Annotated in this window: 187 protein-coding genes, 1 tRNA gene, 1 pseudogene and 1 riboswitch; of the genes and pseudogenes, 81 read left to right on the plus strand and 108 right to left on the minus strand. The window is 72.6% G+C overall.

Features of this window, described 5'->3' with window-relative positions:
- Positions 1-330: 330 nt before the first annotated feature.
- Positions 331-1,623 carry a helix-turn-helix transcriptional regulator gene (locus AB0K67_RS09460; RefSeq protein WP_364055538.1) on the minus strand — a complete coding sequence of 431 codons (1,293 nt, stop codon included), beginning with the start codon at positions 1,621-1,623 and terminating at the stop codon, positions 331-333.
- 510 nt (positions 1,624-2,133) lie between these two features.
- Here AB0K67_RS09460 and AB0K67_RS09465 point away from each other — a divergent pair.
- The gene (locus AB0K67_RS09465; RefSeq protein ID WP_364055541.1) at positions 2,134-5,115 is read left to right on the plus strand and encodes a BTAD domain-containing putative transcriptional regulator; all 2,982 of its coding nucleotides are present in this window, start codon (positions 2,134-2,136) and stop codon (positions 5,113-5,115) included.
- A 37-nt stretch (positions 5,116-5,152) separates the two neighbouring features.
- Here the strand turns inward: AB0K67_RS09465 and AB0K67_RS09470 are convergent, their stop codons facing one another.
- Positions 5,153-6,646: a helix-turn-helix domain-containing protein gene (locus tag AB0K67_RS09470; protein ID WP_364055544.1), complete on the minus strand. Its 1,494-nt coding sequence runs from the start codon at positions 6,644-6,646 to the stop codon at positions 5,153-5,155.
- Positions 6,647-6,741: 95 nt separating this feature from the next.
- On the opposite strand from AB0K67_RS09470, the gene AB0K67_RS09475 reads away from it, so the two are divergent.
- From AB0K67_RS09475 to AB0K67_RS09485, 3 genes are all read left to right on the plus strand, one after another.
- Positions 6,742-8,916, plus strand: coding sequence for a molybdopterin cofactor-binding domain-containing protein (locus AB0K67_RS09475; RefSeq protein ID WP_364055547.1), 2,175 nt, complete (start codon positions 6,742-6,744; stop codon positions 8,914-8,916).
- A gap of 22 nt (positions 8,917-8,938) precedes the next feature.
- On the plus strand, positions 8,939-9,172 hold the full coding sequence (locus AB0K67_RS09480) for an EF-hand domain-containing protein (protein WP_364055550.1): 234 nt from the start codon (positions 8,939-8,941) through the stop codon (positions 9,170-9,172).
- A gap of 72 nt (positions 9,173-9,244) precedes the next feature.
- Positions 9,245-10,624 (plus strand): NCS2 family permease, encoded by a 1,380-nt coding sequence (locus tag AB0K67_RS09485; RefSeq protein WP_364055553.1) that lies wholly within the window; start codon positions 9,245-9,247, stop codon positions 10,622-10,624.
- On the opposite strand, the gene AB0K67_RS09490 is transcribed toward AB0K67_RS09485, so the two are convergent.
- Positions 10,621-11,568 (minus strand): excalibur calcium-binding domain-containing protein, encoded by a 948-nt coding sequence (locus AB0K67_RS09490; RefSeq protein WP_364055556.1) that lies wholly within the window; start codon positions 11,566-11,568, stop codon positions 10,621-10,623. The two genes, AB0K67_RS09485 and AB0K67_RS09490, sit on opposite strands and share 4 nt — an antisense overlap.
- 163 nt (positions 11,569-11,731) lie before the next feature.
- Here AB0K67_RS09490 and ald point away from each other — a divergent pair, with 163 nt between their 5' ends.
- Positions 11,732-12,847 carry an alanine dehydrogenase gene (gene ald, locus AB0K67_RS09495; protein WP_364055559.1) on the plus strand — a complete coding sequence of 372 codons (1,116 nt, stop codon included), beginning with the start codon at positions 11,732-11,734 and terminating at the stop codon, positions 12,845-12,847.
- Positions 12,848-12,866: 19 nt separating this feature from the next.
- Here the strand turns inward: ald and AB0K67_RS09500 are convergent, their stop codons facing one another.
- Complete coding sequence (locus AB0K67_RS09500) at positions 12,867-13,577, minus strand: DUF3105 domain-containing protein (protein WP_364055562.1); 711 nt, start codon at positions 13,575-13,577, stop codon at positions 12,867-12,869.
- Positions 13,578-13,710: 133 nt separating this feature from the next.
- Between AB0K67_RS09500 and AB0K67_RS09505 the strand changes: the two genes are divergently transcribed.
- On the plus strand, positions 13,711-14,334 hold the full coding sequence (locus AB0K67_RS09505) for a DUF305 domain-containing protein (protein WP_364055565.1): 624 nt from the start codon (positions 13,711-13,713) through the stop codon (positions 14,332-14,334).
- A gap of 12 nt (positions 14,335-14,346) precedes the next feature.
- Positions 14,347-15,915, plus strand: a complete 1,569-nt coding sequence (locus AB0K67_RS09510) for an NAD(P)/FAD-dependent oxidoreductase (protein WP_364055568.1) — start codon at positions 14,347-14,349, stop codon at positions 15,913-15,915.
- 54 nt (positions 15,916-15,969) lie between these two features.
- Here AB0K67_RS09510 and AB0K67_RS09515 read toward each other — a convergent pair whose 3' ends face one another.
- From AB0K67_RS09515 to AB0K67_RS09540, 6 genes are all read right to left on the minus strand, one after another.
- On the minus strand, positions 15,970-17,025 hold the full coding sequence (locus tag AB0K67_RS09515) for a low specificity L-threonine aldolase (protein ID WP_364055571.1): 1,056 nt from the start codon (positions 17,023-17,025) through the stop codon (positions 15,970-15,972).
- Positions 17,022-17,651 carry an SDR family NAD(P)-dependent oxidoreductase gene (locus AB0K67_RS09520; RefSeq protein WP_364055574.1) on the minus strand — a complete coding sequence of 210 codons (630 nt, stop codon included), beginning with the start codon at positions 17,649-17,651 and terminating at the stop codon, positions 17,022-17,024. The genes AB0K67_RS09515 and AB0K67_RS09520 overlap by 4 nt, the downstream gene beginning before the upstream one ends.
- On the minus strand, positions 17,648-19,714 hold the full coding sequence (locus tag AB0K67_RS09525) for a DUF6421 family protein (protein ID WP_364055577.1): 2,067 nt from the start codon (positions 19,712-19,714) through the stop codon (positions 17,648-17,650). The genes AB0K67_RS09520 and AB0K67_RS09525 overlap by 4 nt, the downstream gene beginning before the upstream one ends.
- Positions 19,715-20,572: 858 nt before the next feature.
- On the minus strand, positions 20,573-22,258 hold the full coding sequence (locus AB0K67_RS09530) for a serine/threonine-protein kinase (protein ID WP_364055580.1): 1,686 nt from the start codon (positions 22,256-22,258) through the stop codon (positions 20,573-20,575).
- Complete coding sequence (locus AB0K67_RS09535; RefSeq protein ID WP_364055583.1) at positions 22,258-23,724, minus strand: hypothetical protein; 1,467 nt, start codon at positions 23,722-23,724, stop codon at positions 22,258-22,260. The genes AB0K67_RS09530 and AB0K67_RS09535 overlap by 1 nt, the downstream gene beginning before the upstream one ends.
- Before the next feature lie 53 nt (positions 23,725-23,777).
- The gene (locus tag AB0K67_RS09540; RefSeq protein WP_364055586.1) at positions 23,778-23,915 is read right to left on the minus strand and encodes a hypothetical protein; all 138 of its coding nucleotides are present in this window, start codon (positions 23,913-23,915) and stop codon (positions 23,778-23,780) included.
- Positions 23,916-24,008: 93 nt separating this feature from the next.
- Between AB0K67_RS09540 and AB0K67_RS09545 the strand changes: the two genes are divergently transcribed.
- Positions 24,009-24,404, plus strand: a complete 396-nt coding sequence (locus AB0K67_RS09545) for a hydantoinase B/oxoprolinase family protein (RefSeq protein WP_364055589.1) — start codon at positions 24,009-24,011, stop codon at positions 24,402-24,404.
- Here the strand turns inward: AB0K67_RS09545 and AB0K67_RS09550 are convergent, their stop codons facing one another.
- The 7 genes from AB0K67_RS09550 to AB0K67_RS09580 all read right to left on the minus strand — a co-directional run bounded on the left by AB0K67_RS09550 (position 24,405) and on the right by AB0K67_RS09580 (position 29,528).
- Positions 24,405-24,827: a Uma2 family endonuclease gene (locus AB0K67_RS09550; RefSeq protein ID WP_364055592.1), complete on the minus strand. Its 423-nt coding sequence runs from the start codon at positions 24,825-24,827 to the stop codon at positions 24,405-24,407.
- A complete protein-coding gene (locus AB0K67_RS09555; protein ID WP_364055595.1) occupies positions 24,824-24,988 on the minus strand; it encodes a hypothetical protein in 165 nt (54 codons plus the stop codon). Before AB0K67_RS09555 ends, AB0K67_RS09550 begins: the two co-directional genes overlap by 4 nt.
- 64 nt (positions 24,989-25,052) lie before the next feature.
- Complete coding sequence (locus AB0K67_RS09560; RefSeq protein ID WP_364055598.1) at positions 25,053-25,694, minus strand: adenosylcobinamide amidohydrolase; 642 nt, start codon at positions 25,692-25,694, stop codon at positions 25,053-25,055.
- Complete coding sequence (locus tag AB0K67_RS09565) at positions 25,691-26,464, minus strand: ABC transporter ATP-binding protein (protein WP_364055601.1); 774 nt, start codon at positions 26,462-26,464, stop codon at positions 25,691-25,693. Before AB0K67_RS09565 ends, AB0K67_RS09560 begins: the two co-directional genes overlap by 4 nt.
- A complete protein-coding gene (locus AB0K67_RS09570) occupies positions 26,461-27,489 on the minus strand; it encodes an iron ABC transporter permease (protein WP_364055604.1) in 1,029 nt (342 codons plus the stop codon). The genes AB0K67_RS09565 and AB0K67_RS09570 overlap by 4 nt, the downstream gene beginning before the upstream one ends.
- Before the next feature lies 1 nt (position 27,490).
- Positions 27,491-28,465: an ABC transporter substrate-binding protein gene (locus AB0K67_RS09575; RefSeq protein ID WP_364055607.1), complete on the minus strand. Its 975-nt coding sequence runs from the start codon at positions 28,463-28,465 to the stop codon at positions 27,491-27,493.
- 37 nt (positions 28,466-28,502) lie between these two features.
- Positions 28,503-28,623, minus strand: a riboswitch (adenosylcobalamin-variant (AdoCbl-variant) riboswitch).
- 41 nt (positions 28,624-28,664) lie between these two features.
- The gene (locus AB0K67_RS09580) at positions 28,665-29,528 is read right to left on the minus strand and encodes a Gfo/Idh/MocA family oxidoreductase (RefSeq protein ID WP_364055610.1); all 864 of its coding nucleotides are present in this window, start codon (positions 29,526-29,528) and stop codon (positions 28,665-28,667) included.
- A gap of 254 nt (positions 29,529-29,782) precedes the next feature.
- On the opposite strand from AB0K67_RS09580, the gene AB0K67_RS09585 reads away from it, so the two are divergent.
- On the plus strand, positions 29,783-30,364 hold the full coding sequence (locus AB0K67_RS09585; RefSeq protein ID WP_364055613.1) for a histidine phosphatase family protein: 582 nt from the start codon (positions 29,783-29,785) through the stop codon (positions 30,362-30,364).
- 105 nt (positions 30,365-30,469) lie between these two features.
- Here the strand turns inward: AB0K67_RS09585 and AB0K67_RS09590 are convergent, their stop codons facing one another.
- The 5 genes from AB0K67_RS09590 to AB0K67_RS09610 form a co-directional block, all read right to left on the minus strand.
- Positions 30,470-30,733: a sigma factor gene (locus tag AB0K67_RS09590; protein ID WP_364055616.1), complete on the minus strand. Its 264-nt coding sequence runs from the start codon at positions 30,731-30,733 to the stop codon at positions 30,470-30,472.
- Between the two features lie 31 nt (positions 30,734-30,764).
- On the minus strand, positions 30,765-31,820 hold the full coding sequence (locus AB0K67_RS09595; protein WP_364055619.1) for a hypothetical protein: 1,056 nt from the start codon (positions 31,818-31,820) through the stop codon (positions 30,765-30,767).
- 310 nt (positions 31,821-32,130) lie between these two features.
- Entirely contained in the window at positions 32,131-32,406 is a 276-nt protein-coding gene (locus AB0K67_RS09600) for a hypothetical protein (RefSeq protein WP_364055622.1), read from the minus strand.
- An 88-nt stretch (positions 32,407-32,494) separates the two neighbouring features.
- Positions 32,495-32,731, minus strand: coding sequence for a DUF397 domain-containing protein (locus AB0K67_RS09605; RefSeq protein ID WP_345400620.1), 237 nt, complete (start codon positions 32,729-32,731; stop codon positions 32,495-32,497).
- Complete coding sequence (locus AB0K67_RS09610) at positions 32,732-33,553, minus strand: helix-turn-helix transcriptional regulator (RefSeq protein WP_364057530.1); 822 nt, start codon at positions 33,551-33,553, stop codon at positions 32,732-32,734. It lies immediately after the preceding gene.
- A 230-nt stretch (positions 33,554-33,783) separates the two neighbouring features.
- On the opposite strand from AB0K67_RS09610, the gene AB0K67_RS09615 reads away from it, so the two are divergent.
- Entirely contained in the window at positions 33,784-34,281 is a 498-nt protein-coding gene (locus tag AB0K67_RS09615; RefSeq protein WP_364055625.1) for an ATP-binding protein, read from the plus strand.
- 78 nt (positions 34,282-34,359) lie between these two features.
- Positions 34,360-36,774 carry a helicase-associated domain-containing protein gene (locus tag AB0K67_RS09620; protein WP_364055628.1) on the plus strand — a complete coding sequence of 805 codons (2,415 nt, stop codon included), beginning with the start codon at positions 34,360-34,362 and terminating at the stop codon, positions 36,772-36,774.
- Between the two features lie 11 nt (positions 36,775-36,785).
- Here AB0K67_RS09620 and AB0K67_RS09625 read toward each other — a convergent pair whose 3' ends face one another.
- Complete coding sequence (locus AB0K67_RS09625; protein ID WP_364055631.1) at positions 36,786-37,805, minus strand: ABC transporter substrate-binding protein; 1,020 nt, start codon at positions 37,803-37,805, stop codon at positions 36,786-36,788.
- Positions 37,806-37,894: 89 nt separating this feature from the next.
- On the opposite strand from AB0K67_RS09625, the gene AB0K67_RS09630 reads away from it, so the two are divergent.
- From AB0K67_RS09630 to AB0K67_RS09640, 3 genes are read left to right on the plus strand one after another with little or no spacing between them, the layout of a single operon-like run.
- Positions 37,895-38,995, plus strand: a complete 1,101-nt coding sequence (locus tag AB0K67_RS09630) for an iron chelate uptake ABC transporter family permease subunit (protein ID WP_364055634.1) — start codon at positions 37,895-37,897, stop codon at positions 38,993-38,995.
- Positions 38,992-39,999, plus strand: a complete 1,008-nt coding sequence (locus AB0K67_RS09635; RefSeq protein WP_364055637.1) for an iron chelate uptake ABC transporter family permease subunit — start codon at positions 38,992-38,994, stop codon at positions 39,997-39,999. Before AB0K67_RS09630 ends, AB0K67_RS09635 begins: the two co-directional genes overlap by 4 nt.
- Complete coding sequence (locus AB0K67_RS09640) at positions 39,999-40,805, plus strand: ABC transporter ATP-binding protein (RefSeq protein ID WP_364055640.1); 807 nt, start codon at positions 39,999-40,001, stop codon at positions 40,803-40,805. The genes AB0K67_RS09635 and AB0K67_RS09640 overlap by 1 nt, the downstream gene beginning before the upstream one ends.
- 77 nt (positions 40,806-40,882) lie before the next feature.
- Here AB0K67_RS09640 and AB0K67_RS09645 read toward each other — a convergent pair whose 3' ends face one another.
- On the minus strand, positions 40,883-42,139 hold the full coding sequence (locus AB0K67_RS09645; protein WP_364055643.1) for an ArgE/DapE family deacylase: 1,257 nt from the start codon (positions 42,137-42,139) through the stop codon (positions 40,883-40,885).
- Between the two features lie 75 nt (positions 42,140-42,214).
- Here AB0K67_RS09645 and AB0K67_RS09650 point away from each other — a divergent pair, with 75 nt between their 5' ends.
- Entirely contained in the window at positions 42,215-42,535 is a 321-nt protein-coding gene (locus AB0K67_RS09650; protein ID WP_364055646.1) for a co-chaperone GroES, read from the plus strand.
- A gap of 45 nt (positions 42,536-42,580) precedes the next feature.
- On the opposite strand, the gene AB0K67_RS09655 is transcribed toward AB0K67_RS09650, so the two are convergent.
- On the minus strand, positions 42,581-43,549 hold the full coding sequence (locus AB0K67_RS09655; protein ID WP_364055649.1) for a hypothetical protein: 969 nt from the start codon (positions 43,547-43,549) through the stop codon (positions 42,581-42,583).
- A gap of 61 nt (positions 43,550-43,610) precedes the next feature.
- Positions 43,611-44,075, minus strand: coding sequence for a TIGR02611 family protein (locus tag AB0K67_RS09660; RefSeq protein ID WP_364055652.1), 465 nt, complete (start codon positions 44,073-44,075; stop codon positions 43,611-43,613).
- Between the two features lie 148 nt (positions 44,076-44,223).
- On the opposite strand from AB0K67_RS09660, the gene AB0K67_RS09665 reads away from it, so the two are divergent.
- The 3 genes from AB0K67_RS09665 to AB0K67_RS09675 are packed head-to-tail and all read left to right on the plus strand — an operon-like array spanning position 44,224 to position 46,188.
- Positions 44,224-45,135: an aryldialkylphosphatase gene (locus AB0K67_RS09665; RefSeq protein ID WP_364055655.1), complete on the plus strand. Its 912-nt coding sequence runs from the start codon at positions 44,224-44,226 to the stop codon at positions 45,133-45,135.
- 55 nt (positions 45,136-45,190) lie between these two features.
- Positions 45,191-45,580 carry a PPOX class F420-dependent oxidoreductase gene (locus tag AB0K67_RS09670; protein ID WP_364055658.1) on the plus strand — a complete coding sequence of 130 codons (390 nt, stop codon included), beginning with the start codon at positions 45,191-45,193 and terminating at the stop codon, positions 45,578-45,580.
- A 23-nt stretch (positions 45,581-45,603) separates the two neighbouring features.
- Positions 45,604-46,188, plus strand: coding sequence for an ATP-binding protein (locus AB0K67_RS09675; protein WP_364055661.1), 585 nt, complete (start codon positions 45,604-45,606; stop codon positions 46,186-46,188).
- Here AB0K67_RS09675 and AB0K67_RS09680 read toward each other — a convergent pair.
- On the minus strand, positions 46,142-46,753 hold the full coding sequence (locus AB0K67_RS09680; RefSeq protein ID WP_364055664.1) for a TetR/AcrR family transcriptional regulator: 612 nt from the start codon (positions 46,751-46,753) through the stop codon (positions 46,142-46,144). The two genes, AB0K67_RS09675 and AB0K67_RS09680, sit on opposite strands and share 47 nt — an antisense overlap.
- A gap of 52 nt (positions 46,754-46,805) precedes the next feature.
- Between AB0K67_RS09680 and AB0K67_RS09685 the strand changes: the two genes are divergently transcribed.
- The gene (locus tag AB0K67_RS09685) at positions 46,806-49,025 is read left to right on the plus strand and encodes an excinuclease ABC subunit UvrA (RefSeq protein ID WP_364055667.1); all 2,220 of its coding nucleotides are present in this window, start codon (positions 46,806-46,808) and stop codon (positions 49,023-49,025) included.
- Here the strand turns inward: AB0K67_RS09685 and AB0K67_RS09690 are convergent.
- Positions 48,988-49,806, minus strand: a complete 819-nt coding sequence (locus AB0K67_RS09690) for a putative hydro-lyase (RefSeq protein WP_364055670.1) — start codon at positions 49,804-49,806, stop codon at positions 48,988-48,990. The genes AB0K67_RS09685 and AB0K67_RS09690 overlap by 38 nt on opposite strands.
- Positions 49,807-49,954: 148 nt before the next feature.
- On the opposite strand from AB0K67_RS09690, the gene AB0K67_RS09695 reads away from it, so the two are divergent.
- Positions 49,955-50,656, plus strand: coding sequence for a hypothetical protein (locus tag AB0K67_RS09695; protein ID WP_364055673.1), 702 nt, complete (start codon positions 49,955-49,957; stop codon positions 50,654-50,656).
- 138 nt (positions 50,657-50,794) lie between these two features.
- Here AB0K67_RS09695 and AB0K67_RS09700 read toward each other — a convergent pair whose 3' ends face one another.
- A complete protein-coding gene (locus AB0K67_RS09700) occupies positions 50,795-51,031 on the minus strand; it encodes a hypothetical protein (RefSeq protein ID WP_364055676.1) in 237 nt (78 codons plus the stop codon).
- On the minus strand, positions 51,028-51,246 hold the full coding sequence (locus tag AB0K67_RS09705; RefSeq protein WP_364055679.1) for a DUF6158 family protein: 219 nt from the start codon (positions 51,244-51,246) through the stop codon (positions 51,028-51,030). Before AB0K67_RS09705 ends, AB0K67_RS09700 begins: the two co-directional genes overlap by 4 nt.
- A 104-nt stretch (positions 51,247-51,350) precedes the next feature.
- On the opposite strand from AB0K67_RS09705, the gene AB0K67_RS09710 reads away from it, so the two are divergent.
- The 7 genes from AB0K67_RS09710 (at position 51,351) to AB0K67_RS09740 (ending at position 56,119) form a co-directional block, all read left to right on the plus strand.
- On the plus strand, positions 51,351-52,283 hold the full coding sequence (locus AB0K67_RS09710) for a LysR family transcriptional regulator (protein WP_364055682.1): 933 nt from the start codon (positions 51,351-51,353) through the stop codon (positions 52,281-52,283).
- A 425-nt stretch (positions 52,284-52,708) separates the two neighbouring features.
- A tRNA-Ile gene (locus tag AB0K67_RS09715) sits at positions 52,709-52,785 on the plus strand.
- A gap of 757 nt (positions 52,786-53,542) precedes the next feature.
- Positions 53,543-53,809 carry a hypothetical protein gene (locus AB0K67_RS09720; protein WP_364055685.1) on the plus strand — a complete coding sequence of 89 codons (267 nt, stop codon included), beginning with the start codon at positions 53,543-53,545 and terminating at the stop codon, positions 53,807-53,809.
- Between the two features lies 1 nt (position 53,810).
- Positions 53,811-54,014 (plus strand): hypothetical protein, encoded by a 204-nt coding sequence (locus tag AB0K67_RS09725; protein ID WP_364055688.1) that lies wholly within the window; start codon positions 53,811-53,813, stop codon positions 54,012-54,014.
- A complete protein-coding gene (locus tag AB0K67_RS09730) occupies positions 54,011-54,922 on the plus strand; it encodes an NAD(P)-dependent oxidoreductase (protein WP_364055691.1) in 912 nt (303 codons plus the stop codon). The genes AB0K67_RS09725 and AB0K67_RS09730 overlap by 4 nt, the downstream gene beginning before the upstream one ends.
- 112 nt (positions 54,923-55,034) lie before the next feature.
- Positions 55,035-55,499 carry a hypothetical protein gene (locus tag AB0K67_RS09735; RefSeq protein WP_364055694.1) on the plus strand — a complete coding sequence of 155 codons (465 nt, stop codon included), beginning with the start codon at positions 55,035-55,037 and terminating at the stop codon, positions 55,497-55,499.
- Entirely contained in the window at positions 55,436-56,119 is a 684-nt protein-coding gene (locus AB0K67_RS09740) for a hypothetical protein (RefSeq protein WP_364055697.1), read from the plus strand. The genes AB0K67_RS09735 and AB0K67_RS09740 overlap by 64 nt, the downstream gene beginning before the upstream one ends.
- 15 nt (positions 56,120-56,134) lie before the next feature.
- Here AB0K67_RS09740 and AB0K67_RS09745 read toward each other — a convergent pair whose 3' ends face one another.
- The 7 genes and pseudogenes from AB0K67_RS09745 to AB0K67_RS09775 form a co-directional block, all read right to left on the minus strand.
- Positions 56,135-56,746 (minus strand): response regulator transcription factor, encoded by a 612-nt coding sequence (locus AB0K67_RS09745; protein ID WP_364055700.1) that lies wholly within the window; start codon positions 56,744-56,746, stop codon positions 56,135-56,137.
- A gap of 193 nt (positions 56,747-56,939) precedes the next feature.
- Positions 56,940-57,155, minus strand: a pseudogene (locus AB0K67_RS09750) (histidine kinase); the annotation flags it as partial.
- Positions 57,086-57,565: a hypothetical protein gene (locus AB0K67_RS09755; RefSeq protein ID WP_364055703.1), complete on the minus strand. Its 480-nt coding sequence runs from the start codon at positions 57,563-57,565 to the stop codon at positions 57,086-57,088. The gene AB0K67_RS09755 and the pseudogene AB0K67_RS09750, both read right to left, overlap by 70 nt.
- A gap of 202 nt (positions 57,566-57,767) precedes the next feature.
- Positions 57,768-58,211 carry an SRPBCC family protein gene (locus AB0K67_RS09760; protein ID WP_364055706.1) on the minus strand — a complete coding sequence of 148 codons (444 nt, stop codon included), beginning with the start codon at positions 58,209-58,211 and terminating at the stop codon, positions 57,768-57,770.
- Positions 58,212-58,278: 67 nt separating this feature from the next.
- A complete protein-coding gene (locus tag AB0K67_RS09765) occupies positions 58,279-59,229 on the minus strand; it encodes a pyridoxal-phosphate dependent enzyme (RefSeq protein WP_364055709.1) in 951 nt (316 codons plus the stop codon).
- Positions 59,226-67,397, minus strand: a complete 8,172-nt coding sequence (locus AB0K67_RS09770; protein WP_364055712.1) for an amino acid adenylation domain-containing protein — start codon at positions 67,395-67,397, stop codon at positions 59,226-59,228. The genes AB0K67_RS09765 and AB0K67_RS09770 overlap by 4 nt, the downstream gene beginning before the upstream one ends.
- Positions 67,394-72,109: an amino acid adenylation domain-containing protein gene (locus AB0K67_RS09775; RefSeq protein WP_364055715.1), complete on the minus strand. Its 4,716-nt coding sequence runs from the start codon at positions 72,107-72,109 to the stop codon at positions 67,394-67,396. Before AB0K67_RS09775 ends, AB0K67_RS09770 begins: the two co-directional genes overlap by 4 nt.
- Before the next feature lie 753 nt (positions 72,110-72,862).
- On the opposite strand from AB0K67_RS09775, the gene AB0K67_RS09780 reads away from it, so the two are divergent.
- Together AB0K67_RS09780 and AB0K67_RS09785 are read left to right on the plus strand one after the other, a co-directional pair.
- Entirely contained in the window at positions 72,863-73,717 is an 855-nt protein-coding gene (locus tag AB0K67_RS09780) for a hypothetical protein (RefSeq protein WP_364055718.1), read from the plus strand.
- Positions 73,711-76,428, plus strand: a complete 2,718-nt coding sequence (locus tag AB0K67_RS09785) for a PQQ-binding-like beta-propeller repeat protein (protein WP_364055721.1) — start codon at positions 73,711-73,713, stop codon at positions 76,426-76,428. The genes AB0K67_RS09780 and AB0K67_RS09785 overlap by 7 nt, the downstream gene beginning before the upstream one ends.
- A gap of 97 nt (positions 76,429-76,525) precedes the next feature.
- Here the strand turns inward: AB0K67_RS09785 and AB0K67_RS09790 are convergent, their stop codons facing one another.
- Complete coding sequence (locus AB0K67_RS09790; RefSeq protein ID WP_364055724.1) at positions 76,526-77,488, minus strand: alpha/beta fold hydrolase; 963 nt, start codon at positions 77,486-77,488, stop codon at positions 76,526-76,528.
- A gap of 212 nt (positions 77,489-77,700) precedes the next feature.
- Here AB0K67_RS09790 and AB0K67_RS09795 point away from each other — a divergent pair, with 212 nt between their 5' ends.
- Positions 77,701-78,165 carry an SAM-dependent methyltransferase gene (locus AB0K67_RS09795; RefSeq protein WP_364055727.1) on the plus strand — a complete coding sequence of 155 codons (465 nt, stop codon included), beginning with the start codon at positions 77,701-77,703 and terminating at the stop codon, positions 78,163-78,165.
- Between the two features lie 38 nt (positions 78,166-78,203).
- On the opposite strand, the gene AB0K67_RS09800 is transcribed toward AB0K67_RS09795, so the two are convergent.
- Positions 78,204-78,596, minus strand: a complete 393-nt coding sequence (locus AB0K67_RS09800; protein ID WP_364055730.1) for a helix-turn-helix domain-containing protein — start codon at positions 78,594-78,596, stop codon at positions 78,204-78,206.
- Positions 78,597-78,681: 85 nt separating this feature from the next.
- Between AB0K67_RS09800 and AB0K67_RS09805 the strand changes: the two genes are divergently transcribed.
- Complete coding sequence (locus AB0K67_RS09805) at positions 78,682-81,387, plus strand: AAA family ATPase (protein WP_364055733.1); 2,706 nt, start codon at positions 78,682-78,684, stop codon at positions 81,385-81,387.
- On the opposite strand, the gene AB0K67_RS09810 is transcribed toward AB0K67_RS09805, so the two are convergent.
- Positions 81,372-82,088: a hypothetical protein gene (locus AB0K67_RS09810; protein ID WP_364055736.1), complete on the minus strand. Its 717-nt coding sequence runs from the start codon at positions 82,086-82,088 to the stop codon at positions 81,372-81,374. The genes AB0K67_RS09805 and AB0K67_RS09810 overlap by 16 nt on opposite strands.
- A gap of 223 nt (positions 82,089-82,311) precedes the next feature.
- On the opposite strand from AB0K67_RS09810, the gene AB0K67_RS09815 reads away from it, so the two are divergent.
- Both AB0K67_RS09815 and AB0K67_RS09820 read left to right on the plus strand, forming a co-directional pair.
- Complete coding sequence (locus AB0K67_RS09815; protein WP_364055739.1) at positions 82,312-83,145, plus strand: SDR family oxidoreductase; 834 nt, start codon at positions 82,312-82,314, stop codon at positions 83,143-83,145.
- 23 nt (positions 83,146-83,168) lie between these two features.
- Positions 83,169-83,846, plus strand: coding sequence for a carboxymuconolactone decarboxylase family protein (locus tag AB0K67_RS09820; RefSeq protein ID WP_364055742.1), 678 nt, complete (start codon positions 83,169-83,171; stop codon positions 83,844-83,846).
- Here AB0K67_RS09820 and AB0K67_RS09825 read toward each other — a convergent pair.
- Positions 83,822-85,201: an amino acid adenylation domain-containing protein gene (locus AB0K67_RS09825; protein WP_364055745.1), complete on the minus strand. Its 1,380-nt coding sequence runs from the start codon at positions 85,199-85,201 to the stop codon at positions 83,822-83,824. The two genes, AB0K67_RS09820 and AB0K67_RS09825, sit on opposite strands and share 25 nt — an antisense overlap.
- Complete coding sequence (locus AB0K67_RS09830) at positions 85,194-86,300, minus strand: condensation domain-containing protein (RefSeq protein ID WP_364055748.1); 1,107 nt, start codon at positions 86,298-86,300, stop codon at positions 85,194-85,196. The genes AB0K67_RS09825 and AB0K67_RS09830 overlap by 8 nt, the downstream gene beginning before the upstream one ends.
- Positions 86,301-86,437: 137 nt before the next feature.
- On the opposite strand from AB0K67_RS09830, the gene AB0K67_RS09835 reads away from it, so the two are divergent.
- Positions 86,438-86,788: a hypothetical protein gene (locus AB0K67_RS09835; RefSeq protein ID WP_364055751.1), complete on the plus strand. Its 351-nt coding sequence runs from the start codon at positions 86,438-86,440 to the stop codon at positions 86,786-86,788.
- Positions 86,789-86,927: 139 nt separating this feature from the next.
- Here the strand turns inward: AB0K67_RS09835 and AB0K67_RS09840 are convergent, their stop codons facing one another.
- Genes AB0K67_RS09840 through AB0K67_RS09850 form a run of 3 tightly spaced genes read right to left on the minus strand, consistent with a single transcriptional unit; the run spans position 86,928 to position 90,630 of the window.
- Positions 86,928-88,223: an MFS transporter gene (locus tag AB0K67_RS09840; protein ID WP_364055754.1), complete on the minus strand. Its 1,296-nt coding sequence runs from the start codon at positions 88,221-88,223 to the stop codon at positions 86,928-86,930.
- Positions 88,220-89,437 carry a pyridoxal-phosphate dependent enzyme gene (locus AB0K67_RS09845; protein WP_364055757.1) on the minus strand — a complete coding sequence of 406 codons (1,218 nt, stop codon included), beginning with the start codon at positions 89,435-89,437 and terminating at the stop codon, positions 88,220-88,222. The genes AB0K67_RS09840 and AB0K67_RS09845 overlap by 4 nt, the downstream gene beginning before the upstream one ends.
- Positions 89,434-90,630, minus strand: coding sequence for a Xaa-Pro peptidase family protein (locus AB0K67_RS09850; RefSeq protein WP_364055760.1), 1,197 nt, complete (start codon positions 90,628-90,630; stop codon positions 89,434-89,436). Before AB0K67_RS09850 ends, AB0K67_RS09845 begins: the two co-directional genes overlap by 4 nt.
- A 107-nt stretch (positions 90,631-90,737) precedes the next feature.
- Between AB0K67_RS09850 and AB0K67_RS09855 the strand changes: the two genes are divergently transcribed.
- Positions 90,738-91,952 carry a helix-turn-helix domain-containing protein gene (locus AB0K67_RS09855; RefSeq protein ID WP_364055763.1) on the plus strand — a complete coding sequence of 405 codons (1,215 nt, stop codon included), beginning with the start codon at positions 90,738-90,740 and terminating at the stop codon, positions 91,950-91,952.
- A 308-nt stretch (positions 91,953-92,260) separates the two neighbouring features.
- On the opposite strand, the gene AB0K67_RS09860 is transcribed toward AB0K67_RS09855, so the two are convergent.
- Entirely contained in the window at positions 92,261-93,508 is a 1,248-nt protein-coding gene (locus AB0K67_RS09860) for an IS4 family transposase (protein WP_364055766.1), read from the minus strand.
- Between the two features lie 111 nt (positions 93,509-93,619).
- Entirely contained in the window at positions 93,620-94,006 is a 387-nt protein-coding gene (locus AB0K67_RS09865; protein ID WP_364055769.1) for a DUF6578 domain-containing protein, read from the minus strand.
- Positions 94,007-94,208: 202 nt separating this feature from the next.
- On the opposite strand from AB0K67_RS09865, the gene AB0K67_RS09870 reads away from it, so the two are divergent.
- Together AB0K67_RS09870 and AB0K67_RS09875 are read left to right on the plus strand one after the other, a co-directional pair.
- On the plus strand, positions 94,209-95,309 hold the full coding sequence (locus AB0K67_RS09870) for a hypothetical protein (RefSeq protein WP_364055772.1): 1,101 nt from the start codon (positions 94,209-94,211) through the stop codon (positions 95,307-95,309).
- Positions 95,310-95,344: 35 nt separating this feature from the next.
- Complete coding sequence (locus AB0K67_RS09875; protein ID WP_364055775.1) at positions 95,345-96,004, plus strand: helix-turn-helix domain-containing protein; 660 nt, start codon at positions 95,345-95,347, stop codon at positions 96,002-96,004.
- Positions 96,005-96,006: 2 nt separating this feature from the next.
- Here AB0K67_RS09875 and AB0K67_RS09880 read toward each other — a convergent pair whose 3' ends face one another.
- The 3 genes from AB0K67_RS09880 to AB0K67_RS09890 all read right to left on the minus strand — a co-directional run bounded on the left by AB0K67_RS09880 (position 96,007) and on the right by AB0K67_RS09890 (position 100,751).
- Positions 96,007-97,710 (minus strand): ABC transporter ATP-binding protein, encoded by a 1,704-nt coding sequence (locus tag AB0K67_RS09880; protein WP_364055778.1) that lies wholly within the window; start codon positions 97,708-97,710, stop codon positions 96,007-96,009.
- On the minus strand, positions 97,707-99,578 hold the full coding sequence (locus tag AB0K67_RS09885) for an ABC transporter ATP-binding protein (protein WP_364055781.1): 1,872 nt from the start codon (positions 99,576-99,578) through the stop codon (positions 97,707-97,709). Before AB0K67_RS09885 ends, AB0K67_RS09880 begins: the two co-directional genes overlap by 4 nt.
- A 219-nt stretch (positions 99,579-99,797) precedes the next feature.
- On the minus strand, positions 99,798-100,751 hold the full coding sequence (locus AB0K67_RS09890) for a helix-turn-helix domain-containing protein (protein ID WP_364055784.1): 954 nt from the start codon (positions 100,749-100,751) through the stop codon (positions 99,798-99,800).
- Positions 100,752-100,834: 83 nt separating this feature from the next.
- On the opposite strand from AB0K67_RS09890, the gene AB0K67_RS09895 reads away from it, so the two are divergent.
- Positions 100,835-101,845, plus strand: a complete 1,011-nt coding sequence (locus AB0K67_RS09895; RefSeq protein ID WP_364055787.1) for a hypothetical protein — start codon at positions 100,835-100,837, stop codon at positions 101,843-101,845.
- A 189-nt stretch (positions 101,846-102,034) separates the two neighbouring features.
- Here AB0K67_RS09895 and AB0K67_RS09900 read toward each other — a convergent pair whose 3' ends face one another.
- The 6 genes from AB0K67_RS09900 to AB0K67_RS09925 form a co-directional block, all read right to left on the minus strand.
- Complete coding sequence (locus AB0K67_RS09900; protein WP_364055790.1) at positions 102,035-102,382, minus strand: hypothetical protein; 348 nt, start codon at positions 102,380-102,382, stop codon at positions 102,035-102,037.
- Between the two features lie 162 nt (positions 102,383-102,544).
- Positions 102,545-103,006: a hypothetical protein gene (locus AB0K67_RS09905; protein ID WP_364055793.1), complete on the minus strand. Its 462-nt coding sequence runs from the start codon at positions 103,004-103,006 to the stop codon at positions 102,545-102,547.
- Between the two features lie 242 nt (positions 103,007-103,248).
- On the minus strand, positions 103,249-103,527 hold the full coding sequence (locus AB0K67_RS09910) for a hypothetical protein (RefSeq protein ID WP_364055796.1): 279 nt from the start codon (positions 103,525-103,527) through the stop codon (positions 103,249-103,251).
- 382 nt (positions 103,528-103,909) lie between these two features.
- On the minus strand, positions 103,910-104,320 hold the full coding sequence (locus AB0K67_RS09915; RefSeq protein WP_364055799.1) for a hypothetical protein: 411 nt from the start codon (positions 104,318-104,320) through the stop codon (positions 103,910-103,912).
- Positions 104,321-105,296: 976 nt separating this feature from the next.
- Complete coding sequence (locus tag AB0K67_RS09920; RefSeq protein ID WP_364055802.1) at positions 105,297-106,520, minus strand: site-2 protease family protein; 1,224 nt, start codon at positions 106,518-106,520, stop codon at positions 105,297-105,299.
- Between the two features lie 78 nt (positions 106,521-106,598).
- Positions 106,599-108,260, minus strand: a complete 1,662-nt coding sequence (locus AB0K67_RS09925) for a ubiquinol-cytochrome c reductase cytochrome b subunit (protein WP_364055805.1) — start codon at positions 108,258-108,260, stop codon at positions 106,599-106,601.
- A gap of 379 nt (positions 108,261-108,639) precedes the next feature.
- Here AB0K67_RS09925 and AB0K67_RS09930 point away from each other — a divergent pair, with 379 nt between their 5' ends.
- From AB0K67_RS09930 to corA, 4 genes are all read left to right on the plus strand, one after another.
- Positions 108,640-109,098, plus strand: coding sequence for a hypothetical protein (locus AB0K67_RS09930; RefSeq protein ID WP_364055808.1), 459 nt, complete (start codon positions 108,640-108,642; stop codon positions 109,096-109,098).
- Between the two features lie 31 nt (positions 109,099-109,129).
- On the plus strand, positions 109,130-110,296 hold the full coding sequence (locus tag AB0K67_RS09935) for a zinc-dependent alcohol dehydrogenase (RefSeq protein WP_364055811.1): 1,167 nt from the start codon (positions 109,130-109,132) through the stop codon (positions 110,294-110,296).
- Positions 110,297-110,359: 63 nt separating this feature from the next.
- Entirely contained in the window at positions 110,360-111,178 is an 819-nt protein-coding gene (locus AB0K67_RS09940) for a DUF817 domain-containing protein (RefSeq protein ID WP_364055814.1), read from the plus strand.
- A gap of 399 nt (positions 111,179-111,577) precedes the next feature.
- On the plus strand, positions 111,578-112,759 hold the full coding sequence (gene corA, locus AB0K67_RS09945) for a magnesium/cobalt transporter CorA (RefSeq protein WP_364055816.1): 1,182 nt from the start codon (positions 111,578-111,580) through the stop codon (positions 112,757-112,759).
- Positions 112,760-112,775: 16 nt separating this feature from the next.
- Here corA and AB0K67_RS09950 read toward each other — a convergent pair whose 3' ends face one another.
- Positions 112,776-114,254, minus strand: a complete 1,479-nt coding sequence (locus AB0K67_RS09950) for a serine/threonine-protein kinase (RefSeq protein ID WP_364055819.1) — start codon at positions 114,252-114,254, stop codon at positions 112,776-112,778.
- A gap of 196 nt (positions 114,255-114,450) precedes the next feature.
- On the opposite strand from AB0K67_RS09950, the gene AB0K67_RS09955 reads away from it, so the two are divergent.
- On the plus strand, positions 114,451-115,335 hold the full coding sequence (locus AB0K67_RS09955) for a hypothetical protein (RefSeq protein WP_364055822.1): 885 nt from the start codon (positions 114,451-114,453) through the stop codon (positions 115,333-115,335).
- A gap of 69 nt (positions 115,336-115,404) precedes the next feature.
- Positions 115,405-115,695, plus strand: a complete 291-nt coding sequence (locus AB0K67_RS09960; protein WP_364055825.1) for a DUF3817 domain-containing protein — start codon at positions 115,405-115,407, stop codon at positions 115,693-115,695.
- A 95-nt stretch (positions 115,696-115,790) separates the two neighbouring features.
- Here AB0K67_RS09960 and AB0K67_RS09965 read toward each other — a convergent pair whose 3' ends face one another.
- Positions 115,791-116,996 carry an SRPBCC family protein gene (locus AB0K67_RS09965; RefSeq protein WP_364055828.1) on the minus strand — a complete coding sequence of 402 codons (1,206 nt, stop codon included), beginning with the start codon at positions 116,994-116,996 and terminating at the stop codon, positions 115,791-115,793.
- A gap of 406 nt (positions 116,997-117,402) precedes the next feature.
- Here AB0K67_RS09965 and AB0K67_RS09970 point away from each other — a divergent pair, with 406 nt between their 5' ends.
- Positions 117,403-118,734 (plus strand): APC family permease, encoded by a 1,332-nt coding sequence (locus tag AB0K67_RS09970; protein WP_364057533.1) that lies wholly within the window; start codon positions 117,403-117,405, stop codon positions 118,732-118,734.
- A gap of 190 nt (positions 118,735-118,924) precedes the next feature.
- Here AB0K67_RS09970 and AB0K67_RS09975 read toward each other — a convergent pair whose 3' ends face one another.
- From AB0K67_RS09975 to AB0K67_RS10000, 6 genes are all read right to left on the minus strand, one after another.
- The gene (locus tag AB0K67_RS09975) at positions 118,925-120,679 is read right to left on the minus strand and encodes a hypothetical protein (protein ID WP_364055831.1); all 1,755 of its coding nucleotides are present in this window, start codon (positions 120,677-120,679) and stop codon (positions 118,925-118,927) included.
- Positions 120,676-121,146 carry a SigE family RNA polymerase sigma factor gene (locus AB0K67_RS09980; RefSeq protein WP_364055834.1) on the minus strand — a complete coding sequence of 157 codons (471 nt, stop codon included), beginning with the start codon at positions 121,144-121,146 and terminating at the stop codon, positions 120,676-120,678. The genes AB0K67_RS09975 and AB0K67_RS09980 overlap by 4 nt, the downstream gene beginning before the upstream one ends.
- A 51-nt stretch (positions 121,147-121,197) precedes the next feature.
- The gene (locus tag AB0K67_RS09985; protein ID WP_364055837.1) at positions 121,198-121,689 is read right to left on the minus strand and encodes a hypothetical protein; all 492 of its coding nucleotides are present in this window, start codon (positions 121,687-121,689) and stop codon (positions 121,198-121,200) included.
- 247 nt (positions 121,690-121,936) lie between these two features.
- Positions 121,937-122,146 carry a cold-shock protein gene (locus AB0K67_RS09990; RefSeq protein WP_364055840.1) on the minus strand — a complete coding sequence of 70 codons (210 nt, stop codon included), beginning with the start codon at positions 122,144-122,146 and terminating at the stop codon, positions 121,937-121,939.
- An 884-nt stretch (positions 122,147-123,030) separates the two neighbouring features.
- Positions 123,031-124,332, minus strand: coding sequence for a tetratricopeptide repeat protein (locus tag AB0K67_RS09995; protein WP_364055843.1), 1,302 nt, complete (start codon positions 124,330-124,332; stop codon positions 123,031-123,033).
- Positions 124,333-124,380: 48 nt separating this feature from the next.
- The gene (locus tag AB0K67_RS10000; protein ID WP_364055846.1) at positions 124,381-125,139 is read right to left on the minus strand and encodes a hypothetical protein; all 759 of its coding nucleotides are present in this window, start codon (positions 125,137-125,139) and stop codon (positions 124,381-124,383) included.
- 327 nt (positions 125,140-125,466) lie between these two features.
- Between AB0K67_RS10000 and AB0K67_RS10005 the strand changes: the two genes are divergently transcribed.
- Together AB0K67_RS10005 and AB0K67_RS10010 are read left to right on the plus strand one after the other, a co-directional pair.
- Positions 125,467-126,630, plus strand: a complete 1,164-nt coding sequence (locus AB0K67_RS10005) for a citrate synthase/methylcitrate synthase (RefSeq protein ID WP_364055849.1) — start codon at positions 125,467-125,469, stop codon at positions 126,628-126,630.
- A 125-nt stretch (positions 126,631-126,755) separates the two neighbouring features.
- On the plus strand, positions 126,756-127,172 hold the full coding sequence (locus tag AB0K67_RS10010) for a cold shock domain-containing protein (RefSeq protein ID WP_364055852.1): 417 nt from the start codon (positions 126,756-126,758) through the stop codon (positions 127,170-127,172).
- Positions 127,173-127,184: 12 nt separating this feature from the next.
- On the opposite strand, the gene AB0K67_RS10015 is transcribed toward AB0K67_RS10010, so the two are convergent.
- Together AB0K67_RS10015 and AB0K67_RS10020 are read right to left on the minus strand one after the other, a co-directional pair.
- Positions 127,185-127,661 (minus strand): hypothetical protein, encoded by a 477-nt coding sequence (locus AB0K67_RS10015; RefSeq protein WP_364055855.1) that lies wholly within the window; start codon positions 127,659-127,661, stop codon positions 127,185-127,187.
- 54 nt (positions 127,662-127,715) lie between these two features.
- Positions 127,716-128,516, minus strand: coding sequence for an alpha/beta fold hydrolase (locus tag AB0K67_RS10020; protein ID WP_364055858.1), 801 nt, complete (start codon positions 128,514-128,516; stop codon positions 127,716-127,718).
- Positions 128,517-128,590: 74 nt separating this feature from the next.
- On the opposite strand from AB0K67_RS10020, the gene AB0K67_RS10025 reads away from it, so the two are divergent.
- Positions 128,591-129,370 carry a 4'-phosphopantetheinyl transferase superfamily protein gene (locus AB0K67_RS10025; protein ID WP_364055861.1) on the plus strand — a complete coding sequence of 260 codons (780 nt, stop codon included), beginning with the start codon at positions 128,591-128,593 and terminating at the stop codon, positions 129,368-129,370.
- 136 nt (positions 129,371-129,506) lie between these two features.
- On the opposite strand, the gene AB0K67_RS10030 is transcribed toward AB0K67_RS10025, so the two are convergent.
- Positions 129,507-130,085 (minus strand): TetR family transcriptional regulator, encoded by a 579-nt coding sequence (locus AB0K67_RS10030; RefSeq protein ID WP_364055864.1) that lies wholly within the window; start codon positions 130,083-130,085, stop codon positions 129,507-129,509.
- Positions 130,086-130,235: 150 nt separating this feature from the next.
- Here AB0K67_RS10030 and AB0K67_RS10035 point away from each other — a divergent pair, with 150 nt between their 5' ends.
- Positions 130,236-131,786 carry an MDR family MFS transporter gene (locus AB0K67_RS10035; RefSeq protein WP_364055867.1) on the plus strand — a complete coding sequence of 517 codons (1,551 nt, stop codon included), beginning with the start codon at positions 130,236-130,238 and terminating at the stop codon, positions 131,784-131,786.
- A gap of 123 nt (positions 131,787-131,909) precedes the next feature.
- Here the strand turns inward: AB0K67_RS10035 and AB0K67_RS10040 are convergent, their stop codons facing one another.
- Positions 131,910-132,305, minus strand: coding sequence for an arsenate reductase family protein (locus tag AB0K67_RS10040; protein WP_364055870.1), 396 nt, complete (start codon positions 132,303-132,305; stop codon positions 131,910-131,912).
- Between the two features lie 95 nt (positions 132,306-132,400).
- Here AB0K67_RS10040 and AB0K67_RS10045 point away from each other — a divergent pair, with 95 nt between their 5' ends.
- From AB0K67_RS10045 to AB0K67_RS10080, 8 genes are all read left to right on the plus strand, one after another.
- Positions 132,401-134,077, plus strand: coding sequence for an aromatic amino acid ammonia-lyase (locus tag AB0K67_RS10045; RefSeq protein ID WP_364055873.1), 1,677 nt, complete (start codon positions 132,401-132,403; stop codon positions 134,075-134,077).
- Between the two features lie 309 nt (positions 134,078-134,386).
- Positions 134,387-136,198, plus strand: coding sequence for a glycosyltransferase (locus AB0K67_RS10050; protein ID WP_364055876.1), 1,812 nt, complete (start codon positions 134,387-134,389; stop codon positions 136,196-136,198).
- A gap of 142 nt (positions 136,199-136,340) precedes the next feature.
- A complete protein-coding gene (locus AB0K67_RS10055) occupies positions 136,341-136,964 on the plus strand; it encodes a YoaK family protein (RefSeq protein ID WP_364055879.1) in 624 nt (207 codons plus the stop codon).
- Positions 136,965-137,043: 79 nt separating this feature from the next.
- Positions 137,044-138,219 carry an acyl-CoA dehydrogenase family protein gene (locus AB0K67_RS10060; RefSeq protein ID WP_364055882.1) on the plus strand — a complete coding sequence of 392 codons (1,176 nt, stop codon included), beginning with the start codon at positions 137,044-137,046 and terminating at the stop codon, positions 138,217-138,219.
- A gap of 299 nt (positions 138,220-138,518) precedes the next feature.
- Positions 138,519-141,068: a nitrate- and nitrite sensing domain-containing protein gene (locus tag AB0K67_RS10065; protein WP_364055885.1), complete on the plus strand. Its 2,550-nt coding sequence runs from the start codon at positions 138,519-138,521 to the stop codon at positions 141,066-141,068.
- Positions 141,061-141,486: a roadblock/LC7 domain-containing protein gene (locus AB0K67_RS10070; protein ID WP_364055888.1), complete on the plus strand. Its 426-nt coding sequence runs from the start codon at positions 141,061-141,063 to the stop codon at positions 141,484-141,486. Before AB0K67_RS10065 ends, AB0K67_RS10070 begins: the two co-directional genes overlap by 8 nt.
- Positions 141,483-141,833 carry a DUF742 domain-containing protein gene (locus AB0K67_RS10075; RefSeq protein WP_364055891.1) on the plus strand — a complete coding sequence of 117 codons (351 nt, stop codon included), beginning with the start codon at positions 141,483-141,485 and terminating at the stop codon, positions 141,831-141,833. Before AB0K67_RS10070 ends, AB0K67_RS10075 begins: the two co-directional genes overlap by 4 nt.
- A complete protein-coding gene (locus AB0K67_RS10080) occupies positions 141,814-142,395 on the plus strand; it encodes an ATP/GTP-binding protein (RefSeq protein WP_364055894.1) in 582 nt (193 codons plus the stop codon). The genes AB0K67_RS10075 and AB0K67_RS10080 overlap by 20 nt, the downstream gene beginning before the upstream one ends.
- Positions 142,396-142,403: 8 nt before the next feature.
- Here AB0K67_RS10080 and AB0K67_RS10085 read toward each other — a convergent pair whose 3' ends face one another.
- The 5 genes from AB0K67_RS10085 to AB0K67_RS10105 all read right to left on the minus strand — a co-directional run bounded on the left by AB0K67_RS10085 (position 142,404) and on the right by AB0K67_RS10105 (position 148,437).
- A complete protein-coding gene (locus AB0K67_RS10085; RefSeq protein WP_364055896.1) occupies positions 142,404-142,886 on the minus strand; it encodes a proteasome activator in 483 nt (160 codons plus the stop codon).
- A gap of 99 nt (positions 142,887-142,985) precedes the next feature.
- A complete protein-coding gene (locus tag AB0K67_RS10090; RefSeq protein WP_364055898.1) occupies positions 142,986-144,587 on the minus strand; it encodes an ABC-F family ATP-binding cassette domain-containing protein in 1,602 nt (533 codons plus the stop codon).
- Positions 144,588-144,723: 136 nt separating this feature from the next.
- A complete protein-coding gene (locus AB0K67_RS10095; protein WP_364055900.1) occupies positions 144,724-145,560 on the minus strand; it encodes a hypothetical protein in 837 nt (278 codons plus the stop codon).
- Positions 145,561-145,785: 225 nt separating this feature from the next.
- Complete coding sequence (locus AB0K67_RS10100; protein ID WP_364055903.1) at positions 145,786-147,027, minus strand: serine hydrolase domain-containing protein; 1,242 nt, start codon at positions 147,025-147,027, stop codon at positions 145,786-145,788.
- 861 nt (positions 147,028-147,888) lie between these two features.
- Positions 147,889-148,437, minus strand: a complete 549-nt coding sequence (locus tag AB0K67_RS10105; protein WP_364055906.1) for a hypothetical protein — start codon at positions 148,435-148,437, stop codon at positions 147,889-147,891.
- A 146-nt stretch (positions 148,438-148,583) separates the two neighbouring features.
- Here AB0K67_RS10105 and AB0K67_RS10110 point away from each other — a divergent pair, with 146 nt between their 5' ends.
- Positions 148,584-149,702, plus strand: a complete 1,119-nt coding sequence (locus tag AB0K67_RS10110; RefSeq protein ID WP_364055909.1) for an acyltransferase — start codon at positions 148,584-148,586, stop codon at positions 149,700-149,702.
- Positions 149,703-149,724: 22 nt separating this feature from the next.
- Here AB0K67_RS10110 and AB0K67_RS10115 read toward each other — a convergent pair whose 3' ends face one another.
- Positions 149,725-152,373: a glycoside hydrolase family 78 protein gene (locus tag AB0K67_RS10115; protein WP_364055912.1), complete on the minus strand. Its 2,649-nt coding sequence runs from the start codon at positions 152,371-152,373 to the stop codon at positions 149,725-149,727.
- Between the two features lie 314 nt (positions 152,374-152,687).
- On the opposite strand from AB0K67_RS10115, the gene AB0K67_RS10120 reads away from it, so the two are divergent.
- On the plus strand, positions 152,688-153,734 hold the full coding sequence (locus tag AB0K67_RS10120; RefSeq protein WP_364055915.1) for a LacI family DNA-binding transcriptional regulator: 1,047 nt from the start codon (positions 152,688-152,690) through the stop codon (positions 153,732-153,734).
- A gap of 191 nt (positions 153,735-153,925) precedes the next feature.
- On the opposite strand, the gene AB0K67_RS10125 is transcribed toward AB0K67_RS10120, so the two are convergent.
- The 3 genes from AB0K67_RS10125 to AB0K67_RS10135 form a co-directional block, all read right to left on the minus strand.
- A complete protein-coding gene (locus AB0K67_RS10125; RefSeq protein WP_364055918.1) occupies positions 153,926-154,582 on the minus strand; it encodes a TetR/AcrR family transcriptional regulator in 657 nt (218 codons plus the stop codon).
- 81 nt (positions 154,583-154,663) lie between these two features.
- Positions 154,664-156,493, minus strand: coding sequence for a TIM barrel protein (locus AB0K67_RS10130; protein ID WP_364055921.1), 1,830 nt, complete (start codon positions 156,491-156,493; stop codon positions 154,664-154,666).
- Between the two features lie 109 nt (positions 156,494-156,602).
- Complete coding sequence (locus AB0K67_RS10135; RefSeq protein ID WP_364055924.1) at positions 156,603-157,445, minus strand: shikimate dehydrogenase; 843 nt, start codon at positions 157,443-157,445, stop codon at positions 156,603-156,605.
- 206 nt (positions 157,446-157,651) lie between these two features.
- On the opposite strand from AB0K67_RS10135, the gene AB0K67_RS10140 reads away from it, so the two are divergent.
- A complete protein-coding gene (locus AB0K67_RS10140) occupies positions 157,652-159,010 on the plus strand; it encodes an MFS transporter (RefSeq protein ID WP_364055927.1) in 1,359 nt (452 codons plus the stop codon).
- A gap of 107 nt (positions 159,011-159,117) precedes the next feature.
- On the opposite strand, the gene pcaC is transcribed toward AB0K67_RS10140, so the two are convergent.
- The 7 genes from pcaC to AB0K67_RS10175 all read right to left on the minus strand — a co-directional run bounded on the left by pcaC (position 159,118) and on the right by AB0K67_RS10175 (position 165,406).
- Entirely contained in the window at positions 159,118-160,206 is a 1,089-nt protein-coding gene (pcaC, locus tag AB0K67_RS10145) for a 4-carboxymuconolactone decarboxylase (RefSeq protein ID WP_364055930.1), read from the minus strand.
- A gap of 144 nt (positions 160,207-160,350) precedes the next feature.
- A complete protein-coding gene (pcaB, locus tag AB0K67_RS10150; protein ID WP_364055933.1) occupies positions 160,351-161,598 on the minus strand; it encodes a 3-carboxy-cis,cis-muconate cycloisomerase in 1,248 nt (415 codons plus the stop codon).
- On the minus strand, positions 161,585-162,109 hold the full coding sequence (gene pcaG / locus AB0K67_RS10155; protein ID WP_364055935.1) for a protocatechuate 3,4-dioxygenase subunit alpha: 525 nt from the start codon (positions 162,107-162,109) through the stop codon (positions 161,585-161,587). The genes pcaB and pcaG overlap by 14 nt, the downstream gene beginning before the upstream one ends.
- A complete protein-coding gene (gene pcaH / locus AB0K67_RS10160; protein WP_364055938.1) occupies positions 162,106-162,855 on the minus strand; it encodes a protocatechuate 3,4-dioxygenase subunit beta in 750 nt (249 codons plus the stop codon). The genes pcaG and pcaH overlap by 4 nt, the downstream gene beginning before the upstream one ends.
- Before the next feature lie 16 nt (positions 162,856-162,871).
- Positions 162,872-164,020 carry a thiolase family protein gene (locus AB0K67_RS10165; protein WP_364055941.1) on the minus strand — a complete coding sequence of 383 codons (1,149 nt, stop codon included), beginning with the start codon at positions 164,018-164,020 and terminating at the stop codon, positions 162,872-162,874.
- Positions 164,017-164,646: a CoA transferase subunit B gene (locus AB0K67_RS10170; RefSeq protein WP_364055944.1), complete on the minus strand. Its 630-nt coding sequence runs from the start codon at positions 164,644-164,646 to the stop codon at positions 164,017-164,019. The genes AB0K67_RS10165 and AB0K67_RS10170 overlap by 4 nt, the downstream gene beginning before the upstream one ends.
- A 4-nt stretch (positions 164,647-164,650) precedes the next feature.
- Positions 164,651-165,406: a CoA transferase subunit A gene (locus AB0K67_RS10175; protein WP_364055947.1), complete on the minus strand. Its 756-nt coding sequence runs from the start codon at positions 165,404-165,406 to the stop codon at positions 164,651-164,653.
- Positions 165,407-165,526: 120 nt separating this feature from the next.
- Between AB0K67_RS10175 and AB0K67_RS10180 the strand changes: the two genes are divergently transcribed.
- Complete coding sequence (locus AB0K67_RS10180) at positions 165,527-167,014, plus strand: IclR family transcriptional regulator C-terminal domain-containing protein (protein ID WP_364055950.1); 1,488 nt, start codon at positions 165,527-165,529, stop codon at positions 167,012-167,014.
- 28 nt (positions 167,015-167,042) lie between these two features.
- Here the strand turns inward: AB0K67_RS10180 and AB0K67_RS10185 are convergent, their stop codons facing one another.
- The 3 genes from AB0K67_RS10185 to AB0K67_RS10195 form a co-directional block, all read right to left on the minus strand.
- Entirely contained in the window at positions 167,043-167,831 is a 789-nt protein-coding gene (locus tag AB0K67_RS10185; protein ID WP_364055953.1) for a hypothetical protein, read from the minus strand.
- Positions 167,828-168,526, minus strand: a complete 699-nt coding sequence (locus tag AB0K67_RS10190) for a hypothetical protein (RefSeq protein ID WP_364055956.1) — start codon at positions 168,524-168,526, stop codon at positions 167,828-167,830. The genes AB0K67_RS10185 and AB0K67_RS10190 overlap by 4 nt, the downstream gene beginning before the upstream one ends.
- Before the next feature lie 432 nt (positions 168,527-168,958).
- Positions 168,959-170,632 carry a metallophosphoesterase family protein gene (locus tag AB0K67_RS10195; RefSeq protein ID WP_364055959.1) on the minus strand — a complete coding sequence of 558 codons (1,674 nt, stop codon included), beginning with the start codon at positions 170,630-170,632 and terminating at the stop codon, positions 168,959-168,961.
- 193 nt (positions 170,633-170,825) lie between these two features.
- On the opposite strand from AB0K67_RS10195, the gene AB0K67_RS10200 reads away from it, so the two are divergent.
- From AB0K67_RS10200 to AB0K67_RS10215, 4 genes are all read left to right on the plus strand, one after another.
- The gene (locus AB0K67_RS10200) at positions 170,826-171,308 is read left to right on the plus strand and encodes a hypothetical protein (RefSeq protein WP_364055962.1); all 483 of its coding nucleotides are present in this window, start codon (positions 170,826-170,828) and stop codon (positions 171,306-171,308) included.
- Between the two features lie 58 nt (positions 171,309-171,366).
- Complete coding sequence (locus AB0K67_RS10205) at positions 171,367-171,762, plus strand: hypothetical protein (protein WP_364055965.1); 396 nt, start codon at positions 171,367-171,369, stop codon at positions 171,760-171,762.
- Positions 171,747-172,439 carry a molybdopterin cofactor-binding domain-containing protein gene (locus AB0K67_RS10210; protein WP_364055968.1) on the plus strand — a complete coding sequence of 231 codons (693 nt, stop codon included), beginning with the start codon at positions 171,747-171,749 and terminating at the stop codon, positions 172,437-172,439. The genes AB0K67_RS10205 and AB0K67_RS10210 overlap by 16 nt, the downstream gene beginning before the upstream one ends.
- 76 nt (positions 172,440-172,515) lie before the next feature.
- The gene (locus AB0K67_RS10215; protein ID WP_364055971.1) at positions 172,516-173,142 is read left to right on the plus strand and encodes a hypothetical protein; all 627 of its coding nucleotides are present in this window, start codon (positions 172,516-172,518) and stop codon (positions 173,140-173,142) included.
- 7 nt (positions 173,143-173,149) lie between these two features.
- On the opposite strand, the gene AB0K67_RS10220 is transcribed toward AB0K67_RS10215, so the two are convergent.
- Positions 173,150-173,914: a phosphotransferase gene (locus AB0K67_RS10220; RefSeq protein WP_364055974.1), complete on the minus strand. Its 765-nt coding sequence runs from the start codon at positions 173,912-173,914 to the stop codon at positions 173,150-173,152.
- Between the two features lie 226 nt (positions 173,915-174,140).
- Here AB0K67_RS10220 and AB0K67_RS10225 point away from each other — a divergent pair, with 226 nt between their 5' ends.
- Positions 174,141-174,488, plus strand: a complete 348-nt coding sequence (locus tag AB0K67_RS10225) for an STAS domain-containing protein (RefSeq protein ID WP_364055977.1) — start codon at positions 174,141-174,143, stop codon at positions 174,486-174,488.
- A 7-nt stretch (positions 174,489-174,495) separates the two neighbouring features.
- On the opposite strand, the gene AB0K67_RS10230 is transcribed toward AB0K67_RS10225, so the two are convergent.
- Genes AB0K67_RS10230 through AB0K67_RS10240 form a run of 3 tightly spaced genes read right to left on the minus strand, consistent with a single transcriptional unit; the run spans position 174,496 to position 177,172 of the window.
- Positions 174,496-175,668: an FRG domain-containing protein gene (locus tag AB0K67_RS10230; RefSeq protein ID WP_364055980.1), complete on the minus strand. Its 1,173-nt coding sequence runs from the start codon at positions 175,666-175,668 to the stop codon at positions 174,496-174,498.
- Positions 175,669-175,676: 8 nt separating this feature from the next.
- Positions 175,677-175,841, minus strand: a complete 165-nt coding sequence (locus AB0K67_RS10235; protein WP_364055983.1) for a hypothetical protein — start codon at positions 175,839-175,841, stop codon at positions 175,677-175,679.
- Positions 175,838-177,172 (minus strand): OFA family MFS transporter, encoded by a 1,335-nt coding sequence (locus AB0K67_RS10240; RefSeq protein ID WP_364055985.1) that lies wholly within the window; start codon positions 177,170-177,172, stop codon positions 175,838-175,840. Before AB0K67_RS10240 ends, AB0K67_RS10235 begins: the two co-directional genes overlap by 4 nt.
- Before the next feature lie 173 nt (positions 177,173-177,345).
- Between AB0K67_RS10240 and AB0K67_RS10245 the strand changes: the two genes are divergently transcribed.
- Entirely contained in the window at positions 177,346-178,806 is a 1,461-nt protein-coding gene (locus AB0K67_RS10245) for a carboxylesterase family protein (protein ID WP_364055988.1), read from the plus strand.
- A 171-nt stretch (positions 178,807-178,977) separates the two neighbouring features.
- Here AB0K67_RS10245 and egtE read toward each other — a convergent pair whose 3' ends face one another.
- Genes egtE through egtA form a run of 5 tightly spaced genes read right to left on the minus strand, consistent with a single transcriptional unit; the run spans position 178,978 to position 184,412 of the window.
- On the minus strand, positions 178,978-180,177 hold the full coding sequence (egtE, locus tag AB0K67_RS10250; protein WP_364055991.1) for an ergothioneine biosynthesis PLP-dependent enzyme EgtE: 1,200 nt from the start codon (positions 180,175-180,177) through the stop codon (positions 178,978-178,980).
- Between the two features lie 52 nt (positions 180,178-180,229).
- On the minus strand, positions 180,230-181,210 hold the full coding sequence (gene egtD, locus AB0K67_RS10255; protein WP_364055993.1) for an L-histidine N(alpha)-methyltransferase: 981 nt from the start codon (positions 181,208-181,210) through the stop codon (positions 180,230-180,232).
- A gap of 19 nt (positions 181,211-181,229) precedes the next feature.
- A complete protein-coding gene (gene egtC / locus AB0K67_RS10260; RefSeq protein ID WP_364055996.1) occupies positions 181,230-181,937 on the minus strand; it encodes an ergothioneine biosynthesis protein EgtC in 708 nt (235 codons plus the stop codon).
- Position 181,938: 1 nt separating this feature from the next.
- Complete coding sequence (gene egtB, locus AB0K67_RS10265; protein ID WP_364055999.1) at positions 181,939-183,228, minus strand: ergothioneine biosynthesis protein EgtB; 1,290 nt, start codon at positions 183,226-183,228, stop codon at positions 181,939-181,941.
- The gene (gene egtA / locus AB0K67_RS10270) at positions 183,225-184,412 is read right to left on the minus strand and encodes an ergothioneine biosynthesis glutamate--cysteine ligase EgtA (protein WP_364056002.1); all 1,188 of its coding nucleotides are present in this window, start codon (positions 184,410-184,412) and stop codon (positions 183,225-183,227) included. The genes egtB and egtA overlap by 4 nt, the downstream gene beginning before the upstream one ends.
- Positions 184,413-184,556: 144 nt before the next feature.
- On the opposite strand from egtA, the gene AB0K67_RS10275 reads away from it, so the two are divergent.
- On the plus strand, positions 184,557-184,922 hold the full coding sequence (locus AB0K67_RS10275) for a zf-HC2 domain-containing protein (protein ID WP_364056005.1): 366 nt from the start codon (positions 184,557-184,559) through the stop codon (positions 184,920-184,922).
- A gap of 131 nt (positions 184,923-185,053) precedes the next feature.
- On the opposite strand, the gene AB0K67_RS10280 is transcribed toward AB0K67_RS10275, so the two are convergent.
- Both AB0K67_RS10280 and AB0K67_RS10285 read right to left on the minus strand, forming a co-directional pair.
- Positions 185,054-185,293 carry a zf-HC2 domain-containing protein gene (locus AB0K67_RS10280; protein WP_364056008.1) on the minus strand — a complete coding sequence of 80 codons (240 nt, stop codon included), beginning with the start codon at positions 185,291-185,293 and terminating at the stop codon, positions 185,054-185,056.
- A gap of 81 nt (positions 185,294-185,374) precedes the next feature.
- Complete coding sequence (locus AB0K67_RS10285) at positions 185,375-186,016, minus strand: sigma-70 family RNA polymerase sigma factor (RefSeq protein ID WP_364056011.1); 642 nt, start codon at positions 186,014-186,016, stop codon at positions 185,375-185,377.
- A 188-nt stretch (positions 186,017-186,204) separates the two neighbouring features.
- Here AB0K67_RS10285 and AB0K67_RS10290 point away from each other — a divergent pair, with 188 nt between their 5' ends.
- Entirely contained in the window at positions 186,205-186,780 is a 576-nt protein-coding gene (locus AB0K67_RS10290) for an NUDIX domain-containing protein (protein ID WP_364056014.1), read from the plus strand.
- A gap of 110 nt (positions 186,781-186,890) precedes the next feature.
- Here AB0K67_RS10290 and AB0K67_RS10295 read toward each other — a convergent pair whose 3' ends face one another.
- Positions 186,891-187,934: a TerC/Alx family metal homeostasis membrane protein gene (locus tag AB0K67_RS10295; protein WP_364056017.1), complete on the minus strand. Its 1,044-nt coding sequence runs from the start codon at positions 187,932-187,934 to the stop codon at positions 186,891-186,893.
- Between the two features lie 219 nt (positions 187,935-188,153).
- Here AB0K67_RS10295 and AB0K67_RS10300 point away from each other — a divergent pair, with 219 nt between their 5' ends.
- The 3 genes from AB0K67_RS10300 to AB0K67_RS10310 are packed head-to-tail and all read left to right on the plus strand — an operon-like array spanning position 188,154 to position 190,268.
- Positions 188,154-188,792 carry a TetR/AcrR family transcriptional regulator gene (locus AB0K67_RS10300; RefSeq protein ID WP_364056020.1) on the plus strand — a complete coding sequence of 213 codons (639 nt, stop codon included), beginning with the start codon at positions 188,154-188,156 and terminating at the stop codon, positions 188,790-188,792.
- A complete protein-coding gene (locus AB0K67_RS10305; protein ID WP_364056023.1) occupies positions 188,789-188,989 on the plus strand; it encodes a ferredoxin in 201 nt (66 codons plus the stop codon). The genes AB0K67_RS10300 and AB0K67_RS10305 overlap by 4 nt, the downstream gene beginning before the upstream one ends.
- A 1-nt stretch (position 188,990) precedes the next feature.
- Positions 188,991-190,268, plus strand: a complete 1,278-nt coding sequence (locus tag AB0K67_RS10310) for a cytochrome P450 (RefSeq protein WP_364056026.1) — start codon at positions 188,991-188,993, stop codon at positions 190,266-190,268.
- A 79-nt stretch (positions 190,269-190,347) separates the two neighbouring features.
- On the opposite strand, the gene AB0K67_RS10315 is transcribed toward AB0K67_RS10310, so the two are convergent.
- Complete coding sequence (locus tag AB0K67_RS10315; protein WP_364056029.1) at positions 190,348-191,364, minus strand: LacI family DNA-binding transcriptional regulator; 1,017 nt, start codon at positions 191,362-191,364, stop codon at positions 190,348-190,350.
- 226 nt (positions 191,365-191,590) lie between these two features.
- On the opposite strand from AB0K67_RS10315, the gene AB0K67_RS10320 reads away from it, so the two are divergent.
- From AB0K67_RS10320 to AB0K67_RS10330, 3 genes are all read left to right on the plus strand, one after another.
- The gene (locus AB0K67_RS10320) at positions 191,591-192,193 is read left to right on the plus strand and encodes a hypothetical protein (RefSeq protein WP_364056032.1); all 603 of its coding nucleotides are present in this window, start codon (positions 191,591-191,593) and stop codon (positions 192,191-192,193) included.
- Between the two features lie 96 nt (positions 192,194-192,289).
- Positions 192,290-193,471, plus strand: a complete 1,182-nt coding sequence (locus AB0K67_RS10325) for a beta-1,3-glucanase family protein (protein WP_364056035.1) — start codon at positions 192,290-192,292, stop codon at positions 193,469-193,471.
- 59 nt (positions 193,472-193,530) lie between these two features.
- Complete coding sequence (locus AB0K67_RS10330) at positions 193,531-195,564, plus strand: alpha-glucuronidase (protein ID WP_364056038.1); 2,034 nt, start codon at positions 193,531-193,533, stop codon at positions 195,562-195,564.
- Here the strand turns inward: AB0K67_RS10330 and AB0K67_RS10335 are convergent.
- The 6 genes from AB0K67_RS10335 to AB0K67_RS10360 all read right to left on the minus strand — a co-directional run bounded on the left by AB0K67_RS10335 (position 195,558) and on the right by AB0K67_RS10360 (position 206,108).
- Entirely contained in the window at positions 195,558-196,256 is a 699-nt protein-coding gene (locus AB0K67_RS10335) for a YesL family protein (RefSeq protein WP_364056041.1), read from the minus strand. The genes AB0K67_RS10330 and AB0K67_RS10335 overlap by 7 nt on opposite strands.
- A gap of 154 nt (positions 196,257-196,410) precedes the next feature.
- Positions 196,411-198,060 (minus strand): extracellular solute-binding protein, encoded by a 1,650-nt coding sequence (locus AB0K67_RS10340; protein WP_364056044.1) that lies wholly within the window; start codon positions 198,058-198,060, stop codon positions 196,411-196,413.
- 47 nt (positions 198,061-198,107) lie between these two features.
- On the minus strand, positions 198,108-198,986 hold the full coding sequence (locus tag AB0K67_RS10345; RefSeq protein ID WP_364056047.1) for a carbohydrate ABC transporter permease: 879 nt from the start codon (positions 198,984-198,986) through the stop codon (positions 198,108-198,110).
- Complete coding sequence (locus AB0K67_RS10350; RefSeq protein WP_364056050.1) at positions 198,983-199,969, minus strand: ABC transporter permease subunit; 987 nt, start codon at positions 199,967-199,969, stop codon at positions 198,983-198,985. Before AB0K67_RS10350 ends, AB0K67_RS10345 begins: the two co-directional genes overlap by 4 nt.
- A complete protein-coding gene (locus tag AB0K67_RS10355) occupies positions 199,966-202,332 on the minus strand; it encodes a glycoside hydrolase family 3 N-terminal domain-containing protein (RefSeq protein ID WP_364056053.1) in 2,367 nt (788 codons plus the stop codon). Before AB0K67_RS10355 ends, AB0K67_RS10350 begins: the two co-directional genes overlap by 4 nt.
- Before the next feature lie 404 nt (positions 202,333-202,736).
- Complete coding sequence (locus AB0K67_RS10360) at positions 202,737-206,108, minus strand: BTAD domain-containing putative transcriptional regulator (protein ID WP_364056056.1); 3,372 nt, start codon at positions 206,106-206,108, stop codon at positions 202,737-202,739.
- 330 nt (positions 206,109-206,438) lie between these two features.
- Between AB0K67_RS10360 and AB0K67_RS10365 the strand changes: the two genes are divergently transcribed.
- A complete protein-coding gene (locus tag AB0K67_RS10365) occupies positions 206,439-207,329 on the plus strand; it encodes an alpha/beta hydrolase (RefSeq protein WP_364056059.1) in 891 nt (296 codons plus the stop codon).
- A 6-nt stretch (positions 207,330-207,335) separates the two neighbouring features.
- Here the strand turns inward: AB0K67_RS10365 and AB0K67_RS10370 are convergent, their stop codons facing one another.
- Complete coding sequence (locus AB0K67_RS10370) at positions 207,336-208,664, minus strand: MFS transporter (RefSeq protein WP_364056062.1); 1,329 nt, start codon at positions 208,662-208,664, stop codon at positions 207,336-207,338.
- 185 nt (positions 208,665-208,849) lie between these two features.
- On the opposite strand from AB0K67_RS10370, the gene AB0K67_RS10375 reads away from it, so the two are divergent.
- Entirely contained in the window at positions 208,850-209,407 is a 558-nt protein-coding gene (locus AB0K67_RS10375; protein WP_364056065.1) for a hypothetical protein, read from the plus strand.
- A gap of 63 nt (positions 209,408-209,470) precedes the next feature.
- On the opposite strand, the gene AB0K67_RS10380 is transcribed toward AB0K67_RS10375, so the two are convergent.
- Positions 209,471-210,163, minus strand: coding sequence for an IclR family transcriptional regulator (locus AB0K67_RS10380; protein ID WP_364056068.1), 693 nt, complete (start codon positions 210,161-210,163; stop codon positions 209,471-209,473).
- 99 nt (positions 210,164-210,262) lie between these two features.
- Between AB0K67_RS10380 and AB0K67_RS10385 the strand changes: the two genes are divergently transcribed.
- The 4 genes from AB0K67_RS10385 to AB0K67_RS10400 form a co-directional block, all read left to right on the plus strand.
- Complete coding sequence (locus AB0K67_RS10385; protein WP_364056071.1) at positions 210,263-211,429, plus strand: aminotransferase class V-fold PLP-dependent enzyme; 1,167 nt, start codon at positions 210,263-210,265, stop codon at positions 211,427-211,429.
- A 101-nt stretch (positions 211,430-211,530) separates the two neighbouring features.
- Positions 211,531-214,308 (plus strand): FAD-linked oxidase C-terminal domain-containing protein, encoded by a 2,778-nt coding sequence (locus AB0K67_RS10390; RefSeq protein WP_364056074.1) that lies wholly within the window; start codon positions 211,531-211,533, stop codon positions 214,306-214,308.
- Positions 214,309-214,333: 25 nt separating this feature from the next.
- Complete coding sequence (locus AB0K67_RS10395; RefSeq protein WP_364056077.1) at positions 214,334-215,764, plus strand: SLC13 family permease; 1,431 nt, start codon at positions 214,334-214,336, stop codon at positions 215,762-215,764.
- A gap of 376 nt (positions 215,765-216,140) precedes the next feature.
- Positions 216,141-216,385, plus strand: a 245-nt coding sequence (locus AB0K67_RS10400; RefSeq protein ID WP_364056080.1) for a hypothetical protein, incomplete at its 3' end; no start/stop codon positions are given.

Consider the following 216,385-nt stretch of genomic DNA (forward strand, 5'->3'; position numbering starts at 1 on the left):
CACATTCGGGCAGTCCGCTTTCCGGCCCGCCGCCGCCCCACCTTCCAGCCCGGCCGCTGAGCCGCCGTTCGGGGTCCGCCCCCGAGCCGCCGTTCGGGTCGGCCCCGAGCCGCCGTTCGGGTCGGCCCCGAGCCGCCGTTCGGGTCGGCCCCGAGTCGCGTTTCCGGCCGAGTGATCGGCCTTTTCCGGGCGCGCCGCTGACCCGGCCGGGCTCCGGACGCGCCGAACGGGCCCAGCCGAGCTGCGCCGGATGCGCGGCGTGGAGATGGAGGCGAGAACGGTCGTGGCCGGGCGTGCTCACCCGGCCACGACATCAGGCGACGGCGGCGGTCACAGGCCCGCGCAGGCGAGCGCGCGCCGGTAGGCGTCGACCGCGCGGTCGGTATCGCCGAGCTGCTCCATGGTCTCGGCGGTGGCGTACCAGTGGGAGGCCGAACGGCGGGAGTCGGGCAGCGGCTGCAGCCACCGCTCGACGGCGGCGGCGTGCTCGCGGCCCTCGTCGACCCGGCCGGCGGCGCCGTAGATGCGGCCGAGCAGCAGGTTGGCCTCGGCGCCCAGCACATTGCCGTACTGCGGCAGCAGCTCGCGGCACTTGACGGCGTGCTGAGCGGCCTCGTCGAGATCGTTGTTCATGTATTCGGCGCAGGCCAGCTCGAGGTACAGGGTGGCCTGGTCGATGGTGCTCGTGGAGGTCTGCTCGAACTCCTTGATCGCCGCGCGCAGCACGTCGCGAGCGCTCGCCGGGTCCTGCGCGCCGGTCCTGAGCTTGGTACGCGCGGCCTGCAGCCGCATCCTCGCGGTGTTGCGCGGCTGCCCGTGCTCGAGCTGCACGGCCAGGGCCCGCTCGATGAACGTCACCGCCTCGTCGTAGTGACCGGTGGCGCGGGCGATGAAGGAGGCGTTCCAGTTGGCCGCCGCGATCGAGCGCGGGGTGCCGAGCGCGTCAGCGGCGTTGAGCAGCTCGGCCGCGAACTGCCGGGCGCGCAGCATGTCGCCACGCTCGTAGTAGGCGGACAGGAGGGTCGCGCCCAGCTCGACCCGCAGGTCGGTCCAGGGTTCGCGGTTGTTGCCGATGAGCAGCTGCTCGCCGACCTCGACCGCCTCGTGCAGCCGCTCGCTCTCGCGGTACGCCCGGCACAGCGCGATGGCCACTTCGAGAGCGCGCTCCTGAGGCAGTTCTTCCTCGCGCAGCCGCAGCATGATGGAGATCGCCTCGCCGAGATCGCCGGCCGCCTCTGTGGCGAGTGCCAGGCCGAACTCCGCTTCTTGACGAAGCGATGTCAAGCCTGACAAGTTACTGTTCTCCAGGAGTTCCGCGAAACGCGTGCGGGCCTCGGCGACCTCACCGTTTTCGAGTGCCAGCCGCGCATAGCCCAGGGCGAGCTCGATGTCCTCCATCTGCTCGGCGGTGACACCGTTGATCAGGTAGGACAGCGAGCAGTCCAGCTTCGCGGCCAGCAACTCCAATACCGCAGGAGTGGGAGTACGCTTACCGCTTTCGATCAGCGAAACGTAACTGTCCGACAACTCGGGGTGTGCCAACTGAGCCTGCGAAAGACCGCGCTGCCGGCGAACCGTCTTGATGCGGAGTCCGACGAGATCCGATGTGGTCACAACCGCCACTCCCTGAGAAGATGAAGTCCGAGCAACCCACCTAGGCGAGGGAGAACCCCCATGCGCAAGCGCATTGCCCTGTCAGTCCTGGCCGTCGCGATCGGCACCGCGGTAGCCCTTGCGGGTAATGGTACGGCCGCGAATGCCTCAGCGTCTCCCCTCTCGAGCGCACTCTCCGAGTCCTCTTGCTGCTGAGCGACGACCACCGTCCTGGTCGCCGTCCACGAGATGATCGAGGACGTCGTCCGGAATGAACGCCCAGGCGGCACACCGCTCAGGGAAGGCGCCGCACTCGCCTCGCCCGCCGCGGTGCGCGCACGCTCGTCCGCGCCGGTGGGGGGCCTTCGGGTCCCGGCACCTGCTGGTCGCGCGTCGTTCGCCTGAGTCGCTGATCAAGGGCCCACGTGACCCACTACACATCAGACACGGCCGGTTGACAAGCTACCGACCGCATCTACATTCCAGCTACACGCTCGCGTGGGCCCTCCCCTCTCCAGGGATCGCGATTAAGCTCCCTACGTGCATCCCGCCGATCCCCGACCTCCTTCAACGTCCGGCCTGGTCATCGGCCTCCTGGGCCCGGTGGTGGGAACGCGCGACGGCAAAGCGTTCGATCTCGGCCCGCCACTCCAACAGGCCGTCGCCGCGATGCTGGCGACGTGGCCGGGCAGGGTGGTGACCCTACCTCAGCTCATCGCCGGTCTTTGGGGTGAGACCGCTCCTAACAGCTCCCAGCAGAGCGTCTACACCTACATCGCCGGGCTGCGCCGCGCCTTCGAGCCCGGACGCGGCAGGCGGCAACCGCCCCGTACGGTGACCAAGGCCCCCGGCGGCTACCTCTTACGGCTCGACCCGCTCGCGATCGACGCGCACCTCTTCTCCGCCCGGCTGGAGTCGGCGTCGAAGGCACGTACGGCCGGCGACCTCTCCGCCGCGTTGCGCGCCCTCGACGAGGCGCTCGCCTTGTGGCGTGGCCCGGCGCTCAGCGGTGTCCCCGGGCCGTTCGCGGAGGGTGAGCGGGCCCGGCTCGACGAGCTCCACCTGACCGCCGTCGAGGCCAGGGCCGAGGTGCTGACCTTGCTCGGCCGCCCCGAGGACGCCCTCGCCCCGCTGCGCGAGCTGGCCCGCCGCCATCCGCTGCGCGAACGCCCCCACGAGCTGCTCATGCTCGCCCTGCACGCGTGCGGGCGGCAGGCCGAAGCGCTGCGGGCCTTCGAGAAGGCACGGCGCGTGCTGGCCGAGGAGCTGGGCGCCGACCCCGGCGACGGCCTGCGCCACGCCCACCGGCTCGTCCTGTCCGCCTCAGGCGACGACCCGCCCGCCGCCCCTGCCCGGCGCGAACCCGCTTCCGTCCGTTCCCGGGGCGAAGGCGGGCGATCGCCCTCCCACCGCGCCCCGGGCGAGGACGACGTGCAGCCGCCCTCCGGCCGCGCGGACCGTGCGGGCGGCGGGGTGGAGCCCGCCGGAAGGCACGTGCCGCGGCAGCTTCCCCGGGACCCGGCGGCGTTCGTCGGGCGGGCGCGGGAGATCGTCCGGCTGAAGTCCCTGCTCGACCCGTGGGGCGGGGAGCCGCCGCACCCGTTCGTGGTCATCTGCGGCCCGCCGGGCGTCGGCAAGTCCACTCTGGCCGTACACGTCGCCCACGCCGTGCGCGACCGGTTCCCCGACGGCCGGCTGTACGTCAATCTGCGCGGCGGCACGCCGAACGTGCCCAGACCGTCCGCGTACGAGGTGCTCTGCCGGCTGCTGCGCGGCCTCGGCACGCCCGGCGCGGCCATTCCGGCCGACGAGGACGAGGCCGCCGCCCTGCTGCGGAGCACGCTCCACGGCCGGCGGCTGCTCGTGCTCCTCGACGACGCCGCGGATCACGCGCAGGTGAGGCCGTTCGCCGCGCTGCCGCCCGGCACGGCGGTGCTGGTCACGAGCAGGGAGTCGCTGGCGGCAGGCGACGGCTGCGCTCAGGTGCGCCTGGGGCCGATGTCCGACGCCGAGGCCACCGCCATGCTGGCCAAGTACGCGGGCGCCGACCGGGTGTCCGCCGACCTGAAGCAGACCGGGCGGCTGGTCCGCCTGTGCGACGGGTTCCCGCTCGCGCTGCGCATCGCGGGGGCACGGCTGGCCGACCGCCCCGACTGGAGCGTTGCGGCGCTGACGGAGCGGCTCAGCGACGAGCGGCGGCGGCTGCGCGAACTGGAGGCGGGTGACCTGGCCGTACGGTCGAGCCTGGCGGCGAGCTGGAGCGCGCTCAGCGGCAGCACCCGCGAGACCGATGCGGCGGCGGCACGGCTGCTGGCCCTGCTCGGCCTGCTGCACGTGCCCGACGTCACGGTGGAGGCGGCCGCGGCGCTGTCCGGCGATCCGGAGCCCGAAGTGGAGCGGGCGCTGGAGCGTCTGTGCGACGCCCACCTCCTGGAGGCCGGGGAGCCCGGCCGCTACCACCCGCACGACCTGGTCCGGCTGTTCGCCGCCGAGCTGCCGCCCCCGGGCGGGCGGACCGCGCCGCTGCTGCGGGTGCTCGGTTTCTACGCCGAGTCGGCCAGGGCAGCCGCGCGCACCAGCGACCCGCACCGGGTCCACTGCCTGTATCCGCCGATCGACGCGACGGGCCGCACGTTCTGCGACGCGGCGGAGGCGGACGACTGGCTCGGCAGAGAGGAGGCGACGCTGCTGGCCGCCGCGTACCAGGCCATGGCGGACCCCGACGACGGCGTGGCGCGGGCGGGGGCGGCGATCGGCCTGGCCCTGTGGTGGTACCAGCAGAAGAACTACCGCGTGACCGACCTGGTGGCGACGGGCGAGCGGCTGGTCGCGACCGGCGAGCGCCTGCGTGACGAGGTCATCGAGATGCATGGGTACGCGCACATGGCGACCGGGCGCTACTTCCTGAACGATATCGCCTGCTTGGCGCACAACGAGCGGCACCTCGCGCTCGCCAGGCGGCTCGGCGACCGCTTCGAGGAGCAGCGGGCGCACGGCAACCTGGCCGCCACGCTGCTGCGCTGGGAGCGCTTCGAGGAGTCGCTGGACCATGCGCTAGGGCAGCGCGCGATCGCCCGCGAGATCGGCTCGGACGTCGGCGAGCGCTACGCGCTGCTGGCGGCGGCACGGGCGTACGTGGAGCTCGGCCGCGTCGAGGAGGCCGTGGGCGTGCTGGACGAGGGCGCGGCGATGGCCGAGCGGGCGGGCGACGTGCACAGCGCCACGGAGTTCGCGGTGTGGCGCGGCCGGGTCATGATCGCACTGGGCCGGTGCGAGGCGGCTCTCGGCCTGCTCACCGGGGTACTGGAGCGGGGCCGGATCCTGTCCAGGACGACCGAGATGGGCTGCCTGGTGTATCTGGCGCGGGCCCACCGCATGCTGGGGCAGATCGACGAGGCCGTGCGGCGCGGCGTCGAGGCGGTCGCGATGGCCGAGCGGGCCGGGAGCACGTACTGGCTCGAAGAGGCGAAGGCCGAGCGGGCGCTTGCCATCGCGGCGCGCGCGGCCATGACGACCCGATGAGCGGCCATGGCGAGCCGATGAACGGCGAGGCGGCGCGTCACGGCGGTGGGGCGGTGTCCCTCAGGGCGAGGAAGAAGTCGACGCGGTCGGCCATCGTGGACAGGTCGCGGCCGGTCAGCTCCTCGATCCTGCGCACGCGGTAGCGCACGGTGTTGACGTGCACGTGGAGCTGCTCGGCGCAGGAGTGCCAGGAGCCGGCCCGGTCGAGGAAGACGCCGAGCGTGCGCACCAGGTCGGACTGGTGCCTGCGGTCGTAGTCGAGCAGCGGCGACAGCAGCCGCCGGGAGAACGAGCGGCGCACGTCGGATGGCACGGTGGCGAGCAGCAGCGCGTGGGTGTAGATCTCGTCGCTGGTGACGACGCCGCCGTCGCGGTCCTCGGCCAGGCGGCGGGCGTGCCCGGCCTCCTCGACGCCGCCCTTGACGGCGGCGGCTCCGGTGAGCGCGCCGCTGAGCCCGACGCACAGGCGGGTGTCGGGCAGCGCGGCCAGCACCTCGGCGCCCGCGCGCAGCCGGGCGGCCAGCTCGCCGGCGCCGCCGTCGCGCAGCGGCACGACGGCCACCGCGCCGTCGGCGCCCGCGGCGGCCACGACCTCGCGGCCGAGCAGGTTCTCCACGATCCGGCCTCCGAGGGTGGCGGGGTCGGGGCCGCGGGTGGCGCCGGGCCTGACGGCGACGGCGTTGACCACCGCGTACGGCTCGTCCGCGCCGATCCCGCAGGTGCGCAGCCTGGCGTTGAGCTCGGCGGGGTCGGCCCCGGCCAGCGCGGCGACGATGAGCTGCTCGGCGAGGCGGCGTTCGACGCGGCGGCCCTCCTCGACGCGGCCGCGTTCGAGTCCCACGCAGGCGGCCAGCTCGTAGCCGACGTCGGCCCGGTCGAGCAGGTCTCCGTCGCAGGCCAGCGCCCAGCCGGCGGCCCGGTGCCCGCGCCCGACGGCGAAGATCGTGTGGCCTCCGGCGACCACGGGCAGGCTGGGCGCGGTCAGGTACGCCTTGGCCAGCCCCACCGGGTCGTCGGCCGCGCCCACCAGGATCTCGCCCGACGGCGTCAGGACGGCGCCGGTGACGCCCAGCTCGGCGGCGGTCAGCTCGAACAGCTCGGCCAGCCCGGCGCCCTCGGCGAGCGCCGCGACGAGCCTGCGGTGGCGGCCGAGCGCGTCGCGCGCGTCGCCGGCCAGCCGCGAGGCGACCAGCTCGGCGAGCGTGCGGAAGGAGACTTCGGTCGGCACCTCGACGAGCGGCAGCCCGGCCCGCTCGCAGGCGGAGACCAGGTCGCCGGGCACGCGGCCGAGCAGCGCCTGACCGGCGCCGAGCGCGGCGACGCCCGACTCGGCCAGCGCCGCCACGAACCTGTCGGAGTCGCCGGGCGCGTGCCACCACGTCAGCCCGGTCAGCACCAGCTCGCCTCCGGCCAGGTAGCGGCCGGGCTCGGGCAGGTCGGTGATGTGCACGCCGGCGAACTCGCGGGCGGGGTCGCCGGTGAGCAGGGTCAGGCGCAGGTCCTCGATGGCCAGCAGGTCGGAGAGGCGCACCTGTAGGAATGTACAAGGCGGGCAGGACAACCGCTGACCGACATTTCACGTCAGGCGCATAGGACGGACCGGGCGGCCGGTGCTCTACTCGGAAGATGACGCGAACGGCTGACGAGACGGCTGCCGCGATCCTGCACGGGATCGGCGAGAGCGCGCGGCGGCCCGACGCCACGCTGAAGGTGACCGGCGAGTTCGCCTACGCCTCCGACCTGTGGCTGGAGGGCATGGTGTGGGGCGCGACGCTGCGCAGCCCGCACCCGTCGGCGTGGATCCGCTCCATCGACGTGGGCCCGGCGCTGCGGATCCCCGGCGTACGTGCGGTGCTGACGCACGAGGACGTGCCCGGCGAGAAGTACTTCGGCCTTGAGCACAAGGACCAGCCGGTGCTGGCCATCGACGAGGTGCGCTACCAGGGCGAGCCGGTGGCGCTGGTGGCGGCCGACCATCCGGAGACGGCGCGCAGGGCCGCGGCGGCGATCGAGGTCGTCTACGAGCCCCGCCCCGCGGTGACCGATCCGCGTGAGTCGCAGCGGTTCGTCCGCTACCAGCCGGTACGCCGCGGCGACACCTTCGAGGCGGAGGTCGTGGTCCGCGGCGAGTACGAGGTCGGCATGCAGGACCAGGCGTTCCTGGGCCCGGAGGCGGGTCTCGCGGTGCCGGCCGAGGACGGCGGCGTCGACCTCTACATCGCCACCCAGTGGCTGCACGTGGACCGCGACCAGCTCGCGCCCTGCCTGGGCCTGCCGCCGGAGAAGGTGCGGCTGACGCTGGCGGGCGTCGGCGGCGCGTTCGGTGCGCGCGAGGACCTGTCGATGCAGATCCACGCGTGCCTGCTGGCCTTGCGGCTGAACCGCCCGGTCAAGATCTCCTACGGCCGCGAGGAGTCGTTCTTCGGTCACGTGCACCGCCATCCGGCACGGATGCGCTACGAGCACGGCGCCACCCGCGACGGCCGCCTCGTCTACGTCAAGGCGGACATCCTGCTGGACGGCGGGGCGTACTGCTCCTCGTCGCGGGCGGTGGTGGGCAACGCGGCGTCGCTGGGCGTGGGGCCGTACGAGGTGCCGAACGTGCACATCGACGCCACCGGCGTCTACACCAACAACCCGCCGTGCGGCGCGATGCGCGGGTTCGGGGCGGTGCAGGCGTGCTACGCCTACGAGTCGCAGATGGACCGGCTGGCGGAGGCGTGCGGGCTGTCGCCGGTCGAGATCCGGGTGCGCAACGCGGTCTCGCAGGGCTCGCGGCTGGCGACCGGGCAGGTGATCGACTCGCCGGCGCCGCTCGCCGACATGCTGAAGCGGCTGGCGTCGATGCCGCTGCCGCCCGAGCGTACGGACACCGATCTGCGCTCGCTGCCCGGCGGCGTCTCGCAGACCACGCACGGCGAGTCCGTGCGGCGCGGCGTCGGCTACGGCGTCGGCATCAAGAACATCTGCTTTTCTGAGGGCTTCGACGACTACTCGACCGCGCGGGTGCGGGCCGAGCTGGTCGGCGGGGAGCCGCACGTCACCGTGCACACGGCGGCGGCCGAGGTGGGTCAGGGCCTGGTGACCGTGCAGGCGCAGATCGCGCGGACCGAGCTCGGCATCCCGAACGTCACCGTGGCCACGGCCGACACCTCGGTCGGGTCGGCGGGCTCGTCGTCGGCGTCGCGGCAGTCGTACGTGACGGGCGGCGCGGTCAGGGCCGCCTGCCAGGCGGTGCGCGAGCGGTTCAAGGGGCTGCCCGCCAAGGAGGCGCTCGAACGGTTCGGCCCGATCGAGGAGACGCGCGAGTACCGGCACCGGCCGACGTACCCGATGGACCCGGTGACCGGGCAGGGCGACTCGCACACGCAGCTCGCGCTGTGCGTGCACCGCGCGGTCGTGGACGTGGACGTCGAGCTGGGCCTGGTCAAGGTGGTCGAGCTGGCGGCGGTGCAGGACGTCGGGCGGATACTGAACCCGCAGGCGCTTGAGGGCCAGATCCACGGCGGCTCGGCGCAGGGCCTCGGGCTGGCGCTGATGGAGGAGATCCAGGTGCGCGACGGGCGGGTGCTGAACCCGTCGTTCACCGACTATCTCATCCCCACCATCCTCGACATGCCGCCCATGAAGCTGGAGATCCTGGAATATCCGGACCCGGCGGCCCCCTATGGCCTGCGCGGCGCCGGCGAGCCGCCCACGCTCTCTTCAACGCCCGCCATCGCCGCCGCGGTCAGAGCGGCCACGGGACGTCGGTTGACTCGCGTTCCCGTCAGGCCGGAGGATATCGCCTTGTCCGAATGACGGCTCGACAAGGGGGCATCTCATGGCAAGCGCGCGCGAGGCGGCCGAGGCCGAGTTCCGGCGCTTCGACACCGACGGCGACGGCCTGCTGACCGCCGACGAGATCAGGAAGGCCAACGAGGCGCTGGGCGGGCAGGGGGTCACCGAGAGCGAGATCGAGGCGTTCATCGCCTCCGCCGACACCGACGGCGACGGCTCCATCAAGCTGGAGGAGTTCGTGGCGCTGGTCGGCCACGGCCGCCACGAGAAGGCGTGATCTCCCCCGCCGCTGGGTAGGCAACCGGGCACTCCCCCGTGATCGCGAGGGGACACGAGGGGAGTCGTGCCGGTGCTCGACAGGTTCTTCGAGCTGACCGGGCGGGGGAGCACCGTCGGCCGCGAGGTGCGTGGTGGGCTCACCACGTTCATGGCGATGGCCTACATCATCCTGCTCAACCCGATCATCCTGGCCGGCGCGACGGACGTCACCGGCGCCCGGCTGTCCATCGCGCAGCTCACCACCGCCACCGCCCTGGCCGCCGCGATCTCCACGCTGCTCATGGCGTTCGTCGGCAACGCGCCGTTCGGCCTGGCGGCCGGGCTCGGCCTGAACGCCGTGGTCGCCTATCAGGCCGCGCCGCGCATGACCTGGCCCGAGGCCATGGGCCTGGTGGTGCTCGAAGGCGTCGTCATCATCGTGCTGGCCGTCACCGGGCTGCGCACACTGATCATGAACGCGATCCCGCTGGCGCTCAAGCACGCGATCAGCGTGGGGATCGGGTTGTTCATCGCGCTCATCGGGCTCGTGGACGCGGGCTTCGTCGCGCGCGGCTCGGGCACGCCGGTGCAGCTCGGCGCGACGGGCCACCTCACCGGCTGGCCGGTCGCGGTCTTCAGCTTCGGCCTGCTGCTGATGATCCTGCTGTACGTCCGCAGGGTCCCTGCCGCCATCCTCATCAGCATCGCCATCACCGCGCTGCTCGCCATCGTCGTCAACGAGACGGCCACGGTCGAGGAGGGCACGTGGGGCGTGGTCACCCCGCGCCTGCCCGAGTCGCTGGTCGCCGCGCCGGACTTCGGGCTGGTCGGGCAGTTCGACCTGTTCGGCGGGTTCGCCAGGGCGGGGGCGCTGACGGCCACGGTCGTGCTGTTCACGCTGGTGCTGTCGGGGTTCTTCGACGCGATGGGCACGATCATCGGCGTCAGCGACGAGGCCGGCATGGTGGACGACAAGGGCCGGGTGCCCAGGCTGGGCCGCATCCTCACCGTGGACGGCGTGGCCGGCGTGGTGGGCGGCGCGGTCAGCTCCTCGGCCAACACCGTCTTCGTGGAGTCGGCGGCCGGTGTCGGCGAGGGGGCGCGTACCGGTCTGGCCAGCGTGGTGACGGGCGCGCTGATGGCGCTGACGCTGCTGTTCACGCCGCTCGCCGGGGTGGTGCCCGCCGCCGCGGCGGCGCCCGCGCTGGTGCTGGTGGGCGCGCTGATGATGACGCAGAGCAGGAACGTGCCCTGGGACGATCTCGACGTGGCCGTGCCGGCGTTCCTCACCATCGCGCTGATGCCGTTCACGTACTCGATCACCAACGGCGTGGGCGCCGGGGTGATCGTCTACACGCTGATCAAGGCGGTCAAGGGCCGGTTCTCGGAGATCCCGGTGCTGCTGTGGATCGTCTCGCTGGTGTTCTTCGCCTACTTCGCCATCGAAGGGCTGCAGGAGCTGTTCGCCTAGCGGATGTCGGCGCTGTTGCAGGCCACGCCGTTGTTGTCGACGTCGTCGTACCAGGCGTACTCCTCGTGGCGGCCCCTGTGGTACGGGCCGTAGCCAGCCGCCACGGCCTCCTTGCAGCTCGCGAAGCGCTTGTCGGGGACGCGGCCGCCGACGCCCGTCTGCGTGCCCGTCGTGCCCGTCTGCTGGGCGCCTGGCTGGGTCTGGCCCACGCCCGGCTGCGTCTGCCCCACGCCCGGCTGCGTCTGCCCCGTCTGACCTGTTTGGCCCGTTTGGCCCGTGCCGGGGGGCGACTGCACGGCCCCCGGCTGGGTCTGGCCGGGGGACGGCTGCCCGGTGGGGGTGCCGCCCTGCGCGTCGCCCAGCATGCGCGCCGCCAGCGCCTCGGCGTCCTCCTTGGTGAAGCCGGCGATGCTGACGCTGTCGCCCTCCATGGGCTGGGTGACGATGGGCGCGGCCAGCACGATCTTGGGCTGGTCGGCCTGCTCGGGCGCCAGCACGATCGCCACCTGCCGCTGGTCGAGCGCCATCTCGTCGATCAGATCCGTCAGCCGCTCCTTGTACGCCGGGGCGACCGCGATGCGGACCGAGTAGGAGCCGTCACGCTCGCGCAGCGGCTCGATGCGCTGCACCGACGGCACGGTGACCCCGTCTTCGAGCAGATAGCAGGTGCTCTGCTGCTCGTCGAGCACGGCCGGGTCGCCGGGGCAGGGCGCCTGCTTGGTCTCCGTGACCGGCGCGAAGTGGATCGGCACCGCGAGGTGGCGCGGCGGCGTGCCCCCTAACAGGGGCGTGTCAGGATTGCGGGTCATCAGGACGGCGACCGTGCCCAGCACGCCCGCGATGATCACGACGAGGACCAGCGAGACGATCAGCACGATGGTGGTGAATCTGCTGGCCTTAGGCTCCCCCGGATCCGCGATCTGCGGCTCTTCCGGCTTGTCCATCGATGACGTTCCCATCCTGACGGCCCATGTCGACGGTCGGGCTGCCGGTGAGCCTATCGAGATGAGGCCGCAGCGAGGTAATCAAGCGGAAGTTCCATGCTTGACCCGGAAATGGGAAGAAGAGTAGGGGCAGGATCGCACATTTCGGCGAAAGAGTTACGCCATGAAGGTCGCAGTGCCGCGAGAGGTCAAGAACAGCGAATACCGAGTGGCGCTGACCCCGGCGGGGGTGCACGAGCTCGTCCGCCATGGGCACCAGGTACTGGTGGAGCGCTACGCGGGGGTCGGATCGGCCATCCCCGACGAGCAGTACGCCGCGGCGGGCGCCGTCCTGGTGCCCGAGCCCGACGAGCTGTGGGGCGAGGCCGACCTGGTGATGAAGGTCAAGGAGCCGGAGCCTGAGGAGTACCACCGGCTGCGCAAGGGCCAGGTGCTCTTCACGTACCTGCATCTGGCCGCATCGCGCGGCTGCACGAAGGCCCTGCTGGAGTCGGGCTGCACGGCGATCGCGTACGAGACCGTGCAGACGCCCGACGGCGCGCTGCCGCTGCTCGCGCCCATGTCCGAGGTGGCGGGACGGCTGGCCGCGCAGGTCGGCGCCTACCACCTGATGCGCTCGGCGGGCGGCAGGGGCGTGCTGATGGGCGGCGTGCCCGGCGTGCACGCGGCGAACGTCGTGGTCATCGGCGCCGGGGTGTCCGGCATGAACGCCGCCGCCGTCGCCCTCGGCATGCAGGCCGAGGTGCTGCTGCTCGACAAGAACATCGACAAGCTGCGCCAGGCCGACCTCATCTACCAGGGCCACTGCCAGACCGTGGCGTCCAACACGCTGGAGATCGAGCGTGCCGTGCTGGAGGCGGATCTCGTCATCGGCGCGGTGCTCGTGCCCGGCGCGAAGGCGCCGAAGCTGGTGAGCAACGACCTGGTCTCCCGGATGAAGCCCGGCTCCGTGCTGGTGGACGTCTCGATCGACCAGGGCGGCTGCTTCGAGGACTCCCGGCCGACCACGCACGAGGAGCCCGTCTACCGGGTGCACGACTCGATCTTCTACTGCGTGGCCAACATGCCGGGGGCCGTGCCGCACACCTCGACGTTCGCGCTGACGAACGTCACGCTCCCGTACGCGCTGGCCATCGCCGACCTGGGCTGGCAGCAGGCCCTGCGCGCGGACCCCGCGCTCGCGCTCGGCCTGAACACGCACGAGGGCCGCCTCACCAGCGAACCGGTCGCGCAGGCGCACGGGCTGGAGTGGACGGCCCTCGAGGAAGTGCTCGGCTGAACCCTGTGCCGGTGCCGGCCTACTGCTTCGACTCGCTCGGCGACGGCTGCAGGTTCTCCATCGGCGCCTGCTGATCGCCGGTGGGCTCGGGCGGCAGCGGAGCCTGGTCGGCGGTCGTGGTGATCGCGTCGGGTCCGCCGCAGGTCGCGCCCGGCTCAGGCGTGTCGGGGCCGTTCTGGTAGCGCTTGATGAACGCCCCCAGCTTCGGGTCCTCCGGATCGGTCAGCTTGAGCTGGTGCCCCCACGAGGACACCACGATCGGCGAGGGCAGACCCGGGTACGGGCTCATCAGCAGGTAGTCCTGCTGGCCCACCGAGGTCGCCGCCTCCCTGAGCTTCTCGACCTTGTCCTTCGGCAGCTCCGGCTGGTAGGTGATCCAGACCGCGCCGTGCTCGAGCGAGTGGACCGCGTGCTCGTTGTGGATCGGCTTGTCGTAGATGTCACACTGCTGCCAGTAGTTGTTGTGCTCGCCGCCCATCGGCGGCGTCTCCTTGTAGTCGACCGCCGTCCACACGTGCTGGCCCGCGTCGTACTTGGTGCTGACCACGGCGTCGAGTGAGGTCTCCTGCGCCCGCTTGACGAGGTAGAAGCCGACCACGCCGACGAGCACCACGATGATGAGCCCGCCAGTGCCCCACATGAGGAGCGCCGCGCGACGCTCCTTGCGCCGCTGCTCGGCCCGCATCTTCTGCAGATGCTCGCGCCGCGCCTGCGCCTTCTCCTTCGTCATCGTTCCTCCATCGGCGTACCAACCTCGGGTCACCCTATGCCCTCCGGGCGTATGTGGAGAATAAGACCTGCATAAGCATGCGATCACGGCTTCGCACCGGGGTGGGTACGCTGGACGGGCCATGGAAAAGCCCGTGAGGAAACCGTTCCTGATCATCTGCGGCGTGCTGGTGCTCGCCGCGGCCGCGTTCCTGCTGTTCGGCCGTGCCGGCACCCCGGGCGACACCTCGCCCGAGGCCGGGTTCGCCCGTGACATGGCCGCGCATCACGCGCAGGCCGTCGACATGGCGTTCACGATCAGGGACAAGGGCCCCGCCAAAGAGATCTCCAGTCTGGCCTTCGACATCATCAACACCCAGGCCAACCAGCGGGGCATGTTCCTCGGCTGGCTGCAGCAGTGGGGGCTGAGCCAGGCCACCGACCAGCGGCCCATGGCCTGGATGAGCGGCCACGGCCACAGCGCCGCCTCTCCCGGCGTCCAGGGCCAGATGCCCGGCATGGCCACGCCGGAGGAGCTGACCAAGCTCAAGCAGGCAGAGGGGCGCGACGCCGAGGTGCTGTTCCTGCAGCTCATGATCCGCCACCACGAGGGCGGCGTGCAGATGGCCGAGGGGCTGCGGCAGCTGTCCACGCGCACCGAGGTCGTCGGCATGGCCCAGAAGATCATCGACGGGCAGTCCGCGGAGATCAAGCTGATGACCGATCTGCTCGCCAAGCGGGGCGCCGAGCCCCTCCCGTCGATACTCAAGCCCGAATAGGCCGCTGAGCCGATGAGCGCCGACGCGGTCGTCGTGGGATCGGGGCCCAACGGGCTGGTGGCCGCCGTCCTGCTGGCCCGCGCCGGGCTGCGGGTGACGCTGCTGGAGGCCGCCGACCGGTTCGGCGGCGGGCTGGGCTCGGCCGAGCTGACGCTGCCGGGGCGCGTCCACGACGTGGGGGCGACCGTGATGGCGATGGCGCTGGCCTCGCCGGCGTTCCGCGCGCTGGGGCTCAAAGGGGTCGAGTTCGCGCATCCCCCGGTGCCCGCCGCCCATCCCCTCGACGACCGGCCCGCCGTGCTGGTGCATCGCGACGTGCGGCGTACGGCGCGGGGGCTCGGGCGTGACGGTCCTGCCTGGCTGGCGAGCGCGGGCATGGTGGCGCGCGGCGGGCTTCCGCTGGCCGAGCTGCTGCTGAAGCCTCTGGGGCCGTGGCGGATCGCCCCGCCGCTGGGGCGCGGCTCGGGACGGGCGGCACCGGCCGATGAGGCCGCATCCGGGGCGGCGCCGATCGACGAGGCCGCATTCGGGGCCGCGCCGATCGACGGGGCCGCATTCGGAGCGGGAGCGCCATCCGGGGACGCCTTGGCGGTGGGGGCGTTGCCGGTGTCGGCGTTCGTGCGGGCGGCCGCGTTCGGGGCGATGGCGGCGCTGCCGGCGACGACGTTCGCGCGTACGGCGTTCCGCACGGTGGAGGCGCGCGCGCTGCTGGCGGGGATGGCCGCGCACTCGCTGCTCGACCTGCGCTCCCCGCTCACGGCCGGCTACGGGCTCATGCTGGCGTCGCTGGCCCATTCGGTGGGCTGGCCGCTGGTGCGCGGCGGCTCGCAGGTGCTGGCCGACGCCCTGGTGTCCGAGCTGCGCGCGCTCGGCGGCGAGGCGGTGACCGGCCACCGCGTACGCCGGCTGGCCGAGCTGCGCGCGCCCGTCGTCGTGCTCGACGTGACGCCCCGGCAGTTCCTCGCCATGGCCGGCGACCTCCTGCCCGCTCGCTACCGGCGGCGGCTCGCCCGCTACCGGCACGGGCCCGGCGTGTTCAAGATGGACTGGGCGCTCGACGAGCCGGTGCCGTGGCGCGATCCCGCCGTCGCGGGCGCGGGCACGGTGCACCTCGGCGGCACGCTGGAGGAGATCGCGCTGAGCGAGGCCGAGACGGCCGCCGGGCGGCACTCGCCCCGCCCGTACGTGCTGCTCGTCCAGCCGTACGCGGCCGACCCGGCGCGCGGCGGCCACACGCTGTGGGCCTACTGCCACGTTCCCAACGGCTCCGCGATGGACATGAGCGACGCCATCGAGACGCAGATCGAGCGTTACGCGCCGGGCTTTCGCGACCGGGTGCTGGCCCGCCACGCGATGGGCCCGGCCGAACTGGAGGCGGCCGACGCCAATCTGGTGGGCGGCGACATCGCGGGCGGGCTGGCGAGCCTCGGGCAGTTCGTACGGCGGCCGGTCTGGTCGCCCGCGCCGTGGCGGACGCCGCTGCCCGGGGTGTTCCTCTGCTCGTCGGCGACGCCGCCCGGGCCCGGGGTGCACGGGATGGGCGGCTGGCAGGCCGCCCGCCTCGCCCTGCGCCGCCGCTGACCGGCACGGGCCGGCGGCGGCACGGACCGCACGCCGAGGCGGCGGCACCAGCGGTCACGCCGAGGCGGCGGCCTCTTCGGCGAGGGCGGCGGCGAAGGCGTCCACGTCCTCCTCCGTGGTGTCGAACGCGCACATCCAGCGCACCTCGCCGGTGGACTCGTTCCAGGTGTAGAAGCGGAAGCGCTTGCGCAGCCGGTCGGCGACGTCGGCGGGCAGCACCGCGAAGACCGCGTTGGCCTCGACGGGCCTGCTCAGCCGCACGCCCGGGATGCCCTCGACGGCCGCGGCCAGCCGCCGCGCCATGGCGTTGGCGTGGCGGGCGTTGCGCAGCCACAGGTCGCCGGAGAGCAGCGCCTCGAACTGCACCGACACGAACCGCATCTTCGACGACAGCTGCATGTACGTCTTGCGCAGGTAGTCGACGCCGCGGGCCGCGTCGGGGTTGAGCACGACGACCGCCTCACCGTACAGCAGGCCGATCTTCGTGCCGCCGAAGGAGAGCACGTCCACGCCGACGTCGGTGGTCAGCGCCCGCAGCGGCACGTCGAGCGCGGCGGCGGCGTTGGCCAGGCGCGAGCCGTCGAGGTGGACGGTCAGGCCGAGGCCGTGGGCGTGGGCGCAGATCTCGGCGAGCTCGCCGGGCGTGTAGACGGTGCCGAGCTCGGTGACGTTGGAGACGGAGACCACCTTCGGCTGGGCGCGGTGCACGTCGCCGAAGCCCCACGCCTGCCGGTCGATCAGCTCGGGGGTGAGCTTGCCGTCGGGTGTGGGCACGGTCAGCAGTTTGATGCCCGCCGCCACCTCGGGCGCGCCGCCCTCGTCGGTGTTGATGTGGGCGGTCTCGGGGCAGATGACCGCCTCCCAGGGGGCGGTCATGGCGCGCAGGGAGACGACGTTGGCCGCGGTGCCGTTGAACACCGGCCATGCCTGCGCCGTCTCGCCGAAGTGCTGGCGGAAGACCTCCCGCGTCGCCTCGGTGTAGACATCGTCGCCATAGGCGACCTGGTGGCCGCCGTTGGCGGTGGCGATGGCCTGGAGGATCTCGGGGTGCACCCCTGCGTAGTTGTCGCTGCCGAACGCCTTCAGCAGGGGGTCGTGCCGGGGATTCAAGAGGTGAGGTCCAATCGCGTGCCGTTGATCTCTTCGGCCGGGCGGTCGTAGAGGCCGCCGATGGCCGCTGCCAGGTCGTCGACGTCGGTGAACCCCGCGAACTTCGCCTCCGGCTTGGCCGCCCTCATGGCGTCGTTGACCAGCGCCTTGACCACCAGGATGACGGCCGCGCCGCCGGTTCCCCTGAGCGCGTCGGCGAGGGAGAGCGTCCACGCCTCCGCCGCCGCCTTGGCGGCCGCGTACGCGGCGCCGCCCGCGGTGGGCGCCTGCGCGGCCTGGGCCGAGACGATCACGAACCGGCCGTTGTCGCTGCGCCGCAGCAGCGGCTCGAACGCCAGCGACACGTGCTGGAGCGTGCGGATGATGCGGTCGTGCAGGAAGTCCCAGTCGTCGAGGTTCGTCTCCGCGAACGAGGGCGCGCCGCGCCAGCCGCCCACCAGGTGGACGACGCCGTCGACGCGGCCGTGCTCGCGCTCGACGCGGGCGGCCAGCTCGTGCACGGCGGCGCGGTCGAGCAGGTCGGTGTCCTTCCTGCCGACCTCGATGACGGTGTGCCCGCCCTTACGGAAATATGCCGACACCGCCGCGCCGGTGGGGCCTCCTGCCCCGGTCACCACGATGATCATGCGCGGAGTCCCTTTGTCGATTCGACCACGTCCGCCAGCTTACGGCGCAGCGCCTCGTAGAACATGCTGAGGGGGAACTCGTCGGGCAGCACCGCGTCCACCTTGGCCTTCTGCTCCTCGGGCAGCGCCTCGACACCCTTGGCCCACACGGACGCGGGGTGCGGCGGCACGTACGCGCTGACCAGCTCGTACGCCGCCAGCCAGTGCGCCAGCTTGGACCGGTCGATGCTGTCGCGGTAGAGCTTCTCCACCTCGCCGCGCAGGTCGGCGACGCCGATCGCGACCCGTTCCCAGTCGATCGAGAGCCGGTTGTCGGTCCAGCGCACGATGTCGTTGCGGTGCAGGTAGGCGAAGAGCAGCTGACCGCCGAGCCCGTCGTAGTTGCGCACCCGCTCCCCCGTGATCGGGAAGCGGAACAGCCGGTCGAACAGGATCGCGATCTGGACGTAGCGGGCGTGCGGCACCCCGCGCTCCTCCAGCCTGACCGCCTCGCCGAACGCGGTGAGGTCGCAGCGCAGCTCCTCCAGCGAGTACAGCCAGTACGGCATCCGCTGCTTGATCATGAACGGGTCGAACGGCAGGTCGCCGTGGCTGTGGGTGCGGTCGTGGACGAGGTCCCACAGCACGTACGTGTCCTGGGCGAGCCGCTGCGAGGCGAGCAGCCGCTCGGCGTCCGGCGGCAGGTCCAGCCGCAGCGTCTCGGCGGCGGCCCCGGCGACCCTGCGGAACCTCGCGGCCTCGCGGTCGGCGAAGATGCCGCCCCAGGTGAAGCGGGCCGGGGTGGTGCGCACGGCGACCGTCTCGGGGAACAGCACGGCCGAGTGGGTGTCGTAGCCGGAGGTGAAGTCCTCGAACGCGATCGGCACGAACATCGGGTTGTCGTAGCCGCCCGCCTCCAGCTCGGCCAGCCAGCCGGGCCAGATCGTGCGGACCCAGACGGCCTCCAGGTTCCTGTTGGGGTTGCCGTTCTGGGTGTACATGGGGAAGACCACGACGTGCTCCAGCCCGTCCTCGCGCTGGGTGTCGGGGTGGAACAGGTCGAGCGAGTCGAGAAAGTCGGGCACGCCGAGCCCCTGGGCGGCCCACTTGCCCAGGTCCGCCCGGACGGCCTCCAGGTAGGCGGCGTCGTGCGGGAAGTGCGGGGCGATCTCGGCCACCCGTTCCGCGATCGTCGCGACCAGCTCGGCGGCGCGCTCCTTGTGCTCGTCCGGCACCGAGCCGTCCTTGACCTGCAGCGGGCGCAGCTCCTCCACGGCCTCCTTCAGGCGGGCGAAGCGGGCGGCCTTGATCTCATCGCGCGGCGCCCGGTCCGTCTCGTCGTCGGGTACGCGGGCGGTCCAGGTGATCACGTTGCCCCAGAGCCTGCGGTGGTCGTGGTCCTCGATCGAGTCGTCGCCGAACAGGTCGGAGTCGGCGAACACCACCACCCGGCCCTTGCCGTGCCGCAGCGCGACGGCCAGCGGGGCGTTCGCCGGCGCCGCCGCGGCCGAGGTGCGGAACAGGACCTCGGCGCCCTCGCCCGCGGCCAGCACGCCCGAGCGGTAGAAGCAGGCCGTACGCACGCCGGCCAGCAGCCCGGACTCCGTGGAGCGTTCCCCCAGCACCCAGGTGGCCACTCCGCGGTAGGAGTGGCCGGGGTCGCGCACGGTGGTGTGCTCGACGCGGACGCCGAAGCGGGCCAGCAGGTCGGCGAGGTTGTTGCCGTACTTGTCCTGCTCCTCCTCGGCCAGCACCACCAGGCCGCCGCCGTCGCGTACGTAGGACTCGATCGCGTCCAGCTCGGCCGGGGTGAAGACGGGGCTGCCCTGTCCGGTCGTGCGCTCCCAGCGCGCGTCCGAGGGGTGGGCGATGACCAGGACGTCCTGGGCTGCGAGCGTCTCCGCGTCGAGCGGGCCGCCCGTGTGAGCGTCGACCGTGTGCCCCAGGTGCCGCAGCAGCCCGGCCGCGCGGGCGTAGCTGGTGTCGTCGGGGTGGGCCGGGTTGACGGTCTCGGCCAGCTCGCGGCGGATGGTCCACGACTCGCTGTGCGCCTCGTCGAACAGCACCCGAGGGAACGATCGCATGAAATTTCTCCTGTTTCTACCGCCTTATGCCGGAAAATATACACACCCTTCCTGCATGCCCCGCCAATCCCTCCCGAATACCGAGACAGTCTTGGGGCCGGCTCGAGGCGCCGGCACCACGCGGGACCGGTGCCCGGGCCAGGCGCCGCCGCGCCAGTCGGCACCTGGCCCGGACGCGACAGCGAGCGAGGCGACACCCGACCCGGACGCTACGCCGAGCGAGGCGACACCCGACCCGGGTGCGAAGGCGCGCGAGGCGACACCCGGCCCGGACGCTACGCCGAGCGAGGCGGCACCCGCCCCGGGTGCGACGGCGCGCGGAAACCCCGCCCGGCGCTTGGCGCCGCGGCACGCCCACGGGTGATGGCTCAGGAGCGCGCGACGGCCGCCTCAGTGTGCAGCGGCATCGGCATGGCGAGCGGTGCGTTGCGCACCTGCGGAGTGGGCAGCGCCGCACGTCGCCGCCGCCGCGCTCCGTCCGCCGCCCGTCCGGCGGCGCAGTCGGGCCAGGCAGCGCGTCGCAGGGCGGACGCCGCAGCGCGGCCGCCGCCGGGCTGGGGCCCGCGCCCTGGCCGCCGCGCACAGCCTGCGGGCCGGACCCCGCCACACAGCCCCGCAAGCGGGGCCGCGCCTGGACGCGGCGCTCAAGCGACCGCCCCCTAATCAGCACACCAAGCACCCCGGCCCCACGCTGAGCACCCCGGCCCCACGCTGAGCACCCCAGCGGCACGCTGAGCACCCCAGCGGCACGCTGAGCATCCCGGCGGGCGGCCGGTGGCGGTTCAGCGCCGTGGGTCCGCTGGGTGTGGCCGGTCGTCGCCGGGCGCCCGATGGCGTCGGCGTGTTCGTGCGGGCGGGTCAGGGGATGTGGACGCTCTGGCGGATGCGGGCTTGGGTGGCGTCGTCGCAGGTGGTGCGGGGGCAGAAGTACATGACGAGCATGGTCTTGGGTTCGCGGTCGATCACGTAGCTGACGAAGCCCAGCCGGGTGCCGGTGGCGGGGTCGTGGAGTGAGCCGTCGAAGCGGGCTGCGGGGCTGTTGCCGGCCTGGTCGAGTACGGGCTTGCCGAGGTCGACGCGGCCGGGCAGCAGGGCCTCCATCTTGGGCTTCATCATCTCCGATGTCCCGCCGGCGTCGAGGGTGTCGGAGACCTGGACGTACACGCCGGTCAGGCTCTCCGGGTCGTCTTCGAAGATCTCGGCGATGCGCGACCAGTCGGCGCCGGGGCCGGCCACGAAGAGCTGCTCCATTTCCTGGGCGTGCGGGGAGGCGATGGCGAAGAGGTCCTGGTGGGTGCGCACGGTCCAGTCGCCCGGGTACTCGAACGTGAGCGGGGCGGCGGCGCTGGTCTTGTAGCGGGTCCAGGTCTCGGCGCGGTTGTTGACGATGACGACCGCTACGAGGGCGAGCGCGGCTAAGGCGGCGATCAGGGTCGCGATCACGACCGGCAGGCGGCCCGGCCGTTTCTGCCCTGTGGTGGTGGCGGCGGTGTGTGCACCAGGTCCCGTTCCCGGCCCGGTGCCGGGGTCCGTGCCGGTCCGGGGTGGCGTGGCGGAGCCCGGAGCGGGGGCGGCCAGGTGTGGTACGGCGTGCGGGCCCGAGTGCGGGCTGGGGCTCGGCCTGGGGATGAGGTTCGGGCCAGAGCCCGGCGCACGGTGCTGCCCGCCGTACAGCTCGCCCGGCACCCCGTACGGGTCGTACGGCGGGCCGCTGATCGCATCCCGCAGCGCGGCCACGAATTCGGTGCACGTGGCGAACCGCTGGTCCGGCGACTTGGCCAGAGCACGGCTCATCACGGCGTCCACCGAGGGCGGCAGCTCCGGCCTGATCTGCGACAGCGGCACGGGCTGCTCGGCCAGGTGGGCCCACAGCAGCGCGATGTCGTTCTCGCGCTGGAACGGCAGCCGCCCCGACAGGGCCTCGTAGACCACGCAGGCCAGCGCGTACTGGTCGCTGCGGCCGTCGATGTGCTCCTTGTTGATCTGCTCGGGCGACATGTACCGGGGCGTGCCGATGAACTGGTCGGTCTGGGTGAGCCCGGAGATGGACGAGCGGTGCTTGGTGATGCCGAAGTCGGTCAGGTAGACGTGGTCGCCGGCCAGCAGAATGTTGGCCGGTTTGACGTCGCGGTGGATGAGGTCGTGGGCGTGGGCCGCGTCGAGCGCGGCGGCCACCTGGGCGAAGATCTGGTTGGCGGGGCCGAGCGGCAGCGGGCCGCGGTCGTAGATGAGGCGGCGCAGGTCGAGCCCGTCGACGTAGCGCATGGCGATGTAGAGCACGCCGTCGGCGTCGGCGTTGGCCTCGTAGATGGGGATGATGTTGGGGTGCTCGATGCTGGCGACCGTTCTGGACTCCAGGATGAAGCGCTGCCTGAACCTGTCGTCGACGCTGAGCACCGGGTTGAGGATCTTCAGCGCCACGCGGCGGCTCAGCCTGGGGTCGAGCGCCAGGTAGACGACGGCCATGCCGCCTTTGCCGACGATGTCCTCGATGTAGTACCCGGCCACCTCCTGGCCGATGAGCGATCTTTCGTTCACTGGCATCACGTCTCGATGGGGTGGCCGCAGTAGCCGCAGAAGCGGTGCGCCGGCCCGAGTCTCATGCCGCACGACGTGCAGTACTTGATCGCCGGGTTGGGCGCGGTCATCACCTGCTGCTGCTGCGAGGCCACCTGGAACGGCTGGGACCGCCGTACGACCACGGTCTGGTCGGCGGGGTCGTCGAGCGGTGGGCCGGCCGCCAGGGGCTGTGGCGGTTCTGTCACTACTTCGGGAGTACGGCGGCGCCACAGCAGATACGCCCCGCCGCCGGCGGCCAGGAAAAGTATCCCGGCGGCCAGGATGAGCGGCCACAGGGGCGTTGAGCGCTCGTCCTGCCGCGCCGCTGCCTGCCTGGTGCCCTGGTCCTCGGGGCCGCCCCGCTTGGCCAGCGAGTCCTTCAGCAGCTCGGCGGCCACCACGTTGCCCGGATAGAGCTCGAGGACGCGCTGGAAGCCGGGCGCGGCCTCGGTGTAGTACTGCGTGTGGTAGCGGGTGAGCGCGGCCTCGAAGGCCGTGTCGATGGCGCCTCTGCGCGGCACGACCTTGGCCTCGCCCAGGAGGCCGGTGACCTCTCTGATGCCGATCATCCGGCCGTCCTTGCCGCCTCCGACCAGCAGGCCGATGACGTGGCCGTCCTTGTCGCCGATCACGGGCGCGCCGATCATCCCCTTGTCGGCCAGGCCGCCGAGCTTGACCGGCTCGTCCACCTTGTTCTCGGGGTCGGCGAACGGGCGCCCGCCGTCGCCCCCTGAGCCGCCCTTGCCGAGGTGGGCGATCTCGACGGTGTGCTTGACCTTGGCCCCGGGGCGGCCCGTGAAGCCGGCCACGCTGACGGGCGCGCCGACCTGGTCGGGCACCTTGTCGGCGAGCGGCGCGGTCGGCATGCCGACGCCGCCGGACATGGGGGTCACCGGCACCAGCACGGCCGGCGAGTCGGGTTTCGGACCGGCCTTGATGCACGTGACCTTGAAGCCGTCAGTGCTGGCCGGCGAGACGTTGGGGTAGGCGGTGATCTCGGTGGTGACGTCGATGATGCAGGTGGCGGTGTCGCTCTCGGGTTTGTAGCACTGCTGGAGGTGGCGGTCGAGGATGGGGTTCTTGAGGCGGTGCTTCTTGTCGTCGGCGGGGATCTTGACCTTGTGGTGCTCGGCGAAGATCTTGTTGGCGGCGTAGACGGCGACGTCGTCGGGATTGATGGCGAGCCGCCGCAGGGCGACGATCGTGCCGTCGGGGCTGATCACGGTGCCCGTTCCCTCGGCGAAGGGGAAGTCGTAGGAGCGCTCCACATGTCTGAGCTCTCCGACGTGGTCGAGCAGGGTGATCTCCACGTGGGAGACGGCCTCGAGCCGTACGACGGCCGGGGTCACCAGGTCGGTGATCCCGCTGGGGTGCTCGTGCGCCGAGGCCGGTAAGCCGATGAGCACCATGGCCACCGCGATGCCACCGGCAAGGGCTCTGCAGCGCGCCATCTCTCCGCTCCAAACGCACGACTAGGACCAGCGTCCCAAGCAGGTGCCGTAAGTCAATAGACCACGATGCAGACAAGCACTTGCTCGGGAACATCACGTACCCGGATGGGCATCACGATCGGCGTCGATGTCGGCGGCACCTTCACCGACGTGGTCGTTCGCAGCACGTCCGGCTCGATCTCCGTGGCCACATGTCTGAGCACCCACTACGACCCCATCGCGGGGATCGTCACCGGTGTTACGCGCGCGCTCGCAGGCCGCGACCCCCGCCCAGGTCGCGGGTGGTGCACGCGACCACGCCGGTGCCCGGCTCCGGCGGTCCCGGCCGGTATTGGGGCGGGCTCGGCTCGCGTACCGTCTTCCGCTTCCTCGCCGGCTGCCACGTCATCACCCGCGCCGACCGCCTCCGCCTGCCGCCGCCCGGCCGCGACGGCGGGCTGCCCGGCCGCACCGGCGGCTTCTGCCGGCGGCGGGCCGACGGGACCGTGGAACGGCTGCCGTCGAAAGTCGACAACGTGCGCTTCGCGGCCGGGGAGGCGTTCATCGTGGAGACGACGGGCGGCGGCGGCCTCGGCCCGCCCGCGGACCGCGATCCTGAGGCCGTCCGCGGCGGCCTCGCCACCGGCGCGATCACCCCCGCAGGCGCCCTGGAGGGCTACGGCTTCATCGCCGAGAACTGATCAGCCGAGGTCGCTCAGATCACCTGGGCCGAAGGTGACGCTGAACGGCTGCGACAGCACGGCCTGGGATCCGGCCTTGATCACAGTGGGCTCACCGTAGGAGTCGCCGTTGAGCTCATAGACGTGGGGCGCGGGTCCCTGGCCGGGGTCGAGGCGCCAGCAGCCGGGAATGCCGGCCGCCGCGTAGGCCGCGGTCTTCAAGGTCCTGTCCGCGGCCGCGGTGCCGGGACCGACGACCTCCACGGCCGGCAGGACGTCCTCCGGCCGGAACGCGAGTTTCACGGACCTCGCCGCGACCTTGGGCACGACCACGAGGTCGGGGATGGAGAAGCCGGTCTCGCTCGCCCGCACGTTGACCGTGGACAGGACCTTCAGATGGGCGGGTTCCGCGGCGTGCGGGATCATCTGCAGTGCGAAGATCATGTCCTGATGAAGGGGGTGGGGGCAGGGCTCACCAGCAGGCTCCCGGTGAAGAGCTCGTACCGGAACCCGTCATCCGGGATCTCAAGCAGGTCGTCGACGGTGAACGGCGCGCTGAGCGCCTCGGTCCGCGCGATGTGCTTGGCCGGTTCGATCGTCGCCATCGCGGTCGCCCACCCAGTATCGGGAAACACGGCCCCGTGCACACGCCGCTTTACCCCGAAGATCTCACCCGGAGTGATGGGAGCGCCACGCTTCGGCGCCGCGTAACACGGCGGTGTGGACGGCGCGGGCCACGCGGGCGCCCCAGTCCGAGCGGGGGCCGCCGAAAACCTCCTGCGGCCCCTCGACCGGTACGGCGACGCAGACGGCGTCGGAGGCGGTGCCGGTGCCTTCGAAGCCCGCCTCCAGCATGGCCTGGGTCTTGGCCTCGGTGACCGTCATCACGGTGTTGACCAGCGCCGCGTCCGTCATGGCGACGGGCAGTTCGACCACGATGTTGATGGTGCCGACGCGGATGGGGGCGAGCTCGGGGTCCTGGTGGCCCTCGGGGGCGGCGGCCCAGGTGGGGACGCGCAGCCCGACGGTGGCCCACGCCTCCACGCCGCCGTCGGTGGCGCGGACGTACCGGTCGACGGAGGCCGCGGTCATCATGCCGACCCCGGCCCCGTGCGAAGGCCCGAGCGAAATGAGGTGATCGACCGGGTCCATCCGCGCGTACCCGGCCACGACCTGGGCGTTCAGCACCCACTCGCGCTCGCCGATGCCGCCGCCGAGCAGCGCGGAGGAGATCATCCGCCAGCCTGGCCCGAACTCCCACAGCAGCGAGCCGAGCCTGGCGCCGTCCTCGACGCGGTAGGTGAGCTTCATGGGCCTCCCCTGACCAGGTGCACGACGGGCCGCCCGTCGGGGCCCGGCTCGATCTTCACATGCGCGTCGAAGTGCCGCCCGACCAGCTCCTCGGTCAGCACGGCGGCGGGCTCGCCGGTGGCGGCGGCACGGCCGCCGGCCAGCAGCATGAGGGAGTCGGCGTAGAGGCCGGCGACGGTGAGGTCGTGCAGGGTGGTCACGACGGTGAGCCCGTCGGCGCGGCGCAGGCGGTCGATCAGCTCCAGCACCTGCTGCTGGTGACCGAGGTCGAGCGCGGTGGTGGGCTCGTCGAGCAGCAGCACCGGCGCCTCCTGCGCGAGCGCCCTGGCCAGCACGGCGCGCTGCCGCTCGCCGCCGGACAGCTCGCCGACCGGCCGCATGGCGAGCTCCGTCAGGTCGAGCCGTTCCAGGACGGACTCGGCGACGGCCCGGTCCCGCGCGCTCTCCCTCCCCAGGTAGGGGATGTACGGCGTGCGCCCGAGCAGCGCGTAGTCGAAGACCGTCATGTCGGGCGGCAGGGCCGGGGTCTGGGGGGCGTACGCGACGAGCCTGGCCCGCTCGCGCGGCTTGAGCGCGGCGGCCGGCCGGCCGTCCAGCTCGACCCGGCCCTGGTGCGCGACGAGCCCCATGACGCTCTTGAGCAGGGTGGACTTGCCGGCCCCGTTGGGCCCGATGACGGCGGTCCACTCGCCGCGCCGCACGTCCAGGCTCACCTGGGAGAGCACCTCGCGCTCGCCGAGCCGTACGGTGAGATCGCGCGCCCTGATCACGTGACCACCCGCCTGGTCATGCGCAGGACGGCGACGAAGAACGGCGCGCCCACGAACATGGTGACCACGCCGATCGGCAGCTCGGCCGGGGCGAGCACGGTGCGGGCGACCAGGTCGGCGAGCACCAGGAACGCCGCACCGCCGATGAGCGACAGCGGCAGCACGATCCGGTACGAGCCGCCGGCCAGCCGCCGCACCACGTGCGGGACGACGATGCCGACGAACCCGATGAGCCCGCTGACCGCGACGGCCGCCGCGGTGGCCAGGGAGGCGGCGAGCAGCACGACGAACCGCACCCGCCCGGCCCGCACGCCGAGCCCGGCGGCCTCCTCGTCGCCGACGGACAGCACGTCGAGCATGCGCCCGTGCAGCAGGAGCAGCACGGCGGAGACGGCGGCGTACGGCAGCACGAGCAGGAGCTGATCCCACCCGCCGCCGAGGTCGCCGAGTATCCACGCGTAGATGCGCTGCAGCTTCTCCACCTCGAGCTGCTGCAGTACGGTCTGGATCGCGGTGAGGAACGAGGTGACCGCGACGCCCGCCAGCACGAGCGTGGCCGTGCCGCCGCTGCGCCCCGCCGTGTTGCCCAGCGTGTACGCGAGGAACACGCCACCCACCGCGCCCGCGAAGGCGGCCACGGGCACGCTGGCGGACGGCAGCAGCACGATCGCCGCCGTCGCCGCGAGCCCGGCCCCCGCCGCCGCGCCCAGCAGGTACGGGTCGGCGAGCGGATTGCGGAAGACGCCCTGGTACCCGGCTCCCGCGATGGCGAGCAGCCCGCCGACCACGGCCGCGACCAGCACCCTGGGCAGCCGCAGCTCGAACAGCAGCCCCTGCTCGACCGGCGCGAGGCCGGAGTCGACGTGGGTGAACGGCAGCCAGTCCGCGACCTGGAGCACCACCTGCCAGGGCGAGATGTCGGCGGCGCCGTCGAGCATGCCGGCGATCATGCAGGCGGCCAGCAGGACCAGGGCGCCGGCGAGCCACAGCGGCCGGGCCCGTGCGGGGCGGGCCTGAGTCGCCACGTCAGCTCGCGCCGTCGGTCTTCGCCCGCGCCGCGTCGGCCACGGCCGCGCCGATGCTCTTGGCCAGGTCGGCGACGCGCGGCCCCCAGCGGGACGCGATGTCGTCGTCCAGCTCGATCACCCGGTCGTTCTTGACGGCGGACAGGTTCTTCCAGCCGGGCCGGGCGGCCAGCGCCTCCTTGTTCTGCTGGCAGCACTTGACGTCGGCGAGGAAGATCAGGTCGGGGTCGGCCTGGGCGACGAACTCGGCCGACAGCTTGGGGTATCCGCCGGCCGCGTCGGGGGCCTTGTCGGCGATGTTGGTCAGGCCGAACATGCCGTAGATCTGGCCGATGAACGTCTTGGACGTCACGGCGTACGGCGTCTGGTCGAGCTCGTGGTAGTAGGTGAGCTCGGCGTCCTTGGGCGCCTTGGACACCACGTCGTCGATGGCGCTCTTCATGTCCGCGACGACCTTGCCGGCCTCGGCCTGGTGCCCGGTGGCCGCGCCCAGCTCGGAGATCTCCTCGTACGCCTCGTCCAGGTTCGTGGCGGCGGGCTGGTGGAGCACGGGCACGTTGACCTTGCCCAGCTCGGAGACGATGTCGTCGATGTCGTCCGATACCACGACGAGGTCGGGCTTCTGGGCGACGATGGCCTCGACGTTCGGTTTGAAACCGGACAGCTCCGTCGTGGGGGCCTCCGGCGGGTAGTTGGAGCGGTCGTCCACGGCGACGACCTGCGAGCCGGCGCCGATGGCGTACAGGGTCTCGGTGTGGGTGGCCGAGAGCGAGACGATGCGCTCGGGCCGCTTGGGGATGGTGACCTTGCCGTTGGCGGCCTCGACGGTGACGGGGAAGCCGCCGGCGGCGGGAGCGGTGGAGGAAGCGGCGGACGAGGGGGCGGCAGGGCCGGCTGTGGTGCCGGTCTGGCCGCAACCGGCCAGAGCGAGCGTTCCCAGCAGCGCGCCCGCGAGAACCGTGCGTACGGGCCTCACGAGAAGTCCTTTCACACTGTTGGAACCGAGAGACCCGCTTGTAGTGACGGATCACCCTTTTCCACGAGGGTTGATGTGCGTCGGCGCAGAGGCAGGCGACCTGGCTATGACAGTTGCGGGACAGCGCCGGAATCTCACCGGACTTCGCTGCGCACTGCGCGTCGGGCAAACGGTATCAATTCCCCGTCCGCCGGAGGAGTCAAGGGGTCAGTTGGGCCTCCGCCTCGGCGATGATCTTCTGGATGCGCAGCCCGTGCGCGGCGTCGAGCGGGTGGCCGCCGCCCTTGCGGACGGTCGCGGCGAACTCCTCGGCGACCGTGGCCAGGTAGTCGTCGTCCTTGTCATGCGGCGGCAGGGCGGCGCTGCCGTTGCGGCCGTACACGGCGATGCTGGACGGCGGCGTCTCGCCGCCCGCGGCCATGCTCAGCGACGCCTCGCTGACGGCGCCGCCCTCGTGTTCGAGCAGCAGGCCGACCCAGCGCAGCGGGTGGCCGTGCGCGCGCACACCCGTGACGGGGCCGAGCGCGGCGTCCAGCAGGTCGATCACGTGCGGTCCCACGTCGAGCAGGGCGCCGCGTTCGAGCCGCCAGGGCGTCGCGAACGGGTGGTCGCCGAGCAGCGCGCCGGAGATGTTGGCGGCGTGACCGCCGAACGGCTCGACCTCGGCGCAGCGGGCCAGGAAACCGCGGGCGGCGGCGGTGTAGCGCATGGAGAAGACCATCTGGGAGGCGACGCCCGCCTCGGCCACCGCGTCCGCCACGCGCCGAGCCGACTCCAGGGAGTCGCCGAGCGGCTTCTCCAGCAGCAGCGCCTTGCCGGCGCGGGCGGCGCGGACGGCGTACTCGGCCTGGACGGCGGGCGGCACGCAGAACGCGACCGCCTCGCAGTGCTCGAACAGCTCCTCGACGCGGGCGAACACCGGCGCGCCCAGCTCGGCGGCGGCCTCGGGACGGCGGGCCCAGACGCCGGCCAGCCTCGTGTGCGGGCTCTTGGCCAGCATGGGCGCGTGCGCCATCCGCGCCCAGGGCCCCGCGCCGATCAGTCCGACCGCCACCGGTTCCATGCACGTCCTCCTTCGCAAGTCATCTGATCTTTCACCTTAGATGACATATCGCCAAAGATCGCCCGCACCTCCACGAACGCACATCAGCCGCCCTGCTGCGTGGGCGGTCGGCGGACGCGGGCGTGCCGGCTCCTCCCGCTCCGCGCGAGCGACCCGCGCGCGGCCGTGCCGATCACCGACCGGCGCGCCGCGAGAAAGAGGCGGGCGGGCACCTGGCGGTGGGGCGCGATCGGGCGTGCCGGATGATGGGAGCCATGAACGAGATGCTGCTGCTTCGGCATGGAGAGACCGAGTGGAGTAAGGCGGGCAGGCACACGGGCCGTACGGACCTGCCCTTGACGGAGCACGGCGAGGAGCAGGCCAGAGCCTTGGCGCCGCTGATCAAGGAGCCTTTCGACCTGGTGCTCGTCTCCCCCGCGCAGCGGGCGAGGCGAACGGCGGAGCTGGCCGGTTTGACCGAGTATGAGGTGGATCCCGACCTGTGGGAGTGGGACTACGGCGGCTATGAGGGCATCACCACGGCGACGATCCGTGAGACGCGGCCCGGTTGGTACTTGTGGCGTGACGGCGTGATCCCCGGCGATGCCGAGCATCCGGGCGAGAGCGCCTCGGAGGTGGCGGTCCGGGCCGACCGGGTGATCGCGCGGGCCCGTGCTGTGCAGGGCCGGGTGGCGTTGGTGGCGCACGGGCACTTCCTGCGGGTGCTGGCCGCCCGCTGGCTGGGTTTGGCTCCCGAGGACGGCCGGTTGCTCAGGCTCGACACCGGTACGTACTCGCGCCTCGGGTACGAGCACGATGAGCCGGTGCTGCTGGCCTGGAACGCCCCCGTCACCTGACCGATCCCGGGCCGGTGGTCGCGCCGCACCGACTCGGACGAAAAGGCTCAGCCGGCCCGGACGCGTAGGGCCGTCCGGGCAGCGCGCGGCTCGGCCGGGGGGAGCTCAGCCGACGCGGGCCCGCAGGGCGGACTCGTGCAACGCCCGGCCGGCCAGCCAGCCGCGCAGCGAGCCGAGGGCCGGGTCGTACGACAGCGGCTCCTCCCACAACGCCACGAACACGCGCTGCGTGATCTCCTCCGCCTGCGCCTGGCTGCCGGTGACCTTGACGGCGACGCCGTAGACGTACGGGCCGTGCCGGTCGTAGGCGTCGGCCAGCGCGTCGAGGTCGCCGGCGGCCAATCGTGCACGCACATCCATGTCGCTCATCAGTCGCACCCCAGCGTCGCGGCGGCGGCGATCAGGTCACGGGCGAGCACGGGGTCGCCCTCGGCGGCGTACGGGAAGGCGCCGGGTGGCCACCGGTTGCCCAGCAGGCGGCAGAAGTCGGCGGCGTCCGCCGAGATGAGCACGGCCACGTGGTCGGAGGCGGGCGAGAGCGGGATGGTCCAGGTGCCGCCGCCGGGCCGGTGAGCACGATGGTGGCCGAGACGTCGCGGCGCGGCCCGCGCAGCGCGCGCGGCAGCAGCGCCAGGCCGAACTCGGCGATCATGTGCACGTGCTCGGGTCTCGGCTCGGCCTTGGCGCGGCCGGTGGCCGCCCTGATGTCGTCGGTGTGCGTCCAGGTCTCGAACGTGCGCTGGATCATGGCCTGGCGCAGCGGCGCGCGGGCCGGTCGCGCTCCGGCGAGCGCCACCTCCACGCCGAGCAGCACCTCGCTGCCCGCCGCCACCCGCGACAGCAGCAGGCCCGCCTGCTCCCGCCAGCGCCGGTGCTCGGGCACGGCGACGCCTTGCCCGGCGCCGGTCCCGGCGGAAAGGTCCGGACCGGTGCCGGTACCGGCCCGAGCGCCGGAAACGGTGCCGTTCCCAGCGCGAGCATCCGGACCGGTGCGAGTACCGGCCGGAGCGCCTGGAGCGGTGCCGTTGCCGCCGGAAACACCGGCCGAAACGCGGGTCACCGTGGCCGGGACGCCCATGAAGCGGGCCACGGTCGCGTCGTTGGCCGTCAGGTGCTCGACCAAGCTCCTGACGGTGCCGTGCTTGGGCACCGGCGCCGCCCACTGGACGGGGCTCAGCTCGGCGAGCACGTCGTCCATGCCCGCGACCAGTTCGGCGTACGGGACGGCGACGGTGGCCACGCCCACGGCGGCCGGGTTGCGGCGGCGGCGCGCCGCGGACAGCACGGCCTCGCGCAGCCTGGGCGGCGGCTCGGCGAGCGGCTCGAGTGGCGCTCCGCCAGGCGGCTCGGCGACGGTCTCCGGATGATCGAGCAGCGCGATCGCCGCGCCGCAGTCGATGCACGAGGCGACGTGCTCGTTCGGGCTCTGCCCGTCGAAGAGGTAGGAGTCCGCCATTGGCCACCTCCGCAGCCGACGCTGTCCCGGCCCGTTTCCGGGCGCGCCGGACGGCGGCCGGAGAACGGTGCCAGCAGCGTCTCACGCCAGGGGCTTTCCAGATAGACGCGAACGCGTTTTATCCGCAGTTGTCCCTGGCGTGACGACTCCCGCCCCCGCGGCCATCGGGGACACGGCAGGTTCCCGTGCTCGCGGGCCGTCTCGGACGCGGCGTGCTCCCGTCGCCGCGGCCGTCATGAAGACGGCGGCTCGCGTAAGAGGCCGTCCCGGGCACGGCGGGCCCTGCGGCCGGACACGCGCCCGGCCTCGGTCAGGCCAGCGCCTGGGCGGGCTGCGGCCCGCGTCCGGTCAGCCATTCGAGCACCTTGCGGTGGCCGGTGGCGGCGTCCTCGAAGTGGCCCCAGTGCCAGTAGCGGGGCTGGTCCCGGATGCCCGTCACCCAGGTGCGGTAGGAGACGGTGACCGGTTCCTTCCCGCTGGCCCCGCCGGTCGCGGGCGCGACACCGTATGTGCGGATCACGACCTTGCCGCCCGGCGCGAACAGCACGTCGTCGGCGATCGGATACAGGGTCATCTGGTCGAGCATGACCCTGATACTCGCCGCACGACGAGGCCGGGCGGTTACACCTCCGGCGCGCCGCCGTTAAGCAGGCGCGCCGGAGGTTAACACGTTGTTACACGAGCAGGCCGTCGAACTCTCCGTCCTTCACACCGAGCACCAGGGCCCGGATCTCGTCACGGGTATAGATGAGGGCAGGCCCGTCGGGGAAGCGCGAGTTGCGCACCGCGATGCCCCCGTCGGGGAGCTCCGCGAGTTCGACGCAGTTGCCCTGGGAGTTGCTGTAGCGGCTCTTGCGCCAGGCGACCTCCGTCAGGTCCGCCGCCGGCATGCCGTTGTAGGTCTGGTTCATCTACATCTTTCTGAGAAGACCGCCGATGAGCTCGACGGTGCCTCCTGGCGTGGTGCTCTCCACGCACAACTGCTCCATGGCCGTGAGGTACGGATCGATGTCCTCACGTTTGTCCAGGTACAGGGCACCCCAGAGCTGCTCGACGTAGACCACGTCCGACAAATCGGACTCGGGAAACCGCAAGATGCTGAACGCGCCTCCCTCAGCGGCGTGCTTGCCGAACTTGAAAGGCATCACCTGGATGGTGATGTTGGGAAGGGCGGCGACCTCCAGCAAATGCTCGAGCTGCTCGATCATGACCTCCCGCCCGCCGATGGTCCGCTTGAGCGCCGCCTCGTCGATGACGGCCCACAGCTTGGGCCCGTCCTTCCGGGTGAAGCGCTCCTGGCGCTGCATGCGCAGGTGCACGCGCCGTTCGATGTCCTCGGGAGTCGCATCGGGGTTGCCGAGCTGGTAGACCGAGCGCGCATATGCGGCCGTCTGCAGCAGGCCGGGCACGAACTGCACCTCGTAGGTCCTGATCACGCTCGCGGCCTCTTCCAGGCCGATGTACGTGGTGAACCAGTGCGGCAGCACGGCCGAGTACTTGTGCCACCACCCGGGGGTGTTGGCCTCGCGCACCATCTCCAGCAGGGCACGGCGTTCGGCATCGTCGACGACGCCGTACAGGGTGAGGAGGTCTTCCACGTCACGTGTCTTGAAACCCACGCGCCCGAGCTCCATGCGGCTGATCTTGGACTCGGATGCCCGGATGTGAAATCCGGCCTGTGCCCGGTCGAGCCCGCAGCGCTCGCGGAGACGCCTGAGGCTCGCCCCCAGCATGATGCGCCGAACGGTCGAACCGGTCCCTGGCGGATCAATGGACACGTGCTTGCTCCTTGGTCGTTTCCTTGCCACCAAGTGTGTCACTTCACGGCCGAAAGATCATGGCCGCGGACAAGATCCCCTTTCCCGCAAATTGACCTTTTGAAGAGAACCGTAGCGTGTGCACGCTCACTCTGCACGTGCATTCGCTCTTGCACCTGCACGAGAGTTTGACGCAGAATGATCACGTGCAATCCACCCCGGCGCACGGCCAGTGGACCACGTTCGATTGGTGGCCCCCGATCGGCTGGTGGCCCGAGGCGGCTCGCGACCTTCTGGTCCCGGGCCCGTCGGCCAGCGCCACGTTCGTCCTTCCGCCCACGGCGTCCTCCGTACACTCCGCTCGCAGCTTCAGCTCCGGCACGCTGGCCGGCTGGGGTCTCGATGACATGGCCGAGAACATGGAGCTGGTGGTCTCCGAGCTCGCCACCAACGCGCTGCGCCACGGCCTGTGCCTCGACGACCCCGACAGCGCGCGGCGCTCGGTGCAGTTCTCCCTGGTACGCCGCGGTCATCTCGTGACCAGCGCCTTCACCGATCCAGGCTCATCGGTGCCGGTGCTGCGATACCCTGGCCCCCTTGACACCGGCGGCCTCGGACTCCACATCGTCGAATCGCTCAGCCTCCGCTGGGGCTGGTCCGCACTCGCGCCCCGCGGAAAGATCGTCTGGGCAGTCCTCTCCTGACCGGGGGTGATCTGCATTACCGTGGATGGTCATGGCTCACGGTGAGTCCCGCGCGCGACCCCATGAGAGTGCTGACAGATGGAAGATCACCTGCTCGGCTGGCTACGAACACTAGACGAGGACAGGCTTGGGCGCATCCTGGCCAACAGGCCCGACGCCATCGCCGCGCCCTGGCCCCGCCGTCTCGACACACTCGCCCAGCGGCTCGGCAACGGTTTCGCCGTGATGGAGACCCTGCGCCGGCTGCCACTCCCCTGCCTGCAGCTCGCCGAGGCCGCACTGGCCATGAGCCGCCCCACCGCCGACTCCCTCGCCCGCTTCCTCGACAGCGACCTCGACCACGTCACCTCCTGGCTCGACCACCTCTACGACCACGCCCTCGCCTGGCCCGGCGACGACGGCGTCATCCACTTCGCCGAAGGCGTCGCCCGCCACTGGTCGGCCCCGCTCAGCCTGGGCGAGCCGCTTGAGCACTACCTCAACTCCTGGTCCATCAGCAACGACGCGCTGCACGCGCTCGCCCGCTCGCTCGGGCTGCCCGTCCAGGGCAACAAGCGCCGTACGATCACCCGCGTCATCGAGGCGCTGAGCGACGCCGGCCGCCTGCGCGCGCTCCTCGGCTCCGCCCCCCAGGGCACCGCCGAGCTGCTCGAACGCTTCGCCTGGAAAGGCCCCTCGCTCGACGTCGACGGCGGCAGGTTCGTCACCCCCGGCACGCCGGAGAAGTGGTGCGCCGACCACGGCCTGCTCTTCCGCCCGAGCTGGCACGTCGCCGAGATCCCCCGCGAGGTGGCGATCAGGCTGCGCGGCCCCGGCTACCACCCGCCCTTCCAGCCCGTGGCCCCCGAGATCGCCACGATCCCGATCGACCCGGAAGAGGTCGATCACCTCATGACGCTGGCCGCGCCGCACGTCGTCGAACGCTGCGCGGCGCTGCTCGACAACACCTCCAAGACCCCGCTGCCGCTGCTCAAGACCGGCGGCGTCGGCGTGCGCGAGGTGCGCAGGGTGGCCAAGGAGACCGGCTGCGACGAGGACGAGACCCGCCTGCTGCTGGAGATCTGCGCGGTGGCCAGGCTGCTGGCCTGGGACGAGCCGTCCGGCGGCATGATCCCCACCGAGCGGTTCGACCGGTGGCGGCTGGACGAGGGCTCGGCGCGGCTGCGGGTGCTGCTGGCCGCCTGGTGGCGCATGGAGCGCTCGTCCCTGCGCAAGGTCGACGGCAAGTACGGCACCGTGCTCGGCGACGACCCCGCGGGCGGCACGCTGGCCGAGATCCGCAGAGCCGTGCTGTCGGTGCTGGCCCACCTGCCCGCGGGCACCGCGTTCGCCGATCGCGACAGCCTCATCACCGCAGTCCACTGGCACGCGCCGCTGCTCGACGTGGCGCTGCTGCGCTCGTCGGCGCCGGCCGTGCTCGACGAGGCCAGGCTGCTCGGGCTGCTGGCCAACAACGCGCTGACCGATCTCGGCCGGGCGCTGGCCGGGCTCACCGCGAAGCCGGGCGGCGAGAACGACGACGCCGTCCCCATGGTGGAGCACGACCCGGTGCTGGCGGAGGCGGCCACCCGGGCGCTGGCCAGCGTCCGCAGGAGCGCGCTGTTCGGCCCCGACCTGACCGCCGTCGTCACCGGCCCGCCGTCGGCCGAGCTGGCGGCGCTGCTCGACCGCACCGCCGAGCGCGAGTCGCGCGGCGCGGCCTCGGTGTGGCGTTTCACCACCGAGAGCGTGCGCCGGGCGCTCGACCAGGGTTACGACGCCGACGAGCTGCTCGACGAGCTGGCGGCCGTGGGCACGATTCCGCAGCCGCTCGAATACCTGATCCGCGACACCGCCCGCCGCCACGGCGAGGTGACGGTGACCACGGTCGGCTGCGTCGTGCAGGCCGCCGACCCGGCGCTGCTCGCCGAGATCGCCGCGCACCGGCGGCTCGGCCGGCTCGGGCTGCGGCTGCTCGCGCCCACGGTGCTGGTGAGCAAGGCGCCCGCCGACCGCACGCTGGCCGCGCTGCGCGAGGTCGGCTACTCCCCCGTGCCGGTCTCCGACACCGGGGAGATCACCGTCCACCGGGCCAAGCCGGAGGAGCCCGCGGGCGGCAAGCTCATCCTGCTGCCCGGCGGCCAGGTGGCCGAGCTGTCCGACTTTCCCGGCATCACCGAGACGCCGCCGTACATGCTGGCCGAGCCCGCGCCCGACCCGTACGAGCACGCCCGCAGGCTGCTCGCCGCCGACCGCCCCGAGGACGACAAGAACGGCCGCACCTGGGCCATCATCGGCCGCATGGCCACCCGGCTGCCGACCGCGCAGCAGTCGCTGCTCGGGTTCGTGGTCGATCGCGGCGTGCGGGCCGGTATCACGCTGGCCGACGGGCTGACCGCGACGATCAGCCACGGGGAGCTGAAGGGCGCCGCGCTCGACGCCTGGTGCGAGGAGGCGGGCGACTACCTGGAGTTCCCGCTCGCCGAGATCGTCGAGGTGCGCGGCGCCTACTGACGCGGCGCGCGCTACTTCAGCGGCTTGGCCTTCGCCAGGTTCTCCACCAGGTCCTCGAGGAAGTCGGCGTACCCGTGGTAGCTGAAGGGCGCCTCGGCCGCCCACGGGTAGAGCTGGCCGGCCTTGACCGCGGGGAGCTTGGCGAAGGTGGGCTTCTTCATCATCTCCTCGGGCTTGAGCGCCTGCGTGCGGGTGTCGTAGAGGATCACGTCGGCGTCGTAGGTGTCGGCGTTCTCCCAGCTCAGCGTCTGGAAGAAGCCGCCCTCGTCGACCTTGTCAGGCTTGACGACGTTCAGGCCGGCGTTGGTCAGGTGCACGATGTCGGGGTACTCGGGCGGGTTGACCACCCAGAACGCGTCGGCACCGCCCGACACCATGAGCACCCTGAGGTCCTTGAAGTCGGCCAGCTTCTTGGTGGCCGCCTCCATGCGGGCCTTGGCCTCCGGCACGCCCGCCATGTCGGCGCCGAGCGACTGGGCGAGCCTCTCGTAGGTGCCGATGACCTCGGTGGCGCTCTTGCCGGTGAGCATGACGCCGACCGTGGGTGCGACCTGCTCGATGGTGTCCTTCGACTTCTCGGGCACGTACCACAGGGTGCCCTTGACGTACATGCTGCTGACGAGCAGGTCGGGCTGCAGGGCGATGTACTGCTCGACGTTGAACTCGTCCCAGACGTTGCCAAGGCCGGTGACCTTGGTGATGTCGACGTTGCCGACCTGCGGGTCCTTGCCGCCGTCGGCGAGCTTGTGCGGGCCGAACACGCCGACCGGGCGGACGCCGAAGTCCCACAGCGCGGCGGCGGCGCCGACCTGAGCGACGATCCTGGTGGGGACCTTCGGCAGGTCGATCTTCTTGCCGCGGTCGTCGGTGAACGTCCACCCCTGCGCGGACGGCGCGCCGGACGCGCCCGTGGACGAGGCGGGCGCCGCCTCCGTGCCGCCGCCCTCACCGCACGCCGCGAGTGTCAGGGCCGCGGCGATCCCCGCCGCGCCCGCGAGGAAACCCCTGCGCGGCAGTACCGGTCCCGACATGTGCATCTCCTCAGTTGCCTGGCCTTGTCTGCTTGCTGGACCATTAGATTAGCCTTGCCTAAGTTTGACTTACGACGAGAGGGGGTCGGGTGCGCCCGGCTGAGGAAACGGCCGACGCCGCAGAGGCGGCGGGCCTGGCCGTGAGCGAACCCGTCGCAGGCACCGGCGGCGTCCCCGACGCTAAAGCCGGGCGGCGGCCTCCGGTGCTGGTCGCGGGACTGGTGGTCACGTTCGGGGTGCTGGTGCTGGTCGCGCTGGCCAGCGTGGCGCTGGGCGCGCGGTCGGTGCCGTTCGGCACGGTGATCGACGCCTTCATCGCCCCGAACGGCTCAAGCGACCACACGGTCATCCGGGAACTGCGCGTCCCCCGCACGCTGCTCGGCCTCGGTGTCGGCGCGACGCTCGGGCTGGCCGGGGCGCTCATGCAGAGCCTGACCCGCAACCCGCTCGCCGACCCCGGCCTGCTGGGCATCAACCAGGGCGCGGCGCTCGGCGTCACGCTGGCGCTCGGCCTGTTCGGGCTCGGCGACCCCACCGTCTACTTCTGGTTCGCCTTCGGCGGCGCGGCGCTGGCCTCGTTCATCGTGTACACGCTGGCCTCGTCGGGCCGCTCGGGGTCGAGCCCGGTACGCCTGGCCCTGGCCGGCGTCGCCTTCGGCATGGTGTGCACCGCGATCTCGTCGGCGATCCTGCGCATGGACTCGGAGACGTTCGACCGCATGCGGTTCTGGCTGACCGGCTCGCTGGCCGGGCAGACGGCCGACACGCTGGTGCGGCTCGCGCCGTTCATGGCCGCCGGGCTGGTGCTGGGCCTGCTGCTGGCCAGGCCGCTCAACATGCTCGCGCTCGGCGACGACGCGGGCAAGGCGCTCGGCGTGGCGGTCAACCGCACGCGGATTCTCACCGGCGTGGCGGTCACGCTGCTGTGCGGGGCGGCCACCGCCGCCGCGGGGCCGCTGTGGTTCGTCGGGCTGATCGTGCCGCACGCGGTGCGCGCCGCCGTGGGGCCCGACCAGCGGTGGGTGCTGCCGTACTCGGCGCTGGCCGCGCCCGTGCTGCTGCTCGGCGCCGACGTGATCGGGCGGCTCATCGCCCGGCCGGGTGAGGTGCAGGTGGGCATCGTGTGGGCGGTGATCGGCGCGCCGATCTTCATCCTCATGGCCAGGAGGAAGCGGGTGGCGGCGCTGTGAACGTCCGCGTCGGATCCTGGTCCGTACGGCTCGCGCCCCGCGCGCTGCTCGTCACCGTCCTGCTCATCCTGATCGGCTGCGCGGTGAGCGTGGCCGCGCTGGCGACGGGCGAGTTCACCGTGCCGGTGCCCGACATCATCGACGCCCTGTTCGGCCAGGGCACGCCGGTCGCCGAGCTGATCGTCAGCAAGCTGCGCGCCCCGCGCGTGGTGACCGGGCTGCTGGTCGGGGCCGCGTTCGGGCTGAGCGGCGCGATCTTTCAGAGCCTGACCCGCAACCCGCTCGGCAGCCCCGACTTCATCGGCTTCACCGCGGGCGCCTCGACCGGCGGCATCCTCGCCGTGGTCGCGGGCGGCTCCGCCCTGGTGATCGCGGGCGGCGCGCTGCTCGGCTGCGTGGCGACGGCCGCGCTGGTGTACCTGCTCGCCTACCGCGGCGGCGTGGCGGGCTACCGGCTCGTCCTGGTCGGCATCGGGGCCAACGCGCTGCTGCTGGCCGTCAACTCGTACCTGCTGACCAGGGCGAACATCAACGACGCGGCCACCGCGGGCGCCTGGCTGACCGGCAGCCTCAGCGGGCGCGGCTGGGACCACGCGGTGCCCGTCGCGCTGGCGCTGGCCGTGCTGCTGCCGCTGTGCGCGGCGATCTCGCGGCCGATGCGCATGATCGAGATGGGCGACGACGCGGCCAGGGCCATGGGCATCAGGGTCGAGGTGGTCCGCGCGGCGGCCATCGCGGCCGGGGTGCTGCTGTCCGGCGTGGCCACGGCCGCGGCCGGCCCTGTCGCCTTCGTCGCGCTGGCCTCGCCCCAGCTCGCCCGGCGGCTCACCCGCTCACCCGGCGTCACCATGGCGTCATCCGCGCTGATGGGCGCCGTGCTGCTGACCGCCGCCGACCTGGCCGCGCAGCGACTGCTCGCCCCCACCCAGCTTCCCGTCGGCGTGCTGACCGCCGCGATCGGCGGCACGTACCTCGTCCTGCTTCTGCGAAAGGACCGCCACTGATGGTCTCCTCCCGCCTGTCCGGCACCGGCCTCACCCTCGCCTACGACCAGCGCGTCGTGGCCACCGACCTGAGCGTGACCATTCCCGACGCGTCCTTCACCGTGATCATCGGCCCCAACGCGTGCGGCAAGTCGACGCTGCTGCGCGCGCTGGCGCGGATGCTCAAGCCGAAGGCCGGGGCGGTGCACCTGGACGGCAGCGTGATCACCTCGCTGCCGTCGAAGGAGGTGGCGCGGCGGCTCGGCCTGCTGCCGCAGAGCTCGATCGTGCCGGACGGCATCACCGTGGCCGACCTGGTGGCGCGCGGCCGCTACCCGCACCAGAAGCTCATGCGGCAGTGGTCGAAGGCCGACGAGGCGGCGGTGGCCGAGGCCATGCGCGCCACCGACGTGGCGGGGCTGGCCGACCGGATCGTGGACGAGCTGTCGGGCGGGCAGCGGCAGCGGGTGTGGCTGGCCATGGCGCTGGCGCAGGAGACGCCGATCCTGCTACTGGACGAGCCGACCACGTACCTGGACATCTCCCACCAGATCGAGGTGCTCGACCTGTGCGCCGACCTGCACGAGGCGGGCCGGACCATGGTGGCGGTGCTGCACGACCTCAACCAGGCGTGCCGGTACGCCACCCACCTCATCGTGATGCGCGCAGGCGAGATCGTCGCGGCGGGCGACCCGACGGAGATCGTCACCCCGGAGCTGGTGGAGCAGGTGTTCGACCTGCGGTGCGAGATCATCCAGGATCCGCAGACCGGCACCCCGCTCATCGTCCCCGAGGCGCGCCGCCGGGTCGCCGCCGCCACCGCCTGACCGGTCGCGTCTACAGTGCCCTTCCTCAGTGCCCTTCCTCAGGGCCGTCCCTCAGGGCCGTCCCTCGGGGCCGCTCCTCAGCGGGCTGCGCAGCGGCGGACCGCGAGCAGCGCCATCGCGCGGGTCACCTCCAGCATCTCGCTCAGCCGCACCTGCTCCCTGGGGGCGTGCGCGAAGCGGACGTCGCCGGGGCCGTAGTGCAGGGTCGGGATGCCGCCCGCCGCGTACAGGCGCAGGTCGCTCCCGTACGGTGCGGCGGTCTCAGCCGGGGTCGTGCCCGTGACGGCGGCCACCGCGTCGCGCACCTGCCCGAGCAGCTCGTGCCCGGCAGGCAGCCGGCCGCTGGCGAACTGCCCGCCAGGCCAGGTGACCACCGGCGGGTTGGCCCGCAGCCAGGGGTCGGACACGTCGGCGATCGCCGACTCGAACGCCGCCCGCGCCTGCGCGGGGTCCTCGTCCAGCCGCACCCCGAGCCGCCCCTCGGCGACCAGCAGGTCGGGCACGGTGCTCGCCCAGTCGCCCGCGCGTACCGTGCCCACCTCGATCGGGTACGGCAGCCTGTTGTCGCCGAACAGCTCGGGCACGTCGCGGTTGCGCTCGGCCTCCAGCCGCCTGATCGCCGCGAACACCGGCCAGAACGCCTCGATCGCGTTGACGCCCTCGTTCCTGGTGGCGCCGTGCGCGGCCCTTCCCGCGATCTCGATGCGGAACGTCAGCGCGCCCGCGTTCGCGGTGATCACCGCGCCCGAGGTGGGCTCGGTGATGACCGCGGCGTCGGCGGTGTGCCCCCTGGCCAGGGTGGCGAACGCGCCGAGCCCGCCGTCCTCCTCACTGATCACGCAGTGCACGGCCAGCGGCCTGGCCAGCTTGACGCCGGCGCGGTGGATCGCGCGGGCCACCGCCAGGTTGGCCACCAGGCCGGCCTTCATGTCGCAGGCGCCCCTGCCGTGCAGTACGTCGCCGGTGATGCGGGCGGCGAACGGGTCGCTGCCCGCCCACTTGGCGAGGTCGCCGGTCGGCACCACGTCCACATGACCTTGGAGTGCCAGGGCGGGCGGTCCCTCGCCTCCGGGGGTGACGGCGACGACGCCGTACCCCTCGCTCCTCGGCGCCTCGGTGCCGGGGAAGCCGGGGCGGGCGGTCAGGTCGGGCAGATCGAGCTTCCAGACGTCCACGTCCATGCCCGCCTCGGTGAGCAGGCGGGCGACGCGGTGCTGCAGCTCGGACTCGGCGTCGGTGCCGGTCACGCTGGGGACCTTGACGGTCTCGGCCAGCAGGTTCACGGTCTCGGGCTCGTCGATGGCATCGAGGACCCGGGCTTCCACGTCGTGCATGGAGCACACCTTCTCACGGGTGCGCGGGCCACCGTCCTGGAGCCCGGTGCGTCCGCCTGCTCGTAAACTTGAGCCGTGGAAGAGCCCAAGTTCGAGATTCAGATGCTGCACGACCGCGTGATGATCAAGATGGAGCCGGAGGCCGAAGAGCGGCGCAGCGGCTCCGGGATCGTCATCCCCGCGACGGTCAAGATGGCCAACCGCCTGGCCTGGGGCGAGGTCTGCGGCGTCGGCACGAACGTGCGCTCGGTCAAGGTCGGCGACAAGGTGCTGTTCAACCCCGAAGACCAGTTCGAGGTGGAGATCCACGCGCAGGTCTACCTTGTGATGCGCGAGCGCGACCTGCACGCGGTGGCCACCCAGGAGACCGACCACGGCACCGGCCTCTACCTCTGATCAGCGCCCGTCCGACCCCTCACTCCCCCGTGACTCGCGGGCTCCCTATGATCCCTGCGGCTTCGTCCGCGTGAAGGAGAGCCACAGGTCCGAGTCCCACGTCTCGGCCGGCACTCCGGCCAGCACCCGCGTCACCTTCCCGCTGAAGTCGATCACCGCCAGCCGGTGGGCGTTCCCCTGCGCCATGACGGCGATGAGATGGCTCTCGTCCCACCAGCCGAACACCGCCTCCGGCCGTGCCGCCACCCTGCGCGCGATCGTGCCGGTGGCCGCGTCGACCAGGCAGATCGGCTCCTTGAAGCGGGCCGGGCACCAGGTGGCGAGCCGCCGGCCCGACGGCGAGTAGGCGTCCTCGGGGCCGGTGGGCAGGCCGGCGCCGGCGTACGTGCGCAGCACCGCCCCGTCCGACGGCCGGTGGACGCGCAGGCCGGTGCCGTGGCGCGCGACCAGGTTCCCGTCGGGGCTCCACCAGAAGCCCGCCTTGGGGCTGAGCCCGGAGATCCGCACGGTGCGCGCCTGCTTGGCGGCGACGTCCACCACCGTGAAGCCGAGCACCTGCCAGGCGCCGCGCACCTTCTGCTCGACGGTCAGCGCGACCCGCCTGCCGTCGCGTGACCAGGAGGCGTAAGAGGCGGTCAGCGGCTTCTTCACGGTGCGGATGGTGGTGCTGCGGCCGGTGGCGCGGTCGGTGACGACCAGGGAGTCGTAGCCGGACCGGTACGCGGCCGGCACTCCCGCCGTCAGCGTGCCGCCCGGCTCGACCGACACCTCCGACAGGTTCTTCTCCCAGGTGAAGGCGTTGCCCGCGGGCGTGCGCAGGTAGGTGCGCTTGGTGCCGAGACCGTAGGCCGACAGGCGGACGGGATCGCCCTGCTGCTCGCGGTAGGTCATGCCGTTCGTGCCCGGCAACCGCAGGTCGGCGGCGCTTTGGGCGGCGGCGGGCACGGCGGAGACGCTTGCAGAGACGGATGCAGAAACAGATAAGGTCAGTGCGGCGGCAAGGTGAGCGATCACGTCCCGCAGACTAGACAGGCCGATCGCCGGATTTCCGCAGCGATGCCTATCAGGTCTGGGCCTATCGGGTCTGGACGAAGCCGAGACCGAGCTTGATGATGTCGATGCCGAGCGTGCGCAGCCCGGCGTAGACGATGACCGCGGCGCAGGCCGCGGTGACGATCAGCACCAGGATGCGGACGATCCAGCCCTGCCGCTTGTACCACTCCGTCCAGGCGTGCAGCGTGCGCTTGCCGAACTCCAGCAGCTTGCGCGCCCAGTGGAACTCCGTGGACAGCACCGCGAGCCCCGCGAACACGACCAGCCAGCCGGGCCCGGGGAACGGCACCATGATCAGCCCGCCGACCACCATGACGGTCCCGACCAGGCCGACCACGATCTTCAGCGTGAGAGCGCCCGTGCGCGTGGCCCTGATGCCGTCCAGCCAGCCGTGCAGGCCCCTGCGGCGTGCGGGCATGCTGGAGCGGGCGGCCGCCTCGTCCTTCACCACGTCGGCGTCGCCGGTGTCGGAGTTCTGTACCTGCACACGTCCCCCTGCAGTCGGTGTGCACCCCAGGATACGGCCCGTCCTTCGCCGCCACTTGCAGATGACTAGCAAGGCATTGAAACGCCGTTTTCCGTAAAATTTCCTGCTCAAGCAGGCCATGCCAGGCAAACATCGGTTAATGTCTGCTATGCCCGATGTTCTGCTCCGTACCGTCACCGGCCCTGTACGCCTGGACGCCATCGACGGCGCCGTACTCCCCCACGAGCACCTGCGTAACGACATGCGCTGGGCGGTCGGCATCGACTCCGACCCGCACCGGTGGCTCGACGAGGAGCAGACCGTCGCCGCCGAGCTGCGCGAGCTCCGCCTGTCCGGACGGCTCGGCCTCGTCGTGGACCTCACCTGCATCGGCATGGGCCGCGACGCCGCCGCGCTCGCCCGCATCGCCGCGGCCAGCCGCGTCCCGGTCATCGCCTCCACCGGCCTGTACGCTCAGCCGTTCAGCGACACCCGCGACGCCGACGTGGACAAGCTCACCGCCCGCCTCATGGAGGAGATCCTCAGCGGCCTGGACGGCACCGGCGTCTTCCCCGGCGTGATCGGTGAGGTCGGCTGCTGGGGCGCCGAGCCCACCGCGTTCGAGGAGCGCGCCCTGATCGCCGCCGCCCGCGCGTCCCTGCGCACCCGGCTGCCGGTCGCCACGCACGGCAGGAACGCGTTCGCGCTGCTGGAGATCCTGCTCGGCCAGAACCTGCCCGCCTCCCGCGTCGCCGTCGGCTACACGGGCGGCGACCTCGGCACGGCCAGGAAGATCGCCGAGGCGGGGGCGTACGTCTCCCTCGGCTCGCTCGCCCGCGGCGCCGACGAGACGGCCAGGATCGCGCTCGGCCTCATCGAGGACGGCCACGCCGGCCGCCTGCTGCTCAGCACCGGTCTCAGCCGGGTCGCCCAGGTGCGCCGCTACGACGGCCCCGGCTACGCCGACCTGTTCGACGCGCTGCTGCCGCGCCTGCGCGAGGCGGGTGCCGGCGACGAGGTGATCCGCTCGATCACCCACGACAACCCGCTGCGCTGGCTCACCGAGGGCCTCGCCTCCTGACCCGTCGTCCCTCGCCCTTGACCTCAACCGAAGTCAAGGTTGCAGACTGAGCCGCATGATCTTCACAGCAGCCGAACTGGACTATCTCGCAGGTCAGCGGCTCGGCCGCCTGGCCACGGTCGCCCCCGACGGGCAGGTGCAGAACAACCCGGTCGGCTTCTTCGTCGACGCCGGGACCGGCACGATCACCATCGGCGGGCACGCGATGGGCAGGTCGAAGAAGTTCGCCAACGTGCGGCAGGGCAGCACGGTGGCGCTCGTGGTGGACGACCTGGCCTCGGTGGACCCGTGGGTGGTGCGCGGGATCGAGATCAGGGGCACCGCCCAGGCGCTGGCGGACGTGGACCCGCCGCTACCGTACTTCTCCCGCGAGGTCATCAGGATCACCCCGTCCAAGGTCATCTCCTGGGGCCTGGACGGCGACCGGCGGAGCCGCACCGTTTGACCGGACCCGCGTACGGTGATCGCATGACGACCGTATGGGTGATCAGCGGGCCGCCGGGCGCGGGCAAGTCGACGGTCGCGGCGGAACTGCTCGCCCGGCTCGACCCGGTGCCCGCGCTGCTCGACAAGGACACCGTGTACGGCGACTTCGCCGCCGCGGTGCTGCGCGCCCACGGCCGCCCCGACGGCGAGCGCGAGGGCCCCTGGTACGACGAGCACATCAAGCGGTACGAGTACGCGGGCCTGACCAGGATCGCCCGGCAGATCCGCGGCCACGGCTGCCCGGTCGCGCTGGACGGCCCGTTCACCGCGCAGGTGCACGACGCGGCCCGCTGGGAGCGGTGGGTGGCGGAGCTGGGCGGGCCGCCGGTGCGGCTGCTGTGGGTGCGCTCCGACGGGCCGACGCTGCGCGAGCGGCTGGTGGCCAGGGGGCTCTCGCGCGACGCGGGCAAGCTCGCCGCCTTCGACGACTACCTGCGCAACATCCGGGTGGACGAGCCGCCCGCCGTACCGCATCTGGAGATCGACAACCGGCCGGGCGCGCCGGCGATCGGCGAGCAGCTCACGGCGGCGGGTATACCGCCGCGAGCACGTCCGGCAGCCGGCTGACGAGCCGCGTGAAGCGGCCCTGCTCGTAGGTGACGCCGGGCTGGTTGGCGAGCTGCTGCGAGACGACCCCGGCGATGAGGGAGGAGGCGAGGTCGAGCCCTTCGGGCCCGGCGGCGTCGGGGTGCAGCTCGCCGCGCTCGACGGCCTGCTCGATCAGCGTGCGGAAGTGCTCGTGTACGGCCTGCGCGGGCGCGTACGCCTCGGGCGAGGGCGTGAAGCCGGGCACCGGCCGCCAGAACAGCAGCTGCGCCAGCACCTGGTTGTCCATGATCCACCGGGCGCCGGCCTCCAGCGCCGCGCCCACCCCCGCCAGCCCCTGCCCGCCCGGCCCGCGCACGGCGGCGAGATATCCCTCCTGGCCCTGGCGGAACAGCGCGTCGTAGACCGCGTGCCGCGACGGGAAGTACTTGTACAGCGAGGGCGGCCGGACCCCGAGCCGCCTGGCGACGGTGGCCAGGCTCAGCCCCGCCACGCCTTCCTCGGCCATGACGTCGAGCGCGATGCCGAGGATCTCCGCCTGCGTCTCGGCCCTGCGGCGGGCCCGCCGATCCGGAATGTCGGTCATACCCGTTAGCTTAGGCTAATACTGTTAGCCAAAGCTATGGGGGTGTGCCACCGTGTCGCGTGACATCGAGCTGATCGGCCTGCGGCAGAACAACCTGAAGGACGTCTCACTGCGGCTGCCGAAGGAGCGGCTGACGGTGTTCACCGGCGTGTCCGGCTCGGGCAAGTCGTCCATCGTGTTCGGGACGATCGCCGTGGAGTCGCAGCGGCAGCTCGGCGAGACGTTCAGCGCGTTCGTCCGCCACCGGCTGCCCAAGCACGAGCGGCCCAAGGCCGAGCGCATGGCCAATCTGACGGCCGCCGTCGTCGTGGACCAGAAGCCGGTGGGCGGCGGCGCGCGCTCGACGGTGGGCACGATGACCGAGGTCCACGCGCTGCTGCGGGTGCTGTTCTCGCGGCGCGGCGAGCCGTCGGCCGGCCCGGCGACGGCGTACTCGTTCAACGACCCGCAGGGCATGTGCCCCGAGTGCGACGGCCTGGGGCGCAAGGTGGAGCTCGACCTCGGCAAGCTCATCGACGAGGACCGCTCGCTCGACGAGGGCGCGCTCGCGCTGCTCCCGATCGGCTCGGCGGCCTGGCAGATCTACGCGCGGTCGGGGCTGTTCGACCCGGCCAAGCCGCTGCGCGAGTTCACGCCGCGCGAGCGCGAGCTGCTGCTGTACGGCAGCGGTTTCAAGGTCAAGCGCGGCAAGTACGACAACACGTACGAGGGCGTCGCGCTCCGCTTCCAGCGCCTCTACCTCAAGCGGGCCCGCGAGCAGGTGGACGAGGAGGCCCGCCCCTACGTGACCGAGCGCACCTGCCCCGCCTGCGGCGGCGCCCGGCTCAACGCCGCCGCGCTGGCCTCCACGATCGGCGGGCGCAACCTGGCCGACTACTGCGCGATGGAGGTCACCTCCCTGATCGAGGTGCTCGAAGGGCTCGACGACCCGGTGGCGGAGGCGGCCGTGGAGACGCTGCGCCGCATCGACGCCGTCGGGCTCGGCTACCTCAGCCTCGACAGGGAGACGCCCACGCTGTCGGGCGGCGAGGCGCAGCGCCTGAAGACCGTGCGCAACCTGGGCAGCAGCCTGACCGGCATGACGTACATCTTCGACGAGCCCAGCACCGGCCTGCACCCGCGCGACGTGCACCGGCTCGGTGATCTGCTGCTCGAGCTGCGCGACAAGGGCAACACGGTGCTGGTGGTCGAGCACGACCGCGACCTGATCGCGCTCGCCGACCACGTGGTGGACATGGGGCCCGGCGCGGGTACGGCGGGCGGCCGCGTGGTCTACGAGGGCCCGGTGTCCGGCCTCGCCGCGGGCGACACGCTGACCGGGCGCATGCTGCGGCGCGCACGCGGGCTCAAGGAGCGCGTCCGCCGGCCGTCCGGCAGGCTGACCGTCGCGGACGCAAGCGCCCACAACCTCAAGAACGTCACCGTGCGCCTGCCGCTCGGCGTGCTGACCGCCGTGACGGGGGTGGCCGGCTCGGGCAAGAGCACGCTCGTCCGCAAGGAGCTGGTCGAGCAGCACCCTGAGACGATCCTCATCGACCAGTCGCCCATCGCCGCCTCGTCCCGCTCCACGCCCGCCACCTACCTCGACGCCATGGACCCGCTGCGCCGGATGTTCGCCGAGGCCCACGGGGTGCCGGCCGGGCTGTTCAGCTTCAACTCGGCGGGCGCCTGCCCGGCGTGCAAGGGGCGCGGTGAGATCACCACGGACCTGGCGTTCATGGATCCGGTGACCCGGGTCTGCGACGCGTGCGGGGGCAGCCGTTACAACGCCGAGGCGCTGTCGTACCGGCTGGCCGGGCGGACGATCGCGGACGTGCTGGCGATGACGGCCGAGGAGGCGGCGGAGCTGTTCGGCCTGCCGGGCGTGGCCCGGCTGGTGGAGCTGGGGCTCGGCTATCTGACGCTGGGGCAGCCGCTCAGCACGCTGTCGGGCGGCGAGCGGCAGCGGCTCAAGCTGGCGCACCGGCTGCGGGAGCGGGGCCGGGTCTACGTGTTCGACGAGCCGACCACCGGGCTGCACCCGGCCGACGTGGACACGCTGCTGGCGCTGCTCGACCGGCTGGTGGACGCGGGCAACACGGTGATCGTGGTCGAGCACGACCTCGACGTGGTCAAGCACGCGGACTGGGTGATCGACATGGGGCCGGAGGCGGGGCGGCTCGGTGGCGAGGTGATGTTCGAGGGCACGCCGGCCGAGCTGTGCTCCGCCTCCACCTACACGGCGAAATATCTCGTCAGGTCACTCGATAGCGGTCGTCTCGGACGTCCATGATCGCCATGTGGCCGGGCAGGTGGCCGATCGCGTACTCGACGCCGCCGGCCAGCACCGCCTGCTGCGGCGTCACCCCGCACGCCCAGAACAGCGGCACCTCGCCGTCCCGCACCTCGACCGGCTCGCCGTAGTCGGGCGCGCCCAGGTCGCGGATGCCGATGGCGGCCGGGTCGCCGATGTGCACGGGCGCGCCGTGCACCCTCGGGTAGCGGCCGCTCACCTCGACGGCGGTCGCCACCAGCTTCTCGGGCACCGGCCGCATCGACACCACCAGCGGCCCCGACAGCCTGCCGGTCGGCTCGCAGGGGATGGACGTGACGTACATGGGCACGTTCGTCCCCGCCTCCAGGTGCCGCACCGGCACCCCGGCGGCCAGCAGCGCCCGCTCGAACGTGAAGCTGCACCCGATGAGGAACGGCACCAGATCCGCCCGCCACTCCTCCACCACCTCGTCCAGGTCGGCCACCGCCCTGCCGTCGCGGTAGAGACGGTAGCCGGGCAGGTCCGTGCGCAGGTCACCGGAGAACAGCTCGGTCGAGTACGCCCCCGGCTCGCCCACGTCGAGCACCGGGCACGCCTGCGGGTTGCGGTGGGCGAACAGCAGCAGGTCGTAGCGCAGCTCGCTGGGCACGGCGATGAGGTTGGCCTGCGTCCAGCCCCGGCACCAGCCGGCGGTCGGCCCCCGCTCGCCGGAACGGAACCGCTCCCGCGCCTGCGCGGGGCTCAGGTCGGCGACGTTCACCTCTCGACAGTAAGAGCGCGGGGTGCGCCGGTCCACCATCGCGGGCTTGACATCTTCGTGTCCGTCAACCTAAGTTGACGATGATATCTGCGTCAACTTCGGTGACCCGCTTCAGGGGGTTGTGCACCCTGGACGCGTTGTCCGTCGCCGTCACGGCGAGCCTGCCCCGCCCGCCGTGCAGGCCGCGATGCTGCGGGTCGTGCTCGAACGGGCCGTCGGCGACCTGACGCTGCCCGCCTCCGTACGCATCGTCGCCGCCGCCAACCCGCCCGAGCAGGCCGCCGACGGGTGGGACCTGCCGGCACCGCTGGCCAACCGGCTGATCCACCTCGACTGGACGGTCAGCGCCGCCTCGGTCGCCGACGGGTTCACCGGCGGCTTCTCCACTCCGTCCCTTGAGGGCTACGGCGTCTGCGCTGATGTGGACCGGACGCGGGCGCTGGTGGGCGCCTTCCTGCGGGTACGGCCCGAGCCGGTGCTCAACGTCCCCGACGGGCCCGCCCGCGCCTGGCCCAGCCCCCGCACCTGGGAGCCGGCCGCCATCGCACTCGCGCACACGATCAAGGCCCCCGACGAGGTACGGGCCGAGCTGGTCACCGGCGCGGTCGGCGAGGCGGCCGGGTACGAGCTGCTCTCCTGGCTGCGCGACCTCAATTTGCCCGACCCGGAGACCCTGCTCGCCGGCCCCGGGACGCCCCGCTGCCCTCCCGCGTGGACCGAGTGCACGCCGTGCTCGGCTCGGTCGTCGCACACGTCGCCGCCCGCAGGCACCTCGCCGGCGAGCGCCCGCACCGCGTCCCATGGCCGGTCCCGCCTGGCCACGCGGCTGACGGCGGAGCGCGCAGGCGTGCTCAGAGCACTGTCATCGTTCACCACCGACCCGCTCTGAAAGGGCGGCGGGGCCGGCCGGCAGGGGACCCGCGCATGGGCCGGCGGCATGACACCATCGCCGGCAGCGACCACAAGGTGAGCTGACGGCGGCGCCGGGACTGGTGGAGTTCAGTACTCGACTTCGAACGTGTGCGGTTCAGTACTCGACTTCGAAGGTGTGCGGCCCGAGCCCGTAGCCGTCGCCCTGCGGCACCACGTACCCGTGCCCGATCAACGTCGCGAGGCTCTCCCGCACCTCCTCCTCGCTCAGCCCTGACGCGTGCGTCAACCCGTCGAGCCACGCGCCGCCGGACTCGACGGTCTGGGCGGCGACGGCCTCGTAGACGTAGATGTCGACGTCCGACAGGGCCTGCACATCGTGCCTGTCAGTCATGATCGTTGTCTCGCTCCCTCTCTCAGCCTGGCCGGGTCGACCTCCCTGTCGGGGAAACGGCGCAGGTACTCGGCCTCGAGCTCGTTGGTCCGCGAGGTGTGGTGGACGAGGGCGTCGTCCGATCCGTGGAAGAAGGTGTCGCTCCTGGTGGCGTGCAGCTGGCGCAGCTCGCGCACGACGTCCTCGTCGCTGAGCTGAGCCGGATCAATTCCCATCGTCGTCATGCGAACCCCCTACCCAGGAACGTTCGGACAACATCTGTCACATTTCCTGACAATTAGGCATTGTCTGTAAGATGTCGTCGCTTTACCTTCCCGTTATGGACCTCGAGCTAAGGCACCTCAGGATCGTCCGCGCGGTCGCGGACGCGGGAAGTGTGAGTAAGGCCGCCTCCCTGCTCGGGCTGGCACAACCGGCCCTGACCGCGCAGCTCAAGCGCATCGAGAGGGCGCTCGGCGGCGCCCTCTTCGAGCGTGATCGCCACGGCGCCAGGCCCACCCGCCTCGGCGAACTCGTGCTCGCCCGCGCGCGCGTGCTTCTCCCCGCAGCCAAGGAACTGCAGGACGAAGCCGTACGTTTCGCTCAGGCCCCCTCCCCCAGCTTCCGCATAGGCGCCACCAACGGGCCGATCCTGGGCGGCCTGGTCGACCGCCTCGCCGCCGAGCGGAAGGTCAGCACGTACACGTCGTGGTCGACGTACGAGCTGAACAGCATGGTCGAGCTCGGCCGCCTCGACTACGTGCTCACGGGTGCCTGCGGCGACTCCGGCACCCCCACCGGAACGCTCCTCTGGGAGACCATCAGCATCGACCCGGTGTTCCTGCTGGTCTCCGAGGATCATCCGGCCGCGCGGGAGAAAGAGGTGTCGCTGGCCGACCTCGCCGACGAACAGTGGGCGGTGACGCCGGGCGACGGCTGCTTCGCCGACTGCTTCGCGATGGCGTGCGCGCGGGCGGGGTTCACGCCGGGGACGATCTACGAGACCGACGTGCCCACCTGCACCCACCTCGCCCAGGTCGGCCGGGCCGTCGTCCTGTGCCAGGCCACCCACCAGGCCGCCCCGGGCCTGGTCATGGTGCCGCTGGAGGGAGTGCCGCTGCGCTGGCGGCAACTGCTCGGCCGCCACCCCACCGCCCCCGAGGCCGAGTGGGTCATCTCGCAGGCCAAGCAGGCGCATCGGGACGCCGTACGCCGCAGCCCCGTGTACTCCGACTGGCTCGTACGCAACCCCGGCTACGGCACCACCCCCTAGCACCGCATCCGCGTCAGAGAGCCACGCCGCCTGACCGCACCGCCGACCCGCCGGCTCATAAGGCCGGACAGGCCCGCCGCGGTCTCACGAGGCCGCAGGCCGACCCCCGCTCCCATAAGGCCGGAGGCCGGCACCGACGAGAGGCCACGGCGACCGCCGTACCCGGCCTCGGTCCCGCTCTGACCGGCTCCTACCGCCCCCGTCCCCGCTCACCCCACCCCGACCAGCCACGCATGGCGCTACGCCGACGGAGAATATGATCGTCTGGCACTCCACCAAGCCCGGAAGACGTGGAATGATGTCGGCGGAGCCCGTTTCTCCCGCCCGGCCCGGCACCACGACCGGATCCGATGCTCTAGCCTTGGTTAGCGCCAGGCCACGGCAAGATCCTTCTCGCCGCGCCGCACGCGACACAACTTCATCCAGGGGCGGTAGCTCAGCCGGTCAGAGCATCGGACTCATAATCCGTGGGTCGTGGGTTCAAGTCCCACCCGCCCTACCACGCTGACCAGCGGATTCCTTGATCACGGATCGGGGGAGCCCCCGATCCGGGCGCAGGGAGACCGAGGGGATCAGTTCAGGACGGTCACCCTTCACGGACCGCCCGCGGCACCATCGCGCCGCTCGCCTCCGCAGGCTCTCGCGCCAACTCCGGCACGCACGGTCGTGTACAAGTCCGCCGTGATCGACGACGACGAATGCCGCGGCGTCTGGATGCGAGCCTTGGTGGTGGTGCGCGGAGAGCCGCCGCCGCAGAATCGGTCGGCACCGGCGCCTTCAGCGGCTAGGCCCTGACAGCAGATCCCTTCAGCGACACCGTCCTGAGCAGCAGGTGCCTTGAGCGGCACCGTCCTGAGCAGCAGAGGTGCCTTCGGCGGCGAGGTCTTGAGCGGCACAGGTCGTGTCGATCGGGCGGCCGGGCGTCGGAGGGGTCGCGTGCCGTCGGCCTCGTCAGGTCCGCCGCCGAGTTCCAGCCACAGCGAGCGCAGATGGTCCATGCGCATGAGGTCAACGCATATCTGGAACGCCTGGACGTCGCGTTCTGCCGGGCCCAGGCGCGTACGGCCGTCTCCAGGTTCCGGCTGCCCGCGTGGGCTTCCAAGCACCAGGTCGGGAAGGGTGTGCATCTTGTCGCCGCTCGCGCCGGTGGCTTGTCCGCACCGGCGATGAGGCGGCCGGTATGCTCGGCCCCGATGTGGGCGAGCGAGTCGGACTTATCGCCGCGGATGCCTTTGAAGTGCTGGTAGAAGGAGCCCTTCGTGAGTCCCCTGGCTGATCATCGCCCCCTGATGCACTTCGTGTGGGCGTTCGTCCAGCCGCACGCCTGGGCCGGCGTCGCGGGCGACGGCTTCGTCCGCGCCCTCGTCGGCATCGGGCTTGCGGACTGCTTCGCCCGCGCGGCGAGCGTCTGGGTTGCCGCCCCGCGTCTGTCTCCTTGCTTCGGGCACGCTGTCCCGGCGCATCATCCGTACGACGGGCCGGCCGCGCGCGGGCACGTCGAGGCCGGCGAGAGTGTGGAGGTCTGACATGAACGTCCTCATCAGGATCGTCCTTTTGCTGGTCGCGGGTGTGTCGGCGTGGCTGGATCCGGCCGGGTTCGCCGCCTGGGCCGGCCGGCCGAACCGCGTGCGCTTCCGGCGCGACGCCGGGGTGTTCCAAATCGGCATCGGGCTGGTGGCCGGGCTGTGCGTGCCGTCCGCCCGCCGGGCGGGTCAGGGGGCGGGCGCGTGAACGTGCTGATCGCCGGCGCGACCGGCACGCTCGGCTCGGTCCTGGTACGTCAGCTGCTCGCCGCCGGTCACCAGGTGTGCGGCATCACGAGATCCGCCGCGGGCGCCCGGAGGCTCGCCGATGCGGGTGCCACCGCCGTCGTCGCGGACGTGATGGACCGTGACGCGCTCCTGACCGCGCTCGACGGCCTGCGGGCGGACGCGGTCATCCATCAGGCCACCGCGATCACGGGGCTCCCGCTCTTCCACCGCGCCCTGTACGCCACCGACGCCCTGCGCGAGCGCGGCACCGCGCACCTCGTGGAGGCCGCCGGGCTCGTCGGCGCCCGCAGGTTCCTCACGCAGTCGTTCTTCCTCGGGTACGGCTACCGCGACCACGGCGACGAGCCGGTGACCGAGGATCGCCCCTTCGCCGAACCCGGCCAGGGAGCCTTCGACCCGCACATGCGCTCGATGCGCGCCAACGAGGAGCAGGTGTTCGCGATCGGCGGCATCTCCCTGCGCTACGGCATGTTCTACGGCCCGGAACCGACCACCTGGCGCCTGGTGAGGATGGCCAGGAGGCGGCTGCTTCCCGTCCCCCGCCCCGCGAGCACCGTCTCGCTCGTCCACATCGAGGACGCGGCCGCCGCCACGGTGGCGGCCCTGGAGCGCGGCAGGCCGTGCCGGGCCTACAACATCGCCGACGACCATCCGGTCCGGTTCGACGAGTACGTCAGGGAGCTGGCGAGGGCGGCCGGCGGTCCCGTCCCGCTGACGGTGCCAGGATGGCTGCTGCGCGCCACGCCGTACATGTACGCCCTCATGGTGGGCACGCGGTTGCGGCTGAGCACCGGCCTGGCCAAGGACGAGCTGGGGTGGACGCCCGCCTACCCGTCCTACCGGGAAGGGCTGGCCGGCCTGGCCTAGACGCCGTCCAGGATCACCGTGCCGGCGGGCGATGCGCCCGCGCAAGGCCGGTTCCGCGCCTTCCCCCAGATGGGGGAGGTGACGACGGCCGCGAGTTCCTAGCGTGACCAGCATGACCAGAAGCATCCGGATCTTGGGCGCACTCCTGTCGATCGCCGTGACCGCGGTGGGGATCATGTGGTGGACGACCCCCGCGAGTTACCCGTTCGGCGCGGCCGACCGGGTCACGGTGTCGCTCACGCACTTGCTCGAGCACGACGTGACCGGCCCGATGACCGTGGCCGCCGGGCTCGTGGGCCTGGCGGTGATCGTCGGGCCGGGGCCGCTGGTGCGCGCCGGAGCGGTCGCCGAGCTGCTGTTCTTCGGTGTGGTGCTCTCCGACGCCGGCATCATGTCGGTCGCGGCCTATGGTGTGGCGATCCTGGGGCCCGTGGCGCTGCTCGGTGTCGTGGTCGTGGCGGCCGTGCGCGGGAAGTGGTCGTGGCGGCCGTGCGCGGGAAGTGGTCCGGACTGGTGGGCGTCGCCACGCTGGCCGTCCTGGCGGTGGCGGACACGGTCACCGGGTTCGGTGCGCTGAGCCTGGTGGGACGCTATATGGGCAACATCACGAGGGACTTCGCCTCGTACGGCGGGCGGCTCGGCTGGACGCTGGCCAATGCCGTGGCCTGCGCGGTGTGGACGGTGATCGCGGCGAAGGCGTTCAGGACGGGCGAGCCGTCGCGCTGGATCAGGCCCGAGTCCGCCGTCAGGTGGGGACGCGTCGCCACGATCGGGGCGGCGATGTGCCCGCTTCCGTACGCGCTGTACCGGCTGACCTGGCTGACCCCGTGGCCCACCGATTCCGGCGTCACCGGGCCGCTCGCGGCCGACACCCGGCTCCAGGGGCTGCTTCTCGCCTTCGCCGCGCTGGGGGGCGCCGTGCTGACCCTCGGGCTGATCAGCAGGTGGGGCGAGGTGTTCCCGCGCTGGGTGCCGATCGTCCACGGCCGTACCGTCCCGGTGCGGCTGCCGGTCATCGCCGGAGGGACGGTCGCGGGCATCTGCTGCCTGGCCTCGCCGGGGCTCGTCATCGACTCCGTCGTGCGCGGTCAGCCTGTGGCGCTGCTGCTCTGGCCGTACCCGCTGTGGGGTGTGCTGCTCGCCGGAGCCGTCCTGGCCTACTGGCTGCGTCGCCGGGCGGACCATGTCCGGCCCTGATCGGGGTGGCCCGGGTCATTCTCGATGCCAGAGGCTCTCCGCCGTCTCCGCGACGCCGGTGCCGACGAGACCGAGCTCGTAGGCGAGCACGGCGGCCTGGGTGCGGTCGCGGGCGCCCAGCTTGTCCAGGAGGTTGCCGACGTGCGTCTTGACCGTCTCCCTGGTGACGTGCAGCGCCGAGGCGATCTCGGCGTTGTTCTGTCCGAGCGCGATGTGCCGCAGGACGTCCAGCTCGCGCGGCGTCAGCTCGACCGGTACGCGCTGCCGGGCCGAGCCGACGTGCGGCGAGGCGATGCGGCGCAGCGCGTCGGGGAAGAGCACCGCGTCGCGGCGGTGCACCAGGCGGATCGCCTCCACCAGGTCGCCGGCGGGCGAGCGTTTGAGCACGTACCCGGCGGCGCCCGCGCGCAGCGCGCCCCAGACGAGCTGGTCGCTCTCGAACGTGGTGACCACGATGACGCGCGTCCTCGGGGAGCGGCGGGCCAGCTCCCGCGTCGCGGTCAGGCCGTCCATCCCGGGCATGCGGATGTCCATCAGCACGACGTCCGCGCCGGCGCCGGCCGTGACCGCCGCGCGGCCGTCGGCGGCCTCGGCGGTCACCTCGATGTCGTCGTGGAGGGAGAGCATGGTGGCCCAGCCCGAGCGGATGAGCCGCGACAGGCACCCTGTCCAAGGGGTCGGCGCTGACCCTGACGTCGAGGCCGCGGGTGAGCGTGCCGAGCGCCTCCAGGGTGGGCGTCTTGCCCGTCGTGCCGTCGTCGAGCACGCTGAGCAGCACGTCGAGCTGCTGCTGGGCATCGCGGGCGGTGGCCGTCAGGTGTCCGAGCGACTGCGCGGCGAGCGCGGGGGCGGCTCGCTGCAGGGCCGCCTCGGCCGCCATGGCCTGCACGAGGACGACGCTGAGGGCGTGGCCGACGGAGTCGTGCAGTTCCAGAGCGAGCGACTGGCGGCGGCCGAGCTCGTCGATCAGCTGGGACGGCTCTGAGCGCAGCAGCCGGCGCGCGGCCCAGCGCTGGCCGAGACCCGCGGCGACCATCGCGGCCAGCACGACGGCGGCGAGCAGCAGCACCTCGGCCACCTCACCGGAGCCGTCCGCCACGCCCGCGGGAGCAGCCCGGGAGACAGGGCCAGCACGGCCGCGCTCAGCGTCGCGCCGACGTACAGGTGCAGGCTGGTCAGGGCCACCAGGTAGAGGCGGTCACCGCGCTCGGGCACGACGACGTCGAGCAGATCCGACAGCGCGGCCACCTCCAGGCGGCGCGTCAGCGGCAGCATCGCGAGCAGCACCGAGGCGGGCAGACATGCCGCCCACAGCACCAGTACGCGTCCCGGCGTCAGCGCGGTCAGGATCAGCAAGCCGAGCGCCGCGGCGACCGGGGACAACAGCGCAGCGCCCAGCAGCTGGTAGACCCCGGCCCGCACGGCCTGGGTGAGGTGGCGCTTCACGTGGCCCGACCCTAGCCGACGCCCCCGGAAGTGCCCTCCCCCGGCAGGGGGAGATGGCAGCGGAGCGGTCGCCGGGTCATCGTGTTCCCGGGCGCGCGGCCGGGAGCCTGCCGCCGTCCCGTGCCGGTAAGCCAGGCGGTCTCGGCCTGGTGGAACGCGTCGAGCCCGGCGGGCTCGACGCCTGGTCGGTCTCCGGTCAGGCTCAGGTCAGGGTCGCGGCGCGGGCGGCGAGGATGCCGGCGCGGGCGAGCTGGACCTGGCGGGCCTTGCGGGCGGCGTACCAGAGCACCGGGGCCAGCGTGGCGTGCACCGTCAGCACGTCCTCCACCTCGGTGCCCGCGCCGTCGGGGGTCAGCCGGAACCGGTAGACGAGCCGCACGCCGCCGGGGCTGTCCACCTCGCCTTCGACGCTGTCCTCGGTGGTGCGCAGCGTCACCTCGATCAGGTTGTCGTACGTGATGAAGCCGAGGAAGCGGAAGCGCTCCACCGACACGTACCGGGTCACGCCGGGCTCCTTGCGCACGTCGCGGACCGCCACCACGAGCGGTGACAGGCCGATGTAGCTCGACGGCTCGCTGAGATGCGCGAGCACCGCGGGCGGCGGGGCAGGGACGTGGAAGACGTTGCTGAACGTCGTACTGGGCATGGTTCTCCTCTGCTTGCAAGTATTCCGTACGCGCTGGCCCCGCCCGGCCGCCACTGGTTCGCCGCCGCTAGCTCGCCGCCGTGGCGGAGGCGACGTTGCCGCCGGAGAGGATCGCGACGACCGGTCCCGGCGGCAGGGAAGCCCGGTGGGCCAGGTAGGCGGCCGTGGCGACCGCGCCGCTGGGCTCGGCACGCTCCCCCAGCTCGCGCAGGAGCAGGGCGGCGGCGGTGTCGATGGCGTCCTCGGTCACGGTCACCATGTCGTCCACGTACCGGTGGATGTGCTCCCAGGCCAGGGCGCCGAGGACGGGGGCGCGCAGCCCGTCGGCGCGGGTGCGGTAGGTGAGCTCCACCGGCCAGGCCGTACGCGTGCCGGAGCGGAAGCTGGCCGCCCCGTCGGCGGCCAGCTCGGGTTCGACGCCGATCACCCGGATCGCCGGGCAGGTGGCCTTGACCGCCACCGCGATCCCGGCGAGCAGGCCGCCGTTGCAGACGGGCACCAGGACCGAGCCCGCGTCCGGCAGGTCCTGGACGATCTCGGCTCCGGCGCTGCCGTGCCCGGCGATGACGTCGAACGCGTCGGAGCGGATGATCGCCGCGCCGAACCGGTCGGACAGCGCCAGGCAGGCGTCCTCCCGCAGGGCGGGCGGCACGATCACCACCTCGGCGCCGAGCCGGCGCGCGGCGCTCACCTTCAGCTCGGGTGCGGTGTCCGGCAGGACGACGGTGGCCCGCACCCCCTGCTCGGCGGCGGCGTAGGCGATGGCCTGGGCGTGGTTGCCCGACGACTGCGCGATCACGTGCCGTACGCCGTGCCGGGCGAGCCGGACCACGGCGTTGACCGCGCCGCGGACCTTGAACGAGCGGGTCGGCTGCCGGTTCTCCGGCTTGACCCAGAGCCGCTCGCCGGGCAGCCGCAGCAGCGGGGTGCGCCGCACGTACGGCTCGATGCGGGCGCTCGCCGCCTGGACGTCGCCTGCGGTGACGAGCCCCGTGCGCACCGCGCTTTCCACGTTCACGCGCTCAGCACCCTCTCCTGGATGGCGTCCAGGTCGGCCGCGGCCTCCGCGGGCGGCGCGGCGTCGGGAACGCGGTCTTCCAGGTGGTGCAGCGGCCGGTACCACAGCCCCAGCAGTCCCCAGATCACCAGGAAGACGCCGCTGGCCAGCAGCACCGCCGCCGCGCCGCCGCCGGGCCCGCCGGCGAACCGCCCGGCCCACTCGGCCAGCGGGTCGGCGGCGAGGAAGCCGATCGGCTGCATCGCGGTGGCGATCATGATGTTCACCGCGAGCACCCGGCCCTGCAGCTCCTGGCCCACCTTGACCTGGATGATCGACAGCCAGTGGGCGTTGCCGATGCTCATGCACGCCAGCCGGATGAACAGCCCGGCCGCGACCAGCCACACGACCGGCCACGCGCCCATGAGGATGACGCCGACGCCGGACCCGGCGACGAAGCCGATCATGCCGGTGGCCCGCCGCCGGGTGCCGCCCCACACCATCACCACGCCGGTGCCGATGGCCGCGCCGACACCGCCCACGGCGGTCACCACGCCCAGGTCGGCCGAGGTGCCGATGGCCAGCACGATCGGGGTGACGAGCACCCACATGAGGGCGGTGCAGAAGTTGACCACCGCGAAGTAGAGCGCCATCACCAGCAGCGGCCGCCGCCTGCGCAGGAACCGCCAGCCACCGGTGAGCGCCGCCGTGAACGTCTCCTCGCGCCGGTGGAAGAGCCGGTCGGGGAAGCGCACCAGCAGCAGCGTGATCACGCCGACCGCGAACGTGGCCACGTCCACCGCGACCACCGCCGACAGCCCGAACAGGCCGATCAGCGCGCCGCCGGCGAGCGGCGCGACCACGTTGCCGATGCCGAAGCCCACGTTCGCGAGGGCGTTGGCCTGTGGCAGGTACGGTTTCGGCACGAGCTGCGCGACCGCCGCCATCCACGCGGGCTGCTGGAACGCCGACACGATCGAGGTGACGCCGACGATGAGGCAGACGTTCCAGAACTCCAGCCGCCCGGTGACGAGCAGCAGCACCAGCGCCACCATGGTGAGCCCGGACAGCGCGTCGCAGGCCAGCATGATCGTGCGCCGGTCGATCCGGTCGGCGAGCGCGCCGCCGAGCGGGGTGAGCAGCACGGCCGGGATCTGCGCCAGCATCGTGACCAGCGCCAGGTCCAGGATCTCGCCGCTGAGCTGGTACGCCCACACGCCGAGCGCGAACGAGCTGAGCGCCGTGCCCAGCGCCGAGACGATCTGCCCGGCGGCGACCGTGTAGAAGGGCCGCAGGTTGGTGCGCTCGGGCGGGCGCACCGGGTCGGGCAGGTCGCCGGCCGCCCAGCGGGTCAGGTGGCCGAGCACCAGGGCGGCCAGGGGTGCCGCCTGGTGGCGCAGGAAGTAGTGTCCGGCCCTGGGCAGCACGGCCCGCTCCACGCGGGGCGAGAACGCCGCCCACTCGGCGTAGCGCTCCTCGTGGAGCTGGGTGGCGCGGTCACGCTCCCCGACGAGGCTGAGTATCGGGGCGCGCAGCGGCGCCGCCTCGCCGGTCAGCTCGCGGGTGAACCACTCCTGCGCCTGGTCGGCGTCGTGCCGCATGGCGCGTACGGCGGTGCGCTTGGCGGCCTCGTCCATGTCGTCGAGCAGCCCGCCGGAGGCGCGCAGCGCGTCGCGGAACATCCGGTCCGACACCCAGCGGTCGCCGCCGAACAGCCGCCTGATCGGTCCGGGCAGCCGTGCGGCGGGGAAGCTCGCGGCGGCGATCACGCCCAGCACGTGCACGCCGTCCGCCTCCAGGCGGCGGGCGAGTGCGACGGCGAGCGCGGAGCCCACGCAGTGGCCGTAGATCGCGACCGGTCCTGACGCACTCCGCGCCACCTCGGCGGCCAGCCTGTCCGCGAGCTCTTCCAGCGGCAGCGGCCGTTCGTCGGGGCGGGCGGGGTCGTGGCCGGGCAGCTCGGCGGAGAGCACCTCCACCCGGTCGCCCAGCTCCTTGGCCAGCGGCTGGTAGACCGCCGCCGAGCCGCCGCCGTACGGCACGCACACCAGCGTGAACTCGCTGGCCCGCCCGCCGCCCAGGCGATGCAGCAGCCCGCCGCCGGTCTCGCCGCCGTCCTCGCGGCCGAGGAACGCGGCCAGCTCGGCGACGGACGGCCGGGTGAACAGGTCGATCACCCGCAGCCCGCGGCCGATCTCCTTGACCGCGCGGACCGCGGCGAACGAGTCACCGCCGAGGGCGAAGAAGTCGTCGTCGGTCCCCACCCGCTCCACGTCGAGCACGCGGGCGAAGACCCCGGCGACCAGCTCCTCCTCGGGGGTCGCGGGCGCGGCGTACGCGGCCCGCTCGGCCACCGGCTCGGGCAGCGCGGCCCTGTCGATCTTCCCGTTCGGGTTGAGCGGGAGCCGGTCGAGCGCCACGACGTGCGCGGGCACCATGTAGTCGGGCAGCCGCTCGCGCAGCGCCGAGCGCACGGCCGCGGCCTCCACGGTCGCGGGCGTGACCCACGCGGCGAGCTGCCTGGCCTTGCCCTCGCCGACGGGCAGCACCACGGCCTCGGCGACCTGGGGCAGCGCCCGCAGCGCGGTGGTGACCTCGCCCAGCTCCACGCGGTAGCCGCGCACCTTGACCTGGTCGTCCACCCGGCCGCGGAACTCGATCCGCCCGTCGGAGGTGAGGCGCAGCAGGTCGCCGCTGCGGTAGCAGCGTCCGTCCCCGGTCAGCGGGTCGGGGACGAACCGTTCGGCGGTCAGCTCGGGCCGGCCGATGTAGCCGCGGGTGACGCCGGGACCGCCGACCACCAGCTCGCCGGGCACGCCGGGCGGCACGGGGCGCATCGCCGCGTCCACGAGGTGGCCGTGCACGCCGGGCAGCGGGCGGCCGAGCGGCACGATGCCGGTCCGCCGGTCGGCGGGGATCTCCTCGGTGTCGCACACCAGGCAGATCATCGTGGACTCGGTGTGGCCGTAGTGGCTCTGGATGCGCAGCCCGGGCCGGGCGGTCCTGGCCCGCTCGACCAGGTCCCACGGGCACGCCTCACCCGCCAGGATCAGCAGCTCGCGCGGCAGCACGGCGGCCAGGTCGCCGCCCGACGCCAGCAGCTCCAGGTGGCTCGGCACGCATTTGACGACGTCCACCCGGTGCCCGGCGAGGTAGCCGGCGAACGCGGCCGGGTCCATCGCGGTCTCGCGCGGCACCAGGTGCACCGTGCCGCCCGTGGTCAGCGCGCCGAACACGCAGGTCAGGCCGAAGTCGGCGGCGGGCGTGGAGACCACGGCGAACGACCCGCCGGGCACGCCGATGCGCGGCAGCATGCCGCCCAGGTAGTTGAGCACGCCGCGGTGCTCGGCGGCCACCGCCTTGGGCGTGCCGGTGGAGCCCGACGTGAAGATCACGTGGTGCAGGTGCCCGGGCCGTACGTCCACGTCGGGCCGGGTGTCCGGCAGGGACGGCGGCCGGTCGAGCGTCAGCACCCGCCTGCCGTCCCCGATGAGGGGCGCGAACTCGCTCACCGTCACCACGGCCCGCACTCCGGCGGCCTCCAGCATCGCGGCGATCCGCGCCGCCGGGTAGGCCGGGTCCATCGGCAGGTAGCCGCCGCCCGACTTCTGGATGCCGAACAGCGCGCACGCCAGGTCCGCCCTGGGTTCGAGCAGCACGCCGACCGGTTCGTCCGCTTGCACGCCGGCGTCCAGGAGCCAGTGCGCGATCCGGTTCGCGGCCGACTCCAGCTCCGCGTACGTCAGGGCACGATCGGCGCCCACCACCGCGAGGGCGCCGGGGGTCTCGTCCACCCAGCGCTCGATCAGGTGGTGCACCGCCCCGGCGGGCGGCTCGGGCGGCGGCCCGCCGTCGATGACGGGCCCTGTCACCGGCTCAAGCGGCACCGCGCCCACGGGCGCGTCCAGGTCGGCGAGCAGCCCGTCGAGCAGGGCCGTGTACCAGCGGGCCAGCTTTTCCGCGGTCCCCGGCTCGAACAGGTCGGTGCGGTACGCGAGCCCGCCGCGCAGCGGCGCGCCGGGACCCTCGTCGATGACGTGCCAGCTCAGGTCGAACTTGGTGGTCTGCTCCGGCAGCTGGATCTCGGACGACTCCAGGCCGGGCAGCTCCGGCCGCGCCACGCCGGAGATGTAGTTGAGCATCACCTGGAACAGCGGCGTGGCCGCCAGGTTCCGCTCCGGCCGCAGCCGGTCCACCACCCGGTCGAACGGCGTGCCCGCGTGCGCGAGCGCGCCAAGCGCGGACTCTCGGGCGCGGGCCAGCAGGTCGCGCCCGGTCGGGTCGCCGCCCACGTCGGTCCGTACGACGACGGTGTTGAGGAAGCAGCCCACCACGCCTTCGGTGTCCGGGTGGTCGCGGCCGGAGACCGGCACGCCGACCGCGATGTCCGCGCTCGCCGACAGCCTGGCCAGCAGCGCCTGCAGCCCGGCCAGCAGCACGATGAACGGCGTGGAGCGGTAGGCGGCGGCCACCGCCCTGATCCGCTCGCTCAGCCCGGCCGGCAGTTCCAGGTCGAGCGCGGCGCCGCCGGGGCCGGGCACGGCGGGGCGCGGCCGGTCGGCGGGCAGGTCGAGCACCGGCGGCAGGCCGTCCAGCCGCTCGGCCCACCAGTCCAGGTCGGCCGGGTCGGGGACCGGCGAGACCTCGGCGTACTGCGCGGGCGGCGGGCCGAGCGGCGGGCGCAGGCCGAGGCGGGCGGCGTACAGGCCGGACAGCTCGTCGAGCAGCAGGCCGCGCGTCCACGCGTCGGTGGCGATGTGGTGGAAGGTGAGCGAGAGCACGTGCTCTTCGTGATCGACGGTCAGCAACGTCGCGCGCATGGGCGGCTCGCGGTCCAGAGCGAACGGGGTCGCGAGGTGCGCGGCCAGCACGTCCTCGACCTCGGACCGGTGCACGCGCTCGGTGGAGACGGGCACCTCGGCGGCGTCCCGCACCACCATCACGGGCTCGGGTCCCGAGTCGTCGACGACGCTGCGCAGGACGTGGTGCCGCTCGGCCAGGTCGCGTACCGCGCCCAGCAGCGCCTCCTCCCGCAGCGGGCCGCGCAGCCGCAGCGCGATCGGGACGTTGTAGGCGCTGCTGTCCGGTTCGAGCTGCGCCAGGAACCACAGCCTGGCCTGCACCCCGGACAGCGGCACCGGCCCGTCCACCGGCGCGCGCCGCGCCCGCGCCGCGGCGGCGGGCTGCGGGAGCGCGGCGGCCAGGTCGGCCAGCACCGGGTGCTCGAACAGCAGCCGCACCTGCACCGCCGCGCCCAGCCGCTCGCGCAGCCGCCCGGCCACCCGGGTCGCGGCGAACGAGTGCCCGCCGAGCGCGAAGAAGTCGTCGTCCGCCCACACCTCGGTGAGGCCGAGCACCTCGGTCCAGATCTCGCCCACCAGGCGCTCGGCCGGGGTGCCGAGCGGCACCCGCACGGCGGGCGCGGCCTCGGGCTCGGGCAGCGCGGCCCGGTCCACCTTGCCGTTCGGGGTGAGCGGCAGGGCCTCGAGCACGCCGATCGCGGCCGGCACCATGTAGTCGGGCAGCCGCTCGCGCAGCGCCGCCCGTACCTCGGCCGCGTCCACCGTGGCCGGGGTCACCCAGGCGGCCAGGCGCCGCTCCAGGCCGGCGCCGACCGGCTGCACGTACGCCTCGGCGACCTGCGGCAGGGCTCGTAACGCCGCGGCGACCTCGCCCAGCTCGACGCGGAAGCCGCGCACCTTCACCTGGTCGTCGACGCGTCCCAGGAACTCGATCAGCCCGTCCTGGGTGACCCTGACGCGGTCGCCGGTGCGGTACCAGCCGCCGGTGAAACGTTCGGCGGTGAGGTCGGGGCGGCCCAGGTAGCCGCGCGCCACGCTGGGCCCGCCGATCCACAGCTCCCCCGGCACGCCGGGCGGCAGCGCCCGTCCTGACGGGTCGGCCACCCGGCACACCACGTCGGCCAGCGGCCGCCCGAGCGGCGCCCGTCCGGGGGCGCTCTCGTCCGCGTCGCAGGCCAGCACGGACACCGTGGTCTCGGTGGGTCCGTAGTGGATCTGCACCTCCAGGTCCGGCCGCGCCTGCCGGACGCGCGCCACCAGGTCGGCGGGCACCGCCTCGCCGGCCAGGATCAGCAGCTTCTCCGGGAGCGCGGCCGTGCCGAGGAGTTCGAGCTGGCTGGGCACCATCTTGATCGCGTCCACCGGCTGCTCTGCCAGGCGGGCGGCGAACGCGGCCGGGTCGGTGGCCGTCTCGTGGTCGATCAGGTGGAGGGTGGCGCCCGTGGTCAGCGCGCACCACACGTTCGTCATGCCCAGGTCGGCGGCGGCGGTGGAGACCAGCGCGAACGAGGCCAGCCCCGCGGGGAGGACCCCGGCCACCGCGCCGAGGTAGTGGGTGATGTGCCGGTGCTCGACCGCGACCCCCTTCGGCCGCCCGGTCGAGCCCGAGGTGTAGATCACGTACGCCAGGTGCTCCGGCCGCACGTCCACGCCAGGACGTTCGGCGGAGGCGTCCGCGGCGGCGGCGAGCTCGGCCTCGGTGAGCACGATCCGCGCCCCGGCGTCGGCCACCACCGCCTGGTTGCGCCGCTCCGGATAGACCGGGTCGAGCGGCAGGTAGGCCGCGCCCGCCTTGAGCACGCCGAGCATGGCGACCACCAGCTCGGGCCGCCGCTCCAGCAGCACGCCGACCGGCTCGTCAGGGCGCACCCCGCGCTCCAGCAGCCAGTGGGCCACCTGGTTGGCGCGGCGGTCCAGCTCCGCGTAGCCGAGCGTGCCGACCGCGACTGCGTCGGGGCTCGCGTCGGCCACCCGCTCGACCAGCGCGTGCAGCGGCACGTCCACGGGCAGGTCCGCGGCCGGGCCGCGCAGGTCGTCGCCGGCTGGCATCCGCACGGGCGCGTCCGGGTCGGTGAGCATGCCGTCGAGCAGCTCCAGGTACCAGCCGGCGAGGCGGCGCGCGGTCGTCTCGTCGTACAGGTCGCTGCGGTAGCGCAGCTCGCCGGTGAAGCGGGTGCCGTCGTCGCCGAGCTCGATGTTCAGGTCGAACTTCGCGGTCGGCGCCTCCAGCGGCACCTCCTCGACCCGCAGTCCGGGCAGCGTGATCGGCGCGCCGGTGTCGTAGACGTTGAGCATCACCTGGAACAGCGGCGTGACCGCGAGGTTCCGCTCCGGCCGCAGCCGCTCCACGACCCGCTCGAACGGCGTGCCGGCGTGCGCGTACGCGTCCAGCGCCGCCGTACGGGCCCGCTCCAGCAGCTCGGCGCCGGTCGGGTCACCCGAGGTGTCGCCGCGCACCACCAGCGTGTTGACGAAGCAGCCGACGACCCGCTCGGCGTCGGGGTGGTGACGGCCCGCGTGCGGCACGCCCACGGCGATGTCGTCCATGCCGGACAGGCGGCTCAGCAGCGCCTGCAGCCCGGCGAGGAACACCATGAAGGGCGACGTCCCCGGCACCGCGCGGACCTTCGCCGCCAGCGGCTCGGGCACCTCCAGCGGCACCGCCGCGCCCTTCCATCCGGGCACGGGCGGGCGGGGGCGGGCGAGCGGCAGGTCGAGCACCGGCGGCAGGCCCGCCAGGTACCCGGCCCACCAGTCGAGGTCGGTGTCCTGCCGTCCGGCCTCCCACGCCGCGACGTCCGCGTACTGCAGGGCAGGGGCGTCGGGGGCCGGTTCCAGGCCGAGGCGGGCGGCGTACAGGCGGGCGAGGTCGTCCAGCAGCACGCGCTCCGACCAGGCGTCGGTGGCGATGTGGTGCAGGGTGAGCGCGAGCACGCACTCGTCGTCGGCGAGCCGGAACACCGTGGCCCGCATAGGCGGCTCGGCGTCCAGCCGGAACGGCCGCCAGGCGTGCCCGGTCAGCTCCCGCTCCAGGTCGGCCGGGTCCACGTCCACCACGGGCACCGGCACGGCGGGGACGGGGCGTACCCGGCCGTCTTCGATGACGCCGCGCAGGATCCAGTGCCGCTCGGCGAGGTCGGCCACCGCGCCGGTGAGCGCGGCGAGGTCCACCGGGCCGCGCAGCCGCAGCGCCAGCGGCACGTTGTAGGCGGGCGTGTCCGGCTCGAGCTGGGCCAGGAACCACAGCCGCTCCTGGGTCGGCGACAGCGGCATGTCCGTGGCCCGCGTCACGGGGATGCCGGGGGCCGCCTTCTCGGCCTGCTTGAGCGCGGCGGCGAGCCTGGAGCGGACGAGCCCGGCGATCCGGTCCTCATGTACCTCGGTCATCCCTCGTTCCCCTCCATCAGCTCGGCGGCCAGCAGCTCCTCCAGCGCGGCGGCGAAGTCGGCGAGCACCGGGCGGTCGAACAGCAGCCGCACCGGCACCGCGACCTGCAACATCTCGCGCAGGCGCGCGGCCACCCTGGTCGCGGCGAACGAGGCGCCGCCGAGGGCGAAGAAGTCGTCGCCGGCCCAGACCTCGGGCCGTTCGAGCACCTCGGCCCAGACGGCGGCCACCAGGCGCTCGGCGTCGGTGGCGGGTGCGACCCGCTCCTGCCCGGGTCCGGTGTCCGGCTCGGGCAGCGCGGCGCGGTCCACCTTGCCGTTGGGCAGCGTGGGCAGGGCCGACAGCGTGACCCAGCGGCGCGGCACCATGTGGGCGGGCAGCTTGGACGTGGCGTGCCGCTGGATCGCGGCCAGGTCCGCCGTCTCCGGCGCGACGTAGCCGACCAGGTGGGCGTCCGCGCCCGTGCCCGCCACGGCTACCGCGACCTCGGCGAGCTCGCGCAGCACGGCCTCGATCTCGCTCGGCTCGATCCGGTACCCGCGCACCTTCACCTGGTGGTCGCGGCGGCCGTGGAACTCCAGCGTCCCGTCAGGCCGCCACCGCGCCAGGTCGCCCGTCCGGTACGCGCGGCCGCCCGGCGTGAAGGGGTCGGCCACGAACGCGGAGTCGGTCAGGTCGGGCCGTCCCCGGTAGCCTCGGGCCACGCCGGCGCCGCCCAGCAGCAGCTCGCCGACCTCGCCCGGCGGCACCAGCCGCAGCCGCGCGTCCACCACGTACGCCCGCTCGCCCGGCATCGGCGACCCGATCGGCACCCGGTCGCCCTCATGCGTGCGCACCCGGTGCAGCGTGGAGGTGACGGTGGTCTCGGTGGGGCCGTAGGCGTTCCACAGCTCACCGGCGCGGAGCAGGATCTGCTCGGCCAGCGCCGGGTCCAGGGCCTCGCCGCCGACCACGGCGCGCAGCGCCGGGCCGCCGGTCCAGCCGGCCGCGAGCAGCATCCGGTACGAGGTCGGCACCAGGTCGATCACCGTGGCGCCGCTCGCGGTGATCAGCTCGGCCAACGCGTGCCCGTCGGTGGCCGTGGTCCTGTCCACCACCACCGACGTGCCGCCGGCGGTCAGGACGCACCACAGCTCGGAGGCCGAGGCGTCGAAGCTCAGCGGCGCGACCGCGGGCTGCACGTCATCCGGGCCGAGGCGGAGCGCGGTGATCATGCCGTGCACGAGGGCGGACAGGCCGCCGTGGGTGACCTCGACGCCCTTGGGGGCGCCGGTGGAGCCGGAGGTGTAGATGACGTACGCCAGGTCGCCGGAGCGCACCTCCGGCAGGTCGGCGCGCGGTCCCTCGGCGAGCAGGTCCGCGTCGAGCGTCGCCGCCGCGGAGGGCGGTTCGCCGCGGGTGAGCACCACGCGGGCGCCCGCGTCCTCGGCCAGCAGCCGCAGCCGCTCCTCCGGCAGGTCCGGGTCGAGCGGCAGATACGCCGCCCCGGCCCGCCACACCCCCAGCAGCACCGCGGGCAGCATCCGGTCCCTCGGCACGCGGACGCCGACCACGTCGCCCCGCGACACCCCGTGCGCCAGCAGCCCGGCCGCGATCCGGTCGGCGCGTTCGTTCAGCTCGGCGTGGCTCAGCGTCGCGCCGTCCGGGCCGATCACCGCCGTGCCCGTCGCGTGCGAGGCGAGCGCCACCGGCACCGGCGGCAGGTCGCCGGGCAGCTCGGGCCCGGCGGCGCGGGCGAGCAGCGCGGCGCGTTCGTCCGGGGTGACCCGCTCGAACGCGGAGATCGCCAGGTCCGGCTCGGCCACCGCGCCGCGCAGCAGCCACAGCAGCCGGTCGAGGTACGCCTCGGCCTGCCGCCTGCCGAGCAGCGCGAGCGCGTACTCCAGGTGCAGCTCGGAGCCCTCGACCGTGCGGTTGACCAGGACGCTGAACTCGTGCACCGCCGCGCCCGAGCCCACCTCGGTCAGCAGGTCCAGGCGTCCGGCGCGGACCGGCACCTCGCCGTGCTGCATGGCCAGCAGCACCGGTGCGCGGGGCAGGTCGGCGGGCGGGACCTCCTGGTGCACCAGCGCCCGCGTCGCGGCCTCACCGGCCTGCCTGACCAGATCGCGGAAGGTCGGCGCGGCGTCCGGGCGCAGCCGGACCGGCACCGTGTCGATGAGCGGTCCGACGACCCTGGCCAGCTCCGGTGCGGCGCGGCGCGCGGCGACCATGCCGATCAGCGTGTCCGGCTCCCCGGAGGCCAGGGCGAGCGCGGCCAGGTACACCGCGTACGGGGTCGTGCCGCACGCGCGGGCCAGCGCCGCCACGCCATCGGTGAACTCCTCGGGCAGCGGCCTGACCACCCGGTCCGTCGTCAGGTCGGCGGGCGGCGGGCCCGCCACCGGCGCCCCCTCCAGTTCGGCGCGCCAGAACTCCCGCAGCCCGTCGAGGCCGGGCCGGTCCTCCTGCTCGCGTACCGCCACGTCGCCGAGCTGCACCGCGGGCTCGGGTACGGGCTCGCCCGCCAGCTCGGCGGCCAGCTCCTCCATCAGCACGCCGACGGAACCGCCGTCGAAGGCGAGGTGGTCCGTCACCAGCACCAGCTCGGCCGTGTGGTCCCCCGCAGGGCAGAGGCTCGCGCGCAGCAGCGGCACCTCGGTCGTCACGTCGAACACGTGCTCCGCCGCGGCCCGCGCCGCCTTCACCGGGTCCGTGCCCGCCGGGTGCTCGGTCAGCGGGACGGCGGCGGGCGGGTGCACGATCGCGTACGGGACGCCGTCATCGCCGACGGCGACCGTGCTGCGCAGGGACTCGTGCCTGCGGACGACCGCGTCCAGCGCCGCGCGCAGCGGCCCGCTCCCGTCGAGGTCGCGCACGCGCAGCCGGACCGACACCGTGGTGACCGGGCTGCCCGGGTGCAGCTCGCGCAGCGTCCAGAACTCGCGCTGGGTGGCGGTGAGCGGGTGGCGGGTCGCGCCGGTCCGCCGCACCGGGGCCGAGCCCGGCTCGCGCAGGCGCGCCGCCAGCCCGGCCGCGGTCGGCTCGGTCAGGAACGCCGCAAGCGGCACGGTGTGCCCGAGCCGCCGCGACAGCTCGGTCACCACCCGGGCGGCGGCCAGCGAGTGCCCGCCCAGGTCGGGGAACCGGTCGTACACCCCCACTTCGGGCAGGCCGAGGACGTCCGCGATCACCTCGGCCACCTGGCGCTCGTCGTCCGTGCGCGGCGCGACCGGCGCCTCGCCTCCCGTACGCGCGGGGCGCAGCTTGGGCAGGGCCGCGCGGTCCACCTTGCCCATGGGGGCGATCGGCAGCTCGTCGGTCACGCCGATCCTGGCCGGGACCAGGTAGTCGGGCAGCCGCTCGCGCAACCAGTCGCGCAGCTCGGGCTCCGTCGCACCGGGGGCCTCCACGTGCCCGACGAGGTAGGCGATGCCGTCGTCGTCGGTGTGCGCGAGCACGACCGCGCGGCGCACGGCGGGGTGACGTTCCAGCGCCGACTCGACCTCGCCCAGCTCCACCCGGTAGCCGCGGATCTTGACCTGGTCGTCGGCGCGGCCCACGTAATGCAGCTCGCCGTCCACCCAGCGGACCAGGTCGCCGCTGCGGTAGACGCGGGAGCCGTCCGGCTCGGTGCGGAACACGTCCGACTCCTGGCCCAGGTATCCGCGGGTCACGCCGGGACCGCCGATCCACAGCTCGCCCACGTCGCCGTCCTTGACCGGCCGGCCGTCGGCGTCGCGCACGCTGAGCACCGCGTTCGCCATGGGCCCGCCCAGCGGCGGTTCGCCCTGGTGGCCGCGGGTCACCTCGTACAGGGTGCTGCCGGTCGTGCACTCGGTGGGGCCGTACATGTTGAGCACGCGGCGCACGCCGGGGTTCTCGAAGATGCGCGCCACCAGGGCGGCGGTCAGCCGCTCGCCGCCGGACAGCACCATGCGCACGCCCTCGGGCAGCGGCTCGCGCAGCAGCACTGACAGCGCTGACGGGACGCCGAAGACCGTGCGCACCTCGTCGCGGGCCGGCAGCGTCGGCAGCGACAGCACGTTATCCGCCATGATCACGGTGCCGCCGGCGGACAGCGGCGTGAAGATCTGGGTGATCGAGGCGTCGAAGCAGATGGAGGAGCCGGCCAGCATGCCGCTCAGCTCCTCGGCCGTGTAGGCGGACGCCTCCCAGCGCACCAGGTTCAGCGTGTTGCGGTGCTCCACGACCACGCCCTTGGGGCGGCCGGTGGAGCCGGAGGTGTAGATGACGTACGCGGCGTCGGACGGCTCGCCGGGGACCTCGGGCCCGCGCTCGGCGGGTGTCGTGTCGTCGACGAGCACGGTGTCGGCGCCGGTCAGCGACGCGGTGCCGCGCCGGGCCGCCGAGGTGACCACCACGCCCGCGCCGGAGTCCTCGGCCATGAAACGTAACCGCTCCGCCGGGTAGGCCGGGTCCAGCGGCACGTACGCGGCCCCCGCCTTCAGCACCCCGATCAGCGCCGGCACCAGCCACTCGTCACGGTCCAGGCAGATCCCCGCGAGGTCGCCGCGCCCGACGCCTCGCGCGGCGAGTGCGTTGGCGATCCCGTTGGCCATGCGGTGGACCTCGGCGTAGGTCAGCCGGGTCGTGCCCGCGACGACGGCGACGCGATCGGGCGTGCGCCGGCACTGCGCCTCCAGAGCCTCGTGGAGGCGGCCGGGCATGTCTGTGGGAGGGCGGTTCGCGCCCGTCACAGGGGGGTTCATGTGTCCTCTTTCCAGCAGGGGTCAAACGCAGGCCCGGGTGGGCGGTCGCGAACGGGTCCGCTCCTTTGGGGATGGCGCACGGGTCCAAGGCGAGGTCGTCGCCGGCCGCACGAGGTCGCGCGGGCGGTCCAGCGTCGCGTAATCGGCGCGACCGATCGCCGCGCGGGTTGTCCTCCTCGGGGTCATCTGCTCTCCGCAGACGATCATTATGCTCCGGGATGGGGGCATGTGATCAGGTCTGTCTCCTACGTGTGACCTGCGAAAATCCTTGCTGAGACGTCAACTTGGAGTCAGGACAGATCGAACAGAGGTCAACGAGCCGGGTAGCGCCAGGAGCACGATCTCGGCACCCCGACGCAGTGCCGTTCTCATCGGAGCCGCGGCGCACCCGACGAACGGCCGGAGGCGGTGGTGCACAATCTCACGATCACGCTTGAAAAGCGGAAGGACTACATACTCACCGGAATCGTTCAGGAATGGGGAGAGCAGGCCCACCGAACCCGGGCGCCGTTTCGTACGGATGGGTCGCGTAGCCCATTCGACGGCCGGACCACACGGCTGAGACCCGATCTGCCTGTGGCTTCACGCCTGGCTTGACCGCTGTCCACCCCGGCCATCAAAACAATGAAAATGATGACATCGGGCATTATCAGAGCATTTTATTGATGCGTGTGAAAACTTGATGGCCGACGCGCCGCAACGCTATACAGTTGTCAAACCAAGCGGTGCCCCGCCATTCCCAGGGAGAACTCCATGGCCAGAGCACGTCAGAAAAGGCGTGCCGCGCCCACCCGCGCGAAGGAGGCCGAGGAGGGACGCTGGACGGCCGTGGGGAGGTGGTCGGCGGGGATACTCAGTGCCGTGATCATCGCGGCGATCGGCGCCGTCATCACCGCGTGGGTCAACGCGCGCGGTCCCGCCGCGGTCGATCGGCTCAGCGGCGGGCCGCCCATCAAGGTCGGCTACGTGGCCGTCGACCGCTCCCAGCACGAGATCGCCCTGGGCAGGCCGGTGACCGATCCCGGAGAACGGGCGGTCCTGCGGGCCAACGCGTCCGGCGCGCGGCACGACGCGGTCATGGCCCGGCACCAGGCGGCCCCCATCGAAGAGGCGGCGGTGACGGTCGTCCTCACCGGGAACCGCAGCAGCCTGCGCATCGTCGACATCGAGCCGCGCATCCTCGATCGCGGGCCCGTCGCGGACGGCGCGCTGCTGATCTACAGCTCCGCCGGCACGACCGACACCATCGAACTGTCCGCGGATCTCGACACGCCGGTTCCCCGCTTCGTGACCGCGGCGGACCGGAAGACCCCCTACTTCAGGAAGAAGCAGATCGACCTGAAACGGGACGAGCGGGTCACGCTCTCCCTGTCGGTCAAGGGCAAGGCGGCGTCCTACGCCTTCGATCTCCTGGTCACCGTGCTCGCCGAGGACCGGACCGAGCAGGTGAGCGTCGAAGGGCCGGACGGGGGCCCGTTCCGGGTGACCGGCCTCGCCGGCACGTACCGCTCCTACTACGCCGTCTCCCCGCTCGGCGGCTGGCGGCCCATCTCCAACGCGGAAGCATGTGCGATGGGCAGGCAGAGCCACAAGAGGGCGGCATGCTGAGCGGGCGTCGCGTGGCCGGAGTGCTGCTCGCGGTGGCGGTGCTGGCGTGCGCGGCGGCGGACGCGCCGTGGCGGCGGCTCGTCCCGATCGAGTGGCGTGCGGTGTGGTCGGTGTCCGCGAACGCCGACATCGACAAGACGTACGACACCCCGCGTTTCGCCGCGTCCGGCCGTGCCGTCGCAATGGCCACGCACGAGAACACCGTCCAGATCCGCGATCCCCGCACCGGTGAGCTCCGGCGCACCATCCCCGCCGACCCGTCCCCGTCCACGATCGTCACCGGCGTGTGGATCGCCGCGGGCACGCTGGTCGTGGCACGCCAGCGGCCGGATGCCACCGGACATGCCCTCACCGGTCATGACCTGGCCACGGGCCGGGTGCTGTGGCGGCGCGCGATCACTGTCTCCACCGAGCCGGCCGTGTGGGACGACGTCGGTGCGTACGACGGCCCGCGGATCCTGGTGACCGAGCGCGGCGTCGTGGTGTTCGAACGCTCGGCCGACCCGCTCGACATCCGGGCCCTCGACCTCAGCACCGGGGCGGACACGGCGCGGGCGACGTACGGGCAGGGCTGCCACCTGACGAGTGCCGGGACCGCCCGGTCGGTGACGCTGCTCAGCGGCTGCAAGGAGAACGGGCTCCGGCTCGCCTCGATCGATCCGCGCACGCTGCGTCATCGGTGGAGCCGGACGCTGTCGAAGCCGTCCGATCAGTCGTACGCCGGCCTCGCGATCGGCCTGACGACCGACGCCGAAGGTCACACACATGTCCTGACCGGCTCCAGCGGCTCCTTCCACGGACCTGACGGCCGCCCGCTGCCGCGTGCGCGGGAGGCCGGATTCATCACGAGCCCGGAGCGCTGGTCTCCACCGATCTACGCCGGAACTCTCTCGGCCGCGGCCGACCCCGGGGGAGCCCGACGGCAGGAGGGCTGGCCATTGCCCGCCTACTTGATCTCCGTCGACCCCGGGACGGGACGGCTCGGCGGGCTGCCGATCGATCAGCCCTTCACCCAGGCGTCCCTCGCCGGGGTGATCACGAACATGGCCTTCGTGCACGGCAAGTGGCCAGGTGGCAGCCGGATCACCGCGTACAGGCTGATCTACGGCCCGCCTCGCGAGCGCTCCTGGTTCGGCGGAGTCCCGGCGAGCGCCTGGCCGGATGCCTGCGGCCTGCTGACCGAGCGCGATCTGTCCCTGGTCGCGGACGGCTACCGCGCGGTCCCCTGGCCGGTCGGCCCACCGGGGAAAGCCGGGAAATGCGACTGGGTGCCGCCCGGGGACGGCGACCCCGTCGTCTCGCTCTCGGTGGAATGGGTGTCGCCGTCGGACGCCGGCGCGCGCCGGCTGTTCGCTCGCGACGAGCAAGCCATCGAAGCGACCGACCACGTCGATCCCACCACCGAGAGCCCGGGATTTCTCACCTACACCGTGGATGAGACGAACGGGTACTATGGCGGGACGCTCATGAACGTGGGCCCCGTCATCGTCCGGTTGACCTCTCCGTCACGGCAGGCGGTACGGCTCCTCTCCCCGTTGCTGCGGAACAAGCTGTTCGCCCGTTACCGCCCAGGCGCCGCCGTCCCCGTTCCCGCGCACGCGGACGGCTGGAGCCACCCGACGGACGCGATCGTCCACGCCGGGCCGGTGGTGACCGGCGGCGTGGCATACGCCACCAGCGGCGACGGCACGGTGACCGCGCTGGACGCCGCCTCGGGCGCGCGGCGGTGGCGTTTCCCGACGGGCGGCGTCATCCATAACGGCCATGTGGTCGTGGACGGCACCGTGTACGCCGCGAACGAGTCCGGCCGCCTGGTCGCGCTGGACACCGCCACCGGCCGCCCGAGGTGGAGCCGCAAGCTGCTCGTCGTCAGCGACCTCGCCAGTGCGGGAGGCCGCCTGTACGCCTGGACGAGGCGCTCCCACCTGGAGACGACGCCCGAGCTCGTGGCGCTGAGCCAGGCCACGGGCGAGAGGTTGTGGACGTTCCGGCCGAAGGGTCTCTTCCCTGTCAAGTCCTATCTCGTTCTCATGGGCGATGCCGTCCACGTCGGCGGCGGGAACGGCATGGTGGACACGCTGGAGGCCGCCTCGGGAGCCCGGAAGTGGCGCGCTCGAGCCGGCGGCGCCACGGACTTCATCCAGCTGACGCGGAGCGGCGCGGTGCTCTATGCCGCGAGCGCCAGGGGCGAGGTGCGCGCTCTGGACGCCGCCACCGGAGAAGTCCTCTGGCGCGCCGCCATCGGCGCCGCCATCGGCTTCCGGCCCGTGGTGACCGGCGGGCGGCTGTACCTCGGCGACAAGGAGGGCACGACGTACGTGCTGGACGCCGCCACCGGCAAGCCGCTGTGGAACCACCACACGACCGGCGGCGCATTCCAGTACAACTGGGCCATCGCAGTGGCCCGGGGGCGCGCGTACATCAGCGGACTGGACGGCAGGCTGCACGCGCTCGACGCCGCCACCGGCACATCGCGCTGGACCTTCCCCCTGGGCCGGGACCGGGGAACCGGCCCGGTGGTGGCGGACGGGACCGTGTACATCGGGGACGACGAGGGCACGCTGCACGCGCTCGACGCCGGTACCGGCGTCGAGCGGCGGAGCTTCCGCGCCGGTGGCCGCATCACCACCGAACCCGTCGTGACCGGCGGTTTCGTCTTCGTCGGCAGCTCGAACGGCAACGTGTACGGGTTTCCCGTCCCGACCCCCTGAGCGGGTGGCTTCACCCCCTCCGGCCCCGTGCGCGACGCGCCGCGGCTGCGCGCGGCCATCGAGGTGGTGGCGGTGACCGGCACCGGTGCCTGCCGGATCAGGACCGGAGGAAGGCGGTGAGGAGCGGGTTGACCTGGTCGGGAGCGTCTTCGTGGACGTTGTGGCCGGCGTCCGGGACGATCTTCACCGTGGCGCCGGGGATGCGCCTGCCGTACTCCTGGGCGTACGCGGCCGGGAGCCACTGGTCGTCCTCGCCCCAGATGACCATGGTCTTGGCGCGCAGGCCGGCGAGGCCGGCGTCCGTCGGCTGGTAGTCCTGGGTACGGACGAGGCGGACGAAAGCCTCCCGCCTGTCGGGGCGTGACATCCAGTGCCAGGTCTCGTCCACGACCTCGGCGGTGACGCGGTCCTGGCGGGCGAAAGCGGTGCGCAGGCTCTTCTCGAAGTCGGAGCGGCCCATGAGCTTGACCGCCAGCTCCCCCACGACCGGTACGGAGAACAGCGCCGTCTGCGAGGCGAGCGGCTTGTCCAGGCCCGGGGAGTCGAGCAGGACGAGCCGGTCGACGCGGGACGGGTTGCGCTCGGCGTAGTACAGCGACCAGGCGCCGCCCCAGGAGTGGCCGACCAGGGAGACCGTGGTCAGCCCCGCCGCGTCGAGGAACGCGCCGAGCGCCGCCGCCATGGCCGGGATGTCGTAGGCGAACTCGCCCTTCACCGTGGTGTAGCCCTGTCCCGGCAGATCGACGGCGTACACGGTGTGCTCGCGCGCGAGCGCCGGGATCGTGTCCCGGTACGAGTACAGCCACTGCGCGCCGCCCGCCACCAGCACCACCGGCGATCCGCTGCCCGTCTTGCTGTAGTGGAACCGCGCCCGCCGCGTGTCGAGGTAGCCGCCCTCGTACGCCGAGCGGTAGCCGTCCACGGACGACGGCTGCCAGACGTACGCGATGAACAGCGTCACGGCCACCAGCAGCGCGAGCGCGCCCGCCACCCGACGCGGCCAACGACGCCCGCGCCGCCTGCGGGGGCGCCCCGCCCGTGCCTGCTCAACATTGATCATGATCCCCCCTCAGTGGTTCGTCGCAGCAAGGACGGGCGAAGGCACGCCCGCGTGACATGGGCGGAGGTGATCTCGATCACACGTCGTGGGATCCGGTCACGATGCTTAAGCGGCCTCGCCGGACTTCAGTCCTCTTACTGATGCGGTGCGCCTCGGCCGGGCCGTACGTTCGTGGCCCGCTCAACGTACGAGGACACCCTGGGAGGAACGCCGTGCAGGCCATCACCTTGGAACCCGTGGGCAGCGTCGTCGGCGGCCGTGCCGAACCCTTCGACGACGGCTGGGACGCCGAAGTCGCGGTGATCCGCATCGACGGGACGCGTTTCGAGCCGGAGGCGCTCGCCGGTCTTGAGGACTTCTCGCATCTGGAGGTGGTGTACCGGTTCCACCTCGTGGACCCGGGCTCCATCACCACGTCGGCGCGCCACCCGCGCGGCAACACCGACTGGCCCAAGGTCGGCATCTTCGCCCAGCGGGGCAAGAACCGCCCGAACCTTCTGGGCGTCTCCCGCTGCCGCCTGCTCGCCGTGGATGGGCTCGACATCCACGTACGCGGTCTCGACGCCGTGGACGGCAGCCCGGTGCTGGACGTCAAGCCTTACATGGCCGAGTTCGGCCCGCAGGGCGAGACGGTGCAGCCGGAGTGGGCGACGGAGCTGATGCGCGCCTACTACTGAGCGGCTACTGAGATCCCGGCCCCGTCTCAGTATCGAAATCAAGTCGTCTTGATTCGAGGTTTTGAGTTTTCGAGACAGCGGTAGACCGTCGCCCTGGAGACGCCGAACCTCGTGGCGATCTCCTCGGCGGCGACGCCTTCGGCGTGCAGGGCGCGTACCTGGGCGATCTGCTCGTCGCCCAGGATGGCGGGGCGTCCGCCGCCTCGCCCCCGCGCCTCCAGCAGTGCCCGAGCGCCGTCCAGAATCATCCGCCGCGCGATGGCGGTGCGGCAGCGGTCCGCGATCGGCGCCTGCACGAGCAGCCTCATGTCCCTGACCAGCATGGTCAGCGTGTCGCGGTGGCGCAGGTGCACATCGACGTAGCCCTCGATGGCCCGCCACCGCACCTCCTCGGGGGTCCCGCACGACTCCGCCGTGGGGAGATCCCGCATGCGTTCATCGCCTGGCCTGCGCGATGGTGTGACGGGAACATGAACGTTACGGTGACGCCAGGGACAAAAGGGTGCGAGGAGTGGCATGTTGTACGGCCGGGCGGCGGAGCAGGCCGCCATCGACGAGTTGCTGCTCGGCACCCTTGAGAACCGTCCCGGCGTGCTGGTCGTGCGCGGCGAGGCGGGCATCGGCAAGTCCGCCCTGCTCGGCTACGCCGCGGAGAACTTCACCGGGCAGGTGCTGCGGGTGACCGGCGTCGAGTCGGAGGCCGAGCTTCCGTTCGCCGCGCTGCACCTGCTGCTCCGCCCGGCGCTCGATCGGGTGAGCGGGCTGCCGCAGCAGCAGGCCGAGGCGCTGCTGGGCGCGTTCAACCTGGGCGGCACCACCAGGGGCGACCGCTTCCTCGTCGGCCTGGCCACGCTCAGCCTGCTCGTGGAGCTGTCGGCGCAGGGGCCGCTGCTCTGCCTGATCGACGACGCTCAATGGCTGGACGGCGAGTCGGCCGACGCGCTGCTGTTCGCCGCGCGCCGCCTGCACGTTGAGCCGGTCGCCGTGCTCTTCGCCGCGAGGACCGGCGCCCGGCTCTCCTCCGGGGAGCTGCCCGAGCTTCACCTGGGGAGCCTGGACGCCGAGGCGTCCCGCCGGCTTCTCTCCGAGCACTCGGAGGCGCTCCCGCCGGCGTTACGCGACCAGGTGGTGGCCGAGGCGCAGGGCAACCCGCTCGCCCTCCTGGAGCTGCCGCGCATGCTGAGCCCGGAGGCGACGGGCCCGCTGCCGTTCTGCCTGGGCGGCGCGGCGCCGGTGACCGGCCGGGTGCTCGCCGGTTTCCGCGACCGCGTCGCCGCGCTGCCCGCGGGCACCCGTACGTTCCTGCTGGTCGCCGCGCTCGACGACCGGGGCGAGCTGGGCGTGCTCGCCCACGCGCTGAGCAAGCTCGGGGCCTCGCTCGCCGACGCCGCCCCGGCCGAGCGTGCGGGCCTGATCCGGGTCTCCCCCGACGGCGTCGCCTTCCACCATCCGCTGGTACGGGCCGCGGTGCTGATGGCCACCGACATCGCCGCCCGGATGGCGGCGCACCGGGCGCTGGCCGAGTCGGTCGACGACGACCGGCGGGCCTGGCATCTGGCCGCGGTCACGCTGCGCCCTGACGAGCAGGTGGCCATGGAGATGGAGCGGCTGGCGCTGCGCGCGCAGCGGCGCGGCGGGCAGGCCGCGGTGTCGGCGGCCTACGCGCGTGCCGCCGAGCTGTCGGCCGGCGCCGCCGAGGCGGCACGCCGCTACACGCTGGCGGCGTCGGCGGCGGTCGAGGCGGGGCTCGGGCAGCGCGCCGCCGAGCTGGTCGCGCGGGCGCTGCGGCGGACCGGACCCGGGATGCCGGAGGGTTCCGTCAGAGCCGAGCTGGACGTCGTACGCGCGCGGCTGGCGGTCGAGTCGGGCCGCCCGCTGGAGGCCGCGCGGCTGCTGGTGGAGGGCGCCCAGGCGGGCGTGGACCACCTCACCCGGCTGTCGCTGCTCGGCACGGCCAGCTACTACACCTGGACGAGCACCGCGCATGCGGACCAGCTCCACCTGGTGCGCCGCATCGAGGAGCTGACCCCGGACGGCGATGGGGTGACCGCGGTGGTGAAGGCGATGAACGCGAACTTCCGCACGGTCATAGAAGGCGGCTCCAAGGTGACCATCACGCGCGCGGCCAGGCTGGACGAGGTGCCGTTCGACCTGCGGCTGATCGTCTCCTTGCAGGCCGTGATGCCCGCCGACCGCGCGGGGATGCTCGACGCCGCGGTGGAGATGGTCAGGGAGTGCCGGGCGGAGGGGCGTCTCGGACGCATGCCGCAGGCGATGACCATACTGGCCATCGCCCAGTTGATGGACGGCGGGCACCCGGGCGCGCGGGACACGGCGGCGGAGGGGATGACGCTCGCCGCGGACGTGGGCCAGCCGGTGTGGCGCGGCTACCTGGCGGGTTTGCGCGCCTGGCTGGCCGCGGTCGCCGGAGCGGAGGAGGAGTACGCCGCGCTGGCCGCCGAGGCGATCCGGCTCTCCGAGGCCCGGCGGTGGTTTCCGAGCCGGTGCTGGGCCGAGTTCGCCGGAGTGCTGCTCGACCTGGGCAGGGGCCGCTACGAGGCGGCGCTGGAGGCGATGGACCGGGCGATGGCGGGCCCGTCGCGGCACGCATTCATCTGGCGGTACGCCTGGCCCGACTACGTCGAGGCGGCCGTCAGGGCGGGCACGCCCGAGCGGGGACGTACGGCGCTGCGCAGGCACGCGAAGTGGGCGCGGGCGACCGAGGAGCCGGGCCCCCTGGCCGTCCAGCACCGGGCCAGGGCGCTGATGGCCGATGAGCACCGCGCAGAGCAGGAGTATCAGCGCGCCCTTGAGCTGCACCTGCAGCACGAGCAGCCCTTCGACCAGGCGCGCACCCGGCTGGTGTACGGGGAGTGGCTGCGGCGGCACCAGCGGCGCGGCGAGGCCCGCACCCACCTGGAGGCGGCCATGCAGGCGTTCGACCGGCTGGGCGCCGCGCCGTGGTCCGCCCGCGCGGCCGGCGAGCTGCGCGCGGCCGGCGTGTCCATCGCCGGCGGTGGCGGCGACGACCTCATGTCCAGGCTCACCCCGCAGGAGCTGCAGGTGGTGCGGCTGGCGGTCACGGGGGCGTCCAACCGGGAGATCGCCGCCCAGCTCTTCCTGAGCCCGCGCACGGTGGCATCGCACCTGTACAAGGCGTTCCCGAAGCTGGGCGTGGCCTCGCGTGCCGAGCTGGCCAGGCTGGATCAGACCCGGCGGTAGATGATCGGTTGCGCGGCGATGCCGTTCGCTTTGAAGGTGGCGAGCACGAAGCTGCGGAACGACGGCCGGAAGATCAGGCCGGGCAGGAAGGTGCCGAGCGTCGGCCAGCTCGCGTGGTTGATGAGCCCGTAGCCGCCGGCTTCGCCCTCGACCGGCCGCATGAGCGCGGAGTCGGGCAGCGCGGTCTTGGCCTGGAACCAGCCCGCGGTGTACTCCCAGACCTTCAGCAGGATGTCGCGGTCGTCGGCGTAGAAGTAGTTGAACAGGAAGTAGTGGTCCTGGCCGTGGTCCACGTCGCCGAGCCGGGCCGCGTTCTCCGCGACGGTCTCGTACGTGCGGCGGGCCCTCGCGCGCAGCGTCCTGGCGAGCTCGCGGTACGCTGCGCTCTCGCGTGCGGCGTGGGCGGCCTCCACGGACGCGGTGCGGATCAGCACGACGATGTCGTAGCGCGCGGGCGGCACGCCCCTGGCGGCGAGCAGTTCGTCGCCTTCGCCCGGCGGGCGGAGCACGGCGCGGAACACGTTGGCCTCGCGGGCCTCGACGTCCGCGGCGAGCGCCTTGAGCCGCGCGGCGAGCCGGGTGGGAGCGGACGCGAAAGGGCCGCGCCAGGAGCCGGCCTCGCCGGCGAGCACGACGAAACCATCGCCGGTCGCGGGCAGAAGGCGGGCCTTGACGGCCAGATGGTCGTTGATCAGCTTCACGCCGCCGACGCTAGACCGCACGCGTGACCGGCCGCTTCCGTCATCGCGCTGAACCCGCCTCTATGGCCTGTCACCAGCGGGAACGCGGCTCCGATGGCCCTGAGCGCGGCGCCGTCCCCGGGCCTGTGCGGAGCGCGCCCGCCGCATGACCGGGTGACCTCCGTACGAACATCAGTCACGTGACGGAGGCGGACTCCGGGGCGTTCCTCCTAGTGTCCGGATCATGTCCACGAGAACCGAGTCCAAGAACGTGCTGGTCACCGGAGCCTCCACCGGCATCGGCCGGGCCACCGCCCTGCTGCTGGCCCGCGAGGGCTTCACGGTGTACGCGGGCGTGCGCAAGGAGGCCGACGGCCAGGCGCTCGGCCCTGCCGTCACCCCGATACCGCTCGACATCACCGACGCCGGGCAGATCGCCGGCGCCGCCCGGCGGCTCGGCCGCCTCGACGCGCTGGTCAACAACGCCGGCATCGGCGTCACCGGGCCTTTGGAGTTCGTCCCCCTGGACGCGCTGCGGTGGCAGTACGAGGTCAACGTCTTCGGCCAGATCGCCGTCACCCAGGCGATGCTGCCGATGCTGCGCGCCTCGCGCGGCCGGGTGGTCACGGTCGGCTCGGTCGGGAGCTGGATCACGCTGCCGTTCGGCGGGCCGCTCTGCTCGTCCAAGCACGCCATCCGCTCGCTCAACGACGCGCTGCGCATGGAGCTCAAGCCGTACGGGGTGGCGGCCGTGCTCATCGAGCCCGGCTCCATTCACACTGACGCGGTGGACAAGCTCGAAGACGAGGTCGAGCCCCGCCTGGCCTCGCTCGGCGAGGAGGGGCGGCGGCTGTACGGCCGGGCGTACCGGACCATGACCGCCGCCGGGCTCAAGGAGGAGCGCAGCGGATCGAGCCCGGACGTGGTGGCGCGCGCCATCCTGCACGCGCTCACCGCGCGCAAGCCGCGCGCCCGCTACCCGGTCGGCAAGAAGTCCCGGCTGATGAGCACGATGGGCCGCATCCTCCCCCAGTACACCCTCGACGCCGTCCGCATGCGCGCGCTCGGCCTGTCCTGAACCCTCCTGCTGAACGGAGTCCCATGATCCGCCTTTCCGGCGCGGAAGCCCTGACCGCGCTCGACCCCGTCTTCGCCCAGTACGCCGTGGGCGCCGGGCACAACCTGTGGGGCCTGCGCCACCTGACCATGCGGGAGAAGGCGTTCGTCTGCCTGACCGCCGACCTGTGCCACCCGCACCTCGGGCAGCCCCTGGCCATGCACCTGCGGATGGCGCTGGACAACGGCACCGACCCGGAGGCGATCCGCGAGCTCTACCGGCATCTCGCGCCCTATACCGGCTATCCGATCGTGGTCACCGCGCTGCAGCGCCTGACCGAGCTCGGCCTGCCGGAGGCGAAGGATGACAAGCCGGTCGAGCCGACGCCGCTGTCCGGGCCGCTCGCCCGTGCCGTGCACGCCCTGGAGGACGTGGACCCCGGCCTCGCCGCCTTCACCGAGGACCAGCTGGCCCAGCGCTGGGCGCGCCCGCACCTCAGCGTGCGGGAGCGTGCCCTCGCCTGCCTGGTGGTGGACGTGTTCCACCAGACGCTCGGCGAGTCGCTGCGGCTGCACGCCGAGCTGGCCAGGACGGCCGGCGCGACCGACGACACGCTGCGCGACCTGCTGCGCGGCGTGGCCGAGTTCGGCCTTCCGAGGGCCTGGGCGGCCGCCCGCGCGCTGCGCCTGGAGCCGCCTCAGCCGTCGTCGAGCGCGGTGTAGTCGATCTTGCCGTTGGGCAGGCGCGGCAGCGCGTCCAGCCGCTGGAACGTCGCCGGGACGGCCACGATCGGCAGCCGGTCGAGCAGGTGGGCGCGCAGGGCCCGGCGGTCGATGCGGTCCTGCTCGGTGACCAGGTAGCCCTTGAGCCGGGGCGCGCCCGCCGCGGCCCGCGTCACCCCGACGGCGGCGTCCAGCACGCCGGGGAACGTCGCCATCGCGTGCTCGATCTCCGCGCGCTCCACCCGCGCGCCGCTCAGCTTGAGCTGGTGGTCGGCGCGGCCGTGGAACAGCAGCTCGCCGTCGGAGCGCAGCGAGACCAGGTCTCCGGTGCGGTAGGCGTCGCCGATCCCCTCGGCCAGGCCGGGGCCGGAGATCACCAGCTCGCCGACGCCGTCCTCGCCCGGCTCTGCGACCTCCACCCGCGCTCCGGGGATCGGGCGGCCGATCGGCACCCGGGCCGCCCGCGCGTCCTGCGGGACGCAGCGGTGCACGGTGCTCCAGACGGTGCACTCGGTGGGGCCGTACTCGTTGTAGAGAAGCGCGTCGGGCAGCATCGCGTAGTGCGCGCCGACCAGCGCGGGCGGGCAGGTCTCGCCCGCGACGATCACCGTGTCGAGGGACGCGAACGCCTCCGCGAGGCCGTTGCGGAGCGCGAGCCCGTACAGCGACGGCACCATGAGCAGGTGGGACGGCCGGTGCTCGGCGGCGAAGCGCGCGAGCGCGGCCAGGTCGGACGGGCGCTGGCTGGGGATGACCAGCGTGCCGCCGGAGGCCAGCGTCCAGTAGATCCCGGCGACCGAGCTGTCGAACGAGATGGACGAGCAGAGCAGGAACCCGGTGACCGGCGTCGGATAGTAGGCGAGCCTCGCGGAGGTGGACCAGGCCAGGGCCGCACGCGAGACGGTGACGGGCTTGGGCGTGCCGGTCGTGCCGCTGGTGAAGCAGGTGTAGGCGAGCCGCGCTCCGGTGGCGGGCGGCGGTTCGTCGACCGGGTCCGTACGCGACATGTCGAAGCGGCGCTCAGGCCCGATCAAAGAGACGATCATGTCCGGCTCGATGAGCGCGAGCCGCGCCCCGGACGCCTGCGCGACGTCCTGCTGCCGCCGGATGGGGAAGGCGGCGTCGATGGCCACGTAACGGCCGCCGGCCCGCAGGACGGCGAGCATGCCGAGCACCGCCCACCGGGACAGGTGGGCGTGGATCACCACGGGCTCGTCGGGCCGCAGGCCCGCGTTCAGCAGCACTCGTGCCAGGGCGGCGCTGCGGCGGCCCAGCTCCCGGTAGGACAGTTCTCCCTCGCGGTCGGCGATCGCGACGGCATCGCCGGTCAGGTGGGGTTCGATCAGCTCAAGCATCGGCCAGCCGCTCCAGCGCGCTCAGAAAGGCGCCGATCTTCTCCGCCACCCAGTCACCGCCGAACATCTCGGCCTCGTAGGTGACGATGCCGGTCACCTCCTCGTCCACCCGCATCGACCACAGCAGGTGCAGGGGCATCACGGGGGCGGGCTGCCGCTCCTCCGGCACGGGCGTCAGCAGCAGCGCCGGGTCGCCGGCGGCAGGGGCGAACGGCGACTTCGGGATGAGCTGGAACACCGGGAACGTGCGCTCCACGATCTCCGACGGGTCGAAGATCGAAGCGGTGAGGTCCGGCGCCTCGGGCAGCACCCGCAGCAGCGGCACGTCGTGCCGGTAGGCCGCCCGGCATTCGGCGTCGGCGCGGCGGCTCAGCTCGTCCAGGTCGCCGGGGTCGCCGGCGGTGAGGCGCAGCCACAGCAGGTTGAGCATGAACCCGGCCGTGTACCACTCCGACGGCTTGCGCCCCGCCGTGATGATCGGCACGACGGCCTCGCGCCGCCCGGCCCAGACCGCCGCGGCGAACGCGGTGAGCAGCAGCGGGAACGGCGTCGTCCTGCGCCGCCGCGCCACCTCGCCGAGCCGCCGCCACAGCGCGGCGGGCACGGTGAAGCGGCGCGTGTGCTGCTCGCCCCGCCTGCCGGGCGTCGGCACCGGCAGCGCGAGGTCCGCCACGCCGGTCAGCCGGTCCTTCCAGTACGGCAGCGCGTCGGTGATGGTCCGCTCCCAGGCGGGCGAGTGGTCGTCGGCGGCGACCTCGGCGTACGACAGGACGCCGGAGTCCAGCGGCGGGCCGCCCCTGAGGCGGGCCGTGTAGGCGTCGGACAGATCGCGCGCCAGCAGCGTCAGCGACCAGGCGTCGGAGACGACGTGGTGGGTGACGATCACCAGCAGGCTCGTGCCGTCCGCGCATCGGCCCATGTGCACCCAGAGCAGCGGCGGCTCGTCCGGCGGGTACGGCACGGCGTACGGGTGCACGTCGTCGGTGCCGCGCCGGTCGCCCAGGACCGCCTCCCAGGCCAGGCGGTAGTCGCGGCGGGCGAAGACCACCTCGGAGGCGGCCTCGTGGCTCGGCGGCACCTGGAGGCGGTCGTCGAGCATCGGGTACAGCAGGGACAGCGAGCGCCGCCGGACGGCGTCCCGAGCGCACGTTCTTCCGCCACTTCGCCGACAAGCGCGAGGTCTTCTTCGACGGCGAGGCCGAGCTGCGCGACCTGCTCACCGGCGCGGTCGCGGCGGTGCCCCACGGCACCAAGCCGCTGCCCACCCTGCGCGCCGCCTTCCACCAGGCCGTGCCGCTGATCGAGCGCAACCTCCCGATCACCGGGCGGCGGCACCCGGTCATCGCCGCCACCCCGGCCCTGCAGGAGTGCGCGCTGGCCAAGAACGCGGCCCTGGCCGCCGCGCTCAGCGACGCGCTGCGCGCCCGCGGCGTCGCCGAGCCGATCGCCGCTCTGTGCGCCCAGGTGGGCCTCGACACCTACTCCATCGCGATCCGCCGCTGGCGCGCCGACCGCGCCGCCGACCTGCACACCCACCTCGACCGCGCCTTCACCGACCTCAGGCTCGCCGCCAATGCCCTCAAGTGACACCGCCCGCGTGCAGGTGACGCCGGCCCCGGGCTGCCCGATCGCCGTGGCGCGACACCGGCCTCACTCCGATCGCCGTGGCGCGACACCGGCTTCGGGCTGCCCGATCGTGGCGTGACGCCGGCTCGGGACGCGGCCGTCAGCGTGCGGCGGCCGGGACCAGCTCCTCCTGGGTGCGGACGGCGGCCACGCACACGATGCTGATCACCACGGCGATCATCCCGTAGAGCGTGACCGACGCCGACGAGCCGGTCGCGTCGAACAGCGCGGTCGAGATGAAGGGCGCGACGCCGCCGCCGATGATGCCGGAGAACTGGAAGCTGAACGACGTGCCCGTGTAGCGCGTGGCCGGCGGGAAGACCGACGAGATGAGCCCCGCGTACGGCGCCCAGATCGCCATCCCCGCGAGGCTGAAGCCGAGCACCATGGCCACCGAGGCCAGCGCCGTGCTGCCGGTGTCGAGCAGCGGGAAGAACAGCAGCTCGGCGACTCCGAGACCGGCCAGGCCGCACAGCAGCATTCTCTTGCCGCCCACCCGGTCGGCCAGCGCGCCGAACGCCGGGGTGGTGACGAGGGCGAGCGCCGCGGCCACCATCGTGGCGGTCAGCACGGCGCCGCCGGGCATGAGGCCGCGGGCGGTGACGTACGTGATCGAGAAGACGGTGAAGATGTAGAAGCCGATGTCGACCGCGAGCCGGCACCCGACCGACAGGATGAAGTTGCCCGGGTTCGTGCGCAGCACCGCGACCAGCGGCGCCTTCTCGGGCTCGGCCTTCTTCACGTTCTCCAGGAACTCGGGCGTCTCGGTGATCCGCAGCCGCAGCCAGAGCCCCACGAGCAGGATCGACGCCCCGAACAGGAACGGCACCCGCCACCCCCAGGCCAGGAACGCCGCGTCGTCGGCCACCGTCGTCATCAGCGCGAACGAGGCCCCGGCCAGCAGCAGTCCCAGGGGGTCGCCCGCCTGCGGGATGCTGCCGAGCAGCCCCTTCCGCCTGCCGCCGGGAAGCTGCTCGACCGCGAGCAGCACCGAGCCGCCCCACTCGCCGCCGAGCGCGAGCCCCTGCAGGATCCGGCAGACCGTCAGCAGGACGGGCGCCCAGACGCCGATCTGGGCGTGCGTGGGCAGCAGCCCGATGGCGCAGGTGGCCACCCCCATCGTGACGATGGTGGCCAGCAGGACGCCGCGGCGGCCCACCCGGTCGCCGAAGTGCCCGGCGATGACGGCGCCAACCGGCCGGGCGACGAACCCGGCCGCGAACGCGGCGAACGAGCTCAGCGCTCCGGCGACCGGCGAGCTGTCGGGGAAGAACAGCTTGGGGAAGACCAGCGCGGCGGCCTGCCCGAAGATCATGTAGTCGTACCATTCAAGCGTGCTGCCCGCCAGGCTCGCGCCGAGCGCGCGGAGCCTGAGCCGGTCCTGGGTCTGCCTCACGTGCGATCCTCCAGTGCCCTGTCGAGTGCGGCGAGAGTGGGCGGCAGCACCGGCGGGTCCCGCAGGAGCTCCGCCGTGGCCGCCACGTCCTTCAGCCCGGTGGAGGTGCCCACCGCCACCACGGTCCGCTCGCGCAGCGCCCCGCCGCCGGCGAGCGTGCGCGCCGCCACCAGAGGCACCACCCCGGTGACCTCCAGATACAGCCCCTCCATGGCCGCCACCTGCTGCTGCATGGCCAGCAGCGCGCGGTCGTCGCCCGCGACGACCGCCCGGCCGCCGCTGCGGCGCAGGGCGTCCAGTCCCTGGTACGTCCCGACCGGGCTGGCGATCGAGAAGGCCCTGGTGTCCCGGGCGGGCACGGGACCCGCGACCTCATCGCCCGCCGCGAGCGCCCGAGTGTAGGGGCCGAACACCTCGCCTGCAATGAGCCTGGGCACGCGTTCGGCCAGGCCGAGGGCCACGAGGTCGGCGAATCCCCGGTAGATGCCGGCCAGCCCGTCCGCGTACGAGGCGGGGACGACGACGTCGTCGGGCACCCGGCCGAGATCGCGCACGATCTCGAACGCGATCGTCTTGTAGCCGTCCACGCCGAAGGGGTTCGAGCCCAGCGGCGGATCGGCGAAGTTGGACATCGGCGCCCAGCCGTGCGCCCGGACCGCCTCCCTCATCACCGCCCAGCGGCTCGGGCCGTCCTCGTAGGCGAAGACGGCCGCGCCGTAGACCTGCATGAGCGTGCGCATCGCCACGGGGGCCGACCGCATCGTGAGCACCACGCAGCGCAGCCCCGCGGCGGCGGCGTACGCGGCAACGGCGGCCCCGTGGTTGCCGGAGGTGGAGACGATCACGGTGTCCGCCCCATCGGCCGCCGCCTTGCTGACCGCGACGGAGGCCAGCCGGTCCTTCCACGACCACGTCGGATTGCGGGACTCGTCCTTGAGATACAGCTCGCCGATGCCCAGCTCACTGCCCAGTCTGCGCAGCGGCAGCAGGGGCGTGCCGCCCTCGCCGAGCGACACCAGCGGCCGCTCCGGCGCCAGCGGCAGCGCGTCCCGCCACCGCCAGGAGGCGCCGTCCCGGGTGATCGCGTAGTCGGGGCGCAGCGCGACCGGCACGCCTTGCTCGGCGCAGGCCGGGCAGCCGCCGAAGGCCGCGGCCTCGCCATAGCGGGCCGCGCAGCGCAGGCACACCAGCTCGCCGAGGTAGGTGATGCTCACGGGATCACCCGCAGCCCGCGATCGGTCCGGGTGAACAGCTCGAACCCGTGCTCGGTGACCACGCCGGCGTCCTCGGCCATCATCCCGCCCCAGCCGAGCTCGTAGTACGGCGTCTCCAGGCTGAACACCATGCCGGGCCGCAGCACGGTCTCGTCCGCCGGCTCGATCACCGGGGTCTCGTAGACCGACAGCCCGATCGCGTGGCCGACGTGGCGGCGCCGGTACGGGCGCGGGCCGCCGTGCACCTCGACCGCGCGTACGGCGGCGGCGAAGACGTCGCAGGCGCGCACCCCCGGCTTGGCCATGACGAACTCGGCCTCCTGGCCCGCCGCCAGCGCCTCGTAGAAGCGGCGCCGCCGCTCGTCCGGCGGGCCCACGACGGCGGTGCGGGCCACGTCCGACCAGTAGCCCTGGTACCTGCAGCCCACGTCGAAGCGCACCAGATCGCCCGGCCGGCACGCGCGATCGGCCGGATAGGCGTCGGACAGCGCCGACCGCTCCCCCGACGTCACCACCACGAACCCCGGCTCGCCGCCTCCGGCCGCCATCGCCCCCGCGATCACAGCGGCCAGCTCGCGCTCGGTCACGCCCGCCGCCGCCTGGTCCAGCGCGGCCGCGATCGCGTCCTCGGCCAGTCGCGCGGCCTTGCGCAGCAGCTCCTGCTCGCCGGGGAGCTTGACGGCGCGTACCGTCCTGATCCACTCGTCGGCGGCCGGCGCCCCGTCGAGCGCGGCGGGCGGCCGGGTGAGGCCGCCCCATTCCACGGCCGGTTTCCGCACCGGCTTCAGAGCCGACTTCTGCGCCGGCTTCTGGGCCGGCTTCTGGGCCGGCGTCTTCGGCAGCACCGCGCCGAGGGCGGACGGCAGATCGGGATAGTCGCCGCTCGTCACCGACCCGTCGGCGTGCGCGAAGTAGAACTCCCCGTACGTCACCAGGTCGCCGGTCCCGCCCAGCGCCTCCTCCGCCGCCGCGGCCTCGCCGGCCGGGACGACCAGCACCGTACGCGCGGCCGTCACGACCGCGGCGACCGCGGGGCCTCGGTGCAGCGTCGCGGTGAGACTGCGGTGGCCGGTGGCGTAGTGCACCGATTCCGGCGTGCTCAGCACCACGGTCTCCAGCCCGGAGGCGGCCATCTCGGCCAGCACCCGCTCCCTGCGCAGGGCGGGCAGCCCGGGCGATCGGCTGGTCTCCATCGGCACCGTACGGCTCCTTCCGGGCGCGATTCAGCGGTTCACACAGGATGCTCCAGAGCCAGGCCAGGTCATATGGGCAAAGAACCAGGCGCGGTTATGCTGCGTTTGTGTCAATCACACAAATCAAGCGCCTGCTTGCCGAGTCCGCCGAGGAGATCAACAAGGAGACGTTCGAGAGCGTCTGGGGCATCCCCGGCTACGACACCGCCCACATGCCCAAGGAGGACCTCGCCGCCCGCATCCCCATCTCCATCCAGGCACTGCTCGCCTCCCTGGAGAACGGCGCCCGGCTGACCGGCGCGGCGCGGCAGGCGGCCAAGGAGATCGGCACCAGCCGGGCGCTGTCGGGCGTGCCGCTGGAGGCGATGCTGCAGTCCTGGAACACCTCGGAGCGGATCTGCGTCCAGCACGTGCTCCGGCACGCCGGCGCGTTCCCCGTCGCCGACATCCGGCAGGTCATCACCGAGCTGAACGTCGTCTTCAGCGAGGTGGCGCGCCTGTCGGCCACCGAGTACCGGCGCACCCAGAACGAGGTCACCGCCTACTACGACCGGCTGAGCACCGACCTCGTCGCCCGGCTGGTGGGCGAGCAGCAGGCGACCCCCGACGAGATCCGGCAGCAGGCCCAGGCCATCGGCAGCGACCCCGCACAGCCGCACGCCGCGATCGTGGTCGTGGTCGCCGCCTGCGACGCCGGGCTCAGCCTGCGCATCGAACGGCACCTGCTCGCCCTCCTGGCCGGCCACACCACGGGACGCATCCTCCTCGGCCGTATCGACCAGCACCTCGTCCTGCTCTGCCCCATGCCCGGCGACGGGCCGGGCGACCGCCCGGACGACGGCCACGAGATCCTGCACCGGCTGCTGCGGCGCAGCGTCACCGACCCGCACAGGCCCGGCTCGTTCCTGCTGGCCACCAGCCGCGACAGCGCCCCGCTCGACGACATCACAGACGTCTGCGGCAAGGCCAGGGAGGCGGCGCAGATCGCCGCCCGCCGCGGCTGGACCGACCGCGTCGTCACGTTCGAGGACGTCTGCCTCGACGTCATGCTGGCCCGCAACCCCGACGCGACCGCCGTGCTCTCGGCGCGGCTCGCACCCCTGCTCGACCGCCCCGAACTCCTCGCCACCCTGCGCGAATACCTCCGCCACGGCATGTCCGCCCGCGCCACCGCCCGGGCGCTCTACGTGCACCCGAACACGGTCCCCTACCGGCTGCGCACCATCGAGCACCTGCTCGGCCGCGACCTCACCGACGTCACCTCACTCACCGACCTCCTCCTCGCACTCCACCACCTCGACTCGACCCCACCGAGACAGTGACGCCGCGCGCGACGGGGTCGCGCCGGCTCACACCTGTGCCTCCTGCGCGGTCATCACGGATGCGAACCAGTCGAGGACGGCGACGATCACGTCGAACACCGCGACGCTCGCCAGGACGACCCGCTGCCCGAGTGCCTGGCCCAGCTCGACCGCTACCTCGACCGGCTCACCCTCCCCACCGGCAAACTCGTCATCTTCGACCGCCGCCCCGAGGCACCGCCGTGGCCGGAGCTAGGCGCGTTCGAAGAGGCGGTCACGCCGTCCGGCCGACCGGTCACCGTGCTGCGCGTGTGACCTCGTGGGGCGGGTTACGAGGCTGCCGGGGCGGGGGTGCGGGTGAAGGTGATGCGGCCCATGTCCATCGCCTCGTTCTCCGCGGACGCCGTCACCAGGTGGCGGACCGCCTGATAAACGCAGAGCAGCGCGTACACCTCCTGCCGCACCATGTCAGGAGACTTCGAGCGCAGCAGCACGCCAGGCCCGTCGTGCAGCCGGGCCTCCAGCTCGCCAATGGCGCTCGCCAGCTCGCAGCGTTCAGCGAGACGTGCGGGGAATTCCTCCAGCGGATAGGCCTCGCGATCGAGAAGTGTTGTGACCAGGCGGACATGCTCGTCGGCCGGCGTGTCCTTCCGGGTGACGTGGTAGTCGATGACCCGGACCGGGATGCCCTGGCCGGTCGTCGGCGCCGCTCCCTCGCCGCGCGCGGCCGCCCGCGCCGCTTCCCCGCCGTACACGGTCGTCGGCGCCGCTTCCCCGTCGTGCGAGGTGTCGGTGATCCGCGACAGATGGCTGCCGTCGGGCAGCGGCTCCAGGACCGGCAGGTCCTCGTCGTCGTCCGCGCGGAAGATCGCATGCGCCCCGGCGCGGACCACCGCGTCGAGGTTGGCGTACGACAGGAAGCCCCGATCGGCCACCACCACGTCGCCGGGACGCAGCAGCGGCCACAGCCGCCGGGCCATGGCCTGTTCGCCCTCGCCGGCCGGCCCGACGTGTACGCCCGCCAGCGCCCGGCTGCCGGTCTCGGTCAAGGCCACCATCCCGACCTGGGGCAGCCCGCCCTCCCGTTCGCTGCCGAACGCCGCGCCGTTCGCCCGGCTGGCCGGAACCTTCATGGCGAGGCCGGAGATCGTGAGCTTGCGCAGATTCCGCCAGTACGCCCGCGGCGCGGGCTCCCGGCCGTTCTGGGCCATGGCCATGCTCAGCAGCTCAGCCAGTGGCCGCCACCCCAACCGCGCCCGCGCCTTGCTGATCGCCGCGGCCGAGGGCCGCATGCGGGCGTCCTGCCGCGGCTGGGAGGCGGGCGACAAGGACAAGCCGGCGAGCAGCGTGTTCCAGACCTCGCCGTAGCCCAGGTCGAAGCAGAGCGTCATGGCCATCGTGTAGTACGCCACCAGCTGCGCGGGCAGGGCCCGCCGCCGTAACTCGCGGGCCTCGCAGGCGTCGATCGCGGCGTCCACCAGGTCCGGCGGGTACGCCGCCACGAGCACGCCGATCGCCACCCGATCCGGCAGCCCCGGCTCCTTACCCGTCCTGACCCGCCGTCTGACTCTACGCACTAGTTGATCTTAACAACGTCGTGATCATGAAGTGCGGCGCACGCGGAAGGCTTCCGTGACACCTGGCTCAGCCGCGCGGCGGGCGTACCCGAGCGTCGCGAGAACGCGTCGTCAGGACGGCACGTCGAGGGTGGCGACCCACCCGATGCAGCTGAAGTCGCGGCCGAGGTCGGACGGCCGGTCCACGCCGTGCGTGGAGTGCACCGGTACGAGCACTCCTCCGGCCGGGTGGGGATCTCTCTCGTTCAGCGCGTACTCGTAGCGGACGTATATCTGGGAGATGCCGGTGACCTGGCCTTCGACGGTGATGTAGTCGGGTGTGGGCTCGTCGTGATGCTCCTCGACCCATTCGATCGTGGCGGCGGTCTCCTCTCCGAGAGCTTGCGTCAGCCACTTACGGTCGGCCGGGGCGAGGGTCCAGGAGACCTCAGACCCCACGCTGAAGGGGTCGCCGCAGCACGCCATCTGCCACTCGACCACCCACACGTTCACCTTCACACCGGCAATGTAGGCAGATCGTCCGCCCCGCAACAACGGGATTTAAGCCGCACTACCCCGCAAAACCGCAGATCAGGGACGTGGGACAACGGCAAAACGGCTCCGCATGAGCGGCGAATCCAGCATCCTGGGCATGGCCGAATTCGGCCCGAGCATGGCCCTCACCTACTCCGGTCCCCCTTCTCCGCATAAAGAGGTCTTCGTGACTCGGTACGCCATCGATCGTGCCCACACCACGCTGCTCGCCCAGTGGAGCACCGGCATCGGCGACACCGCCACCGTCGTGGCCCCGCTCACCCGCGACCAGCCGCGTGAGGACACGTGCCGGCTCGCCGCCGCGCTGACCCGCCTGTCCGGCCTCTGCTGGCGCGCGTACACGCACCCCGCCGGCTGCGGCGATCTCCACGACGCGAACCGGCGGCGGGAGCGCGAGGCGTTCGCCAAGGTGCTGCCCGCCCTCATCGCCACCAGGCGGCCGCCCGACCTGCCGGACGGCACCGAGGTCGAGCGGGCCGCGCACGACGTCGCCAGGGTGCTGCAGACGATCGGCGCGTCCCAGCTCACCACGCTCGTCACCACCGACGTCGCGGCCGAGCTGGCCGCGGTCGAGCAGGCGGAGCGCGGTGACCTGTCCGAACGTGCCAGGCAGGCGGTCGAGCTGAGCCGCGAGGACGCCTCGCCCCTGCAGATCTCCCGGGCCGACCGGCTGCTGCGCGACGATCCGTGCGGCGGCGAGACCCTTCTGACCGAGGTGGACCCCACGGCCGCCGCCATCGCCGCCGCCCACTGGTTCCACGCCGCGCTCGCCGTCACCGCCCGGCACACCGGTCTGCCGCCCGAGCGCATCGTGGCCGCGGCCGGGCGGCCAGGACGGCCGCTCGCCGTCGAGAGCCTCACCGGCGTCACCGCCGCCCTCGACTCCGGCGTCCGGGCCCGGCAGGCGGTCATCCCGCTCATCCGCACCGCCCTGCACGTCGCCGAGGGCCACCTGTGCGGCCTGCGCGAGGTACGGCGCCGGCTCGCCGCCGCACGAGACCTCGTCCACGCGGCCGGGTACGGAGGCTGCGAGCCCGCGTCCGAGGCCGTCCATCTGCCGCTCACCGCGCTCGACCCGGTGCGGCCCGCCCCCGACCTGCTACGCAACCTGCTGCACGGCATCAGGACCTGCCTGCTGCACTACGAGCGGCACGATCGGCCCGCCGCACCGGATCCGCGGGTGCAGCCCGCCGCACCGGATCCGCGGGCGGCGTTCGTCGCCGCCACCCGGGAGGAGGCCGCCGCGCGTACGGATCGCCTGCTGTGATCGCCGCCGCCCGGCCTGGACGTAGGCTGGTGGCCATGGCACAGGAGCGTGCGAAGGGCGTAGGCCGTCCCCCGCGTCTCACCCTTGAGGCGATCCTGGAGGCGGCCGATCGCATCCTGCGCTCGGAGGGCCCGGAGAAGCTGTCGATGCGCCGCCTCGCCCAGGAGCTGGGCAGCGCGCCGATGACGCTCTACTACCACGTACGCGACAAGGACGAGCTGCTGCTGCGCGTGATGGAGGAGCAGGCGAGGAGCATCCCCCGCCCCGAGCTCCCCGAGGACCCGCGCGAGCGGCTGATCGCGGTGGCGACCATGCTGCACGAGCAGCTCTCCGAACGCCTGTGGATCGTCGAGGTGCTGGCGGGCGGCGACCTCATCGCCCCCTCGGCGCTGTGGTTCGTCGAAGAGATGATCGACGCCGCCGTCCAGTGCGGCCACCCGCCGGAGCGCGCCCTGTTCATCTACCGCTCGATCTGGTTCTACATCGTCGGCGACCTCATGATCCGGGCGAAGGGCGCCCGGCGGCGTTCCAGCGTCCCCTCGTACGAGGAGTCGGTCGTCGCCGGGCTGCGCGCGGGCACCCATCCGAGGCTGTCGTCGCTGGCCGACCGCTGGACCGAGCTGAACGCCCGCGACACCCACCGCGAAGGGCTGACCGCGATCATCGACGGGCTGCTGCGGACCACCGCGCCCTGAGGTCACGGCGTCACCGACAACTCCCAGAACCCCGCGTACCTGCCGCCGCTGCGCACCAGCTCCTCGTGCGTGCCCTCCTCCACGACGCGGCCGCCGTCGAGGAAGATCACCCGGTCGGCGCGGCGCACGGTGCGCATGCGGTGCGCGACCATCACCACGGTACGGCCCGCCATCAGCCGCTCGACGCCCTCGTGCACGGCGGCCTCGTTGACCGGGTCGAGCGCGGAGGTCACCTCGTCGAGCAGCACGATGGGGGCGTCCTTGAGCAGCGCCCGCGCGATCGAGACGCGCTGGCGCTCGCCTCCGGACAGCCGCGCCCCGCCCTCGCCGACCTTCGCCGCCCAGCCGCCCGGCAGGCGTTCGACGACCTCGTCCAGCCGGGCCGCGCGGGCCGCCGCCCGCACCTCGGCGTCGGTGGCGCCGGGGCGGCCGAGCCTGACGTTCTCCTCGATGGTGCCGTCGAAGAGGTAGACGTCCTGGAAGACGATGGCGATGCGCGACATCAGGTCTTCCGCGGCGACGTCGCGTACGTCCGCACCGCCGATGCGCACGGCGCCCGCGTCCACGTCGTAGAAGCGGGCCAGCAGGTGCAGCAGCGTGCTCTTGCCCGCGCCCGACGGCCCCACCACGGCCAGCCGTTCGCCCTCCGCCACGGACAGCGACACCCCGTCGAGGACGGTGCGGTCGCCGTGCCGGAAGGTGACGGCGTCGAGCCGCAGGTCGTGGCGGTCGGGCAGGACGGGCTTCGCCGGCTCGGGCAGCGGCTCGGTGTGCAGCACGGTGTCGAGCCGGTCCAGCTCGGCGCGGGCACCGCGCAGCTTGCCGCCGATCTCCGCCAGCGACAGCAGCGGGTCGGCGCAGCGGGCCGCGAGCACCAGGATCGCCAGCACCTCCGCGGCGCCGATGCCGCCGCCGAGCGCGAGGTACGCGCCCAGGGCCAGCAGCGCCGTGAACACCACCTGGACGGTGAGCGTCAGGCCCACGGCGGCGGGCAGCGTGGCGAGCAGGGTGGCGCGCGCGGCCCGCCGTACGTGCCGCAGCGCGTCGTCGAGCAGCGCGAACCGCTCCCCGCTCCGGCCGCCGGCCCGCAGCACCGGCTGGGCCTGAAGATACTCGATGACCCGGTCGGTGGACTCCTTGTCGCGTTCGTGCCGGTCAGCGTCGGCGGCGGCCGTCGCGCGGGCGGCGTACGCCTGGACCCCCGCGACGGCGGGCGCGGCGACCAGCGCGGCCAGGCCCATCCGCCAGTCGAAGACGGACATCACGGCCACGATCGTCAGCGGCGTCACGACCGCCGAGACGAACGGCGCCAGCAGGTGCGCGGCCACGCCCATCGCCTGGAGCAGGCCGCGTCCCGCCATGACGGACACCTCGCCGACCCGGCCGGTGTCGTACCAGCCGATGGGCAGCCTGGCCAGGTGGCCGCCGAGCCGGTAGTACATGCCGCGCAGCATCGTGGTGCCGACCCTCATGCCGGACAGGTCGGCGGCGTAGCGCAGCACGGCGTAACCGGCGACCGCCGCCCCGAACCCCGCCAGCCACGGCACGGCACTCTCCGGCGCGCCGCCGAGCAGCTCGCGCAGGACCGGGACGAGCAGCGCGTACGACAGGCCCTCGGCGACGGCGGCCACCGCCATCAGGGCCAGGGTGCGGCGCATCGGGCGGGCGTACTGGTCGCCGAGCACCCGCAGCAGCGTTTTGATCATCGTGCCTCCTCTCCTTGCCGCTCCCCGGCCTGCGCCGCGTCGTACGCGCCTGCCTGTGCCGGGTCGTGCGCGGGCCGGCGCTCCCCGGCCTGTCGCGGGTCGTGGGCGCGCCAGAACGCGGCGAACCTGCCGCCCCGCCGCAGCAGCTCGGCCGGGGCTCCCTGTTCGGTGATCACGCCGTCCTCCAGCAGGACGACGGTGTCGGCCCCGGCGATGGTCTCCTGACGGTGGGCGATGACGAGGATCGTCCGGTCGCCGCCGAGGCCGGCGAGGGCGCGGCGTACGGCCTGCTCGGTCTGCGGGTCGGCGAAGGAGGTGGCCTCGTCGAGCACCAGGACGGGCGTGTCGGCCAGCAGGGCGCGGGCGAGCGCGACGCGCTGGGCCTCGCCGCCCGACAGCCTGGCCTCCTCGCCGATGACCGTGTCGTAGCCGCGCGGCAGCTCCATGACGCGGTCGTGGATGCCGGCCAGCCGGGCGGCCCGCACGATGGCGTCGCGATCGGCGTGCGGCACCGCGAGCGCGATGTTGTCGGCGACGGACGCGCGCAGCAGGCGTACGTCCTGGAAGACGAACGAGACCCGCCGGTAGAGCTCGTCGGCGGCGATGTCGCGCAGGTCGGCGCCGCCGAGCAGCACCGCGCCCTCCGCCGGATCGAAGAACCTCGGCAGCAGCCGGACCAGGGTGGACTTCCCGCTGCCCGACGGTCCGACCACGGCGGTCGTGGTGCCGGGCTCCAGCACCAGGTCCACGCCGCGCAGCACCTCGCGGTCCTCCTCGTAGCCGAAGCGCACGCCGCGCAGCTCCACCCGGTGGCCGCTCGGTGTCACCGGACGTTCCGGCTCCGGCAGCGGCCGTACGGACAGCACCTCCTTGACGCGGCCGAGCGCGCGGCCCGCGGCGGTCACGTCGTCGAACCCGTGGCCGAGCGCCGCCACCGGAGCGGTCAGCCCGAGCCCGAGCAGCAGGAACGGCAGCAGGTCCGCCGGCGCCAGACCGCCCGACGCGATGCGCACCGCACCGCCGATCAGCACGACCAGCAGCACGAACGGCGGCGCCAGCACCAGCCGCATCGCCGCCGCGATCGGCGACATGCCGCGCACCCAGCGCAGGAAGGTGCCGACGAAGTCGTCCACGGCGGTGATGAACGCCCGGTGCGCCCGCTGCGACCCGCCGAACGCCTTCACCACCGCGATCCCCTGCACGAACTCGACCACCGAGTCCGCGATGCGCCCCATGGCGGCCTCGAACTCGCGCTGCTCGCGGGCCCTGGCCGGCAGCATCAGCAGCGGCACCAGCATGAGGGCGAGCGCGACGGGGATCAGCGTGATGAGCGTGAGCCGCCAGTCGACGGTGAGCAGGTAGATCAGCGATGCCGCGGGCACCACGAACGCGGCGGTCAGCTCGCCGGGCGTGTGTGCGATCAGCGGGTGCATGGCGCTGACGTCGTCCCCGACCACCTTGGCCAGCTCGCCGGTGCGGCGTCGCGACAGCCAGCCCATCGGCGCCCGCCCGAGCCGCTCGGCGAGCCGCCTGCGCAGCGCGAGCTGCACGTCGGTGTCGACCAGGTGGCCGATGCCGGACGACGTCGCGGTGCACACCAGCCGGACGAGCAGCCCGGCCGCGCCCGCGATCACCACCGTACGGACGTGTCCGGCGTCGATCGGTCCCGGCGCGAGCAGCGTGCGGCCCAGCTCGACGACGGCCAGCAGCGGGGCGAGGCCGGCGAGGGCCCCGGCGATCTGGAGGATCACCACGGCGGCGAAGCCCGGGATGTGCGGGCGCAGGAGTCCGGCCGTGCCCGGGTCGGGCGCGGGGTCGCGGACGCGTTCGCGCCGCGCCGCCGCCGGTGCGGATTCGATGGCGGTCATCGCGCTCCCTTCATTTTTCGTACGCGTACGAATAAGGGTATGCGAGAAGGAGGTGGGGTGCGCGAGCCGATGTCCGGAATGGGGCTCGGGCGCAGGGAGGGCGCGATGGAAGGGCGCGGTGGAAGGGCGCGATGGAAGGGCGCGGTGGAAGAGCTTGAGACGTGCCGCCCACCGGTGGGAACTCAGGACAGGGGCGGAAAGCGCATAAAAAGGCGCGGATCACAGGCGGCGGAAGGCGCGGCGGTAGGCCGCGGGCGCGATGCCGCGCCGGGCGGCGAAGTGGTGTCGCAGGGTGTCCGCGCCGCCGAACCCGGCCCGCGCCGCCACGGCGTCCACGCTCAGCTCGGTGGTCTCCAGCAGCTCTTCGGCGAGGCGCAGCCGCTGTTCGAGCAGCCAGCGGTGCGGCGTGGTGCCGGTCAGCGCCTTGAACCGGCGGGCGAACGTACGCGGCGACATGGCGGCGCGCGCGGCGAGCGCCTCCACGGTGAGCGGCCGGTCGAGGTGCCGGGTGATCCAGTCGAGCAGCTCCGACAGCTCGTACGGGGTGCGCGGCGGCGGCATGGGCGCCTCGACGTACTGGGCCTGCCCGCCGGCCCGATGTGCGGGCACCACGAGGCGTCTGGCCAGGGCGTTGGCCGTGGCGGCACCGTACTCCAGCCGGATGAGGTGCAGGCAGGCGTCGATCCCGGCGGCCGCTCCGGCGCTGCTGAGGACGGGGCCGTCGGAGACGTACAGGATGTCCGGCTCGACCCTGACACGGGGGTGGGCGCGCGCGAGCAGGCCGGCGAACTGCCAGTGGGTGGTGGCCCTGCGGCCGTCGAGCAGCCCGGCGGCGGCCGCGAGGAAGGCTCCTGTGCAGATGGTGAGCACGCGCGCGCCCCGTTCGGCCGCCGCGCGCAGGGCGGCGAGCAGCGGCTCGGGCACGGGCGCGTCGAGCGCGGGCCAGGCGGGCACGGTCACCAGGTCGGCGCGGGCGATGCGGTCGAGCCCGTGTTCGACCTGGACGGAGAAGCCGGAGGTGGTCGGCACGAGGCCGGGCGTGGGCGCGCAGACCGCGAAGTCGTACCCGGGCAGGTCGTCGTCGGAACGGTCGAGGCCGAACACCTGGCAGACGATCCCCAGCTCGAACGTGGCGGCCACGTCCCCGACGACGGCGACGACATCGCGGATCACGTCTGCGATTCTGGCAGGAAATTCCCGCATCTGGTCATTCCTGCCACTCCCCCGCCTCCGGTGCCGCCCGCGACGCTGGGGGCATGACCATCACCACGCACCCGCGCTTCCCGCTGCCCGGACAGGGCCGCCCGGCGGTCGCCGTGCCCGCTCCGGGCCCCGGGCCGCAGCGCTGGGCCGGCGCGCCGAGCGCCGCGCTCGACGACGACGGCACGTACGTACTCGCCTACCGGGTACGCGACGGCGAGGACCGCAACGTCGTGGCCCGCTCGGTGGACGGCGGGCGCTTCACCACGGTCGCGCTGCTGCCGCGCGACCGCTTCCGCGCGGCCATGGTGGAGCGTCCCGCCCTGGTCCGCACGCCGTCCGGGCGCTGGCGGCTGTACGTCAGCTGCGCCACGCCGGGGACCAAGCACTGGTGGATCGGCGTGCTCGAAGCCGCATCGCCGGAGGGCCTGGCGACGGCCCGGGTGCGTACGGTCTTCGCGGGCGATTCTCGTACCGGGGTCAAGGACCCGGTGATCCGTCACGACGGCCGCACCTGGCGGGCGTGGCTGTGCTGCCACCCGCTGGACGTGCCGGGGGCCGAGGACCGCATGAGCACCGCGTACGCGACCAGCGATGACGGGCTGACCTGGCGGTGGCACGGCACGGTCCTGACCGGCCGCCCCGGCGCCTGGGACGCCCGCGGAGCCCGGCTGACCGCCGTGCTGCCGGACGGCCGCGCGTCCTACGACGGCCGCGCCTCGGCCGCGGAGAACTGGCGGGAACGCACGGGCATCGCCGTACCTGCTGGCGGCCCGCTGCCGGCTTCGATGGGCACAGAGCCCGTCAACGCCCCGGTGGGCGCGGACCCGGTCGCCGGCCCACTACCCACCCCGGAAGGCACGGATCGGGTCGCCGGCCCACTACCCACCCCGATAGGCGCGGATCCGGTCAGCGGCCCGCTACTCATCCCAGTGGGCGCGGAGCCCGTGGCGGACGTGCGCTACCTGGAGGTGCTGCCCCTGCCCGGAGGCGGCCACCGCCTGTTCTACGAGGCCCGCCGCCCGGACGGCTCCCACGAGCTGCGCACGGAACTAGTGCCGGGCTGACGCGCACGCCACACGGGCCTGAACACACCCGCCATCCCAGCCGACGCGACGGCCGCCCGGTCAGACGCGACGGGGTGGCTCCGGTGCCGAGGCGCACACCGCCCCGGCCGCCACGCGACGGCCGAGGCGCACGCCGCCCCGGCCGCCATACGACGGCCGGGGCGTTCACGCGGTGAGGAGCAGGCCGGACTATGGTGTCGTCTTGCAGTCCCGCGACACCACCGTGCCGTCCTCCTTACATATCGTGCAGACCTTCTTCGGATTGGTCGTGTCGGGCGCCGTATCGCATTCCCTGAGCTTCGGCTTGGTCTGTTTCTGCTCGCAGTACTGGCGTTTCCAGCCGCCGCGCTTCCCCTTGCAGTAGAAGCATCTGCGACCGGACTCGCCGGTCATCCACTTACACGGCGCCGCGCGCGACTCCGAGACACCGGTGGCGGTACGGAAGCAATCCGCCGTATCGGCGTTGACCTGGGATGACGCTGACGGGACGAGGGCGGCGGCCACCATGGCAGCGGTGGCGCATGCTGTTTTGAGCATGTGTCCCTCCCTTCCTCTCCGCCCATGGTGACGAACGCCGACGGGAAGCCGTCAAGTGGCCACCGGAAAATCTTTCTCGCCGCCACATCGGCCGCCCGGGATTGAAAACATCCGGCGGCCTTGAAATTGCACAATCATGGCGTACGGACGCGCGTTTCTCCGCTAATTCATGAATGAAGTGGGTGTGACGGCGGCCAGGTGCTCGCGAATCAGCGGATGCACGAAATGGTAGATCCCGTCGCCTGCCGGGCAGAGAAGGCCCGCGTCGACGGCGGCGTCCAGGAAGGCCGGCACGTCGTACACGCCCGCGTCCCGCGGCTTGGTCCGGACGTCGGTGCTCTCGCCCGACACCACGTGACCACTCGCCGTACCAAATGCACGGGCGACTCGCCGCAGAGTCAGGCCGAGCAGCCGGTCGGGGTCGGCCTCGCGGGCGGTCAGCAGGCCCTCCAGCCGTCGCCGGGCCTCGGAGGGCGCGGTCCCGAGCACGCGTACCGTCTCGAATCCATCCGGCTCCGCGTCCCGTCCGGTGAGCACGACGCCGCAAGGAGTGTTCCGCGCCCATGCCAGGAACTCGGAAGGTCGGGTGGATTCGAGTTCCTCGATGCCGTCCACGATGAGCACGAGCGCGCCCGCATGACCGCGGCGTGCGCGTTAGTGGCGGACAGCCCGTACTCGGCGCCCAGGGCGCGCGTGACCCACCGTTCGGACTGCGGCAGCCCGCTGACGAGGACTTTGCCTTCTGCTTGCCGCCGCCACCCGGCGTCAGGCCGGTCGCGGCGGCGCCGTGGCCGGCGGCTTCGAGTGAGTCGGTCTGCTCGATCGTGCCGGCGGTCTCCACGACCAGATGAGCCCGATGGCCTCGACTACCTTGCGTAAGTAGGTGCGCCCGTGAGCAGGGGTTCGCCGCCGTGCCGGATCAGGCGTACGGAGGTGAGCCCGTGTGCGGTGGCGTGTTCGGCGATGCGTTCCGCGGCGGCGGTGACGAGTTCCGGGGCCATGACTTTGGGCTGCGACCGCCAGCTTTGGTCCGCGAGAGTGGAGACGTAGCAGTAGTCACAGGCCAGATTGCAGCGGCTGTGCACTTTCAGGAGGAGTTGCCGGAAGGGGCGGGGGCGCCATCCGTTGTCCAGCAGTTTGGTCACGTCGAGAGTGTCGGGCCACTCTCGCGGCGGATCCTCCCCCAGGTAGGTCAACGTGGAAACTCCCCGCGCCGCCGGAAATATCCGAGTGAATCACGATGCTAGCCGAGTCATGCCCAATTGTGGAGAACCACGAAGGTGCCAGGCATGATCGGCCGTCGCTTTTCGGTCGGTCATTCGTTGAGCGGCGACCGGCCTTTTCACTGGAGGCGGCTTTCGCCGAGCGGGATGATACGGGGCCCAGTGGTCCTTTCTCCGGTGCCGCGACAGGGCCGCGGTGCGGGCGGCTGGTGCGGGGTCCGTGCGGGCCGTCCCGTCCGGAGGCCCGCAGACCCCACCACTCACACCGCGACCCTGTCGCTTCCGTACGAGGACCGATCGCGCATTAGCGCAGCTCGCTCGGCCACCACCAGCGGCCGTCGTTCCTCTCCGGCTCGTTCTCGACCTCTTCCTCTGGCGCTTCGACTTCCTCGCGCTCGACCTGCAGCGGCTGCACCCGCTCGTGGCGGTGGTGGCGCAGCTCGTGGCGGCGGTTCTTGTTGTGGTTGCGGTTGTGGATGATCACCCGGATCCGCGGCATGTGGAACCGCGGGTTGTGGAGAATGGGCTTCTCCTTGGGCACGTGGCGGACCTTGGTGACGTGGCGCACCGGCGCCGCCGGAGCGGGCGGGCCGCCGGCCTGAACGGTGTGGAAGCCCGCGCTGGCGGAGGCCACACCCTGGGCCAGCGGAAGGAAGATGACGCTGGAAGCGGCGGCGGCCACGGCCAGCATCGCGTACCGTCCGCGGCGGGACATGTTGGTATTCACTGCACTCGTTTCCTTGCCTGGATAAATTGGCCAGAATCCGGCACCCGCACTTTTGTCGGGACACCTAGACGCAAGCAGACGTACCCATGCAGATGTTCTCAGTTACCTCCTTAAACCCAAACAACCCGTCAAAACCCACAGATTGCATTCAATAACACGACGCCCACCGGCCCCCAGACGAGGTTTCTGGGGGCGAGGGCTACGAGCTTTCGGGTGGCGGCAGGGGCGGGGGTACGGGGAGCTGCGGGCTGCAGGACTGCGGGGCCACGACGAGGAGGCGGTGCCCGTAGGGGCGGCGTTCGCGCCAGTGGGCCGGCAGCGCGGGCACGCCGGGGTCCGAGTCATGGTGCGAGCCGGGCTCTGATGGCTTGTCGAGGTCTCGAGGCAGGTCGAAGTCGCGAGATAGGTCGAGGTCTCGGAGTGACCGGGATCGCGGGGTGGGCCGCAGTTGGGCCGACGGTGGCTTGAGGCCGCGCCCAAGGAGCAGGCCGGCCGTGGGCTGGGGTCCCGCTCAGGGAGCAGGCCGGCCGTGGGAGGTCCGGCCGACCGTGAGCAGCCGTGGAAGGTAGGCCCAGCCGTGGGAGATCCGGCCGACCGTGAGCAGCCGTGGAAGGTAGGGCCGGCCGTGGGTAGTAGGGCGGGCCGTGGCTGTGAGGCGGGCTCAAGGGCGTGGCGCGGGCTGCGGTCCGAGGGCAAGCGCAGATTGTGGCGCGGGCTGTGGTCCGAGGGCAGGCGCAGGCGCAGGGTTGTGGCGCGGGCGGGGTCGAAAGCGGGCCCGGCTGCGGCACGAGACGCGCTCAGGGGGCGGGCCCAGGTAGCAGCGCGGGACGCGATCGGAAGTGGGCCCGGGGGTTACGGTGCGCGACGCGGTCGAAAGCGGGCCCAGGTTGCTGGGGCAGGCAAGCCCGGGCAGTAGGACCGCGCAGGCAGGGAGAAGCGGTGGTCCACCCCCAGGTGGAAGCGGTCAGGTGGCGTCGTGGTGGTGGCGGACGGGGCCGGGCTCCTCTCGGCGCTGGTGCGGTACGGCGATGTCCGCACCCCGCGGCCCCAGGTAGGGGTCTGTGGCGCGCAGGCCGGCCGTGGCGACGACGCGGCTGACGTCGCTGGGTGTGATGAGGCCGAGGAGGCGGCCGGTGGGGTCGAGGACGACGGCGCGCCCGTCCGTGCTGCGGCCCATGCGCTGGAGCAGGTCGGTGAGCTGCTCGTCGGGGCGTGCCTTGGGCACCTCGTGGGCCGGGCAGGCGATGTCGCTCAGCCGCGTGACGGCGCGGTCCTGGGGAAGGACCTGGCGGATGCGGTTGAGCGTGACGAGTCCGGTGAAGGTGCCGTGCCCGTCGACCAGCGGGTACGTGGACAGCCGGTGCCGCAGCACGACCCGGTCGATGAGGCCGGCCACGGTTTCGTCGGGGTGGGCGGTGATGGGGTTGCCGGACATCACGTCGGCCACGCGCAGCCCGTAGAGGGCGTGGCCGAGCTGGGTCTGCTGCTCCTCGGCGGTGGCGGCGTTCACCAGGAACAGGCCGATGAGGGCCAGCCAGAACCCCTGGAACCCGAGCCCGGCGAGCACCTGGATGAAGCCGAGGGCGATGAGCACGTACCCGAAGACCCGGCCGGCACGGGCGGCGGCGACGGCCGCCCGCGTACGGTCGCCCCAGCGCGCCCACAGCGCGGCCCGCAGCACGCGTCCGCCGTCGAGCGGCGCGGCGGGGATGAGGTTGAAGATGGCGAGCAGGACGTTGACGGCGGCGAGGTACCAGAAGACGCCGGCCAGCAGCGGCGTCCCCAGAGCGGCGTCGGCGAGCAGCGCGATGGCCCCGGAGACCACGCCGACCAGCAGGCTCGTGAGCGGCCCGACGACCGCGATCTTCAGGTCGGCGCCCGGCGTGCGCGGCTCGCCGCGCAGTTCGGCGACGCCGCCGAGCAGCCACAGGGTGATCTGCGCGACGTCGATGCCGTGGCGGCGCGCGGTGACCGCGTGCGCCAGTTCGTGGGCGAGCAGCGAGGCGAGGAACAGCACGGCCGCGACCAGCCCGGCCAGCAGGTAGACCGCCGGGGATCGCCCGGGGAAGACGGCCGGGAACCGCCCGAAGGCCAGCCCCACGACCAGGATGACGACGATGACCAGCACGCTGATGTTGAGCCCGACCCGGACCCCGGCGATGCGGCCAAGAGGAATCGAGGAGCGCATCTTTCCTCCCGCGGAATGGCTGTCGCCGTCCCTTACCCTCAGGGCAGGAAAGGTCACCTGCGCTCCGCGGGGGTGCGGCTACTGCTCGGGCGGGCCGGTCCTGGCCGTTGGCGGGGTGTCGCGGCCCTCGACGTCGGTGCCGGGCCCGTGACCGTCTCCGTGGCCGTCGCCGCTGGAGAGGCGGATCCTCTCGCCTCCGTACGCGCGGCTCATCTTGATCCTGAGCTTGCCGAGCGGCCCGCGCGCGACCTTGGGCGGCACGCCGTCGCCGTCCGGCCCCGACGGCAGCATCGGGACGGGCTTCTTGCCGAGGACGTGCGCCTCGATGTCCTCGGACGGCGGCGCGTGGACCTCGATGAACTCACCGTGCGGCAGCCGCTGGATGACCCCCGACTCGACGCCGTGCGAGACGACATTGGCGTCGGAGCGCTGCAGGCCGAGGCAGATCCGGTACGTGATCCAGTAGGCCAGCGCGGGCCCGATGAAGATGAGCGCGCGGCCGGCGTACGTCGTCCAGTTGAGGCTGACGTGGAAGTGGGTGGCGAACAGGTCGTTCGCGCCGAGCAGCCACAGGACCCCGTAGAACGTGATGGCGGAGATGCCGATCGCGGTGCGGTGCGGGTTGTTGCGGGGCCGGTCGGCGATGTGGTGCTCGCGCTTGTCGCCGGTGACCCACTGTTCCAGGAACGGGAAGAGCACGAGCCCCGTGATGATCAACCCGAGCGGCACGAGGGCCGGGATGAGCACGCTCAGCGGCAGTGTCCCTCCGGCGGTGCCGAAGAGGTTGATCTCCCATGGCGGCATGAGCCGCAGCGAGCCTTCCAGGAAGCCCATGTACCAGTCGGGCTGGGAACCGGCGGAGATGTCGGCCGGTGAGTACGGGCCGAAGAGCCAGATGGGGTTGATCTGTGCGAACGTCGCGAGCCCGCACAGCACCGCGAGCGTGAACAGCAGGAACGCGCCCGACTTGCCCATGAAGGCGGGGTACAGCGGCGAGCCGACCACGTTGCGCTCGGTACGTCCCTTGCCCGGCATCTGGGTGTGCTTCTGCACCCACATCAGTACGAGGTGAGCGGTGATGAGCGCGAGCAGGATGCCCGGGATGAGCAGGATGTGCAGGGCGTAGAAGCGCTCGATCACGGTCTCGCCGGGATACTCGCCGTCGAAGAGGAAGAACGACAGGTACGTACCGATCAGCGGAATCGACTGCAGCACGCCCTGCGTGATGCGCAGACCGGCGCCGGACAGCAGGTCGTCGGGCAGCGAGTAGCCGGTCAGGCCCTCGAACAGCGACAGCGTGAACAGGCCGATGCCGATGAGCCAGTTCAGCTCGCGCGGCTTGCGGTAGGCGCCGGTGAAGAACACCCGCAGCATGTGCACGACCAGGCTCGCCACGAACAGCAGGGCCGCCCAGTGGTGGATCTGCCGCACCAGCAGGCCGCCGCGCACCTCGAAGCTGATCTCCAGCGTGGACGCGTACGCCTCGGACATCTGCACGCCGAGCAGCGGCGCGTACGGGCCGTCGTAGATGACGTGACCCATGCTGGGACGGAACCAGAAGGTGAGGAACGTGCCGGTCAGCAGCAGGATGATGAACGTGTAGAGCGCGATCTCGCCCAGCAGGAACGACCAGTGGTCCGGGAAGATCTTGCGCATGTTGCGCTTGAGGAAGGCGGCACCGCCGAGACGGTCGTCCAGGAACGTGCTCGGCCCGCTGATGAACTTCGGCGGTGTCTCCATCGATGGCCTCCCCCATAGCCGCGGCCCCGGCACCGGCGGGACGATCTCCGCCCCCGCGATCGCCTGCCCCACGCTGGAACTCCGGGGCGACTGGTTAGGCGGCTGCCCCCGATCGGCCCCGGGAAAACACAAGCACCAGCAAGGACTTCTCCGAACGGGCATCGGCAGGGCTCCCGCAGGCGCCCTCGGGAGTGGGGGTGGAAGGCAGGCGTCGCGGGCGGTCCGCGAGTGGGCACGGACGGAAAGCGGGGCGGTTCGCGGACGAGCGCGCGGCGCTGGGCCGGGCGGTTCGCGGACGAGCGCGCGGCGCTGGCCGGGGCGGTTCGCGGCGGGCGCTGCGGCCGGTTTGCGGGTACGTGTGACGGGCAGCCGCGCACTCATGAAACGCACACGCACGTTCACCAGGCGCACGCGACACCACCGCGCCCGCGCCCCGAGACGGCGGGGGCTGCTGCTGGCGGGCGCCGCCGCGGCGGGAGCGACGGCGGCGATGGCGGCACGCGTGCTGCGGTCCCGACGCCCCGAGACCGTCCCCTGGTACGCGGTCACGGTCGAGGCCGACCCCGCCGCGCTGACCGGCAGGGACCGGCCGGACCTGCTCGCGAGGCTGGCCGAGCGGCACGAGATCCGTATCAGCCGCGCGCCGGGCGGGCGGGGCACGGAGATCGCGGTCCGCACCGCCGACGGCGCGACCAGGGAGCAGGTACGCGCGCTCAAGCAGCTCCTGGAGACCGGCGAGGTGCTGCGGGTCGAGGGCCAGCCGGAGGGCCGGCGTACGGCGTTCGGCCGCACCGCCGCTCCCGTCATCCGCCACCTGACGCGAAGGGGACCCCGATGAACGGCGCGCTGCGCGGAGGGAGGGCGAGGCGATGAAGGCGCTGTGCTGGACGGGCGTGAACGAGCTGACGGTCGAGGACGTCCCCGAGCCGCACCTGCTCAACCGCCAGGACGCCCTGGTCAAGGTGACCGCCAGCTCGGTGTGCGGCTCCGACCTGCACCTGCTGGACGGCTACGTCCCGGCGATGCTGGCCGGCGACGTGCTGGGGCACGAGTTCGTCGGCGAGGTGGTCGAGGTCGGCCCGGACGTGAAGGAGCGGCGGGTGGGCGAGCGCGTCGCGGTGTGCTCGATCCTGGGCTGCGGCCGCTGCCGCTACTGCCGCGAGGGCCTGTGGTCGCTGTGCGACAACACCAACCCGAACCCGGGCGTGCAGGAGAAGCTGAACGGCCACTCCAGCGCCGGGATCTTCGGCTACTCCCACGCCATGGGCGGCTTCGCGGGCAGCCACGCCGAGTACGTGCGCGTCCCGTACGCCGACGTCAACGCCTTCCCGGTGCCGGAGAACGTGCCGGACTCGAACGCGGTCTTCGCCTCCGACGCGGTGCCGACCGGGTGGATGGGCGCGGATCTCGGCCAGGTGGGGCCGGGCGACGTGGTGGCGGTGTGGGGGTGCGGCGGCGTCGGGCAGATGGCGGCGCTGGCGTCCCTGCGGATGGGCGCCGAGCGGGTGATCGCGATCGACCGGTTCCCCGAACGGCTCGGCATGGCCGCCGCGATCGGCGCGGAGCCGCTGGACTACGAACGGGCCGACGTGCTGGACGCGCTCAAGGAGATGACCGGCGGGCGCGGCCCCGACGTCTGCATCGAGGCGGTCGGCATGGAGAGCCACGGCACCGGCCCGCAGTACGTCTACGACCGCGCCAAGCAGGCGGTGCGCCTGCAGAGCGACCGCGGCCTCGCGCTGCGGCAGGCCGTGCAGGCGTGCAGGAAGGGCGGCACGGTGTCGGTGCTCGGCGTGTACGTCGGGATGGTCGACAAGTTCCCGATGGGCGCGCTGATGAACAAGGGCCTGACGATGCGCGGCGCCCAGCAGCACGGCCACCGCTACATCCCGATGATCCTGGACCGGATGAGCCGGGGCGAGATCGACGCCTCCCACCTGCTCACGCATCCGATGCGCCTGGACGACGGACCGGAGGGCTACGAGCTGTTCAAGCGGAAGCTGGACGGCTGCGTCCGCGCGGTCTTCCGTCCGTGACCTGCACCGATATTTCACACAATCTCATGAACTCGGGCGCGGTGGCGGCCATCGGATACAGGCGTGAGATTCTTCGTCACCCAGCTGTTCCGTTTCGCCTGGGCGGAGGCGCGGGCGTGCACGTTCGCGGTCGCCATGTTCGCGGGCCTCGCCGTCTCGTCGGTCGTGCCGCTGCCGATCCCGCGCTACGACGCGCTGCTGCTGTACGCGGTCGCGGTGACCGTCCTGCTGCGCCTGACCCGCTGGGAGACCGGCGCGGAGACCGCCGTCATCGCCGCTTTCCACCTGGTGGGGCTGGCGTTCGAGCTGTTCAAGGTACGGATCGGCTCGTGGAGCTACCCCGAGGACGCCCACACCAAGATCGGTGGGGTGCCGCTGTACAGCGGCTTCCTGTACGCGGCCGTGGGCAGCTACGTCTGCTCCGCCTGGCGGATCTTCGAGCTGCGGCTGGTCGGCTACCGCACGGTGCCGACGACCCTGGTGGCTTCGGCCATCTACGTGAACTTCGTCAGCCAGCACTTCTCGATCGACCTGCGCATCCCGCTGGCCGCCGCACTGCTGCTCGTCACCTGGGGGACGGTCGTGCACTTCACCGTGGGCGGCCACCGCTACCAGATGCCGCTGGCGCTGTCGCTCGCGCTCATCGGGTTCTTCCTGTGGGTGGCGGAGAACATCGCGACCTTCCTGGGCGCCTGGCAGTACCCGCATCAGCAGGACGCCTGGCACCTGGTGCACCCGGCGAAGTTCGGGGCGTGGGCGCTGCTGGTCAGCGTCACGTTCGTGATGGTCGCCTCGTGGCAGGCGACCCGGGGGCGGCTGCACCTGCCCGCCGCGACACGCGTGCGCGGATGGGCGACGCCGGTGCGCCGGGTACCCTCGTAAAGCGCGAGCCGTTTCGTCATCCCGTACGCGCAGCCGTCCCGTCCGCAGGCCCAACCGTCCGTACGCGAAACAGACCGACCGCGAAACCGTCCCCGTCATGAAGATCACTGCTTGCTCCATGACGCGAACCGTTCCGCGAACCCGCCGGCGGCCGCACACCCGCCGGCCCCGCGCCGTCCATCCGCGCGTCATATGCGTGCGGTATGTTGGGCGGGTTCTTCCGGATGCCACCGTCCGCGTGGCCCCAGGGCGAGGAGGTGAGGCTGCATGAGCAGTCAACCTCCTAGTCGCACTCGCTGAGCAGCCGACATCCCCTTCTCCACCCGGCGCTGCCGCGTGCCCTCATGCCGTCGCGCGCGCCGGGTCGTCGCCCTTTGAGTACGTTCCGGAGGTCCACCGATGATGTCCGACTGGCGTTCACGCGTTCTGCGTCCCGTACGGCGTATCGCGGCTCCGGCCGTCAAGGCAGAGCCCGAGCGCAAGCCCGCGCCCGAGGAGTCGATGGATCCGCACGGCCGCCGCCCTGCCCGGCGCGACGGCGTGCGGGTGCTCGACGGCCAGGTGCTCGACGCCGCCCTCTACCGCGACGGCCGGCGTCTCGACAGCCCGTCGTCCCCCGCCGACGTGCGCGCCCGGCTGCGCGACGAGCCGGGCACGATGGCCTGGATCGGCCTCTACCAGCCCGACGAGGAGCATCTGGAGGTGCTCGGCAAGGAGTTCGGGCTGCACGAGCTGGCCATCGAGGACGCCGTCGTCGCCCATCAGCGCCCCAAGCTGGAGCGCTACGGCGACACCCTGTTCGTGGTGCTGCGCGCCGCCCGCTACGACGACGCCGCCGAGCAGGTGGAGTTCGGCGAGATCCACCTGTTCTGCGGCCCCGATTTCGTGCTGACCGTCCGCCACGGCAACGCGCCCCCGCTGCACGCGGTGCGCGAGCGCATGGAGGCCGACCCCGCGCTGCTGGCACGCGGCTCCGAGGCCGTCCTGTACGCCGTGCTCGACCACGTCGTGGACGGCTACGCCCCCGTCGTCGCCGGCCTGCAGAACGACATCGACGAGATCGAGACGCAGGTGTTCGGCGGCGACCCCGGCGTCTCGCGGCGCATCTACGAGCTGTCGCGCGAGGTGATCGAGTTCCAGCGGGCGACCAGGCCGCTGCTCGCCATCCTCGACGGCCTGACGGCGGGCTTCGACAAGTACGGCACCGAGGAGGAGCTGCAGCGCTACCTGCGCGACGTCGCCGACCACGCCACCACCGTGGCCGAGCGGGTGGACGGCTTCCGCCAGATGCTGGCCGACATCCTCACCGTCAACGCCACCCTCGTCACGCAGGCGCAGAACGAGGAGATCAAGCACATGACGGAGGCCAGCCTGGCACAGAACGAGGAGATCAAGAAGATCTCCTCGTGGGCCGCCATCCTCTTCGCGCCCACCCTCATCGGCACGGTCTACGGCATGAACTTCGAGCCGCCGAACATGCCCGAGCTGCGCTGGACCTACGGCTATCCGTTCGCGCTCGGCCTGATGGCGCTGACCTGCCTCAGCCTGTACGTGATCTTCAAGCGGCGCGGCTGGCTCTGACCCCCGCCGGACCCGCTCACACGCCCTGGCTCAGGGCGGCGATCACCGTGATGAGCGCGATCGGCCCCAGGATCGCGGTGTTCACGATGACCGCGCTCTGGCCGGGCAGCACGCGGGCGAGCGCGGTGGAGGCGACCTGCCGCACCTTGCCCGCGCCGGGCAGCGCGAACAGGCCGATCGTGAACGCCCCCGCCGCCAGCGACTCGGCGTGGCTCGCGTTCAGCCAGCCGGTCATGTGGAGGAGCGTGCCGGCGACGATGCCGAACGCCAGCGACAGCAGCAGGTGGCCGACCGTCACGAGCGCGGCCCTGGTGAGGTCTTCGCGCTCGTCGTCGAGGTAGTGGCCGGCGATCCGCAGCGCCACCGAGAGCCCCGCCGCGATCAGGCCGATGGTGACCGGCCTGAGCACGGTGATCGAGGCCAGCATGATGAGCACGAGCACGCCGGAGAAGTCGCTGCTCTTCAGGAATCTGCGCAGCTCGAACGGCTCGCGGGGCGGCGCGGGGCGCGGCGGCTCTGGCTTGTCCTCGTGAACGGTGGGGGCCGCGGTGGTCGCGGGGTGCGCCTGCTCGTGGACGCTCGTGGCGTAGGTGACGGGCGGCAGCAGGTCGGAGACGGCGTCCTGGCCGGCGGGCATGGTGAGCGTGCGGTCGTACGCCGGGGTGGCGGTGGGACGGCGGCCGTCGGGGTCGAGCGCGGCGGCCATGCGCGCGAGCTCCCGCGCGGTGGGCCTGGCGGCGGGGTCGACGTCGAGCGCGCGGGTGAGCCAGCCGCGCAGCCAGCCGGGCGCGTGCTCGGACTGCCAGCGGCCCTCCATGGTGTTGAAGCAGACCGACTCGAACGTGCCCGTGCCGAACGGCGGCAGCCCCGTGGCGGCGAAGAACACCGTCGAGGCGAGCGCGTGCACGTCGGCCGCCTGGGTGATCAGCGACTCGCGGATGATCTCGGGCGCGAGGTAGCCCGGCGTGCCGACGAACATCCCGGTCTGCGTCAGCCGGGCCGAGTCGACGAGCTGCGCGATGCCGAAGTCGATGACCAGCGGCTCGCCGTCGACCAGCATGACGTTGGACGGCTTGAGGTCACGGTGGATCACCCCGGCCGCGTGGATGTCCACCAGCGCCTGGCACAGGCCCTGGGCGAGCCTGACGACCTCATGGGGCTTCAGCGGACCGTCGCTCAGCACGGTGTCCTCGAGCGTGCGGCCGTCGGCGAAGCGCGTCACCACGTACGGGCGGCCGCCCGCGATCTGGGCGTCGATCACCTCGGCGACGTAGCGGCTGCGCACCCGGCGCATGGTCTCGACCTCGCGGATGAGCCGGTCGCGCGCCTTGAGGTCGGCGGCCACGTGGGGGTGCAGCACCTTGATCGCGACATGCCGGCCGGCGGGGTCGAGCCCGAGGTGGGCGACGCCCATGCCGCCCTCGCCGATCTTCCTGAGCACCCGGTAGGGGCCCAGCATGTCCTGCGCCTGCGTGCTGCTCGTTCCCGAGGTCATCCTCCGCCTTTCCCCGTCTGGGCGCGCCTGCTTTCTCACCCGCTCCAACGCTCCGGCGGGTACTTGAGGTTTCCGCCATCGCTCCGGCGTCGCCGCGATGCCCATACCGTACGGGCTTTCCGGCGGCCGGGAGCCCGCGTACGTATTTCTTCCGGGTTATTGACGAAATTCCAGGGATATCGGCAGACTCTCCGGCATGTCGCGCGGCGGCCGCCCCCGCCCCCGCGACCGGGAGCTGGGCCGGGTCTGGATGCGGGACACGTACGTGAACTGCTTCATCGTGCGCGGCCGCCCGCTCTATGTCGCCACCGGCACCACGCGGGTGCCCGGCCTGCAGGCGGCCGCGCCCTGGAACGACGGCATCTTCGTGTGGACCGCGCCGTCCCTGCGCGGCCCGTGGCGGCTGGTGGACACCACCCGCATCAGGCCCGGCGCGGAGAAGGGCAAGGTGTGGTCGCCCGAGTTCGTGAACGAGAACCGCGAAGGGCGCACGGTGGTCGCGCCCTGGCAGGAGTACTGGAGCGACGAGCGGTTCGGCAAGCGGGGTCAGGTGTGGGCGCCCGAGGTGCACTGCTTCCGCGGTAAGTGGTACATCGTGGCGTGCATGGGCGACCACTCCCGCAAGGTCGGCTCGTTCCTGCTGGTCAGCGAGGGCGGGATCGAGGGGCCGTACCGGCTCGCGGAGGGCAACCTGGACAAGCCGTTCGGCGAGTCCTTCATCGGCGGGCCCGACTTCATCGAGCCGGGCGCGTACCACCACATCGACGGCAGCACCCGCCACGCCTACGACCCACCGGGCCCGGGCCGGACGCAGTACCAGTACGACGCGGTGGTGGCGGTCGCCGACCGGTTCGAAGGGCCCTACTCCAAGCGGTGGACGCTGGGCGTCGGCGCGGGGCACAACAACCTCTTCCGCGACCACGCCGGGCGGTTGTGGGCGACGTTCTTCCGCAACCCGAACGCCGGCTACTGGGCCGACCCCTCCCGCACCGGCGACGCGGCCGTGCCCGGGGTGGTGCGGCTGGAGTGGACGGGGCCGCGCGGCGACCGGCTCTACGTCCAGCGCCGCCGCGGCCACTGAGACCGCCGTCCAGCCTCTGCTCTACAGCCTGTAGAGTACGTGGAGATCTTCCAAGGAAAGGGGCGAAAGGTGCTGCGCTGGTTCCGTGTCGCGGCGGTGGCCGAGGCGTGCTCGTGGGCCGGGCTGCTGGTCGGGATGTTCTTCAAGCACGTGACCGAGACCAGCGAGCTCGGCGTCAAGATCTTCGGGCCGATCCACGGCGCGCTGTTCGTGCTCTACGGCCTCGGCGTGCTGCTCTCGGCGCGGGAGGCGGGCTGGGGCCGGGGCACGGTGGTGCTCGGGCTGGCGTGCGCGGTGCCGCCGTTCACCTCGATCTGGTTCGAACGCCGCATGGCCGCCCGCACCCCGCAGCCGGCCTGACGCCACCTCTGGGGTGTACCGCGCCCCGGCATGACCGCTGAGGCGCAGAACACCGACTCAGCCGCCGACCGCGACCTCAGCCACCGACCGCTACCTCAGCTGCCGACCGCGACCGGGCGCCCCCTGCGGCCGGTCTCCCGCCGTTGCTGCGCGCGTTCGACGTGCCGCTTCAGCCGCGCCAGGTCCTGCCGCAGCTTGTGGCCGGGGTCCGCGCCGAGGAGCTTGGCGATGGCGTGCCCGGCGGCGCCCACCACCGGGTTGTACGTGAACCGCACCTGCACGCGGGTCCTGCCCCGCCCCCTGTCCACCAGCCGCAGCGACCCGGTGTGCGCGATGAGCTGGCCTTCGGTGGACTTCCAGGCGATCTCCTTGCCTTCGTCGCGCTTGGTCTCAGTGGCGTCGAAGCGGATCGGCACACCGGCCGGGCCCTTGATCATCCAGTGCGAGAGCCCGCCGTCGGGCGAGCGGCGCACCTCGTACACGTCGGGCATGACCTCGGCGAACACCGAGTAGTCGCTCACCAGCTTCCAGATGGCCTCGGGCGGCGCGGTGATCTCGACCGCCTCCGCCACGTCCACCGCGCGCCTGCCGGCGTTGATGCCGGTGAGGCGGCGCAGCGGCAGGTTCGTCAGCGCGCGTGCGGCCACGGCGGCGCCGGCCGCGCGCACGATCCAGGCCAGCGGGCCGGGCAGGCGGCGGGAGGCGGTCAGCGCGTACGCGGCGGCCAGCCCGGCGCCGAACCTGGCGGTCGGGGACCAGCGCTGCTGCCGCAGTTCGGGAACGGGTTCGCGGGGCCGGCCCCGGCCCTGCAACGTCGGCACGCCGGACGGGTCGATGTGCGGGATCCAGCGGGCGTCGACCGCCTTCACACCCGGAATGCGCCGCACCGCCTTCCTGGCGTGCTCCTCCTCTTCGGCGAGCAGGTCGCCTTCCAGCGTCACCACGTGATCGTGCACGGAGACGCGCACGGCGTGCGGGTGGCTGACATGACGGCCCAGCTCGGCGCGTACCCGCTCCGACAGCACCCGGTCGTCGGCCGAGCGGCCCGCGATCCGGTAGCGCAGCTCGGCGCCCGCTCCCCGTCCGCGGTTGCCCAGGTCGCGGCTGAGCACGGCCGCGCCGTCGCGCATCTCGTGCGTGGCGTGCGCCGCCTTGTCCCGTACGCGCGCCCTGCGGGCCCGTCCCCTCGCGGGGTCCAGCAGGTACGCGGCCGCGGCCCCCGCGCAGGCTCCCACCCCGGCCGCCTTGAGCAGGCTGGGCAGGCGTGACGGCCCCGCGGTCTCGTCCCGAAAGGTGCTCATGACTCCCCCAGTTCGCACCGGCTTGATGCTGCTGAGGGCCGCTACCCGCCGACGACCTGGGCTAACGGACGGTAGCCGCAACACCGGTCATGGCGGCCGGGAATCGGCTCCGACGTGCGAACGTCGCAGCGCGGGGACACGCGCCGACACAGCGTGACGACGTATTCACGGATGTCTGTACGCGCCGTAAAGTGACAGGATGACTGTCGTGATCAGGCGGCCGGTCCGGCCCACGACGCCCGCCGGCGCCGTGATCGCTCAACCCACGAGGTTCCCGCGCGCGGGACGCGTTCCCATGCCCATGCAGCCGCACGGCTGACGCACGACAAGGACCCCTATGTCACAGATCAGTCCCCCCGGCCCCGCGGAAACGGGGAGTGACGGCCAGCCCACCCTTAAGCGGGTGATGGGCCCCGGCCTGCTGCTGCTGTTCATCGTCGGCGACATCCTCGGCACCGGCATCTACGCCCTGACCGGCCAGGTGGCCGGGGAGGTGGGCGGCGCCGCGTGGCTGCCGTTCGCCGTCGCGTTCGTCGTCGCGCTGATCACGGCGTGCTCCTATCTGGAGCTGGTCACGAAATACCCGGAAGCGGCGGGCGCGGCGCTGTACGTCCATAAGGCGTTCGGCAAGCACCTGCTGACCTTCCTGGTGTGCTTCGCGGTGATGTGCTCCGGCATCACCTCGGCCTCGGCGGCGTCGCGGGCCTTCGCCGCCAACCTCGCCACCGGGTTCGGCCTGGAGGTCGGCAACACCGTCATCCTGCTGATCGCGATGGCGTTCATGCTGCTCGTCCTGGCCGTCAACCTGCGCGGCGTGGGCGAGAGCGTCAAGCTCAACGTGGTGCTCACCGCGATCGAGCTGTCCGGCCTGCTGCTCGTGATCGTGCTCAGCCTGTACTTCATCACCGGCGGCGAGGCCGACTTCTCCCGGGTCGTGGCGTTCGAGACGCCCGAGGACAAGAGCGTGTTCCTCGCGGTCAGCGCGGCCACGTCGCTGGCCTTCTTCGCCATGGTCGGCTTCGAGGACTCCGTCAACATGGCGGAGGAGACCAAGGACCCGGTCAAGATCTTCCCGCGGATGATGTTCACCGGCATCGGCATCACCGGGCTCATCTACGTGCTGGTGTCCATCTGCGCGGTCGCCGTGGTGCCGGTCGGCGAGCTGGAGGCGAGTGAGACGCCGCTGGTGACAGTGGTGGAGACGGCGGCGCCCGGGGTGCCGATCGGCGAGCTGCTGCCGTTCATCTCGATGTTCGCCGTCGCCAACTCGGCGCTGATCAACATGCTGATGGCCAGCCGCCTGCTGTACGGCATGAGCAAGCAGGGCGTGCTGCCGCCGTTCCTGTCCAAGGTGCACCCGACACGGCGCACCCCGCACGTGTCGATCGTGTTCACCACCGTGATCGCGCTGCTGCTCATCGCCTACGTCTCGCTGGTGCCCGACAGCCCGGTCGTGGCGCTGCTCGGCGGCACCACCTCGCTGCTGCTGCTCGCGGTCTTCGCGCTGGTCAACGTCTCCGTCCTGGTGCTGCGCAGGGAGGACACGGGGGTCGAGCACTTCAGAGCGGGCAGCGTGCTGCCCGTCATCGGCACGATCACCTGCCTCTACCTCGTCCTGCCGTGGTCGTCCGGCCGTCCGGCGGGGCAGTACGAGATCGCGGGCGTGCTGCTGGCGATCGGCCTGATCCTCTGGGCGATCACCTGGTGGTCGCATAAGAGAGCCTCAGAACGGACATGAGTGGGCCGCCTTCGGAGCGGCCCATTCCCACCCGGGGCCGCGCCGTTGAAGGCGGCCCCGTTTTCCGTCCGGGGCCGCGCCGTTGAAGGCGGCCCCGTTTTCCGTCCGGGGCCGAAGTCTCCCGCCGATTCCCCCGGGACCCCACCGGGTCCACCCGAGCTGCGGACATCGGCGGGCGACCCCGGTGCGCTTACCGGGCCGGTGGGACGGCGGCCAGGTTCACCACCCGTAGTCCGTCGCCCTGCTCCCAGAAGATCACCCCGTCCCCTCCCGACCACTCGCTGAGCGGCTCGAAGGAGACGAGCCGGCCGGCGTCGGCGTCGTACACGCCGGCGTACCCGGGGAAGAACCGGTCGCGGTAGGACTCCCCGTGCAAACCCTTGACCACCCGCGCGTCACGGCCGTCCGTCCGCTGCACCACAGTGTCCTGCCCGCGCTGCCCCGCGCACCAGGTGGCCCGGCAGCGCAGCCCTTCGACCCCGCGCGCCGCCCGGATCGTCACCTTCTTGCCCGTCTCAAGGTTCACCAGGCGGGTGGCGCTGTGCTTGAGGGCGAGCGGCTCGTCGGTGGCCCACGGCCAGCCGGCGAGCTGTAGCCCCGCCGACCTGGGCACCTTCTTCGCCGCTCCCCCGCCGATGGGCATCCGCCACACCCCGTCGAGCGGGCTCGACCAGATCACCTGATCGCCCGCCAGCTCCAGCCGATCGACGGAACGGCCCTCGGCGCGGCCCACCCGCCGCGCCTGGCCGGTGCCGCGCAGCGGCGCGACCCACACCCAGCCATCGGTCAGCCAGGCGGCGTGCTCGTCATCGACGGTCAGCGCCGTGATCTCGCCGGACGGTGTGGCCACCGTCGTGAACCGCCCGGTGGTGACGTCGTAAACGCCGATCGTGCCGCGGTTTTCCCTGGCCAGCAGCCGTGTGGCGTCGATGGCGGCCAGCGGCCGGTAGGCCGCCGGGACGGTGACCATGGCGCCCGGCCACACCCGCTCGATCTCCCTGCCCGGCCTTACCGCGTCCGGCCCCTGCGTGAGGCTTCCGTCCGGCCATGACGCGCCGTCCCTGCCCGGACCCGGCGTAGCGTCTCCCTCCGGCCCAGACGCCGTGTCCCTGTCGGGCCGCGGCGTGCGGCCGAGGTTCGCCTTGTCCCCGTCCGGCCCTGGCGCGGACTCCCTGCCCGATCCCGGCGTCTCCAGCCCTGATGCAGGGACCGCCGTGCTCGGGGTTTCCGTGCTCGGGGCTGCCGCGCTCGAAGGTGCCGCGCTCGGGGCCGCCGCGCTGGGGGCCGCCGCGCTGGGGGCGGCGGTGCCGCCCGCGCCGGGTCCGGGGATCGGCTGGGGCGGGGACGGCCACGCGGTCACCACCGCCCACCCGAGCGCGAGCGCGCACGCCGACGCCAGCACGGCCCCCGTCCGGCGGCGCCGCCGGTCCCGCCGTCGCGCCGCCAGGGCGGCGAGCAGGTCGTGCTGCGGAGCCCGTTCCGCGATCGTCCGCAACGCCTCGGCCAGCCGCTCCTCAGCCAGCCGATCATCGACCGCCTGATCATCGGCCGCCTCGTCATCAACCAGCCCGGCTTCGATCAGCGGCCCTTCGACCAGCGACCCCTCGACCAGCGGACCACCGAACAGCGGGCCCTTGGCCAGCGGACCACCGAACAGCGGGCCCTTGGCCAGCTCGGCCCTATCCAGCTCGGGCTCGGCCAGCCCAAGTTTGGTCAGCCCGGCCTCGGTCCGCTCGACCCTGGTCAGCCCGGCCCCGCTCGCCTCAACCTCGGCCGACTCGGCCCCGCTCAGCCCGGCCCCACTCACCCCAGCCCCGGTCGTCTCGGCCCCACTCACCCCAGCCTTGATCGACTCGACCTCGGTCAGCCCGGCCCCACTCACCTCAACCTCGGCCGACTCGGCCTTGGTCGGCTGCTTGGCCGGGCGCTCATCGTCGGTTCTCATGCCTGCCTCCCCGACAGTGCCCGTGCGCGGGCGCGGAGTGTGGCGAGCGCGCGGGACGCCTGGCTGCGTACGGTCGCCTGGGAGATCCCGAGGATCGCGGCGATCTCACCGTCGCCGAACCCCTCGTGGTAGCGCAGCACCAGCACCGCCCGTTGCTTCGGCGGCAGAGCGCGCAGCCGCTCCCAGACCTCCCGCAGGTCCTCCTCGTCCTCCCGGACCGGCGACGGCACCTCGTCCGTGAGCTGCTCCCGCCGGCGGCGCCGCCACCACGTCACGTGCTGCCTGGCCATGATCGTGCGGACGTAGCCCTCCGGGTCGTCCTTCCTTCTGACCCGGCGCCAGGTGGAGTTCAGCTTGAGCAGCGCCTCCTGCACCAGGTCCGCGGCGTCGTCGGCGTTTCCCGTCAGCACGAGCCCGTACCGCAGCAGCGCCGGCCCCCTGGCCCGGACGAAATCCTCGAACTCCACCTCCCAGGGACGCCCGGGCCGCGGCTTTCGTTGCAAGAATCTTCGCGGGCGTCAGGCGACCCTGGTGTAGACGAGGGTGAAGTCGTGCCGCCACGGGCCGCCGTTCTCCGACGCCTCCCATGCGCCCTCGATCGTCTTGCCGTCCGCCGAGATCGTGCCGCGGTAGCGCTGCGCGAAAGCCGGGTCGTCGCGCCAGATGCGCAGCTCGCCGTCCTCCAGGGTCAAGAGGTAGTCGCGGGTGACGCCGCGCGAGTCGTACAGGTGCTGCACGAACACCTCCGGCCGGTCGCTCAGGCCGATGACACACATGCCGTCGGGGGCGTCGGGGTGCTCGTTGGTGTAGGTCTGAATGAGGAAGTGCCGCCGCTCCATCCAGGTGAACGTGGTGCGCCCGCGTCCGACGATCTCGGGGCTGCCGGGGCCGAAGAAGCCCGGCTCGAAAATGGAGGCCGTCTCCCACTCCCCTACCAGCACGTCCAGCCGGTCGAGTGCGGGCGATCGGTCGGACGGCACGTCGGCGGGGGCTGCCTTCTGCTCACTCATGGCGATGATTCCTCTCGTCATGCCGGATACGTCCTTGCCACCGTGTTGACTCCCACCGAGCACGAAACTCATCGCCGGCGTGTCGCACCACCGCACTCCCTCGCCGCCCCAGAAGCACGACCGCGTACCCGCAGGAAACCGTGGGGCGCGCGTGCGTGTCCGTCGGTGCATGCGCGAGCCCGGGCGCCGCGTTACGCGGGGCCCGGGCTCGGGAGCCGTGAGGCTCAGGGGTTTCGGCGGTTTATGGTCAGGCGGGGATGATGTTCTCCGCCTGCGGGCCCTTCTGGCCCTGTACGACGTCGAAGGACACCTTCTGTCCCTCAGTGAGCTCGCGGTAGCCGCTGCCGTTGCTGACGATGTTGGAGTAGTGGGCGAAGACGTCGGCGCCGCCGCCGTCCTGGGCGATGAAGCCGAAGCCCTTTTCCGAGTTGAACCACTTCACGGTGCCTGTCGCCATGTCGATCTCCTTAGAAATGCGCAGATCAGACGGAATCCGCACTTTGCGGAATCCGTGTCGCCACGATGTGCCCATCCGGAAATGACCGGCGAACAAAAAATGCGCCTGATAGCAATCTGTCAGGCGCACACAAAGTCTTTTATGGGAACCACAACTGCAACGCCGCCAGGCTAGCACAGCAATCCGGGATTGACGCTTGAGCGCGCCGTCTCTTTTTCTCGGGCCTGACGGTGAAATTACCTGGTTTGCGGTGCTTTTCTGAGGGGTACAGGGCCGCCCGTCCGTGCGTCCGTGCGTCCGTGCGTCCGTGCGTCCGTGCGTCCGTGCGTCCGTGCGTCCGTGCGTCCGTGCGTCCGTGCGTCCGTGCGTCTGCGCCCCCTGCGCCCCCTGCGCTTCCACGCCCTCACCCTCGCCCCTCGCGCCCCTGCACGCGGCGTTCTTTGCGCCCTGCGCCTTGTGCCCCCACGCCTCGCAGTCCGACGCCCTTGCGCGCTTGCGCCTCGCGTCCCTACGCCTCGTGTCCGAGCGCCTCGCACCCCAACGCCCCACAGGGCCAGGCGGTCGCTGCCAGCAAGGCGTGAGCGCGGACCGCTTCGGCGAACGGGGAATACGGGTTGATCTCCAGGGCCCGGGTGAGGTGCGTACGGGCCCAGGCAAGGTGCCCACGGGCGTACTCGATCTCACCCCGGTGATAGGAGAACAACGCGTTGCGGCCACCGAGCGCGGCAGCGCGAGCAGCGTAGCGCGCTGCCTCAGCGTGACGGCCGGCTCGTGTGAAGTACCCAGGCGAGGGCGTCGGCCGGCTCGCTCTCGGCCGAGCCGGCCTGCTGCCGGAGTCGTTCACCCACCCGTCCCGCCCCGAAGGACAAGTCCTCCCCGCGCCGTCACGCGGTCTCCGCCAGCAGGGCGCGGGCGCGGACCGCCCCTCCGGGTGAGAAGTACGGGTTGATCTCCAGGGCCCGGGTGAGGTGCGTACGGGCCCAGGCAAGGTGCCCACGGGCGTACTCGATCTCACCCCGGTGATAGGAGAACAACGCGTTGCGGCCACCGAGCGCGGCGGCGCGAGCAGCGTAGCGGGCGGCCTCAGCGTGACGGCCGGCCCGGTGGAGGGCCCAGGCGAGGGCGTCGGCGACTTCGACGGCCTGCCGTCGCGCCCATTCGAGCCGCAGGTGGCGTACGGCGGTGCGCGGGTCGCCGTGGTCGGCTTGGAACACCCCGATGGCGTAGTGGTCGGTGGCGCCGTTGGCGGCCAGCACCTTGTGGTGGGCCACGAACGCGGCGTACTGCTGCCGGGCGCCCGCATGATCGCCGAGGTGGTCGAGCAGCTCGCCGTACTCGACGGCGTAGGCGGGCGAGCGGGCGACGGCCGCGGCGTAGTCGCGGCGGGCCTGGTCGTGGTCGCCGAGCGCGGCTTCGGTGCGCGCCTTGCCGGCCCGCGCGGGCACGTGGCCGGGGTCGGCCGCCAGAGCCAGCGTGTACGCGGCCCGCGCCGCCGACGGGTCGCCCTCGTCCCAGGAGAGGTCTGCGAGCTGGCATTGGCAGGAGGCGTATTCGGCGGGGTCGGCGGCGAGGCGGCAGGCGCGGCGCAGCAGCTCGCGCGCCGGGCCGACGCGGCCGCGGAGGTGTTCGATGCGGGCGGCCCTGCTGTAGGAGGCCAGGTCGGGGCGGCCGTCGAGCATGCGGCGCAGGGCGCGTTCCGCCCGGTCGTACTGGCCGAGCTGGAGGTAGGCGTCGGTGAGCACGCCGTAGAGGGCCCAGCGGTGCGGGGCGGCGGCGCGGGCGCGTACGGCCCAGCGGACCGCGCCGGTGTGGTCGTGGCGGGCGTTGGCCAGCTCGCCCATGCCGATGACGGCATCGACGGGCGGCCGGCCGCCGGCTCCGAGCCGCAGGGAGCGTTCGAGAGCGGCCTCGGCCTTGGCGTGGTAGCCGGTCTCGGTGGTGCGGCGGGCCTGCTGGAGGTACATGTGGCCGAGGTTCGCCCAGACCGCCGCGTCGCGGGGGTCGCGGCTCAGCCGGCGCCGGGCGGCCTCGATGGTGACCGCCGGGTCGTACGACGCACCTGCCGAGGGCCCGGGCTGCGGCGGCTCCTCATCGCGTATGACGCCCGTGGGGGTGTGCGGGGCGAGCAGGAGGCCGCCCAGCAGCACGCATCCCAGCAGGGGCAGCACAAGCCGTACGCGTTTCATCTGTTCGAGGTGTCCTCGTGAGGGGGATGGCGGAGGGGGGACTGCCGGTCAGAACGGCAGTATCGGGGCGGGCCGCGCCGAGGTGCGCCGGATGGCGTCGTTCACGAGCTTGATGCCGCGCAGGCCGGGCGAGGTGCCGGCGGGGACGGGCCGGCTGGGCGCGCCCTGCCAGGCGATGGCGATGTCGGCCCAGTGGGCGCCGCCGCGCAGGCGGGTGCCGAGCTCTCTGTTGAGGTCGTCGGCCCAGCTCTGGTGGAGGGTCAGGGCGACCTTGCGCGGCCCGACGCCGCCGCCGTGCCGGACGAACGTGCCGGGGTCGAGCGCCTGCCGGAGGCTGAAGGTGGCGAGGGTCAGCTCGCCGCGCGGCCTCGACTCGCCGTTGACGGTGGGGGTGGCGAGGATCGCGCTGCCGCCGCCAGTGGCGAAGAGCATGCGGAAGGTGTCGATCTCGTACGTGACGCCGACCTCGTCCTCGGTGAAACGGAAGCCGCCGGGGTGGCAGATCCGCCCGCTGGGCGTCTCGATGGTGTCGTAGCGCTCACCGACGGGCATCCACAGCGCCCTGCCGCCGTCGACCGGCTCGACCGGGCCGAGCGCCGAGAACCCGATGCCGGCCCTCTTCAGCTCGTCGACGAACGCGGCCGAGAGCGTCACCTTCGCGCCGCCGTCCCTGGACAGGTAGCTGCCGACCTGCCCGTACGCGAGACAGCCCGTGTCGGGGCGGACGGCGGCGGCGGGCTGGACGGCGAGCAGGACTGCGGCCAGCGCGGTGCCGCCGGCGACAAGGGACGCACGGGTCAGGCGCATGCGTGGTGCTCCTTCGGGGGGAAGCGGGGGGACGGCGCCGGGAGTGTCCGCACCGGCGCACGCTTTTGATTACGGTGAGTAGTTATACCACCGCGTTACGGAATCGCGGGCCGGGTTTTCCCAGCTCCCCGCGCCTTCCGCGCACGGCGAAACCCTCCCGGATCGATACGGCCACACCATCCGCCTTAGTGTTGATGAAAATCAATATGCTGCGAGCCACCAACGACTGCTGACCGGCCAGTGGTCTAGATCACGTGGATGAAAATCAATGTTGAAACCCCTCTGCCGGAGGCCGGAGAGTGCCGGTATCAGAGGAGGTTTCACGTCATGAACAGCACCACCGCGCCGGCGGGCAACGGGCAGGGCATCGACGTGCCCAGAGGACTCAGCGGCGTCGTCGTCACCGAGACGCACCTGAGCGACGTCCGCGGCCGTGAGGGCTTCTACCACTATCGCCAGTACTCCGCGATCGAGCTCGCGGAGAAGCGGACGTTCGAGGACGTCTGGCATCTGATGCTGCTCGGCACGCTGCCGTCCGGCGAGGAGCGGCGCCGCTTCCTGGAGCGCACGCTTGCGCTGCGCCGCGTCCCCGACGCGCTGCGACCCGTGCTGCCCGCCCTGGCCGCGCCGGACGGCGGGCCGCTGGACGCCGCGCGCAGCGCCGTGTCGGCGGCGGGCGCCATGCTCGGGATGAAGCCGCTGTACGACCTCTCCCCCGAGCGCCGCCTTGACGACGCGCTGCGGGTGAGCGCGCTGATGCCGACGCTGCTGACCGCGCTGCACCGGCTCTCGCTCGGCCTGGAGCCGGTCGAGCCGCGCGACGACCTCGCCTACGCCGCCAACTACCTCTACATGCTCACCGGCGAGGAGCCGGACCCCGCGCACGCCAGGGCGATCGAGCAGTACCTGATCTCCACCGTCGACCACGGTTTCAACGCCTCCACGTTCACGGCGCGGGTGATCGCCTCGACGGGCGCCGACCTGGCCTCCTGCGTGGTGGGGGCGCTCGGCGCGCTGTCGGGGCCGCTGCACGGCGGCGCTCCCAGCCGCGCCCTGGAGACGCTCGACGAGATCGGCACGCCCGACCGCATCGACTCCTGGGTCCGCGAACGCGTGCTGGCCGGCGATCGCATCATGGGCTTCGGCCACGCCGTCTACCGCACCGAGGACCCGCGCTCGCGCCTGCTGTCGGGCATCGCGCGGAGCTTCGGCGGCGAGCTGGTGGACTTCGCGCACGAGGTCGAGCGGCGGGTCGTCGAGATCCTGGCCGAGCTCAAGCCGGGCCGCGAGCTGCACACCAACGTCGAGTTCTACGCGGGCGTGGTGATGGAGCTGTGCGGGGTGCCGCGCTCGATGTTCACGCCGACGTTCGCCGCGGCGCGTACGGTCGGGTGGTGCGCCAACATCCTCGAGCAGGCCGCCGACCGCAAGATCATCAGACCGGCGGCGCGGTACGTGGGCGCCACCCCGCCCCAGCCCGTGCCCGCCTGAGCAGCCGCAGGACGCTCATCGCGCGCCGCCGGAGCGTGCCGTTGTGCCCCCGCAGCGGCGCGCGGTAGCCTGCGCTCGGGTGTCCAACTGCTGGTACACCCGTGGTTTGGTCGAGTGAGGTGCTGGTGGTCACGGGTAGGGTACTGCGGTTCGATCAGGTTCGGGGTTACGGGTTCATCGCGCCGGATACCGGCGGCGCCGACGTCTTCCTGCACGCGAACGACCTGCTGGACGACAAGCACGCGCTCAGGCCCGGGACCATCGTGGAGTTCCGCCTTGAGGGCGGCGACCGGGGGCTGAAGGCGTCCGACGTACGCATCGTCGGTCAGCGGGGCACGACCGCCCACACGCAGGGCTCCTACGCCGGCTCCCACGAGAGCGGCGGCGACGACCTGTGCGAGGTGCTGTCGGAGTCGGAGTTCAAGCGAGAGATCACCGAGCTGCTCATCACGACGGTCCCGACGCTGACGGGCACGCAGATCGCGGCCATCCGGCAAGAGCTGTCGTCGCTCGCCAAGAGCTACAAGTGGGTCGAGAGCTGAGCCCAGGCCGCCTCACGTGCCGCTGAGCGCCCTGAACCGTTCGTGTGCGGCCTGCTTGCTGATGCCCATCGCCTCACCGACCTCCGCCCACGACGCGCCACCCGCCCTGGCCGCGGTGACGGCCTGATCGAGGAGCGTGCGCTGCCAGCTCTCGACCTGCGACAGCAGGGTGAGCGCGGCGAGCGGCCGCTCCCCCGCCAGCCGTACGATCTCCTGGCACAGCAGATCCGACTTGACCACCAGCCAGTTCGGCGGCGCGGCGGCGATGAGGGCGGCCGCGTGCTTGCTCCACCACCGGTACTCGGCGTCCTTGAGCCCCTCCTCCGTGGGCGGGAGCCGGCGGCGGTCGGTCCATCCGCACGAGCACGAGGCCCGGTATCCGACGAAGGTCTTGGTGAAGACGGGTGAGGTCGGGGCGGCCTGGCCGTCGGGGAGCACCGGGGCGGCGAAGCCCTCGTGGCCGGGGATGTCAGGGGAGCGGAAACTCATAGTCGTCAAGAATCCCTGACGATTTCTCTCCGCGCAACTCGATCTTGTACGTGCTCAGCGGCCGGGCAGGCGGCGGGCCAGCTCGGCGTACACGCGTTCCCACTGGTCCTCGAGGTAGAAGTGGCCACCGGGGAAGAGCTCCATGTCGAAACCGGCGGTGGTGTGCCCGGCCCACGCGCTCGTGTCGTCCCGCGTCACCTTCGGGTCCTCCGTGCCGAGGAACGCGGTGATCGGGCAGCTCACCGTCGCCTCCTCCGCGCACCGGTAGCGCTCGACGGCGCGGTAGTCGTTGCGCAGCGTGGGCAGCACGATCGAGACGAACTCGGCGTTGTCGAAGGCGGGCGCGACGGCCGGGTTCAGCGCGCGCACCTCGGCCACCAGGCCCGCGTCGTCCAGGCGGTGCACGCCCTCGTCACGCGAGCGGGACGGCGCGCGCCGGCCCGAGGCGAACAGCCGTACGGGCGGGGCCTGGCCCTCCCGTTCCATGATCCTGGCAACCTCGAACGCGACCGTCGCCCCCATGCTGTGCCCCAGAAAGGCGATCGGCCCTTCCACCGGCGCGGACGTCAGCGCCTCATGGATGCGCTCGGCCAGCACGAAGATGTCGTCGATCATGGGTTCGCCGAAGCGGTCCTGCCGCCCCGGATACTGCACGCCCAGCACCTCGACGGACTCGTGCGCACACCGGGCCAGCGGGGTGAAATAGCCGGCGGCACCACCGGCGTGCGGGAAGCACAGCAGCGTGACCGCGCGCCCGGGAGCCGGGCGCAAGGAGCGGATCCACAGCTCACGGTCGGCGGCGGCGCGGGCGGGCATGTCGTCCTCCAGGCAATGGGGTTGAATCTCAGCGACCACCCAATCATTAGACGATCTACCTAAACAGTGCTCGCCTAGAATGAAGCCATGATCGGCCCGGCCCCGGTGTCCACGTGATCGAATCCATCCTCCCCCCGCAGGTCGTCGCGGTCGAGTCGCGCGACGACGACGATCTCGACGGCGTGCTGTTCCCCGAGGAAGAGGCCCTGGTGGCCCGCGCCGTCGACAAGCGCCGCAAGGAGTTCGCCGCGGCCCGCATCTGCGCCCGCAGGGCGCTCGCGCTGCTCGGCCGTCCGCCTGCGCCCATCCTGTCCGGATCCCGCGGAGAGCCGCTGTGGCCCGACGGCATCGTGGGCAGCATCACCCACTGCGCCGGCTATCGCGGGGCGGTGGCGGCCGTACGGTCCGAGGTGGCGTCCATCGGGATCGACGCCGAGCCCGACGGTCCTCTGCCCGACGGGGTGCTCGACGCGGTCGCGCTGCCCGAGGAGTCGGTGCTCGTACGGGAGCGGGCCGGGCAGGACGGCGTGCACTGGGACCGGCTGCTGTTCTGTGCCAAGGAGGCCGTCTACAAGACGTGGTATCCGCTGACCGGGCGGTGGCTCGGCTTCGAGGAGGCTCGGATCGACCTCGTCGCCGACCCGGCCCCGGCGGTGGTGTCCGGCACAGAGTCCACCCCTGGGTCCGCCCCTGGGTCCGCCCCTGGGTCCGCCCCTGCGCCCGCCGCTCAGCCCGGCGGCGTGCGCGGCAGCTTCAGCGCGCGATTACTCGTCCCGGGGCCGCAGCTCGGCGGGCGTACGCTCCAGGACTTCTCCGGACGCTGGCTGGCGGCCGACGGGCTGATCCTCACCGCCATCGTCCTGCCCTGGGACGACGAGAAGACCGGCGGCTGAGCGGCCAGGACACGCGGCGGACCCGGATGCCGTGCGCGTCACGGTCCGGCGAGTCGTCGTAGAGGCGCTCAACGGGCGGCGTGTCCGGCGGGCCGGCGGCCGACGGGACAGGAGCTCGGGCCGCCGGCGGCCCGGGTCAGGTGAAGGGGGCTGCCAGCTGGTCGAGGGACTGGGCGATCACGTCCTGGAGCGGGCGGGTCTCGTCCTCCGAGCACCACTGCTGGGTGGCCACCCGCAGCGCCGCCAGGAACGTGGCCGCGACGAGCCGGGGGTCGGCGGCCCCGTCGCGTCCGGCCACCGCCTCGCTCAGATCGTTCTCCAGCTGGATCCGGTTGGCGAGCTGGCGGGCGAGCAGGGACGGGTGGCGCATGGCGAGGCGGGCGCGGACGTGCCATTCGCGGTCGGGCCCGTCGTGCTCGTCGAAGAGGCTGTCCAGCGCCCCGCGCAGCGCGAGCCAGGCGGAGCGGTCGGGCGGCTGCTCGCGTACGCGGCGCACGAGGGTGTCGTGCATGTGCTCGTCGCCGTACAGCAGCGCGTCCTCCTTGCCGGCGAAGTAGTTGGAGAACGTCCGGCGCGAGATGTTGGCGGCGTCGGCGATGGCCTCGACGGTGACGTTGTCGAGGCCGTGTTCGACGGTGAGCCGCAGCGCGGCCTCGTGCACGGCCTGCCGCGTCTCTGCCTTCTTGCGCTCACGCAACCCTGCTGTACTGCCCATGGTGCGACATAGTTTACCCATTGGGAATAAATGCTCAATGAGCAAAGTTGCCGCTTGAGCATGTAAAGTGTCCCAGTTGCTTCCCTTACACACCCTGAACGGAGGTTGCGTGTGAGTGCCCAGCCGGCAGCGCCGTCCGCGGCGGAGCCGATGACCCACCGCCAAATCCTCAACGCCCTCAGCGGCCTCCTGCTCGTCCTGTTCGTCGCCATGATCAGCGCCACCATCGTCTCGGTGGCGCTGCCGCAGATCATCGGCGCGCTGAACGGCAGCCAGTCGCAGTACACGTGGGTCGTCACCGCATCCCTGCTGGCCTCGACCGCCTCGACGCCCATCTGGGGCAAGCTCGCCGACCTGTTCAACAAGAAGCTGCTGCTCCAGATCTCCATTGTTATCTTCATGGTCAGCTCGCTGGCCTGCGGGTTCGCACAGAACACCGGCCAGCTCATCGCCTTCCGCGCCCTGCAGGGCCTGGGCATGGGCGCGCTGCAGATCCTCACCCAGGTCGTGATCGCCGCCATGATCCCGCCGAAGGAGCGCGGCCGGTACAACGGCTACCTCGGCGCCGTCATGGCCGTCGCCACCGTCGGGGGCCCGCTGCTCGGCGGCCTCATCGCCGACACCTCCTGGCTCGGCTGGCGCTGGTGCTTCTTCATCGCCGTGCCGTTCACCATCGCCGCGTTCGCGCTGCTCGCCAAGACCCTCCACATGCCCACCGTGCGCCGCGCCGACGTCAGCATCGACTACTGGGGCGCCGCGCTCATCGCCGCCGGCGTCAGCGTCCTGCTCATCTGGGTGACCTTCGTCGGCAACTCCTTCGACTGGCTGTCCTGGCAGACCGCCGCCATGGTCGGCGGTGGCGTGGCGCTGCTCGCGCTGGCCACGTACGTGGAGTCGAAGGTGCGCGAGCCGGTCGTGCCGCTGCACGTCATCAAGCGCCGCGACCCCGCGCTCGCCATCCTGGCCAGCCTCTCGGTCGGCATGGCCATGTTCGGCGGCGCGGTCTTCCTCGGCCAGTACTTCCAGATCGGCCGCGGCTACGGCCCGACGGCCGCCGGTCTGCTGACCATCCCGATGATGGTGGGCGTGCTGTTCTCCTCGACGATCAGCGGCCGGATGGTCTCCAAGAGCGGCCAGACGAAGCCGTACATCCTGGTCGGCCTGGTCGTGCTGCTCGCCGGGTTCGGCGGGCTGTCCACCATCGACCACGAGACGTCGCTGGTGCTGGTCTCGCTCTTCATGCTCGCCGTCGGCATCGGCGTCGGCATGTCGATGCAGAACCTCGTCCTGGTCATCCAGAACACCGTCCCGCTGCGCGAGGTCGGCGCGGCGAGCGGCGCCATCACGTTCTTCCGCTCGCTCGGCGGCACCGTCGGCGTGTCCGTGCTCGGCGCGGTGCTGGCCAACCGGGTGGCGACGAGCATCACGGAAGGGCTGGCCAAGGCCGGCATCCCGGTGACCGGCGACGGCGCCGCGGCGAGCGGCAGCCTCAACATCGCCGCGCTGCCCGAGCCGATCAAGCAGATCGTGCGCGCCGCGTACGGTGACGCGACCGGCCACATCTTCCTCGTCTCGGCCGGCATCGCGGTGGTCGGGCTCATCGCGGCGTTCTTCCTCAAGCCGGCGAAGCTGCGCGACAGCCTCGACCTGCCGGCTCAGCCGATGAAGGAGGACGCTCCCACCCCGGCCAGTCCCGCGTAAGGCGTCAACAAACCCGGAAGGCCGTAAGAGCCCGGTGGCCGCGTGAGCCTTCGGGAGAGCCGGAAGACCCGAAGGACCCGGAAGGCCGCGTTCCCGTCTCGCCCGCGGGGACGCGGCCTTCCGTCACTTTCCCGCCGCGGGCAGGACGGAGCGGACGGCCTCCTCCGTACGGGCGACCACCGCCGACCCGTCGTCGGCCGTGATGATCGGCCGCTGGATGAGCACGGGATGGGCCGCGAGCGCCTCGATCCACCGCTCGCGGGCGGCGGCGTCGCGCGGCCAGGAGGCCAGGCCCAGCTCCTTGGCGACCGTCTCGCCGGTCCTCGTGATGTCCCAGGGTTCGAGTCCGAGCCTGGCCAGCAGGTCGCGCAGCTCGTCGGCGCTCGGCGGGTCGTCGAGGTAGCGGCGTACGGTGTAGCCGGCGCCCTCGGCGTCGAGCACGGACAGCGCGGCGCGGCATTTGGAGCAGGCCGGGTTGATCCAGATCTCCATGGCCACCGACAGTACCGGGGCCCTCATCACTTGTCCCGGATCAGGTCAGCACCCGCCTGCCGTCGCCCATCCTGACCTCTCCCCTGCCTATAACGGAGCGATCCGAAGGGGGGAGGCGTTTCATGAGGATCGCACGCATCGCCACAGGGCTGGGACTGCTGGCAGCCCTGCTCGTACCGGGGCAGGCCACGGCGGAACCGGCCGCGCCCGCGCCGCGCCCGCTGAATTTGGTGCTCGACGGCCGCTCGTTCACGCTCAAGAACGCCTTCGCGATCCTGGAGGGCCGCCCGGTCTCGGCCAGAATCGCGCCGAACGCGCAGGCGACGATGGCGCGGACGCGGGCGGGCGCGCTCGAAGCGCTGGAGAGCGGGCAGCGGGTGTACGGCTGGAACCAGGCGCTCGGGCCGCTGAAGGACCGGCCACTCTCGCCGGAACAGGCCGAGCAGTTCCAGCGCAACGTGCTCCGCTCGCACGCCGCCGGGGTCGGCGAGCCCGTGCCCGATCACGTGGCCAGGCTGGCGCTGGTCATCAAGGCCAACCAGATGGCACGCGGCACGTACGGCGTGCGCCCCGAGCTGCCGCAACGGCTCCTCGCCCTGGTCAACGCCGGGGTCGTGCCCAGGATGCCGCAGATCGGCTCGCTCGGCACCGGCGACCTGCAGCCGCAGGCCGCGGCCGGGCTGGCGGCGATCGGCGAGGATGCGCCGGTGCGGTACGCGGGTGAGGAGGGGCCCGCGTCCGCCCTGCTGCCCAAGGCCGGGCTGCCGGCCTCGTTCACGCTCAAGGCCGGGGAGGCGCTGCCGATCGTCAGCGGCAGCACGGTCGTGGCGGCCCTGCTCATGGACGCCGTACGCCGGGCCACGGTACTCGCCGACCAGGCGGAGGGCGCCTTCGCGCTGTTCATGGAGGCGACCAGGGCCGAGCAGGGATCCTTGGACGCGCGTACGCACAAAGAACGGCACATCCCCGAGGAGAACGCGGTCGCTGCGCGGCTGCGGGCGATGGTGGCGGGCTCGGGCTGGATGACCGAGGAGGGCCGCAAGCGGCTCGACCCCGAGAACTACGAGCCCCGGGTGCAGGACGCGGTGTCCGTACGGGCCGCGCCGCACATCCTCGCCGGGCTGCGGCACGTGCTCGCCGACGCCCGCCGCACCCTCGTACGCGAGGCGAACTCCTCCACCTCCAACCCGCTCGTCTTCCGGCGCAAGCAGGGCACCGGCTACGAGTTCGTCATGGGCGGCAACTGGGACGCCTCGATCATGGGGCACCTCGCCGACAGCCTCAACGCGGAGATCGCCGACGTCGCCGTCCTGTCGCAGGAGCTGTCCGGGCGGCTGCTGTCGCCCCGCTGGAGCTACGGCCTGCCCGCGAACCTCGCGGGCGGCACGCCGGGGCTGAACTCCGGCATGGTGCAGGTGCAGTCCGTCGCCGCGGCGCTGATCCCGGAGCTGCAGGTCAGGGCCACCCCGGCCGGTACGCTGTCCCGCCCGGTCAAGGACGGCCAGGAGGACCACAACACGATGGCCATGGCCTCGGCCCGGCACCTGCACGAGAACCTCGACCGGCTGGAGATCGTGCTGGCGGTGCAGTACCTGATGGCCGCCCAGGGCATCGATCTGATCGCGGACAAGATGACCGGCCTGCCGCTCGGCCCCGGCACCCGCGCCCTGCACGCGGAGCTGCGCCAGTACGTCGCACCACTCGGTGACGACCGCTACATGACGCCTGATCTGGAGCGGGTCGTCGCGCTGATCAGGAACGGCCGCCTCGTGCCGCCGCCGACGACCACCCGCCCCTGACCCCACCCGCACCCGCCGCCGTCGCCGGCACCGGCACCGGCGTCAGTGCGCCCCTGAGCACGACCGCTCCCGCCGCCGTCGCCGGCGTCAGTGCACCTCTGAGCACGGAGGGGCGCCGGAGCGGAGGGGTGTTCGACGGCGGGCGAGGACGGCGGCGCGGTTTTCCTGCTTCCTTGACAAATCCTGACAAGCCTGACCTGCGGGAACACAAGTTCCTGAATGCCGGTTTCGTTGCGTTCTCAGGTAAGGGCTCTACAGTGGGCACGCGATCGCCCCGACCGACGACGCAATGAGGGAGTAGCAACGCGCATGTCCGTGACCCCTCGGGACCCTGCAGACAGCCAGGTGCCGCGCGTCCGCGGCAACGACTACCGCGTCCTGCGGCCGCCGGAGCGGTTCACGCCCCGGTTGCGGGTCAGCGTGGTCATCCCCGCCTACGGCGCCCAGGACAAGCTCGACCTGGTGCTCGCGGGGCTGGCGCGGCAGACGTATCCGGCGGAGCTGACCGAGATCATCGTGGTGGACAACGGCAGCGATCCGCCGCTGCGGCTGCCCGAGGGCAGCGCCGCCCGTCTGGTGGTGTGCGAGCGGCCGGGCCGGGCCGCCGCCCGTAACGCCGGGCTCGCGGAGGCGACCGGCGACGTCATCCATTGGCTCGACTCCGACGTGGTGCTCACGCCGGGCGCCCTCGAGGCGCACATGCGCTGGCACCACACGGCCCCCTATCTCTCGGTGACCGGCTACATCCGCTTCACCAGCGCCCCGCTGCCCGACGAGCTGCCCGATGACCTGGAGGCGGCGTTCGAGCCGGCCGAGCCGCACGCCTGGCTGGTGGGCCTGGTGGAGCGGACCGACGGGCTCACCGCCAACCCGATACGCCCGTTCAGCCTGCACGTCGGCGGCGCCACCTCGGTCAGCAGGCGGCTCATCGAGGCCGCAGGGCCGATGGACGAGGAGCTGATCCTCGGCCAGGACACCGAGATGGGCTACCGGCTCGCGCAGGCGGGCGCGGTGTTCGTACCGGAGCCCAAGGCTCGCGCCTATCACCTCGGGCCGACCATGCGGATGCGGGAGCAGAAGCGCATCGACCGCGTCAGCCACGCTTTCGTCGCCGACCGCATCCCCACTTACCAGTGGCTGCGCACCCACCCCGCGCGGCAGTGGAAGATCCCGCACGTCACCGCCGTCGTCTCCGGCACCGCCGGGTACGAGGCCGTGCGCTCCAGCGTGGACGCCCTGCTCGCCTCGACGGTGCCGGACCTGTCCGTCGTCGTGACCGGCCCCTGGGACACCCTCGACCGCGACCGCCGCGCCCCGCTCAAGGACCCGAACCTCGATCTGGTGCTGGTCCACGGCCACTACGAGCACGAAGGCCGGGTACGCCTGGCGACCACCGAGGAGGTCCACCCGTCGGTGCCGTTCGTGCTGCGGCTGCCCGCCGGGTGGATGCCGGGCGAGGACAGCGTGGCGCGGCTGCTGCGGCTGGCCCGCAACGAAGCGCTCGGGCTGATCAGGGTGCTGCTGGACGAGACGCCTGACGGGGTGGTCGAGGCCCGGCTCGAACGCGTGGCGTCCTTCTCGCGCGCCCGGCTGGTCGCCCGTCCAGGCGAGCCGCTGGAGGACGCGGTGGACGACGTGTCCGGGGTGCGGTGGGTGACCGGCGAGGAGTACGACTTCTCCCCCTCCGGTGACGAGCTGCCCGAGCTGGTGGGGCGGCGGGCCGCGTACAAGGCCAGGGTGCAGGCGCAGGCCGAGGTGGAGCGGCTGACCAAGGAGAACGAGCGGCTGCGCGGCCAGGTCGCCAAGTGGCGCGACGAGGCGGGGCGCTGGCGCAAGAGCACGGTCGAGCTGCGGCGCGAGGTGGGTACGCTGCGGCGCGAGCTGCACGCGGCGCAGCGGCAGGCGCGGCAGCCCGCACCGCCGGTGACCCTGACTGGGCGGGTGAAGCGGGTCATCCGCCGCCGCGTCCTCGACCGCCTGCCCGCCTCCACGCAGAAACCCGCCCAGAAGCCCGTCTCGGACGCCTCCAAGCAGGCGACGCAGCAGGCGACCCAGCAGGCCCAGGCCGCACCGGGGAACGGCACGCACCCGGGCTCGAACGGGCACCAGGGCGGCGCGTAGCCGCCCGACTTCCCGGCATGCGAAGCGGGCGGGGCCGGCGGGGGCGATCCTCGCTGCCGGTCGACCAGCGCTTCGGCCGACACGGCCGTGCTGCCTGCGTGCCTTCCCCGTCCCCGCGGCCTGTACGGCGGACGATGGACAGATGCGATCAGTCCCACGCCTGCCGGTGCTGAGCCTGGCGCTGGCCTCGGGAGCCGTCGACGCCTTCACCTTCCTCTCGCTGGGCCACGTCTTCACCTCGAACATGACCGGCAACCTGGTGCTGCTCGGCATCTCGGCGGCCTGGAGCCAGTTCGCCGACGCGGTGGGCTCGCTGGTGGCGCTGGCCGCGTTCACCTGCGGGCTCGCGGCGGCGTTCCGGTTCACGCGCGGGGTGACGGGGTGGGCGCCGCGGACGAGGCTGGCGGTGGCGGCGGAGGCCGGGCTGCTGGTGGTGCTGCTGACCGGCTGGGCGCTGTCGGCGCCGCGGCTCGGGCTGATCGCGACGGCCGCGTTCGCCATGGGGGTGCAGAGCGCGGTGACGCACCGGCTGCGCACGTTCATCGGCTCGACCACGTTCATCACGGGGGCGCTGACCACCACGCTGGCCCGCCACCTGACCCCCGGCACCGGGCAGCCGTACGGGGCCGAGCTGGTGGCGGTGCTGTTCGCGCTGGCGCTCGGCGCGACGGGCGGCACGCTGCTGGTCCGCCTGCTCCCCCTGGCCGCGCCCGCGCTGGCGCTGTTCGCGGTGACCGTGGCACTCGCCGCCAGCGCGTACGCATGACGCCCCGAGAAAGACCCGGCAGTGTCGGGACGCGGGTGCTGGGTAGGAGGAGCGGCCACGAGCGGAGGAAGCGGGGGCCATGTCGGAGCTGCTGACCGGGGACTTCTACCAGTTCGAGGACATGCTCGCCGAGGACGAGCGGCGGACGCTGCATCGCGTGCGGGAGTTCCTGCACGACAAGGTGGTGCCCATCGCCAACGACTGCTGGCTGCGCGGCGAGTTCCCGATCGACCTGGTCAAGGAGTACGCCGAGCTGGGCATCGCGGCCCTCGCCCACCCCGAGTGCCCGGGCTCGAAGCCGAGCGGCCTGCTCAGCGGCTTCCTCGCGCTGGAGATGGCGCACGCGGACCCGTCGATGGCGACGTTCTTCGGCGTGCACACGGGCCTGGCGATGGGCAGCATCGCCGCGTGCGGCTCGCAGGAGCAGCGCGAGCGCTGGCTGCCGGCGATGAGCAGGATGGACGAGATCGGCGCGTTCGCGCTCACCGAGCCGCTGGGCGGCTCCGACGTGGCGGGCGGCATGCGGACCACGGCCAGACGCGAGGGCGGCACGTGGGTGCTGGACGGGGCCAAGCGCTGGATCGGCAACGGCACGTTCGCCGACCTGATCGTGGTGTGGGCGAGGGACGTCGAGGACGGGCAGGTCAAGGGGTTCGTGGTGGAGAAGGGCACGCCCGGGTTCACCGCCACGAAGATCGAGAACAAGATGGCGCTGCGCACGGTGCAGAACGCCGACATCACGCTGTCGGGCTGCCGGGTGCCGGAGTCGAACCGGCTGGCGAACGCCCGGTCCTTCCGCGACACGGCGCAGATCCTGCGCAGGACCCGCAGCGGCGTCGCGTGGCAGGCGGTCGGCATCATGATCGCCGCGTACGAGATCGCGCTGCGCTACGCCGGGGAGCGCGAGCAGTTCGGCCGGCCCATCGCGTCCTTCCAGCTCGTGCAGGACCTGCTGGTCAAGATGCTGGGCAACGCCACCGCCTGCCTGGGCATGGTGGTGCGCCTGGCGAAGCTGCAGGACGAGGGCGTGTTCAAGGACGAGCATTCGGCGCTGGCCAAGGCGTACTGCACGTCGCGGATGCGGGAGGCGGTCGGCTGGGCACGCGAGCTGCTCGCGGGCAACGGCATCATCCTCGACTACGACATCGCGAGGTTCGTGGCGGACGCGGAGGCGATCTACTCCTACGAGGGCACCCGGGAGATCAACACGCTCATCGTCGGGCGGGCGGTGACGGGGCACAGCGCGTTCGTCTGATCGTGGCCGCTCATTTGACCGGTCCCACGCTCGTCCCCCTGATCGATTCCCTGGTCGTTCGCGCGGAATTGGTCACTGTGCGTGGCATGACGGCCGTCACGATTCACGAATCGTAGGTTGACAAAGAGTCAACCCACCATTCGCGATGTTTCTTCGCATCCGTACCTTGAAGTACATCTGCCCCATCGGCATAGTGGACGGACCACAGGCGCAATCAGGTCGTGGCGGGCAACCTCGGGGGGCGGTAGCGAGTCCACGGCCACCCGGCAGCGCACAGGCACGCGCGGAATGGATGAAGGATGAGTTCGCCCCCGCCGATCCGTACCAAGCTGCTCAGGATTCTTTTACTCCCGCTGGTCTCGATGGTCGCGTTATGGGGGTTCATCGCCTACTCGAGCGTGGACGAGATCGTCGAGGTCTCGCAGACGCAGGACCGTTGGGAGGCCATCGGCTCCCCGCTGCTCCAGCTGATCGTCGAGCTGCAGCGCGAGCGCAAGCTCTCCGCCGAGGCGCCCGGCAGCACGGCGGCGTACAGGCCGCTCACCGACCAGCGGCACAAGACCGACGCCCAGGTCGCCAGGATCCGCGAGATCATCGACGACATCCTCGAAGGCGAGACCGATGAGGCGCCGGCTCAGGTCGAGGCGATGGTGCAGGCCCTCGACGGGCTCCAGTCGCTGCGGGCCTCCGCCGACGGCGGCGTACTGGCCCCGCCGCTGACCATCATCGAGGCGTACAACAACCTGATCGCGGTGGTGAACCGGCAGTTCACCGACCGGGACGCGCTGAGCGACGTCTCCTCCTACCGCGCCGTGCGCGGCATGGCCGCCTACAGCGCCACCGCCGAATACCTGTGGCGCGAGCACGCGGTGCTGACCAGCACGATCGTGCACCGCAGGATGACCCCCACCGACCGCGCCGCGTTCGTGGCCGCCATGACCAGCCGCCGGCTCGTCTTCGCCAACGCCGAGCGCGACGCCGGGCCCGAGCTGCGGGCCGCCTACGACAAGCTGGTGGCGAGCGAGGCCTACCAGCGCGTGGTCGCGGTCGAGGACGAGCTGTTCACCTTCGACACGGGCGGCGCGCCGCCGGTGAACGGCAACGAGTGGCGCGCGGACGCCGAGGCCGTGCTGGCCCAGATCAACCAGGCCACGCAGGCCGAGCTGGCCAGGGCCGCCGCCGAGGCCGAGAGCCAGAAGGTCGGCGCGTACTGGCGGATCGGGCTGGTCCTGCTGATCGGCCTGGCGGCGGTGCTGGTGTCGCTGGCGCTGTCGTACCGGTTCAGCCGCTCGCTGGTCGGCGAGCTGCACCGGCTGCAGGGCTCGGCGGTCGAGCTGGCCGAGCAGCGGCTGCCCCGCCTCGTCGAACGGCTGCGCCGCGGCGAGGACGTGGACCCGGCCACCGAGGCGCCCCCGCTCGAACCGGCCGAGACCGCCGAGGTGGACCGCGTGGTCGACGCCTTCGCCGCGGTGCGCCGCACCGCCGTCGAGGCCGCCGTCGGCCAGGCCGCGCTGCGCAAGGGCGTCAGCCAGGTCTTCCTCAACCTGGCCCGGCGCAACCAGGCGCTGCTGCACCGCCAGCTCTCGCTGCTCGACACGATGGAGCGCAGGGTGGAGGAGCCGGACGTCCTTGAGGACCTGTTCAAGCTCGACCACCTGACCACCCGCATGCGGCGGCACGCCGAGAACCTCATCATCCTGTCCGACTCCGCGCCCGCGCGCCGCTGGCGCGACCCGGTGCCGCTGTTCGACGTCGTACGCGCCGCCGTGCTGGAGGTCGAGGACTACACGCGGGTCACCGTCGCGCCCATGCAGGACGCGCCGCTGCTCGTCGGCCCGGCCGTCACCGACGTCATCCACCTGGTCGCCGAGCTGGTCGAGAACGCCACCGTCTACTCGCCGCCCAACACCACCGTGACCGTGCGCGGCCTCACCGCGGCCAACGGGCTGGCGCTGGAGATCGAGGACCGCGGGCTCGGCCTGAACGACGCCACGCTCGCCGAGCTGAACGCCCGCCTGTCGGACGTGCCGGAGTTCGACCTGGACGACACCGACCGGCTCGGCCTGTTCGTGGTCGCCAGGCTCGCCGCCCGGCACGGCATCAAGGTCATGCTGCGGCGCTCGCCGTACGACGGGACCACCGCCATCGTGCTGCTGCCCGCTTCGCTGCTCGCCGAAGCCCAGCGCCCGGCGCTCACCGCCGGCTCGTCCACCGCGCCGAGCTCATCCTGGGGGCAGGACACGAGCACCGCCCCCGAGCGCGGCACCTGGTTCGACGCCCCGCACCGGGACAGCGCGCCGGAACCCGGCACGACCTGGACGCCCGAGCCCGCCTGGCTGTCCGGCACCGTCCCGGCCGCCAGGCCGGCCCCCGAACCGGAGCCGGCACCCGGCTCCCCCACGACGAGACCCGCGACGGCACCCGCCACGGGACACACCATGGGAGACAACACAGGAAACGCCAACGGACGCTCGGGGCCCCCGCTCACGGGGCCCGACACCGGTGACGTGGAGCTGCCGATGCGGCGACCGGCCGGCGGCGGCCCCAAGCCCACGCCCGTACCCGGATCACCGGGGAACGGCGGGGCGAAGGAGGCGTGGAGCGTCACGGTGCCGCCTCAGGACGCCGACGACGATCTCGACGGGCTGCCCATGCGGATCCCGCAGGCCAGCCTCGCTCCCCAGCTACGTGACTCCGGACGCGTGCACCGGCGCGTCGTCGCGGAGCGCAGCCCTGAGGAGCTCGCACAGCTCATGTCGTCCATGCAACGCGGCTGGCAGCAAGGCCGCCGCCAGACGGGGCACGAGCACGACATGTGGAACCGAAAGGACGACCAATCCGATGCCTGACTCCAGAAGCGAACTGAGCTGGCTGCTCGACGACCTCATCCAGCGCGTGCCCGGCATCCGGCACGCCATCGTGCTGTCCGCCGACGGGCTGAACATGGGCAGCTCCCAGGGCTTGACCAGGGAGGACGCCGAGCACCTCTCCGCCATCTCGGCCGGCAGCCACAGCCTCGCCACCGGAGCGGGACGGCACTTCGGGCTGGGCGGCGTCCGGCAGACCATCATCGAGCTGGAGGAGGGCTTCCTGTTCGTCACCGCCGCCGGCCAGGGCGCCAGGCTCGCCGTGCTCGCCTCGGCGGACGCCGAGCTGGGCATGGTCACGTACGAGATGGCGCTGATGGTCAAGAGGGTCGGCGAGCACCTCTCCGCGCAACCGAGAGGAGCGGCACCGGCTCCGGCCTGGAACGGTTCGAGGCAGTGAGCGGGGACGATCCGGGGCCGCTGATCCGGCTGTTCGGGCTGACCGGGGGCCGGGCGCGGCCTCAGGGCGAGGCGTTCGACCTCATGGCCATCGTCACGACGGCCGGCGACGCCCCCGGGCCTCCGGACCTGATGCCGGAGCATCGCTCCGTGCTGGCGCTGTGCCGCAGGCCCACACCCGTGGCCGACGTCGCGGCGCACCTCCGGCTGCCCATCAACATCACCAGGGTCATCCTGGACGATCTGCGCCGCGACGGCCTCGTCACCATCGACCGCCCGCGCCCCGTCGCGCAGACGATCGACGAACGCATCTACAGGGAAGTGCTCCATGGGCTACGCAGTCTCTGAGCCGGGGACGGCGCCGGCCGTCCCTGCCTTGGCCATCAAGATCCTCATCGCGGGCGGCTTCGGCGTCGGCAAGACGACCATGGTGGGCACGATCAGCGAGATCCGGCCGCTGCACACCGAGGAGCTGCTGAGCGACCGCGGCATCGGCGTGGACGACACCTCGGGCGTGGAGTCCAAGGTCACGACCACGGTGGCGCTGGACTTCGGCCGGATCACGATCAGGGACGGGCTGTGGCTGTACCTGTTCGGCACGCCGGGTCAGGACCGGTTCTGGTTCATGTGGGACGAGCTGGCGCTCGGCGCGCTGGGCGCGGTGGTGCTCGCCGACACGCGCAGGCTGCAGGACTGCTTCCCCGCCGTCGACTACTTCGAGCAGCGGCAGATCCCGTTCGTGGTGGGGGTCAACTGCTTCGACGGCGCCCGCCGGTACGAGCCGTCCAAGGTGCGGCGGGCGCTCGGGCTTGCCGAGCACATCCCGATCGTGATGTGCGACGTGCGGCAGCGCGAGTCGGTCAAGGAGGTGCTGACGACGCTCGTCACGTACGCGGTGAAAGGCCGATGAAGGTCTGATCACAGGTACGGGCCCGCGCCCGGGCCGCCCGGCGGGCGAGGCGGTCCCGGACGTCCCGGCAGCTCGGGATGGGCCGCCTGGTGGAGCGACAGCCCCACCTTGATGCCCTGGAACACCCCTTCGAGCCAGCCCACGAGCTGGCTCTGCGCGATGCGGATCTCCCCCTGGGTGAGGGTGCCGGACGTGGCGGGCAGCAGCCGTTCCAGCTCTTCGCGCAGCTCGGGCGCCACCGACTCGCCGATCTCCGCGACGACGCGCGCGTGGATGTGCCCGAGCTGCTCGCGTGCGTGCTCGTCGAGCGGCAGCCCGCGCGCCTCGTCGAGCATCGATCGGGCCATCGTGCTGACGCGCAGCAGCCGCGCCGGCTCCTTGACGCGCGCGATCTCGGCCTCTATCGCGGCCTCGGCCGCGTCCTCCGGTTCCGCCGCGCCGGGCGGGATGGGAGGGGCGACCGGCCGGTGGGGATCGGGTGCAGAGGTCATGTCGCCGTCCTGTCGTCGCAGCTCGCCCCACGTGGGGGCGCGGTCCTCAGCTGACCCCTGCCCAGGCACGCGCCCCTCACGCCGGCGACGACCCGGCCGCTAGGCCAGGGTGACGAGCTCGGCGTACTCCTCGTTCCACATGTCCTCGACGCCGTCGGGCAGCAGCAGCACCCGGTCAGGGGCGAGCGCCTCGACGGCCTCCTCGTCGTGGGTGACCATCACGACGGCCCCCTCGTACGCCGCCACCGCGCCCAGCACCTCGGCCTTGGACGCCGGGTCGAGGTTGTTGGTGGGCTCGTCGAGCAGCAGCACGTTCGCCTGCGAGCTGACCAGACCGGCCAGCGCGAGCCTGGTCTTCTCGCCGCCCGACAGCACCCCCACCGGCTTGTCCACGTCGTCCCCGCCGAACAGGAACGACCCGAGGACCGTCCGCGCCTCGCCGTCGCTGAGGTGCGGCGCGGCTTCGGCGAGGTGGCGGCCGACGGTGTGCGCGGGGTCGAGGGTGTCGTGCTCCTGGGCGAAGTAGCCGAGGCGCAGCCCGTGGCCGTGCACCACCCGCCCGGAGTCGGGCCGCTCATGCCCGGCGAGGATCTTGAGCAGGGTGGTCTTGCCCGCGCCGTTCAGCCCGAGCACGACGAGCCTGCTGCCGCGGTCGATGGCCAGGTCGATGCCGGTCAGCACGGGCAGGCCGCCGTACGACTTGGTCAGGCTGATCGCGCCGAGCGGCGTGCGGCCGCAGGGCGCGGGCTCGGGCAGCCGGAACCGCGCGACCTTGGCGGCGCGCCGCACCGGGCGGGTCTCGGCGAGCATGCGCTCGGCGCGGCGGGCCATGTCGCGGGCGCGCACGGCGGTGGACGAGCGGGACCGCATGCGGTCGGCCTGGGCGCGCAGCGCGGCGGCCTTGCGCTCGGCGGCGGCGCGCAGCCTGGCCCTGCGCCGGTCGTCGGCCTCCCGCTCGGCCAGGTACGCCTCCCAGCCCATGTTGCGGATCTCCAGCGTGCCGTCCTCCAGGTGCCAGACCCGGTTGACCACGTCGGCGAGCAGGTCCGTGTCGTGGCTGATGACGACGAGCCCGCCCGGGTAGCCGAGCAGGAACGTGCGCAGCCAGGCGATGGAGTCGCGGTCGAGGTGGTTCGTCGGCTCGTCGAGCAGCAGCACGCCCGGCTCGGCGAACAGGACCCTGGCCAGCTCGACGCGGCGGCGCTGACCGCCGGAGAGCGTGCCGAGCGGCTGGTCGAGCACCCGGTCGGGCAGCCCGAGCCCGGCGGCGACGCGGGCGGCCTCCGCCTCCGCCGGGTAGCCGCCGCGCGCCTGGAACTCGGCCTCGGCCCTGGCATAGCGGGCCATGGCCTTCTCTGCGGCCTGTGGGGAGGCCGAGGCGGTCTCGGCGAGCGCCGTCTCGGCGGCGCGCAGCTCGCGTACGGCCTCATCGAGGCCGCGAGCCGACAGAATGCGGCCGATGACCGTGCTCGCGGGGTCGGCCGCGGCCGGGTCCTGCGGCAGGTACCCGACCGGGCCGGTACGGACGATCTCGCCGGAGGCGGGCTGGAGCCGCCCGGCGAGGGTCTTCATGAGGGTGGTCTTGCCCGCGCCGTTGCGGCCGACCAGGCCGACGCGGTCGCCGGGGGCGACGTGACCGGTGACACCGGACATGAGCAGAGAGGCGCCGGCGCGCACGGCGACGCCACGGAAGGTAAGCATGGGATGACGCTCCGGAAAAGCTCAAGGACACAAGGGTGACGTGAAGCCGGTGTCCTGGGCTAAGAAGTCCGGGGCGTAGACATGCGGATCAGTGTACGGGCGGGCCGCGCGGGCCCGCCACGGATTTTCCTGCGGGTCAGTTCCAGATGCCCGGCACCTGGTCGGGCGTGTCGTCCTTGACCTCGCTGCGGTCGATCACGTCGCCCTCGAGCGGGAGCAGCACGGTCGCCTCGCGGCCCCAGTCACGGTAACGGGTGTCGGACTCGACCTGGACGGTGCTCTTGCCGATCGGCAGCGTCGCCTTGGCGACGACCCGCCGCACCAGGCCCTTGTCACCGAAGTAGATCGTGTAGGCGATCTTCCCGTCGCGCTTGGCGGTGAAGCCCGTGCCGTAGAAGGCGGCGAACGGCTTCGAGGACTTGACGAGCTTGCTGGCCTTCACGCTGCCCTTGAGGATGCCGTTCTTCCACGAGGTGCGGCCTGCGACCAGCGTCTTGAGCGTGGCCGGGTCGAGCGGCTCGACGACGAGGTTGCTCGGCGGCTGGACGACCTTGCGGTAGCGCACCCAGCTCGTGCCCGGCGGCAGCGCCTGCTCGACCACGGGGCCGGAGACGTAGCTCACGCCACCGGAGGAGAGCATGCGGATCGGCCCCGCCTGAAGGGCCTCGGTCTCGGCCGGGCTGGTCTTCTTCATGGTGCGCAGCAGGGCCGGGCTGTACTGCAGGGTGTGGGCCACGTCGGAGGCGACGGGCCCGCGCGGGCCGAAGCCGATGGTGCCGTCGAGGGCGGAGGTGGCCACCTGTCCGGCCTTGTAGGTCACCTTGGCGGTGGCCTGCAGGTTGACCGCCTTGCCCTGCCCTAACTGGGACTGCAGCGCCTTGACCGGATCCGTGGTGGGGGCGGCGTGCGCGGGAGCGGCGAAGAACTGCGCCAGGCCCGCGACGGCGACCGCACCGATAAGGGTTCGCTTCATTCGCTTTCCTTGTTGAGGGTGCTGAAAGACGCGAACAATCTGGTGCATCTAAGATCGCTCGTCAAGCCGAATCCGCAGATGAGGCATCCTTTGCCCGGCGATCCCCCGCCGTCGTCACGGCCGGGGATCGCCGGGCTCCGCTGCGTGGCGGTCACGGGAGTGACGCGCCGCTCAGAAGAGGCGCGTGCGCTCGGAAGAGGCTCGGCACTCGAAGCGGCGGAGCGCTCAGAAGTAGCGCGAGGTGAGGTCCGTCGTGGGCCACGTCTTCACGGCCCCGGTCGCCTTGCCGAGGATCGGGTCGATGGAGTCGAAGTCGGGCGTGCCCTCTTCCTCGCGCCGGTTGAAGATCGCGCAGTAGCTGACGCCGTGCTGGATCCTGGCCAGGAAGCTGTACGTGCCCGGCATGGACCCGGTGTGCCAGGTGTTCAGCGTGCCGAGATTGTTCGTACGGACGTGCCAGCCGAGGCCGTACCAGGAGCCGTTCGAGTTGACGCCCGTCTCCGGCTTGGCGAACACGCGGCCGATCGACGTCTTGTTGAGCACCGGGCCGGAGGCGTCGAAGACGAAGCCCCACTTGACCATGTCGACCGCCGAGGCGAGCCAGCCGCCGTTGGCGTCCTGGTTCGGCATGCTGAAGCCGCCGTACGGGTAGGGCACCACCTCGCCCGAGTCGTCCACGACGCTCTTCCTGGTGTACTGCGACTCGTACGTCACCTCGGTGGGGAACGCCTGCGAGCGCAGGCTCCTGCCCAGCCGCATCCGGGTGATCCCGACCGGGGCGAGCAGCGTGTTGCGGACGTACGTCTCGTAGCTCATGCCCGACAGCTTCTCGATCACCCGGCCGGCCAGCATGTAGCCGTAGTTGCTGTAGGCGTACTTGCTGCCCGGGGTGAAGTCGAGCTTCCTCGCCGTGACGTACTTGATGATGTCGTCGTGGTCGATCGGCAGCGACACGCCCAGCGCGGAGGCGATGCCCTGGTCGTACCAGAGCGGGTCCGGGGACACGCTGCGGTCCCAGCCGCCGGTGTGCTGCAGCAGCCGCCACAGCGTGACGTCCTTCAGCCGCGGATCCGCCGAGGTGGACAGCCCGAGCAGGTCCGCCACCTTCGCGCCGAGCGCGACCTTGCCGTCCTGGGCCAGGCGGGCCAGCGCGGCCCCGGTCAGGCTCTTGCTCAGGCTGGCGATGCGGAAGAGCGAGGTCGGCTGCACCGCCACGGTCTTGCCGTTCGCGACGTACGAGCCGTAGCCGCGGGCCAGCAGGATCTTGCCGTTCTTCGCCACCGCGAGCTGGGCGCAGGAGATGTTCCGCTCGGCGATGTACGTCTTCATGGCGTTGTCGAAGCCCGCGAGCGCGCTGGGGACGACCCCCGTCGTCGGGATCGCACTGGCGTGGGCGGCCTCGGAGCCGAGCACGACGGCGGGCACCATTCCGGCACCGACCTGGAGCAGTCGGCGTCTAGTGAGCATAACGATATTGAGGCAACAAGGGGATCTTTCCTACCACAATGATCTCCGCCCGGGGTCCTGATCGCCCAGAGCGAAGAAACCACCCCCGCACCGACGACCGGCCAACGGCGGGGTAGCAACGCAGCTTGGGCGGGACGGCCGCACGACGGCGCCGCACGCAACGGCGACCGGACGCGACGGCGCCCGGACGCGACGGACGGGCCGCGGGCCAGTGGCGGGGCGACGACCGAGCGCGGCAGGCTGTCAGCAAGCCGGACGCACGACGACGGGACGGACGCGAGGTGCCTGCGGGCGCAAGCGGGCTGGAGGCGGGACGGCCGTGCGCCGGAGGTGGGGCGGTGACGTGCCGACAGCGGAGCGGCGGGCGAGCCAAAACGAGGCGGCCGCAAGGCGGTAGCGGACCTGAGGCGCCCCGGCGGGAGAGCGCCGGCAGGCCAGATGCGCCTCACGGCGGAGCGGCGGCAGGTCACAAGCGGGCCGATGCGGGGTGGCGGCTGCGGAAAGGGGCGCGCAGCCGCCGGCCCCGAGCGCGGGACGGCTTGGCGGGGAATCCCCTGACCAGCGGGCCTGTAACACCCGAGCGGGGCACGACCCGGCACAGAAACCGGTGATCAGCGGGCCTACTACCCCCGACGGCAACCCGACCCGGCAAGGAAACCCGCGACCAGCGGGCCTATGACCCCCGGGGGCGGCCCGACCCGACACGGAAACCCGTGACCAGCGGGCCCCATGACCCCCGTGTGGCGGGCCGGTGTCCGGGCTTGCACGGCTGCTGGTCAGCCGAGCCGGGACGGGTCGCGGTCAGCGATCGGACGGCTCGGCCGGCGCCTCGATCACGGCCGTTCCACGCAAGCGACCCGGCTAGGCCGGGAAGTCCTTCGGGTTGACGTGGCTCGTCCGCGCGGTGCCGCCCTTGACCGGGTTGAGGGTGATCGTCCAGATGGTCCGCGTCCGGGAGGTCGTGGTGAAGCGCAGGCGGTTGTTGAAGCGCTGGTAGCTGGCCCCGCGGGTGAAGCGGCCCTTGGAGACGCTGTAGCGGGTGCCGGTGGTGAAGTAGATGGTGTACGTGCCGTCCCTGACGTCCCGGATCGTCGCGCTGGACTTCGCGCGCACGTAGATGCTGATCGCCTTCTTCCTGCCCTTGACCAGAGCGACGACGCCGTCACGCGACGTGCCGTTCTTGATCTTGAGCTGGCCCAGCCCGCCGCTGATGCGGTCGTAGAGGATGCGGCCGTTGCGCGGGCGCGCGGCGGCGGCCTGCTGGGCGGTCAGCGTCACCGTCGTGACGGCGGGCGCGCTCGTGACGGGCGCGGCGGCGTTCGCGGGAGGAGCGACGAGCAGGCCACCGGCCAGGGCGACGGCGGCGACGGCGCTGGTACGGAGAACGGCTCGGCCAGATAGGCTTTTCACGATCGACATCTCCTTCGTGACGCAATGTCACGGTAAAGATAGAAGATCGCACGCCATACCGGTACCTGGTATCCGACAGGGCTTCATTCCGGATTCGCCCGCCCTGGGAAACGGCCCGGCGCGGCACATGGCCTAGACTGCGGCAGATGTTCCTGGCCCCCGCCCGGTTGGCCTGGCTGGATGCCCTGCGAGGGCCGGCAGCGCTGGCCGTCACCCTGCATCACGCCGGCTGGACGTTCATCCCCCGCATCTGGGCGGAGGTGGACCGGCGCGTCGACGTGGGCACCTGGGGCGTGTTCGTCTTCTTCCTGGTCAGCGGCTATATCATCCCAGCCTCGCTGGAGCGTAAGGGCGATCTGCGCGCGTTCTGGACCGGCCGGGCGTTCCGGCTGCTGCCGCTGCTGCTGGTCGCCTGCGCGCTGCTGCTCGGGTTAGCGCTGGCCGGGGCGCTGCCGGTGCCGGACGGGCTGGGCGACCGGCCGGCGGCGCTGGTCGTGCTCGGCAACGTGACCATGCTCCAGGAGCTGCTGAACCTGCCCGCCGTCATCAACGTCACCTGGACGCTGTCGTACGAGATGGCCTTCTACCTGATGTGCGCGGCGCTGTTCGCGGCCGGCCAGTCGCACCGGTCGGCGGGGATCGCGGTGGCGCTGGCGGTGCCCGCCGTGCCGCTCGGGCTGCTGCTGCCCAAGGCGGTCATCGGCGGGCGGGCGGACCTGCTCGCCGCGTCGCTCGGCCTCGCGGTGGTCGCGGCCGTCGCGGTGACCGTGCTGGGCAGGGGCGCGCTCAGGACGGCGGGCGCGGTCGCGGGCGGGCTGCTGGGCCTCGCGCTGGTGGTGCTGGGCAGCAGGGGCGGCACCTGGCAAGGCGTGATCATCCTGGCCACGATGTTCGCCGGCACGGCGATGTACCGGGCCGAGCAGGGCACGATCTCCTGGCGGGCCGCGATCGCGGCGGTACTGGTGGTGCTGGGCTGCGGCCTGCCGGCCAAGGACGACCCGGCCTGGGCGCCGGCGATCGTGCTGGCGTTCTGCGCGTTCTGGCTGGCGTACCGGCTGCGCGAGCGCACCTTCCCCGCCTGGCTGCCGCGGCTCGGCGTGATCAGCTTCTCCGTCTACCTGCTGCACCCGATCCTGCTGCACGTGCTGCCGAACCTGCCGCTCTACCTCCTGGTCCTGATTCCGCTCAGCATCCTCACGTACCACGTCGTCGAGGCGCCGGCCCAGCGACTCGGCAAGCGCCTGGCGGCGCGCGGGCCCGGCTGAGCGCGCCGGGCCCGCGCCCGGCTCACTCCTGCGGCTCGCCGGTGAAGGTGTGGGTGCCCGCGCCCACCTCGGCGGGCGCGCCCTTGAACGGCAGGTCCAGCTCGGCGGTCACGCCGGGCGGCACGGTGACGGTGACGGTCAGCTCGCCGCCCGCCCTGGTCCAGGCGACGCGGGCAGGCCCGTACGGCGTGTCGAGCGCCGCCTCCGCCTCGGTCAGCCCGCCTCCGGGACGCGGCGCGACCCGCAGCCGCCGGTAGCCGGGGGCGGCGGGGGCGAGCCCGGCGACCGTACGGTGCAGGAAGTCGGCGACCGCGCCCAGCGCGTAGTGGTTGAACGAGGTCATCTCGCCCGGGTTGACGCTGCCGTCGGGCAGCATGCTGTCCCAGCGCTCCCAGATCGTGGTGGCGCCCATCGTGACGGGGTACAGCCACGACGGGCACTCGCGCTGGGTCAGCAGCTCGTAGGCGGTGCCGTACTCGCCGACCGCCGCCAGCGCGTCGCAGATCAGCGGCGTGCCCACGAACCCCGTGCCGATGCGGTGACCGTCGGCCGCGACCAGCTCGGCCAGCCGCCGTCCCGCCCGCTTCCGCTGCCGCGGCGTCTCCAGCAGGTCGAAGCAGATCGCCAGCGCGTACGCGGTCTGCGTGTCGCAGGCCAGCCGCCCCGACGGGGTGACGAATTCGCGCGCGAACGCCGCCCGCACCTCGCCGGCCAGCGCCGCGTAGCGCGCCGCGTCATCGTCGTGGCCGAGCAGCGCGGCGGTCTCGGCGACGATCCGCGCCGTTCTGGCGTGGTAGGCGGTGGCGACCAGGGCGGGGTCCGTACGTGCCTTGCCCGGCTTGTCGGGCGGCGCGGCCGGGTCGAGCCAGTCGCCCCACTGGAAGCCGGTGTCCCACAGGTGGCTCTCGCCCGCCCGTTCTGCGATGTGGTCCACCCACGCCTTCATGCCGGCGTACTGGGTGCGCAGCAGCCCGACGTCGCCGTAGCGCTGGTACAGCACCCAGGGCACGATGACGGCCGCGTCGCCCCACGCGGCGGCGGGCTCGGCGGGCATCAGCGGCACCCACGGCACGTAGTGCGGCACGGTGCCGAGCTTGGCCTGCTCGGCGGCGAGGTCGGCGAGCCAGGAGGACAGCGGGCCCGCGCAGTCGTAGAGGAAGGACGCGGTGGGCGCGAAGACCTGGAGGTCGCCCGTCCAGCCGAGGCGTTCGTCGCGCTGGGGGCAGTCGGTGGGCACGTCCACGAAGTTGCCGCGCAGGCTCCAGACGGCGTTGTCGTGGAAGCGGTTGAGGTCGGGATCGGAGCAGCGGAACGAGCCGGTGGGGCGCAGGTCGGTGTGGCACACGACCGCTTCGATCCCCGTCTTCGCGCCGTCCCCGTCACCGAACCCGTCTTCGGCCACCTGCGCATCGCCGCCTGCGGCCGCCGCCTCGAGGCCGTCGGGTAGGGGGCCCGGCCAGCCGTCGATCTGGGCGTAGCGGAAGCCGTGCATGGTGAAGCGGGGCTCCCACTGCTCCGGGGCGTCGTCGCCGCGCAGCGTGTAGGTGTCGGTGGCGGCGGCGTGCCGCAGCGGGCGCAGGCTGAGCGCGCCGTTCTCCAAGACCTCGGCGTGGCGCAGGGTGATCGTGTGCCCGGCCGGGCCCTGGACGCGGATGCGCAACCGCCCGGAGATGTTCTGCCCGAAGTCGAGTATGGTCTCCCCCGACGGCCCGGTGAGCACCTGCCGCGGGCGCAGCGTCTCGACCCTGCGCACCGGCGGGCCGGTGGGTGCGACGAGCCTGGCGGGGTCGTGGTCGAGCACCTCGGCGGGCGTCCATGCGGAGGCGTCGAAGCCGGGCTCCGACCAGCCCTGGGGCAGCAGGCGGGCGTCGTAGCGCTCGCCGTCGTACAGGCCGGTGGCGGTGATCGGGCCGGTGGCGCAGCGCCAGTGCTCGTCGGTGACGACCAGGTCGGTGCCGCCGTCGGCGTAGGTGATCTCCAGCTGGGCGATGAGCGCCGTACGGTCGCCCCAGACCTCGGTCTTGCCGCCGCCGAAGCCGATCCTGCCGCGGTACCAGCCGTCGGCCAGGGTCGCGCCGATCGTGTTGGGGCCCTCGCGCAGCAGTCCGGTGACGTCGTGGGTGCGGTAGCGCAGCCGCCGGTCGTAGCTGCTCCAGCCGGGGGCGAGCACGTCGTCGCCGACGACCCGGCCGTTCAGCTCGGCCTCGTACAGGCCGTGTGCGGTGACGTACAGGCGGGCGCTCGCGACGGGGCCGCGCAGGGTGAAGTCGCGGCGCAGCAGCAGGGCGGGGCCGTCGGGCGGGCCGAGCAGGTCACGGGGCGGCGCGGCGGCCCCCGCACGCCAGTCGGCGGGCTCCAGCAGGCCGGTCTCGACCGCCGCCCAGGGGCTCCAGTCGCTCGCGGAGCCGTCGCCGCCGTGGACGCGGACGCGGACCTCGCGCCGCTCGCGCGACCGCAGCGGCTCGGCGGGCCAGGGCACGAGCACCGACTCCGCCGACTCGACGCGCCATGTCTCGCTCGCGTCGTTCGCGGTGCGGGTTTCGATCTCGTACGCCGCCTGCGTCCAGCCGGGCAGGTCGGTGGCGACGGTCCAGGACAGGCGGGGGCGGCTCTCGCCGATGCCGAGGGGGTCGCGGTGGTGCTCGAAGGTGGGTGGTGTGACGTGTAGCAAGGCGCTCCTTCAGGTCGGCCCTTGATGGCCCCGGCGGTCGATGCCGGCCACGGTCGTGCGGACGAGGCGGATGAGGAGTACGGAGATCAGCGGGAAAGCTTGAAACGTTTTAACAGCGTCGCCGCGAGCTAACGTAAAACGCCGCGTGAGGGTGCGTCAAGACGCTGTTGTGGAAAACGATGTCCACTCCTCACCCCAGCTCCTGCGCCGAATGGCGACTTTGGACGTCGCTTTCAGGGCATCGTTGCTCACCAGGCTGCCGGGTGGCAGCGCGGGCTCCTACACTCGTCACCGACGAACGGAAGGCGGGACTCATGGCGGAGCGCGGGCCCAGGCGGCGGGTGACGATCGCGGACGTGGCCCGCCACGCCCAGGTGTCCACCACCGCCGTCTCCAAGGTGCTGCGCAACGCCTACGGCGCCAGCCCCGCCATGCGCGACCGGGTCAAGGCGGCCATCGAGGAGCTGGGCTACCGTCCCCACGCGGCGGCCAGGGCCATGCGCGGGCGCACGTTCACCATCGGGGTGCTGCTCCCCCACATCCGCAACCCGTTCTTCGCCGACGTGCTGGACGGCGTGAACGAGCAGCTCGCGGGCACCAGCTACCAGGCCATCCTCGTCCAGGGCGGCGGCACGGACCTGGCCGCCGAGAGCCGGGCGATCGAGGCGCTGATCGACCGGCAGGTGGACGGCATCCTGATGATCGCGCCCCTCACCGCGAAGTCACGGCTGGAGGAGGTGTCCGCCGAGATGCCGCTCATCGTGCTCGGCCGCCACGAGCGCTCATCGGCGTACGACGCGGTCTTCGACGACGATGACGCCGGCACCGAGCTGGTCGTGCGCCACCTCATCGAGCTGGGCCACCGCCGCATCGGCCACATCTCGCAGCGCTGCCCCGGACGCGGCCGGCCGCTCGCACTGCCCCACCTGACCAGGGCGGAGACCTACCGCAGGGTGATGGACGAGCACGGCCTGGCCGCCGAGATCGCGATCGCCGTCACGAGCTGGACCGAGGAGGGCGGCTACGACGGCACGCGCGAGCTGCTGGCCCGTTCGCCCCGGCCGACCGCCATCTTCGCGGGCGACGACCAGGCGGCGTTCGGCGCGCTCGCGGCCCTGCACGAGGCGGGACTGTCGGTGCCCGGCGATATGTCGGTGGCCGGCTACGACAACACCAAGCTGGCGGCGATGGCCAACATCTCGCTCACCAGCGTCGATCAGGACGGCGTGCTCATGGGCAGGACGGCGGCACGGCTGCTGCTCGAACGCGTCGAAGGGCGTGCGGCCGCCATGCGCTTCTCCGTCACCCCGACCCTGGTGCCACGCCGCTCCACCGGCCCCGCCCCCGCCGACCAGGGGTAGGGCCGAGCGGGACAGGCCGCCGCCTAGGAGGGTCGGGGGCCGGACCGGGTCGGCGAGCCGGGCGGGCCAGGGCGAGACCGCGGCGGGCCAGGCCGGTGAGCCGGGGCGCGGCCGGGCCGGTGAGCCGGGGCGCGGCCGGGCCGGTGAGCCGGGGCGCGGCCGGGCCGGTGAGCCGGGGCGCGGCCGGGCCGTCAGCCGCGTTCGCCGGCGCCGCAGAGGTAGCCGACCACCATCTCGCCGACCATGCGGCGCAGCCGGTCGCGGTGTTCGGGCGCGGTCATGTCGCGTCCGAACAGCGCGCCGAAGGTGTGCTGGTTGGCCACGCGGAAGAAGCAGAACGCGCTGATCATCATGTGGACGTCGATGGCGTCGGCCTCGGTGACGAAGTCGCCGCTGGCCCGCCCGGCCTCCAGGATGCGGGTGATGAGGTCGAGCACCGGCGCGCCCAGGTTGGCCAGCACCTCCGACTTGCGGATGTGCTCGGCCTGGTGGATGTTCTCGATCGCGACCAGCTTGATGAAGTCGCGGTGGGCGTCGTGGTGGTCGAACGTCAGCTCGGCGAGCGTGCGGATGGCCTCGACCGGCTCCAGGTGCTCGACGTCGACCGTGCGCTCGACCGCACGCACCTCGGAGTACGCCTTCTCCAGGACGGCGATGTACAGCCGCTCCTTGCTGCCGAAGTAGTAGTAGATCATGCGCTTGGTGGTGCGCATGCGGGCCGCGATCTCATCGACCCTGGCCCCGGCGTAGCCGTAACGGGCGAACTCGCGCTGAGCGACGTCGAGGATCTCCGCCCGCGTGCGGTCGGCGTCCCGCCGGCGCTCGGCGGTGGCGGGAGACGAGGTCATTCGCTCATCATAGGCGGCCCCGCGGGGCTGCTCGCGTACCGGCCGCCGGCCATACCGTCATGGGGGCCGTCATGGGGGCCGTCATGGGGCCGCGTGCTGGGCGGCGAGGCGGATGGGGGCGTTGACCGCGCCGTAGCCGTCGTATCCGTCCACCCGCTGAACGAGCTCGAAGAACACCCGGCCCACGGTGACCGTGTAGAGGTGCAGGAACGCGCCGCCGCGCTCGTCGCGGTCGTACAGCACGCCCAGCTCCCGCAGCTCGGGCGGCACGTCGTGGCGGGCCTCCAGGTCGTCGTAGTAGTTGGCGGGGATCGGCAGCAGCAGCTCCGGATGCTCGGCGCGCAGCCTGCGGGCGACGGCGAGCACATCCGTACAGGCGAGCGCCACGTGCTGGGGCGGCGGCTGGCCGGCGCCGACCTGGGCCAGGTTGAGCACCATGCGCACGCCAGGCCCCTCCCCCGTGCCCTGCGGGGTGGACGGGGTGGACGGGGTGGACATCGCCCGGCTGCGCACCAGCCCGTACGGGTCGGGCACCTCCAGGCTCTCCTGCGGCTGCAGGCCGAGCACGCCCCGGTAGAACAGCATGGCCTCGTCGAAGTAGTGCGGCGGCTGGGCGAGCGCCACGTGGTCGATGTGGGTGATCCCGCCGCCTCCGTGCCCCGGGGAGCCGCCTGCCGAGGGGGAACCGCCGCCTCGGGGCGAGCCGTCGTCCGAGGAGGAGCCGTCCTCCGGCGGGAAGTCGGCGAGCCAGCCGTCGTCGCAGAAGAAGATCTCCGTGCCGTCGGGCGCGGCGACCGCGTGCAGCATCGCGTCCTGCGGCGCACGTTCGCGCGGCAGGACGGGCGACAGCAGCGACTCTGCGTGCTCGACGGCACGGCCGGGGTCCGGGCTGTCCAGGCCGATCGCGAGCAGCCCCGGCCCCTGACCCGCACCGGCCTCGTTGACCAGGAGGCGGGCCGCGCCCTGCGACCACAGCTCGACCGGCTTGCCGCGGTGCCGCCCCGTACGGGTGAAGCCGAGCGCGGGCAGCACCCCGCCCAGCGAGCCGGTGCCGGACAGCTCGGCGAAGGCGAACCCCGCCGGCACCGACGGGTGCACCGCCCCTTGGAGCTGCCTTTCGAGCGCGATGAGCGAGCGCATGCCGTCGCGGGCGGTCCGCGCGGTGCCGGCCTGGCGGAAGTGGTCGTTGAACACCTCAAGGGACAGCGGGCCCGCGTACCCGGCGTTGAGCGCGTGCCTGACCACCCGGGCCACGTCGAAGCCGCCCTGGCCGGGGAAGCAGCGGTGGTGGCGGCTCCACTGGAGCACGTCCATGGCGAGCAGCGGCGCGTCGGCGAGCTGGAGGAAGAAGATCTTCTCGCCGGGGATGGCCTCGATGCCGAGCGGGTCGGAGCCGCGCGAGAGGATGTGGAAGCTGTCCAGGCAGGTGCCGAGGTTGGGGTGGTCGGCCTGGCGCACGATGTGCCAGGCGTGCAGGTACTCGTTGACGTGCCTGCCCCAGGCCAGCGCCTCGTACGCGATGCGGATGCCGTGCTCGGCGGCCCGCTCGGCGAGCAGCCGCAGGTGCTCGGCGGCCAGCCCGTCGTCGGCGATGGTCTCCGGCGAGACGTTCGAGCAGACCAGCAGCAGATCCGCGCCGAGCCGCTCCATCAGGCGGAACTTGTGCTCGGCCCGCTCCAGGTTGGCGCGCAGCCGGGCTCTCGGCACGCACTCGAAGTCGCGGAACGGCTGGTAGAGGTCGATGGTGAGCCCGAGGTCGGCGGCCCTGGCCCGGATCTCCTCGGGCGGGAGCGGGCAGGCGAGCAGGTCGTTTTCGAAGATCTCCACACCGTCGAAGCCCGCGGCGGCCACGGCCGCCAGCTTCTCCGTCAGCGTGCCGCTCACCGACACGGTGGCGATCGACTTGCGCATGGCTCCTCCTCGGCCGCGACCGGCCGATCGGGTCGGTCCAACAAGGTCGGCCCAGTAGGTCGGCCCAGTCAGAATCAGCCCGGTCAGGGTCGGCTCGGTCAGGGTCGGCTCAGTCAGTCAGGTCGGTCAGGTGGGCGAGCATCCGCTCGGCGTCGGGCGTACGGCCGGTGAACAGGCGGAACGCGTGCGCGGCCTGGAAGACGACCATGCCGCCGCCGTCGAGTGTCCGGCAGCCGAGCGCCCTCGCCTGCTTGAGCAGCTCGGTCTCGAGCGGCCGGTAGACGATGTCGGCCACCCACAGCTCGGGGCGCAGCAGCTCGGCGGGCAGCGGCATCCCGGGGTGGTGCGCCATGCCGGTGGGCGTGGCGTGGAGCAGGCCGTCGGCGCCCTCCAGCAGCGCGGGCAGGTCTGCGGTACGGCCCTGCCGCACGCGGCCCGCGCCGTGCCGCTCGGCGAGCCGGTCGGCGAGCGCCGCCGCCCTGCCGGGGTCGGCGTCCACCACGGTCAGCACGTCCGCGCCGAGCGTGAGCAGCGCGTGCCCGACGGCGGCGCCCGCGCCGCCCGCCCCGAGCTGGACGACGTGGCGGGTGGGCGCGCCGGGCAGGCCGCGGGTGAACGACTCGGCGAAGCCCGTCCAGTCGGTGTTGTGGCCGACGGCGCGTTCGCCGTCGAAGACGACCGTGTTGACCGCGCCCAGCATGGCGGCGTCGGGCGACAGCTCGTCCAGGTGCGGGATGACGGCCTGCTTGCAGGGGTGGGTGATGTTGAGCCCGTCGTAGCCGAAGCGGCGGGCCGTGCGCAGCAGCTCACCGGCGTCGTCGCCGAGCCGGTCGGTGTCGAGCAGCCGGTAGACGTAGCGCAGGCCGTGGTGTGCGGCTTCGCGCTCGTGCAGCGGAGGGCTCAGCGAGGGACCGATGCCCGAGCCGATCAGCCCGATCAGGTACGAGGTCATGCGGTTCTCCTCGGCCGGCCAATAACGTACGGACTAGTGAGTTCGTTATAACGCACGAGCCGCTCCCCCGGGAAGACGTCCTTGACATGTGACCCGCGCCACGTCAGCATTGCTCCCACGTTAATTAACTATCTAGTTCGTAAAACACGGGTAACCGGCGCCGGGGGCCGCCGCCACCACGCTCACCAGAAGCCCGAGGAGCCCACGTGACCGACAACTCGCCAGGCAACTCCCCAGGCAGCCCCCTGAGCAGGGGAACGCCGCGCAAGGCCGCCTTCGCCGCCTGGATCGGCAGCGCGCTGGAGTACTACGACTTCTTCATCTACGGCAGCGCCGCCGCGCTGATCTTCGGCAAGGTGTTCTTCGACGACTCCGACCCGGCGACCGCCACGCTCCAGTCGCTGGCCAGCTTCGGCGTCGCCTACGCGGCCCGGCCGGTGGGCGCGTTCTTCCTCGGCCACATCGGCGACAGGTTCGGCCGCAAGAAGATCATGGTGTTCACGCTCGTCCTGATGGGGCTGTCGACGTTCCTCATCGGCTGCCTGCCCACGCGCGAGCAGATCGGCGGGGCCGCGCCCGTGCTGCTGGTGCTGCTGCGCATCATGCAGGGGCTGTCGGCGGCGGGCGAGCAGGCCAGCGCCAACTCCATGACGCTCGAGCACTCCCCCACCGACCGGCGCGGCTACTTCACCAGCTTCACCCTGAACGGCACCCAGTTCGGGCAGATCCTGGCCACGTTCGTCTTCATCCCGGTGGCCGCACTGCCCGATGAGCAGCTGCTGAGCTGGGGCTGGCGGGTGCCGTTCTGGCTGAGCGTGGCCGTGGCGGTGGCCGGTTACATGATCAGGCGGCGGCTTGAGGAGACCCCGGCCTTCGAAGAGGAGGTCGCCGCCGGCACCGTGCCGCGCCTGCCGCTCGCCGAGCTCTTCCGCGAGCACTGGGCGAGCGTGCTGCGCGTGGTGTGCGCGGCGCTCATCGCCACCGTCAGCACGATCTTCACGGTCTGGGCGCTCAACTACGCCACCAGCGACGAGATCGGCCTCGACAACGCGACCATGCTCTGGGTCGGCGTGGCCGCCAACGCCGTCGCGCTCGTCGCGATCCCGCTGTGGGCGCGGCTGTCGGACCGGATCGGGCGCAAGCCGGTGTTCCTCATCGGCGCGATCGGCAGCCCGATCATGATCTTCGCGTACCTGGCGGCCATCAACGCGGGCAGCTATCCGCTGGTGTTCGCCGTCGGCATCCTCACGCTCGGCGTGGTCTACAGCGCGTCCAACGGCATCTGGCCCGCCCTGTACGGGGAGATGTTCAGCACCCGCGTACGGCTGTCCGGCATGGCGATCGGCACGCAGATCGGGTTCGCCATCGCCGGGTTCGCCGTGGCGTCCGCGGCCGGGATCGTCTCCCCCGACGGCTGGCTCGGGCTGCAGGGGTGGACCGGCGTCGGGGTGTTCACCGCGATCCTGTGCGCGATCAGCGCCATCGCGGTGGCCACGGCGCGGGAGACGTACCGGGTGCCGACGAAAGAGCTCGGCACCTCCCCCGCGCCGGCTTCGGCCCGCTGACCCGGCCTGCCATCGGCTCCGGGCCGCCCCGGTTCGGAGCCCCGCGGCTCAGCCTGCGGCGGTCTCAGCGCCCCGTGGCTCGACCCGCCGCGGCCCGGACCGGCGGGTCAGGCCGTCTCCTCGTTCAGGACGCGCTGGGCCACCGCGAAGGCGGCGTTGGCGGCCGGGACGCCGCAGTAGACGGCGCTCTGCAGCAGCACCTCGCCGATCTCGTCGGGGGTGAGGCCGTTGCGCAGCGCGGCGCGTACGTGCATGGCCAGCTCGTCCAGGTGGCCGCGCGCGACGAGCGCGGTGAGCGTGATGCAGCTGCGCGTCCGCCGGTCGAGGCCGGGGCGGGTCCAGATCTCGCCCCACGCGTAGCGGGTGATGAAGTCCTGGAAGTCCCTGGTGAAGTCCGTGGTACGGGCGATCGCGCGGTCCACGTGGGCGTCGCCCAGCACCTCGCGGCGCACCTGCATGCCGGGGGCCGCGGGAAGGTGGCCGAGCAGGGCCCGGGTGACGCGGTCCGGCTGGTCGATCGTGGCCAGGTGGGCGGCGCCCGGCAGCTCGACGAGCGTGGCGCCGGAGATGCCGTCGGCCAGCTCCCTGGCGTGCGCGGGCGGCGTCGCCGGGTCCTCGCGTCCGGCCACCACCAGGGTCGGGACGCTGATCGCGGCCAGCTCGGCGCGCAGGTCGTAGGCGGCCAGGGCGTCGCAGCAGGCGGCATACGCGGCGGGGTCGGCGGCGGCGAGGTCGTCCAGCAGCGCCTGTTCCGGCGGGCCCGCGAACCAGCGGCCCGCCGCGCCCTCCACCAGCGGCGCGGTGCCCTCGGCCCGCACCAGCGCGGCACGCTCGTGCCAGCCCGCCGGGTCGCCGAAATGCGCGCTGGAGCACACCAGCGCCAGCGACTTGAGCCTGGCGGGGTGGCGGACGGCCAGCGTGGCGCCGATCGCGCCGCCGATCGAGACGCCCGCGTAGTGGAAGCTCTCCATCCCTGCCGCTTCGGCCACCCGCAGCACCAGCCCGGCGAGGTCCTCGATGGTGCTCGCGGGGATCGGCTTGGAGCCGCCGTGGCCCGGCAGGTCGAACCTGAGCACCCGGTATCTGCGGGCCAGCGTCCGCACCTGCGGCTCCCACAGGCGGGTGGTGGTGCCGAGCGAGGGGGCGAGAACGAGCGGCTCTCCCCGCTCGGGGCCGTCCAGACGGTAGTGCAACATCAATGGCGTGCCTTGTCTCGGTGTTTCGCTTCCGTGGTGACGTACGGAGACCGCGCCTGTTCGCGCCTTGGGTGATCGGCGCGGCGGCTCCGTGGATGGGCTCAGGCCGCTTTCACGGGCTGGGTGACGGCTCTGCCGGCCTCCTCAGGTTTCTCGCCGGTTCTCGTGGTGGCGGGCCAGCGCTCGGTCCACCAGGGCCGAGGCCGGGCCCGGGTCGCCTTCGACGGCCAGGTTCCCCGCCATGCGGTCCGGGTGCACGCGCAGGTCGGCGACCAGTTCCACGGCGTCCCTCGTGGCGCCCGCGACCAGGCGCAGGGCCTCGCGCAGCGGCTGCCACTCGGCGTGCCAGGCGCCGGAGGGGCGTTCGTCCTCGGCGGCGAGCGAGGCGTACAGGGTGGCGGTGAGCGGCGGCACCTGGCGGGCGGCGGCGGCGATCATCGTGGCCCGCACCGGGTTGTGCTTGTGCGGCATGGACGACGACCCGCCGCCCACGCCCTCGATCACTTCGCCGATCTCGGTGCGGGACAGCACCAGGACGTCGGCCGCCAGCTTGCCCAGCGCCCCGGCCGCGAACGCCAGCGCGTGCGCCAGGTCGGCCACCGGTGTGCGCAGCACGTGCCACGGCAGCGCCGGCGCGGCCAGCCCCAGCTCGGCGGCGAACCGCGCGGGCAGCTCCAGCGCGAGCACCCGCCCGTCCGGCCCTTGCCGCCCGTCCGGCTCGGAGTGCCCGTTCGGCGCTTGCCGCCTGTCCGGCTCCCGCGAGCCGGACAGGCGCGCCCGCGCGTCGGACTCGAAGGCGGCGAGGGTGCCGGCGGCGCCGCCCAGCTGGGCGGGGAGCGCGCGGCGGGCGGCTTCGAGGCGTTCCGCGGCGTCGGCGCAGAGCGTCAGCCAGCCCGCCGCCTTGAGCCCGAACGTCGTGGGCACCGCCTGCTGGGTGAGCGTACGGGCGGCCATCGGCGTGTCGCGGTGCTCGGCGGCCAGCGCGGCCAGCCGCTCGATCACCCCGTCCAGCTCGGCGAGCACGGGCCCGAGCGCCCGGTGGGCGACCAGCATCAGGGCGGTGTCGAGGATGTCCTGGCTGGTGGCGCCCCGATGCACGTACGCGCCGTAGGGGCCGGCCGCCCGGCGCAGGTCGGCCACGAGCGGGATCACCGGGTTGCCGCCCGAGCGAGCCCGCACGACGAGCCCCGGCAGGTCGAACGCCTCGGCGCGGGCGGCGGCGGTGACCGCCGGCGCGGCCTCGGCGGGCGCCAGGCCGAGCGCCGCCTGGGCGCGGGTCAGCGCGGCCTCGGCGTCCAGCATGGCCTGGAGCACGGCGGCGTCCCCGGTGGCCCCGGCCGCGCCCCGCATCGGGGACAGCAGGCCGAGGTCCGCGGGATCAGCCGAAGTCAAGGAAGACCGTCTCCTTCTCGCCCTGCAGGTGGATGTCGAAGCGGTAGACCCCGTCGCGCTCCTGCTCGGCCAGCAGCGTGTGCCGCCGCTCCGCGGGCACGGAGTCGAGGAAGGGGTCCTGCCCGAAGTAGATGCGGGTGTAGAGGTGGTGCAGCAGACCTCGGGCGAACACGCACACGCTGATGTACCCGTTTCCCGGCCGTACCGTGCGCAGCGCCCAGTGCCCGTCCTGGTCGGTGCCGACACGGCCGAAGCCGGTGAAGACGACGCCGTTCCTGCCGAGCACGGCCCCGTTGGTGGGGTCGCGGCGCAGCGAGCCAGGCGCGCCGCGCAGCTCGCCGTTCTCGTCGGCCTGCCAGAACTCCAGCAGCGCGTCCGGCACCGGGTCGCCCGCGCCGTCGTAGACGTAGCCGTGGACGGCGATGCCGCCGAGCGCGATGTCGCCGCCGCCGGGGAAGGGCAGCGCGTACCCGTAGAACGGGCCGACGGTCTGCGAGGGGGTGGGGTTCACCGGCCTTCCTCCATCCAGGTCGCGGCGGGGCCGTCGAGCACGATGTCCCACTGGTAGCCGAGCGAGACCTCCGGCTCGGACAGGTCGTGCACGTACTCGGCGACCAGCCGCTGCCGCGCCCGCTCGTCGGTGACGGACTGCAGGATCGGGTCGTACGGGAAGAGCGGGTCGCCCGGGAAGTACATCTGGGTGACCAGCCGCTGCGTGAACGCGGTGCCGAACAGCGAGAAGTGGATGTGCGCCGGCCGCCAGGCGTTGCGGTGGTTGCGCCACGGATAGGGGCCAGGCTTGATCGTGGTGAACATGTAGCGGCCCTCGTCGTCGGTCAGGCAGCGGCCCACGCCGGTGAAGTTGGGGTCGAGCGGCGCCGGGTGGTCGTCGCGCTGGTGCAGGTAGCGTCCTGCCGCGTTGGCCTGCCAGATCTCGACGAGCTGGCCGCGTACGGGACGTCCCGACCGGTCGAGCACCCGGCCCCGCACGGTGATGCGCTCGCCGATCGGCTCGCCGAGGTGCTGCTTGGTGAGGTCGTTGTCGAGCGGCGTCACGTCGGTCGCCCCGAACACCGGCCCGGTCAGCTCGGCCGCCTCCGGGTCCTTGACGGGGATGAGCGGCTGCTTGGGGTGGCGCAGCAGGGTGCTGCGGTAGGGGGCGTAGTCGCGCGCGGGATGGCCGGACGGCGTGGGGGGACGACCGGCGTACTCGGCGATCTCGCGGTCGATGTCGGCTTGCTGGAGGGGTTCGGACATACAGCTGCCTTTCGCGCTATCTGTCGAGGACGACGGCCAGGCCCTGGCCGACGCCGATGCAGAGGGTGGCCAGCCCGGTGCCGGAGCCCGCGGCGGCCAGCCGGTGCGCCACCGCGCCGGTCACGCGGGCGCCCGAGGCGCCGAGCGGGTGGCCGATCGCGATGGCGCCGCCGTCGGGGTTGACGATGGCGGGGTCGAGGTCGGGCAGCTCGGCCAGGCAGCCGAGCACCTGCGCGGCGAACGCCTCGTTCAGCTCGGCGGTGGCGAGGTCGCCGAAGCTCTTGCCCGCCTTGGCGAGCGCCTTGGTGGACGCCTCGACGGGGCCGAGCCCGTAGTAGCGCGGCTCCAGCGCGCTGACGCCGGTGGCGGCGATCCTGGCGAGGGGCTCGCGGCCGCGCAGCCCGGCCTCGTCGGTCAGCAGCAGCGCGGCGGCGCCGTCGTTGAGCGGGGAGGAGTTGCCGGCGGTGACGGTGCCGCCGTCCCGGCGGAAGACGGGCTTGAGCTTGGCCAGCTTCTCCATGGAGGTGTCGTGGCGGATGCCCTCGTCGCGGGTCAGGCCGGCGATGGGCACGATCTCCCGTTCGAACGACGCCTTGGCCGCCTTCTGGTGGCTGGCCAGCGCGAACGCGTCCTGCTCCGCCCGGCTGATGCGGTGCTTGTCGGCGATCAGCTCGGCGCCCTCACCGAGCGGGATCGTGTGCTCGGCGGGCATGGCCGGGTTGACCAGCCGCCAGCCGAGCGTGGTGGAGACCAGCTCCTGCCCGCCCGCGGGGAACGCCTTGTCCGGCTTGGGCAGCACCCAGGGCGCGCGGGTCATCGACTCGACGCCGCCCGCGATCACGGTGCTCGCGTCGCCCAGCGCGATCGCCCGGTACGCCTGGATGACGGCCTCCATGCCGGACCCGCACAGCCGGTTCACGGTCGCGCCCGGCGTGGTGATCGGCAGGCCCGCCAGGATGGCGGCCATCCTGGCGACGTTGCGGTTCTCCTCGCCGGCGCCGTTGGCGTTGCCCAGGATCACCTCGTCGGGCGCGTCGAGGTCGTTGCGCTCGGCGAGGGCCTTGATGACGTGCGCGGCCAGGTCGTCGGGGCGCACGCCGGACAGGGCGCCGCCGTACCGGCCGAACGGCGTGCGTACGGCGTCGAGGATGTAGACGTCTTTCATGCCAGTACCTCCGCGTCGGTGCGCTCGCGCACGTCCTCCACGCTCACTCCCGGCGCGCGTTCGACCAGCGCGAGCCCCTGCTCGGTGACGTCGAGGACGCCGAGGTCGGTGACGATCCGGTGGACGCACTCCTTCCCCGTGAGCGGAAGCGAGCACTCTTCAACGATCTTGGGTGAGCCGTCCTTGGCGGTGTGCTCCATGATCACGATGACCTTGCGCGCGCCGTGCACGAGGTCCATGGCGCCGCCCATGCCCTTGACGAGCTTGCCCGGCACCATCCAGTTGGCCAGGTCGCCGCGGGCGGAGACCTGCATCGCGCCCAGCACCGCCACGTCGATGTGCCCGCCGCGGATCATGCCGAACGACAGCGCAGAGTCGAAGAACGCGGCCCCCTCGCGCACGGTCACGGTCTCCTTGCCGGCGTTGATCAGGTCGGGGTCGATCTCGTCCTCGGCCGGGTACGGGCCGACGCCGAGTATGCCGTTCTCCGAGTGCAGCACCACGTCCACGCCGGGCGGCAGGAACGACGGGATGCGGGTGGGCAGGCCGATGCCCAGATTGACGTAGTCGCCGTCGCGCAGCTCGGCGGCCGCCCGCGCGACCATCTCGTCCCTGGTCCAGCTCATCCGCTCACGCTCCCCTGGTCGTCCGCTTCTCGATGCCCTTGTCAGCGGCCTGCTCGGGGGTGAGCACCAGCACCCGCTGCACGAACACGCCCGGCAGGTGCACCTCGTCCGGGTCCAGCTCGGTCAGCTCCTCGACCTCGGCGATGGTGACGCGGCCCGCCATGGCGGCGAGGGGGTTGAAGTTCCTGGCGGCCTTGCGGAAGACGAGGTTGCCGTGGCGGTCGCCCTTGGCGGCGCGGACGAGGGCGAAGTCGGTGCGGATGCCGCGTTCGAGTACGTACTCGCGGCCGTCGAACTCGCGCACCTCCTTCGGCGGCGAGGACACCGCGACCGAGCCGTCCGGGTTGTGGCGCAGCGGCAGGCCGCCGTCGGCGATCGGCGTGCCCACGCCGGCCGGGGTGTAGAAGGCGGGGATGCCGCTGCCGCCCGCGCGCAGCCGCTCGGCCAGCGTGCCCTGCGGGGTCAGCTCGACCGTCAGCTCGCCGGACAGGTACTGCCGGGCGAACTCCTTGTTGTCGCCGATGTAGGAGGCGGTCACGTGGGCGATGCGGCCGGCGGCCAGCAGCAGGCCGAGGCCGCCGCCGTCCACGCCGCAGTTGTTGCTGACCACCGACAGGCGGGTGACACCGGTGTCGAAGAGGGCTTTGATCAGGACGTTCGGGATGCCGCTGAGGCCGAAGCCGCCGACGGCGAACGACGCGCCGTCGCGCACGCCTGCCAGCGCCTCCGCGGCCGTGGCGACCACCTTGTCTCTCGGCACGACGCTCCGATCAGGACGTGTTCGCTCTGCGAACTTTTGTTCACTATTATGGGGTTTTCAGTATGTGTGTGGAGTGGCTGGCCTGTCAAAGGTCCCCTACGAGCGCCGCAGGAGGAGCCGATGGAACCGGCCGGAACCCTCGAACGCGGGCTGAGCGTGCTGCGCGCGATCGCCGCCGACCCGCGGCGGCCCGCCCGCGCCACGGACCTCGTCCGGGCGACCGGGCTGGCCAGGTCCACCGTCGACCGGGTGCTCGGCACCCTCGTGCACCTCGGCTACCTGCGCGCCGAAGGGCGGGACGTGGTGCTCGCGCCGCGCCTGATGGAGCTGGGCGAGGCGTACCTGTCCGGCTCGGGGCTGCGCGACGCCGTCGCGGGGCCGGCCGCGCGGCTCGCCGACGAGCTGGACGAGTCGGTGTCGGTGGCCGTGCGCGACGGTGACGGAGTGCGGTTCATCGCGCAGTTCACCCGGCGGCGGCGCATGTCGGTGACCTTCCGGGTGGGTGACGTGCTGCCCGCCTCCCGATGCGCGGCCGGGCTCGCCCTGCTCGACCCCGCCAAGGGGTGGGCCGAGGACGACCAGCTCATCGAGCCCGGGTTGATCGCGATCGCGGTGCCCGTACGGACTGCTCCCGGACCCGATGGTCCTGGGGAGGCGGTGTGCGCGGTCAGCGTGGTCAGCCACACGAGCCGGCACACCGTCGCCGAGCTAGGCGAACACTGCCTGCCCGCACTGCGCGAAACGGTCGCCGAGATGGAGGCCGCGCTCGCCGCCGGCCGTACTGATCACACGCCGCCGGTCCCCCGTCCCGGGGTGGATCCGGCGAAGGAGGCGAAGCGGGAGCTGGGCATGGGGTTCCTGCAGTCGCTCGCGCGCGGGCTCGCCGTCATGGTCGCGCTCGGGTCGGCGCGCGGCGGGCTGACGCTCGCCGACGCCGCCAAGGTGACCGGCCTGCCCAGGGCGACCGTGCGGCGCGCGGTGCAGGCGCTGGAGCGGCTCGGGTACGCCGCCGCCCGCGGGTCCCGCTTCACGCTGCTGCCCAGGGTGCTGGAGCTGGGGTATGCGCACCTGTCGGGGCTGACGTTCAGGGAGATCGTCCAGCCGCACCTGGCGGACCTGGCCGCCCGCGTCAACGAGTCGGCCTCCGTCGCCGTGCTGGACGGCGACGACGTCGTGTACGTGGCCAGGGTCCAGACCGTGAGCCTGATGAGCGTGAACATCACCGTCGGGACCCGCTTCCCCGCGTACGCGACCTCCATGGGCCGGGTGCTGCTGGCCGAGCAGCCGGACGAGCGGCTGGCCGCCATCGAGCCGCGCCGCCTGGCCGCGCGGACCGTCACCTCCAAGGACGAGCTGCGCGCCCTCATCCGGCGGGCCGGGGCCGACGGTTACGCGCTGGTGGACCAGGAGCTGGAGGAGGGCGTACGGTCGATCGCCGTGCCCATCAGGGACCGCACCGGGCGCACCGTGGCCGCCGTGAACGTCGCCACCCACGCCGGACGGTTCGGCAACGACGCTCTGATCCGCGATGTCCTCCCCGAGCTGCGGGAGACGGCGGCGCGCATGGAGGCGGATCTCGCGTACGCGGGCGCGGTCGCGGCCGAATGACCGCATCCCCGGCGAAACGCGCGAAGGCTCATGAGGAAAGGGCGGTCACGGCGGTGGCCAGGTAGAGGCAGCCGCCGATCGCCACGGCCACGCCCGCCAGCGCCGGCGCCCACGCCGCCGCCGTACGCAACGCCCGCAGCCGTGGCGTACGTCCGCGCACCATCGTCGCACCGCGCACGGTCACCACGCCGACGCCGGTCAGCGTGACGGCCATCCCCGCACCGAACGCCAGCACCAGCACCACCGCGCCGAACGACCGCCCGGTGAGCAGACCGCTGACGAGCACGATGAACGCCGACGGCGACGGCACCAGACCCCCTGACAGGGCCAGCGCGGTGAGCCCGCGAGCCGACCACGGATCGTGCACCTCCGCATGCCCGTGCCCGTGCCCGTGTCCATGCCCGTGCCCATGCCCGTGGCCGTGGCCGTGGTGGGCATGCGTCGTACGTCCGCGCAGGTGACGGTACGTGAGGTGCGCCCCCACGCCGATCACGACGACACCGGCGACCACCTGCAGCCACGCGGTGACGGCCTCGGTGCCCACGGCGGCGGCGCCGCTGCTCAACCCCACCCAGGCCAGCGCCAGGGCGAGCACCGACACCGTGTGCATCAACGCCACGACCACGCCGAGACGCAGGGCGTCGCGGTAGCGTCCGTGCGTTCCGATCAGGTACGCCGCCGTCACGCTCTTGCCGTGCCCCGGCGCGACGGCGTGCAGCGCACCGGCCCCCAGCGCCACGATCAACGCCGGCCAGAACGCGCCCGCCCCGTCGAACAAGGTGATGAGGACGTTCTCGGGCCCGGTGAGATCGTTCATACGCCCGTCCCCGGTGTCGCGGCCGGCTCAGCAGGCTTGTCCGAGGCGGCGGGCGGGGCGGGGGCGCGGCGGCGTACCAGGAGAAGAACCAGCACGCCGAGGACGGCCACCAGCGCGACGGCGGGCACCGCGAGCGGCACCCCACCGCCCTCCGGCGCGTCGAACCGCACGCTTCGGGTGTCCTCCGCCTTCGTGAACAGCACCTTCGCGGGCTCGGCCGGGGTGTCCGAGGTGAGCACGGTGCGGTACGCCTGGTGCAGGTCGGTGAGCGCCGCGATGCGCACGTCCACCGTCACCACCGGCTCCGGGCACTCGAAGCCGAACCGCGCGCCCTCGGCGAGCAGCCGCTCCAGCGGTTCCAGCTCGGCGGCGCACGGCCGGCCGCCCTGGGTGACGCCGACGTGGGCGAGGAGGTAGTCGCGTACGGCGGCGGATCTGGCCAGCTTCTGCTCGCCGGTCAGCGTGGTGTCGGCGCCGGTCGCCGGGTCCTCGAACGCGCCGAGCGACTGGCCGAGCGCCACCCAGTCGTCCTCGGCGGGCAGCCAGGCGAGCGTCACGCGGTCACCGTCCACGGCGATCCTGGCCGTGGACGGCGGCCCGAAGGGGTGCGCGGCCGCCGTCTGAGCGGGCACGAGCACCGCGACGACGGCGACGATGAAGGGCACGCATAGGCGTGCCAGAAGGCCAGACCTCAAGGGAACTCCTAGCAAGAAAACCAACGAAACCACCCCGTGACGCCCGGCCACGCGACGAACGCGCCGCCACCCGTACCCACGGCCCAGACCGGCTCGTGATGACGCGGCCGCCCGAAACAGGCCGACCGGCGTTCGGCGGGCGGACCGGCCGGTGCCCAAGGCCGGCCCGCCCGCGTTCAAAGCGAGCCGGCCCGTGCTCGGGATCGGCCGGCTCGCACGCCCTCACACCGTCGGCACGCCGGCGCACGGGGCCTGACGCGCGAAGGCGCGGCAGCGCTACGGCTCCGAGCCGATGGGGAGCGGAGGCGCCGGGGTGCCGGCGTGCTGAGGGGTTGGGACGCGGCGCTGAAAGCTCCGGGCGCGCTGATGAGTCGCGGCGTCAGCGCGCCCGGAGCCGCACGGGCGCTGGGGGGCGAGCCCGCGCCGAGGGTGTTACCTGGTGACGGTGATGGGCGGGCTGGTGATCTTCTGGTGGTCGCTGTCCAGGTGCACCACGTACGTGCCGCCCCGCTTCACCGGCGCGGGGACGCGGACGGTCTGCGACAGGCGGCCCAGCTCGTCGGCCTTGGCGTGGCCGAGGAGCGTGCCGTCCTTGCCGTGGCCGCCGCCGCGGCGGGAATCAGCCTCGCGCCACCAGATGGCGACCCGCTCGCCCGGGTCATACCCGTACGCCGACACCTTGACCGGCTCCAGCCGGCGCACCGACGTCTTGTCGACGGTGACCTGCTCGCCCACGGTGTTCTCGGGGGTGCGCAGGTCGTTGACGGTGCGTTCGCCCTTGCGGTTCTTGCGGATGACGAAGCCGTCGTGGTGGGTGCCGTCGGCGTAGCGGGCCTCGAACGTGATGGTGTCCTCGGCGACGTCGATGAGCTGGTAGAGCTGGGTGTTCTCGCTGGTGCTGCGGACTTCGGCGCCGTTGCCGGTCCAGTTCTCGCCGCCGTTGAGCGCGTACATCTTGCCGCCGGAGACCGACACGACGTACGCGACGCCGTTGTGCACGGTGGCGGACTTGCGTGCGGCCACCTGGTTACCGCGCCCGTACGAGTGGTCGTGCCCCTGGAGCACGAGGTCCACGCCGTACTTCTCGAACAGCGGCGCCCACTGCTCGCGGACGTTCGGGTTGTTGCGGGTGCCGGTGGTGGAGTAGACGGGGTGGTGGAAGGTCACCACGGTCCACTTGTTCGGGTTGTCCTTGAGCAGGCCCTCGAGCCAGGCGGTCTGGGCGGCCATGAGCGTGGCGTTGCTCTGGTGGTTGGTGTCCAGGCCGATGAAGCGCACGCCCTGGTAGTCCACGCTGTAGACGGTCTGCTTCAGCTCGGGGTCGCCGGGCCCGTTGTCCGGATACGGGAACTGCGGCCGCCAGAACGCGGACAGCCCGCCGCTGTACTCGTGGTTGCCGGGGATGGAGATGTTGTTGATCTGGCTGTCGATGAAGCCGCCGGCCTGGAACCACTGACCCCACTGCTCTTCGCTGTTGGCGGAGTCGATGAGGTCGCCGGCGTTGACGATGACCTTGGCCTGGGGCCGGTCGGCGAACGCCTGGCGGAAGACGCGCGGCACGGCGGAGTCGAGGTAGTTCTGGGCGTCGCCGTAGTAGATGAACGAGAACGGCTCGAAGCCCTCGGCGGCGGTGGTGAAGTCGGTCCAGGGGCTCCAGTTGGTGCCGTCGCCGACGCGGTAGGTGTAGCGGGTGCCGGGCTTGAGGCCGGTGAACTCCACCGTGTGGTACGTCGATGCGTACCCGAGCGTGGTGTTGACCGGCGTGCTCGCGATGGCCTTGACCGTGGTGACGGCCCCGGGCGGCGGCTGCACCTGGCCGAGGGCGCGCGGCGCCTCCAGGATCTCGGCCTGTGCGGTGTCGGCGTCGGCCTCGGCCCGCCACGAGACGCGCTGGCTGGTGGCGGGCGTGGTGGTCGGGATGAGGATGATGCGGTCGGGGATGGGGCTGGGCTTGTGCGCCTCGGCGGCCGGGTAGGCGGGCGGTGCCGCCGCGCCGATGGCGGCGGGGCCGAACGCTAACCCGGCGGCGAGCAGCGCGGCGGTGCCTGCCGCCGCCAGCTTCGCCTGGCGCGGCCAGGACCTGCGCGGCTTGATGGGGTCGTTCACTTCTCGTTTCGCTCTCTGAGAGGGGCTGTACGGGCCCGCCCGCGCGAAGGCGGACGGGTGCGAGCGCATTCATCCAGACCGCGCTGACGATCTCCTGTCGCGCAGTGGTCCGCCAGGTGAATTCGCGATCGGTAAGCCGCCGGTCATCGGCCGTTCGCCCGGCGTTCCCCGGCCGCCTCCTACGATCGGGCCGGTGGAGGGACGGGTGGAGGGACGGATGGTGCGCCGCTGGAGCCTGCTGCCCGCCGTGCTGGCGCTGGCGACGTTGTTCGTGCCGCCGCCGGCGCAGGCGACGGTCAAGACGGAGACGTTCATCACGGCGGAGACGACGGGCATCCTGCTGATCGAGGCGGGCGAGTGCTTCAGCGATCCGGAGTACTCGGTGCGCGCCGGCGAGCCGATCGTGGTCTACACGCCGTGCGCGCAGGGCGCGGACAACCAGTCGTACGGGTTCGCGCACGTCCCCGACGGCCCGTACGACCGGGAGAGGCTGGCGGCGTTCGCGTGGCGGAGCTGCGGCGAGCGGTTCGACCGCTTCTGGGGCGGCGAACGCGAAGACCTGGCGTACTACCCGATCATGCCGACGGCGGAGACGTGGGCGGACGGCGATCGTGACGTCATGTGCGCGGTCTACCGGCCCGAGGGCCGCCTGGCGGGTTCCGTGCTGCCGAAATGACCTCGCGGGGCTCCCGGGCTGATCGCCCCACCCGGCGCACCAGCCGATCGCGCTGGTCGTGGCCGACACGCCGGTCGCCGCCGCGCACGCGGCATCGCTCGTACGGGCCGAGCACGACGAGATTCCGTTCGCCGTGGAGCCTGGCGCGGACGGCGCGGAGCCTGTCTCCCAGGAGGAGGCGCCGCCGCGGCCGCTCCTCACCGGCAACCTTCCACGCGGCGAGCTTCCACCCGAAGACCCGGCACCGCGTCCGGCTGGGCGCCGACCGCTCGGGCCGCCCGGCCACATGCGGGAGCATCCGGCCGCGTTCGCGCTGGAGTCGGCCATCGACGAGCTGGCCGTCGCCGCCGGGCGCGACCCGGTCGAGCTGCGCCTGGCCAACGGCGCGCGCACGGACCCGGTGACGGGCAAGCCGTTCTCGTCCCGGCACCTGGCGGCGTGCCGCACCACCTGACGGCGGGCGCGCGGGGCACCGACAGCGCGCTGCTCGCGGTGCACGCGGCGCTGCGCGAGCTGCGGGCACGGCTCGGCGCCGACCCCGAGGGCCCGGTGGACGTGGCGGCGGCGGTCAAGCGGACCGGCGGCGACGAGGTGGTGGCCGAGGCCGTCACCCGGGCGCCCGGGCAGCCGCCCGAGGCGTCCGACCGGATGCGCAGGGGCCTGGTCGCGCCGGTCGGACCCGAGTATCCCGGCTTCGTCTCCTTCAGCTTCATCGCCCACTTCACCGAGGTCAGGGTGGAGCCGGTGACGCGGCGCATCCGGGTCTCGCGGATGGTCAGCGTGGCCGACGGCGGCCGGGTGGCCGGCCCGGTCGCCGCCGAGTCCCAGGTGCGCGGCGGCGTGGTGTGGGGCATCGGCGCGGCGCTGCGCGAGCACAGCGAGGCCGATCCCCGCTACGGCGGCCTCGTCGACGACGACCTCGCCGACTCCGTGATCCCGGTCGACGCCGACGTCGGCACGATCGACGTGGACTTCATCGACGAGCCCGGCCACCCGCTCGACCCGATGGGCGTGACGAACCTCGGCGAGGTGGCGCTGGTCGGCGTCGCCCCCGCCATCGCGAACGCCGTCTTCCACGCCACCGGCCGCCGCGTGCGCCGCCTGCCCATCCGCATCGAGGACGTGCTCTGAGCGCGCTGCGGAGGGCCCCGAGCGCGTCCAGGACGAGGACGCCGAGCACATTCCCGGCGGGCGGCGGCGCAAGGTGGTGGCCGGGGTCGCGGCCGGTGCCGTGGTGGCGACGGCGGCGATCGTCACGCTGGCCGTCGCGCTCCCGGACACGCCGCAGCGCACGCCGGCCACGCCGGCCCCGCAGAGCTCGGCGGCCGGCACGCCCGAGGGGCGGCAGGACGAGTACGACAGCACCGCCGCCTGGCTGCGTACCGACTCCGACATCCCCCGCGAATACCGCAAGATGATCGTGGCGGCGGGACGCCATTGCGAGCTGCCCGGCCTGAGCCCCGCCCTGATCGCCGCCATGCTGAAGGCCGAGTCCGGCTTCGACCCCAACCTCGACGACCCGCGCAACAACGAGTACGGCATCGCCCGCTGGACCCCCGAGGTGCTGTGGCACTGGCAGCCCGGCGGCCTGCAGAGCCCCAAGCCCAGCCCGCCGCTCAGCCCCGAGCTGTCGATCTCGTCGATGGGCCGCTTCCTGTGCACGCTCGGCCCCCGGGTGTCGGACCTGCCCGGCGATCCGGCGCTCAAGCTGGCCGCGCTCTATCGCAGCGGCGTCCAGGTGCTCAAACGCGCGAACGGCATCCCGGACAAGTGGCGCCCCTACACCACCAAGGTCGCCCGCTACATGCGCGACTACCAGCCGGAGCCGGACTGACCGGCGCTCAGCGCGGGAAGTCCTCCAGCTCGCGTACGGCCTGGTCGAGGTCGTCGGCGACGCCGCTGCGCAGCAGCCGCCCGTACAGGCCCTCGCCGCCGGCGCCGTAGCGGCGGATGCGGGCCGCGCGGGCGCTCATGCGCGCCTGGAGCTCCCTGATGACGGTGTCGGTGCTGCCGGTCCAGCCGTAGGTGTCGAGGAACAGCCGCAGCCGGCGGGGCCGCTCCTCGAAGTTCGTGAAGCCCTCCAGCTCGGCGGTGCGGCGCGCGTGCAGGGGCACCCAGCCGTGCGCCATCCAGGCGACGTCGGAGCCGGGGGTGACGGGGCCGGCGAAGTCCCAGTCGAAGAAGCCGGTGATGCGGCCGTCGTGCCAGGCGGCGTTGAAGGGGCTGGCGTCGTTGTGGGCGATGATCAGGCCGGGCGCCCATCGGCCGCCCATCCGCCAGCGCGCGCCGGGCGACGGCACGAAGTCGGCGACCGCCTCGTGGTAGGCGCGCGTCCACTCGGCGACCTGGACGAGCGACTCGTCCGTACGGGTCCACCAGGGCCACACGACCTCGGAGCCCATGGTCTCGCCCTCGATGTAGGTGAGGATCTCGCGGCCCTCGTCGTCGATGCCGAGCACGCGGGGCGCGCCCTCGAAGCCCTTGCGCTCGAGGTGGCGCAGCAGCTCGTGGACGTACGGGGTCCAGGGACGCACCTGGCGGCGTACGGTGTGGCCGATCCGCACGGCGCCGCCGTCGTTGCCGCCGTCGAGCCGCTGTCGTACCACGTCGAGGACATTGCCAGCCCGCGCGGGCCACGTCAACAAGCGGCCTCGGCCCGGCCAGTTCGGCGGCGACCACCACGGCGGGATCGTCCTCGGCGTGCGGGCTCGTCGTCCGCACCCATGGCCACTGCTGTACATGTTCGTGTCGCGTTCGCCGCGAAACCGGTAGCGGGCGATTGCACCATGCAAAGATAAGAGGGGCGAACCGTAGGGATGCGGAGGGCGTGGAATGGGCAGCATCGGCCGTACCGGCTTCTCCTGGGTGGTCACGCAACGTGACGACGCCGCCGTCCTGTGTCCCTGCGGGGACCTGGACCTGTCCTCGATGGAGGAGTTCCGCAGCGGGCTGTCGGAGGCGATGTCGTGCCTGTGCCCGCCGCTCGTCGTCGTCGACCTGCACGAGGTGGACTTCTGCGATTCCTCCGGGCTCAACGCGCTGATCTGGGCCGCGAACACGGTGGAGGCCGCCGGCGGGCGGCTGCGGCTGAGCGGGCTCCAGCCGCGGGTGAGCAAGCTGATGCGGATGACCGGCCTCGACCGCCGCTTCGCCTTTCAGGACGCCGCCGCCGGGCGCTGAAGGCAGGTCAGCCGCCCATGCGGCCGTTCTGGCCGTGGCGGTTCTCCAGGCCGGCCATCGAGGCCCCGTTGTCCTGCACGCCGCGCCCGTCCTCGATGGAGCCGGGCGAGTAGTAGCGCCGCAGCCAGTCGGCCAGCCCGTCGAGACCGGGCAGCAGCACGCGTTCTGTGATGTTCGCCTGGTCGAGCCGCTGCCGGATCTCGGCCTTGACCGGGGCCGGGATCACCCACTGCCATCCCATGTCGGGATGGTCGGCCAGCCAGTCCTCAAGCTGGTACGTCACGTCCGACAGCGCGGACAGCACCGACGATTGGTTGACGACCCGTTCGTCCAGCGACGGCGGCTCGAAGAAGGCGAGGAACGGCCGGTCGTCCTCGGTGAGCCGGTCGAAGCGGTCGAGCGCGGGGGCGACCCTGGCGAGCAGTTCGGTGGTGAACACGAGCGCGCCCTCGGCGGCGAGCGGGGCGCGCAGCGGCTCGGGCAGCAGCCGGTGCGCGGCTGCGCAGTCCACCGACAGCAGCACGCCGTCGTCCTCCGGCCAGGTGGCGGTGGCGAAGTGCAGGGCGACGAGCGGGGAGAACGTCCAGTCGAGCAGGCGGGTGGGCAGTCCGTGGTGCTGGCCGAGCGCGAGCCAGTCCCAGACGGTCGGACCCGGCGCCTGCCGATGCGCATATTTACGGAAATTTCGTACGAGGTGGGATTCGACCGCCGCGTACTTGCCGCGCAGCCGCGCGAGCCCCGACATGTGCGAGTACGTGCTGCGCGCCAGCCCTCTGAAGACCAGCGACGAGTGCGAAGGCCCGCACCCCTCGCTCCGGCCGGCCTCCCCGACCGCGTCGTCCAGCTCCCGCCACGACGACACCGTGACGACTTTCACCACAATCGCGTTGCCCCAGCTCAGGCCCTCCACACCTGCCCTGCGCCCAGACGATCCTTCTGGACAGCGGGGCGCGCTCCCGAGCACCGCCATCCGGTGGCGGCGCGCGACGCGTACGCCGCGCTGCTGTGCACCGCCGGCCGGATGCCCGGCCTGCCGATCGTGGTGGCGGGCGACAGCGCGGGCGCGCGCCGCCGACCTGTCGGGTCTGCCGCCCGCCGTGGTGCTGCCCGCCGGCGACGCCGCGCTGACCATGGTGGCCTCGGCGGTGCGCCGCGCCCTGTGAGCATGGACGCGGCGCACGCGCGGGGTCAGCCGGAGAAGAGCTGGGTGAGCTTGAGGAACAGCTCATACACCCCGTAGGCGAAGGGGACCCCGACCCACACCCAGGCCAGGATCATCAGCCAGGTCCGCCGCTCGGCGGCAGGCTCGGCGGCGGGCCCATCAGCGGACTCGGCGGTGGATTCGGTGGTCATACGGCCTGTCCTTTCTCCGCGGGCTCCTGCCGCTGCGCGGGCCGTTCGTGGAATCTCTCGTGGACCGGCCTGATCAGCTCGTTGGCGATGAAGCCGATCGCGAGCAGGCCGATCATGATGAACAGGGACGTGGTGTAGAGGGCGGGGCCGGAGCGCCCGGCGTTCTCCTGGGCGTCGGCGATGGCGTTGACGATGAGCGGGCCGAGCACGCCCGCGGTGGACCAGGCGGTGAGCAGGCGGCCGTGGATGGCGCCCACCTCCAACGTGCCGAACAGGTCCTTCAGATAGGCGGGCACGGTGGAGAAACCGCCGCCGTAGAAGGACAGGATGCCGAGCGCGCAGACGATGAACAGCGGCTTGGAGACGTCGCCCGCCAGCGCGATGACGAGGTAGAGCAGCGCGCCGACGCCCAGGTAGACCCGGTACATGTTCTTGCGCCCGATCAGGTCGGAGGTGGACGACCAGACGAACCGGCCGGCCATGTTGGCCAGCGACAGCAGCGCGACGAACCCGGCCGCCGCGCCCGCCGCGACGGCCGCCGTGGTGCCGGCGAAGAAGTCCGTGATCATGGGGGCGGCCTTCTCCAGGATGCCGATGCCGGCGGTGACGTTGCAGCACAGCACGATCCACAGCAGGTAGAACTGCGGGGTGCGGATGGCGTTGCGCGCGGAGACGTCGGCGGTGGTGATGAGCGGGCTCGCCTTCGCGGCGGACGGCTGCCGGTTGCTGGGCTTCCAGCCCTCCGGCGGGACGCGGACGAGCAGCACGCCCATCGACATGAAGACCGCGTACACGATGCCGTGGCTCAGGAACGTCGTGGCGATGCCGGTCGTCTCGGTGCCGAAGGCGGAGAGCATCTGCGCCGACCATGGGGAGGCGATGAGCGCGCCGCCGCCGAATCCCATGATCGCGATGCCGGTGGCCATGCCGGGCCGGTCGGGGAACCATTTGATGAGCGTGGAGACCGGGGAGATGTAGCCGATGCCGAGCCCGATGCCGCCGACGAAGCCGTAGCCGAGCACGACCAGCCAGTACTGCCGGGTGATCACGCCCAGCGCCGACAGCAGGAACCCGGAGGAGAAGCAGGTCATCGAGACGAACATGGCCCAGCGGGGGCCGTTGCGCTCGACGAGCGTGCCGCCGAACGCGGCCGACAGGCCGAGCATGACGATGCCGAGCTGGAAGGGCAGCGCGCTCTGGGTGCCGGTGAGGCCGAGCGCCGACTCCAGTGGGGGTTTGAAGACGCTCCACGCGTACGCCTGCCCGATGGCGAGGTGGACGGAGAGCGCCGCGGGCGGCACGAGCCACCGGCTCCAGGCGGGGGCCGCCACAATACGGGAACGACTGAGGAAAGCTTGCGGACTCGCGGACCTCGTACTGTCTGCCACCCACCTGGGTTACCACATACGGTATGCAGTATTTAAAAGTTGTACGACCTTTACGATGAACGGTCAGATCCTGTCGGCGAACGGCCGATGGGCACGGGCACAGGGACGGATGGCGGATGGCGGAAACGGGCGAGCCTCAGGTCACGATCACGAGCGGACGGGTGCGGGGCCGCTTCGAGGGCGGTGCGGCCGTCTTTCGCGGCATCCCGTACGCACGGGCGCCGCTCGGCGGCCTGCGCTTCGCCGCTCCCGTGCCGGTGGAGCCATGGGACGGCGTGCGCGACTGCGCGGAGTTCGGGCCGCACCCGTCACAGCAGGGCGCCACCGCGCCCCTCACCGAGAGCTGCCTGACGGTGAACGTGTGGTCGCCCGCACCGGCGGCCCGGCTGCCGGTGATGGTCTACGTCTACGGCGGCGCGTACCGGGGCGGGAGCTCGGCCGAGTCGCACCACGACGGGGCGGTGCTGGCCGCCGAAGGCGTCGTGGTGGTCACGTTCAACTACCGGGTGGGGATCGAGGGGTTCGCTCACCTTGAGGGCGCGCCGGCCAACCGGGGACTGCTCGACCAGGTGGCCGCCCTGGAGTGGGTGCGGGACAACGTGGCCGCGTTCGGCGGCGATCCCGACCGGGTGACGGTGTTCGGCGAGTCGGCGGGCGCCGGGTCGATCGCCGCGCTCATGGCGATGCCGCGCGCGGCCGGGCTGTTCAGGCGGGCGATCGCGCAGAGCGTGCCCGGCACGTACTTCTCGGTGCCGCTCGCCACCGACATCGCCGCCGCGCTCTCCGGCGAGCTCGGCCTGCCGCCCGCCGCCGAGGCGCTCGCGCCCGTCGGCCCCGAGCGCCTGGTGGGCGCGGCGGACGCGCTGGCGGCCGGGATGACCGCGTACGAGGCCCGCTGGGGGCCCGTCGCGCACCTTCCCACCCCGTTCGCTCCCGTCGTGGACGGCGAGGTGCTGCCCGGCGACCCCTGGTCCGCGCTGTCCGCCGGGGCCGCCCGCGACGTCGAGCTGATCGCCGGCCACAACCGCGACGAGTACCGCCTCTACACCCACGACGCGCCGGGCGAGCCGGCCGATGCGCTGCTGGAGGCGTTCGCGCCGGGAGTGCCGTACCGCGCCGCCTTCCCCGGGGCGTCCGCGGCGGAGCTGGCCGAGCTGGTGCGCTCCGACTGGCTGTTCCGCATGCCGAGCCTGCGCCTGGCCGAGGCGCACGCCGCGGGGGGCGGCAGGACGTACGCGTACGAGCTGACCTGGGCGGCCCCCGCGCACGGCGGCGCGCTCGGCGCCTGCCACGCGCTGGACGTGCCGCTGGTGCTCGGAACCCTGGACAGCGGGGTGGGCCGGTTCTTCCTCGGCGATCCCGCCCCTGAGGAGGCTGAGGCCGTCTCACGGGACTTCCGGCGGGCGTGGACGGCGTTCGCGCGCGGCGAGGGGCCCGGGTGGGCCCCCTACGACCCCGAGCGCCGTCTGACGCGGCTCTTCGACGTCGAGCCCGCGGCCGTGCCTTACCCGGAGGAGACCTCGCGCCGCCTGTGGTCCGGCCACGTCTTCGGAACGCTGCCCCTGCTCACCGCCTGAGGGCCTTCGCGCGCGTCCTCAGGGCCGGTGGCTCCCTTGCGCCGTCCGCGCGCGTCCTCAGGGGGGCGATGGCTCCCCTTGCGCCGTCCGCGCGCGTCCTCAACGGCGGGAGCTTCGCCTGCGGCGCGCCGGCGGCGTCCCGTACAAGCCAGGAAGGCGAGGAGGCGCGGGTCAGGAGGGGGCGGAGAGGAGCTTGGCGAGGGTTTCCAGGGTCTCCGGAGGGGTGCCAGGGGCCGGGGAGATGCGCAGGACCGGCTCACGCAGGTCGAGCGGGGCGCGGGCGGTGGGCACGACGCCCACCAGCAGGTTCGCCGCGTGAGCGCGGGCGGCGGCGCGTTCCACGGTGTCGTGCGGCGGCGGCAGGAGCGTCACCAGGGCGGACGGCTCGTCCAGAGGTTCGCACACCCGCCAGCCGCCGGCCCCGTCGAGCAGCTCGCGGGCCAGCCGCCCCAGCCCGGCCAGGTGCGCGTGGACGGCGGCGGGGCCGAGCGCGTGGTGTTCGAGCACGGCGACGCCGAGCCCGGCGCGGGCCGCGATGACGCCCTCCGAGCTCTCGTAGCGGGCGGCCCCCGGCACGGGCCGCGGATCCTGTGCCGGGTCCTCCCAGGTGTGGCCGCTGAGCGTGGGCGCGGGGGCGTCCATGGCGGCGTTCACAGCGGGGGTCAGGCCGGGGACGATGAGGAAGCCGACGCCGCGCGGGCCCGCGAGCCACTTCCTGGACGTCCCCACGTACGCGGTGGCCCCGGCCCCGCGCACGTCCACGTGCCCGAGCGACTGGCAGACGTCCAGCACCAGCGGCACCCCGAAGTCCCGGCAGAGCGCGCCCAGCTCGGCCACCGGCTGCACGACGCCCCGGTGCGAGGCGATGTGGGAGAGCACCACCAGGTCCAGCCCGGCCTCCAGCGCCCGGCGCAGGCCGTCGGGGTCGATCCTGGTGTCACCGCCGACCGGCAGGTCCACGAGCCGCCAGCCGTTCCGCTCGGCCAGGCGGTGCAGCAGCATGACCGTGCTGCCGTACTCGGTGCGGGCCCGCCCCACCCGCGTGCCGGGGCCGAGCCGCCAGCCGCCCAGCAGGGCCGCCATCGCCGCCGTTCCGCTCTCCAGGAACGCCACGTCCTGCGGTTCCGCCCCGGCCAGCGCGGCCAGGGCCCGCCGGGCCTCGGTGAGGTCGGGTACGGCGCCGTAGCCGCCGCGCTCGCGCTCCAGCGCCAGGTGGGCGGCCATCGCGTCGAGCACCCGGTCGCTGGGCACGTTGCAGCCGGCCGCGTCCAGGTGCCCGGCGGGCAGCACGCTCCGCGCCGCCCGCCAAGCCTCCCCGACCGCCCCGACGGGCTCGGGGCGCGTCTCCCCCACGGGCCGTGCCGTCACCATCCCCGCGCCTTCCTGACAGGGGCAGGACGCGACTTCACGACCGGCCCGGCCGTCATACCCCGGCCAGCAGCAGGGCGAAGTCGCCGGACGGGTCGGTGTGGACGCGCAGCGGGGTGAACCCGGCCGACTCCAGCTCCCCCCGCAGCCCGTCCAGCCGGAACTTGGCGCTGATCTCCGTACGCATCTCCTCCCCTTCTGCGAAGTCCACGGCCAGGCCGAGCCCGCCGACCCGCACCCGCATCGGGCGCGAGGCGCGCAGCCGCATCTCGATCCAGTCCCGCTCCTCGTCGTACCGGGCGACGTGCGCGAACGCCTCGGGCTCGAAGTCGGCGTCCAGCTCCCGGTTGATGACGTGCAGCACGTTCCTGTTGAACTCGGCCGTCACCCCGGCCGCGTCGTCGTACGCCGCCACCAGCCGCGCGGTGTCCTTCACCAGGTCGGCGCCCAGCAGAAACGTCTCCCCCGGCCGCAGCGTCTCGCGCAGCCCGGCGAGGAACGCGGCCCGCGCCGCCGGTTCGAGGTTGCCGATCGTGCCGCCGAGGAAGGCGACCATGCGCCGCCCGTCGCGGGGCAGCAGCGCCAGATGCCGCTCGAAGTCGGCGCACACCGCCTGGACGGCCAGCCCCGGATAGCGGGCGGCCAGCCGGTGCGCGGCGCTCTCCAGCGTCACCGCGTCCACGTCCACCGGCGTGTAGCCGTGCAGCGTGCCGGCGGCGGCCAGCGCGTCGAGCAGCAGCACGGTCTTCTCGCTGGTGCCCGAGCCCAGCTCGACCAGCGTGTCGGCGCGGCCGGCGGCGGCGAGGTCCTTGGCCCGCGCCCGCAGGATCGAAAGCTCGCGCCGGGTCGGGTAGTACTCGGGCAGCCGGGTGATCTGCGAGAACAGCTCGCTGCCCGCGGCGTCGTAGAACCACTTGGGCGGCAACCACTTGGGCGTGGCCGTCAGCCCGGTCCTGACGTCGGTTTCCAGCGCCTGGCGCAGGTAGTCGCGGTCGAGATGATTGATCAGGCGGACGGTTGACTGGATGGCGGGCACGAGGCCTCCTGAAGTGGGATCACAACGGCTCGATCGTGACGTCCTCGCCGGAGACGGTCAGCAGAGCGCGGTCGGGCACGGCCCGCCAGCCGGGCGAGTCGTCGAGCGGCTCGCTGGCCACCAGCACGCCGTCGTGGTGTCGGTGATGGAACAGGGTGTCGCCCCAGACGGTCGCGGCGATCGACGCGCCGTCGCAGGCGAGCAGGTTGAGCCGGGCGGCGGGGTCCTTCTCCCCGGCCCGTACGACGACGTCGGCCAAAGCCTCGCCGAGCTCCGCACCGGCCCGGCCGCGCTGGAACACGGCGGCGGCGAGCCAGGCGGAGTCGCAGGTGCTCTCAGCACCGTCGGCGAGGTCCTTGACCGCGTCGCGGTCGACCCTGCCGTTGTGGCTGAGCAGCCAGGCGCCGTCGGCGAACGGCGCGGTGGCGCTCTCCTCGACCGGCATGCCCACGGTGGCCGAGCGGACGGCCGCGAGCAGGCAGGTCGAGCGGGCGATCTCGGCGAGCGCCGGCAGGTTGGCGTCGGTCCACATGGGCACTGACCGCCGGTAGCGGACGGGCTCGGGACGGGCCGGGTCGTACCAGCCCATCCCGTAGCCGTCGGCGTTGATCAGGCCGTGCCGCTGGCGGCGCGGCGCGTACGACTGGACGAGCAGCCCGTACGGCGGCTCGTGGATGAGCGAGGCGAGCGTCCGTGCGGCGCCCAGCCAGGCGGCGTGGCGGCACACCTCAGCTCTCCGACCTGGCGCAGCGGAAGCCGGTGAAGATCTGCCGCCTGATCGGGTAGTCCCAGTTCCTGAACGTGGTCCGCACCGCAGCAGGGTCGGCCGCCCACGAGCCGCCGCGCAGCACGCGGTACTTCTCGCCGAAGAACACCTCGCTGTACTCCCTGTACGGGAAGCTGCGGAACCCCGGGTAGCCGTTGAACCACGTGTCGGTCCACTCCCACACGTCGCCCACCATCTGCTCCGCCCCGTACGGCGACGCCCCCGCCGGGTACGCGCCGAGCGGCGCGGGGTGCGAGGCGCGGTGCCCGAGGTTCGCCAGGGCGGGCGTGGGGTCGCCGTCGCCCCAGGGGTAGCGCCGGGAGCGCCGCTGCTCGGCGTCCCAGCCGCAGGCCTTCTCCCACTCGGCCTCGGTGGGCAGCCGCTTGCCCGCCCAGCGGGCGTAGGCGTCGGCCTCGTACCAGCAGACGTGCTGGACCGGCTCGTCCATGGGGACGGGCTCGACACGGCCGAAGCGGTTGCGGTACCAGGTGCCGCCGTCCCTGGTCCAGAAGAGCGGGGCGGTGGCGCCGCTGGTCTGCCGCCAGTGCCAGCCCTCGGGGGTCCACCAGCGCGGGTCGTCGTAGCCGCCGTCCTCGACGAAGTCGGCGTACGCGCGGTTGCCGACGGGCAGCCGGTCGATCCAGTAACCGGGCAGGTCCACCCAGGTGGCGGGGCGCTCGTTGTCGTAGGCCCAGGGCAGCGTGTCGGTGCCCATGAGGAACGGCCCCGCCGGGACGTGCACCTCCTCAGGCCCGCCCGAGCGGCCGCGCGGCAGCTCGCCGTCGCGGACCAGGCCCGGTTGCCCGGACAGTTGCAGGGTGGCGAGCATGGTCTCGTCGTGCTGGTGCTCGTGCTGGAGGACCAGGCCGAACACGAAGCCGTCGCGGTTGAGCGGCCGCGGGTCGTCCAGGTCGATCGCGTCGAGCACGTCGAGCACGCGCCCGCGCACGCCCTCGATGTAGCGGCGGGCCTCGGCGGGCCGCAGGAAGGGCAGGCTGGGGCGGTCCTTGCGCGGGGTCTTGAACGCGTCGTAGATGTCGTCGATCTCGGGGCGCAGCGGGGTGATGCCGGCGGCGGCCCGCAGCACCCACAGCTCCTCGTAGTTGCCGACGTGGGCGAGGTCCCACACCAGCGGCGACATCAGCGGGGAGTGCTGGCGGACCAGCAGGTCGTCGTCGGCCTCGGTGTAGGTGAGCGAGCGGTCGCGCACCGCGATGAGCTGGGCGGCGATGCGTTCCTTGACGTCGGTCATAGCAGTCCTTCGAGGGTCAGGTCGGCCGCCGGCGAGCGGCCGGGCGTCACGTGCCGGTCGGCGAACGCGGCCACCGCGCCGACCAGAGCGGCGTCCGCGCCGAGCCGGGGCAGGGCGTCGAGCGCGGCGCGGAAACAGGTCTCTGCGGCCCGGCCGAGCCGCGGGTCGGCCAGCCCGCAGCGCGCCGCCGCCGCCCACGCGTGCCGGTGGGGCTCCATGGCGGCCATCGCCGTGTCGGCGGCCCGGTCGTCGGTGATGAGCGCGTACGTCACCGCCACGCAGACCGGCCAGGCCGACGGGTGCTGGGCGTCGAGGTAGCGGATCTCCAGCCAGCCTCGGGGGCGGACCGGAGGGAAGACGGTGGTGGCGTGGTAGGCGAGGTCCTCGGCCGTGGGCCGGCGCGGGCCGCCGCTTTCCAGCCAGTCGCGGAACGTCGAGCCGTCGCGGATCGTGCGGTAGTGGTCGTCGGCCTCGCGTACGAGCATGAGGCGGGCGTTCAGCAGGTACTCCGCCCAGTCGGCGGCGGGGTCGCCACTGCGGGGGACGGGGGACGTCCTGGTGGGGTCGAGGTTGTCCCAGACCGCCTGGCGGCCCGACATCCAGCCGCAGGGGCGGCCGTCGCTGAGCGGCGAGTTGGCGAACGCGGCCAGCAGCATCGGGCCGAGCGCGTGGGCGCGCTCCCAGCGGGCGGCGGGGCGGTCTCCCAGGTCGAGGTTGACCTGGATGGAGGCGGTCGAGCACATCATCAGCGCCCCGTACGGGCGGCCCAGGAACTCCGCCATGGCGTCGTATCTGGGGAGCGTGAGCTGGCGGCGGGCCGGGCGTACCGGGTCGAGCCCCACCCCGGCGAGCGCGAGCCCTTCGGCGTGCAGGGCGTCGCGGGCCGCCGCCACGTCGGCCTCCAGCGCGGTCAGCATGAGCGGGAGCGACCCCGCGGGCCCGGACAGCTCCAGCTGGCCGCCGGGTTCGAACGTCACCTTGCTTCCGCCCGGCAGCAGGGGCGGCAGGGCCTGCTCGACCCTGGCCACCGGCACCTGCCCCGTGACGTCCGTACGGTCGAAGACCAGGAACTCCAGCTCCACGCCCACCCGGTCGCCGCCGGCCGGACGGAAGCTGTTGCGCGCGAAGTCGGCCACCTCAGAGGCGTCCCGCAACGGTGCGCTCTCGGCCGTGACACCGATCATCGTCCTCCCCTCGCCGGTCAGTACGGAGCTACAGACCCGCGAGGCGCCCGAACGTTACACCGCAAATGTGGGCGTAACGGATAAAGCAGAACGAGAACTAGATCCCATGGACGACGGCACCGGCTCGGACGGGGACAAGAACGCATGAAGCGCCGGCTCGCACGAGGGGACGAGCGGATCCCGCGGGACTGCGCGGCCATACTCGCCCTGCTGACCGACTACCTGGACGGGGCGCTCGCACCGGCCCGGCGCAGGGCCGTGACGCGGCACCTGCGCGCCTGCCCCGGCTGCGCGCGCCGGCTGGCGCAGCTCCGCGCCACGATCGCCGCTCTCGGCTGCCTACGCTCCGGCTCCCTCACCCCCGCCACGCTGGCCGCCCTGCGCGCCTGCTTCGCCCACGCCTCCCACCGCGCAGACCCCGCCCGCGGCGAGCGCCCCCGCGACTTCCGCAGAACACGACGACCAGCGAGAAGAAACGGCCCCGGAAACGGCCCGAGACGGCGACGCTAGACACGACCCGCCCACCCGGCCAACCCCTGTGCACCTGCCTCCCCACCACCCCCACCACACGAACACAGACACGGCGAGCGACCTCGCAGCGCACGAGGACCAGCCACGCGAAACGGCCCGAGGCGGCGGCGCTAGGCGCGGCGGCGTTCGCGGAAGGCGGTCATGAGACGGTCGCGCACACCGGCCGACAGCTTCTCCGGCGGCTGGTCGCCGAGCGCCCTGATGGTGGCGCGGAACTGCTCGAAGTAGCGCTCGCACCACTCGCACCCGGCCAGATGGGCCCTGATGCCGTCGCGGGCGAGCCGATCGAGGGCGCCGTCAAGGTAGGCGGTGAGGAGTTCCGCCAGCTCGTCGCAGGTGAACCGCTTCACGACGTGGACCGCCCTTGCCGTTGGAGATGAACCGCTTCACTTCATTGTCGCCGCTTTACGACCGTGATGGGACCGTCGAAATCATTCGGGTTGCTTGACGGACTCGTAGTAGTCGGCTAGCCAGCCGCGCACTGCGGTGCGGGCGCGGTGGAGCAGCACCCGCTGGTTGGCCGCGGAGATCTCCAGGATCTCGCAGACCTCGTCGGATGTGCATCCTTCGACGTCGCGGAGCGTGATCACGACCCGCTGCCGTGCCGGCAGCCGCGCCAGGGCCTCCGCGATCAGCGCGCGGACCTCGGCCGCCAGCGCCTCGCCCTCGGGCGTCGGCCACACCCCGCCGGGGTCGCTCCAGCCGCGGGACAGCGGCCCCAGCTCGCGCGGCCCCGGCTCGTACGGCTCCCCGTCCGCTCCGAACGTGCTCCACGGCAGCGTACGGCTCTCGCGCATCCCGCGCTTCTTCGCGGTGTTGACCAGGATGCGGTAGACCCACGTCTTGATCGAGGACCGCTGCTCGAAGCCGTCGATGCCGTCGATGACGGCGAGCCAGGTGTCCTGGACGACCTCCTCCGCCGACTGGTCGGTGGACACGTAAGACCTGGCGACCCGCAGCATGCCCCGTGACCAGGTGTCGAGCAGCGCCGCGAACATCTCCTCGTCGCCCGCGCGCAGGGCCGTGACGACGACCTCGTCAGGTGGCAGCCCTCCGCCTGCGCATGACCCCACGATCGCTTCCCCTCCGGTCGAACGCCGGGACACCCCTAGGCCCCCGCTCCGACCGCGGCGGGCCGGCGCTGCCCCAGGGTAGCCTTCCCCACTGACGTTTCCCCCGGGTCCGCGTTCCTAGCCCTACCGGTGCGTATCGTCGGTAAGACTGGGGGTAAGGGAGCGGGTGGAGCGGTGAGGAGCGTGTCATGCGACGGCGGTCGGAGAGGCTGCTCTATGCGGCCAACGGAGTCGATCTGGGGGTCGCCGACGTCGAGCTGACCGGTGGCGAGCGCGTCGAGCGGCCGTTCATCCGTACGCCGCTCGCGGCCGGGGCGGTCGTCTTCCACGACGGCCGGGTTCTGCTGCTGTGGCGGCGCAGCCCCATCACCGACACGCCCGGCTGGGAGATCCCGCTCGGCGACGTCGGGCCCGGCGAGGAGCCGCAGGAGGCGGCGGCCCGCCACGTCGAGGAGCTGACGGGCTGGCGGCCCGGCCCGATGCTGCCGCTGATCCGCACCAGACCGGCCGGTGACGTCGCCGACTGCGAGCACGTCGTGTTCGCCGCCCATCAGGCCACCGAGCTGCCGGGCCGTGCCGACGGCGGCGACGGCGGCGACGGCGACGGTGGCGACGGTGGCGACGAGGTGCGCGGGCGGGCCGAGTGGGTGCCGATGCTGCGCGTCCAGGGACTCATCGAGGAGCAGGCCATCACCTCCGCCACCACGTCGGCGGCCCTGCTGCACTTCCTCGCCGACCTCCTGCAGGCTCGCACCGCCCACTGACCGCTCTACCTCTCGCAGGGCCGCACCGCCCACCGACCGCGCCGGCTCCTTCAGGCCCACCGCCCACTGACCACTCGACCGCCTCCAGACCGGCACCTGCGACCGGCCGCTCAGCGACGCTCGGTCTCTTCTAGCGGGTCGGGCCGCTGAGCCGGTGGTCGTTCCCTGAGCCGCGCTCGCCGTCCGGCGAGCAGGCTGGTGCCGGTGACGGCGGCCAGCACGACGACGATGACGCCGAGCGAGAGCGGGGTCGGGATCTCCGGTACGGCGGGCCAGACGCCGTGCGCCCAGTGCAGGATCAGCTTGGCCCCGATGAAGGCCAGGATGACGGCGAGGCCGTGGTTGAGGTGCCGCAGCCTGGCCAGCACGCCCTGCAGCACGAAGTACAGCGCGCGCAGGCCGAGCAGCGCGAACGCGTTGGTGGCGAACACCAGGTACGGGTCCTCGGTGACGCCGTACACGGCGGGCACGGAGTCCACGGCGAAGACGATGTCGGTGGCCAGGATGGCGACCGCGGCGAGCGCCAGCGGGGTGAGCGCCCTGCGTCCGTTCTCGCGGACGACCAGGCGCGAGCCACGGTAGTCCTCGGTGACGGGCACGAACCTGCGCACGAGCCGCACGGTGCGCATGGAGGAGACGTCCACCTCCTGCCGCTCCCCCGCCACCACGTCCTTGACGATCTTGCCGGCGGTCAGGATGAGGATGCCGCCGAAGAGCAGGAACGCCCACGTGCCGCTCTGCAGCACGGCCGCGCCCAGCGCGATGAACACCGCGCGCAGGACCAGGGCGCCGACGATGCCGTACAGCAGCACCTGCCTGGCCAGCGCGTGCGGCACCGCGAACGCCGACAGCAGCAGCATGAACACGAACAGGTTGTCCACCGACAGCGACTTCTCCACCACGAACCCGGTGAAGAACTCGACCGCCACGCCGCCCCCGTGGCCGGCCCACAGGTAGCAGCAGAAGAGCACGGGCAGCAGCAGGTAGAACACCGACCAGCCGGCCGCCGCGCGCACGCTCTCCGCCTCCCGGCGGCGGGTCAGCAGCAGGTCGAGCGCGAGCAGCAGCATCAGGGCCGCCAAGGTGACCGACCACAGGGCCGGTGTAGCGATGGTGCGCAGCTCGACGGCATGCGCGAACATCTCCGCGGACAATGGGGGGAACCTCCCTCGAACGTCAGTGATCCGTTCGAGGTCTCCTTCACCCTGCGGGTGGCCGTCCGGGGACGCTCAGGGGCGTCCGTACTGACCGGGCCGGCTCTTGCGAAGTACTCCCCTCGCCGCCCTCAGCGTAGATGAACTCCCGGCCCCCGGCCACCCGGCTCCGAGGCGGCGGTCTTGACGAGACAAATGAACGACTTTTTAAATTCGTCCATGGGACGCATCCCCGGAGTGACCGCGGCCGAGACCCGCGAGCGCCTGCTGCGCGCCGCCGCCGACGCCTTCGCAGAGCGCGGCTACGACGGCACCCGTGTGGCCGACATCTCAGCGGCGGCCGGCGTGAGCAACGGCGCCCTGTACGCCCACTTCGGCTCGAAGGCCGACCTGATGGTGGCCGCGCTGCGCGCCCATGGGCGGCGCATGCTGGCCGACCTGTTCGCCGCCGACCCCGACAGGTCGGCGACCGACCTGCTGCTCACCCTGGGCCGCAACCTGCCGCGCCCTCGCGACGCGCAGGGCAACCTCGTCGTCGAGGCGCTGGTCGCCGCACGCAGGGACGGCGAGGTGGCCGGCTCGATGCGCGACTACCTGGGCGAGCGGGCGGATTGGATCGCCGGCCTGGTACGCGTGGCGCAGGCCGACGGTGAGATCGACCCCGGCGTGTCCGCGGACGCGCTGGCCCACTTCTGTCTCCTGCTCGCGATGGGCAGCGCCCTCGTCACATCCGACCTGCATCCCGTGGACGACGAGGAGTGGACGGCGCTGCTCGTCCGCATCATCGCCGCCCTTGCTCCAGCCGGCGGGGACGAAGCCCCCGCCGATCCGACCGCACAGACGGAGGCGACGCCGTGAGACTGCATATCGACCCCACGCGCTGCCAAGGCCACGGCCGCTGCTACACGCTGGCTCCCGAGCTGTTCGGCGAGGACGACGAGGGCTACGGCACGGTGCTGGGCGACGGCCTGGTGCCGGCCGGGCAGGAGAAGGCGGCCCGCCTGGCGGTCGCCAACTGTCCCGAGCATGCCATCGGCCTCAGCGAAGGGTCCTGACATGAGCGTGGATGAGCGGTTCACCACGGGTTTCCAGGAGGCGCCAGACGCGCCGCCCGGCACGCGCAGCGAGATCGTCACCGGGCCCGTCACGGACTGGGCGACCGATTTCTCCCACTTAGAGCCGGAGTGGGCCGCCGACCCGTATCCGATCCTGGACGACCTGCGCGAGCGCTGCCCGATCGCGCACACCGAGCGGTTCGGCGGCGGCTGGCTGCCGACCCGCTACGAGGACGTGGCCGCCGTCGCCTACGACACCGAGCGGTTCTCCTCGCGCTCGATCATCATGGGCAACTTCCGCCCGCCGCGCGAGACCGCGCCGGTGGGCAGCTCGCCGCCGATCTCCTCCGACCCGCCGTTCCACCACCACGCGCGCAAGCTGCTGCTGCCCGCGTTCACCAGGTCGGCGGTGGCCAAGCGGGAAGCGGCGACCAGGGCGTACTGTCACACGCTGGTGGACGCCCTGGAGGGCAGGACGGTCGTGGACGCCGCCCGCGACTACGCCCAGCACATCCCGGTCCGGGTGATCGCCGACATGCTGGGCTTCCCGCCCGAGGACGGCCCCCGGTTCCGGGAGTTCATCGAGAACGTGCTGGAAGGCGTCAACAAGCCGCCGGAGGAGCGTACGGCGGCGATGGACGAGCTGTTCGACTACCTGCTCGACCAGATCCGCGACCACGTCGACCACCCGCGCGACGACCTGACCAGCTATCTCATCGACGCCGAGCTCTTCGGGCAGAAGCTGGAGGCGTTGCACGTCGCGGGCACGATGGCGCTGCTGCTCATCGCCGGGATCGACACGACGTGGAGCGCGATCGGGGCCTCGCTGTGGCATCTGGCCAAGACGCCGGCCGACCGGGAGCGGCTGGTGGCCGAGCCGGAGCTGCTGCCGACGGCGATGGAGGAGTTCCTGCGAGCGTACGCGCCGGTCACCATGGCCCGCCTGGTCAAGGAGGACATGACCTGGCGCGGCGTGGAGATGAAGGCCGACGACTGGGTGCTGCTGTCGTTCCCCTCCGCCAACCGGGATCCGCGGCAGTTCGAGCGGGCCGGTGAGGTGGTGATCGACCGCGAGGTGAACCGGCACGTCGCGTTCGGGCTGGGCATCCACCGGTGCGTCGGCTCGCATCTCGCGCGCATGGAGCTGCGGGTCGCGCTGGAGGTCTGGCTGGAGCGGATCCCCGTGTTCGAGCTGGCCGACCCGGCGGCGGTGACGTGGGCGACCGGTCAGGTACGCGGCCCGCGCACGCTCCCGGTCCGCCTGCCCGCCGCGACCTGACCGGCCCGACCGCCGCAACCTGACCGGCCCGACCGCCGCAGTCTGACCGGCCCGACCGGCCTGACCGCCGCGGCCTGAGCTAGGGCGCCCGCCGGGCCGCGGTGGTCGAGGTGCGGGCCATCAGGTCGGGCTGGAAGATGACCTGACGGTGCTCGTGCTCGCCCGGCCGGTTGGCCTCCTCCAGCAGCAGCATGGCGGCGGTGCGGCCGATCTGCTCGCGCGGCTGGCGTACGGACGACAGCGGCACGGCCGCCGCCGCGGCGAAGTCGATGTCGTCGTAGCCGATGATCGCCAGGTCGTCGGGGACCTTCAGCCCGCGCAGCGTCATCTCCTGCAGCACGCCGATCGCGACCAGGTCGTTGGCGCAGAACACCGCGGTGGGCCGGTCGGCGGGCGGCAGCGCGGCGATCTCCTCGCCGACCATGCGCCCGGTGGCCACCGTGAGGTCGGGCAGCGCGATCTCGGTGAGCGTGTCGCCGGGGCCGAGCGCGGCGGCCAGCCCGTCGCGCCGCTCACGCACCTGCCGCACGGTGGAGGGGCCGCCGGCGAAGGCGATGTGGCGGTGGCCGGCCTCGCGTAAGTGCATGCCGGCCAGCCGCCCGCCGAGCACGTCGTCAACGGCGACGGAGCAGCCGTTGCTGTGCCGGGCCGAGCTGTCGAAGCGGACCACGGGGATGCCGCGCGCGACGAGCCGGCTCAACCGCTCCTCCTCGCCGCTGTCGTTGACCGGCGTGATCAGTACGCCCAGGGGCCGCTGCTCCTCGAACGTGTCGAGCAGGCTCGCCTCGCGGTCGGCGTCCTTGTTGCTGTTGAACACCATGACCGTGAGGTCGGCCTGCTGGGCGGCGCTCTCGACGCCGCGCAGCACGTCGATGAAGAACGGGTTGCCCAGGTCGAGCGCCACCACGCCGATGGTGCGGCTGCGGCCGGCGCGGAGCTGGCGGGCCGAACCGTTGCGGACGTAGCCGAGCCGCTCGATGGCGTCCTGCACCCGCCGCCGGGTGTCGGGCGCGACCAGCTCGGGGCGGTTGAGCACGTTGCTCACGGTGCCTACGGAGACCCCGGCGAGCCGGGCGACCTCTTTGATGCTCGACATCGTCCCTCGTGTCCCGTGAGCGGCGCGACCTGAACGGCATGTCTCGGGCCGGTGCGGATCGTTCCAGGTCGCGAGGCCCGTTGTCGGTGCGATCATAGCGCAGCGCTCCCAAGCGGCCCCTGGACGGCCGTCCGCGCTTGACCACGATCCACATCCGTGTCTAGATCGGAAAACCCGTCCGTCCCGCACCCCCGGAGGACACCTCCATGGCACGAAGGCGTGAGCCGTGCTGAGCGAGCGGCCCGGTCCTGCCGGTGAGCGGCGGCGCCGGGTGCTGGGAGTCTCGACGGTGCTGCTGGGCGTGGTCCATCTGGCGGTGGCCGGCTTCCTGATCACGCTCCCCGGCAGCTCGCCGACGCTCGACCCGCTGACGTTCCCGCAGGAGAAGGACGGGCGCACGCGCGGTCCCGTGGCCGCGCTCAGCCCGCGCCCGAACGCCACCCCGTACACCGCCGCCACCCGCAGCCCGGCGAGCGAGCCCACCGGCGGACCGGCCAGTGGCCCGGCCACGCCGGCTCCCACCCCGCCGGAAGCGACCGCCTCCCGGGAACGGACCACTGCCCCGGCGAACCCGGAAGCGGCCGTCTCCCCCACACCCGGCGGCTCCGGACGGCCCGAGCCGGAGGCCACGCGCGACGGCGAGTCCGTGCCGCCGCGCGCGGCCCGCCGTTCGCCGCGCGAGGTGTCGGTGCACGACCCCGGCACGCCGCCGCTGGTCGCCGGCCGCCACGCGACGCGGACGCCGGCACCGTGGCGGACGCGCAAGCCGTCGGGGCTGGTCGAGGGGCGTCCAGCGGAGATCGGGTACGGGTTCGGCCCGCGGTCTTGACAGTGCGTCCTAACAAAAAAGAAACTTAACCGAAATCGCGAGAGAGCGCTCTCTCGACTGTCGCTCTCTCCAGGCGCACCCCCGAGGAGTCGAACGATGATCACCAGAAGGGCGCTGCTGGCCGGCATGGCGGCCGCCCCCGTCCTCACGCTCGCCAAGCCCGCCGCACCCGTCCTCGCGCTCGCCAAGCCCGCCGCACCCGTTCAGGCGGCCACGACGCTGCCCATGACCGTCGTCAACCACACCAACCGCTACGCCAACAACCAGATCTGGCTGTACGTCGTCGGCACCGACCAGCAGACCGGCCAGCAGGTCTTCGCCCGCGCCGACGGCACCAAGGTGCCGGTGTCGCTCTCGCACAACGGCCCCGACGGCTTCGCCGACCTGTCGATCCCGCTGGCCGCCGACGGCGACACCCGCATCACGCTGCCGTGGATGTCCGGCCGGGTGTACGTCTCCATCGGCCAGAAGATCAGGTTCAGGGTCGTGATCGACGGCAACGGCCGCCCCGCGCTGCAGCACCCGGCGGGCTGGGTCAGCTCGGACCCCAGCTACAACGTGCTGCACGACTTCATGGAGTTCACCTTCAACGAAGGTGGCATGTTCTGCAACACGACCATGGTCGACATGTTCTCCATCCCGATGGAGCTCAAGCTCGACGGCAGCCGCAGCCAGATCTCCGGCACGCTGGTGCCGAACGGCCGCGACCAGATCTTCGCGGGCGTCAGGGCGGAGCCGGCGTTCCGCGACCTCGTCATCGGCGACCTGCGCGTCATCGCGCCGGGCCACGGCATCGACGCCGGGCTGTTCTCACCCACGTACCTCGACCCGTACATCAACGACGTGTGGAACTCCTACACCGGCCGCGACCTGCGGGTGACCGCCAACGGCGTCACCTACACCGGGCGGGTGTCGGGCGGTCAGCTCGTCTTCGACAAGGGCATCCGCGCGTTCGCCAGGCCAAGCACCCGCGACGTGTTCTACTGCAACGGCGCGCTGCACTCCGACGGCGTCTCGGGACCGGTCGCGGCGATTCTCGGGGCCGCGTTCAACCGCACGACGCTGCTCAGTCACCCCGACCAGCCGGTCACCGACCACTCGCTGAACTACCGGACCTCGCTGACCAACCACTACGCCCGCGTGCTGCACGCCAACACCCGCGACGGCAAGGCGTACGGCTACCCCTACGACGACGTGGCCGACGGCTCCACCTACATCGAGGACCACGCGCCCACCGCGATCAGGTTGCGGCTGACGCCGTTCGACGCCGCCCCCTGAGGCCGGCCGGCGGGGCGACGATAGATTCGCTCCTTGGAGTCCGAGCTAAGGAGCCCCCCGTGACCGTTCCCCATGTCGATGACGTCCATCCGGCCTGGCTGCCACCCGAGGCGTTCCGCGCGATCGGCGCGCGCCGCGTGCTCGTGCTCGCCGACGGTTCGCCGCTGTCCGGCACCGTGCGGGCCGAGGTGGCGGACGCCTGCGCGCGCCACGGCGGTGCCGTGGCCGCGCCCGGCGAGCCGTACGACCTCGTGCTCGCGCTGGCCTCCGGCGGCTCGCTGCCGCCGGAGGCCGCCGCGCTGAAGGGGCCTGAGCTCGGTCCTGAGGGCTTCCTGCTGGCCCGCACCGGCGGGGTGACCGCGGTGCTCGCGGACGCGCCGGCCGGTCTGCTGTACGGGTTCTTCGCGGTGGTCAGGCTCGGCGAGGCCGCGTTCGAGGGCGAGCGGCCCGCCGAGACGCACCGGCCCGCGCTGGAGCGGCGCATGCTCGATCATTGGGACAACATCGACGTGCATCCCGTGATGGGCCAGGTGGAGCGCGGCTACTCGGGCGGGTCGATCTTCTGGCGGGACGGCGTCCTGCACGAGGACCTGACCAGGGTGCGCGCCTACGCGCGGCTGCTCGCGGCCACCGGCGTCAACGCGGTCGCGGTGAACAACGTCAACGTGCACGCCCCCGAGGCCCGCCTGCTGACCGACCGGCTGGACGAGGTGGCGGCGCTGGCCGCCGAGTTCCGCCCGTACGGCATCCGCGTGCACCTGTCGGTGAACTTCGCCTCCCCCATCGCGCTCGGCGGCCTGGAGACGGCCGACCCGGCGGACGAACGGGTGCGCGCGTGGTGGGCGCGCACGACCGAGCGGGTGTACGCGGCGATCCCCGACTTCGGCGGCTACGTGGTCAAGGCCGACTCCGAGGGCCAGCCGGGGCCGTTCGCGTACGGGCGCGACCACGCCGACGGCGCGAACATGCTGGCCGACGCCCTGGCCCCGCACGGCGGTGTGGTGCACTGGCGGGCGTTCGTCTACAACCACCGCCAGGACTGGCGCGACCGCTCGACCGACCGGGCGCGGGCCGCCTACGACCACTTCGCCCCGCTCGACGGCCGGTTCAGGGACAACGCGATCGTCCAGGTCAAGTACGGCCCGATCGACTTCCAGACGCGCGAGCCGGTCTCACCGGTGATCGCCGCCATGCCGGATACGCGGCTCGCGGTCGAGCTGCAGGTGACGCAGGAGTACACCGGCCAGCAGCGGCACGTGTGCTACCTGGCGCCGATGTGGAGCGAGGTGCTCGGGTTCCGCTTCTGGGGCGAGGGCGAGCCGGCGGTGGCCGAGGTGATCAAGAGCGGCGGCCTCGTCGCGGTGTCGAACGTCGGCGACGACCGCTACTGGACGGGCCACCCGCTGGCCCAGGCCAACCTGTACGCCTTCGGCCGCCTGGCCTGGGACCCCGGGCTCGATCCGGTCGCGATCCTCGACGAGTGGATCGGCCTGACCTTCGTCCCCGGCGACGACGAGGGCGGCGAGCGGCTGCGGGCCACGCTGCACGGCATGATGGACGGCTCGTGGCGCACCTACGAGCGCTACACCGCGCCGCTCGGCGTCGGCTTCATGGTCAGGCCGGGCCACCACTACGGCCCCGACGTGGACGGCTACGAGTACACGCCGTGGGGCACCTACCACTTCGCCGACCGCGACGGCGTCGGCGTCGACCGCACCAGGGCCACCGGCACCGGCTACACCGGCCAGTACCCGAAGCCGTGGTCGGAGGTGTACGAGTCGCTCGCCGAGTGCCCTGACGAGCTGCTGCTGTTCTTCCACCACGTGCCGTACGGCCACGTGCTGCACAGCGGCGTCACGGTCATCCAGCACATCTACGACACCCACTTCGCCGGTGCGGAGGAGGCCGCCGAGATCAGGGCGCTGTGGGCGAAGCTGGAGGGCGACGGCCTGGTGGACCCGGCGCTGCATGCCCGCGTACGCGAGCTGCTGGACGAGCAGGTGCGCTCGGCGGAGGAGTGGCGCGACCAGATCAACAGCTACTTTTACCGCAAGTCGGGCGTGCCCGACGCGCGGGGCAGAACGATCTACTGAGCGTCAGGGCGGGTGAAGCGCTGCCGGACCTCGGTGATCATGGCGCGGCTGTTCCACAGCAGCGTCCCGGCGAACACCGAGGCCAGCAGCGCAAGCGCCGCCTCGGTCGCCACGAACACGACGCCGCCGGACACGATCAGCAGGCACGCGTTGGCCAGGGTGGCGGCGGGGAAGCGGCCGAGCCCGTACGCCGCGAGCTTGGCGACGTCGGCCGCCCTGAACGCGAACAACGAGGTGATGACGAGCGCGTTGAGCACCCACAGCGTGCCGCCCGCGGCGAGCACGATCAGCAAAGCGCCCCACCAGCCGGGCACGCCCGCGGCGGCGAAGTTGGTCAGATTGATGCCGACCAGGGCCAGCATCAGCAGGTAGGGCGCCCAGACCTTCAGCGCGGCGCCGAAGTTGAGCTTGTAGCCACGCCAGAACGCGGCGGCCGGGCTGAGCTCGGCCAGGTCGCGGCTGCGGTGGCGCAGGGCGTAGAGCGCGGCCGACAGCGCGGGGCCGGCCGGCAGCAGGCAGGCGGCCATCAGCGGCAGGTTGGTGGCGTCGCGGTCGAGCAGCACCATCGCCACCAGTCCGGGGATCGCGGTGAGCAGGACGAGCAGCTCGACGATCAGCAGCGTGTAGATCAGCGCCGAGCCGCGCGACAGCGGGCCGGAGCCGAACTTCTGCGAGGTCGTCAGGTCGCTCATCGCGTGTGCTCCTCCAGGATGGGCGGGTCCGCCGCCGTCCCGGAGGATACCGGGCCGTCCGGGGACATAAGCCGGCGGGCGGTCGTGCGGTGTGGACAGGCAGGAGGCCGGGCCGTCCCGGTGGAGAGAGGACGGCCCGGCCGGGGGGAGAAGGTCAGCTGCCGTGCTCCTTCTTGAAACGCTCGTAGGCGCCGTTGACCACATTGATGTACTGCGTGGCGCCCTTGCCCTCGACCTCCTTGACGTAGGCGTCCCACTCGGACAGGTCGCGCTGGCCGAGGATGAACTTGAGGGTGTTCTGGGTGACGTGGTCCTTCAGCGGCGTCTCCCACAGGGCGACCTGCTCGCGCTCCTCCTCGGTGAGCGGCGCGGGCGGCTCGACCGGCCAGGACTTCCTGGCGTTCATCACGTTCTGGAACTCGATCTCCTCATCCGAGAACGTGGACTGCAGCAGCGAGGTGGGGCCGCCGTAGGCGAACACGCCGTTGCCGAAGCCGAAGTCCTTCTGCAGGTGCTTGGAGCCCTTGGGGTTGAGACCGACGTAGTCGACGTCCTTGGCGAGCTTGATCTTGCCGTCGGAGTCCTTGGTGTAGGTGGTGCCCTCGACGCCCCACTTGGCGAAGAGCTGGCCCTCGTCGGAGTACCAGAGCCAGTCGATGAACTGCATCATCGCGACGAAGTTCTTGTGCTCCAGGGCCTTCTTGGAGATCATGATGCCGTTCTCCAGCCGGCTGGCGAACTTGTACTCGCCGATCGGGCCGATGGGCACCGGGATCTTGACGATCTTCGCGTCGGGGATGTTCTCGGTCAGCGGGCCGCGGTAGTCGTTGATCAGCGTCTGCGCGTTGGTGCTGATGACGAACGACTTGCCCGAGACGAACTTCTCCTTGGCGGCGTCGTCCTGCTGGGTGAAGCTCTCGGGGTCGAGCAGCTTCTCCTTGACCAGCTTGTTCAGGTACTCGATCGTCTGCTTGTAGCCCGGCATGGTGCCGGTGTAGACGAACTTGCCCTGCGCGGAGTCGAACGTCGCGTGCTGGTACTCCCAGCCGCCCTTGCTGCCGTGCGCCTGCGCGATCAGCTTGATGATGTTGCCGCCCGGCGTCGGAACACCCCAGCGGTCCGTCATCGGGTACTTGTCGGGGTACTCCTCCTTCATCTTCTTGAGCATGTTGTAGAAGTCGTCGAGCGTCTTCGGCACCTCGAGACCGAGCTTGTCGAGGATGTCGGTGCGCACCGCGAAGGAGTAGTCGGCCCAGGCCGCCTCGTGCAGGCCGGGCAGCAGGTAGATGCGGCCGTCGGACTGCATGATCGAGTTCAGCTCGGGCTGGAGCTGCCACTTGGCGACCTTGTCCTTGAAGTTCGGCATCAGGTCGAAGTAGTCGCTGACCGGCAGGATGGCACCGGAGGCGACGAACGGCTCCTCCTGCGGGTGGTACGTCTTCGGGATGATCAGCGGGGCGTCACCCGCGCCGATGATCAGGCTGCGCTTCTTCTCGTAGTCGCTGAGCGGCACCGTCACCGGCTTGATGGTGACGTTCGTGCGCTTCGTCAGCTCGTCCCAGAACAACCAGTCGGCCTTGTACGGGTAGAACGGGTGGTTGTTGTAGAGCATGTCGAACGTCAGCGGCTCGGTGGCCTTGAACTGCTGGCCGACGGCGAAGTTCGCCATCGAGCCCGCCTTGTTGGCCGACGACGTCGCCGCGCCCTTCGCCGGGGTCTCGCTGTCACTGCCGCAGGCCGTCAGGGCGAGGGAGGCGAAGGCACCGAGACCGATGATCGCCTGACGTCGCGAGATGTCGCGCATGGGGGGAATCCTTTCCCGTGATTCTGCTGGGTTGAAAGGCGTGGACGTCAGCCCTTGACCGCGCCGAGCATGACGCCGGAGACGAAGTAGCGCTGGACGAACGGGTACACCAGGAGGATGGGCAGGACGGTGAGCACGATCGTCACCGCCTGGATGTTGGCCGCCGCCTGGGTCACCTCGGCCGCCGCGGCCCCGAAGGAGTCCGCTCCGGTCGCGCCGGCGATGAGGTTGCGCAGGTAGACGGTCACCGGGAACAGGTCGGCCTCGTTCATGTAGAGGAACGCGGGGAACCAGGAGTTCCAGAACGAGACCGCGTAGAACAGGATCATCGTGGCGAGCACCGCCTTCGACAGCGGCAGCACGATCTTCCACAGGATGCCGTACGTGTTCAGGCCGTCGATGGCGGCGGCCTCCTCCAGGTCACGCGGCAGGTTCTCGAAGAACGCCTTCATGACGAGGAGGTTGAACACGCTGATCGCGTTCGGCAGCACGATGGCCCAGATCGTGTTCTTCATGCCGAGGCTGCTGATCAGCACGTAGTTGGGGATCAGGCCGCCGGAGAAGAACATCGTGAAGACCGCGATGCCGATGAGGAACGTACGGCCCTTGAGGTGTTTCTTGGACAGCACGTACGCGTAGCTCGTGGTCAGCACGATCGCGATGAACGTCGCGACGACCGTGTAGACCACCGTGTTGCGGTAGTTCGTCCAGAACATCGGGTCCGCTGCCACGATCTTGTACGTGGTCAGGTTGAACCCCTTCGGCAGGAGGTTCACCTCGCCCGCGCTGATCGCGCTCTGGCTGCTGAACGAGCGCGCCAGGATGTTGACGAACGGATAGAGCGTCACGATCACGACGACGGTGAGGATCAGCGCGTTGAACCACTGGAAGACGCGGTAGCCCCGGGTCATGTCGTGCGTATTCACCACAGGCTCGTCCCAACTGTGCGGCGGGAGATCAGGTTGGCCGAGAGGATCAGCACCAGGCCGATGATCGCCTCGAACAGGCCGATCGCCGCCGCGTAGCTGAAGTTGCTGGCCTCAAGGCCCATCCGGTACAGGTACGTCGAGATGACGTCGGCCGTCGGATAGGTCAGCGGGTTGTAGAGCAGGAAGACCTTCTCGAAGCCCACTGCCATGAACGTGCCGGTGTTGAGGATCAGCAGCGTGACCGCCGTCGGCCGGATGCCGGGCAGCGTCACGTGCCAGATCTGCCGCCACCGGCCCGCGCCGTCGATCCTCGCGGCCTCGTAGAGCTGGTCGTCGATGGTGGTCAGCGCGGCGAGGTAGAGGATCGTGCCCCAGCCGACCGTCTGCCAGACCTCGGAGCTGACGTAGATCGTCCGGAACCAGTCCGGGTCCTGCATGAACGAGATCTTCTGGCTGCCGATGAAGTCGAGGAACGAGTTGATCGGCCCGTCCAGCGAGGTGATCTGCATGACCATGCCGGCCACGATCACCATCGACAGGAAGTGCGGCAGGTACGTCACCGACTGCAGGAACCGCTTCAGGGTGCGCCGCCTGACCTCGTTGAGCAGCAGCGCCAGCACGATCGGCAGCGGGAAGCAGAAGATCAGCGTCAGCGCGCCCAGGACGAGGGTGTTGGTGAAGACGTTCCAGAACGTGGGGTCGTTCAGGAACAGCTTCACGTAGCGCAGGCCCACCCACTCTTCGCCGAAGATGCTGCCGCCCGGCTCGAACTTGCGGAACGCGATGACGTTGCCGATCATCGGCGCGTACCGGAAGATCAGGAAGAACAGCAGCGGCAGGATCGCCAGCGTGTAGAGCTGCCAGTCGCGGCGGAACGCCCGCCGCCACGAGCCGCTCTTCTCCCGCCGCCGGCGTCCAGGTGCCGGCTTCGCGGGGGGACGCTGAGTCTTCGCCGGGCTCAGCGTGTCAGATGTGCTCATGCTCGGCCCTCCGGGGGGTTGCGATCGATCTGCGCCGGCGCCTGGAGCCGGCGGCGGTGGCCGACTTCACGTACGTCGCCGGTCAGCCGCAGCGGCAGGGTCGCCACGGCCTCGGCGCACGAGCGGCCGAGCCGCAGCTCGACCTCGCCCGGCTCGACGATGCGGCGGCCGTCGGTCCCGGTGAAGGACGTGAGGTCGGCCGGCACGGTGAAGGTGACCCGCGCGCTCTCCCCCGCCTCCAGCGGGACGCGGGCGAATCCGATGAGGCGGACGACGGGCCTGGTCGTCTGCGCCACCGGGTCGTGCAGGTAGAGCTGCACCACCTCGGCGCCGGCCCGCTCGCCGGTGTTGCGCACGGTGACCTCGACCTCGACCTCGCCGTCCACCGGCCAGCCGGTGACGTCGCCGCGCACCCGCGCGCCGCTCCACTCGTAGGCGGTGTAGCCCAGGCCGTGGCCGAACGGGTAGGCGGGCGTCGGGTCCACCGACGACACCTGGGAGCGGCGGCCGAGCGGCGGCGAGAGGTAGGTGGAGGGCAGCCCGCCCGCGTCGCGCGGCACGCTCACCGGCAGGCGGCCGGTCGGATTCACCGCGCCGGTCAGCACCTCGGCGAGCGCCTGGCCGCCACGCTGGCCCGGGAAGAAGCCGAACAGCACGGCCTTGGCGGCGTCGGTCTCGGGGCCCAGCGCGTACGGGCGGCCGGCGAGCAGCACCAGCACCACCGGCGTGCCGGTCGCCAGGACCGCCTCGACCAGTTCCGCCTGCACGCCGGGCAGCCGCAGGTCGGTGGCGTCGCAGCCCTCGCCGGACGTGCCGCGCCCGAACAGCCCGGCCCGGTCGCCGACCGCGAGCACGCACACGTCGCTGCTCTTCGCCAGCTCCACCGCCTCGGCGATGCCGGAGGTGTCGGTGCCGCTGATGTCGCAGCCCTGGACGTACTCCAGGCCGGGCACCCGCTCGGCGAGCGCCTCGCGCAGCGACGGGATCTCCACGCCGAGCCCGTGCTCGGGGTGCGGGCCGACGTGGGCGGGGAAGGCGTAGCAGCCGAGCATCGCCATCGGGTCGTCGGCCACCGGGCCGACCAGCGCCACCCGGCCGCCCGCCGCGAGCGGCAGCACGCCGTCGTCGTTGCGCAGCAGCACGATCGCCTCGCGCGCCAGCCGCAGCGCCAGCTCCTGGCTCTCCTCGTCGTCCAGCCGCACCTCTTCTGCGGGGCCGGGCAGCGGCCGCCAGCCGGCATCCAGCAGGCCGAGCTCCGCCTTCTGGATCAGCACGCGGCGCAGCGCCCTGTCGATCAGCGCCTCGTCCACCGCGCCCGCCTTGACCGCCTCGACCAGCGGGGCGCCGTACGCGTCCACGGTCGGCAGCTCCACGTCGATGCCGGCGCGCAGCGCGAGGCCCGCCGCCTGCCCGCCGTCGGCGGCCACGCCGTGCAGCCGCTCGAGGAACCGTACGGAGAAGTAGTCGGCGACGACCGTGCCCTCGAATCCCCACTCGTCGCGCAGCAGGCCGGTGAGCAGGCTCTCGTCGGCGGCCACCGGGACGCCGTCGATCTCGGCGTAGGAGTTCATCACCGAGCGGGCCCCGCCGAGCCGCAGCGCCATCTCGAACGGCGGCAGGATCACGTCCGCCAGCTCCCTGCGGCCCATGTGCACCGGCGCGAGGTTCCTGCCGCCGCGCGAGGCGGAGTAGCCGGCGAAGTGCTTGAGCGTGGCCACCAGACCGGAGCCTTCGAGGCCGCGCACGTACGCGGCGCCGACCGTGCCCACCAGGTACGGGTCCTCGCCGATGGTCTCCTCGGTGCGGCCCCAGCGGTAGTCCCTGGTCACGTCGAGCACCGGGGCGAGGCCCTGGTGGACGCCCGCCGCGCGCATCGAACGGCCGATCCGTCCCGCCATCTCCTCGACCAGCTCGGGGTCGAACGAGGCGCCCCAGCTCAGCGGTGCCGGGTAGACGGTCGCCTTCCAGGCCGCGAACCCCGTCAGGCACTCCTCGTGCACCTGCGCGGGGATGCCGAACCTGCTGGCACGCACGATCTCCTCCTGCGAGGCCGCCAGCGAGCGCGCGCCCGCCACCGGGTCCACGGGAGCCGTGCCGAACGGCCGCGTGAGCTGCCCGAGGCCCTGCCGGATCGCGTCCTGCCAGTCGGGCCCTTCGCCCATGTCGGTCTGGTGCGGGGCGACGCCGCCACCCGACGCGTCGGCGCCGACCCAGACCCCGACGAGCTGGGCGACCTTCTCCTCCAGCGTCATCAGGGGGATGAGGGCCTCCGCCCGCTGGGCGGGGGTCGATCCCGCGTCCCGCCACTGCTCGCTCTCGCCGGACGCCGCCGAGCGCGTGTCATTTGGTTCGTGGCCCCTCATGCCATCCCTTCGCCCTTATGCCGGCGCCGGCCCGCGGCGAGAGCGGGGGGTGTAACGCGGGGATGACGCCGAAAGTTTCAAGCAGTTCCGTTTAATATTGCGGCAACATAAGGGGCTCATTGAATCGTGTCAAGACCGCCGCCAACCTGCTGTGTTGCAGGTCCTGCCGGTTGTGGCCTCCTGCGTGCTCTGGGGCCCATGACGGGTTCCGCCGATGTTAAGTTGCCCGAAACTTTCGGAAATACGGAGTGGATTGGAAGGCTGCCTGACACCGTTGGGAGGCGGCGGTGCGGCCGTCGTTCTGACAGTCCGTTTTGACATGAAGGTTACAGCTATGCCCTCCTCTCGTCAGCGCCCCGTTGCTTTCCTGTCACCGCCCGTTTCCATTCACGGGCTCGCGGCCGTCAACGCCCGATTCGCTGTTCGGCGCTGGTCGCTGCGGTGGCCCAGTGCGGGGCGCCGGCGCGGCCGGCGACGGCCGCCGCCTGGCGGAAGTGCTCGCGGGCGCGCTCCGGCATGCCCAGGGCGGAGGCCAGGTGGCCGAGGTGAAAAGCCACCGGGCCCAGGGTGACCAGGCCGCTTCCCGCTCCGGCCAGCTCGTCGTGGGCGGGCAGCAGGCGGTCGTACAGGCCGGGCAGGTGGTCGTGCACGCCGGCCGCGAGCGCGGCCGTGGCGTGGAGGCAGGTCCGCAGCTCGTACAGCAGGTCGCGCGGCGACTCGGGGACGGCCCGCACGGCCTCCCGCGCCTCGTCGAAGCGGCCTGCGGCGAGCAGGGTGAACGGCCGCACCCACGCCTCGTACGGACCTGGCTCCGCGTGCACGGCGCCCCCTGGCGCGGCTTCCCCGGCGGGGGCGGCCGGGACTTGACTGGCCTTTACAGGCCGGGCGGCGAGGGGGCCGGCATCGGCGATGTTCAGACAGAGCAGAGCCAGGGGCAGCAGGCCCTGCTCGACGCCGGGCATGCTCGAACCTTCGAGCCGGGCGGCCGCCGCGCGGTAGGCGGCACGGACCTCGTCGGAGTCGCCGGACGTGATGGCCAGGCGGAGCGCTGCGTACCAGCCGGTGAAGACGCCGACGAGCGGCAGGTCGTGCTGCTCGGCCAGCCGGTCTGCGGCGGCGGCGTGCCGGTCTGCGGCGGCGAGGTCACCGAGCCCCGCCCTGGCCTGGAGCAGGATGAGGTGCGCCAGCACCGTGAACGTCACCATCCCCTCGCCCGCGCCCGCTGGCTCTGGCGTCCCGCTTCGCTCCCTGGCCGCCGCTGCGGTCGGGGCGCGTTCGGCCAGCCTCAGCAGTTCCTCGCCGATGGCGGCGCGTTCGCCGGCCAGGCCGGCGCGGTGGAAGGTCTGGAGGGCGCGGCCGTTGAGCGCGTACGCCAGCAGCGTGCGGTCCCCCAGCCGCCTGGCGATGCGCTCCGCCTCCCGTGCCGCCTGGTCGCCGCGCCGCCCGGGGTCGGCGCGGCGTTCCATGGCGATGGTGATGAGCAGCCGGGCCCGCTCCTCCGCGTACGTCTCGTCGCCGGGGAGGGCGGCGAGCGTGCGTTCCGCGGCGGCGACGAGGCGGGCCGACAGGGCGGGGTCGTCGTTGGCCGTCCAGTTGGCGGGCACGTCGAAGGAGCCGATGACGGCGGCGGTCAGCAGCGGGTCGCCGAGCGCTTCTGCCGCGTCCACCGCCTCGGCCCGCAGGCGGCGCGACTCCCCCAGCCGCCCGATCACCGCCAGCGCCCGCCCCAGCCCCATGACCGCCGCCAGCCGCTCCTCCTGCGACGGGCCCTGCTCACCGCGCTCGGCGGCGCGGCCGAGGGCTTCCAGGGCGGCGCGCCAGAGGCGGGCGGCCTCGTGCGGGGCGAAGCGCCGCTCGGCACGTTCGGCCGCCGCACGGGCGTAGCGGGCGGTACGGAGGTCGCCGGCCCGCCCCTCGGATCGCAGGCAGTGGTGGGCGATCGCCTCCACGTCGCCGGGACGCAGGCGTTCGACGATGTCGGCGACGGCGGCGTGCCGGCGGGCGCGGCGGGCACGGGCCACGTCGGCGTACAGGGTCTCGTGGACCAGCGCGTGCGCGAAGCCCAGCCGGTGGGCGTCCCGCTCGACGAGGAACCCCGCGAGCAGGGCGGACTCGACCGAGTCCAGGACGGCCTCCTCGTCGCCGGCCAGTGCGATGAGCACGTCGAGATCGATCTCCTGGCCGATGACGGCGGCCTGGCGCAGGTGGGTGCGCGCCGCTTCGGGCAGCCCGGCCAGCCGCTGCCTGATCACGTCGCGCACCCCGGCGGGGACGGTGTGCAGGGCGGCGTCCCCGCAGCTCTCCCACAGGCGGGTCAGCTCGCGTACGAAGAACGGGTTGCCGCCGCTGCGCGCGTGGATCGTACGGACGTGGGCGCCGGGTGGCTCGCGGGTGGCGAGGGCGCGGACCAGCGCTCCGGTCTCCGGTTCGGACAGCCCGCCCAAGTAGACGCGCACCGGTTCCGCCCGCGCCGCCCGGCCCAGGGCCTCGGTGAGGGGGACGGTGAGGTCGGTGGAGCGGTACGTGCCGACGACCAGCACCGGCGCGCGCCCGAGCCCGGTGGCGAGCGTGGTGAGCAGGGCGAGCGTCTCCTCGTCGGCTTCGTGCAGGTCGTCGAAGGCCAGCAGCAGCGGTGCCCTGCGGGCGGCGGCCGCCACCTCGGCGCTCGCCTCCCGGACCCTCGGGGTGTGACGCCTTGTGCTCTCTTGTGCCTCGGCGTCGGCGGGACGCCAGGGCCAGGGCCAGGTGGTGGCGTGCGCTTCCTGACCGGCCGCCCACGCCGTGTGCCAGCCTGTGGCTTCGAGCCGGCGGGCCAGCGTACGTACAAGAGCGGTCTTGCCCGCACCTGCCGCGCCCGACACGAGCGCGAGCCGTGCCCGGCCGGACGCCACGACATCCGCCGCCGCGCGCTCCAGCTCGCCCAGCTCCGCCTCCCGCCCCACGAACGGGTGCTCCCCCACCGCCGCCCCTGCCTGCAGCCGATCGGGCCCGCTGAGCTCGACCGGTGAGGCCGGGTGCCGGGGGACGGTCAGGTGGGGGGCTTGGGAGAGGATGTCCGCTTCGAGCGTGCGGAGGGCCGCGCCCGGGTCCACGCCCAGCTCGGCCAGCAGCGTTTCCCTGGCACGGCGCAGGGTCGCGAGCGCGTCGCCCTGGCGTCCCGTCGCGTACAGGGCGTGCGCCAGGAGCCGCCAGCCGTCCTCGCGCAGCGGATGGGCGGCGACGTGCGCCTCCAGGTCGGCGACGCACTCGGCGGCCGGCCCCGCGATCAGACCGGCTTCGGCGCGGCGTTCCACGGCGAGCAGGCGGAGCTCGTCCAGGCGGGCGGCCTCGCCACGTGCCCAGTCCTGGTCGGCGAACTCCGCGTACGCGGGCCCGCGCCACAGCCCCAAAGCCGCTCCGAGCAGCGCGTACGCCTCGGCGGCCGGGACACGGGCGGCCTCGGCCAGCGCGGACTCGAAGCGCCAGGCGTCCACCGCGTCCGGCTCGGCGCGCAGCGCGTAGCCCGGCGGCGAGGTGACGAGGAGGCGGGAAGGGGTACGCGGCGGGCGGTCGGGTTCGAGCGCCTTCCTGAGCGCCCCGACGAACGTCTGCACGGCCCCGACCGCGCCCTCCCCCGGCTCCTCCCACAGGTCGTTCACCAGCCACGACACCGGCACGACCCGCCCTCTGGCGACCAGCAGCCTGGCCAGGACGGCCCGGTGGCGCGGCCCCTTGAGCGGGATCGGGCCGCGCTCGCAGGTGGCCGTCAACGGGCCGAGCACACCGAAAGTCACCATGGCGCCACCCAACCTACGCGCCACCGCCACCTGCCCCCGCCCGTCCTCCCGGCGAGCACCCCCCGGCAGACCGGTTCTCGTGCCGCCCGCCTTCGGCGAGTCCCGGTCGGCGCCGGCCGGGTGCGTCCTGCCGCAGGGCGGTGTGGACGGAGCCGAGCAGACGGGGGGCTTCGGCGCGGACGCTGCCCGGTTCGTCCTGGTGGCCCGGTTCGTCCTTGTAGATCGCGAGCCGCTGCCCAGGAGCACTGATCGGCTGCTGATCGGGCGCTGATCGAGGGGCGGCAGGGTGCGGACGTTCCGATACATCGTTTCAGAAGGAGGCGATTCCGCATGACGCCCCAGATTCCCGGGTTCGACACGCGCCGCGTCGCCGTGGCCGAGCGCGTGAGCCTGAACGTGGCCGTGGGCGGCGACGGCAGTCCGGTCGTGCTGCTGCACGGCTTCCCGCAGACGCACCTGATGTGGCGGCACGTGGCCGCAGATCTCGCCGCCGACCACACCGTCATCTGCCCCGACCTGCGCGGCTACGGCGGCAGCGACAAGCCGGGCGACGTGGACGGCCGCACCTACGCCAAGCGCACGATGGCCGCCGACATCGTCGCGCTGGCCGGGGCGCTCGGCTTCGAGCGGTTCGCGCTCGCAGGTCACGACCGGGGCGCGCTGGTCGCGTTCAGGGCGGGCCTCGACCACCCGGACCGCGTCACTCACCTGGCGGCGCTCGACGTGCTGCCGACGCTGGACTCCTGGGAGGTGATGCGGGGCCGCGCGGCCGCCGTCGGCTTCCACCTGTTCCTGATGGCCCAGCCGGAGGGCCTGCCCGAGACGATGATCGGGGCGGCTGCGGACGCGTTCTTCGGCCACTTCCTCGACCTGTGGGCGTCCGATGCCGAGGCGATCCCGCACGACGTGCGCGCCGCCTATCTGAAGGCGTCGCGTGAGGCGGTGCCGTCGATCGTGGCCGACTACCGCGCCACCGCCACGGTGGACGTCGAGGACGACGAGGCCGACCTGCGGGCGGGCCGCCGGCTGCGGATGCCGGTCACGGTGCTGCAGCAGGACTGGGGCGCGGCGCTGGGGTTCGACGCGGCGGCGCGGTGGCGGGCGTGGGCGGACGACCTGGATCACCGTACGGTCTCCTGCGGCCACTTCATGGCCGAGGAGGCGCCGGAGGAGGTGGTCAAGGCGATCCGTGACCTGCTCGCCCGGCGCCCCGCGGCCTGACCGGGGCTAGGCCGTGGCCTGCTGCTCGTCGTACTCGATCGCGTAGTCGTGCTGCGAGCGGTCCTTGAGCAGCCACGCCGCCACCACGCTGATCGCGGCGCAGATCGCCATGTAGACGGCGATCGCGAAGGAGCTCTCGTACGTCGCGTACAACCAGACCGCGATCAGCGGCGCGGGCCCGCCCGCGGTCACCGAGGCGAGCTGGTAGCCGAGCGACGCGCCGCTGTAGCGCAGCCGCCCGGTGAAGCTCTCCGCGATGAACGTGGCCTGCGGGCCGTACTGGATGTCGTGGATGGGCGCGGCCAGCACGATGGCGAGGAAGACCAGCGCGGGCACCCGGGTGTCGAGCAGCGGCCAGTAGATGAACGACCACACGACCATGAGCGCGGCGCCGACGATGTAGAGGCGGCGGCGTCCGACCAGGTCGGAGATGTAGCCCCAGAACGGCACCGTGACCAGGGAGACGAGGCCGGCGACGATCACGTACGTGTAGACGTCGTTCGCCGCGAAGCCCAGCGTCTTGGTGGCGTAGGTGAGGATGAAGACGGTGAAGATGTAGAACGGCGCCTGCTGGCCGGTGCGCAGCAGCGCGCTGAGCACGATCTCCCGCCAGTTCTTGACCAGCGCCTCCTTGACGGGCACCCGCTCGACCCGGTTCTCCTTGACGACCTTGGCGAAGACGGGCGTCTCCAGGATGCCGAGCCTGATGTACAGGCCGACGCCGGCCAGCACGAGGCTGAGCAGGAACGGGATGCGCCACCCCCAGTACGGGTGCAGCGGCTGGAAGATCTGCAGCGCCACGTAGCCGAGCACGAGCCCGACCGGCACGCCGAACTGCGGCCAGCTGCCGAGGAAGCCGCGCTTGCCGCCGCGCGTCTTGCCCCACTCGGTGGCCAGCAGGACAGAGCCGCCCCACTCGCCGCCGACGCTGATGCCCTGGAGCAGGCGCAGCGCGGTGAGCAGGACGCCGCCCCAGATGCCGATCTGCTGGTAGGTGGGCACCAGGCCGACGAGCGCGGTGGCCAGGCCCATGGTGACGAGGGTGGTGATGAGGGCGGCCTTGCGGCCGATGCGGTCGCCGTAATGGCCGAAGATGGCGGCGCCGATGGGCCGTGCGGCGAACCCGCCGAAGTAGGTGCCGAGCGCGAGGAGAAGCCCTGTGGTGGGGTCGCTGGTGGGGAAGAACAGCTCCGCGAACAGGGTGCTGGCGGCGAAGCCGTAGAGGAAGAAGTCGTACCACTCGATCGAGGTCCCGACGGCTGAGGCGATCACCGCCCGGACCAGTTGCCGTCTTCTCTGCTGCCCTGATGCGTCGAGTTCTTGCTGCTCAACCATCTTGCCGCTCCTGGGGGAGGTCTCGCGATACCCGCGACGGTACATGAACGTTGATCTGCGGTCACGAGCCGAAATCGGCGGGGGTTCCGGGTTTCGCCGTACGGGCCGGGGTTCGCGTACGGGCGAGGTGAGTGCGGGTTCGCGGCGGGTAGCGGGAGGGCCACGCCGGAAGGAGGGCAGCGCAGATGCGTCGTTTGGTCATCGCCGCCGTGGCCGTGGGCCTGGCGGTCACGGGCTGCGCGAAGGTGGAGAAGGACTGGGCGAACCAGGCTCCGCAGAACGACGGTGCCAACGCCAACATCGGGCAGGACCTTAAGCTGCGCAACGCCTTCCTGCTGGGCAGCGCCGACCCGGCCTCGCCGGCGCCCGAGCAGGCACTGTACGTGGTGCTGGTCAACAGCTCCGACCGGCCTGCCACGCTGGAGAACGTCACGGTCGAAGGCGGCGGCACGGTGCGGCTCGCCGGGCCCGTCGCGATCCCGCCCGACTATGCGATCGGCACCGGCAACCAGCCGATCGGGATGGTGTCGGGCGCGCGCGGCACCTCGGTGCCGATGACGTTCACGTTCCAGGACCGCACGTCCGTACGCGTGATAGTGCCGGTCATGGCGCGGACCGGCCAGTACGCGAACCTGCCGCCCTCCCCCAACGCGCCGCCGACGGCATCGCCGCCCGCCACCGCGCCGCCGACGGCTCCGACGACCGACGACTCGATCTCCGGCAGCCCGTCACCGACGGGGTGACGCACCAGCGCCGGTGAAGCGGCGGTTCAGCGCCTCTCCGTCCCGCCCGTGCCGGGTGACGGCTCAGCGCCTGGACAGCGCGGCGGCCGCTTCCGTGACGAGTGCGCCGTACTCGGCGCGCAGCCTCTCCGTCATGCGGCCGGCCGGGGTGGAGACGCTGAGGCTGGCGACGGGCCCGGAGAGGCCGAGCACGGCGGCGGCGACGGCCGCGATGTCGGAGCGCCACTCGCCCCGGTTGTCGGCGTAGCCGCGGGCGCGCACCTGCTCCAGCTCGGCCCGCAGCGCGGCTGGGTCGGTGATGGTGTTCTCGGTGTACGCGGGCAGCTCGCCGAGCGGGCGGTCGAGGTGGGCGAGCACGGCCTTGCCGTTGGCGGAGGCGTGCAGCGGCAGCCTGATGCCGAGCGGCAGCACGATGCGCACCGGCTTGTCGGTCTCCAGGCGTTCGATGAGCACGACCGCGTCGCCCTCAGGCACCATCAGGTGGATCGTCTCACCGGTGCGCTGGCGCAGCTCCTCCATGACGGGCATGGCCGCATCGCGCAGGCTCAGCTCGGTGGTGCGGGCGAGGCGTAAGACCTTGCTCGTCACCTGCCAGCGCGTGACCTCGCCCCCGGCGGGCCTGATCCACCCGGCCTCGTGCAGCGTCTTCAGCGACCGCTGCACGGTGCTCTTGGGCAGCCCCAGCTCGCGGGCCAGCTCGCCCACGCCGATCGGCTGGCGGGCGGCGACCGCTTCGAGCGCTCGGAGGGCGTTCACCACGCTTCTCATCATTGACTCCTCTGCGGTGTGATTTTACGGTGAATGAGCCGTCATGCGGCACGCCGTGCCGTCACACGGCACGGAGGTGATCCATCAGTGGGCCGGCACTTCCTGCAGATCCCAGGGCCGACCAACGTTCCCGACCGGGTGCTGCGCGCGATCGCGCAGCCGACCATCGACCATCGCGGACCCGAGTTCGCCCGGCTCACGGGCGAGGTGCTGGAACGGCTGAAGGGCGTGTTCATGACCTCGGGGCCGGTCGTCTGCTACCCCTCGTCGGGCACCGGCGCGTGGGAGGCGGCGCTGGTCAACACGCTGTCGCCGGGTGACAAGGTGGTGGCGTTCGAGACCGGGCACTTCTCCACGCTGTGGTGCGAGCTGGCCGCCAGGCTCGGCCTCGTGGTGGACGTCGTGCCCGGCGACTGGCGGCACGCCGCCGACCCGGCCGCGCTCGCCGATCGGCTCACCCCCGACGTGGCCGCCGTGATGGTGGTGCACAACGAGACCTCGACCGGCGTGCGCAGTCCCGTACCCGACATCCGCGAGGCCCTCGACCGGGCCGGGCATCCGGCGCTGCTGCTGGTGGACACGATCTCGTCACTCGGCTCGATGGAGTACCGCCACGACGACTGGGGCGTGGACGTCACCGTCGGCTGCTCCCAGAAGGGGCTGATGCTGCCGCCCGGCATGGGATTCAACGCCGTCAGCGAGAAGGCGCTGGCCCACCGGGGGCGGCTGCCGCGCTCGTACTGGGACTGGGATCCGATCATCGAGGCCAACCGGCGCGGCTTCTTCCCGTACACGCCGCCCACCAACCTCATGTACGGCCTGCGCGAGGCGCTGATCATGCTGGAGGAGGAGGGCCTGGAGGCGGTCTTCGCCCGGCACGACCGGCACGCGGAGGCGACCAGGCGGGCCGTGCGCGGGTGGGGACTTGAGGTCCTGTGCGCCGACGAGCGCGCGTACTCCAGCTCGCTCACCGCCGTGGTGCTGCCGGACGGCCACGACGCCGACGCGGTCAGACGCCTGATCCTTGAGCGGTACGACATGTCGCTCGGCACCGGGCTCGGCCGGCTGGCGGGCCGCGTGTTCCGGATCGGGCATCTCGGCCATTTCAACGACCTGATGCTCGCGGGCACGCTGAGCGGGGTCGAGATGGGGCTGGCGGCGGCCGGGGTGCCGATCAAGGAGGGCGGGGCGCGGGCGGCGCTCGCCTACCTGGAGGGCTCGGAGGGCTCAGCGGGCTTGGAGGTCGCCGAGTGAGCCTGGCACGGACGATTCCGGGGGGCGCCGCATGAGCCTGGCACGGACGATTCGGGGAGGCGCCGCATGAGCCTGGCACGGACGATTCCGGGAGGCGCCGCGTGAGCCTGGCACGCACGCTGGCCCCGCTGCTGGCCGGCGACGTCAGGGACGACCCGTACACCAGGCACCTCTACTCCTCCGACGCCAGCATGTACGCCATCGAGCCGCTGGCCGTCGCCTTCCCCAGGCACGCCGACGACGTGCAGGCGCTGGTGGCGGCCTGCGGCGAGCTGGGCGTGCCGGTGCTGCCGCGCGGCGCGGGCACCAGCCTGGCCGGGCAGACGGTGGGCGCCGCCGTGATCGTCGACTTCTCCCGGCACATGAACCGCATCCTGGAGATCGACGGCGACACCGCGCGGGTGCAGCCCGGCGTCGTACAGGACCAGCTCAACCGGGCCGCGCGCAAGCACGGCCTGATGTTCGGCCCCGACACCTCCACCAGCAACAGGGCCACGATCGGCGGCATGATCGGCAACAACTCGGCCGGCAGCCACTCCGTCCTGTACGGCTCCACCATCGACCACGTCCAGGCGCTGAAGGTGGTGCTGGCCGACGCGAGCACGCCCGACCTCGCCACCGACGCCCGGCTCAAGGCCGCGGTCGGCGAGGTGCTCGATGGGCTCGATCTGTCAGGCTTCCCGCGTTTCTGGCGGCACTCCGGCGGCTACCGGCTGGACGCGGCCGCGGCGGGCGGCGACGTGGACCTGACCAAGCTGATCGTCGGCTCGGAGGGCACGCTGGCCGTGGTCACCGAGGCCACGGTCGGTCTGGTGCCGCTGCCGCGCGCCAAGGCCATCGCGGTGGGCCACTTCACCTCGACCCCGGCGGCCGTCGCGGCCACCGCCGACGCGCTGTCGCTCGGCGCGGCCTCGGTGGAGCTGCTGGACAAGGCCATACTCGACCTGTCCAGGCGGCGGGTCGACTACGCGGCGCTCGCCTCCATCGTGGAGGGCGATCCCGAGGCGCTGCTGTTCGTGGAGTTCTTCGGCGACAGCCCCGCCGAGGTGGCCGAACGCGTGGACGAGCTGGCCGCCGCGTGGCGGGCGGGCGGGCACGGCTACCACACGCTCAAGGCGTACACGAAGGGCGAGCAGGAGGCCGTGCTGAAGGTCCGCAAAGCCGGGCTCGGCCTGCTCATGGCCTCTAGCGTCGGCAGCCGCAGGCCGCTCGCGTTCGTCGAGGACACCGCGGTGCCGCCGGAGCGGCTGCTGCCGTACGTGGAGGAGTTCGCCCGCGTGCTCGACCGGCACGGCCTGCGCGCCGGCTTCTACGGCCACTGCTCGGTCGGCTGCCTGCACATCCGGCCGTTCGTCGACCTGCGAGAGCCCGGCGAGATCGCCACGATGCGGGCGGTCGCCGAGGAGGTCGCCGACCTGGCCGCCCGCTACGGCGGCGTCAACTCCAGCGAGCACGGCGACGGGCTGGCCCGCTCGGAGTTCAACCGGCGGCTGTTCGGCGAGCGCATCTACGAGGCGATGCGGCAGGTCAAGCGGATCTTCGACCCCGACGGGCGGCTCAACCCCGGCAAGATCGTGGACGCGCCGCCGATGACCGAGCATCTGCGCGATCCGGCCATGCCCGAGCCGCGCCCGCTGGCCACCACGCTGGCCTTCGGCGGCGGCATGCACGCAGCCGCCGACCGGTGCATGAACGTCGGCGTGTGCCGCAAGGACGACACCGGCGTCATGTGCCCGTCGTACATGGCGACCCGCGAGGAGGAGCACTCCACCAGGGGACGGGCCAACGCGCTGGTCAAGGCGCTGTCGTCGCCCGACCCGCGGCGGGCGCTGGGCGATGAGCGGCTGCACGGCATCCTCGACCTGTGCCTGGAGTGCAAGGCGTGCCAGTCGGAGTGCCCGCTCGGCGTGGACATGGCGGCCTTGAAGAGCGAGTTCCTGCACCAGTACCAGAGTCAGCACGGCGTGCCGCTGCGCTCCCGCGCGTTCGGTGCGATCAGGACGCTCAACCGGCTCGGCTCGGCCACGGCGCCGGTGTCCAATTGGCTGGCCGGCGCCGTACGCGGCCCGCTCGGGCTGGCCAGGCGCCGCCCGCTGCCCCGCTTCCACCGCGACAACCTGCTGCGCTGGTTCGCCCGCCGCCCCGCGCCACCGGACGGCGGCGAGGAGGTGATCCTGCTCGCCGACTCCTTCACCACCTTCAGCGAGCCCTCCGCCGGCCGCGCCGCCGTGGAGCTGCTCGAACGGGCCGGCTACCGGGTGCGGCTGGAGTCCGAGGGCTGCTGCGGCCGTTCCAGCATCTCCAAGGGGCTGCTCGATCAGGCACGTTCGATGGCCTCCGACATGGTCGGCCGCCTCTCCGGCTCCGACGCGCCGATCGTCGGCCTGGAGCCGTCGTGCCTGCTGACGCTCAAGGACGAGTACGCCGCTCTGCTGCCAGGAGACCCCCGGGTGGCGCAGGTCGCGGCGCGGGCCAGGCTCGTACCCGACCTGCTGACGCAAGCCATCGACGACGGCCGGCTGGTGCTCGGCGACGCGCTGCGCGGGCGCGAGATCCTCCTGCACGGCCACTGCCACGAGAAGGCCGTCACCGGCACGGCGGCCACCCGCGCGCTGCTGTCCAGGATCCCAGGAGCGGAGGTGACCGAGATCGACGCCGGCTGCTGCGGCATGGCCGGATCGTTCGGCTTCGAGGCCGAACACTATGACCTGTCCATGAAGATCGGCGGTCTCCGGCTCTTCCCGGCGATCGCCGCATCCCCACCTGACACCCTGCTCGCGGCCACGGGGGTCTCGTGCCGCCAGCAGATCGCACACGGCGCGGGACGCATGGCGCGCCACCCGGTCGAGCTCGTCCACCAGGCGGCCGGCCTGACCTGACTCTCGGGGGAGATCGGAGTTAGCAGTGTCCGCAGAGCTCCTGTCCATCCTCGCCCTCATCCTCATGTTCGTCGTGGCCACGATCTTTCCCGTGAACCTCGGCGCGCTGGCCCTCGTCGGCGCCTTCCTGGTCGGGACGCTGGCCGCGGGCATGAGCACCGACGACATCCTCGGCGCGTTCCCCGGCAGCCTGTTCGTGATCCTCGTCGGGGTGACGCTGCTGTTCGCCATCGCCACCAACAACGGGACCGTGGACTGGCTGGTCCGGGCGGCCGTGCACCTCGTACGCGGGCGGCTCGCCGCCATCCCGCCGGTCGTCTTCGTCATCTCCGCGCTGCTGACGGCGGTCGGCGCGCCCGCCCCCGCGGTGGCGGCCATCCTGGCGCCGATCGCGTTCGGCTTCGCCGCCGAATACCGCATCCACGCCCTGCTCATCGGGCTGATGGTGGCCCACGGCACGCAGGCCGGCGCGTTCTCCCCCATCAGCGTGCTCGGCGGCATCGTGAACGGCGTCGCAAGCGAGGCCGGCCTGCCCATGGACTACCTGGTGCTGTTCCTGTCCAGCTTCGCGTACAACACCGCCGCCGCTGTGATCGTGTTCTTCGTGTTCGGCGGGCGTGATCTGATCCGCCGCGGCACCCACGTACCCGCGACAGAACAACCCGCGACGGCGACCGCTCAGGCGACGGAACACTCCACGACCACCACCACATCCGCAGCAGAACGACCCGCGACAACCGCCACACCCACAGCGGAACGACCCCAGACCACCGCCACACCCACGACGGAACGACCCGCGACAACCGCCGCACCCGCTACCGGACAGCCCTCGACCGCCGACGATGGTGGGCTGCGGCTGACCGCGCACCAGGCGCTCACACTCACCGGCATCGTCGCGCTGTGCGTGGCCGTACTGGCGTTCAAGCTGGACGTCGGGCTGACCGCCATCACCGTGGCCGTCGTGCTCTCCCTCACCTCGCCGAAGTCGAACAAGGGCGCGGTGGAGCGGGTGGCCTGGCCGACCGTGCTGCTGATCTGCGGTGTCGTCACGTACGTCGGCGTGCTGCAGGAGATCGGCACCGTCGACTACGTCGGCTCGGCGGTGGCCGCGATCGGCGTCCCGCTGCTGGTGGCATTGCTCATCTGCTACGTCGGCGGCGTGGTGTCGGCGTTCGCCTCGACGGTCGGCATCCTCGGCGCGCTGGTGCCGCTGGCCGTACCGCTGCTGTCGCAGGGCACGCTCGGCCCGATCGCGATGATCGCCGCCCTGTCGGTATCGTCGGCGATCGTGGACGTGAGCCCGTTCTCGACCACGGGCGCGCTGCTGGTCGCCAACGTACGCGGCATGCCGAGGGACGATTTCTACCGCAAGCTGCTGGCGTACGGGGCCGCGATCGTCCTGGCCGGCCCTCTCGCGGCATGGGCAGTCCTGGTCGCGCCCGGCTGGCTCGGCTGACCGGCACCGGCCGCACCACCGCCCCCACGCCAGCCGCTGACCGGGCAACCGTCACCGCCCCCGCCCCACCCGTCCCGACCACACGACCATCACCGCCCCCGCCCCACCCGTCCCGACCACGCGCACCATCACCGCCCCCACGCCACCGTCCCGACCACGCGACCATCACCGGCCGCACCACCGACTCCGCGCCGCCCCCCGCCAACTGTGCGGGTGACGACGCGCCGCTGGTTCCGACAGCGCTGCCGCTCCCGTACGAACAGTGCCGACAGCGCCGTCGCACCAGGCCGTCGCACCAGGCCGGCTCGGCTGACAGACACCGGCCGCGCCAACCGCCGGCCAATCCCGCGTCGCCCGCACCGACTGCACAGTTGCCATGTGCCGGCCACCCAGCCGTGCCGAGCGCTCCCGGTCCCGCACCGACCGCAGAGACGGCACGGCCGTCCCCGCCCCGGGCAGGCACGACCGTGCGGCCGACCGGTCGCGCGCCGACCGTACCGACCACACGACCGACCGATCGCACACCGACCGTACCGACCACACGACCGACCGATCGCACACCGACCGTACCGACCACACGACCGACCGATCGCACACCGACCGTACCGACCACACGACCCG

The organism is Nonomuraea sp. NPDC052634, assembly GCF_040678535.1.
Lineage (GTDB): Bacteria > Actinomycetota > Actinomycetes > Streptosporangiales > Streptosporangiaceae > Nonomuraea > Nonomuraea fastidiosa.

Coding starts and splice junctions, on each gene's coding strand:
- AB0K67_RS10030 (WP_364055864.1), bottom strand. CDS start 130,085: ATGGGCAGTACAGCAGGGTTGCGTGAGCGCAAGAAGGCAGAGACGCGG.
- AB0K67_RS09935 (WP_364055811.1), top strand. CDS start 109,130: ATGAAGGCGCTGTGCTGGACGGGCGTGAACGAGCTGACGGTCGAGGAC.
- AB0K67_RS09735 (WP_364055694.1), top strand. CDS start 55,035: ATGACCAGAAGCATCCGGATCTTGGGCGCACTCCTGTCGATCGCCGTG.
- egtA (WP_364056002.1), bottom strand. CDS start 184,412: ATGATCGGTGTCACGGCCGAGAGCGCACCGTTGCGGGACGCCTCTGAG.
- AB0K67_RS09475 (WP_364055547.1), top strand. CDS start 6,742: ATGACGCGAACGGCTGACGAGACGGCTGCCGCGATCCTGCACGGGATC.
- AB0K67_RS09875 (WP_364055775.1), top strand. CDS start 95,345: ATGGCACAGGAGCGTGCGAAGGGCGTAGGCCGTCCCCCGCGTCTCACC.
- AB0K67_RS10325 (WP_364056035.1), top strand. CDS start 192,290: ATGATCACCAGAAGGGCGCTGCTGGCCGGCATGGCGGCCGCCCCCGTC.
- AB0K67_RS10335 (WP_364056041.1), bottom strand. CDS start 196,256: ATGAGCGACCTGACGACCTCGCAGAAGTTCGGCTCCGGCCCGCTGTCG.
- pcaH (WP_364055938.1), bottom strand. CDS start 162,855: ATGTCCGAACCCCTCCAGCAAGCCGACATCGACCGCGAGATCGCCGAG.
- AB0K67_RS09580 (WP_364055610.1), bottom strand. CDS start 29,528: ATGGAACCGGTGGCGGTCGGACTGATCGGCGCGGGGCCCTGGGCGCGG.
- AB0K67_RS09705 (WP_364055679.1), bottom strand. CDS start 51,246: ATGGGAATTGATCCGGCTCAGCTCAGCGACGAGGACGTCGTGCGCGAG.
- AB0K67_RS09790 (WP_364055724.1), bottom strand. CDS start 77,488: ATGATCAATGTTGAGCAGGCACGGGCGGGGCGCCCCCGCAGGCGGCGC.
- AB0K67_RS10245 (WP_364055988.1), top strand. CDS start 177,346: ATGGCGGAAACGGGCGAGCCTCAGGTCACGATCACGAGCGGACGGGTG.
- AB0K67_RS09645 (WP_364055643.1), bottom strand. CDS start 42,139: ATGCACGACGTGGAAGCCCGGGTCCTCGATGCCATCGACGAGCCCGAG.
- AB0K67_RS09955 (WP_364055822.1), top strand. CDS start 114,451: ATGTCGCGCGGCGGCCGCCCCCGCCCCCGCGACCGGGAGCTGGGCCGG.
- AB0K67_RS09550 (WP_364055592.1), bottom strand. CDS start 24,827: ATGATCTTCGCACTGCAGATGATCCCGCACGCCGCGGAACCCGCCCAT.
- AB0K67_RS09950 (WP_364055819.1), bottom strand. CDS start 114,254: ATGACCTCGGGAACGAGCAGCACGCAGGCGCAGGACATGCTGGGCCCC.
- pcaC (WP_364055930.1), bottom strand. CDS start 160,206: ATGTTGCACTACCGTCTGGACGGCCCCGAGCGGGGAGAGCCGCTCGTT.
- AB0K67_RS09990 (WP_364055840.1), bottom strand. CDS start 122,146: ATGGCGACAGGCACCGTGAAGTGGTTCAACTCGGAAAAGGGCTTCGGC.
- AB0K67_RS09490 (WP_364055556.1), bottom strand. CDS start 11,568: ATGGACAAGCCGGAAGAGCCGCAGATCGCGGATCCGGGGGAGCCTAAG.
- AB0K67_RS09590 (WP_364055616.1), bottom strand. CDS start 30,733: ATGAGCGACATGGATGTGCGTGCACGATTGGCCGCCGGCGACCTCGAC.
- AB0K67_RS10355 (WP_364056053.1), bottom strand. CDS start 202,332: ATGAGGGGCCACGAACCAAATGACACGCGCTCGGCGGCGTCCGGCGAG.
- AB0K67_RS10365 (WP_364056059.1), top strand. CDS start 206,439: ATGACGCCCCAGATTCCCGGGTTCGACACGCGCCGCGTCGCCGTGGCC.
- AB0K67_RS09585 (WP_364055613.1), top strand. CDS start 29,783: ATGAACGAGATGCTGCTGCTTCGGCATGGAGAGACCGAGTGGAGTAAG.
- AB0K67_RS09695 (WP_364055673.1), top strand. CDS start 49,955: ATGCTGCGGGTCGTGCTCGAACGGGCCGTCGGCGACCTGACGCTGCCC.
- AB0K67_RS10095 (WP_364055900.1), bottom strand. CDS start 145,560: ATGAAGCGAACCCTTATCGGTGCGGTCGCCGTCGCGGGCCTGGCGCAG.
- AB0K67_RS09595 (WP_364055619.1), bottom strand. CDS start 31,820: ATGGCGGACTCCTACCTCTTCGACGGGCAGAGCCCGAACGAGCACGTC.
- AB0K67_RS09530 (WP_364055580.1), bottom strand. CDS start 22,258: ATGCCAGTGAACGAAAGATCGCTCATCGGCCAGGAGGTGGCCGGGTAC.
- AB0K67_RS09785 (WP_364055721.1), top strand. CDS start 73,711: ATGCTGAGCGGGCGTCGCGTGGCCGGAGTGCTGCTCGCGGTGGCGGTG.
- AB0K67_RS09975 (WP_364055831.1), bottom strand. CDS start 120,679: ATGAGAACCGACGATGAGCGCCCGGCCAAGCAGCCGACCAAGGCCGAG.
- corA (WP_364055816.1), top strand. CDS start 111,578: ATGATGTCCGACTGGCGTTCACGCGTTCTGCGTCCCGTACGGCGTATC.
- egtE (WP_364055991.1), bottom strand. CDS start 180,177: ATGGTGACGGCACGGCCCGTGGGGGAGACGCGCCCCGAGCCCGTCGGG.
- AB0K67_RS10045 (WP_364055873.1), top strand. CDS start 132,401: ATGAGGATCGCACGCATCGCCACAGGGCTGGGACTGCTGGCAGCCCTG.
- AB0K67_RS09920 (WP_364055802.1), bottom strand. CDS start 106,520: ATGCGCTCCTCGATTCCTCTTGGCCGCATCGCCGGGGTCCGGGTCGGG.
- AB0K67_RS09640 (WP_364055640.1), top strand. CDS start 39,999: ATGGTCTCCTCCCGCCTGTCCGGCACCGGCCTCACCCTCGCCTACGAC.
- AB0K67_RS10290 (WP_364056014.1), top strand. CDS start 186,205: ATGCGACGGCGGTCGGAGAGGCTGCTCTATGCGGCCAACGGAGTCGAT.
- AB0K67_RS10035 (WP_364055867.1), top strand. CDS start 130,236: ATGACCCACCGCCAAATCCTCAACGCCCTCAGCGGCCTCCTGCTCGTC.
- AB0K67_RS09770 (WP_364055712.1), bottom strand. CDS start 67,397: ATGACCGAGGTACATGAGGACCGGATCGCCGGGCTCGTCCGCTCCAGG.
- AB0K67_RS10370 (WP_364056062.1), bottom strand. CDS start 208,664: ATGGTTGAGCAGCAAGAACTCGACGCATCAGGGCAGCAGAGAAGACGG.
- AB0K67_RS10185 (WP_364055953.1), bottom strand. CDS start 167,831: ATGAACGATCTCACCGGGCCCGAGAACGTCCTCATCACCTTGTTCGAC.
- AB0K67_RS10340 (WP_364056044.1), bottom strand. CDS start 198,060: ATGCGCGACATCTCGCGACGTCAGGCGATCATCGGTCTCGGTGCCTTC.
- AB0K67_RS10300 (WP_364056020.1), top strand. CDS start 188,154: ATGGGACGCATCCCCGGAGTGACCGCGGCCGAGACCCGCGAGCGCCTG.
- AB0K67_RS10360 (WP_364056056.1), bottom strand. CDS start 206,108: ATGGTGACTTTCGGTGTGCTCGGCCCGTTGACGGCCACCTGCGAGCGC.
- AB0K67_RS09995 (WP_364055843.1), bottom strand. CDS start 124,332: ATGAAACGCGTACGGCTTGTGCTGCCCCTGCTGGGATGCGTGCTGCTG.
- AB0K67_RS10375 (WP_364056065.1), top strand. CDS start 208,850: ATGCGTCGTTTGGTCATCGCCGCCGTGGCCGTGGGCCTGGCGGTCACG.
- AB0K67_RS09830 (WP_364055748.1), bottom strand. CDS start 86,300: ATGCTCGACGACCGCCTCCAGGTGCCGCCGAGCCACGAGGCCGCCTCC.
- AB0K67_RS10100 (WP_364055903.1), bottom strand. CDS start 147,027: ATGCTCACTAGACGCCGACTGCTCCAGGTCGGTGCCGGAATGGTGCCC.
- AB0K67_RS09600 (WP_364055622.1), bottom strand. CDS start 32,406: ATGCTCGACCAGATGACCCTGTATCCGATCGCCGACGACGTGCTGTTC.
- AB0K67_RS09985 (WP_364055837.1), bottom strand. CDS start 121,689: ATGAGTGAGCAGAAGGCAGCCCCCGCCGACGTGCCGTCCGACCGATCG.
- AB0K67_RS09510 (WP_364055568.1), top strand. CDS start 14,347: ATGAGCGCCGACGCGGTCGTCGTGGGATCGGGGCCCAACGGGCTGGTG.
- AB0K67_RS09760 (WP_364055706.1), bottom strand. CDS start 58,211: ATGCCCAGTACGACGTTCAGCAACGTCTTCCACGTCCCTGCCCCGCCG.
- AB0K67_RS09675 (WP_364055661.1), top strand. CDS start 45,604: ATGACGACCGTATGGGTGATCAGCGGGCCGCCGGGCGCGGGCAAGTCG.
- AB0K67_RS10005 (WP_364055849.1), top strand. CDS start 125,467: ATGAACAGCACCACCGCGCCGGCGGGCAACGGGCAGGGCATCGACGTG.
- AB0K67_RS10315 (WP_364056029.1), bottom strand. CDS start 191,364: ATGTCGAGCATCAAAGAGGTCGCCCGGCTCGCCGGGGTCTCCGTAGGC.
- AB0K67_RS09900 (WP_364055790.1), bottom strand. CDS start 102,382: ATGCTCAAAACAGCATGCGCCACCGCTGCCATGGTGGCCGCCGCCCTC.
- AB0K67_RS09670 (WP_364055658.1), top strand. CDS start 45,191: ATGATCTTCACAGCAGCCGAACTGGACTATCTCGCAGGTCAGCGGCTC.
- AB0K67_RS09930 (WP_364055808.1), top strand. CDS start 108,640: ATGAAACGCACACGCACGTTCACCAGGCGCACGCGACACCACCGCGCC.
- AB0K67_RS09700 (WP_364055676.1), bottom strand. CDS start 51,031: ATGACTGACAGGCACGATGTGCAGGCCCTGTCGGACGTCGACATCTAC.
- AB0K67_RS10125 (WP_364055918.1), bottom strand. CDS start 154,582: ATGACCTCGTCTCCCGCCACCGCCGAGCGCCGGCGGGACGCCGACCGC.
- AB0K67_RS10060 (WP_364055882.1), top strand. CDS start 137,044: ATGTCGGAGCTGCTGACCGGGGACTTCTACCAGTTCGAGGACATGCTC.
- AB0K67_RS09970 (WP_364057533.1), top strand. CDS start 117,403: ATGGGCCCCGGCCTGCTGCTGCTGTTCATCGTCGGCGACATCCTCGGC.
- AB0K67_RS09745 (WP_364055700.1), bottom strand. CDS start 56,746: ATGCTCTCCCTCCACGACGACATCGAGGTGACCGCCGAGGCCGCCGAC.
- AB0K67_RS09610 (WP_364057530.1), bottom strand. CDS start 33,553: ATGCTGGGGGCGAGCCTCAGGCGTCTCCGCGAGCGCTGCGGGCTCGAC.
- AB0K67_RS09820 (WP_364055742.1), top strand. CDS start 83,169: ATGATCCGCCTTTCCGGCGCGGAAGCCCTGACCGCGCTCGACCCCGTC.
- AB0K67_RS10015 (WP_364055855.1), bottom strand. CDS start 127,661: ATGAGTTTCCGCTCCCCTGACATCCCCGGCCACGAGGGCTTCGCCGCC.
- AB0K67_RS09500 (WP_364055562.1), bottom strand. CDS start 13,577: ATGACGAAGGAGAAGGCGCAGGCGCGGCGCGAGCATCTGCAGAAGATG.
- AB0K67_RS09880 (WP_364055778.1), bottom strand. CDS start 97,710: ATGATCAAAACGCTGCTGCGGGTGCTCGGCGACCAGTACGCCCGCCCG.
- AB0K67_RS09535 (WP_364055583.1), bottom strand. CDS start 23,724: ATGGCGCGCTGCAGAGCCCTTGCCGGTGGCATCGCGGTGGCCATGGTG.
- AB0K67_RS10065 (WP_364055885.1), top strand. CDS start 138,519: ATGAGTTCGCCCCCGCCGATCCGTACCAAGCTGCTCAGGATTCTTTTA.
- AB0K67_RS10225 (WP_364055977.1), top strand. CDS start 174,141: ATGGGCAGCATCGGCCGTACCGGCTTCTCCTGGGTGGTCACGCAACGT.
- AB0K67_RS09665 (WP_364055655.1), top strand. CDS start 44,224: ATGCCCGATGTTCTGCTCCGTACCGTCACCGGCCCTGTACGCCTGGAC.
- AB0K67_RS09885 (WP_364055781.1), bottom strand. CDS start 99,578: ATGACCGCCATCGAATCCGCACCGGCGGCGGCGCGGCGCGAACGCGTC.
- egtB (WP_364055999.1), bottom strand. CDS start 183,228: ATGACCGACGTCAAGGAACGCATCGCCGCCCAGCTCATCGCGGTGCGC.
- AB0K67_RS10310 (WP_364056026.1), top strand. CDS start 188,991: ATGAGCGTGGATGAGCGGTTCACCACGGGTTTCCAGGAGGCGCCAGAC.
- AB0K67_RS10080 (WP_364055894.1), top strand. CDS start 141,814: ATGGGCTACGCAGTCTCTGAGCCGGGGACGGCGCCGGCCGTCCCTGCC.
- AB0K67_RS09825 (WP_364055745.1), bottom strand. CDS start 85,201: ATGCTTGAGCTGATCGAACCCCACCTGACCGGCGATGCCGTCGCGATC.
- AB0K67_RS09775 (WP_364055715.1), bottom strand. CDS start 72,109: ATGAACCCCCCTGTGACGGGCGCGAACCGCCCTCCCACAGACATGCCC.
- AB0K67_RS09680 (WP_364055664.1), bottom strand. CDS start 46,753: ATGACCGACATTCCGGATCGGCGGGCCCGCCGCAGGGCCGAGACGCAG.
- AB0K67_RS09690 (WP_364055670.1), bottom strand. CDS start 49,806: ATGGTGGACCGGCGCACCCCGCGCTCTTACTGTCGAGAGGTGAACGTC.
- AB0K67_RS10085 (WP_364055896.1), bottom strand. CDS start 142,886: ATGACCTCTGCACCCGATCCCCACCGGCCGGTCGCCCCTCCCATCCCG.
- AB0K67_RS09805 (WP_364055733.1), top strand. CDS start 78,682: ATGTTGTACGGCCGGGCGGCGGAGCAGGCCGCCATCGACGAGTTGCTG.
- AB0K67_RS09605 (WP_345400620.1), bottom strand. CDS start 32,731: ATGAACCAGACCTACAACGGCATGCCGGCGGCGGACCTGACGGAGGTC.
- AB0K67_RS10050 (WP_364055876.1), top strand. CDS start 134,387: ATGTCCGTGACCCCTCGGGACCCTGCAGACAGCCAGGTGCCGCGCGTC.
- AB0K67_RS09815 (WP_364055739.1), top strand. CDS start 82,312: ATGTCCACGAGAACCGAGTCCAAGAACGTGCTGGTCACCGGAGCCTCC.
- AB0K67_RS10090 (WP_364055898.1), bottom strand. CDS start 144,587: ATGCTTACCTTCCGTGGCGTCGCCGTGCGCGCCGGCGCCTCTCTGCTC.
- AB0K67_RS10235 (WP_364055983.1), bottom strand. CDS start 175,841: ATGACCACCGAATCCACCGCCGAGTCCGCTGATGGGCCCGCCGCCGAG.
- AB0K67_RS10275 (WP_364056005.1), top strand. CDS start 184,557: ATGAAGCGCCGGCTCGCACGAGGGGACGAGCGGATCCCGCGGGACTGC.
- ald (WP_364055559.1), top strand. CDS start 11,732: ATGAAGGTCGCAGTGCCGCGAGAGGTCAAGAACAGCGAATACCGAGTG.
- AB0K67_RS09480 (WP_364055550.1), top strand. CDS start 8,939: ATGGCAAGCGCGCGCGAGGCGGCCGAGGCCGAGTTCCGGCGCTTCGAC.
- AB0K67_RS09520 (WP_364055574.1), bottom strand. CDS start 17,651: ATGATCATCGTGGTGACCGGGGCAGGAGGCCCCACCGGCGCGGCGGTG.
- AB0K67_RS09925 (WP_364055805.1), bottom strand. CDS start 108,260: ATGGAGACACCGCCGAAGTTCATCAGCGGGCCGAGCACGTTCCTGGAC.
- AB0K67_RS10170 (WP_364055944.1), bottom strand. CDS start 164,646: ATGAGCTGGACCAGGGACGAGATGGTCGCGCGGGCGGCCGCCGAGCTG.
- AB0K67_RS09800 (WP_364055730.1), bottom strand. CDS start 78,596: ATGCGGGATCTCCCCACGGCGGAGTCGTGCGGGACCCCCGAGGAGGTG.
- AB0K67_RS09560 (WP_364055598.1), bottom strand. CDS start 25,694: ATGAAGCTCACCTACCGCGTCGAGGACGGCGCCAGGCTCGGCTCGCTG.
- AB0K67_RS10110 (WP_364055909.1), top strand. CDS start 148,584: ATGTTCCTGGCCCCCGCCCGGTTGGCCTGGCTGGATGCCCTGCGAGGG.
- AB0K67_RS09915 (WP_364055799.1), bottom strand. CDS start 104,320: ATGTCCCGCCGCGGACGGTACGCGATGCTGGCCGTGGCCGCCGCCGCT.
- AB0K67_RS10180 (WP_364055950.1), top strand. CDS start 165,527: ATGGAACCGGCCGGAACCCTCGAACGCGGGCTGAGCGTGCTGCGCGCG.
- AB0K67_RS10130 (WP_364055921.1), bottom strand. CDS start 156,493: ATGCGCAAGTCGATCGCCACCGTGTCGGTGAGCGGCACGCTGACGGAG.
- AB0K67_RS09620 (WP_364055628.1), top strand. CDS start 34,360: ATGGAAGATCACCTGCTCGGCTGGCTACGAACACTAGACGAGGACAGG.
- AB0K67_RS09850 (WP_364055760.1), bottom strand. CDS start 90,630: ATGGAGACCAGCCGATCGCCCGGGCTGCCCGCCCTGCGCAGGGAGCGG.
- AB0K67_RS10040 (WP_364055870.1), bottom strand. CDS start 132,305: ATGAGGGCCCCGGTACTGTCGGTGGCCATGGAGATCTGGATCAACCCG.
- AB0K67_RS09965 (WP_364055828.1), bottom strand. CDS start 116,996: ATGAGCACCTTTCGGGACGAGACCGCGGGGCCGTCACGCCTGCCCAGC.
- AB0K67_RS09525 (WP_364055577.1), bottom strand. CDS start 19,714: ATGCGATCGTTCCCTCGGGTGCTGTTCGACGAGGCGCACAGCGAGTCG.
- AB0K67_RS10000 (WP_364055846.1), bottom strand. CDS start 125,139: ATGCGCCTGACCCGTGCGTCCCTTGTCGCCGGCGGCACCGCGCTGGCC.
- AB0K67_RS09895 (WP_364055787.1), top strand. CDS start 100,835: ATGACCATCACCACGCACCCGCGCTTCCCGCTGCCCGGACAGGGCCGC.
- AB0K67_RS09780 (WP_364055718.1), top strand. CDS start 72,863: ATGGCCAGAGCACGTCAGAAAAGGCGTGCCGCGCCCACCCGCGCGAAG.
- AB0K67_RS09555 (WP_364055595.1), bottom strand. CDS start 24,988: ATGGCGACGATCGAACCGGCCAAGCACATCGCGCGGACCGAGGCGCTC.
- AB0K67_RS10350 (WP_364056050.1), bottom strand. CDS start 199,969: ATGAGCACATCTGACACGCTGAGCCCGGCGAAGACTCAGCGTCCCCCC.
- AB0K67_RS09725 (WP_364055688.1), top strand. CDS start 53,811: ATGAACGTCCTCATCAGGATCGTCCTTTTGCTGGTCGCGGGTGTGTCG.
- AB0K67_RS10135 (WP_364055924.1), bottom strand. CDS start 157,445: ATGACCTCGTACCTGATCGGGCTGATCGGCTCGGGCATCGGTCCCTCG.
- AB0K67_RS10120 (WP_364055915.1), top strand. CDS start 152,688: ATGGCGGAGCGCGGGCCCAGGCGGCGGGTGACGATCGCGGACGTGGCC.
- AB0K67_RS10055 (WP_364055879.1), top strand. CDS start 136,341: ATGCGATCAGTCCCACGCCTGCCGGTGCTGAGCCTGGCGCTGGCCTCG.
- AB0K67_RS10070 (WP_364055888.1), top strand. CDS start 141,061: ATGCCTGACTCCAGAAGCGAACTGAGCTGGCTGCTCGACGACCTCATC.
- AB0K67_RS10165 (WP_364055941.1), bottom strand. CDS start 164,020: ATGAAAGACGTCTACATCCTCGACGCCGTACGCACGCCGTTCGGCCGG.
- AB0K67_RS09625 (WP_364055631.1), bottom strand. CDS start 37,805: ATGTCGGGACCGGTACTGCCGCGCAGGGGTTTCCTCGCGGGCGCGGCG.
- AB0K67_RS09710 (WP_364055682.1), top strand. CDS start 51,351: ATGGACCTCGAGCTAAGGCACCTCAGGATCGTCCGCGCGGTCGCGGAC.